General features: G+C 47.2%; 152 protein-coding genes, 1 tRNA gene and 1 pseudogene. 51 read left to right on the forward strand and 103 right to left on the reverse strand.

Features of this window, described 5'->3' with window-relative positions:
- Positions 1 to 132: 132 nt before the first annotated feature.
- The 26 genes from WC647_07445 to WC647_07570 form a co-directional block, all read right to left on the reverse strand.
- Positions 133 to 2,088 (reverse strand): nucleoside-diphosphate sugar epimerase/dehydratase, encoded by a 1,956-nt coding sequence (locus tag WC647_07445; protein MFA6222133.1) that lies wholly within the window; start codon positions 2,086 to 2,088, stop codon positions 133 to 135.
- A 327-nt stretch (positions 2,089 to 2,415) separates the two neighbouring features.
- Positions 2,416 to 3,546: a DegT/DnrJ/EryC1/StrS family aminotransferase gene (locus tag WC647_07450; GenBank protein ID MFA6222134.1), complete on the reverse strand. Its 1,131-nt coding sequence runs from the start codon at positions 3,544 to 3,546 to the stop codon at positions 2,416 to 2,418.
- A gap of 252 nt (positions 3,547 to 3,798) precedes the next feature.
- On the reverse strand, positions 3,799 to 4,479 hold the full coding sequence (locus tag WC647_07455; GenBank protein MFA6222135.1) for an acetyltransferase: 681 nt from the start codon (positions 4,477 to 4,479) through the stop codon (positions 3,799 to 3,801).
- A gap of 19 nt (positions 4,480 to 4,498) precedes the next feature.
- Positions 4,499 to 5,326 carry a class I SAM-dependent methyltransferase gene (locus tag WC647_07460; GenBank protein ID MFA6222136.1) on the reverse strand — a complete coding sequence of 276 codons (828 nt, stop codon included), beginning with the start codon at positions 5,324 to 5,326 and terminating at the stop codon, positions 4,499 to 4,501.
- A 14-nt stretch (positions 5,327 to 5,340) separates the two neighbouring features.
- Positions 5,341 to 6,207 (reverse strand): sugar transferase, encoded by an 867-nt coding sequence (locus WC647_07465; protein MFA6222137.1) that lies wholly within the window; start codon positions 6,205 to 6,207, stop codon positions 5,341 to 5,343.
- 179 nt (positions 6,208 to 6,386) lie between these two features.
- On the reverse strand, positions 6,387 to 7,580 hold the full coding sequence (locus WC647_07470; protein ID MFA6222138.1) for a glycosyltransferase family 4 protein: 1,194 nt from the start codon (positions 7,578 to 7,580) through the stop codon (positions 6,387 to 6,389).
- Positions 7,581 to 7,586: 6 nt separating this feature from the next.
- Entirely contained in the window at positions 7,587 to 9,449 is a 1,863-nt protein-coding gene (gene asnB, locus WC647_07475) for an asparagine synthase (glutamine-hydrolyzing) (protein MFA6222139.1), read from the reverse strand.
- Positions 9,450 to 9,961: 512 nt separating this feature from the next.
- Positions 9,962 to 10,372 carry an IS200/IS605 family transposase gene (tnpA, locus tag WC647_07480; GenBank protein MFA6222140.1) on the reverse strand — a complete coding sequence of 137 codons (411 nt, stop codon included), beginning with the start codon at positions 10,370 to 10,372 and terminating at the stop codon, positions 9,962 to 9,964.
- Positions 10,373 to 10,633: 261 nt separating this feature from the next.
- The gene (locus WC647_07485) at positions 10,634 to 11,212 is read right to left on the reverse strand and encodes a hypothetical protein (protein ID MFA6222141.1); all 579 of its coding nucleotides are present in this window, start codon (positions 11,210 to 11,212) and stop codon (positions 10,634 to 10,636) included.
- A 139-nt stretch (positions 11,213 to 11,351) separates the two neighbouring features.
- Positions 11,352 to 12,554 (reverse strand): hypothetical protein, encoded by a 1,203-nt coding sequence (locus WC647_07490; protein MFA6222142.1) that lies wholly within the window; start codon positions 12,552 to 12,554, stop codon positions 11,352 to 11,354.
- 172 nt (positions 12,555 to 12,726) lie between these two features.
- The gene (locus WC647_07495) at positions 12,727 to 13,869 is read right to left on the reverse strand and encodes a glycosyltransferase (protein ID MFA6222143.1); all 1,143 of its coding nucleotides are present in this window, start codon (positions 13,867 to 13,869) and stop codon (positions 12,727 to 12,729) included.
- Positions 13,866 to 15,239, reverse strand: a complete 1,374-nt coding sequence (locus WC647_07500) for a glycosyltransferase family 39 protein (protein MFA6222144.1) — start codon at positions 15,237 to 15,239, stop codon at positions 13,866 to 13,868. Before WC647_07500 ends, WC647_07495 begins: the two co-directional genes overlap by 4 nt.
- Positions 15,240 to 15,265: 26 nt before the next feature.
- Positions 15,266 to 16,039, reverse strand: a complete 774-nt coding sequence (locus WC647_07505; GenBank protein MFA6222145.1) for a class I SAM-dependent methyltransferase — start codon at positions 16,037 to 16,039, stop codon at positions 15,266 to 15,268.
- A gap of 138 nt (positions 16,040 to 16,177) precedes the next feature.
- Entirely contained in the window at positions 16,178 to 17,359 is a 1,182-nt protein-coding gene (locus tag WC647_07510) for a glycosyltransferase family 2 protein (protein ID MFA6222146.1), read from the reverse strand.
- 87 nt (positions 17,360 to 17,446) lie between these two features.
- Positions 17,447 to 19,468 (reverse strand): asparagine synthase (glutamine-hydrolyzing), encoded by a 2,022-nt coding sequence (gene asnB, locus WC647_07515; GenBank protein MFA6222147.1) that lies wholly within the window; start codon positions 19,466 to 19,468, stop codon positions 17,447 to 17,449.
- Positions 19,469 to 19,504: 36 nt separating this feature from the next.
- On the reverse strand, positions 19,505 to 20,596 hold the full coding sequence (locus WC647_07520; protein MFA6222148.1) for a glycosyltransferase: 1,092 nt from the start codon (positions 20,594 to 20,596) through the stop codon (positions 19,505 to 19,507).
- A 3-nt stretch (positions 20,597 to 20,599) separates the two neighbouring features.
- Positions 20,600 to 21,709 (reverse strand): glycosyltransferase family 4 protein, encoded by a 1,110-nt coding sequence (locus WC647_07525; GenBank protein ID MFA6222149.1) that lies wholly within the window; start codon positions 21,707 to 21,709, stop codon positions 20,600 to 20,602.
- 56 nt (positions 21,710 to 21,765) lie between these two features.
- Positions 21,766 to 22,710: a glycosyltransferase family 2 protein gene (locus tag WC647_07530; protein ID MFA6222150.1), complete on the reverse strand. Its 945-nt coding sequence runs from the start codon at positions 22,708 to 22,710 to the stop codon at positions 21,766 to 21,768.
- A 123-nt stretch (positions 22,711 to 22,833) separates the two neighbouring features.
- Positions 22,834 to 23,817 carry a glycosyltransferase family A protein gene (locus WC647_07535; GenBank protein MFA6222151.1) on the reverse strand — a complete coding sequence of 328 codons (984 nt, stop codon included), beginning with the start codon at positions 23,815 to 23,817 and terminating at the stop codon, positions 22,834 to 22,836.
- 24 nt (positions 23,818 to 23,841) lie between these two features.
- The gene (locus WC647_07540) at positions 23,842 to 24,720 is read right to left on the reverse strand and encodes an alpha-1,2-fucosyltransferase (GenBank protein MFA6222152.1); all 879 of its coding nucleotides are present in this window, start codon (positions 24,718 to 24,720) and stop codon (positions 23,842 to 23,844) included.
- A 173-nt stretch (positions 24,721 to 24,893) separates the two neighbouring features.
- Positions 24,894 to 25,766 (reverse strand): FkbM family methyltransferase, encoded by an 873-nt coding sequence (locus tag WC647_07545; protein ID MFA6222153.1) that lies wholly within the window; start codon positions 25,764 to 25,766, stop codon positions 24,894 to 24,896.
- 148 nt (positions 25,767 to 25,914) lie between these two features.
- Positions 25,915 to 26,769, reverse strand: a complete 855-nt coding sequence (locus WC647_07550) for an FkbM family methyltransferase (GenBank protein ID MFA6222154.1) — start codon at positions 26,767 to 26,769, stop codon at positions 25,915 to 25,917.
- Positions 26,769 to 27,728, reverse strand: coding sequence for a glycosyltransferase (locus WC647_07555; protein ID MFA6222155.1), 960 nt, complete (start codon positions 27,726 to 27,728; stop codon positions 26,769 to 26,771). The genes WC647_07550 and WC647_07555 overlap by 1 nt, the downstream gene beginning before the upstream one ends.
- A gap of 110 nt (positions 27,729 to 27,838) precedes the next feature.
- Entirely contained in the window at positions 27,839 to 28,732 is an 894-nt protein-coding gene (locus WC647_07560; GenBank protein ID MFA6222156.1) for an NAD(P)-dependent oxidoreductase, read from the reverse strand.
- A 68-nt stretch (positions 28,733 to 28,800) separates the two neighbouring features.
- Positions 28,801 to 29,406, reverse strand: coding sequence for a methyltransferase domain-containing protein (locus WC647_07565; protein MFA6222157.1), 606 nt, complete (start codon positions 29,404 to 29,406; stop codon positions 28,801 to 28,803).
- Positions 29,407 to 29,415: 9 nt separating this feature from the next.
- Positions 29,416 to 30,645: a methyltransferase domain-containing protein gene (locus tag WC647_07570; GenBank protein MFA6222158.1), complete on the reverse strand. Its 1,230-nt coding sequence runs from the start codon at positions 30,643 to 30,645 to the stop codon at positions 29,416 to 29,418.
- 192 nt (positions 30,646 to 30,837) lie between these two features.
- Here WC647_07570 and WC647_07575 point away from each other — a divergent pair.
- Both WC647_07575 and tnpA (WC647_07580) read left to right on the forward strand, forming a co-directional pair.
- Positions 30,838 to 32,196 (forward strand): annotated as a pseudogene (locus tag WC647_07575) (IS1182 family transposase).
- A gap of 261 nt (positions 32,197 to 32,457) precedes the next feature.
- Positions 32,458 to 32,886 (forward strand): IS200/IS605 family transposase, encoded by a 429-nt coding sequence (gene tnpA / locus WC647_07580; GenBank protein ID MFA6222159.1) that lies wholly within the window; start codon positions 32,458 to 32,460, stop codon positions 32,884 to 32,886.
- Positions 32,887 to 33,228: 342 nt separating this feature from the next.
- On the opposite strand, the gene WC647_07585 is transcribed toward tnpA (WC647_07580), so the two are convergent.
- The 11 genes from WC647_07585 to WC647_07635 form a co-directional block, all read right to left on the reverse strand.
- Positions 33,229 to 34,191, reverse strand: a complete 963-nt coding sequence (locus tag WC647_07585) for a glycosyltransferase (protein MFA6222160.1) — start codon at positions 34,189 to 34,191, stop codon at positions 33,229 to 33,231.
- A gap of 272 nt (positions 34,192 to 34,463) precedes the next feature.
- Positions 34,464 to 34,955 carry a hypothetical protein gene (locus tag WC647_07590; GenBank protein ID MFA6222161.1) on the reverse strand — a complete coding sequence of 164 codons (492 nt, stop codon included), beginning with the start codon at positions 34,953 to 34,955 and terminating at the stop codon, positions 34,464 to 34,466.
- Entirely contained in the window at positions 34,934 to 35,362 is a 429-nt protein-coding gene (locus tag WC647_07595; GenBank protein MFA6222162.1) for an oligosaccharide flippase family protein, read from the reverse strand. The genes WC647_07590 and WC647_07595 overlap by 22 nt, the downstream gene beginning before the upstream one ends.
- A 386-nt stretch (positions 35,363 to 35,748) precedes the next feature.
- Positions 35,749 to 36,528 carry a cephalosporin hydroxylase family protein gene (locus WC647_07600; GenBank protein ID MFA6222163.1) on the reverse strand — a complete coding sequence of 260 codons (780 nt, stop codon included), beginning with the start codon at positions 36,526 to 36,528 and terminating at the stop codon, positions 35,749 to 35,751.
- A 7-nt stretch (positions 36,529 to 36,535) separates the two neighbouring features.
- Positions 36,536 to 37,948, reverse strand: coding sequence for a radical SAM protein (locus WC647_07605; protein MFA6222164.1), 1,413 nt, complete (start codon positions 37,946 to 37,948; stop codon positions 36,536 to 36,538).
- A gap of 162 nt (positions 37,949 to 38,110) precedes the next feature.
- A complete protein-coding gene (locus WC647_07610) occupies positions 38,111 to 39,418 on the reverse strand; it encodes a glycosyltransferase family 4 protein (protein ID MFA6222165.1) in 1,308 nt (435 codons plus the stop codon).
- A 2-nt stretch (positions 39,419 to 39,420) separates the two neighbouring features.
- Positions 39,421 to 40,194, reverse strand: coding sequence for a TylF/MycF/NovP-related O-methyltransferase (locus tag WC647_07615; GenBank protein ID MFA6222166.1), 774 nt, complete (start codon positions 40,192 to 40,194; stop codon positions 39,421 to 39,423).
- Between the two features lie 38 nt (positions 40,195 to 40,232).
- A complete protein-coding gene (locus WC647_07620) occupies positions 40,233 to 41,066 on the reverse strand; it encodes an NAD(P)-dependent oxidoreductase (protein ID MFA6222167.1) in 834 nt (277 codons plus the stop codon).
- A 135-nt stretch (positions 41,067 to 41,201) separates the two neighbouring features.
- Complete coding sequence (gene rfbC / locus WC647_07625) at positions 41,202 to 41,735, reverse strand: dTDP-4-dehydrorhamnose 3,5-epimerase (protein ID MFA6222168.1); 534 nt, start codon at positions 41,733 to 41,735, stop codon at positions 41,202 to 41,204.
- A gap of 6 nt (positions 41,736 to 41,741) precedes the next feature.
- Positions 41,742 to 42,977 (reverse strand): class I SAM-dependent methyltransferase, encoded by a 1,236-nt coding sequence (locus WC647_07630; GenBank protein MFA6222169.1) that lies wholly within the window; start codon positions 42,975 to 42,977, stop codon positions 41,742 to 41,744.
- A gap of 306 nt (positions 42,978 to 43,283) precedes the next feature.
- Positions 43,284 to 45,119: an ABC transporter ATP-binding protein gene (locus tag WC647_07635; protein MFA6222170.1), complete on the reverse strand. Its 1,836-nt coding sequence runs from the start codon at positions 45,117 to 45,119 to the stop codon at positions 43,284 to 43,286.
- A gap of 136 nt (positions 45,120 to 45,255) precedes the next feature.
- On the opposite strand from WC647_07635, the gene WC647_07640 reads away from it, so the two are divergent.
- From WC647_07640 to WC647_07650, 3 genes are read left to right on the forward strand one after another with little or no spacing between them, the layout of a single operon-like run.
- Positions 45,256 to 45,678 carry a hypothetical protein gene (locus tag WC647_07640; GenBank protein ID MFA6222171.1) on the forward strand — a complete coding sequence of 141 codons (423 nt, stop codon included), beginning with the start codon at positions 45,256 to 45,258 and terminating at the stop codon, positions 45,676 to 45,678.
- Between the two features lie 27 nt (positions 45,679 to 45,705).
- Complete coding sequence (locus WC647_07645; GenBank protein ID MFA6222172.1) at positions 45,706 to 46,035, forward strand: hypothetical protein; 330 nt, start codon at positions 45,706 to 45,708, stop codon at positions 46,033 to 46,035.
- Positions 45,986 to 46,348: a hypothetical protein gene (locus WC647_07650; protein MFA6222173.1), complete on the forward strand. Its 363-nt coding sequence runs from the start codon at positions 45,986 to 45,988 to the stop codon at positions 46,346 to 46,348. The genes WC647_07645 and WC647_07650 overlap by 50 nt, the downstream gene beginning before the upstream one ends.
- 311 nt (positions 46,349 to 46,659) lie before the next feature.
- Here the strand turns inward: WC647_07650 and WC647_07655 are convergent, their stop codons facing one another.
- From WC647_07655 to WC647_07670, 4 genes are all read right to left on the reverse strand, one after another.
- Positions 46,660 to 47,499: a class I SAM-dependent methyltransferase gene (locus tag WC647_07655; GenBank protein MFA6222174.1), complete on the reverse strand. Its 840-nt coding sequence runs from the start codon at positions 47,497 to 47,499 to the stop codon at positions 46,660 to 46,662.
- 241 nt (positions 47,500 to 47,740) lie between these two features.
- Entirely contained in the window at positions 47,741 to 48,085 is a 345-nt protein-coding gene (locus WC647_07660) for a hypothetical protein (GenBank protein MFA6222175.1), read from the reverse strand.
- 533 nt (positions 48,086 to 48,618) lie between these two features.
- On the reverse strand, positions 48,619 to 49,101 hold the full coding sequence (locus WC647_07665; GenBank protein ID MFA6222176.1) for a BRO family protein: 483 nt from the start codon (positions 49,099 to 49,101) through the stop codon (positions 48,619 to 48,621).
- A complete protein-coding gene (locus WC647_07670; protein MFA6222177.1) occupies positions 49,101 to 49,340 on the reverse strand; it encodes a glycosyltransferase in 240 nt (79 codons plus the stop codon). Before WC647_07670 ends, WC647_07665 begins: the two co-directional genes overlap by 1 nt.
- Positions 49,341 to 49,458: 118 nt before the next feature.
- Here WC647_07670 and WC647_07675 point away from each other — a divergent pair, with 118 nt between their 5' ends.
- Positions 49,459 to 49,698, forward strand: coding sequence for a hypothetical protein (locus WC647_07675; protein ID MFA6222178.1), 240 nt, complete (start codon positions 49,459 to 49,461; stop codon positions 49,696 to 49,698).
- A 312-nt stretch (positions 49,699 to 50,010) separates the two neighbouring features.
- Here the strand turns inward: WC647_07675 and WC647_07680 are convergent, their stop codons facing one another.
- The 9 genes from WC647_07680 to WC647_07720 all read right to left on the reverse strand — a co-directional run bounded on the left by WC647_07680 (position 50,011) and on the right by WC647_07720 (position 54,033).
- Positions 50,011 to 50,232, reverse strand: coding sequence for a hypothetical protein (locus WC647_07680; GenBank protein MFA6222179.1), 222 nt, complete (start codon positions 50,230 to 50,232; stop codon positions 50,011 to 50,013).
- Positions 50,233 to 50,825: 593 nt separating this feature from the next.
- Positions 50,826 to 51,065 carry a hypothetical protein gene (locus WC647_07685; GenBank protein MFA6222180.1) on the reverse strand — a complete coding sequence of 80 codons (240 nt, stop codon included), beginning with the start codon at positions 51,063 to 51,065 and terminating at the stop codon, positions 50,826 to 50,828.
- Entirely contained in the window at positions 51,058 to 51,405 is a 348-nt protein-coding gene (locus tag WC647_07690; protein ID MFA6222181.1) for a hypothetical protein, read from the reverse strand. The genes WC647_07685 and WC647_07690 overlap by 8 nt, the downstream gene beginning before the upstream one ends.
- Before the next feature lie 704 nt (positions 51,406 to 52,109).
- Positions 52,110 to 52,397 carry a type II toxin-antitoxin system RelE/ParE family toxin gene (locus tag WC647_07695; protein ID MFA6222182.1) on the reverse strand — a complete coding sequence of 96 codons (288 nt, stop codon included), beginning with the start codon at positions 52,395 to 52,397 and terminating at the stop codon, positions 52,110 to 52,112.
- On the reverse strand, positions 52,387 to 52,593 hold the full coding sequence (locus WC647_07700) for a hypothetical protein (protein ID MFA6222183.1): 207 nt from the start codon (positions 52,591 to 52,593) through the stop codon (positions 52,387 to 52,389). Before WC647_07700 ends, WC647_07695 begins: the two co-directional genes overlap by 11 nt.
- A gap of 298 nt (positions 52,594 to 52,891) precedes the next feature.
- On the reverse strand, positions 52,892 to 53,344 hold the full coding sequence (locus WC647_07705; protein MFA6222184.1) for a type II toxin-antitoxin system VapC family toxin: 453 nt from the start codon (positions 53,342 to 53,344) through the stop codon (positions 52,892 to 52,894).
- A complete protein-coding gene (locus WC647_07710; protein MFA6222185.1) occupies positions 53,341 to 53,562 on the reverse strand; it encodes a hypothetical protein in 222 nt (73 codons plus the stop codon). The genes WC647_07705 and WC647_07710 overlap by 4 nt, the downstream gene beginning before the upstream one ends.
- A 58-nt stretch (positions 53,563 to 53,620) precedes the next feature.
- Complete coding sequence (locus WC647_07715) at positions 53,621 to 53,785, reverse strand: DUF5615 family PIN-like protein (protein ID MFA6222186.1); 165 nt, start codon at positions 53,783 to 53,785, stop codon at positions 53,621 to 53,623.
- Positions 53,782 to 54,033 carry a DUF433 domain-containing protein gene (locus tag WC647_07720; GenBank protein MFA6222187.1) on the reverse strand — a complete coding sequence of 84 codons (252 nt, stop codon included), beginning with the start codon at positions 54,031 to 54,033 and terminating at the stop codon, positions 53,782 to 53,784. Before WC647_07720 ends, WC647_07715 begins: the two co-directional genes overlap by 4 nt.
- Positions 54,034 to 54,320: 287 nt before the next feature.
- On the opposite strand from WC647_07720, the gene WC647_07725 reads away from it, so the two are divergent.
- A complete protein-coding gene (locus WC647_07725) occupies positions 54,321 to 54,617 on the forward strand; it encodes a hypothetical protein (GenBank protein MFA6222188.1) in 297 nt (98 codons plus the stop codon).
- A gap of 120 nt (positions 54,618 to 54,737) precedes the next feature.
- On the opposite strand, the gene WC647_07730 is transcribed toward WC647_07725, so the two are convergent.
- From WC647_07730 to rfbF, 4 genes are all read right to left on the reverse strand, one after another.
- The gene (locus WC647_07730; protein ID MFA6222189.1) at positions 54,738 to 55,106 is read right to left on the reverse strand and encodes a hypothetical protein; all 369 of its coding nucleotides are present in this window, start codon (positions 55,104 to 55,106) and stop codon (positions 54,738 to 54,740) included.
- Between the two features lie 36 nt (positions 55,107 to 55,142).
- Positions 55,143 to 55,436 (reverse strand): type II toxin-antitoxin system HigB family toxin, encoded by a 294-nt coding sequence (locus WC647_07735; GenBank protein ID MFA6222190.1) that lies wholly within the window; start codon positions 55,434 to 55,436, stop codon positions 55,143 to 55,145.
- Positions 55,437 to 55,709: 273 nt separating this feature from the next.
- On the reverse strand, positions 55,710 to 56,819 hold the full coding sequence (rfbG, locus tag WC647_07740; GenBank protein ID MFA6222191.1) for a CDP-glucose 4,6-dehydratase: 1,110 nt from the start codon (positions 56,817 to 56,819) through the stop codon (positions 55,710 to 55,712).
- Positions 56,816 to 57,586 carry a glucose-1-phosphate cytidylyltransferase gene (rfbF, locus tag WC647_07745; protein ID MFA6222192.1) on the reverse strand — a complete coding sequence of 257 codons (771 nt, stop codon included), beginning with the start codon at positions 57,584 to 57,586 and terminating at the stop codon, positions 56,816 to 56,818. The genes rfbG and rfbF overlap by 4 nt, the downstream gene beginning before the upstream one ends.
- A gap of 140 nt (positions 57,587 to 57,726) precedes the next feature.
- Between rfbF and WC647_07750 the strand changes: the two genes are divergently transcribed.
- Positions 57,727 to 59,001, forward strand: coding sequence for an IS110 family transposase (locus WC647_07750; GenBank protein MFA6222193.1), 1,275 nt, complete (start codon positions 57,727 to 57,729; stop codon positions 58,999 to 59,001).
- A 516-nt stretch (positions 59,002 to 59,517) separates the two neighbouring features.
- Here WC647_07750 and WC647_07755 read toward each other — a convergent pair.
- The 5 genes from WC647_07755 to WC647_07775 all read right to left on the reverse strand — a co-directional run bounded on the left by WC647_07755 (position 59,518) and on the right by WC647_07775 (position 62,029).
- Positions 59,518 to 59,703, reverse strand: coding sequence for a hypothetical protein (locus WC647_07755; protein ID MFA6222194.1), 186 nt, complete (start codon positions 59,701 to 59,703; stop codon positions 59,518 to 59,520).
- Positions 59,693 to 59,857: a hypothetical protein gene (locus tag WC647_07760; protein MFA6222195.1), complete on the reverse strand. Its 165-nt coding sequence runs from the start codon at positions 59,855 to 59,857 to the stop codon at positions 59,693 to 59,695. The genes WC647_07755 and WC647_07760 overlap by 11 nt, the downstream gene beginning before the upstream one ends.
- 117 nt (positions 59,858 to 59,974) lie before the next feature.
- On the reverse strand, positions 59,975 to 60,403 hold the full coding sequence (locus WC647_07765; GenBank protein ID MFA6222196.1) for a HEPN domain-containing protein: 429 nt from the start codon (positions 60,401 to 60,403) through the stop codon (positions 59,975 to 59,977).
- Positions 60,396 to 60,722, reverse strand: coding sequence for a nucleotidyltransferase domain-containing protein (locus tag WC647_07770; GenBank protein MFA6222197.1), 327 nt, complete (start codon positions 60,720 to 60,722; stop codon positions 60,396 to 60,398). Before WC647_07770 ends, WC647_07765 begins: the two co-directional genes overlap by 8 nt.
- Before the next feature lie 704 nt (positions 60,723 to 61,426).
- Positions 61,427 to 62,029, reverse strand: a complete 603-nt coding sequence (locus WC647_07775; protein ID MFA6222198.1) for a methyltransferase domain-containing protein — start codon at positions 62,027 to 62,029, stop codon at positions 61,427 to 61,429.
- A 161-nt stretch (positions 62,030 to 62,190) separates the two neighbouring features.
- On the opposite strand from WC647_07775, the gene ispE reads away from it, so the two are divergent.
- The 16 genes from ispE to WC647_07855 all read left to right on the forward strand — a co-directional run bounded on the left by ispE (position 62,191) and on the right by WC647_07855 (position 80,912).
- On the forward strand, positions 62,191 to 63,051 hold the full coding sequence (gene ispE, locus WC647_07780) for a 4-(cytidine 5'-diphospho)-2-C-methyl-D-erythritol kinase (protein MFA6222199.1): 861 nt from the start codon (positions 62,191 to 62,193) through the stop codon (positions 63,049 to 63,051).
- 39 nt (positions 63,052 to 63,090) lie between these two features.
- Positions 63,091 to 63,165: transfer RNA gene (locus WC647_07785), tRNA-Gln, on the forward strand.
- A gap of 44 nt (positions 63,166 to 63,209) precedes the next feature.
- Complete coding sequence (locus tag WC647_07790) at positions 63,210 to 63,593, forward strand: hypothetical protein (protein MFA6222200.1); 384 nt, start codon at positions 63,210 to 63,212, stop codon at positions 63,591 to 63,593.
- Between the two features lie 166 nt (positions 63,594 to 63,759).
- On the forward strand, positions 63,760 to 64,419 hold the full coding sequence (locus WC647_07795) for a site-2 protease family protein (protein ID MFA6222201.1): 660 nt from the start codon (positions 63,760 to 63,762) through the stop codon (positions 64,417 to 64,419).
- Positions 64,420 to 64,422: 3 nt separating this feature from the next.
- On the forward strand, positions 64,423 to 65,136 hold the full coding sequence (locus tag WC647_07800; protein ID MFA6222202.1) for a segregation/condensation protein A: 714 nt from the start codon (positions 64,423 to 64,425) through the stop codon (positions 65,134 to 65,136).
- Positions 65,137 to 65,178: 42 nt separating this feature from the next.
- A complete protein-coding gene (locus WC647_07805; GenBank protein ID MFA6222203.1) occupies positions 65,179 to 66,381 on the forward strand; it encodes an efflux RND transporter periplasmic adaptor subunit in 1,203 nt (400 codons plus the stop codon).
- Positions 66,381 to 69,452 (forward strand): efflux RND transporter permease subunit, encoded by a 3,072-nt coding sequence (locus WC647_07810; protein ID MFA6222204.1) that lies wholly within the window; start codon positions 66,381 to 66,383, stop codon positions 69,450 to 69,452. Before WC647_07805 ends, WC647_07810 begins: the two co-directional genes overlap by 1 nt.
- 236 nt (positions 69,453 to 69,688) lie before the next feature.
- On the forward strand, positions 69,689 to 70,882 hold the full coding sequence (locus tag WC647_07815; GenBank protein MFA6222205.1) for a thiolase family protein: 1,194 nt from the start codon (positions 69,689 to 69,691) through the stop codon (positions 70,880 to 70,882).
- Positions 70,883 to 70,897: 15 nt separating this feature from the next.
- Positions 70,898 to 72,997, forward strand: coding sequence for a 3-hydroxyacyl-CoA dehydrogenase NAD-binding domain-containing protein (locus tag WC647_07820; GenBank protein MFA6222206.1), 2,100 nt, complete (start codon positions 70,898 to 70,900; stop codon positions 72,995 to 72,997).
- A gap of 10 nt (positions 72,998 to 73,007) precedes the next feature.
- Positions 73,008 to 74,189 (forward strand): thiolase family protein, encoded by a 1,182-nt coding sequence (locus WC647_07825; protein ID MFA6222207.1) that lies wholly within the window; start codon positions 73,008 to 73,010, stop codon positions 74,187 to 74,189.
- Positions 74,190 to 74,236: 47 nt separating this feature from the next.
- Positions 74,237 to 74,884 carry a TetR/AcrR family transcriptional regulator gene (locus WC647_07830; protein ID MFA6222208.1) on the forward strand — a complete coding sequence of 216 codons (648 nt, stop codon included), beginning with the start codon at positions 74,237 to 74,239 and terminating at the stop codon, positions 74,882 to 74,884.
- A gap of 23 nt (positions 74,885 to 74,907) precedes the next feature.
- Positions 74,908 to 76,050 carry an acyl-CoA dehydrogenase family protein gene (locus WC647_07835; GenBank protein ID MFA6222209.1) on the forward strand — a complete coding sequence of 381 codons (1,143 nt, stop codon included), beginning with the start codon at positions 74,908 to 74,910 and terminating at the stop codon, positions 76,048 to 76,050.
- A 45-nt stretch (positions 76,051 to 76,095) separates the two neighbouring features.
- A complete protein-coding gene (locus tag WC647_07840) occupies positions 76,096 to 77,757 on the forward strand; it encodes a class I adenylate-forming enzyme family protein (protein MFA6222210.1) in 1,662 nt (553 codons plus the stop codon).
- A 172-nt stretch (positions 77,758 to 77,929) separates the two neighbouring features.
- Positions 77,930 to 78,409 (forward strand): PaaI family thioesterase, encoded by a 480-nt coding sequence (locus WC647_07845; GenBank protein ID MFA6222211.1) that lies wholly within the window; start codon positions 77,930 to 77,932, stop codon positions 78,407 to 78,409.
- A gap of 82 nt (positions 78,410 to 78,491) precedes the next feature.
- A complete protein-coding gene (locus tag WC647_07850; GenBank protein ID MFA6222212.1) occupies positions 78,492 to 79,643 on the forward strand; it encodes a CaiB/BaiF CoA-transferase family protein in 1,152 nt (383 codons plus the stop codon).
- Positions 79,644 to 79,742: 99 nt separating this feature from the next.
- Positions 79,743 to 80,912, forward strand: a complete 1,170-nt coding sequence (locus WC647_07855) for an aminotransferase class V-fold PLP-dependent enzyme (GenBank protein MFA6222213.1) — start codon at positions 79,743 to 79,745, stop codon at positions 80,910 to 80,912.
- A 24-nt stretch (positions 80,913 to 80,936) separates the two neighbouring features.
- On the opposite strand, the gene WC647_07860 is transcribed toward WC647_07855, so the two are convergent.
- Complete coding sequence (locus WC647_07860; protein ID MFA6222214.1) at positions 80,937 to 81,809, reverse strand: diacylglycerol kinase family protein; 873 nt, start codon at positions 81,807 to 81,809, stop codon at positions 80,937 to 80,939.
- Positions 81,810 to 81,987: 178 nt separating this feature from the next.
- On the opposite strand from WC647_07860, the gene WC647_07865 reads away from it, so the two are divergent.
- On the forward strand, positions 81,988 to 82,212 hold the full coding sequence (locus tag WC647_07865) for a hypothetical protein (GenBank protein MFA6222215.1): 225 nt from the start codon (positions 81,988 to 81,990) through the stop codon (positions 82,210 to 82,212).
- 172 nt (positions 82,213 to 82,384) lie between these two features.
- Here the strand turns inward: WC647_07865 and WC647_07870 are convergent, their stop codons facing one another.
- The 15 genes from WC647_07870 to WC647_07940 form a co-directional block, all read right to left on the reverse strand.
- Positions 82,385 to 82,633 carry a hypothetical protein gene (locus tag WC647_07870; protein ID MFA6222216.1) on the reverse strand — a complete coding sequence of 83 codons (249 nt, stop codon included), beginning with the start codon at positions 82,631 to 82,633 and terminating at the stop codon, positions 82,385 to 82,387.
- A gap of 14 nt (positions 82,634 to 82,647) precedes the next feature.
- Positions 82,648 to 85,599, reverse strand: coding sequence for a hypothetical protein (locus WC647_07875; protein MFA6222217.1), 2,952 nt, complete (start codon positions 85,597 to 85,599; stop codon positions 82,648 to 82,650).
- A 170-nt stretch (positions 85,600 to 85,769) separates the two neighbouring features.
- On the reverse strand, positions 85,770 to 87,209 hold the full coding sequence (locus tag WC647_07880; protein ID MFA6222218.1) for a tetratricopeptide repeat protein: 1,440 nt from the start codon (positions 87,207 to 87,209) through the stop codon (positions 85,770 to 85,772).
- 107 nt (positions 87,210 to 87,316) lie between these two features.
- Positions 87,317 to 89,476: a hypothetical protein gene (locus WC647_07885; GenBank protein ID MFA6222219.1), complete on the reverse strand. Its 2,160-nt coding sequence runs from the start codon at positions 89,474 to 89,476 to the stop codon at positions 87,317 to 87,319.
- Positions 89,477 to 89,525: 49 nt separating this feature from the next.
- Positions 89,526 to 90,329, reverse strand: coding sequence for an OmpA family protein (locus WC647_07890; protein ID MFA6222220.1), 804 nt, complete (start codon positions 90,327 to 90,329; stop codon positions 89,526 to 89,528).
- Between the two features lie 255 nt (positions 90,330 to 90,584).
- Positions 90,585 to 94,292 carry a tetratricopeptide repeat protein gene (locus WC647_07895; GenBank protein MFA6222221.1) on the reverse strand — a complete coding sequence of 1,236 codons (3,708 nt, stop codon included), beginning with the start codon at positions 94,290 to 94,292 and terminating at the stop codon, positions 90,585 to 90,587.
- 205 nt (positions 94,293 to 94,497) lie between these two features.
- Positions 94,498 to 95,172 carry a DUF4384 domain-containing protein gene (locus WC647_07900; protein ID MFA6222222.1) on the reverse strand — a complete coding sequence of 225 codons (675 nt, stop codon included), beginning with the start codon at positions 95,170 to 95,172 and terminating at the stop codon, positions 94,498 to 94,500.
- A 27-nt stretch (positions 95,173 to 95,199) separates the two neighbouring features.
- On the reverse strand, positions 95,200 to 96,696 hold the full coding sequence (locus WC647_07905) for a DUF4384 domain-containing protein (protein ID MFA6222223.1): 1,497 nt from the start codon (positions 96,694 to 96,696) through the stop codon (positions 95,200 to 95,202).
- A 308-nt stretch (positions 96,697 to 97,004) separates the two neighbouring features.
- Positions 97,005 to 98,480, reverse strand: a complete 1,476-nt coding sequence (locus WC647_07910) for a DUF4384 domain-containing protein (GenBank protein MFA6222224.1) — start codon at positions 98,478 to 98,480, stop codon at positions 97,005 to 97,007.
- Between the two features lie 248 nt (positions 98,481 to 98,728).
- Positions 98,729 to 99,604 (reverse strand): OmpA family protein, encoded by an 876-nt coding sequence (locus tag WC647_07915; GenBank protein ID MFA6222225.1) that lies wholly within the window; start codon positions 99,602 to 99,604, stop codon positions 98,729 to 98,731.
- The gene (locus tag WC647_07920) at positions 99,601 to 102,825 is read right to left on the reverse strand and encodes a CHAT domain-containing tetratricopeptide repeat protein (protein MFA6222226.1); all 3,225 of its coding nucleotides are present in this window, start codon (positions 102,823 to 102,825) and stop codon (positions 99,601 to 99,603) included. Before WC647_07920 ends, WC647_07915 begins: the two co-directional genes overlap by 4 nt.
- Positions 102,826 to 102,850: 25 nt before the next feature.
- The gene (locus tag WC647_07925; protein ID MFA6222227.1) at positions 102,851 to 103,864 is read right to left on the reverse strand and encodes an OmpA family protein; all 1,014 of its coding nucleotides are present in this window, start codon (positions 103,862 to 103,864) and stop codon (positions 102,851 to 102,853) included.
- Between the two features lie 99 nt (positions 103,865 to 103,963).
- Positions 103,964 to 105,064 (reverse strand): zf-HC2 domain-containing protein, encoded by a 1,101-nt coding sequence (locus WC647_07930; protein ID MFA6222228.1) that lies wholly within the window; start codon positions 105,062 to 105,064, stop codon positions 103,964 to 103,966.
- A complete protein-coding gene (locus WC647_07935; protein ID MFA6222229.1) occupies positions 105,051 to 105,668 on the reverse strand; it encodes a sigma-70 family RNA polymerase sigma factor in 618 nt (205 codons plus the stop codon). The genes WC647_07930 and WC647_07935 overlap by 14 nt, the downstream gene beginning before the upstream one ends.
- 659 nt (positions 105,669 to 106,327) lie before the next feature.
- Positions 106,328 to 106,585: a hypothetical protein gene (locus WC647_07940; GenBank protein MFA6222230.1), complete on the reverse strand. Its 258-nt coding sequence runs from the start codon at positions 106,583 to 106,585 to the stop codon at positions 106,328 to 106,330.
- A gap of 223 nt (positions 106,586 to 106,808) precedes the next feature.
- On the opposite strand from WC647_07940, the gene WC647_07945 reads away from it, so the two are divergent.
- Complete coding sequence (locus tag WC647_07945) at positions 106,809 to 108,467, forward strand: DUF3160 domain-containing protein (protein ID MFA6222231.1); 1,659 nt, start codon at positions 106,809 to 106,811, stop codon at positions 108,465 to 108,467.
- Position 108,468: 1 nt separating this feature from the next.
- On the opposite strand, the gene WC647_07950 is transcribed toward WC647_07945, so the two are convergent.
- The 5 genes from WC647_07950 to WC647_07970 all read right to left on the reverse strand — a co-directional run bounded on the left by WC647_07950 (position 108,469) and on the right by WC647_07970 (position 114,937).
- Entirely contained in the window at positions 108,469 to 109,521 is a 1,053-nt protein-coding gene (locus WC647_07950; protein ID MFA6222232.1) for a nucleoside recognition domain-containing protein, read from the reverse strand.
- A 27-nt stretch (positions 109,522 to 109,548) separates the two neighbouring features.
- Positions 109,549 to 110,445, reverse strand: a complete 897-nt coding sequence (locus WC647_07955; GenBank protein ID MFA6222233.1) for a formate dehydrogenase accessory protein FdhE — start codon at positions 110,443 to 110,445, stop codon at positions 109,549 to 109,551.
- 152 nt (positions 110,446 to 110,597) lie between these two features.
- Positions 110,598 to 111,245 carry a 4Fe-4S dicluster domain-containing protein gene (locus tag WC647_07960; GenBank protein MFA6222234.1) on the reverse strand — a complete coding sequence of 216 codons (648 nt, stop codon included), beginning with the start codon at positions 111,243 to 111,245 and terminating at the stop codon, positions 110,598 to 110,600.
- A gap of 1 nt (position 111,246) precedes the next feature.
- Positions 111,247 to 114,345: a formate dehydrogenase-N subunit alpha gene (gene fdnG / locus WC647_07965; protein MFA6222235.1), complete on the reverse strand. Its 3,099-nt coding sequence runs from the start codon at positions 114,343 to 114,345 to the stop codon at positions 111,247 to 111,249.
- 373 nt (positions 114,346 to 114,718) lie between these two features.
- Positions 114,719 to 114,937 (reverse strand): hypothetical protein, encoded by a 219-nt coding sequence (locus WC647_07970; protein ID MFA6222236.1) that lies wholly within the window; start codon positions 114,935 to 114,937, stop codon positions 114,719 to 114,721.
- 256 nt (positions 114,938 to 115,193) lie between these two features.
- Here WC647_07970 and WC647_07975 point away from each other — a divergent pair, with 256 nt between their 5' ends.
- Positions 115,194 to 115,913, forward strand: a complete 720-nt coding sequence (locus WC647_07975; GenBank protein ID MFA6222237.1) for a flavodoxin family protein — start codon at positions 115,194 to 115,196, stop codon at positions 115,911 to 115,913.
- A gap of 86 nt (positions 115,914 to 115,999) precedes the next feature.
- Positions 116,000 to 118,063 carry a VWA domain-containing protein gene (locus WC647_07980; protein ID MFA6222238.1) on the forward strand — a complete coding sequence of 688 codons (2,064 nt, stop codon included), beginning with the start codon at positions 116,000 to 116,002 and terminating at the stop codon, positions 118,061 to 118,063.
- Here the strand turns inward: WC647_07980 and WC647_07985 are convergent.
- Both WC647_07985 and WC647_07990 read right to left on the reverse strand, forming a co-directional pair.
- Positions 118,056 to 120,146, reverse strand: a complete 2,091-nt coding sequence (locus tag WC647_07985; protein ID MFA6222239.1) for a DEAD/DEAH box helicase — start codon at positions 120,144 to 120,146, stop codon at positions 118,056 to 118,058. The two genes, WC647_07980 and WC647_07985, sit on opposite strands and share 8 nt — an antisense overlap.
- A 36-nt stretch (positions 120,147 to 120,182) precedes the next feature.
- Positions 120,183 to 121,481 (reverse strand): O-acetylhomoserine aminocarboxypropyltransferase/cysteine synthase family protein, encoded by a 1,299-nt coding sequence (locus WC647_07990; GenBank protein MFA6222240.1) that lies wholly within the window; start codon positions 121,479 to 121,481, stop codon positions 120,183 to 120,185.
- A 343-nt stretch (positions 121,482 to 121,824) separates the two neighbouring features.
- Here WC647_07990 and WC647_07995 point away from each other — a divergent pair, with 343 nt between their 5' ends.
- From WC647_07995 to WC647_08005, 3 genes are read left to right on the forward strand one after another with little or no spacing between them, the layout of a single operon-like run.
- On the forward strand, positions 121,825 to 123,771 hold the full coding sequence (locus WC647_07995; GenBank protein MFA6222241.1) for a HAMP domain-containing sensor histidine kinase: 1,947 nt from the start codon (positions 121,825 to 121,827) through the stop codon (positions 123,769 to 123,771).
- A gap of 3 nt (positions 123,772 to 123,774) precedes the next feature.
- Positions 123,775 to 124,893, forward strand: coding sequence for a hybrid sensor histidine kinase/response regulator (locus WC647_08000; protein ID MFA6222242.1), 1,119 nt, complete (start codon positions 123,775 to 123,777; stop codon positions 124,891 to 124,893).
- Between the two features lie 2 nt (positions 124,894 to 124,895).
- Positions 124,896 to 125,558, forward strand: coding sequence for a hypothetical protein (locus WC647_08005; protein MFA6222243.1), 663 nt, complete (start codon positions 124,896 to 124,898; stop codon positions 125,556 to 125,558).
- Between the two features lie 30 nt (positions 125,559 to 125,588).
- On the opposite strand, the gene gatB is transcribed toward WC647_08005, so the two are convergent.
- The 6 genes from gatB to WC647_08035 all read right to left on the reverse strand — a co-directional run bounded on the left by gatB (position 125,589) and on the right by WC647_08035 (position 132,471).
- Positions 125,589 to 127,037, reverse strand: a complete 1,449-nt coding sequence (gene gatB / locus WC647_08010) for an Asp-tRNA(Asn)/Glu-tRNA(Gln) amidotransferase subunit GatB (protein MFA6222244.1) — start codon at positions 127,035 to 127,037, stop codon at positions 125,589 to 125,591.
- A 10-nt stretch (positions 127,038 to 127,047) separates the two neighbouring features.
- The gene (gene gatA, locus WC647_08015; GenBank protein ID MFA6222245.1) at positions 127,048 to 128,508 is read right to left on the reverse strand and encodes an Asp-tRNA(Asn)/Glu-tRNA(Gln) amidotransferase subunit GatA; all 1,461 of its coding nucleotides are present in this window, start codon (positions 128,506 to 128,508) and stop codon (positions 127,048 to 127,050) included.
- Positions 128,509 to 128,548: 40 nt separating this feature from the next.
- Entirely contained in the window at positions 128,549 to 128,836 is a 288-nt protein-coding gene (gatC, locus tag WC647_08020) for an Asp-tRNA(Asn)/Glu-tRNA(Gln) amidotransferase subunit GatC (protein ID MFA6222246.1), read from the reverse strand.
- 153 nt (positions 128,837 to 128,989) lie between these two features.
- Positions 128,990 to 130,939, reverse strand: a complete 1,950-nt coding sequence (locus WC647_08025; protein MFA6222247.1) for a hypothetical protein — start codon at positions 130,937 to 130,939, stop codon at positions 128,990 to 128,992.
- A 34-nt stretch (positions 130,940 to 130,973) separates the two neighbouring features.
- Positions 130,974 to 131,573 (reverse strand): hypothetical protein, encoded by a 600-nt coding sequence (locus WC647_08030; protein ID MFA6222248.1) that lies wholly within the window; start codon positions 131,571 to 131,573, stop codon positions 130,974 to 130,976.
- Positions 131,574 to 131,646: 73 nt separating this feature from the next.
- Positions 131,647 to 132,471 (reverse strand): hypothetical protein, encoded by an 825-nt coding sequence (locus tag WC647_08035; GenBank protein ID MFA6222249.1) that lies wholly within the window; start codon positions 132,469 to 132,471, stop codon positions 131,647 to 131,649.
- Positions 132,472 to 132,857: 386 nt separating this feature from the next.
- Between WC647_08035 and WC647_08040 the strand changes: the two genes are divergently transcribed.
- A complete protein-coding gene (locus WC647_08040) occupies positions 132,858 to 134,555 on the forward strand; it encodes a phosphoenolpyruvate carboxykinase (ATP) (GenBank protein MFA6222250.1) in 1,698 nt (565 codons plus the stop codon).
- A 98-nt stretch (positions 134,556 to 134,653) separates the two neighbouring features.
- On the opposite strand, the gene WC647_08045 is transcribed toward WC647_08040, so the two are convergent.
- Positions 134,654 to 135,265, reverse strand: a complete 612-nt coding sequence (locus WC647_08045) for a hypothetical protein (GenBank protein MFA6222251.1) — start codon at positions 135,263 to 135,265, stop codon at positions 134,654 to 134,656.
- 292 nt (positions 135,266 to 135,557) lie between these two features.
- On the reverse strand, positions 135,558 to 136,334 hold the full coding sequence (locus WC647_08050; protein MFA6222252.1) for an ElyC/SanA/YdcF family protein: 777 nt from the start codon (positions 136,332 to 136,334) through the stop codon (positions 135,558 to 135,560).
- A 424-nt stretch (positions 136,335 to 136,758) separates the two neighbouring features.
- Here WC647_08050 and WC647_08055 point away from each other — a divergent pair, with 424 nt between their 5' ends.
- On the forward strand, positions 136,759 to 137,772 hold the full coding sequence (locus WC647_08055) for a hypothetical protein (protein MFA6222253.1): 1,014 nt from the start codon (positions 136,759 to 136,761) through the stop codon (positions 137,770 to 137,772).
- A 55-nt stretch (positions 137,773 to 137,827) separates the two neighbouring features.
- A complete protein-coding gene (locus tag WC647_08060) occupies positions 137,828 to 138,055 on the forward strand; it encodes a tautomerase family protein (GenBank protein MFA6222254.1) in 228 nt (75 codons plus the stop codon).
- A 248-nt stretch (positions 138,056 to 138,303) separates the two neighbouring features.
- Here the strand turns inward: WC647_08060 and astB are convergent, their stop codons facing one another.
- Genes astB through WC647_08080 form a run of 4 tightly spaced genes read right to left on the reverse strand, consistent with a single transcriptional unit; the run spans position 138,304 to position 143,506 of the window.
- The gene (astB, locus tag WC647_08065; GenBank protein MFA6222255.1) at positions 138,304 to 139,692 is read right to left on the reverse strand and encodes an N-succinylarginine dihydrolase; all 1,389 of its coding nucleotides are present in this window, start codon (positions 139,690 to 139,692) and stop codon (positions 138,304 to 138,306) included.
- Positions 139,693 to 139,702: 10 nt separating this feature from the next.
- The gene (astD, locus tag WC647_08070; protein ID MFA6222256.1) at positions 139,703 to 141,172 is read right to left on the reverse strand and encodes a succinylglutamate-semialdehyde dehydrogenase; all 1,470 of its coding nucleotides are present in this window, start codon (positions 141,170 to 141,172) and stop codon (positions 139,703 to 139,705) included.
- 18 nt (positions 141,173 to 141,190) lie between these two features.
- Positions 141,191 to 142,222 (reverse strand): arginine N-succinyltransferase, encoded by a 1,032-nt coding sequence (locus tag WC647_08075; GenBank protein MFA6222257.1) that lies wholly within the window; start codon positions 142,220 to 142,222, stop codon positions 141,191 to 141,193.
- A gap of 54 nt (positions 142,223 to 142,276) precedes the next feature.
- Positions 142,277 to 143,506, reverse strand: a complete 1,230-nt coding sequence (locus WC647_08080; GenBank protein ID MFA6222258.1) for a hydrolase — start codon at positions 143,504 to 143,506, stop codon at positions 142,277 to 142,279.
- Between the two features lie 157 nt (positions 143,507 to 143,663).
- Between WC647_08080 and WC647_08085 the strand changes: the two genes are divergently transcribed.
- Complete coding sequence (locus WC647_08085; GenBank protein MFA6222259.1) at positions 143,664 to 143,840, forward strand: hypothetical protein; 177 nt, start codon at positions 143,664 to 143,666, stop codon at positions 143,838 to 143,840.
- A gap of 166 nt (positions 143,841 to 144,006) precedes the next feature.
- On the opposite strand, the gene WC647_08090 is transcribed toward WC647_08085, so the two are convergent.
- Entirely contained in the window at positions 144,007 to 144,726 is a 720-nt protein-coding gene (locus WC647_08090; GenBank protein MFA6222260.1) for a class I SAM-dependent methyltransferase, read from the reverse strand.
- A gap of 415 nt (positions 144,727 to 145,141) precedes the next feature.
- On the opposite strand from WC647_08090, the gene WC647_08095 reads away from it, so the two are divergent.
- The 6 genes from WC647_08095 (at position 145,142) to WC647_08120 (ending at position 151,427) form a co-directional block, all read left to right on the forward strand.
- Positions 145,142 to 145,792, forward strand: a complete 651-nt coding sequence (locus tag WC647_08095) for a TetR/AcrR family transcriptional regulator (protein ID MFA6222261.1) — start codon at positions 145,142 to 145,144, stop codon at positions 145,790 to 145,792.
- A gap of 151 nt (positions 145,793 to 145,943) precedes the next feature.
- Complete coding sequence (locus tag WC647_08100) at positions 145,944 to 147,110, forward strand: acyl-CoA dehydrogenase family protein (GenBank protein ID MFA6222262.1); 1,167 nt, start codon at positions 145,944 to 145,946, stop codon at positions 147,108 to 147,110.
- Between the two features lie 47 nt (positions 147,111 to 147,157).
- Positions 147,158 to 148,306 (forward strand): acyl-CoA dehydrogenase family protein, encoded by a 1,149-nt coding sequence (locus WC647_08105; GenBank protein MFA6222263.1) that lies wholly within the window; start codon positions 147,158 to 147,160, stop codon positions 148,304 to 148,306.
- 100 nt (positions 148,307 to 148,406) lie between these two features.
- Positions 148,407 to 149,798 (forward strand): CoA-binding protein, encoded by a 1,392-nt coding sequence (locus WC647_08110; protein ID MFA6222264.1) that lies wholly within the window; start codon positions 148,407 to 148,409, stop codon positions 149,796 to 149,798.
- Between the two features lie 257 nt (positions 149,799 to 150,055).
- Entirely contained in the window at positions 150,056 to 150,910 is an 855-nt protein-coding gene (locus WC647_08115) for an amidohydrolase family protein (protein MFA6222265.1), read from the forward strand.
- A 40-nt stretch (positions 150,911 to 150,950) separates the two neighbouring features.
- Positions 150,951 to 151,427: a hypothetical protein gene (locus tag WC647_08120; GenBank protein MFA6222266.1), complete on the forward strand. Its 477-nt coding sequence runs from the start codon at positions 150,951 to 150,953 to the stop codon at positions 151,425 to 151,427.
- A gap of 41 nt (positions 151,428 to 151,468) precedes the next feature.
- Here WC647_08120 and WC647_08125 read toward each other — a convergent pair whose 3' ends face one another.
- Positions 151,469 to 152,536 (reverse strand): DUF362 domain-containing protein, encoded by a 1,068-nt coding sequence (locus WC647_08125; GenBank protein ID MFA6222267.1) that lies wholly within the window; start codon positions 152,534 to 152,536, stop codon positions 151,469 to 151,471.
- A 446-nt stretch (positions 152,537 to 152,982) separates the two neighbouring features.
- Between WC647_08125 and WC647_08130 the strand changes: the two genes are divergently transcribed.
- The 3 genes from WC647_08130 (at position 152,983) to WC647_08140 (ending at position 155,570) form a co-directional block, all read left to right on the forward strand.
- Positions 152,983 to 153,813: a DUF1186 domain-containing protein gene (locus WC647_08130; GenBank protein ID MFA6222268.1), complete on the forward strand. Its 831-nt coding sequence runs from the start codon at positions 152,983 to 152,985 to the stop codon at positions 153,811 to 153,813.
- Between the two features lie 126 nt (positions 153,814 to 153,939).
- Positions 153,940 to 154,977, forward strand: coding sequence for an HAD family hydrolase (locus WC647_08135; protein ID MFA6222269.1), 1,038 nt, complete (start codon positions 153,940 to 153,942; stop codon positions 154,975 to 154,977).
- Positions 154,978 to 155,078: 101 nt separating this feature from the next.
- Positions 155,079 to 155,570 carry a DUF1269 domain-containing protein gene (locus WC647_08140; GenBank protein MFA6222270.1) on the forward strand — a complete coding sequence of 164 codons (492 nt, stop codon included), beginning with the start codon at positions 155,079 to 155,081 and terminating at the stop codon, positions 155,568 to 155,570.
- A 215-nt stretch (positions 155,571 to 155,785) separates the two neighbouring features.
- On the opposite strand, the gene WC647_08145 is transcribed toward WC647_08140, so the two are convergent.
- A complete protein-coding gene (locus tag WC647_08145; protein ID MFA6222271.1) occupies positions 155,786 to 156,847 on the reverse strand; it encodes a hypothetical protein in 1,062 nt (353 codons plus the stop codon).
- A 274-nt stretch (positions 156,848 to 157,121) separates the two neighbouring features.
- Here WC647_08145 and WC647_08150 point away from each other — a divergent pair, with 274 nt between their 5' ends.
- Positions 157,122 to 158,240, forward strand: coding sequence for an NADH:flavin oxidoreductase (locus tag WC647_08150; GenBank protein MFA6222272.1), 1,119 nt, complete (start codon positions 157,122 to 157,124; stop codon positions 158,238 to 158,240).
- 22 nt (positions 158,241 to 158,262) lie between these two features.
- The gene (locus WC647_08155) at positions 158,263 to 160,878 is read left to right on the forward strand and encodes a sigma 54-interacting transcriptional regulator (GenBank protein MFA6222273.1); all 2,616 of its coding nucleotides are present in this window, start codon (positions 158,263 to 158,265) and stop codon (positions 160,876 to 160,878) included.
- Between the two features lie 141 nt (positions 160,879 to 161,019).
- Here the strand turns inward: WC647_08155 and WC647_08160 are convergent, their stop codons facing one another.
- Complete coding sequence (locus tag WC647_08160) at positions 161,020 to 161,781, reverse strand: DUF202 domain-containing protein (GenBank protein ID MFA6222274.1); 762 nt, start codon at positions 161,779 to 161,781, stop codon at positions 161,020 to 161,022.
- A gap of 234 nt (positions 161,782 to 162,015) precedes the next feature.
- Here WC647_08160 and WC647_08165 point away from each other — a divergent pair, with 234 nt between their 5' ends.
- Positions 162,016 to 162,603, forward strand: coding sequence for a flavodoxin family protein (locus WC647_08165; GenBank protein MFA6222275.1), 588 nt, complete (start codon positions 162,016 to 162,018; stop codon positions 162,601 to 162,603).
- Between the two features lie 94 nt (positions 162,604 to 162,697).
- Here the strand turns inward: WC647_08165 and WC647_08170 are convergent, their stop codons facing one another.
- Together WC647_08170 and WC647_08175 are read right to left on the reverse strand one after the other, a co-directional pair.
- Positions 162,698 to 165,802 carry a multidrug efflux RND transporter permease subunit gene (locus WC647_08170; GenBank protein ID MFA6222276.1) on the reverse strand — a complete coding sequence of 1,035 codons (3,105 nt, stop codon included), beginning with the start codon at positions 165,800 to 165,802 and terminating at the stop codon, positions 162,698 to 162,700.
- A 15-nt stretch (positions 165,803 to 165,817) separates the two neighbouring features.
- Positions 165,818 to 167,002 carry an efflux RND transporter periplasmic adaptor subunit gene (locus WC647_08175; protein ID MFA6222277.1) on the reverse strand — a complete coding sequence of 395 codons (1,185 nt, stop codon included), beginning with the start codon at positions 167,000 to 167,002 and terminating at the stop codon, positions 165,818 to 165,820.
- A 550-nt stretch (positions 167,003 to 167,552) separates the two neighbouring features.
- Between WC647_08175 and WC647_08180 the strand changes: the two genes are divergently transcribed.
- Positions 167,553 to 168,035 carry a cyclic nucleotide-binding domain-containing protein gene (locus tag WC647_08180; protein MFA6222278.1) on the forward strand — a complete coding sequence of 161 codons (483 nt, stop codon included), beginning with the start codon at positions 167,553 to 167,555 and terminating at the stop codon, positions 168,033 to 168,035.
- An 87-nt stretch (positions 168,036 to 168,122) separates the two neighbouring features.
- Here the strand turns inward: WC647_08180 and prxU are convergent, their stop codons facing one another.
- The gene (gene prxU, locus WC647_08185; GenBank protein ID MFA6222279.1) at positions 168,123 to 168,842 is read right to left on the reverse strand and encodes a thioredoxin-dependent peroxiredoxin; all 720 of its coding nucleotides are present in this window, start codon (positions 168,840 to 168,842) and stop codon (positions 168,123 to 168,125) included.
- A 205-nt stretch (positions 168,843 to 169,047) separates the two neighbouring features.
- Positions 169,048 to 170,895: an APC family permease gene (locus WC647_08190; protein MFA6222280.1), complete on the reverse strand. Its 1,848-nt coding sequence runs from the start codon at positions 170,893 to 170,895 to the stop codon at positions 169,048 to 169,050.
- A 384-nt stretch (positions 170,896 to 171,279) separates the two neighbouring features.
- Between WC647_08190 and WC647_08195 the strand changes: the two genes are divergently transcribed.
- The 3 genes from WC647_08195 to hgcB all read left to right on the forward strand — a co-directional run bounded on the left by WC647_08195 (position 171,280) and on the right by hgcB (position 173,185).
- Positions 171,280 to 171,678 (forward strand): hypothetical protein, encoded by a 399-nt coding sequence (locus WC647_08195; protein ID MFA6222281.1) that lies wholly within the window; start codon positions 171,280 to 171,282, stop codon positions 171,676 to 171,678.
- 74 nt (positions 171,679 to 171,752) lie between these two features.
- Positions 171,753 to 172,817 (forward strand): mercury methylation corrinoid protein HgcA, encoded by a 1,065-nt coding sequence (gene hgcA, locus WC647_08200; GenBank protein ID MFA6222282.1) that lies wholly within the window; start codon positions 171,753 to 171,755, stop codon positions 172,815 to 172,817.
- Between the two features lie 14 nt (positions 172,818 to 172,831).
- Positions 172,832 to 173,185 carry a mercury methylation ferredoxin HgcB gene (gene hgcB / locus WC647_08205; protein ID MFA6222283.1) on the forward strand — a complete coding sequence of 118 codons (354 nt, stop codon included), beginning with the start codon at positions 172,832 to 172,834 and terminating at the stop codon, positions 173,183 to 173,185.
- A 34-nt stretch (positions 173,186 to 173,219) separates the two neighbouring features.
- On the opposite strand, the gene WC647_08210 is transcribed toward hgcB, so the two are convergent.
- Positions 173,220 to 174,089 carry a hydroxymethylglutaryl-CoA lyase gene (locus tag WC647_08210; GenBank protein ID MFA6222284.1) on the reverse strand — a complete coding sequence of 290 codons (870 nt, stop codon included), beginning with the start codon at positions 174,087 to 174,089 and terminating at the stop codon, positions 173,220 to 173,222.
- Positions 174,090 to 174,430: the final 341 nt, after the last annotated feature.

A 174,430-nucleotide genomic window follows, 5' to 3' on the forward strand; every position in this document is an offset into this window, starting at 1 on the left:
GAAGTTTACTGGGGTTACCCACCCCAACAGAGAGCAGCGGCATGAACAAGCAGCTTGCACTTAAAAGTCGCGTTCAACTGTCCTAATTCGCTAGACCATTGCTGAAGATAATCCTCTAGAAGAGGGTGTTTCTTATGAACTCACAGCGCTACCGAGGGCGTGCAAGGGATGCTGACCCTCATGTCTACGTTGTAATGTGTTTGAGGCAGGCCGATATTCCGGAACAATCGACTTGAGCGCAGCCAGTGGGTCGAATAACCCATTATTTGGTTTGAAAGCAGCGGCAACCCAAAAATCGATCAATTTGACGATCTGTTGTGGATCATCAATCGTTTGTCTGAAAATCCGAATCTTTTTGTGATCTGTCGGCAGACATGTTTCCCAGTCACATGACAACTCTTCGGACAGCTTCTCTCCCAGCCGTAATCCTGTAATTTCGACGCCAACCTCGTGCTCTGTCTTCCCAGAAAGTAAAATGAGCTGTCTGGCTAGGTCCATAATCCTTACGGGGTCTCCCATATCCAGCATCATGAGCTGACCTGAGTTTCCTATGGCAGCGGCCTGAAGGACTAGAGCGACCGCTTCAGGGATACTCATGAAGTAACGGGTTACTTCCGAATGGGTAACAGTTATTGGGCCACCCTTTTCGATCTGTTCGAGGAAAATTGGGACAACGCTCCCTTCAGAACCGAGCACATTACCAAACCGCACAGCCATGAACTGTGTCGAGCTTATTGATCCATAGGCCTGGCAGTACAGCTCACATACCCGTTTCGAAGCGCCCATGACGTTTACAGGTTTAACCGCCTTGTCAGTTGATATTAGCAAAAATCGCTCAGCGTTGAATTCATGGCTGACACGAGCCATTGTCTGGATTCCCCCAATATTGTTCCTGAAACATTCGAGAGGGTTCTCTTCCTGAAGCGGCACATGTTTGTGAGCCGCAGCGTGCAAAACCAGGTCTGGTTTATGCTTGTTGAACACCTCCCGCACCGAGTCATAGTCCTTACAATCCATTAATAGCGGAAACAGCTTAATTTCGTCATGATTCTCGATCTTTGGCGCCAGCTTACGATGAATATGAAAAAGAAGGTTTTCGCTCCGTTCTAGAAGTAGCAATGCCTTTGGGCGCCTATTCAGAACTTGTCTGGAAATTTCTGAGCCAATGCTGCCGCCGGCCCCAGTTACAAGCACCACTTTGTCAGTTATGATAGAGTCTATGTCGCGATAACGGATCTTGATCTCTTCTCTGCCAAGAAGGTCCTGAATGTTAATGTCACGGAAGCGGATAAGCGGTCGCGATTCATTGACCATTTCCAATAGTGATGGAAGTGTTTTAAGGGAAATTTTCAGGTCCCTGACCTTGTCGTAAATGACCGTCATCTGGCGCCGATTAGCCGAGGGGATGGCTATGAGAATCATATCAACCGCATTTGTCTTCACGTATTCCTTGATGTCATCGACAACGCCATGTACTCTTATGCCCTGAATCATGTAACCTTTCTTATTGGGGTTGTCGTCAAATATTGCTTTGACCTCATAGCCCGAATTAGGATTGCGGGTAATCTCGCGCAACACGAGGTCACCTGCGTCACCTGCGCCGATAAGGATGGTTTTCATCTTATTGCTGGAATTTGTGGTAACGCGGGGAAGAATCAGTTCACGGATGATGCGGGCGCCGACAAGCACAATCCCAGCCCATACCATGGTTAGGTTGGCGTCTATAAGTATGACGCCTCGAGGAATGAAAAAATAGGGCGCCAAATAATCGACTAGGGTTATGGCGGCTGCGCATGAAAAAGCATAGAGAATTATCCTGACAATTGAGCGTAGTCCAGTATGTCTCCAACTCAGAGTGTGGAAGCGGAAAACATAAACACCGACCAGCTTGATCGCCAACACCATCGAAAAATCGAGCGGATACAAATTGAGTCTGGACATGGGGACATCAAAGTCAAACCTGATTTCGTAGGAGAGCCATAGAGAAATCACTGCGCAGATAGCCGTCGCTATGAATACCCAGTATTTGAACCGAAGGTATGGCCTAAATTTATCGTAGAACGGTATTAATAATTTTGGGAATGTCATCAATTATCGAAGCCCCCATTGCACATCATTAATAATAAAATTGAATCACAAATTCATAATCATAAATCGACGGAGTCATGAATGTAGGTCGCATGAACGGCCAAAATCTCCCATAGCGTTGCTATGAGCCATAATGTGAAACACTTCCAGAGTTAATGGGATGTTCTCTCAAGATTCATGCTTAATGCGCCCCGTAGCAACGTCAGAATAGCCCATGGCATCGCCATGGGATTTGGTGATTGCGGCTAACACGTTTAATTATTCTTCAAACGTGGGCATGATGCGTTTTTGCTGTATTCGTATGTCGGACCGTGTCCGACATCCACACTAATACCCCAAAACCCTTTCCACTACACTACAGACCCGGTCATGCTGCTCATCAGTCATGTGAGCGAACAAGGGCAGGGCAAGCGAGGTTCGTGAAGCCGCCCATGTGTTGGGTAATTCACCAACGATCCGGTGAGGCCGATCTCGAAACGCAGATTGAACATGAACGGGCGGATAGAAATACTTTTTACTCTGGATTTGTGAGCGAAGAAGCTCCTTATAGACCGTTTCCCTATCAGCTTTTGCTTTTGGCCCTATCAATAAAGTAAAGTAGTTCCCGCTGGAAGTTCGATCATTGGGCCATTCCTGAACAGAACAGCCAGGCAGAGTTCCCAGCTTGTCCCGATAAGCATTAATGAGCCTCATGCGGGAAGCAATAAGATTCTCTGCGTTTCTCAAACTCAATAAACCAATAGATGCATGGAATTCGCTCATTCGAGCCGACAGCCCATTATAAATCATCTCCTGGCCATCCGGCCCCTTGCCGTAATCTCTCATGCTCCTGAGCTTTGCGGCGAGGTCGTCATTGTTAGTGGTGATGAGCCCTCCCTCAATGGCAGTGATCACTTTGGTCGGGCTGAGAGAGAAGATTTCGCATTGCCCGAAGGAACCGCTTGGCCGATCTTTGTATAATGAACCGAGGCCCTGAGCAGAATCAAATACCAGTGGTACCCCATGTCTGGTAGAAATCGCTGTTAGTTCGTCTACATCAGGCGGCAATCCAAAAATGTTTACTGCGTATATAGCGGATGTCTCCGGACCAATCGCGTTTTCAACCTGTTCCGGGTCAATCGTGAAAGTGTTTGGCAGGCAATCAACATAAACGGGTTTAAGATTGTTCCAGAAAAGGGCCTGAACAGTAGCGGCGAATGTAAATGAAGGTAAGATGACCTCAGTGCCGAGTGGCAGTTCAAGAGCCGAGAAAGCAAGAATGAGACCGGAAGTACAATTAGAAACCGCTACAGCATATCTAGCTCCCGTATATTCCGCAGCTTTTGCTTCAAAGCTCTCGACTATCTTGCCGACTGTCACTATCCCTGATTCGTAAGAAGGCTTCAGAGTTGAGCAAAATTCCTCGTACGAGGGAAGGGTAGGACGAAAGACTGGTATAAATTCGACTTGGTTGTTCATTATGGTATTAATTGCCTCGGAAATTTGAAGAAATCAAAATAGGAGCAAACCCAAATCCCCCACGGCGCAGCCATGGGCTCACCATGTGTTGGACCGCAGGAGCGGCCCAAATGACCCACAGCGTTGCTATGGGCTATTTTGACGCCGCCCTCCCAGGGCTTTTGGGGATGTGATTTTCAGAGTAATCATATTTGCCCCTCTTAACGGGGCAACATTCATGAGCCCACGGCTGCGCCGTGGGAATCTTGGATGTTAACAGTTCCTTTTGTTCAGACTAGCATTGCCCTTTATCACCCTTGCAGGGTTTCCAACCGCAACGACATTGGCCGGCAAATCTCGAATAACTACGGCTCCTGCGCCGACGACCGTATTCGCCCCTATTGTCAGCCCCTGGATTATTGACGCTCCTGAGCCAACATAAACGCCGTCGGAGAGAGTAACATTCCCTGCTACGCTCACTTTGGGATTCAATCTAACATATTCGCCGAGCTTCGTCTCGTGGCCAACAGCGCACGCCGTGTCGATATGAGTATGCGCTCCGATGTGTATTTCTACAGTCAGGACAGATCCGGCGGCTATGATCACGCCTTCGGAGATTTTCACAGTTTTGGACATGATCACTGATGGATGGATAAGCGGTGGAAACTCAATATTCCGGCGCCTGAGCATTTCAACTAGAGACTTTCTGCGCTGTGGGGAGCCAATCGCCACTGCCATGGATAGGGGTCTGGGCAAGCTCTCCAATTGATCTAAGTCCCCTAGCACGTTGTAGCCATACCGCTTTCCACCCCACTTGGTCTCGTCAGCGTCAAGAAAACCCAGCATGTCCCAGGAAGGTTTGACACGGTTGATGTCGTCTATCAACCAACCTACCTCTATGCCAAAGCCGCCGGCGCCAAGAACCAGAATGTCTTGCATGCTACGTTTGGTCATCTGGCTCAATTATGACATATTACCTTTTGTATCCAACCGCGACCCAATATGGCGCTTCTTCGCTAAAACGGATTTTGGTCAGTCCCGCTTCGATCATCATTTCCTCTATCTGTTCCCTGGTGAAACGCCTTTCTAAGCGTGTACCAAAGCGATCGAGAGCGTCAGTCCTCATGGTGTAAAAACTTTTGTCCCTGTATGATGACAATGGCAAATGATCCACTCTCATCCCCAGACTTTCCATGAACCGTGCTGCCTTGGCGAGCGGATAGTAAATCGAAACGGCTATTATCTGACTTGTTGCAAGCTTTATTGGATAAGGCGTTTTCGCGACCACTCGACGGATTAGATCACTAACTTTCCAGATAGCTTTAAACCACAGCGGCCTGTTATCAAACGCATAGTAGAGATAGAGCAGGAAAGGCCCAGCGGGCTTTAGTTTTGACACACAGTTGCGAATACCTTCCGTAGTATCTGGAACATGGTGAAGCACACCTAACGAATATCCAAAATCCATGGAATTATTGGGGAGAGGAATGTTATCGACCCCAGCTAAATGAAAACAGCAATTGGTTACTCCGCTCAAGTTTCTCTTAGCAACCTCAAGAGCTTCCTCACTTGGGTCTATACAGTGAAGTTGCGACACTCTCGGCGATACAATCTTGGCCCATCGTCCGCTTCCACACCCCAAGTCAAAACCCATTGGACTCTCTGGAAGGCCCTCCCACGGAAAAACTCTGAAATAGTCCTCGAAGAGTTTTTGTAATTCTGCCGGAGCAACAACGGATTGGTCGAATTGTGACCATTCCCTGCCAAAATCATTTACAACTTTTGTGTCAATATTCCGCAAGTCTTGATCTTCCGCTACTCAGATGAGCCCCTAGCTCCGGTGAAGCGCTCGACCGTCGCACACCCTTCCTGGTTGAGTCCACGGCCGGACAGGACAATCCGGATTGCGATGAGAATGATTTTCAAATCTAGGTCTAATGACCAATTGTAGACATACCAAACGTCCAGATCGAATTTTTCTTCCCAGGAACATGAGTTCCTGCCGTTTACAACCGCCCACCCGACCACGCCGGGCTTAACTTCGTGGCGACGGGCCTGGATCGTCGTGTAGAGCGGCAAATATTCCATGAGCAACGGCCTTGGACCGACGATACTCATGTCGCCCTTGAGCACATTCCAGAATTGAGGCAATTCGTCGATGCTCGTCCTCCGCAAAAAGAGCCCCAACCTGGTTAGACGACATTCATCAGGTAATGGACAGCCATTTTCGTCGCAGTCGCATGTCATTGTCCTGAATTTGTAAAAGATAAAAGGCTTGTCGTGCAGGCCCGGTCTGATCTGCTTGAATAGGATAGGGGAGCCCATTCTAAAACGAATCAGTAGTGCCGTCAGCGCAAGTATAGGAGATAAGACTAGAAGGGCGAGCGCTGATATGAGAATATCGATGAGTCTTTTGAGGAATAGATTTTTCTTCACGTTGTTCCTTGAGATGACAACGACCAATACCCCCATGGCGCACCAACGGGGAGCGACAAAACAAAAACAACTAACAGAAACACAATACCCCCATGGCATAGCCATGAGAGAGAGAACCCGAAACAGAACATTACGTTCCCATGGCGCAGCCATGGGCTCATGAATGTTGGCCGCAAGGGCCAAAGATGAGTTCTTTTTAAGAGTAATCCTGTTTGCCCCGGTCAGGGGCAACATTCGTGAGCCCACGGTTTCACCGTGGGTAGGTTTCGAATCCTATTGGCCCCCTCTTAACAGCGCCGTTCGTCAGCCCACGGCTGTGCCGTGGGAATTGATGTTGACTAATCGTTTCCAACGGTTCAACTGTGGGTACGTTGATTGTTCCTGTTCCACCAAGGCGTAAGTCTGGCGCTACTATACGCCATGAATCAATCCATCGGCTTTGGTATCGGCAGCCCCTTTTCCTTTAGCATCTTGATATAGAGATCATGAAGATCATTCCATATCATTTCAGGCTGGAAATCGTTCAGTGCCCGTGTTCTCCCTGCCTGCCCGTGTCTACGCCGCAACTCAGGGTCTACAATGTACTTCTCAATAGCGTCTGCAAGGGCTACAGGGTCCTTTGCCGGTACAAGCGTGCCTGTAACGCCGTCTACCACGGCGTCCACACAGCCTGTTACCTTACTCGCCACTACCGGGACCCCCGTGGCAGCGGCCTCTAACACGACATTTGGAAAGCCCTCTCTATATGTGGGGAGCGCCAGAACATCCATAATCCCACAATGTGTGGCCATACGCTCTCTTGGGATCCATCCGGTGAACACAACACGCTCATCATATCCCCAATCGTCAATTATTTGTTTCAAAGCCGCATCCCGAGCCTCGGGCTTACCTACTATCATCAGGTAACTGTCCAGGTGTTTGCGTCTCAAAGTCACCCAAGCGTTCGCCAGTTCGAATATTCCCTTGTCCTTAACTATTCGGCCGACAAAACCGATGACTTTGGCGGATTCAGGGATCCCGTACTCGGCCCTTAAAGCATTTGTACAAGTTATCGGCGTTTTGTCAGGGTTGAAAACATCACTAGCGTCAACGCCGTTACTACTTCCATGTCCCAATACGAGGAGTTTTTCCTGACTACAAAATCGATTAGAAACGCACATTTTAGCGACTGAACCGCTATTCGCTGTAACTGTGTGCGCCAACTTGCATGTGAGCTTCTCCATCCATCGCAAAACAGCCTTCAGCCTGCCGTCCATCTCAGACATTAATCCACGGAGTGTGAAAATACGCACAGGAACACCCGCCAACGTTGCTGCAATCATCCCCACGAACCCTGCTTTGGGTGTAGACGCATGGACTATTTCCGGCTTCAATCTCTTAAACAACCAATAAAGTCTAAGAATAGCCAACAAATCTGAAATTGGAGACAGTCCTCTTATCATTGGCACGGGGAAGACCATTACGGATTCCCTATCTCTCAAAGTCTCCAATAGAGTTCCCGGGCTTGATATGGCAATAACCTCAAATCCCTTCTGTTTCCAGTAAACAAATTGTCCCCGAAAAAAGGCTTCTAGCGTAATCGGGACCGTGGTAACAAAAACTAACCGGGTCTTTCTCAATTCCACCTATTTCATTTTGAAACGACGCAGCCAAAGCTCAAGGACCAATAGAGCGTACAATATGTATGGCTTGTTACGGTCCGTCATAACATTTCCATTTATCAGGCCGTCCAGAAACTTTCTGGAAAGATACGACCCTACACATGAGTCAGGCTGCGCTAATGTGTCCATAAGAATCGGCCTCAATTCATTTTTCAGGAAAGAACCTAGAGGCACTTCAAAGCCTTTTTTGGGACCATTCATTATTTCTTTCGGAAGCAAACCTGAGTATGCGTCACGTAAAAGGCTTTTGGTCCGGAACTTGTTACTGATAAATTTCAGCGGGACTGTGGACACAAATTCAGCTAACTTATGATCAAGGAGAGGAGACCTTGCCTCAAGAGAACACGCCATTGTCGACATGTCCATTTTGACAAGCAGATCATTCAGCAAGTTCAATTGCAGGTCCAGGTTCATTTGACGTGTAAACTCCCCGGAAAAACTTCCTTCAATACTTTCAATAAAGCCCTCCGTAGATCGCTTTGGCCCAAGCGCCCAATATTGTTTCTTGTCAGCTTCATTTAGCATATCCGTCGTCATTGTCAGATAACGTTCGCCGCCGTTTGAGAAAAATAGCCTCAGAAAACGAATTCCAAAGCCTATGGCAGTCCGCCTGTCTCCTCCAAATCCATCAAACCGGTTTCTGATTGATTTCTTGTTTGCAAATGGCAGGAATTTAAACCAATCCAGCCATGCGGCGGCAAGGTGTCTGCGATAACCCGCAAAGATTTCGTCTCCACCATCTCCCGTTAACACGACCTTCACATATTTTTGGGCCTGCGCGGCGACTTTGATGGTAGGCATCGCGCTCGAATCAAAATATGGCTGGTCAAAATGATTCACAAGCCTCATCAAATCATTTTCCGGATCAAACTTAAATGGGATTACGGTATTAACTACACCTAGATAACGGGCTACCAACCCCGCCATCCTGCTCTCGTCCAACTCACGGTCGTACATTGATACGGTAAATGTCTGAAGCTCAGCGGAAGAATTTCGTCGGGCCTCATACGCCACAACTGACGAATCGATCCCACCTGACAGAAATATCCCGAGCGGCACGTCGCTCCGGAGCCGTAAGATTGCGGCTTCACCGACCAGTTGACGGATTTTTTCAAGTGTCGCTTCGTAGCTTATTGATTCCCATCGCTCATAGTATAATTTCCAGTAAGTTCCCGATTTATTACCGTCATGGTTCACGAGCAACCATGAAGCCGAGGGGATTACAAAAAGATCAGCAAAAATTGTTTCCGGCTGGGGAACAACCCCAAATGACAAATAGTCGTATATTGCCTGCTCATTAATCTCCATATGACGTCCGGCGTGTTTGGCCAGGATTCGTAGGGCCTTTATTTCAGATGCAAAAAGGACTTCGCCCGGAGCAGGTTCAAAATAGTAGAGAGGTTTCTTACCGAATCGGTCCCTGGCGATGAACATGGATTGCGAGTTGGCATCCCAAATGGCGAAAGCGAACATCCCCCTCAGCAAGCGGCACATGTCTGTCCCGTAATCTTCCCATAAATGCGCAAGACATTCTGTGTCCGACCTGGTTTTGAAAACATGTCCCTTTGATTCCAGGAGATCAATCAATTCAAGGTAATTATAAATTTCACCGTTGAATACAACGACTACGGACTTGTCTTCATTGAAAACCGGTTGATGGCCGCCACTGATGTCTATAATGGAGAGGCGGCGATTTCCCAGAAAGGAGTTTCCGTGCTGGAACACCCCGGAGTCATCCGGACCACGGTGGCGTATCGCGTCGAGCGCTCGGTTGATGACCGATACATCGATGCCTTTTTTGAGCAATCCCCCAACTATGCCGCACATGGTTCTAACCTATATACGAAGTTTGTCATTTCGATCCGAATTCCCCATGGCATAGGCCTATAGGAGAAAATAGCAACATCCAAATTCCCCCATGGCGAAGCAACGGGGACCTATAAAACAAAAACAACGAACACAATCCCCATATACCCATGACGGATCAACGGGGAACAATAAGAGACAAAATACAACCCAAATTCCCCATGGCATAGCCATGGGCTCATGAATGTTGGCCGCAAGGGCCAAAGATGAATATAAATTTAAATCCTATTTGCCCCGGTCAGGGGCAACATTCGTGAGCCCACGGTTCAACCGTGGGTATGGTGATTGCGGCAAACGTGTTTAAACACGGTTCAACCGTGGGTTGGTTGATCGGTTTGGTTTGCATCGCGGGATTGAATCCCATGTCCCCACGGTGCTACCGTGGGTATTAATGATTGCCTACCCGTTTCCCGCTGCTATGCCGTGGGTTGGCTTCGCTCAGTTATCGTTTTTTGGGGTGCTAAACGGTGCCGTCAAGTCGTCGGCAAAACTTCATCGTCGAACGAGAAGGTTTTGTGATGATTTTGTTGGTTTCGGATGTATTGTTCGACCTGTCCAACATCTGAACAGCTTACCGAAAAAGCTCCATAACCAGTTTGCCAGGCAAAATGCGCAAATTCATCCGACTGTTTTTTCAACCAATCGGTAGATCCTTTTTTCAAACGACCCACAATGTTGGCGAGCGATTGACTACGAGAGAGCACGAATAAAAGGTGAACGTGATTTGCTACACCATTAATAGCTATAACATCGCACCTGTTGTTCTGAAGCATTCCCCACATGAAACCATGAAGTTCGTATTGAATCTCAGGCGTAATCCAGTTTTCGGAGTTTTTCACCCCAAAAACGAGGTGAATAATGACCCTGGTGGTTGAATGTGGCATAAAATATCCCCCCGAATTCCCATGGCGCAGCTATATACGACGAAAATAGCAACGCCAAATTCCCCATGGCGGAGCCATGGGCTGATGAATGTTGGCCGCAAGGGCCAAAGATGAATATGAATTCAAATCCTGTTTGCCCCGGTCAGGGGCAACATTCGTCAGCCCACGGTTCTACCGTGGGTACGGTGATTGCGGCAAACGTGTTTAAACACCGTTTCACCGTGGGTATGATGTTACGCTCCCCCTCCGAGCCCCCTTAAACTAATGCCTCCCACACCTCTTTTTGTATTTTTCCTTGTAATCATTTAGATACTCTATGAAGTCCGCGTTGCCTGAGCTGCTGCTTTTGAGCCTAACAGCCCAGTCTGTGTCATAAGCCAGGTTTTCGGCCAGACTGATTACTTTGCTTAGTCTCTTGCTCTGACCATATTTGTCGATGGTAGATTGCAGTTGAGTAACGGCCTTATCCATGAATGCCCCGGCTTCGGAACCATCGAACATCTGAAGCGCCTTATCAATCTGCGCAAAAAATTGTCCAACAGCTTCACACACCTCAGCCTTAATCTTTTCCTGTTCAGCGGGGGTAAGAGTGTCAATGTCCTGTTTTGCTGGGGCAGCGATTTTCTTTTGTGCGGTATCATGGGATCCAACATCTCGTTTTTGCGATGCTTTTTGAAGAGTTCCGACTATTGTCTTCAGTTCATCTACATCACGTCGAAGCTCGTCAATCTGTCGCTGCAGTCGCTCCTGATCTATGGAAATGCCTTGCGGGTAAACAACATTTACGAAGGCCCCGAGAACAAGTATCACGGACAAACAAGTTGCTGAGATTTTGCGCATTGCGTCAGTGCTCCTCTATATTTATGTAATGTTGGCTACAATGGGGAACAAATGTTTTTGCCGCCACATGTCATTTCGACCCTTGGGAGAAATCCATCCCGGTCCGGAACACGCATATAACCGACCATATTGCCACACGCTACTTGGTAAGATCTCTCGTCGCTGCACTCACTCGAGATGACATCGCCACGTTGTCTGTTGGGAAGGCAAGCCCTGCATTGGGATGATATTGAGCCTGTTGGGCATACATAGCTCTCATCCGTTTGCGTTCTACTTTGCGTGAGTATCTAAGTAAATACGGTACATACGCCAGCGTCAACAAAGCTGGCATGGCCTGCAACCTGGCCCTTGCAACCTGGCCCTCGTTTGCTATGAAGGTAAACAGCATACAATAGGCCAGACACACCAGGATGGAAACCAGCACATCAGGACTGGACAGCATCAACCTGCGGTCTGCCCTTGTGGCCCGCTTCCAACCCAAGATTATAAGCCCTGATATAGTCCATATCTCCGCTGAGCTTATAACCAGGCGGAGTGCCCGGACATTCCAGGGAAACGGCCGAAAGAACAGGGAAATGGCACCGGAAACAAAAACTATTGGCTTTCCGGTGATTGTAGACTCGGCCCCTTCGGGCATTTCGTATTGTAGGTTTCTTGTCATCTGAGACCAATCTTTTGCGAATTCTTCCGCTTCCTCAACATTTTCTATGCCGAGTTGACTGGCCATAAAGCCTACAGAAATGATCATTCCTAAAACCATTACCGCCGAAACCATAATGCGGCGGCTCTTATATAAGATTACCACCGCAAGTGAACATGCCCACGCGACCATGGTGTAGGGACGCATTATTATCCCTACCGTTAAGCCGATCAGCGCCGAAAAACCGAATTTAAACTTCTCCTTGGGACCGGATGGGATTACCGAAGTGAAAAAAAGACATATACCCCAAAACATGAGAGCTTCCTTTATAAGAATTGACGTCCAGAAAAGGGCGCTTGGAAGAAATGTGACAACAAATATAGAGTTGGGCACAAGTATATAGTTTGGGACATTTCGCACAAAATGGCGAGTAAGGGCCAGAGCGCCCCAGAACCCTAGAAACGCATTCAACGCCTCCGCCGCGGTTTTATGGATTCCAGTGAGGAAATACAGTAGTCCAACATAGATATGAAAACCTCGATTGCTAGTGCCGGCGTAATCCCAAACGTAATTCCAGTCGCTGACCATCATGTGATGAGCCAGTTCCATAGCCATGTAATCATGGTAGCCATCGTCCGCTCGATAAGTCCCGAGGGTCGAGATAGCGACGTCAATCATCCCTAAGCTGAGGGATAGCCACAAGAGTCCCCCTAATATGGTTATTGTCCTTTGTCTGGAAGAAAAATTCCGCGCCGATAGATAATGATTTACCAAGATAGGGACGAGAACAAGAAGACCTGCAATAATAATGTAGTCATTTATTGTCAGGCTTTGTGATTCGATCTGAAACTCCTGAACCTGAACGTCTGATTGATTATTGCTTCAAACATTGTTCGTATAATTGTAGATATTGGGCTGCCATCTTTTCTATGGAAAGGTGATCTCGCACACGTTGTTTGCCTGCCTCTCCCATTTTCTTAGCAAAACCACTGTCCAAGAGTAACCTAACGATTGCGTCAGCCATTCCATCATGATCATGAACTTCAAAGAGCAACCCGGTTTGTCCGTCCTCAACCGCTTCAACTAGACCGGCGACTCTACTGCCTACAACGGGCAATCCCGCTGCTGCCGCCTCAATAGTCACAATGCCAAAACCCTCGAAAAGTGATGGCATAAGCATTAGATCACAATGCGCCAATATCTCGTCAACGTCGTTGCGAAAACCAAGAAAAGCGATCTTGTCTCCTAAAGATAATTCATGCGCCATTCTTTCAATCTCATAGCGTAGGTAGCCGTCTCCCACCAGTATTAGCCGCGCGTCAGCGACATTTTCGCTTACCTTCTTGAATATATTTAATACACCACGATGATTCTTCTGAGCAGAAAACCTGCCCACGTGTATTATGACGCGCGAATCCTCATCGTAGCCGAGCTTGCTAAGGAACAGATATCTTGACTGTTCTGGCTTGGGTGTCGATATGTTGACTCCGTGAGGTATAACAAAAGCCTTAGACACGAACTTGGACCTTTCCGGAACGAACTCATCGAGTGTGCCCTGTGACACACCTACGAGGAAATCCGACTCTTTAACCGCATATTTTATGCTCCATTTCGCGTATACCGACCGAACCGACTCGACAACAGGTAGTTTTAGAAACCATCGTTCTGCCGGAAAATCTACGCAGTGAAAGGTTGTTATTACCTTCACATTCATTTCGTGACCTATCCATACCGCAAACCCGCTATAAACGCCGACATGAATATGCAAAATATCGTATCCACCACGCCGCAAGATTTTGGCGAGACGCATTCCGAATACGAAATGATCAGGGGTGAGTGTATTCAAAAATACTTTGGCCCCAAGCGCCTCCGCTTTATAAGCCCATCTTCCACGCTCAAAGCCCTGGCAACAGAGATCCATTTGGCAATCAGAGCGATGGATTGTTTCCAACATAGAAAGAACCCAGCGCTCAATGCCACCAGGATTTAAGGATGTCACAAGATGAAGGACTTTCATTTTTGTCTTCGAGATGCACATTTATCCCAGACCATTGCTAGCCCATTACCTGCGAATACGCACAAGATGGGCATAATGGGATGACGATACCTGCTGTACCCTAAGCCCACCGCCGCCGGTAAAAAAACATAATAGGCCGCTAAAATTACTAAAAACAGCACGCCTTCATGTGTGCCGGGTTTCCGGCCAAATAGGCACAGAACTGCGAGAATCCAATAGCCAGCCAATATGCCGGCCAGAAGAAAAGTCGCCAAAAGCCCAAACCGGGGACCTTTTAGCAGACGTAGTGAATCTCTTTTGTCCGCGAGTACCTTGTCCATGCGTTGAAATTTGATGTTAAAGACGCAAAACCAATCGGATAACCCTGGACCCAACGAAGTCCACACTGCTTTGACTACCAGCATTCGTAAGAACTGAAATGGGTGGGTCAAAACGATCCTCAACCCTTCTTTTTGTCGATAATAGTCCCTCTCAGTCTCTGACCATTGTCTCTGTTCAGGATGGAGTTCAAAATAGACTTCATTTTCATTGTATCCCATTTTTTGCATACGATCTGCAACTGAACTTCCAGATTCTCGATGCAGTATTTCACCGCCTGCACAAAAATAAATGCAAGTCCCAGTCTGAGATGAGAACAGGAAATGCCCCGTCTCGATTTTGTTCCTGACTTGCCATATTAATAGCGGCGTCATCGCCACCAGCAAAAACAAAATAACGTGAACAAGAGGTTTAACCCTAAAGTTGAACTTGATTAACATCCTCACTAGCAGTAAAAATCCTACAACCATAGGCATGAAATACGCTACGGGCCGTATATAAGCAGCAACTGATGCAATCAACCCCGCAGCGAGTAAATCATTCAATGAGGATTTTTTCAGATAGCGCAGCAGAAAAAACAGAAAGGCTGTGAAAGTAAATGCGAAAAAAGTCTCTGTCTGGAGTATGCTCGTCTGGATCAAGGACAATGGTTCAAGCGCGTAGAACCCTGCAGAGAAAGCCGCAATCCTTTGATCATAGAAAAGGACCATGCTGATCCCGTAAACTAATAGTATCGTCAGTGAACTCAAAACAACCTGGATTCCTACAGTCACCAATTCGACATTCCCTAACAATATGCCAGGGACGAGCAACAAGGGGTAGCCTGGAGTTCTGTTAAATTCGGGTCTACCGTCAGAGACAAATTTGCCAAGCGAAGTGAGACCCATTGCAGGTCTTATGTAAGAAAGAGTGTCGTCTTTGTTGAAAAATACGGACCTGTCGTCAGGTGATAGATACACAGCTAAGGCAGGAATAGACATCCTCATGGTCAGACCCACGAGCAATATTATCCAGATAGTCATTTTATGCGTAGTAATAGCCTGTGAATTCATCTCCGGCCTCCATGAAACCTGTTATGTCAGGCAGTATCTGACGACCCTTTACTTGCAATTGCAACCACCTGCCATCCCCAATTACAAGTTGGCAATGAGAATTCAAACGATTTTGCCGCGATTGTGGAAATGATTTTTGCTAAACTATTCGGTTCTGTCCATGAAGACACATCTTTGGTAAATCTACGCCCGAGAACTAAAATGACGAATTTGTATAAGTTAAAGAAAGGGAAACCTGTAGAGAAAACCATATGAACCTTATATCCGGCTTCTTCAAGCAAGAGATGCAGAGAATCCACTCGATAATGTCTAATATGACCTATATGGACATCAAAATTGGTTCGCGGTCCCCCAGGCACCGTAACAATCAGTTTGGAGTGATTTCTTAAGAAAAACCGAGAATTCTTAAGAAAACCGAGGGGATCTGTTAGATGCTCTAATACTTCACTACACACAGCATGGGTTGCCCAACCCTGAAGACTTTCAAGCCCCTTGAGGTCCCCCGCAAGGTCGGCAGCGACAAATTTGACACTCCCGATATTGTTTTGCCTCGCGTGTAACAAACCTTCCTCACTTCCATCTATACCCAAAATCTGAGAATTGGGGTGAGCCTTAATGATTTGACTAGCCAACTGCCCCAACCCGCACCCTAAATCTATTATTCGTGAATCAGCTTCCTCTGATGGTTTTATAGCAAGTAAATTTATAATCATGTTGTTTCGCCACGCTGTTGCGGGATTCAGCAGAAGTGCGCCATGAAAATCTTTCCAGTGACGATCCCAGTTATTGTCAATTGTCATTCTAGCCTCTTCCAAAAGCATATTCGTCATGATCTAAACGCGTTGCAATCGAGACAATCGATGTCTATAAGGTTTGAACCCAAAGGGGTGTAGAGCTTTGCGTGCGTGAAATTAATTGAAGCCAGTGATCAAACTTTTTCATCGTCGTTCACCCTTTGGCAGTTCAAGCATACTCACAAAAAAACTTGAAAAAATAATCTGGATCCCTAACGATATCAAAGTCAAAGACGTAATGACCAGACGCGGCTCTAACGGGGACTGTAATGCCCCAAAAGATTGCTGTGCCCAATTGCCGACTGCTACCAGTAACAACACGAAACCAGTAACGGAGGCAATCGCTCCGACAAAAAGCCCGTGCTCCAATCGAACCCGACGGTATATTCGACTGAGAAAGAAATCCGGCGGCAATAGCCCTAAACGGGCTGCAAAAATACGGGCAAACAATCCAAAAATTAGAGTCTGCGTGCCAATTAAGCATAAAAGGCTGAACACCATCATCGTATTGAGTTCAAAGCTTATCCCGCGGACAATCACCGGCCCTGGTAAGAGTAAGATGAAACCAATTGCGCCTATCAACAACATGGTTAACCCCGGCCAAAGAAATAACCAACGAGGGCTGTACAACAACATGAAACGCAAAGTTCGCCACCCATCGCGGAAAGTGCGCAGATGCGGCTTTTTCGTCCTTCCGTCCGGATGCAATGTTATCGGAACCTCTGCGATGCTAAGGCCAGTCAGAGCAGCTTTGACTATCATTTCACAAGCAAATTCCATCCCATGAGAGGTAAGCTGGAGTTGCTCTACGGCAGCCCGTGAAAATCCTCTCATACCACAGTAAATATCTGTAACCTGGCTTCGAAAAAACAACCGTCCTAAATAACTAAAAAGTGGATTACCAACCCAACGATGCAGCCAAGGCATAGCTCCGTCTTTGACTTTGCCACCACCCAGAGGCAAACGACATCCCGCGACAATCTGGTTGCCGGCACGTAGCGTCTCAATGAATGGATCAATCGCCGACCAGTCATAGCTGTCATCCGCGTCCCCCATGATGACGTAACACCCACGCGCCGCTTTGATGCCCGCGATCAAAGCAGCCCCGTAACCGTGTTCATGTACCGCTACAACTCGCGCTCCAACACTTATTGCCAACTCTTGGGAACCGTCCGTACTACCGTTGTCTGCAACAAGGACTTCGCCCTCAATCCCCAGCCTACACAAGGCCGAGCTGGCTTTCCGGACGCAGACAGCAATTGTCTCAGCCTCATTAAGACATGGTATCAGTAACGTAAATTCGAGATCGCTTTCCTGGGAGAGCATCACAAACCCCCTTTGAACCAGTTCAATGTTTCTATCATGCTGAATCAATGTTGCGGCGACGCGAAGGTGAAGACAGCCAACAAGAAATCACTCCGGTCCGCTTGTCTTTTTCCGATTAGGGCTAAACATCCCCGAACCCACGGTACTGGCATCAATCCAACATTGAAACATCAATATGCTCCATATGGTGGAGGCCCAGTTCTGTTTTCCCGAAAAGTGCTCCTGCCGGATTTTCTTGACCACGTTCGCGTCTAAATAATTATTAGATATCAGAGCCTTTTCTGAAAGAGCGTCTTCCACCCAGTCTCTAAGTGGCCCGGCGAACCATCGTTGAAGCGGAACCGCAAAGCCCTGTTTCGGACGTTCTATAAGATGTTGAGGGACATACTTATCAAGGACACGCCTCAGCAGCCACTTGGTTTGTCCATCGCGGATCTTCATGTTAACCGGAATTCTAGCCGCAAACTCAACCACCCTATGGTCCAGAATGGGGACCCGCGCCTCAAGACTGACGGCCATAGATGCACGGTCGACCTTCACCAGGATATCATCGGGCAAATAGTTAGTAAGATCGATCAAGGACATAAGGTGATAATCGTGAAGTTTTCCCTCGATGTTTGAGTACCGCACTGAGTTTTTGGTGGCTGAAGCGCATTTCACGTATTGGTAACCAGGCTGTATGTTGTATGTTGTATGGTTGTACAGGCCGTTGAGGCTGTTCTGACCCACATAACCGGCTAGCCTGTGAACCCATTGACCAACATCCTTGGGCTCTCTGCCTAAAACTCGGAACATTGGAGACAAAGGCCATATAAGAGATTGGATTATGTTCTCAGGAATGCTCTGAATTAATGACCGAAAGATGCCCCTCAATGGTAATGGCGCTTTCCGGACCAGATTCCATGTCCGTCCTATCAGGGAATAGCGGGGATAACCCAGGAATAACTCATCGCCCCCATCACCGGATAAACTCACGGTGACGTTTTGCCTCGCCAGCCGTGATACCAGGATTGTGGGTATCTGGGAAGAATCTGCGAACGGTTCATCATATATTTCGGGCAGAGACGGTATTATTTCTATCGCCTGCCTTTCAGTGGCGTAGAGTTCGGTGTGATCTGTGCCGAGGTGCCCCGCGACTCTACGAGCGTATGGAGCCTCGTCGTAACCCCACTGATCAAAACCGATTGAAAAAGTACGGACTGGACGATTACTATGGGATTGCATCAAGGCCACTACCGTGGAAGAATCCACACCCCCGGACAGAAACGCGCCGATAGGCACATCGGATATCATTCGCAAAGCGATAGAATCCCTGAGCAGCCTATCGAGTTCAACCACCGCTTCGTCATCATTTCCAGGCCATGGATTTCTTGCGCCAGCCAGATATATGTCCTCAGCCGACCAGTAAGGCTCAGTGGACAATTCTGGATGGCGAATGCCGGACAGCTTCTCAGTATCAACTGTCAACATGTGACCGGGTTCAAGCTTGAATACCCCTTTGTAGATTGCATATGGGGCTGGTATATACATGTTCTGGAAGTAGAGTTCGACAGCCTCATGATCAATTTCACCGGAGAATTCAGGGTGGACCCGTAGCGCCTTTAGCTCTGAAGCAAAAACGAAATCCTTTCCTGACCAACCGTAATACAGAGGTTTTATACCGATCCTGTCTCTAACTAGAGACAGGGTCTTGTTCTGCTGGTCCCAAAGGGCGAATGCAAACATGCCTATGAATTTCTTCACTGCCTGGACAAGGCCCCAAGCGCTTATAGCGGCGAGCATCACCTCAGTGTCGGAGTTACCCCGAAAGGCAGGAGCACTGCCCTGGTTCTCTAGCTCCTTTCTAATCGAGCGATAATTATAAACCTCGCCGTTAAAGGTGATCACATACCTGCGGCAAGCAGAGACCATAGGCTGCCTGCCTTCTGGAGAGAGATCCAGGATTGACAGCCTGCGGTGCCCAAGCGCCACCCCGTTGCGGCTATCAATCCAAACGCCGCTATCGTCCGGCCCACGATGCTGCAAGGTATCGGTCATGCGAATGCAAACTTCTCTTAGAAAATCTGCAGTCGAAGATGTTTTACTGACGACTCCCCCTATGCCGCACATTGGCTTGCCGATGTTAAGGATTGCCTCATATCCTGATCACGACAAAAGCACTTGCTCATATTTTTCCACTATGGTGGATACCCCAAAATGCTTCCCCAATGAATCTAGAGTTTTAGACCTATTTGTTCGTTCAAAATGTTCGGGCAGGATTTTTAGGTTTGCGGGGTCCATCAATCGGTCAGCGTTCCCTGTCAATTCCATGATTTCTCTGGTTCCACCTGGACAATCAGTCGCCAGCACGGGACATCCGCAAGCCAACGCCTCAAGCAGCACGTTCGGTAGTCCCTCGAACCTGCTCGATGACACAAAAAAGTCCGCATACTTGAACCAGGGATATGGGTTAGCCTGAAAACCCGGGAAAAACACCACATCTGAAACCCGGAGTTTATGGCAATAATTGATCAACTCCTGTTTCATGGGACCCTGTCCTAGTATCCACAACCTTGCGTTTTTATTATCCTGTTGAAATACATTAAACGCTGAAATCAACGCTTCAAAATTCTTTGCATAACACAAACGCCCTGCTGATATTATTTGTGGCCCCTCGCCATAACTAGAAAACGGATTTTGAGAATTAATTAGGTTGGCGGTGATCTGATCGATATCGACCGGATTCAGGATTTTTCTCAATTTACGCCGATCAACACGAAAATTTTCCTCCAGGTCCTTCAGCATGTAGCCCGACTGACAAATTACAACGTCGGCCTTGGGGTAGAGCGTCTTGTATAGGACTCTCATTAGTCGGGGATATCTTGGATAGTGAGGCTCCCTCAGTGACTCGCTAATACACGTGCTTTCACGCAAAATAATCTTTGTCTTTTTGGGTAGGAACGACTTCATCATTATTGCCATCAGATTCACCGTACCCGTGGCGGACAGCACTATGTCAGGTCTAATAGGGCGAATGGTTTTTAGAAGAGGCAAAAATCCCTTGAGGACCCAATCCACATTAAGAAATGTGACATCGATATCGGAGGGTATTAGTCTCCTGAACTCTCCCTTGTTCATGACCACGATCAGGTGGAGCTTGAATTTGTCTCTGCTGAGGTGGTTAAGGAGGGTGAGCATCACCTTGTGAGTTCCACCCCCCTCGACATTAGGCAATACAAAAACTACTTTCTGCTTCAACTCTTATTTATGCCTTCCACACTCGATCACCCGCTCAATCAAATCTTCCCATTGCTTCATAATTCGCTCCACCGAATATTTTTCTGCCGATTTGGCCGCTTCAAGGCCGAGTCGGTGTCTCTCCTCATCGTCGTTTAGAAGCCTCTCCATAGCTCTTGCAAGTGCATCTACATCCGACGGAGGAACTAGGATACCATCTACGGCATCTTGAATAATCTCTCGAGGACCAACAGGACAGTCAAAGCTGACAACCGGAAGGCCACAGGTCATGGCTTCCAAAACAACCATGGGCAAGCATTCGGATTCTGAAGAAACCACTACCATGTCGGAGTTTTTTAGCAAACTCCATGGGTGTTTAATTTGTCCCCAAAATCTAACCCGTTGTATTATTCCCAGTCGGGAGGCCAAGCTGATTAACTCCTCACGAAGCGGGCCATCGCCGACGAGGTTCAGAAAACAATCTGGTTCATAAGAAATCTTAGCGAATGCTTCAAGCAGGAGGTCAAATTGCTTTATCGGTACAAAGCGACCCATGGCAGCAATGTTTCTGTTCCCCGGTAATTTAGGAGCGTTAAGGGCATCCAGCCCTTCGAGCAGCACGGGATTCGGGATACTGACTCCCTTCCTTCTAATCCTGTCCGGAAAACATTCAATTGCCTTCAAATTTGGCGCTACCAGCATACTAGCAAGCGGGTATAAGCAGCGCCTAAGCATATTCCAGGGCCGTTCCATATGGGACGAAGGTGGATAACCATGCTCTACAATGATTAGCGGCACACCTTGCGCCAGTGTGGCAATGATAGTCCTGACGTTGGCGCTATTGAGATGAGAGATGACACAGTCAGGCTTCGAATCACTTATGGCCTTTCGTAACAGGGAATTGCGTCTGACGTTTTTCCAAATTCCGTCCCAAACGTCCTCCGCAGGCCCCCCAAAATTCAGATTAATTTGTTTGATGGAAGGGTGCAGGTCGTAAAAGTTATCAAAATCGAAAGGCATATAAGTCACTATTGTTATCATATAGCCTTTGGACGCCAAGCAATTGGCAAGGATCGAAACAACCCTCTCTGCGCCGCCGGCGCTCAAACTCGGAATGACAAGAGTTATTCTCAATAGTTATTGCCCTTGAGGATTGGGTCGTTTGATATACTCAGCATGAGAAAATCTAGTTATTCCACCGTGGTACTTCTATGGTTCACAAGACTATCGTGCAAATAGAGGGCGAAACCCTTGGGGAGCATGAGAAACCATAGAATCTTAGCGGGGAGATTGTTTAGATCTCGGATTTGTTCCAGGATCGGTATCCCTAGATGAAAACAGCTTCTCAAATAGGTCGTGACGTGTAACAAAAATACCGGTCTCGACGTGCGCCAGTGGTCCATAAAATCGCAGAGAAACATAAGGCTCAATGACCGCATGCCAGACGCATTGCGAGGGTAGGTACGGCTATTACAGGTCGACTCTGTTTCAGAATGATAGATGCGCAGAGGTTCGTTGAGGAGTCGTACCTTGTATTTCTTGGCAATTCTGAACCATAATGTGCCTTCAGGTAAATAAGATCCGGTGAATTCCTCTGAAAATCTGGAAACCCTGTAGATTTCAGTCCTGCCGCAGTACCACTTCTCACCTCTTATTTTGTACTTGAAATATAATTCTATGAAATCAGAATCAGAAATATGTCTTGGGAACTCTTCACCAACAATCTGTCCTGAGCGGTTCTTGCAGAGAGCTGCAACTCCGAAAGATCTATGGCGTTCATTGCCAGGGATGGACTCCAGGCAAGTCATGAATTGCTGCAAGGTCTCGGGGACAAATTCGTCATCAGAATCGGCGCAAAGAAAATATTCGCCACGAGCCAGATCTGCTGCCCTGTTCCAGGCTATATGTTTCCCTTGATTCTCTTGAAAATAAAAACGTATGGGAAAACGATTTTCCGCCTGCCATTCTCGCACCAATTCAGAGGTACTATCAATAGATCCGTCGTCTATTATCAACCATTCGAAATCGCGGTAAGTCTGAGTACAAAGACTTTCATAGACCCTATGCAGAGTATATCCCCTATTAAAAGTTGGCGTGAATACTGTAAAATAAATAGTATTTGCCGAAGCATGCAAAATAGATTCCTACTGACCGATTGGAAAATCGCCTGAAAAGCTAAAAATCCAAAATTCGATTAAAAAATCTGACGAAGAATCTAGACTTTCGGGTGAAATTTGAAGCACATGCTTGTTGGATGCTCAACTCCCGAGCCTTAGATTACGTAACCGATCATAGATCGATTTTGGAAGTATTGTCCTCAGGGCATGTGCCATCTCAATTTCCAGATTCCATGCAAGGAAAAACAACATGAATGGAACGCACAATATACCAGATCTACGGCATTTTCGCACAAAAGTGAGAAAGGGACTCCTGTGATGCGGATCAAGTCTCTTATAGGTCCAAGGTAGCCAGTACCCGGAATGTTTGTAAAAAACGTACGCTGATTTAAGATCCCAATTGGGTTCCAGAGCCCCCCTGTAAAGGCCGTATAAATTAATAAAATGCTCTTCTTTGGTCCACAAATTTGCACTGACTTGATTTTCGTGGAGTCGGTAAAATACCATTCTAGATCGAAGCAAGGCGCTTCGCCCAGGTGAAGCTGCTTGCAAAAGGAGCGCCCGATCAAAGATCGGAGAATACTTTCGTTCAAACTCGGGCCAATTAAATTCGGGAAGGGCACTAGTCCGGTACATGGTCGAACCAAAGTGAAGACGTGCTCCTCGAAGTAACTCTAGAGCGAGCTGACTGACATCTTCAAAAACATGGGCCTCTGATGATGCACAAGAATAAGGTGGTAAGTCATCGGAATCAAGGAATACGATAGATTCACTTGCTACGAACTGAAGGTCTCCGTATTTCTCCATGATGTCGATTTCAAACTCAACTAGTTGCGGATGCATCATGTCATCATCATGAAATACCATCAGGTATTTCGAATCTAGATAGTTTTGGAAAGCTGCCTGTACATTCGCAATTTGACCAATATTCCTTTCGTGTTTAAGATAGATCATTCTACGATCAGAAAATTGGCTCAGAATTGCTCCGTATTCTTTTTTGCCTGGGTCGTGTAGAACGACGAGACGATAATCCTTAAATGTTTGTGCAAGGATCGACCTTAGACAGTCTTCAATGAATTCGGGGCGGTCATGAGTCATAACACATATTGTCAATAGTGGAGGCATTTTCGATATCCCATCGCTTGATTATCAAATCTGTCGCCAGTTTGGCGGCACAATTGAGTTCGTATCGATCGCCATTGATCTGAACCACTTCTTTGGTGAAAACACAATCTTGTTGGGATAATCGCTAAGCCAAGCCCCCCACCAGCTAAAGGTGCTGTTTGCTATAATATGGTGCCGACATTGACTGATCAACCTCAAATCTTCGTAATCCTGGTCAGGTCCATTATGTGTAACGTAGGTGCAGCGCCAATCGAGCTTCAAGTATTGTTGAATCCATTCTTTATCATCTGAAAAAACATAGAAATGGGGATCATCAATCTCTCGGGCAATTCGATTAGCGGCTTCCAAATAATACGAAATCGGACAAAGACCATGGAAATTGTAGGTGGTCGGGTCGGACACATAGTCTCCGCGACGGATATGCAAGCTCACCGATTGTTGAAAGAAAATTTCGCGGGCCAAAGCTTCGTTTTCATGGTGCGCAGGTGTCTTAACTTTGAATTCTCGCCTTATCACTGGTTCGATATCTTTGAAATATTTTTCAGAGCACCAATACCCCACCAGATAAATATTTCCCGGAAGCTTAAGAACTGTCGGATCGAAGGATTGCCGACGTTCCAGAGCAATGCTCCTTAATCTTGTCGGACGGAGAGAGGGTATAAATCTGAAAACTCGACCGCAGGTTTTCTTCATTATTGAGCCCCTGAAACTGGCAATTTCTTCGGCAGAGGCAAACTCCTCAATAATGTTAAAGTGCGAGAGAGCATAGAAACGTTTAGGGTCATTTTTGAAAAAAGAGATGTCTAGTTTAAGTGTAGATCTGTTCCTATAGGCAATAGCCCTAGCTGTGGCATACTGGAACATTTGATTACCCAGGCCACCAATCAATCGCACTATCACCATTAATTACAATCTCCACATTGGACAGAAAAGCTTAAAAAGGTAATTTTGACAATTAGTTGATCTATTTCTGCTATTCGTAAGTTAGCAAATATTGACAAATTTCCCTGATAAATAGTGTTTACGCTTGTATCGGTAAAGATCAAGACCATTGTTTCAAGTTCCATCCATAGTTTCTACTGTTCACTGCTATCTAAGAACAAGAAATTATGTGTGCCTAATGTGTCAATCCCTTTCTTACAGATAATCTCAATCTGGCTCATTTTAATCTCTTTACGCTGGTCTGTGGCTGTGAATGATCGGTAGCCATGGCTCCAGAACATATCAAATGTCGCCTCTAAATAAGGATTGATATGGACACCCTTTGGCTGATGTTCGGTAACACAAATTTCAACCATCCATATAGGTTTAGGTTTTTGTTTAAGAATTTCCTCTGCTCCTTTTAGCATTTGGAACTCTGCGCCTTCTATATCAACCAGGATAAAACACCGCTGCCCGCAAACCCTTGATCCCAAAATCGTGTCTAACGTTGAAATTGGCGTATAAGATTTTAAAGACTCTGACGTGTTCCCCGCCCATCCTTTAATAATGGATGCTCCTGTATAAGCGCCATATATTTCGATCAAACTTGCCCTTTCTCCGATCGCTAAAGGAAAAATCTCTATTTTGCTTTGCCAACCATTTGCAATGATGTTTTTATAAAGTAATCTTAAATTTATTTCTATTGGCTCAAATGCAATTGTACGGGCACCGGCTTGTAAAGCGAGACAACAATAATAACCATAGTTGGCTCCAACATTTATAAAGATATCTGTTTGACCTATGAACTGTTGCGCAATCCTGACTTCTTGTTGCTCATAGCTTCCATTCTCCATTGATGGCATACCAATGAAATAAAAACCGAAAGGAGTCAACACAGGCGCTCTGTTTGCAAAACTGTTTTGAAAAAGCAGAGTTCTAACATTTCGATATGTTTCAGCAAGAATCGGAAATCTCTCAATTTGAGATCTCAGAAAGTTACGGATATGATTTTTTACAGAAATATTCACATCGTTACTCCTAAAATCAGTTGACGCTGCTTAGTGTACTGTTTCAGACATTTCAATCCGAGAAAGTTGTTAGTTTTTGATTTTTAAGTAGCCACTCTTGCCTTCTTTTGTCTTTGGCCTTTTCGACGTTGTCCCATCGTTCGATAATTCAGTCGTATGACTTATTATGGGCATAAATTAGAATGTCCTGAAACAGTTCTGTTATGAATGGCGGCCTAAAAAAGCCGCTAATTTGGTAAGTAAAATTATTTTGCTCAAGAGATTTCAACATTGCTGATAATTTGTCATTTTCTTGCAAGGAAATGTGAAGATGATACTCAATAATAATCTCCTTGATTAGTTTGATCTTTCCAGTATTTGATAATTCGTCGATTGCAGAATTCTCAGCGCCTTCTATGTCCATTTTCAGCAGATCTACAATTTCCCCTACAAAACCCGACAAAGGAACACAATCAACTTTTTTGGTCTTCATTCCGTGTCTTGGAGTAATTAAATTTCCTGTAAGGTTAGCAATATGACTTGGGTCGTAGTAGAAACTCATTTCGTTTCTGGATCCATGGATTGCTTTGTTAATTAACGTCACTCCGTCAAGGCGATTATTTCGCTGAACATTTTTTTTCAACATGTTAAAGATCTTCTCGTCAGGTTCGAACGCGATTATTCTGCATTCCGGATAGAATGTCTTAAAAAAGATCGCCGAAAGTCCTATATTAGTCCCTGAATCTATTATCAGGGGATTTTTCGTTGTCGAGACAAACTGATACACCTTATTGATGAAGATTTCTTCGTACATGAAAATCAGGGCCCTGTAATCAACAAACTCAATGCTAAAACCTTGAATGTTTTCGGTTGTCTCACGTAATTTGAGGATTTTTTCAAAACACAGATAATCTATGATCAGTCTAAGGTAATCCGATAGCAATCTTGTTCGATGTCGAGTCTCATATCTTAAAATTAAACCTATGTTTCTCATCATATTTAAAATTAAATTAATATTTAACATCAGAAAATACCTTCAATGCTGGTCAGAAAAGTCTTCCATTTCATCAATAACCACTCGTTTCGAATTATTAATCTCTTTATAAAAGGAGGCATTACAGTCACCAATTTTTCCGTCAACCCAAAAAAGCGTAAGGCTATTCGAAACCTGAAACCAAGACTACTCAGCACGGCTTTGCTTTGCAGATATGTTAAATAATGTTTGTCCTTATATCGATAGAAATACAAACCATTGTTGAGAAGGAAATTCCAACAAAATTGTCGAGCAAAATTTACAGGCATCAATGTCGCCAAAATGAACTTGCCTACAACGGCCAAGGAGTAATCACCTTGGGCTCTAAGGTCAGGACCTATAAACAGTTCGTAATATGGCGTCACTATAGCTTTCAGTGGCCCCACCGATTTAATAGCGCTAAACAAAACAGCGAGATGGGGATAGCATGAATTGTGATAGTTAAAAGCGTTTTCTATGAATGGGCCAAAGGTCTTCATGTTGTAGACTGCGCCACTAATCAAACCAAAAGTTGCAAAAAGGAAATCCCAGTGGGCATCAAAACGTACCGTGTAAGACTGTTTTTCAGCAACATGAAATGATACGGCGAATAGATCAACATTAGAGCATAGCATGTTCAAAATTTTCTCAACTGCGCAGGAACCAACGTGGTCATTGTCTGAAAGAATCCACAAGAATTCGTCTGGTTCAGCAAAAACGAAACCAAGAGCCGCATTTGCGCTCATCCCAATGTTATTCGGATTCTGCCTGAATTCTATGTTGGGTTCGTGGTATTTCTCTCTCAGACAATCGTTGACTCCGTTTGGGGAGCAATTGTCATTGACCAATAACCTTACCCTGTCAGGGTAGCCCAGCAACTGTGGCGCCAATAAATCAAGCTGCTTTCTTAAAATTTCTGGCCTGTCGAATGTTGGGATATAGATAAATAGTCTTGGTTCAGTATGTTTCATACTGTAATCTCCTGAAATTTGTCTTTTCAAATATATAACTTATCCCAAGGATCTCATGCTGAGTTTTATGAGGTTTCAGCCAAATTGACACGGAAACTCTTCGTATCTATTCAGTTACGTGGGGATAATTTCAGCGTATTTCTTATACCCTGCTCAAGATCTGTTTTGCAGGACCATCCCAACAATTCCAGCGGCTTGATGTCCGCTTTTGAATGCATAATTTCACCAACGCTGTACGGTAGCGCGCCAAACAGAAGTTTTGTCTTTGATCGCGTAATCATTTTGACCGTTTCCACAAATTCACGGATTGAAATAGCCTTACCACTTCCTAACTCATACTGGCGCCAACCTACGGAGTGGGTTTGAGTTTCAACCAGAAGAGTCATATAAGCGGATACAATGTCATCGATGTAGATAAAATCACGCTTCTGTTGCCCAGGAGTCAGAGCCAGTTCACCAGTATTCTTTAAGCAACCGTTTATAACATAATTCAAGAATTTGAACTCGGCGTCTCTCGGACCGTACATATGTTCTAGACGTACATTTACCACTCTGATTTTCTGCTCATCACCATACATTTTGCACCAAACCTCGAACTGGCCCTTGCTCAGGGAATAAAAACTCAAAGGACCGTAGATAGGATTGGCTTTGTTAGCAAATGAGCCCGTATTAAAAAATGAGCCCGTATTAAAAGACACTGCTGCCTCTAGAAGTTTCAGAGGCATCACCAGGTTTGTCTCAAGAACTTCCGATGCTCCTTGTCCCTCTCGACCGTAGCAGGTAGCGGTGTGGACGATGCTGTCAATTCTAGGAAAGTCTAAAAACGGTTGCTCCAGTTCACAACGGTCAAGATCATAGACAGTAACGTAATGTAACAATTCAGATATCCGGGATGTGTTGGAGAAACTTCGTTTAAGGATAATGACTTCATGACCTGCCTCCAGCAAAGCCCTGGTTAAGTGGCTACCAAGGAACCCAGTCGCTCCAGTTAAGAGAACTCTCATCTGTTAAGAAAACCTAGGTTTGGTGTTCATGAAACTCGCTACTATTGTCGTCCGTTTGAAGAAACTTTCTATGTGTTGTCTTTTTTTCTCCCGATGACTACCGAGTCATACGCTCGTTCAACAGGAAACCCAAGCATTCCAAAAATTGTTAGCATTATCTGCCTCTTTCGAGTTTGCAGTTCTCTTGAAATGCCACCAATATAGCGCTTATAGCCTGGCGTTTCTAGCGATTCCCAGCAAGATAGTAAAATTGTGAGGCCTGCTCCTTCATATAAACTTTTCATGCCGTCCGGGTAGATTCGCCAACAGTCTATAGGACCGTGATATCCCCAACTTATCGGGGCAATCGTTACCACCAAGCCCCCAGGTTTTGTTATCCTAGCTAATTCATGAATCCAGATCCAAGGTTTTGGCACGTGTTCAATTACAGAGCCTGAAAGCACCACATCGTATGAGCCAGACTGGATCGGATAATTATAATCATCAACGTTCTCATAGGTGAGGTTAAAATTTTTGTAAGTATCAAGTGTATCCCAAGAGGCCACAGAAACATCTTGCGCTAACTGCCTATATTTTGAAGGAAAAGCATCGGGACCTATTTCCAGCACTTTTAATGAGTCTTTAATCAAGGGCTTAACATATTTCACAAAAATCAATTCGCTGTTCTTATGCATTCAATTCTCTCACAATAAATCCAAAACAGAGGTCAATTTTCCGCCTTGTTCTAAATACCTTGAAAGCAACTGTCTGATCTCATCCATATAACCGTAAGAAAATACAATAAGTTCGTCGACTGGATTCTCCTTTAAAAAATCAGGCGCAACAACAGGCACGTGAGATTTGGGAGTCAATAACCCGTGTAAGTTTGTGTTCTGATCGCACAGAAATTCAATATGCCTATTACTGAGATTGGTAATCGCCAAGGTCATGACACCTCGCGGACCTGCCCCATAACCTCCTAAACGCTTACCTGACAGGATCTGAGAATCCACATAGCTTCGGAATTTTTTACAGCCGTCTTCGGCCCCTCTGCCGAAATCTTTATAACGGTCCCATTTATCAAAAGGACCCAGACGGATGGATAGGTTACTATCTGGTTCATAGTTGTTTCCTTGAACTGCAGCTGCAATTAACAGTGAGTTTCCACGACGATCTTGCTCCTTTACAAGGTCCATGGTTAGCAGTTCAAAACCAGCCCGTTCCAATAAGCTTTTTAAGGACGCAGATGTCAAGTAGATCGTGTGCTCATGTTGAAAGACGCAGATCTCGCGACGCATCATCGTTTTCTCAAGATCATGCACCTCGATAATCAAGAGGCCATTTTCTTTGTCTAAAAGTCGCTTGGCTGTCTGGAGGAATCCCATCGGGTCAGGCAGATGGTCAAAGGTATAGGTTAGTAGGATTGCCTTTACAGGAAGCATGGCTAGAGGTATCTGGCCAATAGAGTCGTCATTAAATAAGCACGCAGCCGTTGGTACATGAGCGCGGGCAGAAATCCTAGTGAGTTCCAATGACGGTTCAAACCCAAAAACGCGTGCTCCTAGCTGTTTAAAGCACAATAATTGAGCCCCATCATTAGAACCAATTTCAACTATTGGGTCATCAGGGAGAAGTCCAAATTTTTCAAAAGTGTTCTTGGCTAAGACTCGCATAAAATTAGCCGCAAGCGGTGAAGATGAAACCGTATAACGATACTCCTGATAGTAATCTGACGTCTGTACATCGTGTGCAGTCTGCGCAATACCACATTGGGAGCACAAATACACCTCCAATGGGGCAACAAATTCAGTTCCCTTAGTATTTATTGAGACAAAATCGTCACTTAAAGGAACATCCTCGAACCTCAAGAATTTACGAAAATTTACGGAACCGCAGATACGGCAACGTTTATGATGACGAATGTTGTATTGCATAGCATTGTCCTCAGTAATGGTGAATCGCTAGGAGCCTGTCGGACTTAGCCTGACGCCCCGCAATTTATAGAGGCTCTAATTAGCGTAACATCCTGATATTATGTTATTTAACAGCAATTATCTCTTGAGTTACGCAACGGCTCTAAGGTATATTCTCCAACAGAACGGATGTTCATTCAAGGGGATATATACATGAAGGTAACATTTGTGGACGTTGATAGAGATACTCTCTTCCTGTTGCCGCCATCTATTCAGGAATGGTTGCCGGAAAAGCATCTGGCTCGTTTTGTGGTGGAAATCGTCGAACAAATCGACCTTCAGCCTCTCAAATCATCATACTGTGGTAGGGGATTCCAGCCGTACAGCCCGGAAATGAATGGTAGCCATTCTTTTTTACGGATACGCCATAGGCGTTTTTTCAAGTCGTAAACTGGAACGCAGCACGTACGACTCGGTGGCTTTCCGCTACATCGCAGCTAACAGTCATCCGGACCATGACACTATCGCTAGCTTTCGCAGGCGATTCCTACCAGAGTTGACGAGGATATTTGTGGAAATACTCTCTATTGCCCACGAGATGAAGGTTCTAAGGCTAGGCAAGGTTAGTATCGATGGGACCAAAGTTAAAGCCAACGCATCCAACCACAAGGCGTTAAGTTATGGCCATGCCTGTAAGCTGGAAAAACAGCTTGAAGCGGAGGTGGCTGAGCTGCTGAAAAAGGCCGAATCAGTTGACAAAGCTGACATTCCTGATGGCATGGACATCCCGACTGAACTTTCGATTCGCCAGGAGCGTGTTAAGGCAATCAAGGAAGCCAAGGCCGAAATAGAGCGTCGTGCGGCGCAACGGCACGCCGAGGAACAAGAGGTATATGAGACCAAGGTCGCCGAGCGAGCTAAAAAAGAACAACAGACCGGCAAAAAAGCCAGGGGTAAATCCGCAGCCACCGGAGCCTGATCCAACGCAAAAGGATCAGGTCAATCTGAACGATAAGCAATCACGCATAATGCCAACATCCGGCGGTGGGTTTGAACAGGCCTACAATGTCCGGGCAGGCGTGGACATGGAAACCATGCTGATTGTCACCACCCATGTGACCCAGGCTCCCAACGACAAGAAAGAGCTGAAACCGGCCCTGACTAATTTGAAGCGGGTTGCCACAAGGATTCGGAACAGTTACTGACCTCATTGCGGATAACGGCTATTTCAGTGAAGACAATGTAAAGCTTTGCCAAGAGAACCGGGTAACCTCTTACATAGCTGTCAACCGTGAAAAACATCATCCGCCAGTTATGGATCGGTTCCAGGAACCGGTGCCATTGCATGACAACGCTACTGCTCTGGACAGCATGAAGCATAGGCTCAAAACGACATCAGGTAAGGCTGTCTATGCGAAGCAAAATAGGACTATCGAGCCTGTCTTTGGCATCATAAAGTCGGTTATGGGCTTTCGCCAATTCATGTTACGAGGACTGGAGGCGGTAAAGGGTGAATGGGATCTGGTTTGTATATCCTTTAAAAGGGCTCTTTGCCTTGGTAAAATAGGTTGATAACAAACAAAAGGAAACAGATTTGTACGCTTTACATATTTTTGGACGTTTACACGTGGTCTCAGCTTTCCAGTGATACGAACTGGTTTACTGAAGCAGTTTCAAAACAAAGCCCGTAGGCAATCTGGGATGAGTTTAATTAGCCTTAGAAATCCACGTCCTGTGGACGTGGTCAGAGTCTGAAGGCTATGCCGGAAGACAGCCCATCTGCTAACTCTAGAATTCAAGTTGTTCCCGCAACTTCGAAAACAGGAGAAGCAGATGAGCAGGTTTCGTAAGCTATCACATGGGATATGGCATTGCCAATATCACGTGGTTTGGGTCCCTAAGTATCGATTTCGTATATTGGATGGGATGGTAAAAGAAGAAGTTCACAACTGCATCCAAGTTTTTTGTGGACGTATGGGATGTGAAGTGGTGGAACTGAACATTCAGGCGGATCATGTTCACCTGATCTGCATGGTGCCGCCAAAGGTGTCGATATCCGAGTTTATGGGCGCAATCAAGGGACGAACAGCAATTCGAGTATTCAAGCAGTTCCCCTATATGAAGAAGAAACCCTATTGGGGCAATCATTTTTGGGCGAAAGGCTACTGCGTCGACACAGTGGGTCTTGAGGCGGACATGATCCGCAAGTATGTAAAATACCAAGAAGACAAAGAGCGATGTGAGGAACAACTGCATTTGTAACTCGAACCATGGGAACAACTACGCTTGCCTCCTTAAGGGGGCAAGCTTTTAGCCCTCCTAAGGGGGGCAAAGAGAAAGCCACGTGCTCTGCACGTGGATATTTACTCCTCAGGCCGACAGGAACACTATTATTGGGTTCTAATCGTTTAAGCTGAATTCTAGAGTTAGTGGATGGGCTGCCGGCATAGTCTTCAGAATCTGACCACGCCCAGAGGACGTAGATTTCTGAGGCTCATTAACTTGTTCTGTAATTTGTCAATAAGAGTACCACTCAACTGTCTTAAGACCATCTCAATGTGCTATTTTACAAAGTTGGCTGAATGCTACACTTGATGTACTTTGTCAATCGATTCGAATCAGTGAATTCAAGAAAGGACGCAGACTATTTCTTATCGATGTTACCAGGTAGTAAAGAGGTGGATTCATAACCAGAAACATTTTAATCTTATGCCTAAGATCACGACCTATAAATCCTCTACAGGGTGCGCTTGTTAATACTGTCCTGGCAAGCCACAACTTATCTGTGGTGCTCAGTGATGTGCTCGATAGAATGATCATGATCAGCGATTTCCAGAAGGAAGAGTGCGGAAACGCTTGATATGCTTTTGTTTGACCAAAAACGGTCCTTGCATAATGAATGGTAGCTTCCACAGGATCAATAAAAACCCTTTCCCGGAAAAGGCGCGCTCCTTCGTTGATCTGGCCACACTTTCCTTGCAAAATAAGCGCCAACGCCATGACGATATCACCGCCCAACTCTAGTCTTGGAAATGGGAGCAAACGCTCCAGATTATTTCGCCTGATCAAGCCATAAATGGCGTGACATTGACCATAGCTAGTGAAACATTTCAAAAAGCGTTCGACGGGCGAATCGCAGTCCCACAGGAAACTGGTATTTATGCATTTTACTGGCTGCCCCTTATCATTAATGGCTATTAGCCTGGGAGAGCATGACACGTAATCCGGGTTAGTATCCAAAAATTTTAGGAGGACACCTAGCATATTGCTTTCACGCTTATCATCATGCGCATGCCACATGAAGTATTTTGATTCAGTGTTTTTGAATACAAATTCACCATTGGCACCACTGCCCCAATTCCTTTGGTGTCGGTGAATTCGGACTCTACGATCTATGGACTTGTAATAATTACATATCTCCCATGTTGAATCTGTCGAGCAATTGTCAGAGATAAGAAAATCGAAATCCCCAAAATCTTGAGCTAGAACCGACTCGATAGATTCAGCAAGATATTTCTCTCCGTTATAGACCGGTAATCCGATGGCTACAGGCGGAATTCGTTGCATCTTAACCCCTTCAAATAGGTTGCATTAAACAGGCGCTCTTGAGATGTTTTGCCTAGCCCGAGATCTCAGCTCTGAAATGTGAGCTAACAAGGCTGAACGTATTGTTGGAGTCACAATGACACATGCTCCAAAACTGATCAGTGCAACCAGAGCAAGAAAAATCAAGACCTCAATTCGGGACAACTGGGTTGGTAGCATAAGCCTGAATGAGACACCAATGCAAGGGAAACAACGAGTTGCAGTCCGACGTCATCTCTGTAGCATCGCCACAATTAACCTTTAAGGATTTTCCAGTGCATTATTCTTATTCCTATTAACACATAACCCAAATTCAGGGTGGCCCATACAATAGCCCCGCCAATCATGCCATAAAGATTGGTCAGCAATATTAGAACGGGGATCAAGATGATTATCGACACCACATTCAACAAAATACCGTACGATGTCCAGCCGTAAGCTAGTGGAACGGCGTAAGGGATGTTCACCATTGTGTTACAAGCAGAGCTAACAACCAAGAGACTCATAACAAGGCTCGCTTTTGCGGCTATGTTCGCGTCACCTGTCCATACCAACAGAACCTGATATGAAAACGATGCTAACACAGTTGCAGCCGGCAATACCATTACCGACATGAATTGACAGGATTTGTGGTAAAGCTCCGAAAGGTGTTTTGTGTCTCCTAACGCCACAAGTTGGGACAATCGCGGGAATAGAGCGGTAAAGATCGGGGCAAGCAGCCTGCCTAAAGCGCTTGCCCCGGCCACGCGAGCATATAGTAGCCGAACATTTCCAGAGTCAGCATTTTACTCAATATTATTTTATCGGCCTGGGTGAGGATCATGGCAACGACATTGATCGCCATCATCCCCCCAGTAAAGGGCCAAATCTCGTGGAGAATCGCTTTTCGGAACATGGGCCTCTCTGTCGACTGAGGCAAAGAGCGCCATAGAAAATAAGCGCTCGTGAAAGTTTCTAAGCCGCTCACCACGATCTGGAAGATAAAAAACGCTTGAATGGTGGGAGATACAAGCCATAAAACCAAAACAGCGCCAAGACCACGGAATGTTCCGGAGATAGCGTTGAGAATATTGACCAGTACCTGCTGCTGCAGACCCTTCAGGCCGCCCTGATACAGCCCAAAGGGCCATCGAAAAACAACGACCATCCCCATGATCATTACAGCCTGCTGGACATCGGATATCGATAAACTTATCAGGGTGAACCCCGTAATCGGCTATAGAGAAGGAAATCAAAGTTACAATTGAGCCGATAATCAAGGCCACAATCCAATAAATTATTTCTAGAGTACGCAAAAGATCACGGGACGCCTGTTTCTGGCCTGCTACTCCTGAGCGTCTGGCCATCTCCCTGTTCATGGTTGCGCTCAAGCCCATGTCCAGAATTGAAAACATACCGATCAGCCATACGATTCGATGCCCATAAACCTGATGTAAAGCGGAACAAACACCACTCCCATCAAGGCCGACCATATGGACCCTGCATAGTTCGCTATTATATTGGCCTTGACTAACAAATTGGGTGCGATCGTCCCTTTTCTTAACGAAGTCTTTTTAAATACCCGTCCGGCGCTACGGTAATCAGCAGTTTGTGGTGAAGGCTCTTATCAATCTCAAACTCCGGGTGGGTCTTGAGATATTCCCACACTGCGGTTTTGGGGTTGTTGCCGGGGCCCCAAGGTCGATCGTGAAACAGGTCGGGCGGCATGTCTTCGATGAGTGTGTCAAACACCACGCAATAGCTACCCACGGAGGTCAGTGGCGCATAAGCGCTAAGTTCAGCCAAAACGTGATCGTGTGTATGATTTGAGTCGAGGCAAACAAGGATACGCTCATACCTTTTGGCATATTCGCAAACCTGTTTGATAGTATCCAAGTCAGTACTGGAGCCCTGGATCATGTCTATCTTGTGCCTCATGGGGTGGGCGTCGATGGAAGCGCGGTTGTGGGAACGGATATCGATGTCGACCCCCAACACCCGCCGGAGACTCTTCGACGGATCAAGTATCTGATTAGCTTCAACCGCTTCACAGTAATCCAGAATGGACAGCAGGGATGCATTCATAACCAGAGATCCGCCATGGGCAATGCCGGTCTCTATGATGAGATCGGGCTTCGTTTGCCAAATCAGTTCCTGCATGGCAACTATGTCCTGGGGCAATTGTATTATAGGACGACCAAGCCAGGAGAAGTTGTAAGCGTATTGGAGACTACCGGTATTCTTCATCCACAAAAGCGAGACCTCTTTTATTTTCTCATCGGTGCCAAGCGCCAAAATATTGGCCAATTTTTGTTCTTCAAATGACTGCAATGTGTCCATGTTTATTTTATTCCTGAACCGTTTCATTTGTGAAAATTCTTAACTTGTCAAAGATACCGCGATAGATCACAAGTTCATCCATGGTCATGTTGTAAGGTTTCAAAATGAATTGGCTTGCAGTATCAGTCGGGTCCAAGGCAGTTTCGCCAGTCCATAAAAGATCCCGGTCGTAGTTCCGCAAAAAAAGTCCGTCTCTCAATGCCTGTTCAAAAACTCGTGTGCCCGGAAAAGGGAGCAAGTTGAATACTATATTTATGTCAACTTGCAGCTCAAGTATCATTTTTCGGGTATCCTCAAGTGTCTCACAAGAGTCCTCAGGAAACCCCATAATATACATGCCGCAAATACGGATGTTTGTTTTTTTGAAGGCTTCACATACTTCATAAATTTTTTCGCGATCCAGTCGTTTGCCGATCACCTCATTACGGATCCGATCGTTACCATGTTCAATGGGAAGACGAACAAATACGCATCCAGCCTGCTCAAGCGCATCGATCACTTGACTATCCAAAGAACCCATATGCAGGCCACTGAGTGTTTCAAATTGTATATTAAGGTTTCTTTTGCAAATATCAGCGCAGATTGCAAGAATGTGGGGTTTATTGACGTTCATATTATCATCAAGAAACGAAAAATAGTTCTGTCCATGTTTTTCATGAAGCATTTGCATTTCATCAACAACGCGCTGTGGAGAGCGCAGGCGAAGCTTCCGCCCCATAATCGTGTATGCTGCACAGAAGTTGCACCCAAATGGACAACTGCGGGATGATAAAATCGGTATTCCAAGATGGAATGTTTGATTCTTAGGATTATTCCAGTCAGAATGGTCGGTATAATAGTCGGTAATATTTATCAGATCCCACGCTGGGTCGGCCAACGAATCCAAATCACCCACAAAACTTCGGCGTGGCTGGTAGATGATCTCTCCTTCCTTTCTCCATGCAAAAGATTGAATATGGGAAAGATCACCGTTGGCTCCATTGAGGGAAAGCATGTTTGCAAGTTGTACAATCTGTTCTTCTCCTTCCCCTACAACAATGTAATCAATGTAAGAACAATTCTTGAGAATATCCTTGGGAAAGAGGCTCGGGTGAGCCCCACCCAGGACAATTGGAATATCGGGGTATTGCTTACGTAACGACTTCGAGATGTGGGAAATTGATCGGAAATGCAATGTGGTAAAACAATTGATAGCGAATAAATCTGGAGTAAATCTGTCAATTGCCTGCAACACTGCCTGCGGCAATTCGTCTCTGTTGTCTGTTGTAAGCCCAGAGACAATGGATAAATCGTGAATACATGGGGTATGGTTGTGGGCACGCAGCGTTGAGGCCAAGTACAGAAGCGCCGTTGGCGGTATATTGGTTTTGATCTCCCTTAAGCCCGATAGCCTGGGTGGCGCAATTAGCGAAACTCTCATCTGAGTCAGTCCCCTTTTCTCAATTTCGGTTCAAGCCGGTAAATAAGCATGGTTCCCAGATTAAATGCAGTCTGATTCAAGTCCGCTGGAAACTAGACCTTATTAATAGTGTTGGCAAGAGACCACGCCGAAGATTTTGCTTGATCCATCTGTCTATATTTGTCAACCTAGCTCATTGTTAAATTCAAACATGTTAGCTTCTGAAATTGTTTTCATTGCGAGACAAAGCCTTTCGTCTTCGGGAAAAATTCCGTACCATTGCGATAGTGTCCCCTTTTTAGGGGAAAGGTGGTTATCATAATATTTCAGTTGCCAACGAGTGAACTTCGCTTGCACTCTGTCCACATTTTGAGTAGCTCTTTCAAAAACTTTTGCGTCGTCGCCCTGCGACATCAAAAATAATTGCCACGGTGACGCATCTGCAAGTGGAAAACTATGCTTGTTCTTGTTGTACATTTTTGCCATGTGAAGGTATACGGCGTGAAATATTTCTGTGGTGTTTTCTGCCGACATTAAGCTTTTTGCCGCTTGCCGTGCTCGCTGTCTAAACAAGTTCAGCACATCAGGATTCCGCTTTAAAAAAAGGACCGCATCCTTATATTCTTTGTCGCTTTTGGCGAGAATTCCAGTATTACCATTACTTACAATAAATCTCTCGGCAGGATTATCCATTACAATCGGTACTAAACCTGCACTCATTGCCTCGATCAAAGCTTGCTCACCTGTGCCGAAGTGACGCGGATGCAATGCGTAACCAAATATGTCGCTAAACTCTATAACCGTTGTGAGATCCTCTAGTCTCTCATAGAATGTAAAGTTTTCTATATGATCTTTTGGCACGCGACGGCTCAATGCTTTGGAGTCATCTTGTGTGCAAAAGATGAATTTAATCATGTTGTCTATTTGGCATAGCTCGACGCACCAACTAATTAATTCCGGATGAATCTTTAGTGCATCGGCCGACCCAATATAAAGAACTACGAAATCAGAATGCGGCTTATTTTTTATATGCGCAGTTCGATCCCCCCCGCCAAATTCGGGAACGACCGTCAGATCATCCTTGAGTTCAGTTGCTGCATCGCTAAATTTTGACGCAAACGTGGCAAGCAAAAGCTTATCAACTGACTTTGCTAGCGCAGGGGGCAAGTAAGCAGGTGGGAATATGCCAGATACATGAGAGTAAAGAGCAAGCCTACATGAGGGCCATGCGCTCATATTGACCAAAAATGAATATAGCTTAGGATGATTCCAAAACTCTATTTGAACAATGTCGGCTTTTTCAATTTCGGAATGAAAATGTTCGTGTGCGTCAACCAAAAACCACTGATGAGCCTCAGGAAGCAATTGGCGATCCTTGGGTGATTCTATCAGGGCAAAAACGTGTTCATTTTCGAGGTCATACCGTAATATGTTTTTATAAAACCTTCCTACGCCGCCGCCGAGATGAGTGCTCAAATGCAAGATTCTCATTTTCACCACTCGGTTTTTATAAAAAATGTGGTAGGACTACCCACCCATGATAGGGTTTGTAGTTTTGGTGTGAGCAAATTGTTTGCTTTGAAGTAGTCTTCAAGAGCAGCACTCTCACCAGGCCAGTCCTTGTGCGCAAACTCATCGAGCACAATGATTCCACCCGGTAATACCTTAGGATATAAGTGTTCAAAGGCAGTCAAGACGGGTTCATAAATATCAACATCAATATGGAGCATGGACAGTCTGAGTCCTGGGTTTTTATTGCAATAGTCCGGAATCGTTACTCTGGCATCACCATTTACCAAAACCATTCGTTCAGCCCATGGCGCAAAGCAATCATTATTAGCGCATTTGAGGAGTTCCATAAATTCATCTTCAAAGTCTTCTGGATTAGTTCCGCCTTCATGCCTCGTAACTTTAGGATCAGGGGGGCCATCTTTCGGGTGAAGGGGTGTGAATCCCTTAAAGTTGTCAAATCCGATGATTTTTCTTGTTTTATCACCCATGCAGAATATTTCTAAAAACTTCCCTAAAGAGAAAAAACTAAACCCTCTGTACACACCACACTCAGCAATCCATCCTGGTGTGTCTTGAATCTTCTTGAATAGTTCGTAGTATGCCAAGAATCTTGTCAGCAATTGTCGTCTCGTATAAGCTGGAAACGCTTGAAAAATTTCTTCCAGCGGTCGTTTTTTAGCAATACTCAACATTTTATTTGTGAGTTCGATATCATGGGTTGATGTCGAACCAAGTTTCATGTCCATGCCTTCCATTATTCTTTCCTCTGTTTAGTGTGAAGTAGCAAATAACATCATAAGTTCCTGATTCCAAAGACACAGGGCGGATCCAAAGAGTTGTCGGGTCGCGCCCCAAACTTGAGCAGGTCGCGCCGACCATACTCATCGGCAATTTGCTCAGCCAACTGGCGCACCGTAATGGATACTCCCGAGCAGATGTTCACCGGGCCTTGCTGTGTTCCAATGGCCGATTTCGCAATGAGACGTCCTGCCTCGACCACATCCAGAAAATCGCGAATCTGTTTTCCGCTGGTTAATTCGGCGACTTCTCCTGCAGCCAGTTTAGCGCGCACGTAGGGCACCAATCGGCGTTCATCCTCACCTTCCCCATAGAGGTAGAACAACCGGCACCAGACAAACTCCACTGACTGGCCAGGGAGCCACTGCGAGAGCGCCATGTAGGCGGCGGCCTTGGCCGCGGCGTAGGGGGTGAGGGGTTTCAGTGGCGTTACCACCGACAACACACCAAGCTCCAGGTCATATTCAACGCAGGTGCCCACACCCACGAACCGTCTAACGCCTGCCTGAACCACGCCTCGGGCAATATTGAGGGTACCGCTTAGGCAATCGAGGTTTTTGGGCGACTGTAGATATTTTCCGGGTTCCACATACCAGGCGGCGTGGATGACAGTATCAACACCCTTACAGACCCTCGCCCACCAGTCAGGGGATTCCGCAAAGGCATCGGGTGTCGAGGTGACGCCAGTGATACGTGGTAGGGCCTCAACCTGCGACACTTTGCCTTCGCGCACCACCGCAACGATGTCGGCGCCTTGCGCAGCCAGCGACCGAACAATTTGCCTGCCGACAAACCCCGTAGCGCCGGTGACAAGGACACGGAGGGTCATAGCGCTCTCAATGCAGGGACCATTTTAAATGCGTTTCAGGTCTCGTAAGGCGTCCCTTATGTCCCCCTACGACATCCGTGGCATATGCCACATATTTCCCTATGATTGAATGCTTGGTGTAATAGATTCGTGGTTTCAAAAAACTCTCCAGAAAGGATAAGATTGATCCCGCGATGAAACATTGGCAACTTTAACAGGCCATTCTATCCCAAACGCCGGGTCATCCCATCTGACACCTCGAGCGGATTCTGGATGATGGAATTCAGAAATCTGGTAATAGACCTCGCTGTTATCTTGCAGTGTGAGAAATCCATGAGCGCAACCTTCTGGAATATACAATGAACGGCGATTTCCCGAAGTAAGTTCCACTCCAACCCACTGTTTGAATGTGTTAGACTCACGTCTCAGATCCAACACTACATCGTAGAAAGCGCCTTTTATGCAGGACACTATCTTGGTTTCAGCGTGGGGAGCAGCTTGGTAATGCATTCCCCTCAATGTGCCCTTTGTTTTGTTGTATGAGACACTACATTGATCGAATTCAGAAACGAGAACTCTTTGTTGAAATTCTTTCTTACAAAACGTTCTTGCGAAGAAGCCTCGTTCATCTGAAATAGGTTCAATATCAATTATGAAGACGCCTGCCAGCTTGATTTCGGTAAATATCATCGAATATCAAAAAATAACCGGATCAGGAATTGGAATTATGAACTTACCGCCCCAATCCCTGATGTGGCTCATCTGAGCCATAATCTCATCCTTCAAATTCCACGGCAAAATAAGGACATAATCAGGCTTAGTTTCCTTGATTTTATCAGGATGAAAAATCGGAATATGATTTCCGGGTATGAACAAGCCCTGTTTTAACGGGCTAATATCAACGGTATAATCCAGAAAATCTGTCCTAATGCCGCAATAATTTAATAGATTGTTCCCTTTAGCAGGCGCTCCATAACCGACAATCGATTTACCCTGGTTCTTTATTTGAATTAGAAGTGACACCAGCTTGCGTTTGGTCTGTTTGACCTTTTCAGAAAAATCACCATATGCTTCCAGGCTTGAAAGCCCCGAATCTATTTCAATCTGAATCGTGTCGTTCAATCTGCGAGTCGCTTTTTGGGAGCCACTATCAGCTTGCTGAGCGTAAATGCGATAAGAACCGCCTTGAAAGGGAAACTCTTCAACATCAAAGAGTCCCAGACCGTGGCTTTCGAAAATTCTTTTGACTGTACAAAGCGACAAATATGAATAGTGCTCGTGGTAGATTGTATCAAAAAGGGTTTGTTCCATAAGTTTCAGGATATGCGGGAACTCCATTGTGATAACGCCGTTTGGCTTCAGGAGTAATTTCATGCCACGGACAAAATCATTAATGTCCGGCACATGAGCGAGCACGTTATTGCCCAAGAGTAAGTCGGCGTTTTTGCCTTGGGAAACAAGTTGTTCGGCCAGCGACACGCCAAAGAATTCGGTTATTGTTTCAATTCCCTTGGAGCGTGCCATATCAGCAACATTGAGCGCTGGTTCGATGTTAAGACAAGGAATGCCTAGCTCTTTGAAATATTGTAGCAAATAGCCGTCGTTCCCGGCGATCTCCACCACGAGGCTGTTATTATCGAAACCAAACCGATCAACCATGTTTGAAGTATATTGTTCAGCATGAGCCAGCCATGTATCTGAATATGAAGAGAAGTATACATATTCTCTAAAGATTTCGTCTGGCGTAATGGAATGGGAAAGTTGTACAAGGAAACACTCGTCGCAAACATAGGCGTGTAAAGGATAGAATGGCTCCATTTGTTGAGTTTCGTCGCGAGTCAATAAAGAATTGGTAGGGGGCGATGATCCTAGATCAACAAAAGTGTGCGTTAAAGGCTTCTCGCAAAATCGGCAGTGTCCCGGTTTGTTCATGAACTAGCCTCTTTTTTGACTGCAAAGAGCATTGGGGTTGATTTGATACATTTCTGTCAGTTCCAAACTGAGCCGATTGTCGTAACTGTAGTAACGGTAATGGCTTGGGGAAAAAGGACGCTGACTTTAGTGCATAAGCTACTCTAGACTAATGAAAACAGAGGGCAGCAGCATGAACAAGCAGCTTGCGCTTAAAAGTCACGTTCAAATGTCGTATACCATTAGACCATTTCTTAGCTTGCCTGTGTCGTTAGTGATATCATTCAAAGGCGACTTGCAAAGATAACAACTTTCCCAGTTACCGTATCACGCTACAGCTTTAACCATTCTATTGAAACTGGGACTAGTTTGCAGCAATTCTTCGTATGAACCTTGGGCAACTACGCGACCGTGTGCAAGTTCTATGATTTTGTCGCAGCGTTTAACAGTAGTGAGTCTATGGGCAATGATTAGGATTGTGAAATCTCGGTTTAATTTCTCTATTGATTCCATAACAGCTTGTTCTGTGGCGTTATCGAGGGAACTGGTGGCTTCGTCGAATACCAAAACTGAGGCTTGTTTGTACAAAGCCCGAGCGATACCGACCCTTTGGCGTTGACCTCCCGAAAGTTTTATACCTCGTTCACCAACAAATGTGTTGTACCCCTCGGGACTGCTTTCGATAAAATCGTCTATCTGAGCCTGGTGTGCTACCTCACGGACTCGTTCCATATTAATGTCTTTGAGGGGGACTCCAAAAGCTATGTTTTCCGAAAACGTCGTATCAGCAAGGAAAATGGTTTGCGGAACGTGGGCTACTAGACGTTGCCATGCGCGGCGACAGGGCCCACTTATCGAGAGTCCATCTACAAGTATCTGGCCCTCATTTGGGTCCAGAAGGCCCATTAATAGATCCAAGGTCGTACTCTTACCACTGCCGGTAGCGCCTACAAAACCAACACTTGACCTCTTTGGTATTGTGAAATTGAGACCATCCAGAACCCAGGGTCCATCTGTCAAGTAACGGAAACGCACAGACTCAAAACGAATGGAGTCTTTGAATTCAAGGGGTGCGAGCCCAGGATCAGTAGCTTCGTTAGGCAAAGGCAGATCGAGCATGTCAACTACTTCGGTCAAAGAGGCCTGGCTCCCAGCAATTGAGGCCCAGCTTGAATAAATCTGCTGAAGGGCGGGAAGGAGACGTTGAGCGCCCAAAGCAAGTGCGCCCAGAACCGGAAAAGAGTCACTGAAACCTCCTGTCTTGGCGTTAAGACCATAAGCTAACCCGGCTAGCACAACCATGGCCAAGGCTTCCATGGCGAATTTCGGACAGGTGGCAATGACAGTGTTTGAAGATGAGGCGATACGTAAGGGCAAGTCCGCTCTACGAAAAATGTCGCTATAAACTGACTGCACCCCATTAAGAATAACATCACGGATGCCCCCGAACCCTTCTTGTAGTGCTTTAACAACCAGGGTGCTATCCTTAGCAACACGCTGACTGTTGATATATAGCCGAGCTCGAGATAACCGAGTGATGAACCCATAGCTAATTATGAAGACCCCAGCCGTTATTGTGACTGCCAGTCGATCAATTGCCATTAGAACCGGTACCAGAAAAATAACCAGAGAAACAGAAGCAACCAAATTAAGCAACGACTGAATAACCGTTACAGCCATCCAAGCCTTGGCATTAATGCGGCTGATCAACTCGCTACTGTTACGGGTCACTTGTATCCGGTAAGGTTGATACAAAGCCTGGAGATAAAGCTCGGTGCTTAAATCAGCTCCCATGACGTTAGCAAGCCGTGTACTAGCCCACAACAAAAGGAAGCGTATGATTCCGGCGGTAATCGCCGTAAGAGCGAAAGCTATGGTGAAAGGCAATATAAGTTGGTCGGATGAAGCAATGCCAAGGGCATTTGCCATGCTTCTCACGATCGGTTGATCAAAGATACGATTCGGGGCCGCCAACGCTCCAATGAACGGAATTACAGCGCCAACTGTGACTACCTCGGCAGATGCGCTGACCAGCATCAATACCAACAGCAGGCCAACTTGTCTCTGACGGCGCCTGGTCAAATGACACCAGAGTCGAACGATCAGATTACCAATACCGGGCTGAGATTCCACTTCATTGGAATTTATTTTTTTAAATTTCAACTAATATTACTCAACTTCCGCAGTTGATAAAAAGGACAAAAGGGTAATTAAAACGGCATAATAGTCTCGGGCATGGACGTCCGATGTGCTATTTAAGTATTGCGGACAAAAAATCGCACAGGGAGGACGCTCCACAATGAGAGTTGCTCCATTTGAGACAGTGGATCAAGAGCTTACCGATCGGATCGACGCAATTATGACTCGGTTTAAGATTTGCACGCTGCTAAACCAAGCCGGCATCAGGCAGTTCCGTGGTATCAGGCCACTTTTGGTTCTTAGTGCCATTTTTGAATTGGCCTTTGTTGGTAAAAACATCTTCACCGGGGTTCACAGGAATTCTAAGCCTCAGATGGGAAAAGACACTGTTTACAGATTCCTCAGTTGTCACAGGTATAATTGGCGTCGTCTGATCGGGTTTTTGTCCCAAATGATCACAATGGCTTTCTTGGAGCCTCTTACATCTACGGACAGAGAGAAGGTCTTGATATTGGACACTACCATCTATGATCGAAGTCGGTCTTGCAAGGTAGAGCTTCTGTCCAAAGTTTACGATCATTGATCCAAGAAATTTATCAAAGGATTCAGAATGCTGACTCTAGGCTGGTCAGACGGAGCGACATTCATTCCCTGTGATCATGCCGTGCTCACTTCAACCAAAGAGAAGAACCAAATCCAGGGAATCACCAAGACAATGGACCAAAGGACTTGTGGCGCTAAAAGACGAAGGGAAGCTTTCGTGAAGTCCACAGAGTTGATCGTACCCATGGTTAAACGGGCCTTAAGGCTCTCAATTCGAGCAAAGTATTTGCTGATGGACTCCTGGTTTGGTTTTCCGGTTGTAGTTCGATCCATTGTGGAACATATCCATGTCATCTGCATGGTCAAAAATACCCCAAAAGTTTTTTTACGAGCTTAATGGACAATCTCTTACACTTTCGAAGATCTATTGCAAGATAAGGAAACGACCGGGCAAAGCTAATATCAAGGGCTCGATGATAGTTGGAATCGGAGACAAACACGAGGCCAAGCTGGTTTTTGTTCGCAACCGTAATAATAGCCAGAAATGGCTTGCCATATTATGCACTGATCTTGCTCTGCCGGATAAGGATGTAGTCCGCATTTATGGAAAGCGTTGGGATATCGAAGTATTCTTCAAGATGGCCAAACACTATCTAAAGCTAGACTCCGAGATCCAAGTCCGTGATTTCGACTCTATTGTGGCCCATTAATCGATTTTCATGATCCGGTATAGCTTCCTGGCTGTGGAACAACGATGTTCCTCGGATGATAGGACAATAGGCGCCCTTTTCCTGAGCGCTTCAGAGGAAATCCACGACATCTCTCTTGCTGAAGCTTTGGTTCGTATACTCTCAGTAGTGTGTGACAAAATCTGAGAATTTTGCGAAGAATACGGAACAACTGGTCATGGAAATAATTCAAACAACTATGAAAGAGACCCTAGCTCTCATTAGACTTAGGCTATTAGCCAAGAGCGAAAGTTGAGATTACAATCAAAAAAACAATATGTCGCATTGTAGGGTTAATATGGTTGCCACTCCGTGCCATGTCTTGAAGCAATGAACTGCCGAACCGGGGTCTCCGATTTCTCAATGACTATTGCATATGGGTAACAACTTATAGACTTAATCCAGGTCTGAAACTGATTAGGAGTAATTCCAGTTTCCACGGGACCACTCCACATGTTCAGCGTTTCTACGAGTCCGAAAGTGTAACTGGCGAAACCACCGTTGAAATCTCCACTGAGATCTTCGCAGACATACACCCCCCCAGGCTTAAGATGGGGTAGCATTTCCTCAAGTGTTACGATTTGATGCGCTGCCATATGACTGCCATCATCAATCACAATATCAATGCCCGGCACTTCCTTCTTGAGCCTTTTTAAAAACGTACGATCTGACTGGTCTCCAATAAAAATATGCGTGTAATCATTGTCGTAAACTCGGCACGACTCTTGTATGTCTACGCCGAAAATTTGACAATTTGGTCCAAAATAATCCCTCCACATCTCCATACTTCCACCGCTGTAGACCCCTATCTCAAGAAGATTAACTTTCTTACCAATAAATTTCTTGAAGTGGCGATGGTAGATCTCAAAATAATGTGCCCACTTCCAGATACCTCGTCCCGTATCTCTGGAATCGAAAAACGCCTTTAAAGGGTTTGTATTCTCCATGTCTGTGAGTGATTTTTGAGCCGGTGACGGTTCACTTACGGGTACAGCAGGCACCCAGTTCTGAGAATAATTGAAGCCATTTATGTTTGTCGGTAAAAGCCGTAGTGCCCTAAGACTAATGCGATGCTGAAGCATAAAAACTTGACATAGTTGGTATAACCCATTAATCTTACTACGTAATGACATGATGCCTCCATTAAGTTGGGATGTTTGCTGAACGGTCCTACGTCACACTCCGTTATTGGAGATTGACTTTTCAGATATAGCAGTAATTACATTGAGATCCGCAAAATTATGGCACATGCTTCGGCTGAACATTCTTACAAAAAGCAGTGCCGATAATTGACACGGAGTAAGAGAAAACACTCATGAGAAACATGAGTCAGAAAAGCATAAAGCGGCTGCATCTTTTCTAGATCCTGCGGACTTAAACACGAATTGGGAGTTGGATAAGCTCTAAGGTCAACAGAAGTTTTTTTAAGGGCTTTCCGAAGAAACGGCATTTGGGAGGATTATTCATGAAAATCATCGTTAGATATTCAGGGTTAGGCCAAAGACATTGCTCAAGCCCAAAGAATTTCTCCCAGTCGATCTCAGCATCGTCCTTGGTTTTGAAGAAACTGTTCAAGCCAATGGCCTGGAATTCAGCCTCGGAGTTGGAAATTTGTTCCGGCATTACAACGATGTTGAGTTCAGCAGATGAGATGGCTTCCGGTATTGATTCGGTAAGCTCGATGTGGCCGTCTTTGTAGTAGCATTTTATTGCGAACAATTGAATCACCTTTAATGAATGACGTGCCGCAAAACCCCCATGGCGAAGCCATGGGCTCACGAATGTTGGCCTCAAGGGCCAAAGGTGAGTTTTCTTAAGAGTAGTCCAATTTGCCCCTCTTAACGGGGCAACGTTCATGAGCCCACGGTTCTACCGTGGGGGATTGTAGGGCAGGGACGCCCGTCACTATTGGACGCTAATGAACGTCATTTCGAGCGTCGTTCGATCCCCCCAGGCCTTCAACCTGGGCTGGATTAATGCGCCCATTCAGGGCTTGTTAAGGACAAGATCTCTCCCAAGGGTCGAGATGACATTGTTCGCTCACTCGAAATGACAGCCGTCGCAAGGCTCTGTCGAGATGTCAATCAATCAGACTCCTCGTTGCTGACCTGTTTATGTTTTAACGGAATTTTTTTTGTCGCCGTTGGAAGATAGTTTTCGAATGTAATAACACTTTTTCGTGTTTTTTCCTCCAACTCCAACCGAGCCTTTTTAGCTATCTTGTCCGCCCTTTTCCCCTACATCTGCAGTTTTCAATAATCAGTAAGTTTGTTACGGGTTTCCTGACCAAGCATCCGCTGTTGGATCCACTTTTCGCTTCTGCCCTGCTCACGCCAGTATTCACGGGCACGTTCGAGTGAACGAGCTGGATCGCTCATGTCCTGCAACCGCTCGTATCCTACCTTTGCCAGCCATAATTTTATCGGTTCAGCCTTGGAACTGGGCACAGACTGAATAATTCGCAACAGTGTTGCCGGATCAGCAACATCGGTCAGATATTTCTTTCCGTCTGCGGCTTCCAGTTTCAGTCGGTTACATTTTGTAACCGACTCGCTGCCTTCCTTTCTTAAACGGTTTTTCAAAACTTTCCAGTAGTTTCGAGCCGCCTGATAATCCGATTGCTGTATCAGAACCTGTAAAATATCGACCACAGAGAAATACCAGACTTCTGTCTGTTCGTCGTAATGACGACGGATTTTATAGTTTTCAAAAACGGCTAATTCATTGTCAACCATTAATATCCCGCCGCTTTTAGGACCGCTTCGTCGTCAAGTAGCTGAAATGTGGCATACTTTATTTTTGAGACTAGACGTGACAATATTTTGACTGTATTGCCGGTAGAAGCATTGTCAGCAAAAATGTGTTCGTAATCGTAACCGTCCAGTTTCTCAAAGACCGCCTTGATCCGAAGATAAAGCTCTTCAACATTTTCTTCTTTATTGAAACATGGGGTAACGACACTAATTAGCTTCATTGGCTATTCTTTGGTGGTTATTTTCTACCATGTCATTTCGAACGAAGAGAAAAATCCATCCGGTCGAGGGTCACATACATTGCCGACCATAGGGGTAAATAAACGGATTGGAAAGATCTTGTCGCTACGCTCGCTCGAGATGACAGAAGGCCAAATCACAACCACCACCCACGGCGCAGGAGCGGCTCAACATTTTGAGCAACAAAAAACCGAAATGAACGATCCAAATCCACCCACGGCGCAGCCATGGGCTCACGAATGTTGGGCCACAGGAGCGGCCCAAAGGGGAATACACTCCGGATTTATTACCCATAGCGTTGCTATGGTCTGTTCTGACGACGCCCTTTCAGGGCTATGAAGGATCAAGATCTCTCGCGAGGCGATATGCTATTTAGAACGTTGCATTTGCTTGTAAACGCTTTTTCTATGTCCCACATCTCGAATGATAACTACACGATCTTTGAAATCTATTTTATAAATTATTCTGTAATTCCCGGAGAGAACCCTAAATGATGACATCGGCACAGAAAGCTTTTTACAGCCTCTGGGCATTGGATCCGCACGAAGTACATCGATTTTAACCAAGACTTTTATGGCGTCGGATCTCGGAATGGACTGGAGTTGTTTTTGAGCCGTCTTTTCGATTATGACGCTAAACGGTAATTCATGTTCATTCAACTTCCAGCAAGGCCTTCATTTCCTCAAGCGTTATGGTTTCTTCCGGCTCTGGACTAGCGAAGGCTTTAAAAGCAACTAAATAATCCAATCTATCTTCCGGTTCGGTTAATGCCTCGAATTCAGCCTGGAAAGCCGGATCTTCAAAACTATGAGCCGGTAGCTTAACGTTTTCGTTCCCTTCTGTTCCAATTGTGGCTGTTCCTGTTTTCGTCACAAGCTCCTAGGGGCTTCCTATTGTCTCGGACTAAGTTAAGCATACCTATTGCAGCCGATTATTGCAACTTCCAGGGCGCTACCTGTAGGCAATCCAAATATATAGGCGCGGACGCCCGTCGCCACCATGAATAAAGACAAGATCCAAAATTCCCATGGCGCAATAAAGGTTCAATATGCAAACACCCACCTATAGCGCAAGGGGTTCAAGATTTTGAGCCACTACGATATGAATGTTGGACCGGGGGAAGCCGGCCCAAAGGGGAATATATTCAAGAGTTGTCATGTTTGCCCCTTTTAATGGGGCAACATTCATGAGCCCACGGTTCTACCGTGGGGGATTTTCGGGAAGGGACGCCGTCACTATTGGACGCTAATGAACGTCCTTTCGAACATCGTTCGATTCCCCCCAGGCCTTCACCCTAGGCTGGAATAAAACGCCCTTTCAGGGCTTGCGAATGTCATTTCGAAAGAAGAGAGAAATCCACCCCGCAGCGGAATACGTACATGACAGGCCATATTGTTACACGATACTTGGTAAGATTTCTCGTCGCTAAGGTGGCGCTATGTATCGTGGAATGACTTATCTCGGCTTTAGGGCCAAACAGCGTCTTTAGGAATGCCAAGGCTTGCAAGTAACGCTTCGATGACACGCCAAGATATCTCTGGGTTTGTCCCATGTTTTTTTATAGTGTATTGCGGCCCCTTCGGAGAGTTTTCGGAAAGAGGGCGGACCAGGATAGTCTCCGATCCTTTACCGCCCCGCTTAACTTTCACTCGATACGGCTTGAGGGCTTTGAGCAGATCCTTGAACCGTACAGGGGATTTAGGCATGACAAATTTGTCTATAAAAGCACTTGCTAGCTTCAATTATGGGAATAAGTGAAGAATCATCTTTGAATATGGGGTCTCTGCGGTAAGAGTTTTTTTCCCGGTCCTCACAGTTGAAAAAATCTTTCCAAACACTCAGTGGGGCCGGATGGTACATGTATTCCAAATTGTCATTTTCAAGAGCATATCGGACGTGAGACTCTATTACATCGATGATGTCCGACTCTGCCTCATTGACCGTCTCAGCCACAGTCACAAGGTTTAGCTCAAGACAATGCGCCACCCAGCCGTCAGGCTCTTGCCGTATAACAACTCTAAAAGAGAACGGCTCTTCTCTAAGCATAATTGCCTCCATATCTTGAACCACCAGTCTGGACCGGCGTAGGAGTTATTGGAACAGCCATGATAGTTCTCCTTGATCAATAGCTTATCCATTTTTATCGAAATTGGCAATCACTGATCATTGGCTGGGCCACGATTTCGACCATAGGTTTTGGATGGTTATCGGTTTCTTCGGCGAGCCGAGTTCCCATAGCACCTGCGAGGATGCCCAGGGTTTCGCCTTGGGCTGGCATAAAACGCCCTTTCAGGGCTTGTTGGGGAATGTCATTTCGAACGAAGAGAGAAATCCATCCCGCAGCGGAATACGTACATGACAGGCCATATTGTTACACAATACTTGGTAAGATTTCTCGTCGCAAGGCTCTGTCGAAATGACAGCAGGCCAAATCACAACCACCACCCACGGCGCAGGAGCGGCTCAACATTTTGAGCAACAAAAAACCGAAATGAACGATCCAAATCCACCCACGGCGCAGCCACGGGCTCACGAATGTTGGCCACAAGGGCCAAATGTGAGTTCTCTTAAGAGTTGTCCAATTTGCCCCCTCTTCAAGGCACCGTTCATGAGCCCACGGTTCTACCGTGGGGGATTGTAGGGCAGGGACGCCCGTTACTATTGGACGCTAATGAACGTCCTTTCGAACATCGTTCGATCGTCCCAACCAAGGCCTTCACCCTAGGCTGGAATAAAACGCCCCTTCAGGGCTAGTCGGAAATGTTCCGATTGGCCTTTTTCCTGTGAGAAATAGAGACTATCGTGATCATGGACGAAGACAAATCTACTACGTACAGGATTCTGTAATCTCCCTGCCTCAATCTGTAGCCATTTTCCAGAGTTGACACCTTTTTGCAACCACTGGGGAAAGGATTTTGTTGGAGCCTAGATATTTTGGTCAGTATTTTGGAGGCTATTGCCTTAGGAATCCGCGTGATCTCTTTTGAGACATGTCGATTAATATTGACACGATATTGCTTTGATCCACTATTCTGCACTCAGGAGCGCCTTAAGTTCGTCCAGCGATATTGTCCCGTGGTCTTTGACCTGTTCGATACCTTTTGTGAGTTCGATGTAATCAAGACGATCTTCATTATTGGTTAGAGCGTCGAATTCAGCCTGATGTTCTGTATCGGCAAAATCATAAGTGATCAAATCATCTGAACTGAATTCATCAATCTTTTTGGCAAGCATAGCGTCCTCCGCACTGATTTCATTTTAAAAGAGATCAAGGTCAGTGTCAAAGATGATTAACTGCAACCCAAATTCCCCACGGCGCAAAAAAGGTTCAAGACTTTGAACCCTTACGATATGAATATTGGACCGCGGGAGCGGCCCAAAGGGGAATGCGCTCCGGATTTATTACCCATAGCGTTGCTATGGTCTATTCTGACGCCGCCCTTCCAGGGCTGTAGGGGATGTTCTCTCAAGAGTGATCATATTTGCCCCCTCTTCAAGGCTCGTTCGAGATAATGATGCAAATAACCACGAATTAGGAAAGTAAATAGTCTTTTAATAAGATGACTCTCAACTCTTTTATCTGCTTTAGCTTCGCATCATTGGTGAGAAATGCGTCCGCCTCCACATCAAGGGCAGCAGCCACTTGTAAGGCGTCAACGGTCTTAAGAAAAGAATAACGGCCTCTCAAATTGCCGGCAGTCTCTGCTATCCCTTCTGATATCTCGATAAGAGTAAGATGCTTGGCGTATTTGATGAATTGAACGAATTTTTGCGCAAGCGTCACATCATTGATGGCTACCGGTTTTATCAAGACTTCAGTTAGAGTTAGAACCGATGAATACGCTGCCAAACTTCCTGATTCGATGGCAATCACAACTTCTCTGGCAAGTGGGCCAAATTCAGGGTGACCCTGTAGGTAATAGATGATGGGGGCTGTGTCGATGAAGACGCTATTTATACGAGCAAATTCTTCGGACAGAGTCACAGTCTGTCCTCTCTCAGGCTGTTGACATATTCCTGGGCATCTTCAGTCCTCCAAAGATCTTTACCAAGGCCATAGAGATGTTTCCAATCGAGTTCACTGTCAGATTGTCCTGATTTCCGTAACTGTCTGACAAGTTTTTCCATTAACATCAACTGTTCGTCACGTGAGAGGCTCTTGATCTCTTTTTCAATTTCTATAATTGTGATTGGTGTTGGCATGGGACACCCTGTCTTTTGTTTCAATATTATACTCCGACGGAATTTGTTCTCCGAAATCCTAATCCAGCGTTACGAGGATTCTACCCTCAATATAGGCTCGTTCCAGAATCTCTTCATCTCCAGGATCTTCGGGCCATTCACCCGCCCAAACTACATCATGACCTTCAGATCTAGGACGCTGTGAAGCGGGGCCCCAAACGCACGTGTCGAGAAGCAACTTCATACGCCAGTGTCCGAAAACATGGGCTCAACCCGTTCATGCCCAACGATCCTTCGGGCGTACAATAGGCACGCCAGCACGTCTTCACGCTCCAACCATGGATATCCTTCAAGGATGGATTCAATTGTGTCCCCTGCGGCCAGCATACCCAAAACATGTTCGACAGCAAGTCTTCGGCCTCGAATTATTGGTTTTCCGCCGAATATTCTCGGGTTAATTGTTATTCTGTTAAGGGATTCAGTGTCAGACATGTCCGAAACCTCACTTTGTGGTCAATATACCACGCACAGGGTGTTTGAATCCAGGATTGTCGGTTTATTCGGCGAACCGGGCGCCCATACCACCTGCAAGGATGCCCAGGCCGTTAGCCTGCGCTGGATTGTGACGCCCATTCAGGGCTTACCCGTGTCATTTCGTGTGAAGCGAGAAATCCATCCCGTCCGCAATTACATACATTGCCGGCCATAGAGGTCATACGGGGGTTGGGTAGATTTCTCGTCGCAAAGCTCACTCGAAATGACTATCGTTGGTCGTCGAAATGATAATAGTCGCTGCTACACGTTCACTCGAGATGACAACAGCCACCCACGGCGCAGCCATGGGTTCACGAATGTTGGGCCACAGAGGGAGGGCGGCCATAGGGGAATGGGTTCAAGAGTTGTCCGATTTGCCCCCTCTTCAAGGCGCCGTTCATGAGCCCACGGTTCTACCGTGGGAAATTTTCGGGAAGGGGCCCCCGTCACTATTGGATGCTAATGAACGTCCTTTCGAACGTCGTTCGATTCCCAGGCCTTCAGCCGGGGCTGGCATAAGACGCCCTTTCAGGGCTAGTTAAGGACAAGATCTCTCCCAAGGGTCGAGATGACAGCAGCCTACCCACAGCATGTAAGGTTATGCCATAAAACCCCACGATGTGTAAACGTTGAAGGGTTAATTGGTGTTCTTTTTAGAGTTTTCAAGCAGTGACAATGTTCTGATTTGGCTTAGGAGCCCGTTTATTTTTGAGCTTTTTGGGCTTAGCTGAAGTTACAGGTTGATTGGCAAGAATTAAAACGTTGGCGTTGGGCCTTAACTCATTGATTCTGTTGATCATTATCTCAACATGTTCAGGCGCCATCCCGGTCTCCTGCAATCGATACTCAATCTCGTCGATTGGGTCAGGAGGAACTATGGGATAATGTTCATTTCCGTACGCCTCAATCAATAGCGCCAGAACGTCCAACTCATCGGACTCTGGTGTTCCATCCTCAGCGTCCCATATTTCACGTACTCTAGCTAATGCCGATTTGTAGTCATCTTCGGTGCGAATTGGCTTAATCTGCATATTAAAATCCCTTTGGTTAAATCGAACCATTGTGGGTTAGACCTCTCGCGGGTCTATTTTGTCGTATTTTGCGTGAGTCCCAACGAATCGAATGTCTACCAATCCCTTTTTATATTGAATGACAGCCACTAAACGGTAGTTGTTTCCTTTGACATTGAATACGGCCCTGTTGGCTCCAATTATTCTAACGTTGCTAAATTGCCTCTCAATATCTCGCGGTTCTTTCCATTGAGCCTTCCTCGTATCAGCCAACCAAACTTTCAAAGCTATTTCCGCGTCAGTATGCTTTTGCCAGAACTTGGGAAGAATATCCGGAGAGACAATCCTCATAATCGAATCATACCCTCACAGGCCGACTCAATCAACATCTGTTCCACCATCTGTCATTTTGAACGAAGAGAGAAATCAATTTTGTCGGGGAATGCGCCTACAGTAGCGAATATTGCCACACCGACCGGGGATAGATCTCTCGTCGCTTCGCTCACTCGAGATGGCAACAGCCCACCCACGGCGCAGCCATGGGTTCACGAATGTTGGCCACAAGGGGCCAAAGGTGAGTTCTCTTAAAAGTTGTCCAATTTGCCCCTCTTGATGGGGCAACGTTCATGAGCCCACGGTTCTACCGTGGGAAATTCGGCCGTTAATTGAATATTCCTCAATCTGATCCAACGTCATTTTCTTTAACGTTCGCCCATCAGAACCATCATAAAATGTCTTGTACCATTCTACGGTTTTGGTTAGCGCCTCAGCAACTCCATATTTAGGCGTCCATTTCAATAGAGTGCGTGCTTTTGTGGAATCCAGGGTCAAACTGTGCGCTTCATGAGGCTGAACGGAGTCATCCGTTTTCCATGAAGCTCCATTACCCCATAGATCGACCATCTTGTTGGCTATCCAAGACACAGATTTAGCGTCGTAATAGTCAGGACCGAAGTTCCATGCATCGGCGAATTCAGCGTTACCCTCCCATAGTTTTTCGATTAGCGTCAGGTAGCCGTTGAGCGGATCAAGAACATGCTGCCATGGACGCATAGCGGCAGGATTCCGGATTATGACCGGCTCGGCTTTGTGAAAAGCCCTTATGATGTCTGGAACTAACCTATCTGCAGCCCAGTCGCCACCACCTATTACATTGCCGGCGCGAGCTGTGGCCAACAATATTTGACGGTCGTTCTTGTTAGTTGCGCTGAAGAACGATTTCCTGTATGCGGCGGTCACTATTTCTGCGCAGGCTTTGCTGCTGGAATAGGGATCATGTCCCCCGAGGGGCTCGTTTTCCCGGTACGGCCATAGCCATTCCCTGTTTTCGTAACATTTGTCACTGGTTACGATTAACGCCACTTTTATGCTATCTGTGAGTCTTATCGCCTCGAGCACATTGACAGTACCCATAACATTGGAGGAAAAAGTCTCAACAGGATCATGATAGGATCTTCTAACAATAGCCTGAGCCGCCATGTGGATAACTATTTCAGGTTTTTTCTCTGCTATTACGGATTGCAGCTTTGGCAAATCCCTGATATCGCCAATTATAGAGCAAATATGATCTTCAATATTAGCTATATCAAACAAGCTCGGGTCTGTCGGTGGAGCGAGAGCATATCCGGTTACATCAGCTCCCAAAGATTGTAACCATAGCGAGATCCAACTGCCTTTGAAGCCGGTGTGGCCGGTTATGAGGACTTTTTTGTTGTGCCAGAAGGATGGGGTCAATCCCACACCTTCCAAGGGGCAGTACCAGAATCCCAAAGATCTTCTAGGATGTATTTGTCCCTTATGGTGTCCATACATTGCCAGAAGCCGGGATGGAGATAAGCCGACATTCGACCTTCTTTGGCCATTTTTTCCAGAGGGTCCCGTTCCCAGATTGTTTTATCGTTATCAATGTAATTAATTACTTTCGGAGATAAAACATAAAAACCACCATTTATCCAGCCGCCGTCACCGCGAGGTTTTTCCTGAAAACTGATCATTTTTGTTTTATCGAGGTTTATTGCGCCGAAACGACCGGGTTGCATTACAGCGGTCAATGTCGCAAGAGCTTTCTCTGACCTATGAAAATCAATCACTTGTTGGATATTCACGTCTGATACGCCGTCACCATAAGTGAAACAGAATTCCTCCTGATCGAGATAGGAAGCGACTCTCTTGAGTCGGCCGCCAGTCTGAGTATTTAATCCCGTGTCAACGAGCGTGACTTTCCAGGGTTCGACCTTCTTCTGGTGAACTTCCATGCAGTTGTTTTGCATGTCAAACGTGACGTCAGACATGTGTAGGAAGTAATGGGCAAAATATTCCTTGATCATGAAACCTTTGTATCCGCAGCAGATAATAAAATCATTCAATCCATAAGCCGAATAAATCTTCATGATGTGCCACAGGATCGGTTTACCGCCGATTTCGACCATGGGTTTGGGGCGATTATCGGTTTCTTCGGCGAGCCGAGTTCCCATACCACCTGCTAGGATAACGACTTTCATTGGGGGGTCCTAATTGTCATTTCTAACGAACATTCATGCCCTGTGCAGGCACAACCAACAATGAGAATACTGTTTAGAAGCGGGTCATGGCATACTACCTGAAGAAGAATTACGATTTCATACAATATCAGGAGGATGCCATGACCCAACAGCAAAATACATCAATTTTGAGAGTTATGCACGAGGTATGCTGTGGACTCGATGTTCACAAGAAATTGATCAATGCGTGCTTGATCACCACGGACGAAAATGGTCAAGAAGACAGTGAGTTGAGGGTCTTTCAGACATTTACTGATGACTTGTGTCGCCTGAGGGACTGGCTGCTCGATCATAACTGTCCTGTTGTAGCTATGGAAAGCACAGGTATCTATTGGAGGCCAGTACATAATATTATGGAAGGTCTTTTTGAGATCATTCTTGTTAATGCTCGGCATTTCAAAAATCTTCCAGGCAAAAAAACAGACATGTCGGATTGTCAGTGGATATGCGGACTCCTGAGAGTCGGACTATTAAAAGGAAGTTTTATACCTCAAAAACATGTCCGGCAATGGCGAGATCTGACCAGGTACAGGCGGAGTAAGATAGAGGATCTTGGTGATGCCAAAAGACAGGTTCACAAACTTTTTGAGTCCGCCAATATCAAAATCGATTCTGTGGCGTCTCAGATATTCACCCGTACAGGTCGTAATCTGATGGAACGTTTACTCAAAAACGACCAGGAACTCGCTCTCGAAGACGTGATAGAATGTCTCAGGGGGAAGTTGAAATCTAAGGGCAAGGAATTATATCGAGCGATTCAAGGCTTTTTTGAAGATCATCATCGCTGGTTGCTGGAAAAGATGCTTTCGAATGTAGACCATCTCGAGCATCTCATAAATGATATTCAAGTCAGATTAAGAAGCCTTCTAAAACCTTATGAAGACGCTATTGACAGACTAAACGAAATTCCCGGGATTGATTTCATATCAGCATGCTCCATCATTTCTGAAACAGGTCCGACACTTTCAACTTTTCCTAATACCGCTTCTTTGTGTTCATGGGCTGGAGTTTGTCCAGGAAACAACGAGAGCGCAGGAAAAAGACACTCTGGACGAAGTCCGGTTAGTAAAGGCAATCTAAAAACAATCCTAATTGAAGTGGCTTGGGCAGCGGTCAGGACCAAGAAGTCATATTTTAGGGCAAAATTCTTTAGTCTTAGATCTCGACTCGGTCCGAAAAAAGCGATTGTGGCCGTAGCTCACCGTATTCTCAAAGCCATATACCACGTGATTAAGCATGGAGCTAAATTCAAAGATCTAGGAGAGGATTATCTGAGCAATCTACACAAAAACTCAAAGCTCAATTACCTGATTCGTCAGGCCGGCAAATTTGGCTATACACTTACACCAAGCGGTGTTGCTGAAAAATCATTTTAGTGTGTTAAGAAACCTGAGCAATTAAAATGGCAGTGGTGGTTGCTCCTAAAGGTCGATTAGATACTGAAGCGAAAAGCGCGGGAGAGAACATGACCACGGTCGGCGAGCGCAACCAGTTGTTGGCACATTAAGTGACCACGGATACAAAACTTCTTAATACGCTGACCAAACACCACCGCTGCAAAAGACTTTAAGGATTCCCCGGGCTTCGCCTTGGGTAATTTCAAGAAATCCACTGACTCGCTTATACCGAGGGGTATTCACATACAAAAATCTATTGCATCGCGAATCACGTACATTACCGATTATAGAGGGAATAAGTGGGTTGGATGGATCTCTCGTCGCCGCGCTCGCTCGAGATGACAGAATGCCAAACCCTACCCGCGGCTATGCCGTGCGAATATACGGGCGGGGACACCCAACCCGATGTAGAAATCATCAATGTTTGTAACCGTAACCCCTAGGTCGAATGCTATATACTCTAATCCTGCAATAGTTCTTCATGAACCTCATAAATTAATCGTAAACCGCCAATCTGATATGTGTAACAGTCAGCAAGCCCTTTAGTCTCTTGATCCCAGGCCCAAAATTGGGATTGATCTCAAGATTAGATAGACAACGATCAAGGCCCGTCTTTAGATTCCCGGTAACCTTGTGGTAACTCTTATATGCAGTCTTGGTAAGCAGAACTTTATAGGCCATTGGGGCGAGGTTTTTCCGAAGTTACATATTCACCATCAGCATATTCCTGACGACCTTTAAATATGGCCTGTAAATCCTTATTCATAGGCTCTTCTTCCTGAACGTCACGAATGAATTCTATATATTCACGAACCGCTAATATATTTTCGTTCATGGGAAACCTCGTCCCAGTCGGGGAAACCCTATACTCAGATCCGGGTAGACACGCTGGTTTACGCAATCCAAATGTACTGGCAGAAGCGGCCCAAAGGGGAATGAATTCAAAATCATGTCATTTCGAACGTAGGTTGCTTTCAATCCAGGTCTTGCAAAGTTCAATGAAGCCGGAAGCCGCAACCAGTCCCACGGCGGCGTCGCTTTGGATATAGACCTGCCCAGGCGTCAAATCAGGCAGTCCGTTGGGATATCTTGTGGGAATATAATATTTGTCGAGCAATGCGGCGAAGTTATTTACTTCGGCCAAATCCGGGAAATCATCTTTTTTAGGAAATTCATCAACAAGTTTTTTGACCGAGTGGCCCCATGGGTCTTCGTCTTCGAAAAACCAGATCGCCTTAATCGATTTTTCGCCGGCCTGCTGGGAATGAAAACACGAAGCCGCATACATTTCGTGGTCGTACAATGTTCGAGCCGCCGCTAGGTCCTCTGCCGCTGTCTGTAACCATCTTTTAGCCAGGTATCTGTTCTTGGCTTCAGCCATAAATGACGACGCCTTCCTTGACAACTCGTCGCATAAAAGGCTCATCCTGCATATTGTCAAATTCCGCCGGAGTGTAGATCAGAAGATCAACAGAGCGATGCTCAACCACATCAGTTATATCCTTGTAAATCCCATCATAACGATCAAGAAATCTTTTATCCGTCTGCATAATAAGCATCAAATCCAAATCGCTGCGTTTGGAGACATCGCCCACAGCAAAAGATCCAAAAACAATGGCCTTGATAATAGCGTATCGTTTGCAAATCGGTATGATCACGCTAGTTATTCGGTCTAAAGACCCAGTTGGTTGAGATCTCATTGAATTCTTTCCATTTAGAGACAAGATACTGAAAACATGCTGGGTCATGATTGGGGAGGATAGACATATGGGCCTACTCCTACGTTCCGTTGTATCCATGCGTGAGTGCAGTATTATTTCCTCAACTCAGCGGCAAGGTGGAATGATATTGTGGACGGCCTACATAGCTCCGCCCCGTCGATTAATTGTAACATATCGATAATACAAAGTAAACGTTGTTATGAGGCTTTTATGTTCTAAATGATAATACTAGAAAGAATAATCAATTACGGATTGTCGAGATTCGACGCAAAACGATACATCACCTGCAAAGCTCATGTTTATGGCTATAAGGGGTCGATCCGCCACCACAAAAAACAATGATGAAGATAAATTTTATTTTACTCTCTTATGGCCTAATTTCCAAGTCGCCCCAACAATTATGGATTAAATATCATTCGTCAAAGCAATCAATAATTAATAATTTAGATGAAACCATAATAAAACGAACTTTGCAAGGTGAAATTGGTATCAAGCTTAACGACTTTCGTTTGGTACTTTGATCAGGGAATTAGATACGGATATTTGGTGGTAACAAATTTGGCTGTATGATTATTACACAGGAGAGCTACATAGTAACTTACATGGTTGTTAGATCCCACATGATGACTGGGGGTGTTACTGGGGAAATCAGGGGCGCTGTACGGCCGAGGTAGGAGCGCATTTCAGGAACGCGAGAGGTCAAAAATGGTAATTTCCTGATCAGGAAAACCATGGTGACTGAAAGCCGACGTATTTGATTGGCATGAAAAGCCTCTCGATAACAGTCGGCCGATAAAACGCTCGACAACCAGTCTTTTCCTGTCCGCAAGCATGATACTGCCACCGGTCGCCAACGCCTTTTCGAGTAACTGGATCAGACTGGAGTGGAAGAAATAGTCATATATTATTTCGGCGCCAAGGATCAGATCAAAAGCAGGCAAATCTGGGGGATTTCCCCAATCCAACTCGAGAAAATGCGCTCGGGAGCGATTCAGATCATTCAGAGCTATATTGCGGCTCGCGAGTTCCAGCGCTTGAGGCATGAAATCGCTGAAAGTGACTTCAGCGCCCTTCATCAAAGCTCCCATGCCCGCCAGGCCGAGTCCGCACCCGAGTTCGAGCGCCTTGACCCCCACAAGATCCTTTCCTTCAAGAATGAGCCTTGTCAGATTAATTGAAGCTGTAGTAAGACCCCACCAGAAGGTGAGGCGCTCCGCAGAGTCTTCAGCGTCCTCGGGCGCGTACAGAAACGCTTTTCTGGTTCCAAGCTCCAGTGTCAGTTTCACGATTTGTTTGTCTCCAGTTACGAGAATCCTTGAAACTTACGGATTGAATCAGGATGTTGTTAGAACTAAGATCAAAAGATAAATGTCATAATAGTTGGCGAAAACTTTTTTGTCGATACGGGGCTCTTTTGTCCGGCGCCCCGGAATAGGGGTAAAATCTCATGAAAAGTCTCCGACTTCGAAGTCCGGCAAAGATAAATCTCTTTTTGAGAGTGCTTGGGAAAAGACCTGACGGCTATCATGAGATTGAAACCGTGTTTCAGGAGATAGATCTCGCCGACGAAATCATACTGCGTCAAAGCAGTGGAGGCAAATCCCTGAAGGTTGAGGGAGCGCCGGAAATCGAGACTGAATCAAACCTCGTTTTCAAGGCGCTCAAATGGCTCGAAGGTTTGAGCGGCCAGCGCTTTGACGTAGATATCGAGTTGCGCAAGAACATACCTATAGCGGCCGGTCTTGGCGGAGGCAGTTCGAACGCAGCGGCTTTGATAGTGGGTATGAAGAGACTTTTTGATCTGGAATGGCTGGATATTGAAGCTATAATGCCGGTAGCCGCGACTGTTGGAGCTGATGTGCCATTTTTCTTTTTCGGCGGATCGGCGATAGGGGAGGGGATAGGCGATCGGCTCACCAGGATATTCCTGGATCAGCCACAAAAAATCCTGCTTGTGAATCCTGGATTTCCTGTGTCCACAGCGGGGATCTTCAAGGAGATTTCTAAAACCTTGACAGGCGCCATGAGACCAGGTATTCTACACGGATTATATGGAGAGGGCCACGACGCGCGGGATTTTCTCCATAATGATTTACAAACCGTGGCTGAACGGCTCCATCCGGGAATTTCCGACGCCCTTGACGCTATCAGGAGGGTCGGAATAAACAAACCCGTAATGAGTGGAAGCGGCCCCACAGTGTTTGGTTTCATTGAAAACGATATTGAGGAACCTCGGCCTGGCCGGTTTCCAAAGTCCTGGAAAACGATAATCGCCAGATCCGAGAAAAAGGGGATAACAATAGATTAGCCCCGGGCCCTGAATATAGAGTCTCATGCGGCCGCCTGCTGGGGTGTCGTCAAGTGGCAAGACACGGGTCTTTGGCACCCGCATTCGGAGGTTCGAATCCTCCCACCCCAGCCAGAACAGGACTTGCTGAGTCCAAGAATCACAAGCAGAGGATGATCATGCCGTCAAAGAGCATTCACACAAGAGAGGAACAGAAGAGCAGGTTTCTCAAACAGTCGGAGACAAGACGCAAGAGCCTGTCAGAACAAGGTTTTGATGAAAAGCGTATAGACAAAGATCCGCTGATCAAGCGTCTAAAGGCTAGAGTCAAGCAAGTAAATACGGCGTTGGCCCGCATAGCTTTTCTTGAAGACCAAACCAAGAAGCTCCAAGAGAAAAAAGCGCAGAAGATAGCCGAAGCCGCGGCTGAAAGGGCTGAAACCATTAAGCCCGGGGCTACCGGCAAGAAAAAGAAAGTGGAAGAAAAACCACCTGAACCAGTTAAAAAAGGTTCCGGTAAAGGTAAAGACAAGTCAAAACAAGAGGGAAAGAAGCAGAAATAGTGGTAGAAATCCTACCAGTGTTTCCCTATCTTGTCTTTTTCTCAAGTGTCCCCTGGAGAGGAGCTTTACGTGACCTTGTGTCGGCGCCTCTCTTCAGGGAGAGCAATCTGCATCCATTCCAAAGACCGTAACGCAAGTTAGGGTTAAGAGCCTCTTCTCAGATCCTATGCCTGAATTGGACATCCTCAAATCCCTAAGAGAATTGGTTCTAATTACTCCAGGTTTTCTGCTCGCCATAACGGCGCATGAATTCACGCACGGCTACATTGCATACAGACTTGGGGATCCTACCGCAAAGATGGCGGGGAGGCTTACATTTAACCCTTTGAGCCATCTGGATCTCTTTGGAACTCTGGCCCTGGTTCTGACCAGGATGATCGGCTGGGCAAAACCGGTTCCGGTTGACCCCAGATATCTAAAGAGGCCCTTGCGGGACATGCTTTGGATCAGTCTGGGTGGGCCGGTCGCGAATATCATTGTGGCGATAATTCTGGTGCTGATGCTGAAGTTGATCGCTTCCGCGGCAATGGCGGGATATGGATCTCCTGCAAGCGATTTCTTCATGGGACCGCTATTTCTTATCATTAGATACGGAATCAGAATCAATGTGGTTCTGGCTGTTTTCAACCTGATTCCTATTCCTCCACTGGATGGATTCGGCGTGCTCAAAGGGATGCTTCCGCGCTCCGCGGCGTACAAGCTGGAAGCTATTGAGCCTTACGGATTTCTGATTCTTCTGGCGTTGCTGCTCACAGGCGCGGTGAATTTCTTGATAGTTCCTCCGATAATAGCGGTTGAAAACTTGCTACTAAGTCTCGTAAGGTAAATCATGGCGTACGAGGTCAAGTTAGATATCTTCGAGGGCCCTCTTGACCTGCTTCTCCACCTTATCGAAAAAAATGAAGTTTCCATTGGCGATATACCGATAGCCACCATTACGGAACAATACCTGGAAACCATCGAGATTATGAGGTCGTTTAATCTCGAATTGGCCGGGGAATATCTTGTAATGGCGTCGTATCTCACGTATCTCAAGTCTCAGACGCTCTTGCCGGCGGCGGTTTCAGACGACGGAACTCCGGGCGATGATGTTGAAGATCCGAGAGCGGAACTTGTGGCTCATTTACTTGAGTACAGGAGATACAGGACAGTTGCGGCTGAACTTGGAGCCATGCCTCTTCTTGGCCGGGAGGTTTTCGAAAGAGACGGGCGTGAGCCCTTGCTGGATGGACAAGGCCGATCAGTCGTGAGTATCGATATCAATGAACTGGTATCGGCTTTGCAAGCGCTGTTGGAAAAACGGGAGCCGAAAATGGCGATGGAGATCAGGAACGAGCCGATTTCAATCCAGATCAAAATCGAAGAGATCATCACGAGGCTAAAGACACACCGATGGCTCTCCTTCGGATCGCTGTTTTCTGAAGATTTCTCAAGAGGGAATATTGTAGTTACTTTTCTGGCGCTACTTGAAGTGGTAAAAAACGGCGTCGCGAGGATTTATCAGGACATTCCTTTCGGATCTATTGTAATCTCGAGACGTTGAAAAACACCGGTTGGTTTCCGACGATATCGAATGGTAGCTAATATGGATCACCCATCAAAGAAACTGGTCTACACGGCGCAGCGAAGAATATCCTTAATTGCGATGCTGTGTGTTTTATCACTGACGGTGGTCGGATGCGGGAAGTCAAGGGAAGGCATAGGCAAGCCAACTGGACCTATTCCTGTTGACATGGCCGAAGTCATTCAGAAAGACACTCCTCTTTTCATAAAGGCCATCGGGAATGTTGCGGCCTATAACACTGTGGATTTAAAGTCTCGCGTTACAGGTGAGCTAATAAAACGTTTTTTCAAGGCAGGAGACAGTCTAAAGGCCGGTCAGGATCTTTTTACTATCGACCCTGCTCCGTTCGAAACCAAGGTAAAGGAGAGCGAAGCGAAGGTTAACCAGGCGAGAGTTCAATACGAACAGGCGAATAAGGATTACATCCGATTCAAGGGTTTGTATGGTGAAAAGGCTGTCAGTCAGGAACAACTTGAGACCAAACAGGTTGACATGAATTCCAAGCTTTACCAGATGGAGCTAAACCAGGCCGAGCTGGAGAGCGCCCAACTTAATCTGGGATACTGTTTCATTAAATCGCCGCTTGAGGGTCCATCCGGGGACATTTATATAGACAATTTCAACATTGTGAACGCCAACCAGGACCGGCTGGTTACTATCAAACAGATACATCCGATCAAGGTTAGGTTCTCGGTTCCTGGAAAGTTTCTTGACGAAATAAACAAATACAATTCAGTCGCTCCGCTGGAAGTGGAAGTCTTGATACGGGGGAGTGACAAACCCGAGTCGGGGAAGCTTACTCTTATAGATAACAACATAAACCTGAGAACCGGAATGATTGCGCTCGAGGGGACGTTTCGGAACCCTGAATCCAGACTCTGGCCAGGGCAGTTCGTAGATGTTCGTTTAAAGCTCACTACCACAATAGGCGCCTTGCTCGTTCCGGCAGTGGCTGTCAACGACGGAGCCGAGGGCCAGTACGTTTGGGCTGTAAACAAGGACCAGACTGTTTCCATACGACCAGTGAAGGTAGATCGTCGCGAAACTGACATGGTGGTCATTTCTGAAGGGGTAGGAGCAGGTGAGAAAGTCATAACCGATGGGCAACTCATGCTGCGTCCGGGCGCTTCGGTGGTCACGAAAGAACAAATAAAGAAAGCTAGAGAAGCGGCTAATCCTAAACATCCCAAGGCCACCAACGGCTCAGGTAAGGCGCCAAAATAATGAGCCCCACGGAGCTTTTTGTAAGGCGTCCGGTAATGACCATCACCATCATGGTGGCGATGGTCTTTTTCGGCGTAATAGCATACAGAAATCTCCCAGTTTCTGCCCTGCCTCAAGTAGATTTTCCAACCATATCGGTACAGGCGACGTTACCAGGAGCCGACCCCGACACCATGGCTTCGAGTGTAGCTACTCCTCTTGAGAAGCAATTCTCGTCAATAGAGGGATTGCGGACTATGAACTCGAACAGCGCCCAAGGCAGAACCACGATAAATTTGCAGTTTGACCTTTCCAGAAAGATAGACGCTGCAGCTATGGACGTCCAAGCCGCCATCACCAGGGCAAGTGGGTTACTTCCGCCAAATATGCCCAGTCCACCGACTTTTTCCAAAGTGAACCCGGCAGAGCGGCCCATATATTACCTGGTCATGCACTCCGACGCGATGCCTCTCTATAGAGTGAATGATTACGCGGAAACATTTGTCTCAAATGCGCTCTCAATGGTGTCGGGAGTTGCGCAGGTGCTTAATTACAGCCAACAGAAATTCACTGTCAGAGTATTTATAAAGCCTGACCTGTTGGCCGCAAAGAATATCGGGATTAATGAGGTTAGGAACTCGATAATTGCCCAGAACGTGAACCTGCCTTTAGGCACACTTGACGGAAAACGTCAGACCAACACCCTGAAAGCTTCTGGGCAACTCATGGACGCCAGAGCGTACGATCCAATCATTGTGTCGTATGTCGAAGGTCAGCCGGTGCGCCTTGATGAGGTAGCAAAGGTTGAAAACAGTGTCTACGCGGACAAGGTATATTGTTATTACAACGGTAAGAAGTGCGTGGCCCTTGCGGTTCAGAGGCAACCTGGTTCCAACACTATAAGAATAGTCGATGACATTGAGAAACTGATGCCGACTATCAGGGCTTCGTTGCCTCCGACAGTGGATCTCGAAGTAGTCTACGACATGTCTCAGTCTATCAGGGCCTCACTAGACGATGTAAAACTGACTCTTGTCCTGGCTGTGATCCTGGTTGTCGTTGTTGTTTTCATTTTTCTTAGAAATTTGGCGGCGACCTTTATAGCCAGTATAGCGATTCCTCTGTCAATCGTGTCCACCTTCGCCGTGATGTACATGTTTGGGTTTTCTCTGGACAACCTGTCATTGCTGGCGCTGGTACTGTCTGTAGGCTTTGTGGTAGATGATGCTATCGTGGTACTAGAGAATGTGGTGCGGCATCTAGAGATGGGAAAGAAGCCGTTTCAGGCCGCCGTTGATGGAGTGAAGCAGATTGCCTTCACGATCATATCAATGACGTCCAGTCTGGCCATAGTTTTTGTGCCGATCATGTTCATGGCTGGGATTTATGGTCGAGTTCTGAATGAGTTTGCTGTCACCATTACAGTAGCTATCGTCATCTCCGGTGTTGTCGCTCTGATGGTTACGCCGATGCTGAGCAGTCGCCTGTTGCGTCCGCAGAGTAGATTGGCCGAATCAGACCCTATTTTTGGGGCCATGCTACGATTCTACAAGAGAACGCTAACCCTGGCCGTTCATCACAGAATTGTGACTATGCTGCTGTCTGTTTTTATACTAGGAACGACCCTGTACCTTTTTATAGCTTTGCCCAAAGGGTTTGTTCCTCCTGTTGATATGAACTATCTCATCGGATTTTGTGTGAGCGAACAGGGGATCTCACCGGAGGCTATGCAGGAAAAGCTCAAGGAACTGCAACCTATGGTGCGGTCTAACCCCAACGTCCGGTCGGTCCTGAATGTGGCTGGGTATCCACAACGGAATCAAGGTTTCACCATCGCCTTTTTGAATGACAGGCCTCCACGGAAGGTCACAGCTCAAAAGGTTATGACCGAACTTTTCCCAATTGTTAATTCTATTCCGGGGTTGCTCACATTCTATTCAGTTCCGCCTCTAATAGAGATAAGTACTGAAATCTCAGCCAGTCCGTATCAGTTGATTCTCCAATCAACGGACACCGCTTCGCTTTTCCGAAACGCTGAGAAATTTACGTATGCGATGTATGCCATGCCTCAGATAACCGGGGTGAATTCGAATTTGTACATAAAGAATCCCGAAACTTACATCGATATTAACAGAGACAAGGCGTTTTCGCTCGGTATTACGGCGGAAGAAATAGAGCAGTCGGCTTTCTCATCGTACGGATCGCGTGAAATTTCAAACATATACGGTACCACAGACACTTACAAGGTCGTGCTCGAAGTCGATAAAGATGATCAGCGTTACCCGGACCAACTATCGTCGCTCTATCTGAAAAACAGGGTTGGCGAGATGGTGCGACTCGACGTAGTAGCAGATTTAAAAGCGAAAACCGGCCCATTGACTGTGAACCACTACGGGCAGTTCCCTTCAGTTACCATTTCATTTGACACAGCGCCTGGATTCTCCGTTGGCCAGGTCACCGAAGCATTGAGAGCAACGGCGTCCGGGATACTCCCTGACAGGATTCATTTCAAATTCGGTGGAACCGCCGAGGCTTTTGAGGGATCTGTCCGTAGCCTAACGATTCTCCTCTTTGTGGCCATCATAATAATTTATATGATTCTCGCCTGTCTGTACGAGAGTTTCTTACATCCTTTGACAATTATTGCAGGATTACCGTCAGCGGCGTTCGGCGGATTACTGGTGCTGTGGTTATTTGGATTCACGCTGGATTTGTACGGATTTGTCGGGCTGTTTATGCTGATAGGCATAGTTAAGAAAAACGCGATCATGGTGGTGGACTTCGCCCTTGAAGCGGAAGCTGGAGGCAAAACTCCTCTAGAAGCCGCTGTCGAAGGATCAGTGGTACGATTCCGGCCCATTATGATGACTACTATTGCAGCCATAGCGGGTATGACTCCGATTGCCATAGGATTTGGCGCAGGTGGTGACTCGAGACAGCCTTTGGGGTTGGCCGTAGTTGGAGGGCTCATGTTGTCACAGGTGGTGACTTTGTATTTAACGCCCGTTGTATATACTTACCTGGGTGGGCTGCAACACTGGATCGACAAGAGGGGCGTAAAAGCACGAGAAATTCGTGGCATTCCTTCCTGATATTTCTGAAAACTGGAACGCAATCCATTAAATTATACGGAACTTCTGATGTGTTTTGGCAAAAAAAGTATTGACAGATCGCCGCAGGTTAGTAAATATTACTTACCAACAGGACAACTCTACATGAAAAAGATTTCGTATCCGTTCACACCTTAAATCCAACCTTGGGCAACTCCAAGTGTTGAGTCGATTTTGATAAATTTTTCACCGAATGGATCGGCTGGAGGAATATCAGCATGGCGGACAAAAATGTAATTGTGAGCGCAAAGAGAACGCCCTTTGGCAGGTATCTTGGAGCCCTATCGGAAATGGAGCCTTTGGATCTTGCCGTTCACGCGGCCCAATCATGCCTTATTACACAAGGTCATGACCTCAAATCCGAAATTGATCATGTGTTTGTCGGGAATTGTATTCCCGGGTCTTTTGAAACCGCTTCGGTCACGGGTCGTCAGATTTCCCTGAAGCTGGGAATCAACCGGTTCACAATAACATTGGACACAGCCTGCTGTTCTCCCTTGACTGCTCTTCGGATGGCTCTATGGGGTCTTAAGCTTGGAGAATACTCTTCGGCTCTGGTTATTGGCGTGGAGTCAATGAGCAGAGTGCCGCACATGTCTAGAGAACTAAGAACCGGTGTCCGTATTGGAGAAGTTAAACTCAAAGATCAGATATTCCCAATCAGTTATCCCGGGTACAACTCTGTTGCGGTAGACGCCTCGAACGGGGCGGAGAAATATGGCGTCCCCAAGCGCATGCTCGATGCCTGGGCAGTGGCTTCAAATCGCAAGTGGTTTGCTGCCGAGCAGTCTGGGAAATTCGCTGATGAAATATCACCGATAAAAGTGAGGAAGGGGCGTGACTCCTTTATCGTATCCAGCGACGAGGGGCCCAGGCCGAATAGCTTGATAGCCCAAGTTGAGCAGTTGCCGCCGGTATTTGGGGCCAAGACCACGACTGCAGGCAACGCTCCGGGGTTAAATGACGGCGCATCCGCTATGGTTGTCATGACGGAAAAGAGGGCTTCCGAACTGGGATTGCAACCTCTTGCGGAGATTGTAGAAGCGGCGGGGGAGATCGACATGCCGTATGGGATTTCATGGATTCCGGCTCTTACGATAAAAAAGGCTCTCGATAGGGCAGGGCTGGACCTTTCCGAGATGGATCTGATGGAAATAAATGAAGCGTTCGCAGCTATGCCTTTGGTCAGCGCCAAGATTCTCGCTGACGATGACACGGATCGATGGTTCGAGCTTCTTCAGAAAATAAATGTGAACGGTGGGGCTATTGCTATGGGACATCCGGTAGGGGCCTCAGGATTGAGGATCACGATGACCATGATGTATGAGTTGCGCCGTAGAGGAGGGGGGCTCGGAGTCGCAGCGATTTGTGGCGGTCTGACCCAGGGAGAAGCCGTAATAATCAGCGCATAAGAGAAGGGGAAAATCATGTCTGAAGTCACATATAGTCTTGATCAGTTAACTAGGGTCGCCACACTGGTGATAGATACCGCCGGGCCTGTCAACACCATTGGTCAGATTTTCCTGGCGGATTTGGAAAGGGCCATCGACAGGTCGATATTGGACAAGGTCCGGGGAGTGATCATAGTCTCCGGGAAGAAAAGAAGCTTCCTCGACGGAGCGAATCTCAAGGAAATAATTACAGATCCCACTCCTGCGGTGATCCGGCATGTCACCCTGAGATATCAGGAATCTCTGGCCCGGCTCGCCGGGAGCCCTTTTCCTGTGGTGGCTGTGTTGGACGGGCAGACTGCGCTGGGAGGAGGTTTTGAACTACTGCTTTGGGGATGCGACTGTGTATTTGCGACAACTTCTTCCAAAATGGGGCTTCCAGAAGTAAACGTAGGTCTTTTCCCTGCGGGTGGAGGAACTCAAACGTTACCGAAAGTGGTGGGGTTTAAGACGGCTGTCACTATGATACTCACCGGCAGGGTCAGTTCCGCTGAGGAATATTCCAAAACCGGCTTTGTCACGATTTGCGATGCCAGGGAACTTGAATCCCGTGCAATGCAATGGATAGAGGACCATCAGGGAATCATAAACCGAAACTATGATCCCGACTTTGGAATCCCGGAACCGTTGACCGAAGATGAAAAGCGAAAAGCAATTGACGTAGCGAGGTCTCGTTACGGGATTTGCCCACATCGGCCATATCTATATGCGGCTATGGACTCAATGGAAGGCGGGTTAGACTTGTCCATTGACGAGGCTGCCAGAAGAGATGTCGACCTTTTCGTCCCTCTATTTAGTCATCCAAATACCCGCGCCAAGATCGACCTTTTCTCTTTGGTGACCAGCGTTGGTCACAGGCTGGTCAGGGTTGACGCTCGTCAGGCGGCTAAAGTGGAGAAGATTGCAGTGATCGGCTCAGGTCTTATGGGAAGTGGAATTGCACAAGTCACTGCGGAAAAAGGCATTAAGACAACTCTGATAGATGTCGACGCTGACACGGCTCGAAAAGCGGTGGAGAAGATTGGATCTACGCTCCAGGATTTAGTTGATCGTGGTAGATGGTCCCAGAAGCGCAAGAACGCAACTATGGCCAACCTTGACTGGACCGATGACTACACGAGCCTCAAAGAAGTACCCTTGGTTATCGAATGCGTATTTGAGAACCTAGATCTCAAACGTAAAATCCTGACCAGGGTTCAGGAAGTGAATCCCGACATCTTGTTCGCTTCCAATACATCTACCATACCAATGGCCGATATTTCCGAGTTCTCGAAACGTCCGGATATGGTGGTTGGAATGCACTACTTCTCGCCTGTGCCACTTATGCCCCTTCTCGAGGTCATACAGGGCCCACGGTCCAGCGCTTCGTCGATTTCTACGGCTGTAACAGTAGGGCGGGCCATGGGCAAAACAGTTATCCTTGTCAGTGACGGTCCGGGATTTTACACAAGTCGGACATTCGGCAGCTACGTAATGAATGGCTTCCGCCTTGCAGAGTTAGGGGTTAGCCCGTGGGAGGTTGATCTGTTGGCGCTCAAGGCGGGTTTTCCGCAGGGACCTTTGCATGTTTATGGCACAGCGGGGGGCAACGTGGTTTATCATGCCGGTAATTTTATGGCTTCACGGTTTCCAGATCGGATGAGCATTCCAAAGACGTTGATGAAAATGTACGAAGGGGGCTATGTGGGGGCTGGCAAGCCTAGTTTTTATAAAGATTACCGTAAGATGCTACCAGACGAATCCGCAGCCAATTTTATCGTCAGAGCCAACGGGCTGCCGATCCCGACGGCTGAAGAGTCTCAGGACATCTTGCTGCTAGGAATGGTGAATGAAGCTTTCTGGTGCCTGAGTGAAGGGGTTTTGCATGATTTCTTCAGCATGGATCTTGGGGCTGTGCTAGGCATCGGATTTCCGGATTGCTGGCATGGACCTGCCCGTTATGTCAGCCTTAAGGGAGTTAAGTTCATAAAGCGTAGACTTGAGGAGCTTTCTGAAAAGTTCAAAATTCCGGGTCTTGCCCCTGCTCCTGAGTTTGATTCACTCATAGCCTGTGGCTTGGACTCCGGGCTAATATAAGGAGACACAGATGCAGGACGCATTCATAGTTAGCGCTGTAAGAACCGCTGTAGGAAAGAAGAACGGCAGCCTATCACAATATCGTCCGGATGAGTTGCTTGGAATTGTCCTGAGAGAAGTCATAGACCGTGTAGACGTGGATCCGGCTGAAATCGAGGATGTTCTGGGGGGAACAGTGACTCAGGTGGGAGAGCAGGGATTCACCCTGCCTCGCATGGGTGTTTTGGCCGCTGGTTTTCCTGATGACACTCCTGGAGTCGCAATCAACAGACAATGTGGATCCAGTCTCACGGCATTGAGTTTCGCAGCGGCTGAGATTATCGCAGGGTGGCGAGACTGCGTTATAGCCTGTGGCTGCGAGGTCATGAGCAAATACTCTATTGCAGCCGAGTGGCTCAATCTTACTCTTTCCAATGGTAAACCCGCCGGTATGCCATTTGGCTCTGCTTATTTGAATCGAACGGGTGGCAAATTCGTAGATCAGGGTCAGGCTGCCGAACTCATCGCCAAAAAATGGGGCATTCAAAAGGAGGAACTGGACTCCTTCGCTATGCGAAGCCATCAGCGTGCGCACAGAGCGGAGACCGAGGGGCGGTTTGACCGAGAGATAGTACCAGTAAAGATCCGGAGCGCAGACGGTACGGAGAGGGTTTTTGCAAAAGACGAAACGATAAGACCTGAAACTTCGCTGGAGATTCTGGCGAATTTAAAACCTGTGTTCGGAACAAAAATGATGACAGCGGGCAATTCCAGTCCCATCAGTGACGGGGCCTCGGCCGTGCTGTTGATGTCGTCAAGAAAAGTCAAGGAACTCGGTTTGAAGCCCAGAGCCAGAATTGTTACATCCGCTGTGGCGGGGGCAGATCCCGTCATGATGTTGACAGGTCCAATTCCAGCCACGAAGAAAGTAATGAAATTGTCGGGACTTGCCATGAAGGATTTCGACAGGATAGAGATTAACGAAGCCTTCGCTGCAGTGCCTCTGGCTTGGGGAAAAGAGTATGATCCCGATTGGGGAAAAGTGAACTCTAACGGTGGGGCTATTGCGCTAGGGCATCCCGTTGGAAACTCCGGTTGCCGTCTGGTAGTAACATGTTTGCACGAACTTGAAAGGATCGATGGTCATTATGGCTTGATCACTCTTTGCACCGGGGGTGGCATGGCTCCCGCTGTTGTGATCGAAAAAGTCTAAATTGTTTGAAAAGGGTGGCATGGATCACGAAATGACATGGTTGAATTATGGCTGAAAAGGAAGCTATTGACAGCCCATTTTGGGATTTTCAGGACAAGCCTCATCCTCCCGGCAAGGCTAAGATCATGGCGGCTTTGCGGACTCTCTTGGGTGAAAAGGAGTTTGTTTCAATTACCATCTCCGATATAGCCAGAAACGCCGGAGTCACCGAGGCTCTGATCTACAAATATTTCAAGGACAAACGGGACCTATTGCATCAGGTGCTGGCGGAATATTTGAATTTTTACATTACAGGGACTGAAAATGAGGTCAAGGCGATTAAGGGACCGCTGAACCAACTCAGAAAGCTAATTTGGTCACACATAAACATGTATGATTCAAATCGGGTCTTTGCACGGATTCTCCTCCTGGAGGTCAGAAATTACGCCGACTATTTTCTGAGTGACGCTTATCAAATGGTAAAGCGGTACACTGATTTCCTGCTTAAAGTCATTGAAGAGGGAATGGCGGAAGGCTCCGTTCGACGAGATATTCCTGCAGCGGCAATCAGACAATTGATACTTGGGGGTATCGAACACGCGTGCCTGCCTGCCACCATTTTCAGCCGTTCAATTGATCCTGATAAAACAGCGGATAATTTATGCGCAATCATTCTTGACGGTGTAACGCCTCGCTTCCAGCCTGCTAAAGGCTAAACTAAAAGTTGAAGGAGATCTTTATGGAGATCATATCCTATACGGAAGACCATAGGATTTTTAGGGACTCGACAAGGAAATTTTTTGCCAGGGAAGTCACGCCTTACGTCGATGAATGGGAAGAAGCCGGAATAGTTCCCAGAAGTATATGGAAGAAAATGGGCGATAACGGCTTTCTTTGTATGCAGGTTCCAGAAGAGTATGGAGGATTGGGGGTCGACTTTTTCTATTCCGTGATCCTTATGGAAGAGTTGGGACGGACCAACCATTTTGGGCTTGCCGCTTTTCTTCACAGTGACATCGTGGTTCCCTACATAACGTCTTTCGCTTCCGAGGAGCTAAAACATAAATATCTGCCGGGTTGCATTTCCGGGGACATTATTACAGCGGTGGCAATGACTGAGCCCAATGCCGGAAGTGACCTGGCGGGAATGAGAACCACAGCGGTGGATGATGGCGACAACGTTATCATCAACGGTCAGAAGACTTTCACGAGTAACGGCATTCTATGCGATCTCGTAGTTCTAGCTGTCAAAGATCCCGCGGTGGAAGCTCCTCATAAAGCCGTCGACCTTTACCTGGTGGAGGCTGGAACGCCGGGTTTTGAGAAAGGAAAGAAAATAAAGAAGATTGGATGGCATAGCCAGGATACCGCTGAGCTATTCTTCAATGATTGCAGGGTTCCCAAGAGTAACCGTCTCGGACGGAAAGGCGGCGGATTTCCCATGCTGATGGATAAGCTGCAGCAAGAACGTCTCATGTGCTGTGTTGGCGCCCAGGTGATAGCAGAAAGGACTCTTGAGGCGACCATAGATTACTGCAAGCAGCGGACTGCGTTTGGAAAGCCGATATCTAAATTCCAGAATACTCAGTTCAAGATTGTGGAAATGGCCACCGAAGTTAAATTAGGGAGAACTTTTCTCGACAAACTCGTAGTTGACCATGCGGAAAAAAGGAATGTGGTTGTTGATGTGTCGATGGCAAAGTACTGGATTACGGATATGGCCAAAAGGGTTGTTGATGGCTGCTTACAGCTTTATGGAGGATACGGGTATTGCGAGGAATATCCTGTAGCCCGGGCCTGGCGGGACGTAAGGGTCATGTCCATTTTTGCCGGAACCAACGAGATTATGAAAGGGATAGCCGCCAAATTCATGGGGTTATAGACGGGAACGCAAACCAATAAATGCTGGTGAACAGAGGAGGAAGTTATGATTCTGGCGTCTCAGGAGTCGATAAAAGAGTATACAGCTAAAGGTTGCTGGGGATCTAAGACCCTGCTTGACCACTTCTATGAGCATGTGGTCAAAATGCCCGATAAAACCGCAATTGCCGATCCACTTAACAAGGAGACTCTTCTCGGAACCACTCCGGATCACGTCTCTTACTCCGAACTGTCAAAAGCAGTTGATGGTATGGCTACAGCGCTGTTCAATTCTGGAATCGAAAAGGATGATATAGTCATGGTCCAAATGCCCAATTGCTGGGAATTGGCCATGTTGTACCTCGCGATATGCAAGGTGGGAGCAGTCATATCTCCGGCCGCCATGCAATGGAGATCAAAAGATCTTGGTTACGTCGCGGACTTGACACTAGCCAAAGCCATTATAACCGTTGAATCCTTTCATGGTTTCGATCATCTGGCCATGGCAGGGGAGGTTCAACAGAAAAACCCTTCCATCAAGACCATTTTTACGTACCAGGACGTCCGACGCATGATGACTGAAAAGCCGGGCCCCAAAGTTTCTGAAATACCAATTGATGGCAATGACATCTTCACAATCTGCTGGACATCAGGAACTGAAGCCCAGCCCAAAGGGTGTCCGCTGAGCCACAACAATTGGCGTTGTCAATCCTCTTTGGCATGCGGCCCATGCATACAGCCCGGAGATGTGCAGCTCACGGCCGGTCCGTTGGTGAACATGGCGTCCGTGGGAACTGTGTTTGTGCCGTGGCTTCTTCAAGGTGGAACCATGGTTCTTCATCATCCGTTTGACCCGATGTTGTTGCTTAAACAGATGGTCACGGAAAAGATTAATTATACCTTATTAGTGCCTGCAGTGGTTAACCTTATACTCAAGCATCCTACTGCGGCGCAATTCGATTTAAGTTCCATAAGGGCCATTACCGTTGGGTCAGCTCCAACCTCAATATGGGCCATGGAGGAATTCAAGAAAAAGTGGAATGTTGACATTGGAAATATCTGGGGACAAAACGAGGGAACTGCCTTTGTATCAAGTGTTCAGGACATCCCTGACGTTAATATCAGGGTCGATCAGTTCCCCAATTATGGCGCTCCAGGCAGCGTCTGGTCGGTTCCTGTGACAAAGTTCATCAGAACCAAGGTTGTAGACGCGTCCGGAACGGAGTTGACAGAACCTGACGCAATTGGTGAACTTCTTTATCGTGGCCCCAATGTGATTCCAGGTTATTTTAAGCGACCGGACCTTGGGGAGAAATCTTTCGACTCTGAAGGGTTCTTCCGTACCGGCGATCTTTTTCAAATAAAAGGTGACCGATATCTTAAATTCTTTGACCGGGCCAAGGATATAATAATCAGGGGCGGCTTTAACGTAAGCGCTCTGGATGTTGAGAACGCTCTTCTTGCCCATCCCGCGATCCAGGATGTGGCCGCTGTGGGTATGAGCGATCCGGATCTGGGAGAACGAACCTGCGTATACGCTGTGCCGAAAGAGGGGCAAAGCCTGACCCTGGAAAGCCTGGTGAGCTTTTTAAAAGAAGCTGGGATGGCTGTTTACAAGCTCCCTGAACGCCTGGAAGTTGTAATAGCGATCCCGAGAAATTCAGTAGGCAAGATTTTAAAGGCTGAACTAAGGAAGGACATCGCTGCAAGGGTCAAGGCCGAAAATTAGTTTGTACTGCGATTGCGCAGTCAAGTGTTCAGTCTGAGCTATAAATACCGAAATATGGGTATTGGATCTGTGGGGTGGACAGTGGAACCTATTCCGTAAAACAGGAATTCCCCACGAATCTACCCCGTATATAGAGTAGCCCTAACGCTCATTTTGGGGAGGATTTGCTTTCATGAGCCTGCCAACTGAAACAGTAAAGGGGTTGATTGAGAAAAAAGTGGCCTTCCTGGAACGCATGAAGCTTCAGGCGCTAGAATTGGCTCCAGGACAGGTAAAATTATTCACGCCTTTGAAAGGGAATGAAAATCACATTGGTGGAGTATACGCCGGGGCAATATTTACGTTAGCCGAGATTCCCGGTGGCGCATTGTTTTACACCAGTTTTGATGAAACTAAATTTTACCCTGTTGTGAAAGAAATGACGATCCATTTTTTGAAGCCCGCAAACACGGATTTGTCTATTGAAATTTTACTTTCAGAAGAGGAAATAGGGCGTATCACAGTCGAAGCCGAAAAGAAGGGAAAGAGTGAGTTTATACTCTCAGGAGAAATCAAGGATATTGATGGCCAAGTGGTGGCTCTCAGTAGAGGGGTTTACCAAATACGATCTATGGAGACATTGCCGAAGGTCTGTCCCAAAACAGAAAAATGAACGTGGGCGAGATATAGATCTTGCGATGTTATCGAAATTATAAAGATCCCAGTTTTTCATTGAAAAAGGAGTTCTAAAGGTTATGTCCCAAGCGCTATCCGGACTTAAGGTTCTTGATTTGACCATGAATTTGCCTGGGCCTTATATGACATGGCTCTTGGCGCTTTTAGGCGCTGAGGTGGTCAAGGTTGAAAATCCTTCAGGTGGAGATTACAGCAGAGCCCTCTTGGGGGATGGGCAGAGTTCTCCTTTTTTCGCCGCAGTAAACAGAAACAAGAAAAGCGTAGGTCTGAATCTGAAGCACCCCGAAGGTAAGAGACTTTTCCTGAAACTTCTGAACCATTATGATGTTCTTGTGGAAGGATTTAGACCAGAAACAATGGAACGACTCGATCTGGGTTTTGATGTTCTATCCGCCATCAATCCCCGCCTTATTTATGTTTCAATTAGTGGCTATGGGCAGTCGGGGCCAAACAAGATGAGGGCTGGTCACGATCTTAATTACCTGGCGCTAGCAGGAATAATAGGCATGACGGGCTCTCGCAATGGAGAACTCGCAATGCCCGGGGTCCAGATCGCTGACTTGGCTGGCGGCAGTCTCATGGGTCTGACTGGATTGCTTGCCGCCATAATCCAACGGGATCGGACGGGAAAAGGCCAATTCGTGGATGTCTCCATGTATGATGGGGCCTTTTCAATGGCGACAATGGTTTTTGCTGGGGTAGAAGCCGGCATGGAGTTTCCTGAACCGGGAAAGATGATGCTGAATGGCCGTTTCCCCTGCTACGGCCTTTACAAGACGTCAGACGGTCGTTACATGTCATTGGGGGCGTTGGAGTCCAAGTTCTGGAAAAATTTCTGCATGGCTGTCGGCAGGGAAGATTTGCTTGATGGTCAATTCGGAGGTCCTGAAGTTGTAACTGAACTTGCCAGACTGTTCGCTTCAAAGACACAAGATGAATGGACTGAGTCTATGGTTACTGCCGATGCGTGCTGCGAACCGGTTTTGAATCTTAACGAAGCAGCGGATTCTCCTCTGACACAGGCGAGATTCATGGTAAACCGCGATCCTGAAGGTAAGAGATCTCTGGGGTTCCCGTTGAAGCTCTCTGAAAGCGAACCACCCACAGATGAACCGGCCCCGTCTCTTGGGCAACACACCAGGGAGATCCTTGCTGGGCTTGGAATTACTGAAAAAGAACTCCAATCTCTATCCTATGACGGGGTCATATAGGCATCTTCGCTGGATCGTCAGTCTTACCAAACGCAGGGGATAAATGCTGAGATTTCAAGCCTGTCAATTCCGAAGGGTCGTAAGGATGGAACCATGGCCATGAAAAAACCAATTTATTTGGATTACAACGCTACCACTCCGCATGACCCTGAAGTGATAAAGGCCATGACTCCATTCCTGACAAATCACTTCGGCAATCCCTCCAGCTCCCATTGGTATGGTATGCAAACAAAAAGCGCTGTTGAGAAAGCGCGTGAGCAAGTGGCGTTTCTGGTCAACTGCGATCCAGATGAGATTGTTTTTACCAGCGGGGGAACGGAATCAAACAATTACGCTATTAAAGGTTTTGCGTTCAGTCATCAGGATAAGGGAAATCATATAATAACTTCTCAGATTGAACATCCTGCAATTATTGAAGTTTGTAGGTTTTTGGAAGGACATGGTTTTGAGGTCACTTATTTGCCTGTTGATTCACTCTGCATGGTGAAGATTTCGGATCTTTATAAGGCCATAACTCCTCAAACCATTCTGATCACTATCATGCACGCAAACAACGAAGTCGGGACAATCCAACCAATCGAGCAGATTTCACAGATTGCCCGGGAACACGGAGTAGCGCTTCATACGGACGCAGCCCAATCAGCCGGAAAAATTTCTGTAGACGTCAATGGGTTGGGGGTGGCTCTCCTTTCCATCGCCGGGCACAAACTCTATGCGCCTAAAGGAGTTGGAGCGCTCTATATCCGAACGGGAACCCACCTTGAAAAATTCATGCACGGAGCTGGCCATGAAAGGGGAAATCGTGCAGGGACCGAAAACGTCATGGAAATAGTGGGGCTTGGAAAAGCGTGCGAGATTGCGTCCAGGGATTTAGAACGGAATGTCAACCATATGCGAGAGATGCGGGATAAGCTCTTCTCAGGGCTAATGGAAACGTCTGGGCACATTCAGCTCAACGGCCCTCCAGAGAAGAGATTGCCTAACACCCTCAATGTAAGTTTCAAAGGAGTCAACGCAGGCGAACTTCTTGCCGAAATTAGTGGAACGGTGGCGGCTTCCGCCGGTTCCGCATGCCATTCCTGCGATCAAATAATTATTTCTCCAGTGCTTCAGGCAATGAGGGTTTTACCGGAATGGGCAATGGGAACAATTAGGTTTTCAGTGGGGAAGTTTACGACCACAGAAGAGATTCATGGGGCGACACAAATTGTTTCAGCCGCTCTCCTCAAAATTCGAAATGACTCAAAAGGAACCAAGCGGCAAGAATAATTTGCTTTTGCCTTTACTTCTAGCTTATCGAGGAACAACCACGGGGACCAATTGTGGAAAGATTTGCATTTCCAAGGGAGTCCACCCGTAATGATCCCCATCAAGTTGCACAGGAGCGGCATGCTCAGCTTCTATCCTTACATGCGTTCCTGTAAGACTCATCACCTCGGGAAGTCGTGAAATGCTTCTAGTGAGACCGGCGACAAAATATTTGAATAGAGAAGGTCTGGTACCATCAGGAAATACTCTGATGTGAAAAAGACCTGAGTCAAGTCGAGCGTCATCGGCAAAGACAAAAATGCCTCCATAGCAACGCAGCTTAAGTACCATCACTATTTGGCCTGTCACTGGCATTTTGCCATCTACGCACACAGTAAGGTTGGTCGGGGAATAGGCGAAAAAAGAGTTGATGATCGGACGAATATATCCGAGATAGCCCATCTTGAGGCTCCGAGTTTCCTTAACATGTTTGGTGACGAAAGAGTCAAATCCGACACTTGCGACCATTAGGAACCTTCTGCCTGAAGCAATGCCCATGTCAATTCGAGCCGCGCCGCCTGTTTCCAATACCCGAGCGACACCTAAAGCGGTTTTTGGAATCCCAAGTTCTTTTGCAAGCATGTTGGCTGTGCCGCAACCCATGTGAAGGATAGGAACCTTGGATGGGTCTTTTAGTCCATTCAGGGTCTCATTAACTGAGCCGTCTCCGCCTACAATGACGATCCGTTCAATATCAGGGGTTATGGAAGAAGCCCGTTCCAGTGCGTCCCCAGGTTTCCGTGACAGAAAAACTTCCACCTTGTGCCCGTTATGTTCCAGGATCTTGGCCAGACTGTTTGCCCTTTGTCTTGCCTTTCCGGCTCCGGCTGCTGGATTGCCTATTATTAGGACATTCATGACTGGCTCCCTGTCGTGATTTTATACATGAAAGAGAGCTAAAAAACACCAATAGTCTTGGCCAGCGCTCAAAAGGGAGTCCTAAGGGCAAAAGTCAGACAGGATGCGGGCAATAAAAATTGACGATAGCAGTATACCTAAGGTATATTAATTATACTATGGGAGGAAGTCGAAATTTATGAAAGCTTCTGAGTTTGACACAAAATTCGATCAAGGCGCCGAAATCTCCAAATATATAGATGCATCTAAGGCTAAAAGACCGCGACACGAACAAAAAAGGGTAAACGTAGATTTTCCTTTGTGGATGATTCAACTATTGGATGAAGAAGCAAAACGTCTCGGGGTCCCTCGACAATCTATCATCAAGGTTTGGATAGCGGAACGTCTGGAGAAAGCTTCTTGAGATCTGGTACGAGCACCCTTTTTTCTGGAGCGCATTCATTCTGGTTGGAGAAGTGAATTAGCCCAAAGGTCAAATCCACGGTTTCCCTAAATAGGAGTTGATCAGCCGCGCGGTTGAAAATTATCCGGTAGAAACCACGGACCCTAAGTCGTCCGCGGAAGCAGGAAAATGTTCACTCAGCGTTTGGAGTGAAGCTGAGATTGCTTGCTCCCACGAGAAGCAGCGCAATGAAAGACAAGAGCATGGCATAAATGCCACCATGTAATCTGGATAGTCTCCGGGTTGATGAAAGATTGCCGCTGAGGCTTTGGGTATATAGACCCGGTTTTACCAAGGCGAACTTTTGTCCTCGAGACGCATCGACCGGGTTGGCCATGGTCATCGTCGCAGCGTTCTTTCTCTTCTTGGAGCAGATCCTCAAAACAGGCCACGCTTCTAATACATTCGAGTCGGTCTCCTCGTTGGTGTGGTCCGAGGGGGCTGCCGATTAGTCGGTCGCGTCACAGTTGTTCGGAAAATGATTCTAGAAGAAGGAGCATGGATGGAGGCTTCTGGTCGTACCCTCCGGGATGCCGCCTGAGGTGGCTTTGTTCGCTGTTGAGGTCGTTGGAGCAGAATAGGCCTACACTCGCAGGCTCCGCGGCTCAGTCGGTAGCCTCTCGGACATAGTCTTTCCCTGCAGACGCCCGAGGCAGTGCATCGCGCACAACTACTCGTTGATCCACCGCACGGTCTGCCAACCTTCTGCGGTTCGGGGACACACCGCCGAAGGATCTGGTTTGCATGTGGCCGGAATTCACGCTGAAGCTTCTCGCAGGGACCGCACGTCTGGGGACCTGTAACTCTGACAGCGGCCATAATCCTTCTACACGTCCCGTTTTGACACACATACCCTGATCCACAGTCATTATCCGATCTGCATTTACCGCCGATCTTTTCCTTGGCCACGCACTTGCCATTCTTGCACTCCATGTTCACTTCAGCGCAAGTCACGCACTGGCCATTCTGCCCCTCTACAACCTTGTAGCTACCATCGCTCCCGACAGCGTACCCTACTGATGTGGGTCGGCATTTTCGGCAAGGCCCGCACCCCTGGTCTTGCCCGACCGTGCATTCCTTTTTCTGGGGCGATACGCACTTGCCATTCTTGCACTCCATGTTCAGCTCAGAACATGCCACGCATCTACCATTTTGCAGCATTTGGCAGGGTTTGTCACACTGCCGTTGAGGTGGTTCGCATCGGCAGGTTCTCATGTTTCGCTGACTTCCCTCTGGGCACGGCGACGGCGGCACGCACTGGCCTTCCTTGCACGTCTGGCACGCCCCACACTCCGAGTCAGCCTTGCATCGAGGAGGCGGCGGAGAAATACATCGGCCGTCGCGACAATGTAGGCGAAGTCGCTCGCACGGCACACAACCGGAATCGGTCTTCACCTGACAGGGACCACATCTCGTTTGTTCATACACCCTTTGGTCTCGCTGGACCGGCCTGTCTTCGCCTGTAAGGCCAAATCCCTGCCCACTACCGCTTTTCTTGACGCAGTTACCCTTTCCGTCACAGGTCTCGCCTTGTTTGCATCTTGAAACACATTTTGTGGAAAATTTTTCAGTGATAAATCCTCCTTCGGCCGAAAACTTTTTGTATAACTCTTTCGCGTCGTCGGACAGGTCCATGCACTGAAGCCTGTCGCACGGCACACATCGCCCATACTTTGGCTTATCCCGAAAGGCTGCGTCTGATAATCCTGTTCCTTTCTGGGTGATACCATACCAGTACCAACTCCCTTTCCCACCATAACAGTGAATGCAGCGAATCGCTTCCAAATCATTCTGAGCCTTTTTCCTAAGGTCAGGACCGAAGCTGTCGATTGTGCATTTTTCAGCAATGCAGTACTCATCATAATTGCAGCGCTCCTCGTTCCAGATAGCTCGGAGGTAGTCGGGGAGGTTCAGCGGCGTAGGCCCCTTGCAATCACATTCACAGGTCTCTTCGTTAAACTCAGCATACACTGAACAAATCTTGTGTTTACATTGTCCGAATTCGTTGCACGAAAGGCACTTGTGTACAGTCCTGCATGGCTTATCATCCTTGCAGTCTACATGTTTACACTCGCACGAAACCTCATCGAACCATTCTCCTCCTCCCTGACTTGTCAGGGAATCTCGATCTATAAGATCGCGGCAACCGGTACGTTTAAACCAACATCTCCTAGGCCCATCATTGTCGACTTCGTGTAGATCCAAACATTGGCCGCCACACTTGTCGAACTTCTTGCAGTCCTCTACAGTCTCACACGGGACTTCACCGCACTGGCAGGTGGCCGGATTGGGTCTCTCGTCTCCGGAGCACTGAAGTTTGACGCACTTGGAGTCCTTGCATTCCTGGCAATCCGGAGGACCTGTCTTGCAGTCGTCCTTTTGATTGGTACGGCATTCTACACACTCGCAGTCCTTCTGTGAGTCGATTTTCTTGCCTGCGGGGCATTGTGGTTTGACGCACTTGGAGTTTTCGCATTTGCATTTATCGCCTTTGCTTTTGCAATCGGTATTTGTCTGGCATTCCACCTCTGTTTGCGTGGTCTGGCCGTCCTGATAGGGAGGCCATAATACCACAGGAGGTTCTACAAGGATCCCGTCCGTAGGTTGGTCTGGAGGAGTCCCGCTAATCCCGTCTGGCTTCCTTCCACACTCAGGAACCCCGCCCGGTGGTGTACCGGCGATCGTGGTTCGCACTACAAGTTCCCTGAGTTCGGCCATGGATGCCGTACGGACCGCAGTTGGTTGACGGCCTTTTGCCCCAGTGGTGGTTTGTCTGTCCGACACAGTAAGAGGTTGTTTGCGGCTGGCGGACTTACTGTGTACTCTGACGGTTCCACAAAAAACCGTAACAATCGCCTCTGATGGATTGCTGATGTCTACTACGAAATCCGTTGGCTGGTCGGCATGAACCACCTCGATCCGTACGGCCGAAGTCTCAATGAAGTGGGACGCTATGGTGCGCTCAGATGCGGGAGGAACGACAAACCTGACGATTCCTTCTGTTATTTCAGACGACATGATGGTTGCTATTCCGAGTTCAAAATGGATCAGTTCAAAAAGAGAGCGTTCTCCGAGAGACAGCGATGCGCCATCCTGGACTTCAGCGTAAAGTCTGCTCTTGACCCCCGTCTTGAGCGAATCATTGACCCTAAAGGCACTCCCAGTTCTCACGGCCGTAAATTGTGACCCACCCCCGAATCCGATCTGGGTATCTCCCTCAATGGCGACAACATTGCCTACTGGAGCCTGTAAGGAAGCTGCAACAGAATGAGAGGCTGTCACCGCACAACACAGGAGTGAAACGAACCAGCAAAATAATCTCGGTTTTTCCGTTACCCGCCATCTCATTTGTCGTTGCTCCTTTTGTGATTGAGAGTCCATGTGATTCTCACAAGTGAACCGAGAGCGCCCGGGGAACGACCACTGTCGCTTAAATCTGGTCAGGGCAGTTAGCCCTGGCGTCCGGAATAGCCATATAACGTCTGGAACGTCCCACTGAATCAACACTCCTACACTGGCTATCGGTTTATGATCTTGGTAGCCCGCCTTCTGAGGTTAGTTGCCTCATCGGGCCGTCCTGTCTCGTCGCAAAGCGATGCCATGTTGATGAGAACCTCCGCCACATCGGGGCTCTCCTTGCCCGCTGCGCCTTCATACACGCGCACTGCGTCCTTGAACAGGGGTTCTGCGTCGACATACTTCTTCTGTCCCACGTACGCATTGCCCAAGTTATTCAAGGCGATGGCCACTTCTCGGGCATCATTGCCGAGGGCCTTCCGATAGATCTCCAGCGCCTTCTTCAACAAAGGTTCTGCTTCCGCATTCTTGCCCTGGACCGAATACAAATTGGCCAGATTGTTCATGGCTGTGGCCACGTCGGGGTTGTCCTTTCCGAGCGCCGTTTCATAGATTTCAAGCGCACGCTTGAGTAGAGGTTCGGCCGCTGCATAGTCGCCCTTTTCAGAATACATGTTTGCGAGAGTAATCATTGCAGTGGCCACGTCGGGATTGTCTTTGCCCAGGGACTTTTCATTGATCAGCAGCGCTCGTTTGATTACCGCTTCGGCGTCGTCGTACCTTCCGTTAGCCGTGTAGAATTTGGCCAACTCGTTCAGCGCTTGGGTGAGGTCAGGGCTATCCGTGCCGTAGGACTTCTCATAGATGGATAGGACTCGCTTCAAGGTGTTCTCGACATCTGCGGCCTTGTCCTGAGAAGAGTACAGATCTGCAAGAGCAGAGAGGCTAGGGGCAACATTCATGTTGTCCTTGCCCAGCGCTTTGCTGTTGATCTCGACTGCTTTCGACGCCAATTGCTCAGCCTGTGGAAACTTTTTTTCAGCAGCGAAGGTCTCGGCCAAGGAAACGAGTATAGACGCCACATATGGGCTTTCCTTACCATTCGCGGACTCGGATATGGTCAAGGCCGATTTCAGAAGCCGTTCTGCCTCGGCGGTCTGTTGCTGAGCTTTTTTCAGTTCGGCCAGACGCACCAGAGTGTCTGCCACCATGGGGTGCTGCCTGCCGTAGACCTTCTTGTCGATTTCCAGGATCCGTCGCCAGTGCTGCTCAGATTCGGCAAACTTGTTTAGTGATTCAGAGAGGTCTGCCAAGGCAACCAAGGTCGCCCGTACGTCGAGGCATTCCTTGCCTAGCGCCTGTTCCTGGATTTTCAAGGCCCGTTGATACATGGCCTCGGCCTCGGATACCTTGCGCTTGGAGGCGTAGATGTCGGCAAGCTTAGTCAGGGAGATGGCCACGTTCAGGTGACTTTTCCCAAAGGTCTTTTCTGCAAGGGCCAAGGCCGCGGTGAATTGTGTCTCGGCATTTTGGATGTCACCCGCTTCAAACTTCGCCGTGCCTTCGGTATCCAACTGATACCAGGAAGGACCCTGCGCTAATACTCCGCTGGTGGCGCAGATCATTATGGCAACGATCAGACTCATTTTCACGCAAGTCATAGTTCACCTCGTGTTCTCGAACAAAGTCGTGAAGGCCTGCGAAACGCAGGAGTGGTCGCTGTTTTGCGTTTGTGTCAACTCCTAGGCTCAACGAAACATCCCAGTTCCTACCGCCTGCGTCCGCCGCCTGGCATAGAAAGACCGCCTGTGCCTCCCCCGGGGACCATCCGCACCGTCGTCGTGGGCGAAGGTCTTGGCGTATTCCTTACGATTTCGTTCCGTTGGGCCGTTCTCTCGCGGCTGTTTGAATCCTCCCGCGCGCGTGTCGTTCGACTTCCGGATGTTTGAGCGGCTGCGGAACGTCGCGTTTCACGGTGTTCGGCTGTTGAAGACCTCCTGCCTGAAGAGGATGTAGTGGTTCGTACGCTCTCAACCCGACTACTGGTCCCAGTCGAAGCGGGCGGTTTGACACTCGCAACGGCGGGCGGCTTGCTGCTTGGATGTCTCGAACCCGCCTGCGGGATAGATCTCGTCGATGTCAATGTTTGGGTTGGCTTGTTGGGCGGGGGTAGCCTAGTCCGGGTCAACGATTGTGTATCTGAAGATCCTGATCGCGAGGACCCGGAATTGCCGGTCGGCTGTAATCGTGCATTTCCCCGTTGGCGCGCGCCGATCGCTGGTGGTATTGTTGAGGCTAGCTGAGCGGGCGGCTTTGTCGCTGGTCCGATTGGTTGAAGCGACCGCCCTCTATGCGTCACGGGGAGGGTCGGATTATGCCGGGGTGGAATACGCCCACTGAACGACGTTGTGAACGGTCCAGTTGCCGGGGTGGACCGTTGTGAGCGTCCAATGCTTGGCTGAGACGGCGCCCTTGAATCGCTGCTTCGGGCAAGTTTCTGGAATTGACTGTGGAGAGCAGCCTGGCGTTGAGGTTCGCGTTCGTTGCGTAAGGCCTGGGCCAGTTTGCCAACCTTTTCGCTTCTTTCCAGTGAGCCCAGGCGCTGCTGGAGTTGATTTCTCCTGTTGGGATCCCTTTCCTGGCCCATCTGTTTGCGTATGTCAGTCTGTTGCTGACGGTTCTTCTCATTCCTCATTTGATTGGTCAATTCGTTCCTTCTGTTGGAATCCTTTTCTCGTCTCAGCGATTGGGCCATCTTATTCAAAGACGGATTACGGGCAATTTCCTTTTTTCGATTCTGCTTTTCCAGCTTGTTCTCTGCGTTGATGAGATTCCGCAAGGTCTCCTTATTTCTAGGGTCTCGCAAGATCGAGGAGACGCGCCGTCGGGCATTAACGATACCGACCCCATTAGGTTCAAGCCCCAGTTTGTTTTGGGCCTGCTGAATTTTCCGCTTCATTGCCTCCAGTTTTTCTTCATTTATATATTCCTGATCTAGTAACCTGGAAATTGTCTCGCTAGAACAACCAATTTGTTTCTGGTTGCAAGCGTCTATCATGTGCCGAACGCTATTTAGTTCAGACTCCACAAGTGTTTTCTGGGTATCATATATCTGCTGGTTAATCATAGTTTGAAGATTGGCTGGGTCCACACCACCCCCGCCAGGAAAAACCCCGCCGCCCTGACCGGGTATAGCGAATCCATAGATGTTCCCGAAGCCGCCCGGAAGGGCAATGATCATGTCGCCGCCGCCAGTGGGAAACGCCGAATCGCCTAGCGCTCCGCCTTGTATGGAGTTGAAGATTTGATCCGGCTGAACGTACGGATAGGGATCAATCTCGTCCAGCACGCTATCCTCAATGTCCGCGAAAACGTTGTCTTCGTCATCCGTGTAGCTGACCAGCCCTGGGTTCGCGACCGGAGTACGAGGGGATACGGGCTGAGAAGCTACGGGCGACTGACCGACTCCGACAGGGGAAGGCAAGGTGGATACAGCCGTTGACGGCGGCACTCCTGTCAACGGGGACGGTTGATCTCCCAGGTAAGGATCGGTCACCTGACGAAATTCCTCCTGGATTGCCGTCAAGTCCGCTCGTCTGGCCGCCAGCTCTTCGGGTGAACCTTCGAGACGCCCCCGGTTCAGGACCGCCTGCAGTTCCTGAGAGAACTGGGCAACCGGATCGTAAGTCACTTTTCCGCCGGTCGCCAGGGCCCTTGGAAGGGGACTCCGTATGATATAGCGGACGGACTCGTACCGCTTTCGCCATCCATCAGGAGATTCGGCGCTCAACGAATCGCTGAGTTCCACGGCAATGTTTCCAAGCAATGTATTCACTGTAACTTGGGCGCCGTATGCCATCTGGGACATCAAGGTGACCCAGAGTAGTGCAATTAGGCCCAAGCGCTTCTTGTTACCTGCGTTTTTCATGGCCTGTTCTCCCTTGATAGTTCACACGCTCGTTGTGAGTGGTTTTCGCCTAGTTTGTCCGTTTGAACCCTGGGGGGAGAGCTTTGGTGGCCCCCTCTGGAGTAGAGGACTGGTTCGGCTGCTTTCTGTTAAAACCCCTCGGCAGGGCGCTCTTTGATGGGCCCTTCTCTGAATCCAGTTGTTCTTCTGAAGGTTGCTCCGTTTGCGGCGATTGCGCCTCCGTGGCGCCGTAGTCCGTTCCTGGGGTTGACCGGATGCCTGCCTCGGCCATTTTACAGGGTATCATGGTCGGCTGTTGCGCGTCATTCTTGCAAGCGCCGGCCACCACGACCCGGCGATTCGCTTGGCGGTTTGCTTCAGTGTCATTGGGGCGTGTCGGCACACTGTAACTAAACCCTCGTGAAGCGAGCCTGTTGCGGGGAACCCCGAGGGCTACAAGCGCCTCTATGGCGCCGGAGGACCTTGCCCAGGAAAGACGGCAGTTGTTCTCGTACGAACCGATGTTGCACGTGTGGCCGTCAACGTAGTAGGTTTTTATCTGGGAAAGCTCCGGATCGTTGAACGCCTGTTTCAATGCTTCGGCAATCTCCACCAGTTGCGGTCGACACTCCTCGCGGACCTTCGGCAGACCGTAATGAAACAGGACGTTCTCGTTGTGGAACGTGACCTCGCACTCTTTTTTCAGACTCTCAATGATGATGGTTTTAGGGATGACCTTGAATCCACCCTTGGGGACGAGCACATGGCTCTCTTCTTCGGCCTTGAGCTTCAGGAACTCCTCTTCGGTCTCCGCAAAGCATGGAAGAATCCATGCTTGAGCGACTACCACCATTATGATCAGCATCCTTTTCATGTTTTTGCCCTTTCTATCGTGGGGTTAGTTTGACATTTCGCATCGACGAGGTGACACTTTTCTAATCCATGGGATCGGCCTGATGTATAATACGCGATGTTATACCTGAGCGATCTTACAACCCATTGTATTGATGTTCGTTGTACATTCTCTTTGCCGTTCAGCCGCATTACAGCAGCTTATAGACTTATGTCATTGTCCAAGTTTTCTTAACAATGCATAACAGTGACGGAACTCCGAGATTGTCAGAGAAGTCTAATTTGTTTCCCCCACCAGTATGAATGCGCTCCAGAAAAATGGATGTTTGTAACCGGCGTTGCGGATATGATCCCTTGCCAATTTGAGTGATTCGAGTTTGGTCTTGCCGGACTTACGATGCTCGAAAAAGCTCTCCGTGAGTTTTACAGACGAACCCTCAGCCACAGACCAGAGGCTCATCAGGACGGACTTGGCTCCTGCGTATTGGAAAGCTCGGCCCATGCTCATGACACCTTCACCGGAGAGTTCCTTACCCAAACCTGACTGACAGGCTGTAAGCGCCACAACGTCTGCGTTCATCTTGAGAGACAAAACATCCGACATCTTTAGAAATCCATCTGTGCCGCTCGGAGCCATAGTCAAAGCAAGGAATGGCTCCATCAGGCCAGGAACATGGGTTGACATTACTCCATGAGTAGCAAACACGACACCAGAGTACTGTTCTATAGTTGGAGCGATTTTTGTCAGAAAATCAGATTTATTAGCCTTCATGCCAGTGAGTGACAGACAATTCGAACCATATGTCTTCTCAAGGCTCTCAGCGAGTATTGAAGTCTGAGGTAGGCGTTTTAACTTGAAGGTACCACTACTGCCGCCCTCAATGGTTTGCATAAGAGCAATGTTGTTTTTTTTCTCTTGTTCAGACAACTTGGTTTGAGTAGCTGACTGCGCTCTCTTGTCACTCAAATCAAATACAGGGTCTGCTACAACTAATAATTTCTGATTGGGGGTGTTCTTGGTTCCAGTAGTTCTGACGAGAGTTAGGGCTGTAATGGACTGGTAATAACTGATGGGATGTTCATCCCCAAGAAAAGTCAAACCCTCAGGATAATCCTTAAATACATCAGGCCATTCCTTATCCACCTTTTGCCATGTTGGTTTTCCTCCTGTTACCAAAGCCTCAAATGGCAGAGTAGCTAATATGCCGTCGGGGATGATAACAATTGGAGTTCCTTCCGGGACTTGGGAAAGAACCGCTGAAAGAAGTCTCTTGTATAGAGTGTTTCCCAGTGAATAATCAAATTCCTTTAGTTTAAGTTCTTCAAATGATTGTCTGAACTTCTTTACATCCTTTTCCAGGTCCTCAGATTTCCAGTTGGTGTAGTGTGTCTCAGCTATTTTTTTGCCCTTAATTAACTTGACTCCCACACCTTCGGTTGAGACATCAAACACTACTACTTGCTCTTCAGGTCTAAGGGATGATTCCTTCAGTGTGACCGGTCTCGGATATTTGACAGCCGCATAAGCTTTGTGTTTGTCCCAAAGCATTTCTATAAAGGCATTCAAGTCTGATTCAGCGGAATGGACTTCCTTTTGAAGGTTTTCATAACGACCCGCCTGTTTCTCCTTATCCGTCTTAACGAGTTCCTTCTTCAGAGCCGCCACTTTAGTAACAAGGACATCCTCCGTCTCCATGATGTCTCTGGATATTCCAGAGACACTATTTTCCGACCGCATGGAAATGTTGTCAGCGAATGCTCTGGCCCGTGTCACTTCACTTGAATCTATACTTTGGACCGCCTGGTTAAGTTTCATCCTTACACGGGTCAGTCCTTTCGATGGCTCAGAGCGATAAAAACCGTTGATGTTGACCTCAAAGAAATTCTTTCTCTCAGATGGTAAGAGACCAGACCTGATTTCTTCAGCAAGTTTCATCCCTTTCTCATAATATTCTTCTGATTTCTTATAGTCCTCCAACGCCTCATGAACTTTTCCTAGTCCTGTGTATGCTGTCAAAAGACTACCCTCATGGTTGGTCTTTTCCGCTGATGTAAGAAGTTTTTCATAGTAGGTTTTAGACTTTGGATAGTCGGACTGAAGGAGATAAAACCTAGCCAGAGACGCAGTCTGACCAGATTCTTTTATAAAGGCCTCAGACTTATTTAATTCACCTCTGTCCAGGTAGAGATTACCTATGAGGTTCTTGGTCCCTTTGACTTGAACGCCAATCTTTGTAGAGATTTCAAGAGCCGTTTGTAAGTTGGCAAGGGACTCATCGAACTTACCCATCTTGTAATAGATTCTCCCTATGTCTCTCAGAGCGTCAGCTTCGCCACTAAGGTTCCCAATCTGCCTTGTTATAGTTAGGGATTCCTGGGCGTATTCCATGGCCTTGTCATACTGGCCCAGCAACTGATAATCAAACCCTATCTGCCTAAGAGAGTATGCCTGACCATTCACATTACCAATCTTCCGGAATATAGCCAGCGACTTTTCACTGTATTCCAATGCCTTCGAATACTGGCCCCAGAGGCCATAAACATCCCCTATCTCTCTAAAACTCACGCCCTGACCATTCGCATCACCAATCTTCTGCCTAATAGCTAGGGACTTTTCACTGTATTCCAATGCCTTGGCATACTGGCCAGAGCATTTATAAACCCTCGCCATATTCTGCAGACAGGTTGCTTGATTGCTCACATAGCCAATCTTCTGGAATATAACCACGGCCTTTTCATAGGATTCCAATGCCTTGGCATACTCGCCCTGAGAGTCATAAACATCCCCTACAAGGCCGAGACTCACGCCCTGACCATTCGCATCACCAATCTTTTGCCTAATAGCTAGGGACTTTTCACTGTATTCCAATGCCTTGGCATACTGGCGCAAGGAATTATAAACACCCCCTATGTAATACAGACCGTTTCCCTCCGATTTAACATCACCAATCTTCTGACTGATGGCAAGGGACTTTTCATAGGATTCCAATGCCTTGGGATACTGATGCTGAGATTTATAGACCGAACCTACCATGTTCAGCACGCTTCCCTCAAGCTTCGCATCGCCAATCTTCTGGATTATAGCAAGGGACTTTTCATAGGATTCCAATGCCTTGGCATACTGACCCTGAGATTCATAAACCGACGCTATGTTACCAAGGGAGACCCCTTCACCTCTAAGATCACCTCTCTTTTTATCTATAGCCAAGGACTTCTCGTAGGATTCCAATGCCTTCTGATATTGGCCCAAGGAGCCATAAACCGGTCCCATTTTACCAAGCGTGACCGCCTCACCGTTAACATCGCCTATCTTTTGCCTGATGGCCAGGGACTTTTCGTAGGATTCCAATGCCTTCTGATATTGGCCCAAGGCTTTATAAACCGAACCTATGTTGTTTAGGGTAATTCCTTCACTCTTTACATCGCCTATCTTTTGCCTGATGGCCAGGGACTTTTCGTAGGATTCCAATGCCTTCTGATATTGGCCCAAGGCTTTATAAACCGAACCTATGTTGTTTAGGGTAATTCCTTCATTCTTTACATCACCAGTCTTCTGCCAGATGGCCAGGGACTTCTCATAGCATTCCAGAGCCTTCTGATTCTGGCCCAAGGAGTCATAAACGAACCCTATATTGTTTAGAGCGCTTCCTTCACTCTCTACATCACCAGTCTTCTGATTGATGGCCAGGGCCTTCTCAAAGTATTCCAGAGCCTTCTGATTCTGGCCAAGACGTTTTTGAATATTGCCAAGTTGGTTGTAATACCGACCTGTCCATTTATCTGATTTGACTGTTTGACAGATTTCCAGGGCCTCTTCATATTTCTGAGCAGCTCGCAGATAATCCTCTTTGGACTTTGCGCTATCTAGGATAGTATTGCCTTCTTTGGCAAGGTTAATAGCCTGACTCTCAGATTGCGCCAGGACCAATCCTGTCCATAGAACAATTAGAATCCCAACTATTCCGTATAATATCTTTGTGTTCATAAAGCGGCCCCCTAACCTGGGAAAGAGCGTGTCTGCACTGTTTCAGACATTTCCGGAGTAAAGGTTGTTGTTTGCTGGTTATTGAAAAGCCACTGTTGTCTTCTTTCCGCTCAAATTTGTCCAACTGAAACTGAAACATTATATTAGCGACGACAAAATCGTAATGGCCGAGAAGGTGTCAAAAACAATACTTGCACACTCCGGATCATCGACCCGGCGGGGCAGGCCCCGGCGATGGGGCCGGAGCGCCGGGAGCGCTAGGGGCCGCCGATGCATCGAGCACCATAAAGCTTACCTCGGCCGTGCTCCACTTACTTGTATCAATGTTGTTAAGCGCCGCAAGTATGTCTGAAAGCACCTGCTCCTTGTTCTTAATGGTGATGAATGTACCCCCTCCAGGTTCTTGTTCCACAGGGCGCCGAAGCTCCTGTTGCAACGCTGGGGCATTCGCCAGCACGGAATCGAGACTCGCGATGGCCTTGACCCGCTCTACACGATTTGCAGGCCCATTCAGTCTGAACGCATACTCGCTCCCTTGAGGCGGGATCCTGTACTGCTGTCCCCCCTGGATCTTGTTGTCGCTGTCAAACTTGTTCGGAAACAAGATGAGAACCTGACCGTCCGTGCCGATGTCGATGAGCGTAAGGTAACAGTCCTTGTCAACTGTGAAATTGAACACGATTTTGTCGCCCACCTGATAGGCCGAACGCTGATCCTCGGTCCAGATGTTGACGTTGATGCCCGGATTGTCGTTTCTGATCTGTCCCGCCAGGGCAAGCACGTCCTCATACGTGGCCGAGGCGGCGGAAGTCGCAGTCAGGAAGATTAGGCACGTAACTGCAACCAATAGGCTACCTGGAAAAGCTACTTTTCTTATCATGGCGTTAACCCCTTTCCAATTGCTCGTTCACCGTCTAAAGGTGAAAAGTTTAACTAAATCATTAGGATCTATCAGACTCGGAGTTTGCATCTCGAGATTTTCCCTATCTTGTTTCACTGCTTTTTGGACCCATTGCATGGTCTGAGCCTTGGCCTTGTCAAACGCCTTTCGGAGATCGGGTTCCCCGCCGTTTATCGCCTTGATCAACAGATGGGTGAACAAACTCGACTTGAGACTCCCGATCTCGTATGCGGTTTCATTATCCATGCAGGCAGCAAGCACCGCTGCATTGTCACTGACGTAAGCGGTAGCAGCGGATTTGGCCTTGATCGACAACGTAGTCTCTCTGGCGGCAGGATCCACCAGAGGATAGAATTTCGACACGAACTCAACATTTCGTCCCGGTTCCTCCTTGTGAATCGTGCCGCTGTGGCAGCAATCCGCTATAAGGATTTTCTGCCGTGCCGGAATTTTGTTCCAGAATACATTGAACTCGTCGTCCAGCAGGATGCTTTTGTTTTCTATAGCCTCCTGGAAATCGGCAGGCTCCTGGGTGTGATAGAGAACGAAAGCCTCATCTCTGCCGTCCTCCTCGTCAAGCGGGGCTTGATCGGGGATGGAACTGCCGTGGCCATTGAAATAGACCACCACTGAATCCTGGCGTTGGGTATGGGAAATCAGCCAATTCAGTCCCTCTACGAAGCCCTGATGCGTGGCATTCGGTCCGAGGACATTGCGCACATCTAGATGTTTCCCTCCGACCTTTTTGCTAATGGCCTGCACAAACTTCTTCGCATCGCTCTCGCAGTACTTTAGCTTGCCGGTGGACGCTGCCACAGCGAGGACAAACAACTTCTTCTGGGCGGGCGGAGCGCTGGGAACCACGGTCGGGGTCGGCGGGCGAGCAACCGGTTGAGCCGGAAGCGGCTCCCGTATGCACACGTTAAGCTGCGCTGTTCCCCACCGCTCCGATGTGGCCAACTGACCGATATTGCGCTCAAACTCGATGGCTAGGTTCTTTGCGTCCCCTGCAAATTGCTTGAATCCCTTCGTCTGCATCGCACGGAACTCCTGTTCGGTAAGGATCTGGTTCTTTTTCGAAGTCGCGAACGCAATAATTTTCTCAATGCCGGCAGGTCCGGCTATACGATACCTGAACGTATCGCTTGGCGCAGGGAACAGTCGCTGAGTGTTTGCCGGGATTAGATTGTCCGCTTCTGAGAAATCGTTCGGCCACAATCGGATAATCTGACCCGCCGTATCTAGATCCATCAACGTTAGGTAGCACTCCCGATCGGCCTGGAACGTTATCTGAACTACATCACCGGGCTTTACATCCTGTTTGTCCACATTCAGTTTGATCTTGATGTTCGTAGCATGGTCGCCGTTGTTTGGTAGAACGGAGATGTCTTTCCAGTCTCCGGTAGTCTCACATGCGCTTCCCCAGGAATCACGGCCTACGAAACACAGAACTATGACGATCCCTAAGATAACCGCTCCCCTCAAGCCTTGTATCCTACTCATTACCTTTACCTCCGTATCAAATCCGTGAACTCAGAAACGATGAACAGTATCTCGGCGCCGGAACCGCCTAACCCCAGTGTGGGTTCCAGAGTTTGGCCTGTGAGACTACTATTAACTCTTACTAGAAACGTCCTCGAAACGTGATGATCTCATAGGTATTCCCGGTCTGACGGTTCTATCGACCGCCATGCATCTTAGTTACGAATCGAGCCACCTGATATCGCTCCGAGGACATGTAGGCTGTCATCCGTAGTCCCCACTAAGCATCTTTTGACGGCGCATCGGTGTTCAGCGCCTGTCGAACCTATTTACGGGTTAATGTGTTTAAACTTTACTTTGAATACCGCTTCCGCTCCTGCGGTGCCGACTTCAGTTTCCATGGCTTCGGAGAGGCGTTGGGTATCTTCCGTTGATCGCTGGCCTCTGGCGTCGGAAATGGTATGTTCCTCGAACCCCATAATGCTCTCCACCTCCTGTTCCAATGCGGTGGTTATCTCTTGTCCTTTCGCGCCGGTTCTCGTAGTGGCGGCCATTGATGCAAGTTTTTCATACAAATTCTCGATCTTCGTGTTGCGTGCTCGGCTTGCAACTAGATAAACGGTCTCTTCCCCCGGGTTCTTGTCCAGGACGTACCAGTGCTTCGAGCCTTTGGACGGCAACCAGTAAGATTGCCCAGCTCGCGCTTCACCTGTCCCTTCGGTGAGCTTGGGGTTCGGGAACAAGCGCCCCACATTTCCCGTCGAATCCCACCACAGGACGTAGACGTAACAGTCCGATTCAGGCCGGAAACTCAAACCCACACGCTGACCGGACCTGAGCACCGACTCGTTGGTCAGCGGATACTCCTGGTCTGCATCATCCTTGTGGACAAACTGAACCTTGATATTAAGCCTATCCTTGTGCACTGGTACCCTAAACACAGGCGTCTCGCCGTCCTGCCCCTTGGGAAAATAGAACTGAGGGTTCTGTTTGTTATTCGTGGCAGAGCGCGTGGAATCGTACACATAGCTATACAGATTGTTAGCGGTGATAGTCCCGGTGCTCAGGTCCTTGCAGGCATCTCCCCGAAGCCCCTTGAGGAAAAAGTGCGTGAAAACGCTGTTCCCAAACTTGCTTGGCGCTTCATACGACAGCTCGTCGAACCGGCTCGAGGTTAGAGCCATCCGACCCTTGAGAACATTGAACAGAGAGAAAAAACTATCCGCCTCCTTGGCAATCGCCCGATCAATACCCGGGCTGAACCCCCCGGAATGACACGCATCAGCTATCAGGAGCACACGATCGGAATCGATGCCCTTGAACAACGCCTGCTGGTTCATCCAGACGGCAGTGCCGAACAGGTTCTTCATGTTGGTATCATAGGTGAGAAAGTAGAACTCGTCTGGCCGCTCGGGATCCGCTGCACCGTGTCCGGAAAGGTAGATCAGCACAAGATCATCCTTTCCCGCAGGCTTCAAGAAATCCCGAAACGCCGCTGTCAGGTTGTCTCTTGTTGCCTCTTCGTTGACGAGCAATCGAATGTGTGCCCTAGAAAAGAGCTTCTCCCGCTCCTTGAGAAAAGAATGCACGTCCTTCGCATCCCGGTCCGAAATTGTCAATTTACCTATGCGCGAGTCCTGGAACCGAGTGAGCCCCACCACCACGGCATACAGCTCTCCCTTGCCCTGAGCAGCAGCCATGGCGGTAGGCAAATCGACCATCAACAAACCCAACACCGCCCAAGCAGCGCAAAATACCACCAGACGCTCTCTTGACCTCGCCACATTGCCTAACCTTGTTGCCATGATTCGACCCTCTCAGTTCCTGTCGTTGTTGTGGAGAAACACGATCTCCACATGCGGGTTCTTCTGGTACGTGTAGGACTGAAACCGCAGCCTGGCGAACCCGAATCCCTAAATGACCAAGCGCTACGGACAAATGCCGATATGCTTAACAAGATACTCTTTCACCGCGGTTACCCTGTCCAAGCGCAACCGCATGTCCACAGAGCATTTTGCAAAAGGTTCGGTGGTGTCTGTAAACACTCTAACGGTTACTCATCCAGTATGATTTCAACCCGTCTGTTCTCGTTTCGTCCTACGCTGGAATCATTAGAAGCCAGCGGCCACGTCTGACCGAAACATTTTATGCTTAACGATTTTTCATCCAGTTTACATTGATTGACAAGATAATCTCTCACGCTTTCGCTGCGACGTCGGGATAGTTCAAGATTTCTTTCCGGACTTCCGAGGCTGTCGGTGTGTCCTACGATGAACCATTTCTTGCGCAGTAGTTCTTTGGATCCCAGCGCTTCCCCAATCTGCGCCAGTTGTCGTTTACTGAGCGAGGTCAATTGCGTCGAACCTGAGAAAAAATGCAGGGTAGGGACACAGATCCGTTTTCGTAGAAACTCATGATGATCTCCCGGGCACATGCACATGAGCTGAAATGTCTCGTCCTCGTCGAGACAAGACTTGATTTGGTCGTATTTCAGAAACTTAGAACCTTGCTCCACACGTTGAGCGGCCACTTTCAGGCCGGCTCTTAGCCTTTCGTTGTCTGGTTTGATCTCCAAGCCTTTAACAAAAGCGTCGTATGAATCCTTATATCTACCTGATTTCAGGTACAACTCCGCCAGACCGAGGGTTGGAACGAACAAATCTGGTTTGTTTATAATGGCCTGTTTATAATATTTCTCAGCTTGCTCGAACTCTCCCAGATTTTCACAAGCATCCGCTAGATTGACAAACGCCTCGGCGTACGTCGGGCATAATTGCACGGCCCGGTCAAACGCGGCTTTCCTTTGGATGTAGTTCAGAAGTCTTACACCCTCTTGATACGTTTCTTTTGCTCTGTCGCAGTTGTCATCCGCCACGGCCAATGTCGGAATCGACACGAGGGCCCAAAAGATCATTATGAATCGAATCATGACGCTTCCCCCACAAGGATAAACGGAGCCCAGAAGAACGGATGGTCATAGCCGGCCTGACGGATTTGGTCCCGGGCGAGCTTCAAGGCTTCCTGTTTGCTCTTGCCTTCTTTCAGATGACCAAAAAAACTCTCGACCATCATCACGGACGATTTCTCAGCCACCGACCACAGGCTCATGAGCACCGATTTTGCTCCGGCATATTGGAAAGCCCTGCCCATGCCCATGTTACCCTCACCGGAGATGTTACGGCCAAGACCACTCTGACATGCGGTCAACGCAGCTATGTCACAGTTGATATTTAAGCCCATGACTTCACTCATTCTCAAGAAACCGTCCTGACCCTTGGGTGGATCCAGAAGCGTTAATATCAGCACCGGCTCCTGGATGCCGGGCAAGCCTTTCCCAAAGTATCCGTGTGTCGCAAACACTACCGCGCGGTAGACGGTCAGGTCCTTCTCAAGGAGTAGGGACTTCTTGGCAGCCATACCTTCGTAGAGATCAGTCCGGGAAGGATTGGCATTCTTCAGTGATGCGCCAAGTTGTGCCGTAAGTTCAACCCTTCTGAATGTGATCGAATTCTGATCCTCCATAGGCACAAGGAGGTCTGTGGGGAGGGTGGCTACGAGTCTTTCCTGCTCCTGTTTGGCGTAATTGACCAGCCGAGGATCACCTGCGTTAAAAACAGGGTCTACCATGGCCAACGTCTTCTCGCCTGTTTTCTTCAGCTTGCCTAATGTGCGAGCCAATGTGAGGGCTGTCACCGACTGGTAGTAGGAAATCGGATTGCGGTCCCCAAAGAATTCAGCCCCTGAAGTTTGAGGTCTTTTCCCGTCTGTTAAAATCTTTCCCGCATTGTTGAGCGTGAGCATCTCGAAGGGGACCACGCCGAGAGAACCATCAGGGATAATGATTACCGGTGTGTCTTTGGGCAGGTCCGACAGGATGTCTCCAAGCAGGAGGTCCGACAGTTTCTTGCCAGCAGCAAAGTCAAAGGCCTTGAGTTTCGGTATGGGGGAATCCCCAGGAAGCATCTCCACAGGCTCCCGGAACTTACGAACCAACTCGTCAAGGTCATTTCTGGTAATGGTTTTAAAAAGTCCTTTGATTATCTTCTTGCCGTGCCCCAGATATACGCAGATTCCAGGTTCCGTAACCTCATATTCAAGGGTCCATTCATCGTCCTTTATGGCCGAGTGTTCGAGGCTCATGGGCTGCGGGTATTTCGTGGCAGCGAAAAGGGGATATTCGTTTCTCAGTTTATCTATATGTCGCTCCTTTTCGGATCGTACATCACTAACCTGTTTCTCAAACGATTCAATCGCATCCGTGGACCCTTTCTCATAGGCCTTTTTAAGCCCCTGACTAAGCCCTGCCAGCCTGAAGTTTATGTCGGCGTCCTGATCCAGAACATTTTTGGGCACATCAAGAACTACGTTCTGAGACCTCCCGGATAATGATTCTGCGAAGATTCGTGCCTTTGTCCCCTCCGATTCCTTGAAAGATTGTTCAGGTTTTCCGCTCTTCAAGAGGACACGTGCCAATCCCTCGTATGGGATTATCCTGGGGATATTCAAAATCTGGGCGTCGTAGAAATCAGCCCGTTGGGCAGGCGTCAAACTGTCTCTAATCTGTTCTGTCAGATTAATGGCATGTTTGAAATGTTCCGCCGACTTGTCATATTGGTTCAGCCCCTCATAGGAGAGACCTAGCCCTGTATGTCCCGTAAACAACCCATCAGCGTCGCGGTTCTTTAATGATCTGTTTAGTTTGCGCTCAAACTGGCTTCTGGCCTCATTATAGTCGGCATTCAGAAGCGCAAGCCTACCAAGAGACACCGAAAAATTAGTTTTCTTCAGGATAGGTTCCGCACGCTGGATGTCTCCCATGGCTAGATAAACATCACCGATAGAATTCTCAGTGCCGTTATAAGGGACACCAATCTTTTTTCTCAATGCAAGGTCTTTCTCATAGTATTCCAGAGCCTTCTGATACTGGCCCCAGGATTTGTATACCATACCTATGTGGGTCAGCGTGACTCCCTCGCCGCTTACATCCCCTATTTTTCGCCTTATAGCCAGCGACTTTACTTGGTATTCCAGAGCCTTCTGATACTGGCCCCAGGACTGGTATACTCCCGCTATGTTGTTAAGGTTGGCTCCCTCTCCCTGAACATCGCCAATCTTCTGGTTTATAGCCAGCGCCTTCTCATAGTATTCCAGAGCCTTCTGATACTGGCCCCAGGACTGGTATACCATACCTATGTGGGTCAGCGTGATTCCCTCTCCCTTTACATCCCCTGTCTTTTTCTCGATAGCCAGCGCCTTCTCATAGTATTCCAGAGCCTTCTGATACTGGCCCCAGGACTGGTATACCCACCCTATGTTGTTAAGGTTGGCTCCCTCTCCCTTTACATAGCCAAGCTTCTGGTTTATAGCCAGCGCCTTCTCATAGTATTCCAGAGCCTTCTGATACTGGCCCCAGGACTGGTATACCGACCCTATGTTGCTAAGTATGACTCCCTCGCCTTTAACATCGCCTGTCTTTTGCTTGATAGCCAGCGCCTTCTCATAGTATTCCAGAGCCTTCTGATACTGGTCCCAGGATTTGTATACCGACCCTATGTTGTTAAGGTTGGCTTCTTCACCCTTAACATCGCCAAGCTTCTGGTTTATAGCCAGCGCCTTCTCAAAGTATTCCAAGGCCTTGGCATACTGGTACCAGGAACTGTAAACCCACCCTATGTGGTTAAGCGTCTCGCCTTCATCCTTAACATCGCCAAGCTTCTGGTTTATAGCCAGCTCCTTCTCAAAGTATTCAATTGCATTCTGATGCTTCCCCCAGGACTGGTAAACCCACCCTATGTTGTCAAGGGTGGCTCCCTCAGCCTTTGCATCGCCAAGCTTCTGGTTTATAGCCAGCGCCTTCTCATAGTATTCCAAGGCCTTCTGGCGCTGGCCCCAGGATTTGTAAACCGACCCTATTTTGTTAAGCGTGAACCCTTTTCTTTTATCCGACTCGACGCCCTCGAAGATTTTAAGAGCCTCTTCATATTTCGCGAGGACGTTTTGCATGTCCTCCCTGGAGCGGGCTTTCAGTTTCAAGTCTTCGGCTTGTTTCAATATAGCGATACCCTGCTGTTCCGATTGGGCAAGCCCGACCATAGGAGTCAGAATACACGCCATAAAAAATGCGACTGTCCCCAACAGGGTCTTTTTCATAACACTGCCTCCTGTTTTGAAAATCTCATTTCTTTGAGTCGTCATTGACGAACACCACTTCGACCCGCCGATTTTTTTCGTTGGTATGCGGAAAATGTTTGGGTCTTGTATATCCAAAACCCTGGGTCATGATCCTTTCGGGGGCCACCTTGAAGTTCTGGACGAGATATTCTTTAACAACCCTAGCTCTGTCATTTGATAGATCCATGTTGCGTTCAAACCCACCCACAGTGTTGGCGTGCCCCTCTATAACAAACTTGTATGAGGCCATATCTACCGATGAAAGGGCCTTTCCTATCTCATTCAACTGATTGATTGGGTCGCCTTGTTTGATCGTAGAGGACCAGCCGTCAAAGAGAATGTTATTGAAAGATTGTCGGGCAGTGTCGGCGACGGTGAAATTTTCGATCCCCATCGTTTTGTACATGCCCATTAAATTGGCGCTTTTCACCTGATCGGTAATCTTGGACGCGTTTTTGACATTTTTCGTATCTTCAGGATCAGACTCAGCAAGACGCTTAGCCTCATCTAGACGCTCCTTGACCCCTTGAACGTTAGGTTGGGATTTCAGTGCGTTCTCATAGCTCTCAACGGCAAGGGGATAGCGCCCCTGTGCCATGTAGACATCTCCCAATCCGATCTTAGGGGCCACCAGGTTGCGGTTTAGGTCGATGGCTTTGGAGTAATTTCTTACGGCTTCGTCAAGTAGTTTATTCGCTTCAAGCAAGCTTTTCTGGTCATTCTTCTTCTTGCTAAGTCCCAAGTGTTCAAAAGCGTCGGCAAGGTTTACATAGGCCTCAGCGTACGTTGGGCAAAGGTCCACGGCCTTTTGAAACGAGGCTCGGCGTGCTTCGTAGTTGATTAATTTGACGCCTTCGTCATATTTCGTTTTAGCAGCGGACAATTGGTCTGCCGAACAAGGTCCTTGCATTGAACGACCCTTGGGCGAGTCCTCCAGGGCCAAGCCCTTCACATGGACGCATAGAAATGTCACTAATAGTGATAAACAAAAAAGGTATCTGTTTATCCTGCAGTTCATTCGGCAAACCCTCCCTTACTGCAATTCCCACAGAACGTGGTTCAGAGTAATACGTTGAATATCATTAGCCGACTTTTCCTCATAGACAGAGGTGGTAATTCATTTAGTCCGGTTTTCGATTTTCAAATCATTTAATAACGCTAATGAGTAATTTACCCTCGAAGCCAATTCGGTACCAGATAACCTAGACTGAATAGACTCAGCCAAAATTTGGCCGTTGTGTGTATCAATAAGTTGGGATTTCAATTCAAATTTATCTTTGTCGGCTTTAACATTTTGTAAAAGGGCAAAATTTATTGAAGATTCCTTGTAAAATTCGCTCAATGCCTCGGTTGGAGAAAGATGTCGATCGGCGACTTTGTCCACGAATTGTTTCAACTCCGCTGGAGTTGAGAATTGGAATCTTTTCTCTAACTCAACCGTTGGTTTAAGACCCTCATAAAGGGAGTCTATCGTGGACTGAGGCAAGGGCTTTTCGAATCCATGAAATATTATGATGGGAGCCAGTTTCAGTTTTGGCGCTTCGAAAAGCATTGGTTTAGAGGCCCCATGACCTACCAAGGGAGCTGATTTGGCGATTTTTTGTCTTGCCGGCGCCTCAGAAAACAATGACTTGGGGATAGCCTGAGGTCCAGTCTCTTCCCAATTTTCAGAGCTTACCCCTATGAAAGTGGGAATGGTTCCATGAGGATATAGTAATATGACCGCCAGGATAGCGGCGACAGCGGCCCCCAGAGCCAATGCGGGCGTCTTGAAAATGGAATTTAACCAGCCTGGCGCCCAGGCAAACCCACTTTTACCTGCAAATCTTCGAGAGTGAACTCGCGTGGGAAAACTCTTTTCAAGCTCATTTTTAATTTTATCCGGCAGCTTTGTTGTGGCGAATCCTTCCCTATATTGGGCCACTTCGGCGCAACACAGAGGACAGTCTTCAAGATGTTGGGCAATTCTTCCGGTTGGGTCCGTTCCTTCTTCGATGAATTCGTACAACTCCCATGCTTCCGGACAGAAAACACCTTTGTCTGTTCTCAGAATATTTACGACCAACCCAAGAGATTCTATTTCTTCCGAACACTCTGCGCATTCTCTAATGTGATTTTCAACCAACCTGCGCTCATTAGTAGATAAGCCTTCGTCAACATACATCAGCAGTAGGTCGGCTGGGTGTTCATCAGTTTTCTTTTGATCAGAAGGGATCATTTGTCGCCCCTTTCTTGACCAGCCTCTGAAAACTTGCCCTCAATTCCTTAATACAACGAGCTACCTGAACAGCAAGGGAGTTCTCATTCGCTTTCAGTACCTTAGAAATTTCCGAATATGGCAGTTCTTCGAGATATCTCAACCGTAAAAGCTCTCTGCATCTTTCACCCAGCATACGCAAGGACTGCCTCAGAAAATGGGTTTGCTGTCGGAAGACCAATTCTTCTTCCTGGTTCCCCGTGGGATGAATCTGTATCCGGCAACTAGCCGCCTCTGAAAGATGGTCTTCGAGAGGTTCAGTTTCGGCGTCTCTCTTCGCCGCCGATGAGAATCTATATTGATCGATACAAACCCTTTCGGCGATAGTACACACGTATTTCGGAAGAGGGTAAGATGAGTCATAATTCTTTAGAGCGGATGTCAGGGCCATGAACACCTCTTGGGTGACATCCTCCAACCCTTCCTGAGAAACGCGCAAACGTCTCTTAACAACCAACCCGACCAGTCTCTGAAAACGGTGATATAATTCCGTCCAGGCAAGCTCGGAACCGGATAAACATCGGTCGACGAGATCTGAGTCTCTGTCATCCATATTAAAGGCCATGACTCTCTACGAAACACATTTATGAAAGGATATACGCAAGTCATATCATGAAGCTCTTGACTATAACTAACACTTTTTTGTCTCTTCTTAGAGATTCTGTAGTTGCCTAGGCTCCAATTGTGAATTTCTAATAAAACCATAGTTGCCTGAAAAGAGATCAAACCTGGATCCCTTTTCAGAAAATGCGTCCTTGTAATTATTTGTTCGAAATTCGAGGGAAAATCTGACAGGAACTTGAGTAAAATATATGCCGCTTGATCGTCTCGCAGGGGTTGACCGTGGGCCACGCTAAAGGTATTCAATGTTTGGAGAATCCTACTCTAGCATGGTGGGCGTTGAAGTCGTTCAGCGTAAAATTACATTGAGCGGATTGGGATGGTTGATCTATGTCTGGTGTTTCTAGTTAAGGACTTCTAAAAACAGTTTCATGTGGGCCGATTCGTCTAAAAAGATAATGGTCCGCATGAATTTCAAAGGTGAAGCGGTAGAACATATTAATGCTAGCTTCCCATCGGTTTTCAAATCCCTGTATTTTCTAACTCTGAGGGATGGGTGCTTAATGTTCTGCATGAAAAGCCCAAGTTTTTTATCGAAATGCTTTTGAATAGGCGCTGGAAGTTGAGCGAAGTCCTTTTTGAAAGAATCGGTTCTAGATATCCTCATGTTCTGAGATCAGCGAGGAAGTCGTTCGTGGATGAAAAAGATTTTACATTCCCATCTTTTATATCCGCGTCCGCTTCTTCTTCGGCTATTCGCCAGTCGAAGAAAGCAAAATACGGAGGCAAAGAGAGAGCATATTTCAAAAGTTCGAAAACAGCGACGCTATCACTATCAATGCGCATTCTTTTTTTAAAGTCAGCAATAGATTCAAAGACATCATCTGGGACCTCAAGGACAATTTTGTGGTTTGTTTCCATCTCTAACCTTTCAACTATCCATAATTTCAAAATTATAACAGAGGGAATGTTTGATTAAAAGATGAAACCACAATCTGCGCCGCTTGATCGTTTCGCAGGGACTGAAGTAATATGTGTCAAAATTCTTTCGTCACTTTGTCACGTGCTACCGGTCCTTCCGAATTTATTTGTTTACGGGGGAAAAGATCGGGTTGAAAGAAATCTGATTGTTGAGGGAGGAGAAATGAAACGGTACATTATAACTACGTCCAGATTATTGGCGACATTCGTCATGACCCTGTCACTGGTTGTTTTTGCCGTGACTGGCGCAGCCGAGACAAACGAGAGCAATTCCGAACCGACTTTTCTCAGACCAATCAAGTCTCCCCAGGCATGGTATGCCGATCAAGCCGCCCATGGCCACGATATCTATTTTTCAGCCAACTATATTTTTCAGATGGCTAAACTTAGGACCCAGGAAGTCCTCGTAGATTATGAACTCGCTTCTGTATATCCTGCTTTACAAGAACTGATGGCTGACATCAAAAAAGGGGGTGTCAACGGGTCTTGTCTGGTCTTCGTGGAAATGGCGCGGAAGCTTTTGGACCCCGACGCAGAAATTGATCCCACCGTTTCTAAAGAAGCTCTGTCAAGGCTCGATTCGTTCAGGAAAGACCCGCAGAATTTTCCTAGGGGTCGTTACTCATCATCTGAGGAACTAAAACGATATTTCCAGGCAGTTCAGTTTTTAACTAAGGCCACCTTCGATGTGAAAGTCGACAAGACGTGGTTTGCCACTAGGAATTACATGCTGTTTCCTTTTGAGGCCGCCGTAGAACTCCTCACCAAGCTAGCCGCCAAAGAAAACAAGCAGACTCTGGACAAATTGAACCAGGTTTCGACTTTCTATGACAATTTGGTCGGGCCTTCCGACCTGCCATCGTTTCAGGGGTTGATCAAGGCCGATGTTGCTCTGACTATAGATGATGTTCTTCGATATGCTGCGGACAACCGGGCGCCAAAAATTAACAAACAGATGGGGGTTGGGATACAGTTTCTTGGAGAACGCATCGCCTTACATCAATCTGTAATTAATTCCTTGACGGAAAATTTTCTTGCCAATGACCCAAAAGTAAACCGAAAAAAAGTTATGGCCGCCCTGGAGATAAGAAATGTTTTCTTTGGGAAAAAAGGTCCGAAAAATGAGATCTCAGGTCTTATCGAAACTCAATTCAAGCCAAATAATTCAGGGATGTCATTTTATCAACATTGTTTAAGAGCGATTCTAGATTTGCCGGTCCTTGAGTCTTCCGCCTATTCAATTAATACTGGCGCTGCATGTTTAACCGCTCTCGCCGAACAAACAATTCTTGTCACAAAACAAACCGCGCTTGTTCCCAAATCAGCCGCTCCTCGTCCTGATAAGGACAAAAAAGCAGTAAAAATTTACGTGGAGCGAAACATCGAAAATTTCCTCAAGCAATTGAGTTTGGCTGATAGAACGATTTCCTCAATATGTTCGCAAGAACCGCACACCAATCTATATGATACCCTGAAAAGAGTGTCGAAGAACCAGAACCCACTGTTATCGAGTAATCCTGATGGGATCACTCTGATAAGTCAGCTCGCCACCTTGTCTAGTGATCCGACGGTCACTGCTGACGTGTTTTTCCTGAATAGCCGCAATGACAAAGGATTTCTTCAGTGGGCGATTGGCCCGTTTGAGGTAGAAAGATCATTTAGAGGCGGCGCCAAAGCAATTGGAATGGAAATGGTCTTCTTTGAAGGTTGGAATGATACTGCGCTGAAAAACGCCAAGAATCCCATGACTAATGAAGAATGGAAAAAAATATTTCTCAAGGGTGATTACAAAAAATTCCGATCCGTGATCACTGCGCCTTAATTCAGAAAAGAAGCGCATACGCGCCAGCTACTAAAACGAGACTTGCAATTCTCAACCCTTGACCGAGTATAATAAGTTCCGTGCCCAACCGAACATTGAATAGACCGATTTGGGTCGCCAACTGATGCCTTATGGCACGAATAGGTGTGGCTATTATTGTTCCCAGGATCAGCGCTAGAGCAGCCTGTTTTGTCGAAAGCTCCCCATGCTGGAGCAATGCTCCTGCAGCGGCCATTCCAGCGCCAAATTCAGCGGCCAGCGAGAATATGATCATCCCCGTAGCCTCCACTGGAAAAAAACCTCCAGTCAACCAAGAACTGAACCCTAATCTTAACCACTTAAAGAGTCCCCACTGATTCAACAAGAAAATAATGATATAAATAGGAGTGGTGTAAAGAGCCACCCTGTAGAACCGTTCTTTGAACTTCTTTAAGATTCGACTCAACCTTCTCTGTTGCTTGACTTCCGATTCGTCCACAATTGGGCTCCACAGCCAACACGCTTCCGGGAGTCTATGGCGGCAGTAGCCCAGTATTCCTACGCTACGAGCCAATGCAGCAATCAGCGTGACACTCAGGTAGATCAGACCTGCGGTACCAGCAAGGGAAGCTGTCAGAAAAAACGTGGTGGGAAGATGCAGCAAAAATAGCGGCAAACCATTGTTGAGCAGGTAGGTAAGTTTGACCTCCCTTCGACTGATCTTCCCCTCCTGATAGAAAGTTGTCAAAAGGGTATTAGCGCCTACGCCCGATACAAAGCTGGTTATAAAAGCGGCCCCACTTTCATCTTTCAGATGAGCCCATTTGGTCAACGGTCGCAACCAACCGGCCAACTTGGAGGTCCACCCCAAAGTTTCTAAAAATTCCCCAAATAACAGTCCTAACGCAAGATACAGGAATAGCCTTAATAACGGGATCAGCAGATTGTTTACAACGGTCGAGATTGACAGCGTAGATGGCGACGCGACGTAATCGGAAATCGCCAGCCCTGCCAGGGCAATAACTATTAATATTACAGGCGCAATTAGAGCGTTTCCTGAATTGGAATATTTCATATCCGACAATGGAACTCTAGTGCAAAATCACGTTTTATCCAGAACATTCCACCCTAGCGCCGCTCCTGGACGAAAGCCCCTTTCCTGGACAAGGAAATCCAGATAAATCAGCCCCAAAGGGGCCACTGAGGGATGAGGGGCGGTAATCATGCCTCGTGTATCCAGCCCTACTATGTATCTTTTACAAACGTGACATAGTTCCGCATGTTCAAATTTTCGATCTTCAGAAAAAACTAATTCCATTTTAGCGTTGTCGTCGTTTTCACAAAATGGACACTTGGTTCTCATGAAACTCCATTCGTGACCGCAGACTGAACAATCTAAAAATCTCCTTCCCTCCTGTTCTTTCCAAAAACTTACCCCGGGCCATCCGCCGCAAACCGGACAATATCCCTTGTTCCACTCCATGTCCTTTATTAGAGTTCTGACAGTTTCTTCAGCTTTCTCAGCAAAGGGCTTCGCAAGTTGAGAACATACAAATTGGAGAGTTTCTGGCTCCATCTCTAATTGAGACGCTATTTCTTCAATAATAGTTGTGTTAGCGGATTCAAGGGCGGAGAGGAGTCTATCCATGAACGATTGATCTCCTCGCATGAGAGATTTCAATCGTACCAAAGGATGAAGCAGTTTGGGAAATCCTTTTTCCAGCGCTGGAATAATCAGGTCCGCAACCTGGAGTAGGGAGTCCCTATCAATTTCGATTTTTCTCTCGTCCAGAATGGGCGCGCCTTGGTAAAATCTTGCAGTATCAAAATTTTCCAGATCTAAACTGGGGACAGGAAGTTTTGATTTTGCTAAGTACCTTTTGACTAATAACTCCTCGAAAGCATCCACAACTCCTGCGATCTGAGGAATGTCATTCTTGATCCGTAAAATCGAATCTCTTATTTCTTTCTCTTGTTGATCAGTCTCATTTGAGACCATTTGACGCCTCCTTGTCTTGATGTGTAGAAGTCTTCATATATATCTTGCATGCGGGATAATATCCCGGCCGTGATAGAAAAAAAAGCCCCGAATGCTTTAACTGCCTTCGGGGCCCAACAAAATTACAGAAAACCTCGTAAACTGGAAGTTGATTACCTTCCGGCCGCCAGTTTCCAGTATTTCTGAGGATCATCCGTAACTATATAGATTACTCTAACTTCATCAGGATTTATTGCCTTGGCTTTTGGGAACTGCTTCGATAATTCCTGAACCCTAGCTTTTGCCATATCAAGTATTTTAGGTCTTTCTCCAAAAACCATAGCGCCTGTAGGGCATGATTTTACGCAAGCAGGAATCATGTTATTCGTGATCCGGTCAAAACACATCGTACACTTGAACAGTTGCTTGGTTTTAGGGTCTTGGCGAGGGATATCATAAGGACAGCCCTCACGGGTGGCTGTGTAATTCAAACTTTTCGTTTTCGGTGTGAAAATTACCGCTCCGGTTTTTTCATCTTGAATGATTTCAACTTTTTCCGCTTCGGCCATGCATCCAGGTGACAGGCAGTGTCTGCACTGCTCCGAAAAGAAATACCAGAAGGGGTTACCGTTCTTGGAAGGCCCCTCTGAGAACCTCACGATTTTCCATGTGTCCGCAGACAGGTCCGTGGGATTCTCATGTGTTCCTTCATTTTTCGTGGCCGTGCCCGGTAGTCCGTTCCACTGTTTGCACGCTACCTGACAACCTCGGCAAGCGGTGCATTTGGAGGTGTCTACAAGAATCGAATATCCTTCAGACATTTTACTTACCTCCTTCTATTTTGGCCACATTGACCATGAAAGCCTTTGATTCAGGAATCATTGTGTTCGGATCGCCTACGTTGGGGGTGAGCAGGTTAGCGCTTTCACCTCCATCCTTTGGAACCATCCATCCGAAACACCACGGCATGCCGACTTGATGGACAATTGTGTCGCCAATCTTGAACGGCTTGAATCGTGTGGTGACGATGGCTACCGCTTCAACCTCTCCTCTGACGGAAGAGACCTTTACTTTCTCACCATTCTTGATTCCACGGAGTTTTGCGAGTTCATCACTCATTTCAACAAACATCTGGGGTTCAGCTTCAATAAGCCACGGCTGCCACCGGGTCATGATGCCCGTCTGCCAATGTTCCGTCACACGATATGTGGTTCCTACAAATGGGAACCGTGGGTCACATGTCAAATGTTTGTCCATCGTTCCTGAGAAAATCTTGATTGTTGGATTTGTAAACTGGTCAGAGAGTAGATTCTTGGGAACAGGGCATTCGAGAGGCTCATAATGTTCTGGGAATGGGCCATCCGCCAATCCTGGACCAAATATTGAGGCCAACCCATCCGGTTTCATTATGAACGGATACTTTCCCGCCTTGGTGTTACTCATGGGAGGCCATGGCCCATCAGGAACGTCTCCAACCCATTTTCCGGGTTGAGCTTTCCCATCCACTACCTGACCTTCCACCCATTTGAGCAGAGGCTTCTTTGGATTCCATGGCGCGCCGTTTAAATCAACGGAAGCTCTGTTGTAAATGATCCTCCTGTTGACCGGCCAAGCCCATGACCATTCGGGATACAGTCCTAGTCCAGTAGGATCCTCTTTCTTTCTTCTGGCCATATTATTGCCCTGAGCATTGTAGCTCTGGCAATAAATCCAGTTTCCGGAAGATGTGCTGCCGTCCGTCTGAAGAAATCCAAAAGCAGGAACCAGATCGCCTTTCTTAAAACTAACGTCTTTTCCTGTTGGGTCTTTCAGTGTGACATCCTTCATGAAGTAGCCATTAATCTCTTTGGCTACTTTGTGCGGATCGAAATGACCCTTCTCATCAACGTAATCCCATTTCAGGTTGAGTATGGGCTCGGGAAATTTTCCGCCCTTTTTGTAAAGGGTCCTGATCTTATCGAACAACTCGACAATGACGTCCCCGTCAGGTTTAGCCATTCCGGGCGCATCCACCGCCTTGTAGCGCCATTGGGCCCAACGCCCGCTATTGGATATGCTGCCTTCTTTTTCTACGGAGGCCGCCACAGGTAACATGAAGACTTCGGTTTTTATCTTCTTGGGATCCATCCCGGGGCCCTTCCAGAAAGAGCCTGTCTCGTTGTCGAATATGTTCAGGTTGACCATCCAGTCGAGTTTGGCCAGTCCCTGACGAACCTTGTTGGCATTGGCCCCTGAACATGCAGGATTTTGACCCCACGAAAAAAAGCCTTTGATCTTACCATCATACATCGCGTCGAAGAGATTAAGCCAAGAACAATTTTGACCGACATCCAACTTTGGCAGCCATTCATAGCCAAACTGATTTTCTTTTGTTGCCTTGTCTCCCCAGAAGGACTTCATTAGGCTCACATAATATTTTGGCAGATTTTGGGGCCAATTGGCCGACATGGGGTCGACAGTAGTGGGTGTTATAGCTTTGAGGTATGTCTCCAGCTTGAGCTGATTGGCTCGAGGGTAGGCCAGATACCCTGGAAGTATGTGAAATAGCAGGGCTTGGTCAGTCGATCCCTGAACATTGGACTCTCCCCTGAGAGCGTTCACTCCACCACCGGCAATTCCCATATTCCCTAACAGGAGCTGGATAATACACATGGCCCGTATATTCTGGACCCCAACGGTATGTTGGGTCCAGCCCATGGCGTACATGATGGTCCCGGCTTTGTCTTTAGCCCCGGTAGAAGCGTAGGCCTCGTAAACCTTGGTCAAATCGGAAACCGGCGTGCCTGTAATTGAGGATACAGTTTCCGGCGTATATCTTGAATAATGCTTTTTCAACAATTGAAAAACACATCTGGGATCCTGCAAGGTGAGGTCGCGCTTTACCTTGCCATCGGATTCTTTCTCAAACGCCCAAAAAGTGGCGTCATATTTTCTGCCCTTGGAGTCGTAGCCTGAGAATAGACCATCATGGAAATCAAATTTTGGACCTACGATGAAGGACGCGTTGGTGTAATCAGCCACATATTCTTTGAAATACTTATTGTTATCGAGGATATACTTGATCATTCCTCCCAGGAAAGGAATGTCGGTCCCAGATCTCAACGGCGCGTATATGTCGGATTTTGCCGACGTCTGAGTGAAGCGGGGATCCACTGAAATGAGGATCGCTCCATTGTCTTTAGCTTTTTGCACCCATTTCATCGAGATAGGGTGGTTGGCGGCAGCGTTGCTGCCCATTACAAGAATACAGTCACTGTTTCTGAGGTCAATCCAGTGATTTGTCATTGCGCCGCGACCGAAAGACTCTGCCAGAGCCTGTACAGTGGCGCTGTGTCATATACGGGCCTGATGTTCAATGTACACCAGGCCAAGGGCTCTCATCATCGCCTGCAAGGGCCAAAGTTCTTCATTATCGAGAGCTGCGCTTCCTATATGCGCGATGGCCTCTACCCTATCAACAGTCTCTCCTTTGGCGTTTTTTTCGATAAAATTTGCGTCACGGGTGTTTTTGACACGTTTAGCGATCTCATTTAGGGCCCATTCCCACGATTTTTCCTGCCATTTGTCGCTACCTGGGGCCCGATAAAGAACTTTCTGAAGTCGATTGGGATTGTCCGCGGTAGTCTGAAACAGGGCTGAGCCTTTGGCGCACAAGGCTCCTTCATTGATTGGGTGATCAGGGTCTCCCTCTATGTTAATTATTTTTTTGGCTTTTGTGTCCGTGCTGCAAATCAGGCCGCAGCCCACAGCGCAATAAGGACAGATAGTGGTGCTCTGCTGGGACGATTTTAGCTTGTCGACTTTCTTCAACTCGTCGGCATAAGCCTTTATAGGACCTGTGTCGATTCCGAGAGAAGAAAGAGCCAAGCCTGCCCCAACTGCGCCAGACATCACAAGGAAGTCTCGGCGGGATATACTCATTACCGCTCTCCTTTCTTAATCATCGTGTTGTTCTAGTTGAGAAAAATCCCTCTGTTTCAAGAGACTGAGTTCGTCTTTTCTGAATCATGACAGAATTTCATTACGGAACTTCGGGAGATATCTAAAGAATTAAACTGGGTTTTCTCCTGGCTATTTTGTGCGCCAAGAAGATAACAAAAACGAAAAAAAATGATGGAGACATGACGGACCCTTTTGAAAAAGTAAAACAGGAGGGAAAAAACCAGTCAAGGGGGGGTTGGCGGGAGTGTGTCCTTATCCAGTTGTTTTAATTAGTGAAACTGATGATTATTATTTAATGTTGTGATGTCTGAAATGACGTAACAAAAGCGATTAACGCTTCTGAATCCAACGTTCAGGAGGCGTCTCTCTTTATGATTTCCCTGATACTTTGAGCCAATAGATACAGAAAACCCATCATGACCAGGACCCTGACAACTAGTATCTTGTCCGCAGTCCCGTCACCAAAAATTACTTCTCTTAAAGGAGCATGAATAAAATAACCAAGTATCAAAAGTCCCAATAGACAGATGATTACCTTGATAAGGGGATTTAGGAATTTTTTGCCGGCCATGAACGCTTTCTCCTCAGTGAATCTTCTTGATTTTACAGAATTTCCGATTCCTTAACAATAGCTACTTTACTACTCCATGGTGAAAGGGCCGGGACGGCATAATGACGCTAAGATTTCATTGACTTCATGTCTAGGACTTCAAGAACACTGATTGCCCAAATGAGTTTTTTTTGTAAAAATGTATTCTTACAGTGAATCGAGGGCAGCTCAATAGCCCTTACTCTAACAATGAAAACGAATTTCAGCAGGAGTCCTAATGAAGATTCTGGTAGTCAACGCATCACCGAGGATGGAATCAGGGAATACACAAATCATTCTAACGCCATTTCTTATTGGAGCGAAAGAAGGCGGCGCATCGGTAGACATTGCTAATTTGGCAAGGAAGAAAATCACTCCTTGCATCGGGTGTTTTTCCTGCTATGCGAAAACTCCGGGGAAATGCATACATGACGACGAAATGAGGCTTTTGTCTGAACGTGTCAAGGCTGCAGATATGCTGGTTTTGGCTACGCCGGTATACATTGATGGAATGCCTGCTCTGGCCAAGAAATTCATCGACCGTTTAGTAACCTTTATGGATCCTCATTTTGTTACAGATGGCGCGAGAGTTAGCCATTCTCTTCGCTGGAAGTTCCCGAAAAAAATGTTCCTTATAAGTGTATGTGGATTCCCCGGACTAAGGAATTTTGATCCCTTGGTTCTTCATTTTGAAAGGATTTGCGAAAACTTTCATTCGGAATTTGGTGGCGCTCTATTGAGACCGGCGATTTTTTCTGTCCTTTTCACAAAAAAATATCCTGAGAAAGTAAAGGCTGTTCTGGATGCCGTCAGGTTGGCGGGATTTGAACTGCTCACCAACGGTTCTGTCTCAACAAAGACAAGTGAAGACGCTTCCAAAGACATTTGCTCATCAGAAGAATTAATCCGGACGGCAAACTCTTATTGGGACAGAGAATTGGCTCAAACATCAGAATAAATTATGAAATGCGTGGCCTTTTTTTACCCCCGAATTTCGCAGTTCATTCAAGGCTTTGCGGTCATCACGAGGTGAAGGTATGGCTAATGATTCTCTGGACTGCCATAGTCTTCAACTGTTGTCATGAGATCTGTTTTGCCGGGGGAACGCTCTACACTTATCCTCCTAAAGTTGATGAAGAATCAGTGCCAGTAGCCAGACCGACCTGCCTCATCTCCAAGACTATGGTCACGGTATCTGAGTCGTCAGTTGAAGTCAAAATTGACCAGGTTTTCGTAAACGATAATGATTACGATGTGGATGGGATTTTTTTATGCCCCATGATGTTTCCAGAACCACATCGCATTTCGGAAGTTCTCGTAAACGGAACTAAAGTAGCCTTTGATGTTCTCAATCCCACTGAACTTTTTCCGCTTCTGAGGAAGATTGTCCTGGATACGGAAGATCCCGCTCCACTTGCTCTTGTTGGATATCAGACCGTCGTATGTCCAAGAATCAAACTTAAAATAAGAGAAAGCAAATCGTTCAGAATTGTCTACACGGTTCCTCTGCACCTCGATAACGACGTTTTGGACATCAAGATCCCCATGTCAGGTGAGCGTTATGCCTTGGCTCCGATTGGGGACTACGAAGTTATGGTCAGATTCAAAATGTCCGGTTCAGTTCGAACCTCAATCTCCCCATCTAACCATTTGAGAATCGAAAATGAGGCTGTAGGTCGAAGACTCGTTGTATGTCAAGAAAAAGGAATTAGAGAACCTGAAGATTTTAGACTCCTTACAACATTTTCAGGACTTGATTTAAATTTAAGGTTATTTTTTAATAAAATTTCAGAGAAAGCGGGCTATTTTATGGCCCTTATAGAACCTCCTTTCACAAAACAAACCGGCTCACCATCCTTAAACGACATAGTAATGTTGCTTGACTGCTCTAGCAGTATGAACTCAAAATATATGGCGGAAGCAAAGAAGGCGCTCCTTCTTCTGATTGAGAAATTACGGCCCGGGGACCGGTTCGATGTGATAAGATTTACATCCAGACAGAAAAAACTCTTCGGATCATTAGCGCCTGCTCAAAATCACAATATTTCAGTCGCTGCAGACTTCATTGAAGCTTCAAAGTCAGATGGAGGGACGGACCTTTTCAACACAATGTTGGCTGCTTTTCACGCATTTACAACGAAGAAGCGAGAAAAAACAATCTTGCTTGTAACCGATGGAAAAGCGACCGTAGGAAAAACTAACCCGGAGGCTTTGATAGATATGGTCCGGCGTTATAACAAATTCAAGATTAGGGTATTTGTTGCCGCTCTGGGTCCATCTCCTGACCTGGCCACGCTGGATCAAATCGCAAGAGTTACAGGAGGCTCAATATTACAGGTGTCCGGATCAGAAGCCTTTGAGCCGACCGTATCGAAATGGCTTGCAAGTATTATATCTCCGCAGGTGACGGATGTTTCCCTAAATCTCAAAGACTTAGGTTCAGAGTCAGTTGTGCCTGACCCCATACCGGATATGATCGGTTTGGACAGTCTGTCGATTTTCGGACGCTACGTCAAGGCGCCAGGAAACAAATTTTCCGTGACACTTAAAGGCAAGGTGGCTGGAAAGGTTGTTGATGTGGTCAAGAAGCTGGAACCACCGAAGCAGGAAAAATCCAACAACTTTGTTCCCACACTTTGGGCCATGCGTAGAATGGCGTCCCTATTGGATGTCGAACGGACGAGAGGACAAAATCAGCCGCTCAAGGAACAGATCAGCAAACTTGGTCAAGAATTCGGCTTACTAATTTACGATACATCCCCTAAATATGAAAAGGCGTTCTCTGACCTGCTCTGGAAGTACAAAACATCGTTTGTAATCTCGGAGGTAACTAAGCCGGGATTCAAGAGAATCGGAGAGAAGTTGTTTAAGAATGAAGGAGCATGCTGGGTTGAGTCAGGGTCCAGAGGATCTGAGCCCGAAGAGGAAGTAAATTTTTTGAGCGATCGTTATTTTAACCTCGTAACTGATGACTACGCGATAGGACCAATAATGGCTATGAGCCCGGAGGTATCATTCATGAACAAGGGAACTTTTTTCAGGGTGATCCGATCCCCAGATTACTCAGGCGCCGGGAAAAAAGAACTACCAACGAATACTATTAGATGATGGGGGCCCGCATAATCAAGGCAATGGCCTCCTTGGCCGCATCAGCCAACTGGGGCTGCTCATCTTCCAGTTGAGCAAGTTGTCTCAAATGGTCCGCTGTCCTCAATAACATCATTGCAAGATCACCTTCATCAGCGGAGAGACTCTCCGTCAGTTCTTCCCACGGGGCCTGTCCTGCCCACAGGCAGGTGGCTGCGCAAGGCCAAAATGTGATTGTAGGGAAATCAAATCCCCTGTCTATCATATAATTGACGAGCGGTTTAAGCCTCTGTATCATCGCTCGGAATTTTTTCCACAGTCGACGAGTGTCTTTCCACAAATCCCGACTGATTTGAATTTCTCTGTCTTTGTCCACGACAAATGGAGCGATTAATGATGCAAGGCTAACGGGATCCAAGTCTGAAAAATCACCATTCCTGATAAGTTCGGCAATCAACAGCGGTTGATCCAGCCTCAATTTCGCCGCCCATTTTCCATCAGGAGTAGGAGCGCCCTCTTCGTCGAGATAACCGAGGTCATGCAGTAACCCCGTGTGATTGTTAAAGGCCTCAGTTAGTTTAGACTTAACTTTTTTTGCCCTGTTTGGATTCAATGAATATGAGGCGAAAGAAAATTCAAGCAGCCTGATTGCCGCTGCAGGATCGTGAGAAAGTAAGAGATTTAGAACCATAGAGAAATTGACCCCTATTCGGGATCGTAAAGGCTCTGGATTTGACAGCAGAAGCTCTTGGGCAAGAGAGATGTCAAAGAATTTCCCGGGAACCATGACCGTAAAGCCGGCTTTGTCCTTTCCGCGTCGTCCAGCCCTGCCAGTCATTTGATGAAACTCAGTAGCTGTCATGTCCACAAATGATCGTCCGTCGAAACGGTCAGTCTGCAGTATGACTACGGTCCTAGCGGGAAAATTGACTCCCGCAGCTACTGTAGAGGTAGAAAATATCGCTTCCAACCTTCCTGCCAGCATCATGTTCTCAACCAACAGCCGCCATGCCGGTAAATGGCCGGCGTGGTGAACTCCTACGCGGCACATAAGCAATCTACCTATATGCCTCTGCGTTTGAAGATCTGGATTTGAGGCCAGATAGCTTTCGAGTTCCTTATCAAAGCCGTCCTCAGATGGCTTGAATGGACATGGAGGCAATGAAGCTAGGGCCTTGTCACAGTCCAATCTTGATTTCATGAATATGATCGCAGGCAAGAGATCGAATTCCCTGAGGACTGTTAGAATTCTGTTGAAATCCGGCGGTTCCTGATTCGGCGATCTCCTGGCCTTTTTCAGGCTTTTGGCCAACGTGGCCACTTGAGGAAAAAGACGTCGTCCCTTCAAGAACGGAGTCAGTTCACCTGAGGGAGCAAGAAACAGAGCGTCGAGGGGCACCGGTCGTTCTAACGTCAGAATGACCTTACAAGGAGATTTTCTGATCTCCTGCAACCATCCCGCCACTTCCGACGCATTGGATATGGTTGCCGACAAAAGGAGAATCCTGACCCGTGATGGAAGATATATTAGAACTTCCTCCCAGACGACGCCTCTGTCCGGGTCACCTAAATAATGGGCCTCATCGAGTATTACGAGATCAACTCCGATGTCCAGTCCTGTTTCCATTGAATCGTAAAGTTGATTCCTGAGAATCTCGGTAGTCCCCACGATGACAGGAGCATTAGGATTTTCTTTGCGGTCTCCAGTTAGAATTCCTACGTTTTCGATTCCAAAAGAGGCCCCAAATTCCTCCAATTTGGAGTTTGACAGAGCCTTCAATGGGGTAGCGTACCAAACTTTTAATCCTCTGGACAAATAATCCCTCGTCGCCTCGAGGGCAATCCAGGTTTTTCCCGAACCTGTGGGAGCGCTGACCAAGACATCTCTTACGAGTATGTTTTCAAGCGCCATTTTTTGAAAGGGATCAGGAGTAAATGGGGCCGGTTCAGGGCGTCCCATTTTTAACAGTAAGGACTTGGCGTCTATATGAATTCGAGGCTGAAAAATCTCTTTTTGAGCATGAGAGAAAACCTTTTTCGGTCCGAGTTTGAAAATTGGCTTTCTCGGCAAGCTGGGTCTGTTTTTGTGTTGTTGGGAAGTCATCTAAATCCGTCGCGAATGATTGAACGAAAATTAATTTCAAACAGAAGCCAAAGCATTATCAAGGTCCTCGAGAATGTCTTCAATGTCTTCGATACCTACGGAAAGCCTTATCATTTCATCCGGGATCCCAGCCAGAAGGCGTTGTTCATTAGAAAGCTGAGAATGAGTTGTGCTGGCTGGATGAATCACGAGACTCTTGGCGTCTCCCACGTTGGCAAGATGGGAAAACAACTTTAGACCACCCATGAACTTCTTGGCAGCTTCCGTCTTTCCCTTAATCCCAAAAACCACGACACTGCCCCCGCAGCCATTTCTGAAATATTTCAGAACCTTGGGGTAGGACGGTTCGGATTCCAGCCCTGGGTATTTAACCCATTCTACTCCCTGATGCTTTTCCAGATGCCGAGCCACAGCGATAGAGTTGGCGCAATGGCGCTCCATCCTGAGAGACAATGTTTCCAATCCTTGGAGAAAGATCCAGGAGTTGTCCGGGCTTATGCATGCGCCCATATTTCTCAATGGAACCAGCCTCATTCTTAAAATATAGGCCATATTACTCATAGGCCCCAAATCATGGGCAAATCTTAACCCATGGTAGGACGGTTCGGGATCATTGAATAACCTGAATTTCTTGTCGGTCCAGTCAAATGTTCCGGAATCCACAACAACTCCGCCTATAGCAGTCCCATGCCCACCAATCCATTTGGTCAAAGAATGCACAACTATGTCCGCTCCAAATTCAATAGGTCTGAAAATGTAGGGGGTTGTAAAAGTTGAGTCTACAATTAAGGGCACATGAGCCTTTTTCGCGACCTGACTGATTTCCAAAAAATCCGGCACACATAACTCAGGGTTCCCAATGGTTTCAATGAAAATCGCCCTTGTCTTGGAATTTACAGAGTTGGCAAAGGCTTCAGCGTCACCACAATCTACAAAGCGAGTCTTGATTCCGAATTGCGGCAAAATGTCCTGAAACAGGGTGAAGGTCCCTCCATACAGATGTCTTGAGGCTAATAGCTCATATCCCTGCTCAATTACATTGATGATTGAATAGAAGACGGCTGCACTCCCGGAAGCCAAAGCCAAGCCTCCGACTCCCCCTTCGAGAGCCGCCATCCTATTTTCAAGCACATCCGTAGTAGGGTTCATGATCCTAGTATAAATATTCCCCAGTTCTTTAAGCCCAAAAAGATTGGCGGCATGCTGGGTATCTTTAAATACATAAGAGGAAGTCCTGTGAATCGGCACTGCGCGTGATAGAGTCGAAGGGTCCGGCGTTTGACCTGCGTGTATCGCCAAGGTATCGAAACCATATCCTGTTTTTTGCTTGTCCACCCTTTTGTCCTCCTAAATTATTAAAGTCTCAACAGGGCGAGATATTCCGGCCGACTGATCAGGTATTAATTCTGGAGTTGCCTTTTCTATTTTCAACCAAAGCATGCCTGAAAGAGGGACGGTCAAGCCAATCACCCATCGCTTCGTTGGGCTAACAATACCATAAAGAGCGTCACTATATTAAAATATAACTTAATCCAGCCAAGTGCGAGAAACATGTGAAAATTTAATCGACGTACCAGTATTTTGCTAAAATTTTTACCCATGACCTTGCTGTTTTTGATGGCTCAAACAGACACATGTTTCCTTGACAAAATTTGTAATATCGAATAATTAGTCTATCATGTTAAACCAATTTATAATAGAACTTGAGAAGCGAACAAAGATTGAAAGCCTGTTCTCCAAGTTCAATAAATTATTTTATTGGAGTGTTGATTCACCCTATTTTTCAGATGAAGCTTTCTCGAAACTTCTAAATATTATAGAAGTCGGAGGACGTTCATCCTTGAATGTCGCGATTCAGGCAGGAGTCCGATGGGCCAATTCCGTCCAGAGAATGTCTCTGAGAAAGGCCATTTATTCACGAGGTTTCATTACGCCGGCCTGCCTGTGGGCGTACAGGAGCCTCAGAGGAAGCCATGAGCCGTGCCTGAGGAATTTCGAAGCAACGGAAATGAGTTTTATGCAGATTTTACTGCTGCGCCACATTGATCCCTCCAATTCCGTTCCGTTTCTGATCGAAACTTTTCAAAACAGATCCGACACTCCAGAGGAGTTGAAAGAACTCTCCAGACTGTGCCTCATCACAATTCTTAACAACGGAATAGCTCCGGATCTATTGAAAGCCCTCCGCACGCGTTATCCCAGGATTGACGTTTTGCACAATTTGAGGACAGCTATTCCTGGAAGAGGAACTGTTGGAAAAAGGGCGCCCACTTGTGGGGCAGACGATTTTCACCAACTGGTGAGGTCTGTTCTGGAGGTGAGAGAACTCTCGTCTTTCACCAGAGTTCTTTACCTCACATGGCTATTCTACGTTCCTTTGTCGGACACGGATTACTCACAATTGTGGCTAACTCCGGCGGATCGGAATTATTTCCGAATGCTAGGGGGATCAGGAATCATTGATAGGTCGGGTGGCGGCTACATATTAACCTCGGACTTGTCCAAACGGGGAATGGCCAAAAGATTCCTGTATGAAACTTATCCACTAGCAAAAGAATCAATCCAGAAATCCAAAACCGCAAAGATTAAAGAAGAAAGAGAGCGCCGGGTTAAGACGACAGAATTGGACAGACAGGGCCTTGAAATGTCCCCTGATGGTATCATATGCATAGATCAACCCAAGTCTCTCTATTACATGAATCCGGCGGCTGAACGAACGCTTCAGACTGAAAACTGGCTACGCATGACTCTTTTCGGATCAATTTCATTTGAAGACGCAGTTCGTAAGTATTCAAAGGAAAAAGTTATAACTAATATTAGAAAGTCAGGATTTGACAAAGGAGTGTCTGCTCAGATCTTTGGAGACAGGATTTCTCTGGAATCGCGAGGAAAGCATTTTGATGTGGAACTTGGACCGCAGGTGATACTCATCAGGAACACTACCGATCAGAACCTTATAAATAAGGAGATTGGTAAACTATACCGACACGAGCTTTCCGCTGCGATTGATGTGATAGGGATAGGTATTGACAGCGCAAAACGACTTGCGCTTGAAGGATCAATCAACGAATCGGTTAAGATTCTGGACCAGATAGAAAACAAGCGTTTGGAACTTTTTCACATGCTGGAAGAGAGGATCGATTTTATCAGGTTGCATTCCGATTCATTTCAAGTCAGACCATTATGTGTCAACCTGAATCTTCTAGTGGATAAATGTGTCTCAAATTATGCGGAGGCTGCAACCAGCAAAGGAGTCAGCATACAGTCCAATCATCTCGAGGAGCATGGAATATTTGTGTCGGGTGAGGAAAGATTTCTAAAAAGAGCGGTAGATAACCTGATCAGAAACGCTGTAAAGTTTTGTGACCACGGCGGTAAAGTTGAGATTCGCCTGGACATGTCATTGAAAGATGCGATTTGTACGGTGGAGGACGATGGCCCAGGAATACCTCCGGCGCATCTGGGCAAAATATTTCAACTAGGCTTTACTACCGGCGGTAGCGGTCGTGGACTTTATCTTGCGAGAAAAATAGCTAAGGCGCACGGTGGGCGTCTGGAAGTTAGAAGCTCTCTAGGGAATGGGGCCTGTTTTACCTTGACGCTTCCCAGAATGTTGGAGAATTGACCTATGGCCAGACTCTCGCTCTTGCTAGCCGATGACGAAGATCTGATCAGGCAGAGGGTAGGGCTGATGTTAGGAGATTCTTTCTCCATAGAGGAAGCTTCAACAGCCAAGACGGCCAGAGAAGCCGCATCAAAGGGTTATGACATCATATTATTGGACATCATGTTTCCGGACGGAAATGGTGTTGAAATATGCCGAGAAATTAAGAAGGCCAACCCTCACAGTACGATTGTCATTAGCTCTTCTATGGAAACTCTCGACGCTTGGAACCAGGCTTTTGAAGCTGGGGCAGACGGGTATCTTCAGAAACGAGAACTGCTTAACACTGATCCTCGGAAAATTGTCCTTATGATCAATAGCCTTGTCGAACGTAACAGGTTGCGTAAACAGGCTGAAGAGATAAACAAAAGACAGACCCAACTGCTTTCAGTGCTTACTCACGATGTTCGCGCCCCTTTTCAGGCTCTACTTGGTACCATGGAATTGCTCCGGAAAAGCGACATTCCCCAGTCACTGTGTGACAATGTGGACAGGATGTTCAAGTCAGCCAAGACGCAATTGACTTTCATTAATTCACTCCTGGAACTGCTTCGGTTGGAATCGCGGGTCGCTGAACTCAGGCTGTTCCCAACAGATCTCAACTTGGCGGTGAACCAGAGTATTCAGACAATGAACACATTAGCGGTAGCGAAGAATATTAGTGTTCAGTCTGAACTGGCTCGTGATCTACCAAAAATCTCGGGCGATATTGGCCAGGTGACCCGGGTAATGAATAATTTGTTGAGTAATGGCATCAAGTTCACTGAACGAGGGGGTATGATAAAGGTAACGACTAGAAAATCCCTGAGAGAAAGCGTAAATGGGGTTGAAGCGGTTGTTGAGGACAATGGCGTAGGTGTCAGCGTTCAAGAAAGGCCCAAACTCTTTGCGCCCTTTCATCGTGGTCGAGAAAAAGGAACCGATGGAGAGATTGGTTCTGGGTTGGGGCTTTCGATCTGTAGAGAAATAATGGCACTGCACAGAGGATCTATAGAATTGGACGGTTCCCCGGTCAACGGAAGCGTGTTCAGGCTTTGGTTTCCAATTGCTCAGAGCCATAGCAGAGTAGCAAAAGAGACATGAAATTGAACTATTGCCCACTTCGCTTGTCTTCGCCATTGAAGCCAACAATTCGGAGCTTCACAATCATTTTCTTCCTCGATGTGGTCTGCTGCCTTTTGCTCGCTAGTTGTGACGTTGCGCCTGTGAAACCTGAAGAAGTTTTTATGCTTTACAGGGAAAGAATGAACACCGAAAAAGTTCAGGATGCGAGAAATCTTCTTTCCCCCGCCTCTCTCGAACTTGTGAAACAAATAGACCAACGATACAAGTTGGGGCAACCCCCTGAAAAACTGGCTCTCTTAAATATTCTGGACCCCGTCTCTCCTCCTGTCTTGGTGAAAACGGATGAAGGACTGGCCATCTTGCAGGTCAGGACATTAAAAGGAGCTTCACGTCTCATACGATTAACCCGCACAGACTCCAAGTCCCCATGGAAAATAGATCTGACCGAAGAACTCAAATCCTTACAGCTATTCCTTGAAGCCAAGGAGGCCCTCAGTGGTTTGCAACAGCAAGCGGGAGAATTTGCGGCTTCGTGGAAGGCTCTCGATAACCAGTTGGAAAAAATGGGCGGCCCAGAGGCAGAGCCAAAAGTTCAGCCTCAGGTCAAAGATATGAATCAAAAGCCGGTCAGGATGAAGCCTCCAACCAAACAAATGAAAAAAGACGAGAAGAAATCACGCTGAAATGAAGCGTTCTTTTGACCTTTCGAATTGCTACTTAGGGGAGTCACGCAACTTTTCAAGCTCAGATGTGAGGATCCCATTGACCAATTGTGGGTTCGCCTTACCACGCGTGGCTTTCATGGTCTGCCCCACAAAAAATCCCATTAACTGGGTCTTGCCTTCCAAAAAGCGAGACACCTCTGTAGGGTTATCCTTTAATATTTTAACGATGATTCCTGACAACTCTGAAACATCTGAAACCTGAATCAGTCCTTTATCTTTGACTATTTGAGCAGGACTCTTGCCCGAAATCCACATCTCCTCAAAGACCGTTTTTCCAATTTTTCCTGATATCGTGCCGTCCTCGATCATCTTGAGAAGATCCGCAAGATCTTTTGGCTGGACAGGGGCTGAGGCTACTGATGAATCCTGTCCCTTCAATACCCTCATAAACTCGGTCATCATCCAGTTGCTGACAGATTTGGGATTTGGGAAAATGGTGACGGTGTTTTCAAAATACTGAGCTAGTGAACGTTCCGAAGTTAATACTCCTGCATCATACTCCGGTATCCCAAAATCCATCACAAATCTATCTTTCTTTTCCCGAGGGAGTTCAGGCAAAGAAGCCCTCATCTTCTCAACAAGCTCTGGCTCGACCCTCAGTGGAAGGAGATCCGGATCCGGAAAATAACGGTAGTCGTGGGCTTGTTCTTTGCTTCTCATTGAAACCGTAGACCCGGTTGACGGGTCGAACAGCCGCGTTTCTTGGACTATTGCGCCGCCATTTCCCAAAACTTCAGTATGTCTCTCTATTTCGTATTGAAGCCCTTTTTGGACATTCTTGAATGAGTTCATGTTTTTCAATTCTGTTTTCGTTCCAAGCGCAGTCTGTCCAAAGGGTCTAATAGACACATTTGCGTCACACCTGAAGCTGCCTTCTTCCATATTGCCGTCACAGATTCCAAGGTAAACGAGGATCGAATGTAAGGTCCTCAGATAAGCCGAAGCCTCTTCTGGTGTACGCATGTCTGGTTCCGAGACTATCTCTATGAGTGGAACCCCTGTTCTATTCAAATCTACATAGGAAACAGGCTTCCTTTCGTCATGGATAAGTTTACCAGCGTCCTCCTCCATATGTATACGGGTAATTCCTATTTTCCTTGTGCCCTCGGTTGTGTCCACTTCGATCCACCCATATTCGGCCACAGGCAGTTCATATTGAGATATTTGGTAGTTTTTAGGCAGATCCGGATAATAGTAGTTTTTTCTGGCAAACCGACTAATTTCATTTATCCGACAGTTACAAGCAAGAGCCATCAGAACCGTGTATTCAAGGGCTTTTCGATTCAGGACCGGAAGTGAGCCCGGCATGCCCAGACAAATGGGGCATGTGTTTGAGTTCGGTTCATTCCCAAATTTAGTTGTGCAAGAGCAAAAAGCCTTTGAGTCGGTGAGAAGTTGAGCGTGTATTTCCAAACCGATTACTGTTTCGAATTCCATGATTCGCTTCCTATATGGTGGGACGTCTCAGGTGAAAATCTGTTTCTTTCTGAAAGGCTGCGACTAATTGTACAAGTTTGGATTCCCCAAAATGTGGGGCGATAAGTTGCATCCCTATGGGCAGGCCTGTGCCTGAAAAGCCGGCGGGGCAGGATATACCCGGGAGTCCGGCCATGTTTACTGGAATAGTAAAAACATCGGTCAAATACATTTCTATTGGATCATCCATTTTCTCCCCGATGTTAAAGGCCGGAGCAGGGGCTACGGGAGCAAAGATTGCGTCACATGATTCAAACGCCCGTTTGAAGTCTTTCGTAATGAGAGTTCTTATCTTGGCGGCTTTTAAGTAATAGGCGTCGTAATATCCCGATGACAGAGCATAAGTCCCCAACATTATCCGACGCTTTACTTCCGGACCAAACCCCTCAGCCCTGGTTTTGCAATACATGTCTATCATACTCTCGAAATCCTTGGACCGATGACCATACTTGACACCGTCATATCTAGCCAGATTGGAAGACGCCTCCGAAGGAGCGATAACGTAATAGGCCGCGATTCCATAATTTAACGAAGGCAAAGACATGTCGACAAATTTAACCCCGAGCTTTTCAAGAACGTCTCTTGCGGACCGTAAACTTTTTTCAACATCCTGGTTTCCAAGCTTATCGAAAAATTCGACCGGAACGCCCAATGTCAAACCAGCGACATCCTTGTTCAGAAAAGAGGTAAAATCGGGATGTGTCATAGGGACAGAAGTCGAATCCATCGGATCATGGCGGCACAAAAGGTTCAAAAGCAGGGCTATGTCAGAAATATCTCGGCCAAATGGGCCAATTTGATCAAGACTCGATGCGTATGCGACCAATCCAAAGCGTGAAACTGCGCCATAGGTGGGTTTGATGCCCGTAACTCCGCAAAACGCCGCAGGCAGACGAATCGATCCACCCGTGTCCGAACCGAGCGCCACGGTAGCCTGACCGCAAGCGACTGCCGCCGCTGAACCCCCGCTCGATCCTCCCGGAATCTTATCTGTATCCCAGGGATTCTTGGTTGGTCCCCAACAGGAAGTTTCAGTCGAGGAGCCCATAGCGAATTCGTCCATGTTAGCGCTCCCCAGAATCACCATGCCCTCATCCTTAATAGATTTGACGACTGTGGCATCATATGGAGGACTGAAGTTCGATAGAATCCGTGATCCGCACGTCGTTTTCTTATCCTGCAAACACATATTGTCTTTGATTGCGATAGGGATTCCGGTCAGGGAATGTCCTCTCCGTTCCTGAATGCGACGATCCGCTTGCTCGGCCATGGCTAAGGCTAGATCGGGGTAAATACTAACGTACGAATGAATTTCCGATTCAACAGCATCGATTCTATCCAAAACTGACTTGGTTATTTCAACCGATGACGTTTTTTTGGAGGCCAAAAGGCCAGCAAGTTCGGTGGCGGTTTTTTCGTAAAGGTTGGACACCTATCTTCCCCTCATGAGAATTCATGAACCAATCGATTGGTCATTCGATGATCTTCGGTACTAGAAACGATGAACCGTCAGTTGCAGGAGCGTTGGATAAAGACTTTTCAATCGGAAGTGACGGTTTGACAACATCTTCCCTCAATGGCGTGAAAAGTTCTACCGGACCAGCCATGGGCTCGACATCATCAGTTGGGACAGCGGAAAGAGTATCCATATATTTCAGGATGTCATCCAGTTGCCCCATGTACTTCAGTTTTTCTTCTTTGGACAAAGCTAGTCTGCCGAGTATAGCGACGTAGTCAACTTGTTCAATCGTGATTTTCATTTTCTACCGACCGGTGGTATTACCTTGTGATAAAAATGACTTGTTAATTCACATTAAACCTTGGGAACGGAACATGTCAAGTTTGGACTTGCCTGTTTATTGCGCCGGGATCAGTATTGGTTCTCACAACAATTAATTGCGCATGAACAAAGCTCAGTCCCATCCTCCTAGATACTGACTCCAAATCGACCTGAAACGATAACCCGGGAATAGAAGTCGCTTGAAAAAGTCCGGGCTCAAAGGAGCAGACCCTTCATATGAGCTTGATTGGATCGGGTTTCCAGTTTTATCAACAAGAGCGTCCCAGCGAACGTTTTTAACTGATAGGCGATTCTCCGGGCTGAGCACAGGCGTGACAGCGGTTTTCCCAATTCCAATGAGCGAAGATCCCAGCCCAACGCTTTTCGGGTTTCCATGACATGCATGACATTGCCGGCCTTTTTTCCGGATGGTGTGCGGAGAGTAAGGATTCATTATCAATGCCGGTTTGCCTGAGCCCGTAATAGGAACTACGCTGTCCAGCGTCACGGTCCCATCAGGTTTTACCCATGAGACCACAAATTGATTCATGGGGCGCATAATCGTGACCTTGGCCGAGGAGTCAAGACCTAACGGTGGATTTTCCCACCTCCTGATCGTAAACCCTTTAAACCAGGCTCCGGACCTGGAGTCTCCGCTTACCCAGTCTCTGGTCTTTGGAAGAGTCCAGACTTTCTCTGGTATCGCGGGCTTGGGGCTTCCCCGTTCAGGAATCAATTCTGCATAGTCTCCAACGAATTTTCCTAAAAGTTCTTGAATTTGAGGATCATTTTGGGCGGCATTGATGGACCACATCCAGTATTCTGCCCTCTCATCCAACATAATGTGATATCCATAATCCTGAAACGACCACGCTGCGTGGCAGGTGGCACAGTTGACAGAGTCTCTGTGTCGAACGATGCTGTGAGGGATTATATCGGTCCGAAAAGAAGGTATGATTTTATCGGGCATCCGTTTGAGAACGCTTTGTCCATTTGAGTTTTTCACAAGAGATGGATGACTGGAATAAACATGGCAACTTTCGCATGAAATTTTTTGCCGGTTCCCGTTGTCCCTAAGAGGTTTTCCTGATCCATGAATCTGATCCGGTGGATGGCAATCCGAACAAACCATCCCTGACTTGAAATGAATATCCGCTGTCAATCGATGCTGTTCTGCGCCGTAAAGGGTAGGGGATTGTTTGCCATCCATTATTGGAGATCTAAAGCCTCTATTAAAATCCTTTTCAAATAGCCCAACGTAATCACACCCTACATGATTTGAGTTGTGACATTTCAAGCAGGCCGTTACGCCCGGCGATTTTACTATCCCGTGCTCAGTTGGGCGCAAGCTGTCCTCATTGGAGTAGGCGCAATGACATGCCGAACAGCCTTTTCCTCGCTGCTCTCCCGGGCGACTCGACCCCTTTGTGTAGAGGTGGCAACGCAGGCATGATCTTCTCAATAGATCATCACCCAGACCGGATAGTATAAGTCCATTACCTTGAGCATTTTCCCCGACTTCCGATCTTCTTTCCGCAACCGTCGGGGAGTCCAATACAAGCAAATTGGGATCTGGAATTTGGTCAAGTCCGGCTGCAGGCCTAACGCCAAACAAGAATGATGAAGAGCTTTGAGCGCCGAACTCATACCTTGTATGATTAATCATTGTTGGAGCGAGCGCCATTTTCGAGATTTTCACATTTTTAGCGTGTTTAGGGTGACACTTTCCACATGTGCTTGCAACCTGATCAAGGTCTCCTGGGTCAGAAACAAGTCCTGCGTGAGCCTCATGTTTTTCCTGAGCCTTCTCGTCGCCTTTATGGCAGGTGATACACGAGAACGCATGTGCCTTGTCCATTTCCAGATTTTTGGGGTGGCATTTCGCACAGGCGCCGGGGTCAAAACATTTTTCTTTGGCGCCTATCTGGGGAGGTTTTCCCCACCACGCGTTGTACAAGCTTGTTGGAGAAGCATAGTAAAGCTTCGCCGGATCTGGGACCAGCGAAGGATCCGCTGCGCAGACAACTACTAGTCCTGAATAGGACAAAAGTAGCCAACATATTCTTAGAAAAGCTTTATGCAACTGTGGCTCAGGTAATTTGTAAATAACAGTTTGGTTATCTCAGTTGACTTATAATCTGTTGCAATTGAGCCGTCGGTAATGAGCCACCCGATGGATTGTTTCTAACGAAGTTCACTAAAACGCCCTGTATGGCCCCAAGCGCCTGAGAGTAGTTCGGGTGCTGGGGAGTGATTCCGTTGATAGCCAGAATATGGGCAGCCGCCTCTCCTTCGCGTCCAGGGGCGAGGTTGAGAGGGTTAGGCCATACAAATTTTGGCCGATTAGCTACCTGAGGTTTCGGCAGAGGAACTTGCTGTTCAACCTGAGGTCTGGAACGTTCCGGAGTCTTTTTTTGTTCGTCTCCGGTGTCAGTCTTCGGAGGCGGGGCAGGTTCAGTGTGAGAGGAAGCGGAACCGACGCAATAATCGTGATTCCTGAAACATTTTAACCTGCACTGTTCTTGGTAGTATGCGTCGTTGGTTGACTTCTTACAGCATTCGTCACATTGTTCGCGTGTCTGCTGAAACGAACCCTGGCCACATGAATTTGTAGCCCCAATCGTTAGAATATTTAGCGCAATGATGAAGCAAATCGACACTGGGGAAATGGGTTGCATTGCCGACCAAGATCTTACAGCCATCCATTTTCTTGCCATCTTTCATCTCCTGGAATTCGTTCCAATGATTGAAAAGAAATGTCGAATCCATTTTCAGGACTGACCCGCCAAATCAGTTTCGATTGCCACCTTTAAGCACATGGCATTTCTTGCCGGATGTCGCGAAGCTCATGTGATTTTTCCACACACTGAACGGCTTCCGTTCCGATTCATACTGTTGTTCCCATCTGTCGTCAATAGGATCCCATACAAAAGATTTGTATTTGAAACTCTTTTCTTGTCTGAAATATAAGGTGAGAGACCATTCATCTGTTGTAGAATCATTGCAAAGCATTGAATAGGAACAGTCCTGTTCCCTGTTCAGGGCGTCTATAGCCTTGCTTCTTATGTGGTCAATATACTTCGAATGATCATGCTTCTTAAAGGATGGCGGTTTTCCTTCCGATTTCATCCATTCTTCGTCGTCATTGTCCTTTGTTTTTACATCGCCGGGTCCAGGCCCCTTTTTTTGTTCAGATTCGGGAGGGACCTTGCCCTTTTCAGCTCCAATCAGCCTCTTGGGAGCCTTCTCTTTGTCTGAAATCGCCTTGCCAGAACCGCCTCTAGGTAATCCATTAATTAGGTCTTTATTTTCTGGCTCAGGAGCGCTCAATGGCCGTTCTTCGACAGGTTCCGATGTTTTGCGTGATGTCTCCTCAGTAGATTGACTCTTTGCGTTGTTCACAGGTTCAAGGTCGTTCGGTTGTTGCGCCAATCTAGGTTTAATCAAGGTTGATTCAGATTTTGTCAGAGCGGTATTGTCATTAGTAGTTTTGGCGCTCTTGAGCATGGCTGGAACGCAACTGCCTGCAATTATGGCCACCAATATATATAAGGCCACCTGGGTCAATACTGTTATTTTCTGGTTCGCACTGATACGTTTACTCTGATTAGACATTTGTTGGAGCGTGGAACTACATATGTCCGGATCGGGTCGATGGCATAACTTGACCATTTAATACTTTTTATTCGTAATATTTTTCTGACGAAAAGGCAATAAACGTTGCCTTATTGACCAAGTGACACAATAATATAGTGAAGAACTTGTAACTTGCTAGTTTTTTATATAAACCTCGTTTCGAGAATTGATTCTGACGAATTCCGTCGGGCACAGGATCTTGACAGAATTGTCTTAACAATACCTCGCTTTTGAAATCCCCGAGGACGACATAAGGTCGCATCACAGGTGATGTAGAAAATAAAGCTGGAGAGACGCTTGATTACTGACTTCTTCTCTCCCGACGCTTCAACAGTCGCTGTCTAGATTTGACAGCAGGAGGTTATATGTCGACTACAAATGTGCTCAATCCACAGAAAGTTAGTTCATTCCTGGCGATAATAAGGACAGTTTTTTGTGGGAACAACGTAAGGAAAGTTGGACTGAGCGAATGTTATGAATTAGCTCGGAAACAACCTGGCGCTATTGAAACCTGCCATCCCATTTTTAGGGCCAAAGAAATGGGCTTACCTGAAGACGCCAAAGTCCTGGTAGTAAATGATGGGGCGATACTCGGACGAACAGCGCGCGCTCGCGTAATGTCCACCCAAATGGAGGAAAACCATGCCAAATATGAGGCGGTGCTTCGGGAAGCCGTCTATGACATGGGGTCAAAGCCTCTTATTCATACTACAGTCTACATGGGGCTGGATCCTGTTTTCATGATCAGATCCCACTTTCTTACCACCGAACGCCACGCCATGAACGCATTAAATGTCTGTTTGAATTTCCAACACGAAACAGAAGAGATAAAATCGATTTATGCGCAATCTACTCCTTTGGGAGAGGAGACGGATGTCTACATGATAGCTGACCCGGACTGGCGTCATCCAGACTATCCTGTTGGACTGGTGATTATAGACCCCGCTCAAAATTGTGTGGCCGTGTTAGGTTTGAGATATTTTGGTGAGATGAAGAAAAATCTGCTCACATTCGGTTGGACGATAGGTGTTCGTCAGGGTATGGTCGCTTGTCACGCAGGGATCAAGGAGTTCCATCTTCAGGAAAAAAACACCTCAATGGCGGTGTTTGGACTGTCAGGTTCAGGAAAGTCGTCGCTTACAAACTCTGCATTTCACGAAGGGGCCATAGATACTGAAGCCGGAGAGAAGGTTATTGTCATACATGATGACGCATTCAACATTGACTTGATCAACAACAAGAGCATTGTGCTTGAACCAAACCTCTTCGATAAGACTGACGGAACCCTCGCGTACTCAGAGGATATAAACTATTGGATGTCGGGTATGAACCAGATGGTTACTGAGGACACCAACGGATCCAAGGTCATATTCCCCTCGGACATCAGGAACCGGAACGGCAGGGCTATCAAGAGTCGGGAATGGCTGCTCAATCTGGCGGACACGGGTCCAGTGCCTGATTTCGTCTGTTACCTGATGAAAGACACCACCTTGCCTCCAGTGAGCTTCATATCGGATACCAGATTAGCTGTGGCAATGGGGGCTTCTTTAGCTACTATGAGGACCTCCGCTGAAAATGTCCCTGAATCGGAAATGAACAGGCTTGTTTTTGAACCATTTGCGAATCCATTCAGAGTTTATTCATTGTTATTGGATTGTGAGCGTTTTGAGGCTCTTTATAGGAGAGGCGCAATAGCAGTTATTCTTAATACGAACAAGTTTTACTGTCGGGATGGTAAGGACGTTGATATCCCAAAGGAACTGAGTTTGCCTCTAGTGGTTCACATGGTCAGAGGAAAAATGCGGATGGAAGACTGGCCTATCTTTCCAGGCCTAACAGTTCCCGCTCGTCACAGTCTGGATTTTTTAGACCCTGACTATGATGAGAAATATAGACCATCCGTTGATCTCAATTACTACAAGCTGCTGCAGCAGAGGACTCAACAACGGGTAGATTTCCTGGCCGATTTATTGAAAAAGAATCAAATTCAGCAGAGGTTTGTGGACTCTGTGAGAAAAGCCATTATTCACATGGACGAGATAATACTGGAAATGGAGATGTGACCCATCAATGAATGTCAGTTAGATGCCCCCAGTTCTTTCGAGGGGCATCTAACTATTGGGTTGATTCGGGATGCCGGACTAATTATGAATCGATGTGCTTAGTTCAGCCCATCGGTATCGGTCTGGTAGCCGTTCGCAATCCTAATGACAGAATTGTACTTAGGACCAAAAAGACGATTTGCCCTCTCGATGATTTTGTCCGGCGCCAGCTTCATATAAAATAGATGATTAAGTTCAAAAGAGTCAGGAGACTGCAATATGGCTCTGGAAACCTGTTTTGCCTGGAACCAGGATTTTTTGTCTCTTGTCAGAAACCTGTCAACATAAATGTTGAACAATCGACTTATACAAATAGCGGAATAGATATTGGCCTGACATCCTTTAAAAACGTAGAATCTTCCGCCATCGGAGTCGAAGGCGTAACCTACCGACAAACCACTGTCTTCGATGGTTTCGTCGACAATTTCCTTGTTAAAACCGCCGGTTGATATGCCCGCGATACTGACATCGGACTTTCTTCCAAGTCCGTCCTCAAGGGATTGCCTCGCTAGAGCCACTCTCGCCACCTGCTCGCTCAGAGGCCCCGGATATTCAGATGAATTCAATTTTGCTGTGAGATTTTTTAAGTATGTATCAAAATACTCTTGATGGCTTGCCGCAAAACAAATTGTAGGCATAATTAGAAGGATAAACACTTTTAATGCTCGCATAAGACTCCAATCCTGATTTTGTGATTTTTCGCACGAAAGATTTTTCCTTTCTAGGCGAATGTTTTCGCAAAATTAGCGCCTGAATGTAATTGACATAGGCACAGAATGAGCCTTGTAACCGTTTAGGAGAGTAATGTCAAGTTCTTGGACGCTTAAGCTGAGGAAACTACTCCGGAAATGATGTCGGGCAGGGACAAACTGATGGGAGATATCATGCTGTAATAGTTAGATTTACTAGTTTAATCTCATCAGACCCAATATAAAACTTGCATATCCAGCGCATAGGCCGACTTTAGCGCCCACCTAAATTTAGAAAGACGGCTTTCGCCCAGTAGAAAAAAAGACTGTAGTATTCATGTAACGCTGTTTCTGAATTGTTCAGACCTCCAACGCATGGAACAAGCAGCAGATATATTGGTGGCCAGCCTTTAGTTATAAAATCGCATGGGCATGATATGGGATTGGTTCCTTGAGCTTTGAAGATAAACATTGCTCTTGGTAGGTGCACTGCAGAAGAAACCAACGCAAACGGCTCCGATCCAAGAACCGGAGCGATCAACCTAGCCTCGTCAGCGGTATTATAAGCTCTGGTTTCTAGAATCAAAGCTTCTTTAGGGATCCCAAGTTGCGTCGGTAACTCAGCCATGGCTTCAGCGGAACTGAGAGCGGATCCCGATAGAATAAGTTTCGCTTCGGGTATTGCGCTCCATAACCTGATGCCCTCCATTATTCCCGGCAACGTACGGAACCATCTGTCCGCTGGTGTCAAAGCGGGAACAATCCGCGACTTGCTTAGGACAACTATGTTTCTTACTCCGATCTGCCTTAATTTTTCCGGATCCGCATGCGAGCCTGCCCGATCCTCCAAGGGTTTGACCAAAGACAGGCCGGTCCACCCCAGAGAAAACACGACAAAAATCACGCTGGCCGAAGATACCAATAACGTTCCGACTTTTGTTCTTCCGATAAGGAGCAAGGCTATGCCTGAAAGAAGAGGCATGAGAGTTAACCCAATCGGAAAGAAAGGCCAGGCTATTATCCTTTTTAAAAAGTAGAGGAATACTTCCATTATTGCTTGGTTTCCGAATACCCGTGTCCAGAAGTGAATCAGCCAAGTCCCAGTAGTGAACCCAATTGGCGGCAAATGGGCGAGTTCGATCACATGTCAAGAGGTCATGTAACCAATGACTGTGAATCGCTGTAATTATAATAAGATAATCAGAGATTGTCCACTCGTAATTTAATAACCAGAGTAATACATAATGATCCGCCGGCATTAACTAATTTGAACTTTCCACGCGTTAAACAGAGAAATAAAATTGACGTTCAGGCTCCAAAATGAATAGAATCGAGATGCGTCTCCACAAAGTGATACAGATTTCGCAAGAAGGGTTAACAGCACGGGTCCCCCTGAATTGGACACATCGAATTCATCGTCCTATCCGGTTAATCCAGGATAGAGAGTAAACAAGCCAATTACGAGGTTGAGATCTATGACTAGGCGCTCGCTCAACATCTTTTTTGTTTTTTTTGCATTGTCCCTCGTGTTTCAGAATTTTTTATACGTGAAGACTGCCATCGGGCAATCTAATGCTGTTCAACCCTGGTGGAATAGCTCAGGCTCAACTACTCCGTCTTCTCTATTCAACGCCTCAGTGATCGGTTCGCGAGCGGAACAGATTAACGTTTCATTGGGGTATATGGGTAGGGTTAATGGGGTGCGCGCAGGCTACAATGGGTTGGTGCTTCCCGGAACATGCGTTTCTTCATACTTCATCTATGACTTGAGAGGGATAAACCTGACTGGAGAAGTTCCAATTCAGATAAGCAAGTTTGTCTCCGCACGTTTTGGTGGGTCTTATCTTGTTTCAATGAGTAGCCCAGCGGATCAGGATATCACGTGGCTTGACATGCCGCCTGGGACTCGCAGTTGGGCCTGGACCCGCAGTTCCTATTATGGACTGGCGGCCGAAGCGCTCTATTCCTCGACCGACGCATTCACCTTGATTGCGGGATTCCGATGGAATTCCTTGAACACAAACTTTGGAAACCCCAATCCCGATTACCCATTCACAATTTCTAGCATGGAATCAGGACTTTCCGTGACCATGTATCAGCCGTTTATTGGGGCTCAAGTGTCTCAAAAACTGGTGGGCTCAAACCTACTTCTCAAAGTTGTTGGCTTTCCTTTGATGCCCGGCGACATTCAGCACTTTAACACGTGCAACAACCACGGGACCCCTTTCGCTCACGTCGGCGCCGAGTCTATTCGCAACGGTTATTATTTGGAAGTTAATAGCGAATTAAGCTTTGTGAAATCAGGCTGGTATGCTCTCTCTGTATTCTGCGCCTGGGAACTTTTTAGGGGAACATGCCAGATGACTATCGAGAGACGGGACTCTGGGCCTCCCCTGTCGATAACTTCGGATCCGGTTGATTTTTCATATGACAGTTCGATCTTCACATTGGGTGGGAAAGCCGCTTTGACCTTTGCAACCCCTTTTTAAAATATGATTCCAATTATCAACGTACCGATCTTTTAGAGTTTGGGAGGTTTGGACCATGCCGCACGTAATAGTTAAACTTCATCCGGGTAGGACGGAGGATCAGAAAATTCGCCTCGCCCAAGCAATAACCAGGGATGTTTCTTTAATAGCGAAATGCTCCGAAAACGTTGTGTCCGTAGCCATAGAAGAGGTAACCCCGGACGACTGGGCCAAGAAAGTTCATGAGCCTGACATCATGAACAATAAAGCGAAACTTTATAAAAAACCGGGGAATATGGCCTAGAAATAGATCATGTTGTGCGAAAGGAGCGCAACACCGGATTTAGGCTTTTCCAACGGCAGCCTCTAGTAAGTTTGATTAACGATCGCAACCAATCTGGGCTAGGTTGAATAAATCGAGACTAATGTTCAGTTGAAAGGCAAGGCGGGGGTGTCAAGATCGCAAAGGTAAGGATTCCATGCTTCACTGCACGAACGATAAACCGCATGGGATATTTCAAAAAAGTGGCTGGAAATAAGATCAGCCCTTATTTATGGCCTCTGAAAATCATAAATCGATCCGAGATCGAGGATTCCAGATAGCTCGTCTAATGCGCATCTACTTTCATAAAGCAGATTAGGATCAGCAAGATCTTTGGGAGAGAGATGGTCACGATAATGACGCTCCCCCCATAATATGAGTTCCTCATGAAGTTGCTGAGAAAAGAAAATTCCTGGATTTATGACGGCTAGTTCTTCGTTGGTCAAAACTACCCTTAATCTCAGACAAGCCGGTCCACCTCCGTTTTTCATACTTTGATCCACATCCACAAATAACACTTTTTTGATTGGATTTTCATCTGAGACTATTTCTTCTAGAAGTTCATATACTCTCTTTTTCTCGCCACATTCTGAGGGAGCCACCAATACTGCCCCCCCCTCGGGTTCGGACACGAGTTGGCTATTGAACAAGTAGGAATCAACAGCTTCGGCTAAAGACAATCGTTTAGAACTGACTTCCACTAGAATGAGATTACCCCCACAATGCTCACTGAACTTCCTCTTGAGTTCCGCCGTAACAGAGTCAGAATTGCAGAAAGCGTCCGAGTGGAATAAAAACACATTTTTGTTTCCAACGGAAATGACATCATTGTGAAAAACCCCGGCATCGATGGCATCGGGATTTTGTCTGGCAAAAACCGTTTTTTCAGGTTCGATCCCATGGAGTCTGGCTATCGCCACGGACGCTTCAAGTGTTTGTCTTGCAGGAAAGACCGCAGGGCGTGAATCGCCTTCCTCCGAATCGTCCCTTCCATACACGAAAAATTCAATTCCAGCAGCGCCGTAAGATGAACAGAAGCGGCTGTGGTTGGCTGCTCCTTCATCTGCGTAGTCCCAACTTCCAGGTAAAGGCATGTGATGGTTGAATTTGGATTCATCGTGAAAAATGCGCCGCAGGATGGCGCCAGTGAAAGAAGGCTCAATGTAGCGGTGAAACAGGTTGATAAGATTGGCTGGTGTGAAATGTGTCCGACCATCGCCGGTGTCAGCGCAAGGTGAAACAGTAGCGGCGTTGGCCGTCCACATACCTGAGGAACTGTAACACCTAGCCAGCAGATTGATGTTTTCTTTGGAGACCTTTTCCAGGATTTGAGTCTCAGATCCTGAGTAGCCCAAACGACGCAGCGCTTCAAAAGCCGGGCGCGGGTGCAATGGCAACAAAGCCTGTAGCAAGCCCAGTGAATGAACTAATTTCATTTTTGTCAGACATTGAAACAGGGCGGCTCTAGGATTCGAAACAGACAACCTGTTAGCCATAGACCTGATGTTTCCGTACGCCAACCCACCAAAGTTGTGAGTAGGACCTGGAATACCGTCGAAATTCACCTCAAAGGCCTCTTCAGCTAAATGCGCTGGATGAGGAGGTTGTTTAAAGTTCACAATGAATCCTTCACAGCTCAATACCAGGAAAAAAATCATTTGGTATGGATAGCCTTTGAACTTCGATAGACGCCACAGGATAGGAGCAGTGATCCGCAGTGAAATAGGCCCCTGGGCGGTGGTTTCCGCTGGCGCCCACACCACCAAAAGGCATTCTCGAACTGGCCCCTGTCGTCTGTCTGTTCCAGTTTATGACTCCAGCCTTCACACGGCTACGAAACGTGTCGTACAAATCTGGGTCATCACTCAAGAGGCCGGCGGCGAGACCGTAACGGGTATTGTTCGCCTCTTCTAACGCTGACTCAAAGTCACGAACGCGTATGAGTTGCAGGATCGGTCCGAACAATTCCTGATCTTTTCTTTCCTGGACCGGGGTTACATCAATTAGTCCCGGAGTCAACATATTGGCTGCTTTTCCTTGTGGTCGCATTGGGAGAAGAATTCGTCCTCCTTGGTCAACTAGATCCTGTTGGGCGTTTAGAAGTTTTCTAGCTGACTCAATTGAAATGACGGGCCCCATGAACGGCTCTGGGGAATCAGTGTAGGGCCCTACCTTTATCTTGGCGACCATGTCAATTAAACGCTCGACAAAGTCAGCGCTATTCTTACCGTCTACAACAATGAGTCGTCTCGCGCACGAACATCGCTGACCGGCGGTGATATAAGCCGACAGTATGGTGAAATAGGCAGCGGCGTTCAAGTTCGACACTTCATGCGCTACAAGAGGATTATTCCCACCCATTTCCAGAGCAAGTATCTTTTCCGGAAAATCTCCAAAAGCCTTATGAATGGCTTTTCCCGTGGACTCGCTTCCAGTAAGAAAGAGTCCATCCAATCCTGGATTCCTTGCGAGCGCTTTCCCCGTGTCGGAGTTTCCCTGGATTAGGTTGATGGCGCCACGTGGTATTCCGGTACTCTCCCACAATTGAATCATGGCCTCCGCAACCATAGGGGTCTGGCTGCTGGGCTTGAAAACGATGGTGTCGCCGGCTATAAGGGCTGGTACTATATGGCCGTTAGGAAGATGTCCAGGCAAGTTGAAAGGTCCGAAAACAGCTATAACTCCGTGGGGCCGAAAACGGGTAACAACGGTAGCCCCTGTAACAATCTCTTCGAGTCTGTGGCGCCGGTTCTCGTAAGCCTCAATGGAAATGGCTATTTTACCAATCATTGACTGAACTTCGGACTGCGATTCCCATTTGGGTTTTCCAGTTTCCATTGATATCAATTCAGATATTTGCTCAGCGCTCTCTGAGAGCCTGTCCCGAAACGCGTAAACATAGCTTGCGCGATAGCTTAGTGACTGGTTGGACCATTCTGGAAAAGCTGTCTTGGCTGCGTTAACGGCCGCATCCACTTCTGACGCGGTAGCGCAACGGCCTTCCCAGTTGGTTCCTCCTGTAGTAGGATTAATACTGCTCAGGGCTATCCCGCTGCCTTCTATCCAAGCGCTATTGATGAAATGACTTCTTTCTCGCATTTGCAAAGCCCTTCGGGATTACGCCTGTAAAACCGGCCGCAAAGGACCGAAACTCACGGTGTCTCCGATATTAAGACCCAAAGCTGCGGCTGTAGTGGCTTCTAAAGACACTCCTCCACTCGAGTCTGTCCCAACTTTTCCCATGCAAGCCCTAAATTCCGGAGCCATCTTCGCTATTATAAAAACAGGCGATTCAATTGCTTGTGAAGTAATCGCAACAAGGGTAGATTTACGCCTATCCCTGACAATTTTAACCTCGTCAAGACGACAAACCACGATTGGTCCGGCGTCAAATATGTCCACCATTCCGTTAGGTCTGAAACCTTCATCTTGAAGCATTTTTAGCGCAGGTTTAGTGTTCTCGTGCACGTCTCCTATGACCTTTTGGGCTTCCTTGGAAAGTAGGCAGATGTAAATAGGCGTCCGTGGCATCAATTCAGATATGAAGCTCTTGTCGCTTAGGCTCATGTAATCAGCTTTAGGGTAGTTCATGTCGAAGAAATGTCTACCCAGAGCTTCCCAGAATGGAGAACACCCATTCTCGTCTACAATCCCTCTCATTTCCGCCAGAATTAGGGGCTCAAATTGATCGGAACGCTCGGCCATATATAAAAACCGGAACAGTGACATCAGCCTCCCTTGTCCGTGTTTTCTATAAGCCGGGGCAAGGAATAGACCCCCTATTTCCGAAGGGCCGCTATGCTCCCTGACCAAGAGAAGTAAAGGGAGCTTGTTGCAGATTTTTAAATGTTCGGACTTATGTGTGCATGACTTGATTTTAAAAGCGTAAAATGGTTCAAACCCCCCAACCTTTGAATTTATTAGAGCCGTTCCCACTACCTTGGAGGAACTGAGGTCTTCCATAACGAAGATATACAGCTCTCCGTGGGGTCTCCTCGCTTCAAACCTGAAGTTTCTACAGGAATCCTGAATTCTCTGTTCAAGCAGGTCCCGATCTTTAGGCAAGGAAGTAAGGCCGTATCTGGTCATTCCGGCCAACTCAACCAGATCATCCAGATCTGACTCTACGACGGGACGAACAATTACCATATTTGTGGCCTACCTCCACGGAGATGTTAGTAAGCGGCGTAATTTCTCCGATCATCAGCAGATGTTTCTATCGAACGGAATGTTTCCAGACGCGAACTTCATCAGCAGCAACGCAGTGAGTCTGATCCGTTCAACTAGACTGTCAAGCTGAATGTATTCTTCCGGACTATGAAGACTGCCCCCTCGTACGCCAAGCCCATCTAGGACAGGTATCCCTGCTTGGGCAATGATGTTGGCGTCACTAGCGCCACCGCTGTGCCCCCATTTTATATCGACCCCTATCTCTCGTCCGCAGTTCGCCACATGCTCGAAAAAAACCAGGCTTTTGCGGTCCGACATTTTCGGAGGCCTGGAATAATCCACGCTAAGTTCCAGTTTGAAGCCTTCTCGCCCATTAAGATCGGCGGCCAGCCGCCTCAGGGTTTCGTCGACGAACCGTCCGTCTTCTTCAGAGTGGGTTCGGACGTTAAATCTACTGTATGCAAGGTCCGGCACTATATTGACTGGGCCACCCCCTGAGATTTCGCCTACGTTAAGAATTATTCCCGGACGGTTTTCAAACTGTTCTTTCATATTCATGATGAAGCCCGCCATTGCGTGGATGGCGTTTCGCCCTCGTTCCGGTTCCCTACCGGCGTGAGCGGACCGTCCTGTAAGCCTTGCCGAGTAGACGCTGGAGCCATTTCTTAATAACACTAGAGACCCGTCCGGCAAAGCGGGTTCAAAGACCAACGCAAAATGATTCCTTCCTGCCCTATTGAGAAGAAGAGGCGCTGAACCGGTGGAACCAATTTCCTCGTCGGGAGTTATCAGGACTTCCCAACCAAGATGATCAGACCACGGGCTGGCCTCGAATAATTCAAGGGCTCTAAGCAATACTAATAAGCCACCCTTGGCGTCCGCTACACCGGGGCCTACGATAGTGTTATGATCGATAACGCGACATTTCTGAAAAGGGTGCTCTACTCCATAAACGGTGTCATAATGTATCGTCAGTAGGGCCCTGATTGGAGCGTCCAACTTCTTCCTGACAGAAAAAGCCTTTCCCAACGTAAGACTGATTCTGCCTTCCGGACGGAGGCGTATCTGGGGTTGCAGGAGAATTGTTTCAATTTTTCCCGAGAGCCCAAGGAAGCTGTCTTCAAGAATACCCACGAAATTTCCCAATCCCCCTATATTGAGACTTCCAGTATTCATCTCAGCCCATGCGACAATCGTTTCGGTTAATTCGTCCAAGTTATGATGGACGCTGTCGAGGTATTGGCAACAAGAACCAGTGTTCACCGATAAGCTCCTTTTTGTCGGATTGTTACGCACTGGCGCACAAACTATAGAACGATTCTGAATAAACATATGTTGACACTAATTGAATCAAAAGAATCATTTTTGCATCAGCCATTCTAGATAATATAGATGAATTTCAAGATACAGGAGGCTCAAGATGGAAATTTCTGAATCACGACCATATGAACAAGGGAAAGACGCTGCGGTCTTTAGCGCTGAACAGGAAGAAGCCGAGTGTATAAATTACTATCCAGGTCTCTTGGCCGATCTTGAGGAAGAACGGAATGAGGCCAGAGAACGGGAATTTGAAAGGCTTTTCTTCTGCGGATGCTGACCATGTCGTCAAAGAGCGTAATTCCACGAAATATTTCACGTGATCTTGTCAACTGGACTACAAATAGAGCGGCTCCGTGACATGCCGCTCTTGCCGTTGTCCGAGGTAACAATCATTGATCTGTTAACCTGGAAAGTTTTTCTGGCCCTAAGCTCAGTATTCAGGGTCAACATAAACCATTCTGAACCAACGGCTTATGACCTATCACATATACCTCGCTCTTTGATATCCATGATCGCATGATTTCTTTTAGTTCCAGGCCGGTTGAATCGTTGATCAATTGGATTGTTAGCAATCTTGGCACATAGTAGGCGTCTATCCCCAGGAGTAATTTCCCGTTCGAACTGAGGAAATTCGCTGCGTTTTTCAATATTACGCGTGCGCTGTCCAGGCCGTCAGTTCCACCATTCCATATTTCCGGGTGATCGTGAGAGTGAGCCCCGTCGAACCCGACATCAGCGGGAACATAAGGTACATTGCCGAACATCAAATCGAACTGTCCATCAACATTCGCAAACCAGTCACTTCTTCGAAATTCTATACCCTCCGCTGCGCTAGCTCTCGCAACAATCCTGGCGTTCTCAAGAAACTCCTCATTGACATCAACAGCTAACACTTGGGCTCCACACGATCGCGCGCAATAGACAGCCAGCAGCCCCAAATGTCCCGTCCCCAAGTCCAGAACTCTTTGTCCATCTTGAGAATATTTGCGAATTCCCTTGCGTAAAAGAAGCGAGGTAGAATCAAAGATGTGATCGTGAACAAAACTTACCGCGTCAACCTGAAAGTGCACTCCTGCAAGCGCCAATCGAATCCAGCGTAGCCGTGGCAACCCATAAAAAGGCTTCAACATTGAAAGCCAAAGGTCAACTTCCGCCGTTCTCATCCTGTAGCCTCCGTTCTTGGAAAACCGAGCCATCTAGGATCAAAACAAAACGCTACCTATATCTAAATAGGGAGGCGGCTACCTGGCAATCTCAAAGAGCGTCATGTGTCGCGCTTCCTAGTTTCCCTCAGCGCTCATCCAACGCGCATACCGTTGACTTGAATCTACATATCTATCAACAAATGTTCTAAAGACTCAGCGCCAAGTTTTTGGGGCCTCGTCATGCAATTGGCCAGATCCAAACAAAATAGAGCGAGAATATTAATTCGTTTGGTTGATCTCCTTTGGTGGTCAGCCTAACTCTAGGGATAATCCAAGTCAATCGCTTTGTGGTGGCATGTAAACTTTTTTGCTTGACAATCTGATTGATTGGGGTATTTGGTAGGTAAGTGTTACTTACATAACGGAGAGTGCGTTGCTTAAAAATACTCAACTGTCTTCAACTGATATTCTTCTACGTTTCCAGGACTCCAACGAATGCCGAATTCCCCCTGGAGGAATCAAAATTATGCAAGCCCTGAGGCTTTTGCTTCAGCAGAAAAATTTCGATTCCATTACCACAGCGGAAATATCTAGAGTCTCGGGCGTAAATGAAGCGTTGATTTACAGATATTTCAAAGACAAAAGAGGCTTGCTTCACAAAATACTTGCAGAGTACTTTCGAGTTCATCTCGCTCAAATTCGGCTGGACGTTGGTGAGACCCAAGGAGCGATTAACAAGCTGAGAACTCTTATCAAAGGGACGATATCTTTTCACAAGAGAAACAGTGTCTTTTCAAGAATACTTCTTCTCGAGGTCAGGAATCACCCGACGTACTTTGAAAGCGAAGCCTATGACCTGGCAAAAAAATACTCCCGGTTAATTAATGAAATTGTCGAATTAGGGATAAAAGACCATGAAATACGACATGACATTCCATTGTCCTGCATGAGAGACATAATTATCGGCAGTATTGAAAGGGCATGCATGCGACCGGCCATATTCGATCGAGATTTCGACGAGGAACTCCTGGCTGGAAACCTCGCTGAAGCGGTAATTGGTGGCCTGCGTGTAGCAGTAGACTAACTCAAAGCCCAAATCATAGCATGGTGGAAATCGAACCCGTGAGTATCGACGGCTATACCTGCGCCCTTTGTCAGAAATTACTTTACCTGCTCAGTCACGGCGCCTTTCAGAGCAACTCTGAAATGAACTCCACTTTTAGGAATGAATCACGATGGCCCGAGAAATTGTTGACGAGTCGCAAGAACTAACCATTTTACGGGAGGCGGTTCACAGGGCCGCCAAGGAAAAAGTCGGTCCAATTGCCAGCTCCATCGATGAGCTTGGAGAATTTAACAGGGATGTTGAAAACTTATGCTGGGACCTGGGGCTTTTGACTCTAGCATTACCATCGGAATTCGGCGGGCTCGACAAAAATACAGGCACTGCGCTGTGTATTGCAGTGGAAGAGCTTGCCAGGTTCTGCGCATCTTCGGCTCTACTTCTTATCATTCAGGCTGTGGGATCATACCCTGTCGTTCACGGTCTATCTGGAGCGATCAGGGAACAAACTCTTGCCCGGATAGCGCAGGAACGTCAACTTGTCGGCTATCTGGTGACTGAGCCCGGCGGCGGTTCTGATGTGGCTGCCTTGAAGACGACCGCTGTAAAGGATGGTGATGAGTACGTGCTTAATGGAGCGAAATGCTTTGCTACAAATGGTGGAGTCGCTTCGATTTACTCGGTTTTGGCTAGGACATCCAAAGAAGGTGGACATGTGGGCCTGTCCTTTTTTCTGGTGGAACGGGAACGGCCTGGGCTCAAAGTGGGTAGGAAGGAGAACAAGCTCGGTCAGCGTGGATCGAACACAACAGAGGTTTTCCTTGATGATGTCAGGGTGCCCGCCTCGCATCTCCTTGGCGAGGAAGGGAAGGGATTTTTACTGGCCATGAAAGACTTTGACATGTCCAGGCCCGCTATTGGCGCCCAAGCGCTTGGAATCGCCGAGGGGGCATTCGAGGCAATGCTGAAGTATTCGATTGAGCGCAAAACTTTCGGGAAGTTTCTTGCGGAACATCAGATGATTCAGGCCATCATAGCCGACAGCGCCACATTGATCGAAGCAGGTAGAGGGCTCATTTACCGGGCCGCCGCCCTCTATGACGAGGGCCAACCTAATACGAAAATCGCCTCAATGGCGAAATGTTTCACGAGTGACGCGGCCATGAAAATAACCACTGACGCAGTCCAGGTATTGGGCGGATACGGGTACATGAAAGATTTTAATGTAGAACGCATGTTCAGAGACGCCAAATTAACCCAGATTTTTGAAGGCGCCAATCAGATCCAGAGGATCGTCATTGCGCGGGAGATGCTTAAAGAAGTCGGATTCACAATTTGAAGCTCCTTGCCAAAATCATAAATTCGCCTTGTTAGGGAGGTCCCAAAGTGTTCAAACTTGATGAAGAACAGAAAATGATTCTTGAAACGGTCCGCCGGATTGCCGCCAAAGAGGTTGCCCCTAGAGCCGCCGAACTTGATGAGACAGCGGGTTTTCCTCAGCACGCCATTGATGTATTCGCTGAAAACGGTCTACTGACCCCCTTGCTCCCGGCGGAGTATGGTGGCGTTGAGATAAGTTTATTGCTTTTTTCCATGGTATTAGAGGAGATCGCCAAGGTTTGCGCTTCTTCTGCGTTAGTGCTGATTGCTCAAGCCGATGGTATGCTACCGATCCTCCACGGCGCCACAGGCGATCTCAAGCGCAGATTCCTGGAAAGACTCTCTGGCGATTCCAAGCAATTGACTGCGATTGCAGCGACCGAACCATCCGCTGGTTCCGATATCTTATCCATGAGGACAAAGGCTGTGCGCAAGGGCGACAAGTACGTTGTCAATGGGCAGAAGTGCTTTATTACAAATGGTTCAGTCGCGGATTTCTTTGTGCTCTTCGCCTATACCGATCCATCAAAGGGAGCCCGAGGCATCAGCGCATTTGTTGTAGAAAAAAGTTTTCCCGGTCTAGTTTACGGGAAAAATGAGAACAAAATGGGAATGAGGGGATCGATAAACTCAGAGTTATATTTCGAGGATATGGAGATTCCGGCGGAAAACCTTGTTGGGGCTGAAGGGCAGGGGTTCGCTAATCTTATGAAAACACTCTCCATGAGCAGGCTTTTTTGCGCATCCCAAGCAGTAGGTATAGCGGATGGAGCCCTTACTCAAGCGATACAATACGCCCGAGAACGAGTGCAATTCTCCAAGCCCATAGGGGCTTTAAGCCCAATTCAGTTCATGATAGCGGACATGGCAGCCGGTGTAGAATCCGCCCGACTTTTGACTCGTGAAGCGGCTAGTCTGTTTGATGAGCGAGAAGAAAAAAAGGCAGGCGTTTTCGCCGCCATGGCCAAATGCACGGCGTCTGACACAGCAATGCGAGTCACTACAGACGCAGTTCAAATCATGGGGGGATACGGATACATGAAAGACTATCCTGTTGAAAGAATGATGAGGGACGCCAAACTTACCCAAATCTACACAGGAACCAACCAGATAATGAGGCTTGTCGCAGGAAGATCGATATTGGAGATCCAGTAGAGCGGAATTTATGACTTGATGTTTACCATGTTCGATAGCTTGGGCATCATCGCAAATCCTTTATCTGGATTGCGCCGATCAGTCCAAAGATGAGGTTGTTATGCCAGTAGATCCTCCTGAGAAATCGCTTTTTCTCGCTCCATGTTCTGTCGTTTTTATTGGGGTTTCACGTAAGACTGGCCCGGGATCCCTCAATCCCGTAGACAACCTTAGATCGTGGGGGTACAAGGGAGAAATCCATGTTGTCCATCCTCACGCGCCCCACGTCGGAGGCGTGCGCACAGTACCGAACGTATCCTCATTGAAAAGTCCCGTAGACCTCGGTATCATCGCCGCGCCCAGGGAGACAATTCCGGGAATCGTCAGAGACTGCGCCGAAAAAGGCATCAAGGCCCTCATCGTAACGAACCAGGGTTTTGCAGAAGCTGATTCCAGGGGAGGCGAACTTCAGCGACAAATGCTGGACGCCGCCCGCTCAGGGGGAACCAGAATCCTGGGACCAAATACTCTTGGTGTCTCCAATTCGTTTGATCGGTTCACTTCTTCGTTCATGCCATTGGACCGGCAAGAAATCCCAATTGGTGTAGCATGCCAGTCGGGAGTTTTTTTTGTTGGCTCATCCCAGCTCACCGGAGGAATGGGAATGGGCGTCGACGTCGGCAATGCCTGCGATCTTGGTCTTGTAGACGCTATTGAATGGCTTGGGTTTGAACGGCGGATTAAGGCTCTCGCAATACACGCCGAGGGAATATCCGGGGGCAAACGTTTTCTGGAAATCACCAGACAGGTTTCTCTACGAATCCCCGTAATTGCGATAAAAACCGGTCGGTCTCCATTAGGAGCCTTGACGGCTGCCACCCACAGCGGTTCGATGGCCGGACACGACCGCATAGCCGGAGCCGTCATGACCAAGGCAGGCGTAATACGCGTGGAAGAAACTCAGGACATGAAGGATCTCGTAGGCGCCTTTCTGCGCTTACCGCCTATGAGGGGGCGCAAAGTGGCCGTGATCACTCTTACCGGGGCAGGTGGGATAATACTATTGGACGCCATGCACATTTCTGGACTGACGCCGGCGAACTTGGGCCAGGATTCCCTGAAAAACGTGCAAGAGCTATCCCCACCATGGATGCCCATCGGCAATCCCATGGATATCTGGCCGGCCCTGATGAAGAACGGAATGCGGAAAGTCTTCGGGATTGCCCTCAGAGGCGCTTTAAATGATCCGAACGTGGACGCGATTATTTGCCTGGCTTTGGGATTGGATAGCGAGAATCAACCATATTTCAGCGCTGTGGAAGAGATACAGAGTTTGTCGCTGGACTCGCAAAAACCGATCATTGTGTGGGTCTACGGGCCACGAGCCGAAGAGGCCCGAGCCCAACTAAATCAAAAAGGTCGGGCAATGACAGTTCCCACCCTGGAAAGAGGAGTTAAAATTCTTGCCAGGATGGCCGAATACGAGACATGGCGTCAAAATAACATGCAATAGGGGGCAATTCGGGTTCTCCAGTCGGCGCCGCCCATCTTGGCCCCAGGTATACCAAGGCTAGGCCATTGTGATATTGGCCTTGTGCAGACTTTTGCCCTCCAGACTCCAAAAACAAATTCTGAAAGACTCTTCCGATAAATACCTGTTGCATATAATCGAGCTGAAGTAGTTTTATAATCTTTGCTTCTTCAGGTCTTAGCTCCAGAGGCCCATACAGGTTTACTTTGTTTAACGCCCTTGATTTGTAGAGTTTCACAATGATTGTCGATAGTCACTGTCATATTTTCACAGAGCGCATTGTCAGCAATACGACCCAAAAAGCCGCGATGCTAAAGGAATTGAAGCTCAATACCTGTGGAGCCGTGGAAAGATTGAGGCCTGAGTTGCTGCAAGAGTCTCTGGAGAGAAACGGAATTGAGAAGTGCTGGCTACTGCCGACGGCGGCGCCGGAAAAGGTTGTAGCCGAAAATGACAAGTTCATCAAAATAACCTCAAAGTTCTCGCGTTTGTTTACTCTTGCGACTCTGCACCCGATCATGCCGGGTCTTGTCAATGAGATTCACCGCATGTTCGATTCCGGAATTACAGGATTCAAATTTTCCAGTTTTTCTCAACGTTTTGATCTATTGTCTCCGGAATCGGGCGAAATGCTGACTGAGATTTCACGAATCGGAAATTCCCGGAACATTAGGCCTATAGTTGTGTTCGACACTTTTATGCGAGCCGATATTTATTTTGGAGCGAAATTCGAGCATCTTGCCAGGCCTTCAAAATTGTATCTGATTGCCCGAAGGTATCAGGGAATTGATTTCGTCTGCGCTCACATGGGAGGCTTGCTTGGTGATTTCGATGAAATTAGAGATGTGTTGCGCCCCCTTGATAATCTCTATCTGGATACGTCAAACGCGGCCCACACGCTTTCGGAAGAGGAATTTGTGGAGTTGTTGAAGATTCATGGGGCTTCCCATGTACTATTCGGGACCGATTGGCCCTGGTTCCTGCATGAGGAAGAACTGGCCAACATCGTGTCGTTGATGGCGAAGGCGGGCTTTAGCGCCGTCGAGCAGGCCAAAGTTCTGGGCGAAAACGCCAGGGAGCTTTTTGGCTTGTGAAAAGCGTACTGAATAACTGACTTAATGGCAGGAGGAAAAGTTGGAATACACCGTAGGTCTTGGCAGGGGATGGAAGCGGGACGAGCATGGGCTGGCGGGAAAAGGTAGCATATCTATGGACGGAGACACGGTAAATTTGTCCGGCAAACAGCAGACGGCGCTATTGTTTAAGGTCCTCCTGTGGTCGCTCACTGCGATGATGGTGGCCAATATCTCGGTAGTAGTATACGCCAACCTTTTTTCAGTCGGAGAACACCAGCGTTCAGGACTGATAGCAATGCTTATTGTGGGACTGGGATTAACTGTCACAGTAGCTACGCTACTTACAAGATATTTTGGTTCGTCTCCCTATTCCTTAAAATTTAAAAGAAACAATGTTCTCTCAGTTACACGGGCTGGGAATTTTATTACAATCAAGGCGTCGACTCAGGGGAATTCAATCACTTTCAAAGCTTTCTCGGAGCAGGATGCGCAGGATATCGAAAACGAAATAAAGAACATTACAAAAATATGCTGAACATCGCTCTCCGATTTGTGAGAAAACGCCTTGATTGAATTCTATTGCAGAGCGATAGCCTGTTCAGGGCAGATTTCTTGACAACAAAAGCAGGTTATACATTTGTCTGGATCCACCTCTGGAACCGCATCGCCCATAGACAGGGCCGAGACAGGACATTGATCAACACACGTCCCGCAGCCTGAGCATAAATCCGGGTCAGCCTTGGGTCTCACAGTTGTTCTGCTGTTCATCATAGCCTGTATCGCTTCGTTCTTGAAAATTGCTTCTCCTCCAAGGGGCGGAAGCTTGAAATCGGGTATCAGTCTGAGTTCTCCAATTACCTCAATATTTTTTAGATCATAGTCTCCAAGACCGAGATCTTTGGCCTTTTGAAGAAAGAGTAGGCGACCCGGATCACATCCCATCATTGTGGATATTACAGCGTCAAGAGCGACTGCGTTGTCAGAAGCCAGTACCAGGCCGATATCTCTGAGATCCGTACATGCCGGACCATTCCCTTCCATGCCCACCACTGCGTCAACGATGAAGAAATCAGGAGGCCGGAGCCGAAAAACGTCTACGATCAGTTCATGGAATCGTTGAGGATTACCTGCCGCCTTGTGCAACATGGCTTTCTGGGCTCCAGGTAGATAACCGTAACTGTTTTTTATCGCTCCAGTCATTACTGTCAGCCCGTGAGTCTTGAATTTGGGCAGACTTATAATGATATCAGCTTCCATCACGGCTCTGGAAACGCTCACCGAAGACATGAATTCGGGATTGAAATCCATCTTGACGGAATCATTTCCGATATTTTGATAGTGGCCCTTGGCGGCTTCCATGAGTCCGGCTTTTTCAAAGCTTTCCTCATTCGCTCCGTAGCTGACGAGGCCGGGGTTATCCCCGACGACTATCGAAGCCGGGTTCAATGTCTCAAGCTTATCGACTACCGCTCTGAGCACTGCCGGATTTGTCACTATTCCTTCTGTGGCTTCCGACGAGCGAAGCACGTTGGGTTTAACAAGGACCTTTTTTCCCGAGACGTTTATGGAAAACAGCTCGAAAGCCTTATCTACAGCCCGTCTCACATTCTGATACGAAGCAGGCTCAATCATAACTCTTGACATTTTATCTTCCTCTATGAGGGTGTATTTATACCCTTCATTGTCCAATGCGTAAATATATTCTATAAAAAGAATTAATGGCTATTGGGTCTTGCGTCAAGGTCGCGCCAAAAAGTTCGAAATCCGCCTCAAAATTTAGTGACAGTTAGCTTGCAAAACTGTTAAATGTAGCCTCTATCGAGTATTTTGTTATTTTCTCCATAAAAAACGATTATTTCCATAAGCAAGGCACGAAAAGCCCGGCCTCATGAAATCAATTGACGGTTACTCCTTTGACTTCAGGAACATAGGCTACACCGAAAGTTGAGGTAATGGACTAGCGTGAATAGAAGACTACATGATCAGTTAAAACTCTGAGGTAAAATCATTGCGGGTCGACATAAACAAGGTTTCTTCCAAGCACTCCAGCTCAGCGCCATTGAGGGTATCACTTGGAGACAAGGGGCTTTATGGAAATAAGAGAAATTTTGCACGCATTGGAACGGAATCGAGGATTTTTCCCTCGAAACGCCCTTGAGATGGCAATACAACAACGTGAACGGATTTCCCCTTATCTGCTGAACATCATAATTGAGTCTACCGAAAAAGCCGATCTCCTCGTTCACGATGTGTCCTATATGGCGCACATTTACGCAATGTTTCTTCTGGCTCAATTTCGAGAAAAGAGGGCTTATCCGCTCATAGTGAATTTCTTCTCTCTTCCAGGTGAAGTCTCTCTCGACCTAACGGACGATATAGTAACTGAAGACCTTGAAAACATTCTCGCATCGGTCGCTTGCCGCGACGATAACCTTATCAGAAGTTTAATTGAGAACGATGAAGTCAACGAGTACGTCCGGGGGTCGGGCGTGGGAAGCCTTGTGACTATGATGGCCGTTGATGAACTACCCAGGGACATCGTGGTAGATTATTTCAAGAGCCTTTTTCGTGGAAAGCTCACACGAGAGCCCTCCCATGTCTGGGATAGTTTGATATTGTACTCTGAGGAAATTTACCCCGAAGAACTTTATGGCGATATTCAAGAGAGTTACGAGGATGGACTCCCTGACCCTCTCTTTATGGATCTGTCTGACATCGACAGGGCGATATATAGGGGAAAACAAGACACTCTGAGCCACCTGAGAGAAAACTCCTCTCATCATCTCTTTACTGACATTGTCGGAGAAATCGAATCTTGGGAATGTTTCCAGGCTCAGGACATGATACCTAAGATCGGGAGGAATGATCCGTGTCCTTGCGGAAGTGGGAAGAAATTCAAGAAATGCTGTGGAAATTTTTGACCGTTATTGGATGGCCGTAAAGTAACGTTGTTTCGATTATTAAAGATGTTATATCCGACCTGAAATCGATTTTAATGGGCGGAACGGAGAGTCTATTATAGTATGGACCTTACTGAGGAGATGGTTATGAAAAAGCTAGCGACTTTCTTTCGATTGAGTATGGCCGTTGCTGTTACGCTTGCGGTGATCTTCGTTTCTGTCGTTGGGGCGCAGTCGCAGACCGACCCGCTCCCTTCCTGGAACGACGGAGCTGCTAAAAACGCTATCATTCATTTCGTCCAGACCACTACCGACAAATCCAGCCCAAATTTTGTGCCGCCCGAGGATAGGCTCGCCACTTTTGATCAGGATGGCACCACGTGGGTCGAGCATCCTATCTACACTCAGGTGATGTTTGCCTTCGATCGTGTTGTGGAAATGGCTCCGAAACGTCCGGAATGGAAAACTAAGCGGCCTTTCAATTCCTTGATCTCAGGAGACCAGGCAGCGATTGAGAAATTTACATCGAAGGATCTGGAACAGATTTTTTTAGCGACGCAAACCGGAATGAGCACAGACGCATTCCAGGAGATAGCCAGAGAGTGGATCGCAAAGGCAAAGAACCTGCGGTGGAAACGGCCTTACACCGAGCTGATTTACCAGCCGATGCTGGAGGTAATGCGCTATCTTCGAGACAACGGCTACAAGACATACATCGTCACGGGTGGAGGGCAGGATTTTGTCCGATCGTACGCTGAACGGGTTTATGGCATCCCTCCCGAGCAGATAATTGGCTCTGCCCTTGAAACACAGTTTACTTACGCTAAGGATGGCAAGGCTATCCTGATGAGGCCCCCTAAGGTGTTATTGAATGACAACTTCTCGGGAAAACCAGAGGACATTTACCTTTTTACGGGTAGAAGACCCAGGGCGGCTTTTGGAAACTCTACCGGGGATCGGCAAATGCTTGAGTATGCGCAGGGTAGCGCTGGGGCGGCGCTGATGATGCTGACGCTTCATGACGATGCGGACCGGGAATACGCTTATGGTCCGGCGACAGGTCTGCCGCCTACCAAGGTAGGAACATTCACCCAGGCCCTGTATGACGAAGCAAAGGCTAAAGGCTGGTTTGTTATCAGTATGAAGAAAGATTGGAAGGTCATCTTTCCGTTTGATAAAAAGTGAACAAGCCCTGGATGGGCGACAGGAAAACACAAGCAGCAGGAGAATCGAACAGTGATTATATTTAATTGATGAGTATCAATTGGTTTTAAAGGGAGAAATTCATGAGCACTTTGGTGGTTATTGGTTACGATGACAAGTTCAAGGCGGAAGATGTTCGTCTTATGCTTCTCAAGATGCAGAAAGACTACCTGATTGACCTTGAGGACGCTGTCGTAGCTGTCAAGGATGAAAGCGGCAAGGTTAACCTACATCAGATGTATCATATGACCGCGGCGGGCGCTGTAAGTGGTGGATTTTGGGGAACTCTGATAGGTCTCATTTTTCTTAATCCACTCCTGGGATTGGCCGTCGGCGCTTCAGCGGGCGCTGTTTCCGGAGCCCTTACGGATGTGGGCCTCGATGACAAATTCATGAAGAGCCTGGCGGAAACCCTTAATAACGGCAGTTCGGTGCTATTCGTTCTGGTTAGAAAGGCTACACCGGACAAGGTGCTGGAAGAACTTGAAGGAACAGGCGGGAAGATTATAAAGACATCATTATCCCACGAGGATGAGTCTAAACTACAGGCGGCTCTGAACGCAGCCAAGAGCTAACAAGGGACGGCAGTCAGGGCAAGTGTGTAATTTGCGCTGACTGTCAATCCATTCCTGAATTATTTAAATCAACGACCATAGGCTGAATTAAATTTAGAGGTTTTGCCTGAGCGCTTCATCGGTGAAGGCAAATGACCGACTATTTTGTTCATTAAGACCATCCATGATGTTCTCGTTTGCTATCCCGGTATTAGGGTGTTCATTCTCGAATAGGCCTAGAAGGTGTACCCGATTTTCCCCCCAAAGATCCAGTTTCTCCTGTCAAGATATATATCAACCGGTGTGTTTAGCCCTCCCACATTAGCTCCGAGGCTGCGCTCCGAGTGAACTGCCGTGAACCGGACAAATCCTCCCATGCTCCACAAATCTCTCCGCATGGAATATTCGCTAAAACCCTCAAAGAAATACCCGCAACTGAACAAACCCTTTGAAGAGATGGATGTCGGGACTTGGTTGAGATTAATGGTCTCCGTATATGAGAAGTCCCCTGGTAGGATTGGGCTCCCATAAGCCGCTACCTTTATCGCGCTCCTGCAATCGGGCTTGTTCTCAATCAGGATGCCTGAATATGGGATGTAGGCGTTTGTGGTAAGCGTTGCGGAATCAGCGTTTGGATTGACAAAACCGGACTGGTTGGTCGGGTTGTTGAAATTTGAACCGAAGTAGGTCCATCGAAATCCCATGATCCCACTCACCGACGGAACAAATTGATAGGTCCCCGCGGCGTTTACTTCCCACCATTTAAGGTCCGGATTCCACTGTCTGGCGGCTGAGGCAGCGTTGGCAAGGGAATACGATTGAACTGAAGTAGGTTGAAGCGAGAACAGGTGCGCTCCAGTCAGAATCAAGCCCATGTTTTCGTTGATGCTCATAGGCACAGCCAGTTCGAGCCATACCCCTTGAAGATCGAAGTCGTTGCGAGTGAATGTTGTCGAACCGGCCGTCGCAGGGCCGTTGTTCTGAATTTGCAGTTCCGCCCCATGCTCCTTGTACAAATATCCAACGTAAACTGATGGCTCTGAATTCACGGACTTGCAATTCTGGGGGACACACGGGAATTGTGGCTGACCGGGCGGCGGCATAAAATTGTTCGCTGAAATTGGCGGCGCAACGTGGCGAGTAACCGGCGACCTATTTGTGGAAGGCCGTGCTTGAATCCTTGGGAAATTAGCGGACGTGTCTTGCGCCGCCCATTGGTTGTCTTGAGCCATGGCGCATGTCAATGAGAGGCAAATGAGTGATAGGATGACTACCCGAAAGATTGGCGTTACCGTCATGTTGTTTTACCTTCTGTATATTAATAATCCTTTAATTATAAAGCTATAAATAAACTATATTAAGTATAACATAATAATATTGATTCAATCAATTAAAATAAATGCTCATAACTATCTATATACTGGTCATGTTTTCACTCTCAGTTGACTCTGCCGACTTCATGAGTTTATCCTCTGAAATATAATTGGCTCTTGTCTAAGCTCCAGTTTGTCGGCCGACTTTAACTTTACGTTTTAGCTCCAGAAAGGCTCCAATAATCGTAGGAGATGACTCATGCCTCAACTCTTCGAAAAAACTTTTATCCGTAACCTGGAGATCAGCAACCGAACGATTCGAAGCGCGACCTGGTCCGCAGTATGCGACAGGAAAGGCTTTATCACCGATAGGGCGATACAATTTTACGGAGACCTGGCGGCTGGCGGAGTAGGTCTAATAATCACAGGCTTTCAATATGTCATGTCGAATTCAATCGCTATGCCCTACCAGATGGGGAATTACTGCGATGAAATGATAGCGGGTCTCTCACGCCTAGCCGACGCCATCCATTCGAACGGTGGTAAGGTCATTGCGCAGTTGGTTCACACTGGTAGCAAGGCTAATCCGGAATTGTTTCATGACGAGGGTGAAGTCTGGGGCCCATCGTCGGTTCCTGAGACGGTAACCGGCAGGGTCCCAAAAGAAATGACCGCACAGGATATAGCGACTTTAGTTGAAGCCTTTGGCAGAGCGGCGCAAAGGGTTAGAAAGGCTAACTTCGATGGAATCCAACTTCATGGGGCGCATGGTTATGGAATCAACCAGTTCCTCTCAGGTTTCACCAACCGGCGTAATGATGAATATGGCGGCGCTATATCCAGTCGTTACCGTTTTTTGGGCGAAGTTCTGGAATCTGTAAGGGGAGCGGTTGGCACCGACTACCCTGTATTTATCAAATTGAGTGGCGCCGACTATTATGAAGGTGGTCTAGTCCCGGAAGAATCTCTTTATGTCGCCGGTCGCCTTGTTAATGATGGAATAGACTGCATCGAGGTGAGCGGAGGGAGTCGGGGGATAGAAAGCGGACTGGTCCCATCGAGACCAAACATCCTTAAAGAGGAGGACGAGGCCTATTTGTCGGGTTTGGCGCGACGCTTCAAGGAAACGGTCAATGTACCTGTCGTGACAGTCGGGGGGATACGTTCTCCGAGCGTCGTTTCAAGAATATTGTCTGAAAGGTTGGCCGATTATGTGGCTCTGTGCCGGCCGTTGATTCGGGAACCGCGCCTTATCGAACGCTGGGAAAATGGGGACTTGAAAAAGGCCACATGTGTTTCGTGCAATGGGTGCTTTGAGACGGGACTTTCAGGCTTTGGGGTTTGCTGTAAACTGGATATGAAACCGGATCCAACATGATTTGGTTGTAAAGGGTGGTAAATTGCCGCACCGGATGTCACATTCTGAAATACGATCTATAGACGCTTCAAATATTCCGGATCTCTTTAAGCCTCTTTTGAACGAGATGGTCTCTTTGCGTGAATTCGCCGCCGGAGACACGATTACTGAGGCGGATGAAGGAGCCGATAGAATATTGCTCCTGGTTTCCGGGAAAGCGGAAGTGATCGCCGGATATAGCTCAACCCAGGAAGTGATGCTGGAGAGCCTTGAACCTGGAGAAGTATTTGGAGACCTTTCGTTCCTTACGGGGCGTTCATATCCTTCGGACGCTTCACTCAAAGCATTGGAACCTTCCAAGGTACTGGAAGTATCGATTGATAGTTTTCAACGTATTCTTAGAGAAAACCCCGAGTTCACCGTAGCGCTTCTGAAATCGTTAGGAAAAAAAATGGTGCGGGTGGGGCGGAGCGACTTCGTCACGCCCGCCAAAACGGGCGAAGATGAATCAAAAGCTTTGTGCGCATATCCTGCCCATCCAGGTCTCTCCGAAACCGTTCAAGCTCAATTTTGCTCTCTCGCGGAGTCTGACGATTCAGTCGTGATTGTAGGAGAGAATGGGGTTGGAAAGGAAATATTGGCGTACGCCATTTTTGACGCAGCCGCGACTCATAAAGAGGTTTTTGTGCCTTTAGACGCTGCAAAGGCCGGAGCGGAGTCTTTTCTCTCAGAACCATCAAGAGACAAAGACCAGCGTTATAGAACCTCTTCGATGGATCAGATGAGATTTCTTTTCGGCGCCGAGCTAAAAGACGAGCAAGGTTCAAAAAGGATTGTTCCAGGTTTCTTGGAGTTTGCTCGCGATGGCTCATTATTTATTCGGGGAATTCATCGCTTTACCGCTCTTGCTCAACAAAAACTTCTCGACGCTTTGAAAACGGGACATTATTGCCCGCTCAACAGCCAGAGACTCGTTGCAGTAAACTTTCGTCTTGTTTGCACTACTCTCCTGGATCCCAAACATTGCGATCCGGAGCGCCATCCGCTGCTTCATGATCTGCGGGATTATTCATTGATTATCCCTCCCTTGCGACAAAGAAGAGCCTTTATTCCGGCGCTGGCAGTTCATTATCTGGAACACTACGCTAGTGAGATGAAGAAAAAGGCTCCTGAACTTGATGAATTAACTTTGAGAGCCATGCTCGATTATTCCTGGCCAGGCAACGATCTTGAACTTGCCAACGCTATGAGGAGAGCGGTTCTAATTTCTCCAGGAGGGGTAGTTAGGAGACAGGATTTAACCCTTGAGAGCAGGAGGGCTGACTCAAAGGCCCGATACAATTTGTTGAAATTGGCTCCCATTCGGCAGGCTTTCTTGAGCCCTCTGTATCCCGCATTGCTGCAAAGCGCAGTCGTGCCGATTTTCCTTGCAATAGTCCTAATGCTGTTCTTTGGCCCCCCTGATCCTTCCAAAAATTTGGCCTCGGTAGTAATGTGGGCGCTCGCCTGGCCCGGCCTGATCATCAGCGCTTTTTTCGGCGCCCGGGTTTCTTGCAGTGTGTGCCCCATTGGAGCATTGAGCAAGTTGGCCAAACGAATAGCGGCTCTCGAAATTCCATTTCCTGAGACCTTGAAGATGCGAAGTGACTTCCTGATAGCGGGCGGAATCCTTTTCATCATCTGGATTGAATGCGCTACCGACATACGAAGTTCTCCTTTCAACCTGGGTTTACTGCTTTTGACCATGTTTATTTTAGCCTTTGTTCTGAATACGGTGTGGTCGAGACAGGCGTGGTGTCGTTACCTTTGCCCCCTTGGCGGCATGACAGGACTCCTGGCGCGGACCTCCATCCTGGAACTCAGAGCTGACCATGAAACATGCCTGTCCAGTTGCAACTCTCAGGAGTGTTATTTCGGTTCCAGGAACGTTGAAGGGTGTCCGTTCGGACAGGTAGTAGCGACTTTGCATAGCAATCAGTTTTGTAAAATCTGCGGGAATTGCGCAAAAACTTGCCCGCATGGGGCAATAAAGCTGAATCTGAGAATTCCTGGATATGAGCTTGGTGAAGTTCGTTACGTGAGGGCCGGCACTGGATTCCTGGTGTTAGGTTTGATAGGTGGACTGATGAGCGATATTTTGACCCGGACTCCTTGGTTCAACACCATCGTCGGATGGATACCAGGACCGTTCATGGCAAAATTCACCTTTGTATTTTTCGGTTTTATCGTTCTGGTAAACCTGATCTCCATGGCCGGCGTTTTCTTTTCTCACAGATTTTTCAGAGAGAGATTTTGGGAGAATTACTCGAGATTCGCTCTGGCTCTGTTGCCGCTTACCTGTATGGGATTTCTAGCTTTCCACCTGCACTACCTGGTAACCCTGGTCCCGCAGATGTTTGCCCTTATCAGTCATTATTTCGGGGCTCAGTCTGTTGGAGAAATTGCGCAGGGGAAGACAACCGGAGAGGTAATCTTTCTCATTCAGGTCTTGATGATCGGCGCCGGGCTATTGTGGACGATGGTAACAATGTATCGTCTTGGTCGCTCCGGTCGCGGAGGCAAGTATTCAATGATAATGGGGATTATGCCTCATGCGCTCATCTCGATGCTCGTCGCAGGGGCATTCGTTGCAATTATCAAATCAGCGTTCCCCTTGTAGATTACCGATTCGCATGTTTTTGGACATTTGAATGAGGCTTACTCCATTCCGTAGACTCTGCCGTAGTTTTGCGTGATACATCTTGCTCTCTAGCTTTCTAATATGATGGTGACCAAGGAGCAAAAGTATCATGATTGGTGACTAAGAATTTGAAGGTTGCGATTGAGCCGCGGATATCAGATCTGAGAGCTTTTTCACAAAAACACGTTCATAGTTTCTTGTGATGACGTAGTTCTTAATTCCGAACACTGTGCTCGCCGCGCCAAAGACAACCAGAGATCCATCCAGAATGGTCCACAATCCAAAGCCGAAATAACGCATAAGGCCTAATCCCAGGGCTATAAAGGCCAGACCAGTCCTGATGAAAGCAAGCTCCGTTCGTCCTTTAGCTAGGACAGAGCGGTAGGTGGACAACACCGTCCGATTGCTCGCAAGTTCGTTACGCTGTCCAGCAAGGGTGGTTCGCGTTTCTGACAAACTGGTGCGTTTTGAGGCCAAATCGGTTCTTGTGTTGGCAAAGGATGTCCTGTCCTTGGCGTAACCGGTTCTGTATTCCGACAGTTCGGTTCTTTTTTCGGCAAGCTCCGTGCTCCTTGCGCTGAACTTGGTCTGCTGTCTCGCAAGGTCAGTACGTTCTTCAGATAACTCTGTACGCAAATCAGCGCTCACGGTTCTTTTTTCAGCTAGTTCGGCGCTTTTGGCCACAAATTTTGTCTGTTGTCTTGCCAGGTCGGTGCGTTCTTCGGACAAACCTGTACGTAAATCAGCGCTTGCAGTGCGTCTGGCCGCCAGACTGTTTGTCTGCCCCATCATATTGATCAAGCTCTCGGTGAGACGGTTTTCTTCTTCAGCCAATTCTATCAGGACGTTCATGACCTGTTGTTCATCGACTTTTTTCGACATATGTCACTCTCCTCAATGGCGAACATCAACCAGAGTTTTTTGCAAGTCCGGTTCAATGCGAATATTATACAATCATGTCTTTGGAGTTAACAGGGAGTTGAATTAGGTAGACAGGGTTTGAAATCCCAGGCCCGATGAATAAACTATTAAGGATGGGGTTGAGTGATGCGCTATTTTTACGAATAGCCGAGGCTCATCCAAATATTTTATAGGAAATTAACAAGGAGCCACCGAATGAAAATCGTCGCCGTTTTGGGTAGTCCAAGATCGAAGAGCAACAGCAGCGGACTGGCCCTCAAAATCCTCGAAAAAGCCAAAGAACTTGGGGCGGAAACTCAGGAATTTGTTCTGAACAAACTTCAGTACAAGGGTTGTCAGGCCTGTGAAACATGCAAGACCAAGCTTGACCACTGTGTGATGAAGGATGACCTGACGCAAGCGCTCGATGCTATTCATCAGGCGGACGCGGTTATACTAACCAGTCCAAACTATTTTGGTGAGGTTTCCGGTCAGTTTAAATCATTTTTCGACAGGACATATTCGTTTCTGAACCCGGATTTCACTAGCCGTCTGGCGCCTGGAAAATCATCAGTACTAATTTTTGCCCAAGGCCAGACCAACCTGAACTTATACGCTGATGTGTATCCACGTTATGAAATGTGGCTGAAGCGGTACGGATTCGCCAACAACTATTCGTTGCGAATGAACGGGCCAAGACCCGCCGGATCGTTCTCGGAGCGGCAGGATTTAATCACCGAAGCTGAAGCAATCGCCAAAAAACTTGTTGAACCGGCTACCAAAGCTTCATCGGACAAGTGGTAAACTTTCCCTCACGGGGTAGTGTGTAGAGGGCAGGGGGGATGTCCGAAACGGCTGATATGGTCATCCTGACGTCCTGCCCTAAACTGAAGTCATTTTATTTTGCCTGAAATCTCTTGAATTTCTGCATCGCCACATACAACGCAGGGGTGAAAAACACCCCCAGCATGGTGACGCCAAGCATTCCAGCGCATACGGCCGTTCCCAGCGCTTGTCGACTCGCTGCGCCTGCGCCCTGAGCGATCACCAGCGGTGAGACTCCCACGATAAACGCGAAAGACGTCATCAGGATGGCCCTGAAGCGCAATCTAGCTCCTTCGACAGCGGCTTCAATAGCAATCATTCCGCCGGCTTGTTTCTCCCTTGCAAACTCGACCACCAGAATAGCATTTTTTGCAGACAGCCCGACAAGCAGCACCAACCCCACCTGCGTGTACAGATTGTTGTCCATCCCGCGAACTATAAGACCTGTTACAGCTCCTAGAACCGCCAGTGGGACCACGGCTACGACCGCTATAGGATCGATCCAGCTTTCATATTGCGCAGCCAGTATGAGGACCACTATAAAAATAGCCAGGCCAAACACTGTAAAAATCTGCCCGCCCACTTTCTGTTCCTGGTAAGCCATTCCGGTCCATTCGTATTCGGCTCCTGGAGGAAGATTCTCTTCAGCGAGGTTTTCCATAGATTTGAGAGCCTGGCCAGAACTCGCCCCTTCCGCAGGTTCACCTAATATTCGCACCGCAGGAAACATATTGTATCGGTCTATACGAAGTGGTCCGAGAGAATACTGAATCTTGGCAAGAGTGCCGATAGGAACCATCTGGCCTTCAAGGTTTCTTACCTGAAGACGGGCAATGTCTTCCGGGCTGGAGCGATATTCTGCCGCAGCCTGGACCATAACCTGCCACGTCCGTCCAAATTCGTTAAAATCATTAACATAAGTCGATCCCATGAATGCCTGTAACGTGTCAAAGACAGATTGCAAAGGTACGTGAAGGCTCATGGCTTTCACTCGATCAACATCCACAAAAATCGCAGGCACCCCGGACCTAAATGTTGTATTTACAGATCTGACGTCTGCATTCTGTTGGGCCTCTTTAACTATCTGACCGGCTGATTGACCCAAGGCCTGAAGACCGACGCCTGCTCGGTCTTCAATCCACATTTCAAATCCGCCACTTTGACCTAGACCTGAAATCGGTGGTCTCGAAAAAGCAAAAACAATTGCCTCCTGAATCTCGGAAAACCGCTGGGATAACACGTTCATGATGGACTGTTTGGTCAAACCCTTCTTGAGTCGCTCATCCCAGGGAGCAAGCGCCACAAATCCGCTTCCAAGTGTTGGCCCGGTTCCATCCAAAATGGATGATCCAGGAAGAACCGAATAGCATGCGACACCGTCAGTGGTTTTAATAATCTCCATCACCTTTTTCATAACGGCGTCGGTCCGCTGCAGTGAAGCCCCATCCGGCAGTTGAGCGTTGAGCATTATGAGACCATCATCTTCCGGAGGGAGGAACCCGGTGGGGACTCTGGTAAAGCCATAATAAGTCAATCCCAGGGCAGCTATCCAGCAAAGAATCATCACAGGAATATGTCTGACGAGAAAACTCACTATGGTTGTGTAAATCGCCGTAAGCTTTGCGAAGCCCGCCTCGAACCCCCTGAAAAAAAAGTTTTTCTTTTTTTCCTCCGGGGGTCTTAGCCATAAAGAACACTGCACGGGTTTTAGGGTCAGGGCGTTGACTGCGCTAAGCAAAGTCGTGACTGCAATTGTGAGAGAGAACTGTCTGTAAAGTTGGCCTGAAATCCCACTCAAGAACGAAGCGGGAACAAAAACAGCCATCAAGACAAGAGTGATCCCGATAATTGCCCCTGTAATTTCATCCATGGCCCTTATCGAAGCGTCTTTTGGGGAAAGACCATGCTGGATAATGTTCCTGTCAACGTTCTCCACAACTACAATAGCGTCGTCCACAACGATCCCGATAGCGAGAACCAGTCCAAACATGGTCAACATGTTAATGGAAAAACCCATAACGTACATCAGAGCGAAAGCGCCTATAATAGAAACAGGGATGGTTGTCGCAGGGACTAGTGTGGCTCTCCAATCCTGGAGAAATATGAAAACTACGATGAAGACCAGAATAAAAGCTTCAACAAGCGTAATAACGACTTCCTTGATCGAAGCTCGAACAAACTCAGATGTTTCATAAACAACTTTATAGTCAACTCCTTGAGGGAAACTCTTTTTCATTCCGTCCATGGCATGGCGCACTTCGTCAGCCACATCGAGGGCGTTGGATCCTGGTGTCTGGTAAACAACCATCGTCACGGAAGGCATACCGTTGTAATAGGACAGGGTGTCATAACTTTTTGCGCCCAGTTCGACTCGCCCTATGTCATGAACATGAACAAGACTTCCACCTTGTCCGGTTTTTACGATTATGTCTCCAAACTGCTCCGGGTCGGTTAATCTGCCGAGAGTATTGACCTGAAGGTCCATAACCTGGCCTTGAGGCGCCGGCTGCTGACCGACTCGTCCGGCCGCTACCTGAACATTTTGGCTTTTTAGAGCGGTTACTACATCGTTAGTGGTCAGGTTGTTATACTCGAGCTTGTTTGGGTCCAACCAGACCCTCATGCTGTAGTCTTTGGCGGGAAAAATACTTAGATCCCCAACACCGTGCAATCGGTTGAGTTGGTCCTTTATCGTCGTAGTCACGTAATTTGTCAGAAAAAGATCGTTATGTGACGCGTCAGGAGAATACAGGCTTAGCACGGTGACGAAGGAAGTGGACGCTTTTTTGGTGTTGACTCCTTGTCGCTGAACCTCCGGTGGGAGAGTGGCCATTGCCCATGCGACCCTGTTCTGCACCAATACGGTCGCCATATCGATGTTAGTGCCTAGCTCAAATGTTATCTTGAGGGTATAGGAACCATCAATCCCGCATGTACTGGACATATAGATCATGTTTTCGACGCCGTTGACCTGTTGTTCAATTGGAGCGGCGACAGTGTCCGCCACTACTTTCGGACTTGCTCCGGGATAGGACGCTGTTACCTGAACCATAGGAGGCGTAATTTCCGGAAATTGGGCGATTGGCAGAGAAAAAATACACACCGCCCCGGCCACCATGATTAGTATTGAGACGACGGAGGCGAAAACCGGTCGATTTATAAAAAAGCGACTGAGCATAATAACCTTCTCCGTTTATTTCTTTTCGGAATTTTCTTTTTGTTGACCGGTATTTTCGCCAGTGGGCGCGGATGTGGAAATCGGATTGACAGGCGAGCCAGGTCTGGCCCTTTGTAATCCCGATATTATGACTCTGTCATCAGGGAGAAGTCCCTCATCGATTACTCTCATTCCATTGGGCTCTTCCTGTCCCATCTTTATTCTTTTTTGTCTGACTACGTTTTGACTATCGACCACTAGAAGATATCTTCCGCCCTGATCGAATTGAATAGCGGCTTCCGGAACGATCAGAGCTTGGAATTTTTTGAGTGGGACGCGAACTTTGGCGAACATTCCAGGCAAAAGTAAACCATCTGGATTAGGGAAGATGGCCCGAAATTGAATAGTTCCTGTAGAGGGATTTATCATTGTGTCAGTAAAATCAAGGCGCCCCTCGTGTGGGAAACCCTCTTCGTCCGCTAACTCCAGGAGGACGGGGATCTTTACAACCGTAAGTGGCTCAGGGTTTCTGGGGAGCGGATACATGCGCTTGAGAAACAAGAGATCCAGTTCGCTGACGTTAAAGTAGCAGTAAATAGATTCATCGTTCACAACTGTGGTTAAGAGCGTTTTTTCAGTGGCTCCGACCAGATTGCCAATATCAACATAGTTTCGGCTGACTCTCCCATCGATAGGTGACGTGACTTGAGTAAATTCCAGGTTGAGCCTCGCCTGATCAAGATTGGCCGCTGATAGGTCGACATCGGCTTTTGAAACGTCACTTTTCGCTGTGGCCTGTTGAAGTTTCAGCCAGCTTATAGCCTCCTTTGACTCGAGAGATTTAGCGATTTCTTCATCAGTCTTAGCAAGTTTTAAGGAGGCTTTCTTGGCTTCAAGCTGAGCTTTCGCTTCGCTAACGGCGGCCTGATATTGACGCGGATCGATAACAAAGAGGAGATCCCCTGCCTTTACTTTCTGTTTGGGCTCGAAATTGATTTTTTCCAGAAAACCGGCGACTCTGGCCCTAATATCAACATATTCCAGGGCTGCAGTTGTTCCTGTATAATCGAGACGCTTCTGAGCTTCAGTCTGGATAGGAACGCTTACCGTTACTGTAGGAATCCTGACTGCCTTTTTCTCCGTCTCTTTTTGACAGCCAAGAACAGCAATGACCAGTAAAGCTATCAATAAGGTTACCGACAGCCTGTACAGTGAGCCCATAATCTACTCCTCGTCGAATACGATGACACGGCCTAGCGTAATTTGCCGAACTGAATAACGATCTACTACTGGATAAGTGTCGATTGATCTAACACATAACGAAGAATACCAAAATTCATAACTCAACTGTGAAAACTTTTCTGACGGGAATCAGGGTAGACTATAAATTCAGTGAAAATCTAACACGAATATTCCCGCAAACACGTTTGGTAAATTTAGCGTGTAGAAACCGGAACCTGAATCGTCGGGTAATGTCTACCAAAGTAAGGTACCTTGATGTATTCATCGTAATTTGAGAAAACCTGCATCGAGGGGTATAAAATATTTTCAATCGTGTTTCTAGCGCCCTTGATAAGGCTTTCTGGAGAAAGGAGGTAATGCTAAACAGCTAGCACAGGCGCTCTGGTGTGGTAGCACGTTAATTTCTTGTTGACGCGCGGCCGTGATCTGACGTGTACAACCCTTTTCTGACGAGCTTATGATTAACTCTTCGTCTGTGAGGCAAGCATGGACGTGAGTTCCCACTGTCCTCTAAAAGAAAGGAGATGTCATGATCATTCAAAGAGCCGAACTTTTTAGTGATCTAAGCATGGAAGCGATCAATGAGATCAAAACATCCATGGTCGAAGAGTCCCACAATAAAGGAACCATACTTTTCAGACAGGATGATCCCGCTGATTACTTTTTTACTCTCATGGAAGGCAGAGTAGAACTCGTTGTGGGAAAGCAGGGGGAAATAGACTATACGGTGAGCCTACCAGGCGAAATATTCGGGCTGTCGAGCATGGTCGACCGTGATTGTTACACAGCGGACGCCAAGTGTACAGCGCCGACAAAAGTAGCGAAGATAAAAAAAGATAAGCTTGATCGAATACTCGAAAAATATCCTCGCGATGCTACACTATTCTATAAGCATCTCTCAACCGCCATAATGAGCAGGCTCCTGGACAATTACAATGCGTTTCTATCTCAAGGGACCCTTCAGGGGGTTTCCTACGGGACTGGTCAGGTGGCAGGCGACAGTGAGGAATAGCGTTACATCAAAGAATTCATGCGGGAAAGGCCCCGAGAACATATTTCCGGGGCCTTTCCCGGATTCAGGCAATTGCTTCGGATCTATTTAGAAAGCCATTTCAGGCTTCCAAACTTTCCAGACGTTTCCGACCAGGTCCGAACCAGGCTTCAGAGTAGGCTTACCAGGGGTCCAACCGGACGGTGTGGCCTCACCAGTTTTTCGCACATGTTGAAACGCTTGGACCTGTCGAATTAGTTCGGAGACATTCCGTCCAACAGATGGCGTCAGGACTTCCATTCCCTGAATGACTCCATCAGGATCAATTATGAAACGTCCACGAATGTCCACTCCGGCGTCATCCTCATAAACGCCGTATATTTTGCCGATTTTTCCTCCGGCGTCTGAGAGAAGAGCGAATGGCACGCCGCCGGGAACCATTTTCGAAAGCTCATTTTCCTGCCACATCTTGTGCGAAAAACGGCTGTCGGTGCTCAGCGCCAACACATCTACGCCCATTTTCTGAAGTTCGGGGTATTTTACTGCGACCGCAGTTAGTTCGGTAGGTCAAACAAAGGTAAAATCACCTGGATAGAAGCATAGCGCAACCCAGCGGCCTTTGTAATCGGATAGCTTGATATTCTTAAATTTGCCGTTTTGAAATGCGTTAGCCTCGAAATCGGGAGCGGGTTTTCCAACTCTGGCCTGCGTCATGGCGCCGGAAACAGGGGGATTGATTTGAGCGGATCCCTGTTGAGGCGCTGATGTCGAAGCTATCGGCCCTTTGGCGGTGGCGACGCATGATTCCATATCCTCATTTTTTTTCATTTCAGAACCCGCTGGGTTCTTCCCTCCCTCCGGCGCTCCGCCAGTTGTAGAGGCCGGTGGACTCGCTGCCATGCAGGTCATGGATGTAAAAATTACCAAGACTAACACCTGAAAACATCTTAGAATCATGGTGACCCTCCTTCCTTTCAATAGTTTGAGGACAACATTCACGTCATGGAGACGCTCTAATCCGAAGCTGAGATCATTAAAGACGCGGATTAAAAGTTCTGCCAGGATAATTTATATTGAAGTTAAAACTTCTAAACTTACGTGGCAACCTCATTATGTTGAAGACCATGACTCCAATCGACATTCTGTCAATCCACGAGGACATGGGCCATCCAAAATGCACATTTACGTCGCGATCATGCAACTCGTATTCGACTACCTTCAACAAGGCAATGATGTGCTGGTATACACTACGTCTGACAACCACCATGCGAAAATGATTCGTCGCCAATCGGGCCGGCGTTCCATGCCGGGGATTGTAAAAAGTTACATATACCTCGTTTTGCTGGGGTTCTGAAATCGCCTCTTCTCTTGGGCGTCGAAAATAAATATTTAATTCTTTTTCCGGTGAATCAGCCAAATGCAAAATCAAATCCATGTGGCTGTCAGTGGCCGCTATAGACCTAATCTCCGGCCCTTTCTTTTTTGCGACCATCAAACCGCCAATCAGCACCAGGATGGTAATAGTCGCCCATAGTCCGGTTCCGTGAGGCTTCATCCATGCCAGGAACACAAAGCAACTTACAAAGATCAGAAACATTACCAGCGTCACCATTCTGTTAGTGCTAAACTGGATGACCTCCTTGGTACCCATAAAGTAGCGATAGATGATCAAGGATCCCATGTTGATGCAGAAACTCGCGACAAGTCCTATGGCATACATGTCAGCGAGTATCATCTGGCTGCCTTGAGTTATGATTATAATCGAGGTGAAGAAAACAGCGTTGGTCAGGTGCACCCTGTATAACGAAGCCCTCTGGTTGGTTGCGATGAACCATTTGAAGCCATATCGGGAGGAGACGGCTTCAAGCAACTCGCTTGAGGCTACAAACGCGGTGTTAACAGCCATGATCAAGGTCATACTAGCCAGGATAGCCATGGCTACCCCGAACCATACACCGTTAACCATCGTGGCGTAATGGGTGATAAGATCACCCTCATGTTTTGCAAAGTCGATAGGAGCCGATAGGGCAAGCGCCGCGACAAGCGGTGTAATCAGACCGACTGTCAACGCCAGGAAGATGTAGGATTTCCCAATTTCCCGCCACGATTTTACCAGGCCGGCTGTCTGAAGAACTGATTCGACACCGGAATAGGCAAGAACGCAACTGGCCACCGAGGCTATAAAAATACCGTAATCCCTTGTCCAGGAGCCTGACTCGAATTTGGAAGAAACATGATCCACAGAATTTTTCAGCCGGGCAATGGATTCACCATCCAAGGACACAATTCCGCCGACTATTAAATTAAAGAAAACCAGGCCAGCCAAAATAAATATACAGAAGGTAAATCTGGCGTTTTCTTTTATCCCGAGGATATTTAGGCCGGCTACAGCCCATACGATGGTGATGGAAATCGCCATCTTTCCGATATGAGGGACCATGAAAAAAGAAGTAGCGTTTTCCACTGCGCTGACTGCGGAAAGGCAAGCAGTCAATATGTAATCGACCATTATTGAGGATACAGCGATAAAGGAAACCGTAGGACCGAGCACCAGATATGAAAAAGAATAGACACCGCCACCAAATATCTTGTGGTGTTCAAGGATCTCCGCGATCTCAACAAGCCTGGTGGTCATGTAATGAATAAATCCGGCTGTGAACGCTATGAAGACGATTGCGCTCGGACCTATGAATCGGTGGGCTTCAGCAGGCGCATAGAAAACTGAGGTCAGCTCGTCCATCAAGGTTATGACGGCTACTGCCAACCATGTGAGCCATATACGTCCATCCCTGTAATAGGAAAGGCCGTCCTTCCTGAAAAGCAGGTATAGAAATAACCCCAGAAGGCCGGCATTCGCCAAAAGTAGAACGTACATCTTCATCTGGAATTCCAACCTGGACGAGGGTTAGTCATGACTTTCAGGGAAGTAAAATGATAATTGAGATAGGCGTTCAGATATAGCTGATGAGAAGCCATTGGGTCCCATTAATAATACGAGGTCCAAAACTCACAAATTTGAGTCAAATGAAATATTTGCCATATATATATCGTCAGGAGCGAAGTTACAAACCAAATTTTGCACTGTGCGCCGTAATTGAAAGTAATGGTTTATAATTGACTGCGGCTCCATTCGTGGCTGTATCATGAATCCTGAAAACTTCGGTCTCGTCGACATTGGAGTCTGAAATCCGTTATGGTAATCTATAAGAGGGACCAGACATTTTCCAAGACGTTGACGTCAACTCTTTGATAGAAGGAGACGGTAATGGATTTCAGACGAGTAAACATCCTGTTATTAGCCATTTCCGCCACCCTGATTGTTCTTGGCTCCCACGGATACGCTCAGACTGTTGGACCTCACCCCAAGCAACAGGCAGAAGTCCTCAAGCTCCTCAAGTCCCTCGAAAACAATCAGTACGCCGCGTTCATCGAAGACGGGTCCGACTATTTCAGGTCCAGGATCTCAGAGCAACATTTTAACAACGTATCTCAAAGAGTTGCTCAACAACTCAAGAATGGATATGATTTAATATACTTGACAGAGTTCAAGCAAGCCGGGCTCGTTGGAACCTTATGGAAGATCGAGTTCAGAGACGGGTCTGATGACGCCCTGGCGAAAATATTTCTCGAAGACGGCAAAGTTGCAGGATTTTGGTTTCAATAATGTCTGAATTGGCCTCAAAGAATCAAAACAAATACACATCAAAAAGTTGTTGAGGTTCAACCGATGGGACTCAGTTGAGCCCCCCTGATTTCAACCAACCTTTCGTAGTTGGACGAATTCAGACTCCTGTAGGGCCTGTTCCTCAAGTGTCGGCGAACCTGCGCTTCGGTGATCACCAGGGAACTGTCAAAGCCCGTTTCGGTATCGGACGAATGAGCTATAAAGCCGATCCTGGTCTTTATGCCCTTGGAGCCCCCGATGGTCTTTCCCCCGTACTGGTAACCTCGAATTACAAACTGACATTTGATTCGTTGAGATCTGCTCTGCCGGGAAGAAACCTATGGATATTGGTGGTGGATACCGACGGCGTAAATGTTTGGTGCTCTGCGGGGAAAGGTTCTTTTTCGGCTGAAGAGGTTGCTTTTCGAATCGATCTGGGCGGCCTGAACAGGATCGTGAATCACAGACGTGTCATTCTGCCTCAACTATCGGCGCCTGGAGTAGCGTCCCATACGCTAAAAAAGCTGTCCGGCTTCCGGGCTGTTTTCGGTCCGGTGCAGGCTGCCGATATTCCAAAATTTCTTGATTCAGGGTTTAAAGCTACTGCAGAGATGCGCAAGAAGGATTTCCCGCTGTGGGAAAGGATTGAACTGATTCCTATCGAGCTGCTTTCGGGCGTCAAGTTAGGCTTTGCGCTTATTCTCCTCTTTTTGCTGGCTTCCGGTTTTAGTGGAAGTGGCCCGTTTTTTAGCAATATTCTAACCCAATGGTCATTTGTGACTTCTATCATCCTATGCGCAATTCTGGCAGGGAACATCATTACTCCTGCGCTGTTGCCGTGGGTACCGGCCAAGTCTTTTTCCTTAAAAGGCGTATTAGTTGGGATCATGGTGCTTGCGGTTTTTTCTTTTTCGATTCGAGGTCGCTACAGCTCTTTTACAACCTTTCTAGCGGACATGGGGCCATGGTTCCTGATAGCGCCATCCTTATCAGCCTATTTTGCCATGAATTTCACCGGGTGCTCCACCTTCACCTCTCTTTCCGGCGTGAAAAGGGAAATGAAGTTTGCGGCTCCAGCTATGGCGGGAGCTTTTGCGATCGGATCCATCGCATGGTTTATTATACCTTTTGTTCAATGAAGGACTGAAAATTCATGTTCGGGTTCACCTATCTCAGTAATGTAGTCACATTGGAGTACGATCCGGAAAATTGCACTGGCTGCGGTGTTTGTGTCGAAGTATGTCCGCAGGGTGTGCTGGCCCGGAAAAACGGGAAGATCATGGTAACAAATCGCGACGCCTGCATGGAATGCGGAGCGTGCCGAAAAAATTGTATTTACGGAGCTATTTCCGTTCGATCAGGTGTAGGTTGCGCGACAGCGGTGATCAACTCGGCTTTGGGCCGAAAGAGTTCCTCTTGCTGTTGTGTAATTGAAGAAGATGAAGACGACGGTTGTAAACCGAAAACCGGACTTAACGTTGGTCCCCACAAATCCTCGTGTTGTTGATCTCTACCTTGCTGTTCTATTTTTGACCTTTTGATTAACTTGAACCTTTGAGGTCCGTTAGAATTGACGCCGCGGTCTCAAGTCTCTCAAGATTTACCCCAGTTTTAAAACCGAGCGCTTCCACTAGTCTGACTAGTTTTTCCGTAGCAACGTTGCCTGCCGCTCCAGGGATGAATGGACATCCGCCCAATCCTCTTAAAGACGCGTCAAACCTGCGAATTCCTGAATCCAGACCGGCTTGAATATTCGAAAGTCCATGCCCGTGGGTGTCGTGGAGATGAAGAGATATTATGTCCGGCGCCACGATGACAGATACTTTGTCTATCAAGGATATGACAGAGTTAGGAATTCCCATACCGGTTGTGTCCGCCAGCCCGATCGCCGATGCGCCGGAACCGGCAAGAATCTTAACCATCTCGCAGACACGGTCTTCTGATATCGGACCTTCAAAAAAACATCCCAATGCGCACATAACTCCGGCGGTTACGCTAACGCCCGACGAAACGGCCCGATTAATGATCGCAACGGCTTCTTTCAATGCCCGCTCCGTTCCAACGCGCGAATTTCTTTGACTATGGGTTTCTGAAGCCGACACATAGATTTCAATGAGCCGGACCCCAAGGCCTAAAGCAGTCTCCAGACCTCTTTCATTCAAGACCAGCACGGAGTACTGGACGTCCTTGCATTCGTGGTCCAGTCCCTTCCACACCAGGTCCGAATCAGCCATCTGAGGAACCACTTTTGGGTTGACGAATGCGCCGATCTGTATTCGACACAGCCCGGCCCCAACAAGTGACTGAATCAGCTCAATTCTCTGATGAACCGGCAGGATGGCGCTTTGGTTTTGCAAACCGTCACGAGGGGAAACTTCCTCGATGAATACAAAAGAGTTGTCTTCAGTCATGGATGTAGGGCCTTTCTGGTTTTGGCGACTGCCCAGACCATTAGCAAACTTTGCTGTTAACATTTGCTACGGAAAAGCGATCAGCGCATCCAAATCTAACATAAATCAGGCTATTTTCTAATAATGCGGCTTTAACATACGGGAGGATGTAACAGTTTGAAATAATATGCTTTGTATTTAGCTCTATACTATGGTCTAAACACTGTGTTGGAACTCCATGATCCTTCGCGAAAAAAAGTAAAAAACCTCGTTGTTCTTGATAAATCAAGATGATAGTATTCTTTTATCACAGAGAAACCATCACCAACGAGGTTAATTAATTATGTCACAAGGTCTTTTAG

This window comes from Desulfomonilaceae bacterium (assembly GCA_041662605.1).
Lineage (GTDB): Bacteria > Desulfobacterota > Desulfomonilia > Desulfomonilales > Desulfomonilaceae > CAJBEZ01.

What these genes read in the sequence shown, in the direction of transcription:
- WC647_08110 (MFA6222264.1), top strand. Translation starts at nt 148,407, where the DNA reads ATGCCAGTAGATCCTCCTGAGAAATCGCTTTTTCTCGCTCCATGTTCT.
- WC647_07640 (MFA6222171.1), top strand. Translation starts at nt 45,256, where the DNA reads ATGAGAGTTGCTCCATTTGAGACAGTGGATCAAGAGCTTACCGATCGG.
- WC647_08090 (MFA6222260.1), bottom strand. Translation starts at nt 144,726, where the DNA reads ATGAGAACGGCGGAAGTTGACCTTTGGCTTTCAATGTTGAAGCCTTTT.
- WC647_07930 (MFA6222228.1), bottom strand. Translation starts at nt 105,064, where the DNA reads ATGATCCCTTCTGATCAAAAGAAAACTGATGAACACCCAGCCGACCTA.
- WC647_07800 (MFA6222202.1), top strand. Translation starts at nt 64,423, where the DNA reads ATGGCGTACGAGGTCAAGTTAGATATCTTCGAGGGCCCTCTTGACCTG.
- WC647_07735 (MFA6222190.1), bottom strand. Translation starts at nt 55,436, where the DNA reads ATGAGGATTGTCTCTCCGGATATTCTTCCCAAGTTCTGGCAAAAGCAT.
- rfbF (MFA6222192.1), bottom strand. Translation starts at nt 57,586, where the DNA reads ATGAAAGTCGTTATCCTAGCAGGTGGTATGGGAACTCGGCTCGCCGAA.
- WC647_07730 (MFA6222189.1), bottom strand. Translation starts at nt 55,106, where the DNA reads ATGCAGATTAAGCCAATTCGCACCGAAGATGACTACAAATCGGCATTA.
- tnpA (MFA6222140.1), bottom strand. Translation starts at nt 10,372, where the DNA reads ATGCCACATTCAACCACCAGGGTCATTATTCACCTCGTTTTTGGGGTG.
- WC647_07830 (MFA6222208.1), top strand. Translation starts at nt 74,237, where the DNA reads ATGGCTGAAAAGGAAGCTATTGACAGCCCATTTTGGGATTTTCAGGAC.
- WC647_07550 (MFA6222154.1), bottom strand. Translation starts at nt 26,769, where the DNA reads ATGTTAAATATTAATTTAATTTTAAATATGATGAGAAACATAGGTTTA.
- WC647_08000 (MFA6222242.1), top strand. Translation starts at nt 123,775, where the DNA reads ATGGCCAGACTCTCGCTCTTGCTAGCCGATGACGAAGATCTGATCAGG.
- WC647_08030 (MFA6222248.1), bottom strand. Translation starts at nt 131,573, where the DNA reads ATGGCAAGAAAATGGATGGCTGTAAGATCTTGGTCGGCAATGCAACCC.
- WC647_08050 (MFA6222252.1), bottom strand. Translation starts at nt 136,334, where the DNA reads ATGGAAGTATTCCTCTACTTTTTAAAAAGGATAATAGCCTGGCCTTTC.
- WC647_08130 (MFA6222268.1), top strand. Translation starts at nt 152,983, where the DNA reads ATGGAAATAAGAGAAATTTTGCACGCATTGGAACGGAATCGAGGATTT.
- WC647_08045 (MFA6222251.1), bottom strand. Translation starts at nt 135,265, where the DNA reads ATGCGAGCATTAAAAGTGTTTATCCTTCTAATTATGCCTACAATTTGT.
- WC647_07535 (MFA6222151.1), bottom strand. Translation starts at nt 23,817, where the DNA reads ATGCCTCCACTATTGACAATATGTGTTATGACTCATGACCGCCCCGAA.
- WC647_07690 (MFA6222181.1), bottom strand. Translation starts at nt 51,405, where the DNA reads ATGCTTAGAGAAGAGCCGTTCTCTTTTAGAGTTGTTATACGGCAAGAG.
- WC647_07655 (MFA6222174.1), bottom strand. Translation starts at nt 47,499, where the DNA reads ATGTCATTACGTAGTAAGATTAATGGGTTATACCAACTATGTCAAGTT.
- WC647_08190 (MFA6222280.1), bottom strand. Translation starts at nt 170,895, where the DNA reads ATGAAGATGTACGTTCTACTTTTGGCGAATGCCGGCCTTCTGGGGTTA.
- WC647_07895 (MFA6222221.1), bottom strand. Translation starts at nt 94,292, where the DNA reads ATGAACACAAAGATATTATACGGAATAGTTGGGATTCTAATTGTTCTA.
- WC647_07750 (MFA6222193.1), top strand. Translation starts at nt 57,727, where the DNA reads ATGACCCAACAGCAAAATACATCAATTTTGAGAGTTATGCACGAGGTA.
- WC647_07795 (MFA6222201.1), top strand. Translation starts at nt 63,760, where the DNA reads ATGCCTGAATTGGACATCCTCAAATCCCTAAGAGAATTGGTTCTAATT.
- WC647_07755 (MFA6222194.1), bottom strand. Translation starts at nt 59,703, where the DNA reads ATGGCCTATAAAGTTCTGCTTACCAAGACTGCATATAAGAGTTACCAC.
- WC647_08135 (MFA6222269.1), top strand. Translation starts at nt 153,940, where the DNA reads ATGAAAAAGCTAGCGACTTTCTTTCGATTGAGTATGGCCGTTGCTGTT.
- WC647_07855 (MFA6222213.1), top strand. Translation starts at nt 79,743, where the DNA reads ATGAAAAAACCAATTTATTTGGATTACAACGCTACCACTCCGCATGAC.
- WC647_07665 (MFA6222176.1), bottom strand. Translation starts at nt 49,101, where the DNA reads ATGGTTGACAATGAATTAGCCGTTTTTGAAAACTATAAAATCCGTCGT.
- WC647_07920 (MFA6222226.1), bottom strand. Translation starts at nt 102,825, where the DNA reads ATGAAAAAGACCCTGTTGGGGACAGTCGCATTTTTTATGGCGTGTATT.
- WC647_07485 (MFA6222141.1), bottom strand. Translation starts at nt 11,212, where the DNA reads ATGCGCAAAATCTCAGCAACTTGTTTGTCCGTGATACTTGTTCTCGGG.
- WC647_07805 (MFA6222203.1), top strand. Translation starts at nt 65,179, where the DNA reads ATGGATCACCCATCAAAGAAACTGGTCTACACGGCGCAGCGAAGAATA.
- WC647_07505 (MFA6222145.1), bottom strand. Translation starts at nt 16,039, where the DNA reads ATGACAATTGACAATAACTGGGATCGTCACTGGAAAGATTTTCATGGC.
- WC647_07630 (MFA6222169.1), bottom strand. Translation starts at nt 42,977, where the DNA reads ATGAACAAACCGGGACACTGCCGATTTTGCGAGAAGCCTTTAACGCAC.
- astD (MFA6222256.1), bottom strand. Translation starts at nt 141,172, where the DNA reads ATGCGAGAAAGAAGTCATTTCATCAATAGCGCTTGGATAGAAGGCAGC.
- WC647_07935 (MFA6222229.1), bottom strand. Translation starts at nt 105,668, where the DNA reads ATGGCCTTTAATATGGATGACAGAGACTCAGATCTCGTCGACCGATGT.
- WC647_07790 (MFA6222200.1), top strand. Translation starts at nt 63,210, where the DNA reads ATGCCGTCAAAGAGCATTCACACAAGAGAGGAACAGAAGAGCAGGTTT.
- WC647_08145 (MFA6222271.1), bottom strand. Translation starts at nt 156,847, where the DNA reads ATGACGGTAACGCCAATCTTTCGGGTAGTCATCCTATCACTCATTTGC.
- WC647_07445 (MFA6222133.1), bottom strand. Translation starts at nt 2,088, where the DNA reads ATGACATTCCCAAAATTATTAATACCGTTCTACGATAAATTTAGGCCA.
- WC647_08115 (MFA6222265.1), top strand. Translation starts at nt 150,056, where the DNA reads ATGATTGTCGATAGTCACTGTCATATTTTCACAGAGCGCATTGTCAGC.
- WC647_08085 (MFA6222259.1), top strand. Translation starts at nt 143,664, where the DNA reads ATGGAAATTTCTGAATCACGACCATATGAACAAGGGAAAGACGCTGCG.
- WC647_07865 (MFA6222215.1), top strand. Translation starts at nt 81,988, where the DNA reads ATGAAAGCTTCTGAGTTTGACACAAAATTCGATCAAGGCGCCGAAATC.
- WC647_07645 (MFA6222172.1), top strand. Translation starts at nt 45,706, where the DNA reads ATGCTGACTCTAGGCTGGTCAGACGGAGCGACATTCATTCCCTGTGAT.
- rfbC (MFA6222168.1), bottom strand. Translation starts at nt 41,735, where the DNA reads ATGATATTTACCGAAATCAAGCTGGCAGGCGTCTTCATAATTGATATT.
- WC647_08210 (MFA6222284.1), bottom strand. Translation starts at nt 174,089, where the DNA reads ATGACTGAAGACAACTCTTTTGTATTCATCGAGGAAGTTTCCCCTCGT.
- WC647_07500 (MFA6222144.1), bottom strand. Translation starts at nt 15,239, where the DNA reads ATGAATTCACAGGCTATTACTACGCATAAAATGACTATCTGGATAATA.
- hgcB (MFA6222283.1), top strand. Translation starts at nt 172,832, where the DNA reads ATGTTCGGGTTCACCTATCTCAGTAATGTAGTCACATTGGAGTACGAT.
- WC647_07700 (MFA6222183.1), bottom strand. Translation starts at nt 52,593, where the DNA reads ATGCTTGCCAAAAAGATTGATGAATTCAGTTCAGATGATTTGATCACT.
- WC647_08055 (MFA6222253.1), top strand. Translation starts at nt 136,759, where the DNA reads ATGACTAGGCGCTCGCTCAACATCTTTTTTGTTTTTTTTGCATTGTCC.
- WC647_07940 (MFA6222230.1), bottom strand. Translation starts at nt 106,585, where the DNA reads ATGGAAACAAACCACAAAATTGTCCTTGAGGTCCCAGATGATGTCTTT.
- WC647_07875 (MFA6222217.1), bottom strand. Translation starts at nt 85,599, where the DNA reads ATGAGATGGCGGGTAACGGAAAAACCGAGATTATTTTGCTGGTTCGTT.
- WC647_07650 (MFA6222173.1), top strand. Translation starts at nt 45,986, where the DNA reads ATGTCATCTGCATGGTCAAAAATACCCCAAAAGTTTTTTTACGAGCTT.
- WC647_08125 (MFA6222267.1), bottom strand. Translation starts at nt 152,536, where the DNA reads ATGTCAAGAGTTATGATTGAGCCTGCTTCGTATCAGAATGTGAGACGG.
- WC647_07945 (MFA6222231.1), top strand. Translation starts at nt 106,809, where the DNA reads ATGAAACGGTACATTATAACTACGTCCAGATTATTGGCGACATTCGTC.
- WC647_07880 (MFA6222218.1), bottom strand. Translation starts at nt 87,209, where the DNA reads ATGACTTGCGTGAAAATGAGTCTGATCGTTGCCATAATGATCTGCGCC.
- WC647_08040 (MFA6222250.1), top strand. Translation starts at nt 132,858, where the DNA reads ATGTCGACTACAAATGTGCTCAATCCACAGAAAGTTAGTTCATTCCTG.
- WC647_08060 (MFA6222254.1), top strand. Translation starts at nt 137,828, where the DNA reads ATGCCGCACGTAATAGTTAAACTTCATCCGGGTAGGACGGAGGATCAG.
- WC647_07845 (MFA6222211.1), top strand. Translation starts at nt 77,930, where the DNA reads ATGAGCCTGCCAACTGAAACAGTAAAGGGGTTGATTGAGAAAAAAGTG.
- WC647_07770 (MFA6222197.1), bottom strand. Translation starts at nt 60,722, where the DNA reads ATGAGATCTCAACCAACTGGGTCTTTAGACCGAATAACTAGCGTGATC.
- WC647_08140 (MFA6222270.1), top strand. Translation starts at nt 155,079, where the DNA reads ATGAGCACTTTGGTGGTTATTGGTTACGATGACAAGTTCAAGGCGGAA.
- WC647_07765 (MFA6222196.1), bottom strand. Translation starts at nt 60,403, where the DNA reads ATGGCTGAAGCCAAGAACAGATACCTGGCTAAAAGATGGTTACAGACA.
- gatB (MFA6222244.1), bottom strand. Translation starts at nt 127,037, where the DNA reads ATGGAATTCGAAACAGTAATCGGTTTGGAAATACACGCTCAACTTCTC.
- WC647_07840 (MFA6222210.1), top strand. Translation starts at nt 76,096, where the DNA reads ATGATTCTGGCGTCTCAGGAGTCGATAAAAGAGTATACAGCTAAAGGT.
- WC647_07455 (MFA6222135.1), bottom strand. Translation starts at nt 4,479, where the DNA reads ATGACCAAACGTAGCATGCAAGACATTCTGGTTCTTGGCGCCGGCGGC.
- WC647_07715 (MFA6222186.1), bottom strand. Translation starts at nt 53,785, where the DNA reads ATGAAGTTGCTTCTCGACACGTGCGTTTGGGGCCCCGCTTCACAGCGT.
- WC647_07975 (MFA6222237.1), top strand. Translation starts at nt 115,194, where the DNA reads ATGAAGATTCTGGTAGTCAACGCATCACCGAGGATGGAATCAGGGAAT.
- WC647_07955 (MFA6222233.1), bottom strand. Translation starts at nt 110,445, where the DNA reads ATGGTCTCAAATGAGACTGATCAACAAGAGAAAGAAATAAGAGATTCG.
- WC647_07710 (MFA6222185.1), bottom strand. Translation starts at nt 53,562, where the DNA reads ATGCCAACACCAATCACAATTATAGAAATTGAAAAAGAGATCAAGAGC.
- WC647_08150 (MFA6222272.1), top strand. Translation starts at nt 157,122, where the DNA reads ATGCCTCAACTCTTCGAAAAAACTTTTATCCGTAACCTGGAGATCAGC.
- WC647_08180 (MFA6222278.1), top strand. Translation starts at nt 167,553, where the DNA reads ATGATCATTCAAAGAGCCGAACTTTTTAGTGATCTAAGCATGGAAGCG.
- gatC (MFA6222246.1), bottom strand. Translation starts at nt 128,836, where the DNA reads ATGAAAATCACGATTGAACAAGTTGACTACGTCGCTATACTCGGCAGA.
- WC647_07985 (MFA6222239.1), bottom strand. Translation starts at nt 120,146, where the DNA reads ATGACTTCCCAACAACACAAAAACAGACCCAGCTTGCCGAGAAAGCCA.
- WC647_07815 (MFA6222205.1), top strand. Translation starts at nt 69,689, where the DNA reads ATGGCGGACAAAAATGTAATTGTGAGCGCAAAGAGAACGCCCTTTGGC.
- WC647_08165 (MFA6222275.1), top strand. Translation starts at nt 162,016, where the DNA reads ATGAAAATCGTCGCCGTTTTGGGTAGTCCAAGATCGAAGAGCAACAGC.
- asnB (MFA6222139.1), bottom strand. Translation starts at nt 9,449, where the DNA reads ATGTGCGGCATAGTTGGGGGATTGCTCAAAAAAGGCATCGATGTATCG.
- WC647_08175 (MFA6222277.1), bottom strand. Translation starts at nt 167,002, where the DNA reads ATGGGCTCACTGTACAGGCTGTCGGTAACCTTATTGATAGCTTTACTG.
- WC647_07900 (MFA6222222.1), bottom strand. Translation starts at nt 95,172, where the DNA reads ATGATAAGAAAAGTAGCTTTTCCAGGTAGCCTATTGGTTGCAGTTACG.
- WC647_07995 (MFA6222241.1), top strand. Translation starts at nt 121,825, where the DNA reads ATGTTAAACCAATTTATAATAGAACTTGAGAAGCGAACAAAGATTGAA.
- WC647_07810 (MFA6222204.1), top strand. Translation starts at nt 66,381, where the DNA reads ATGAGCCCCACGGAGCTTTTTGTAAGGCGTCCGGTAATGACCATCACC.
- WC647_07820 (MFA6222206.1), top strand. Translation starts at nt 70,898, where the DNA reads ATGTCTGAAGTCACATATAGTCTTGATCAGTTAACTAGGGTCGCCACA.
- WC647_07825 (MFA6222207.1), top strand. Translation starts at nt 73,008, where the DNA reads ATGCAGGACGCATTCATAGTTAGCGCTGTAAGAACCGCTGTAGGAAAG.
- WC647_08100 (MFA6222262.1), top strand. Translation starts at nt 145,944, where the DNA reads ATGGCCCGAGAAATTGTTGACGAGTCGCAAGAACTAACCATTTTACGG.
- WC647_07835 (MFA6222209.1), top strand. Translation starts at nt 74,908, where the DNA reads ATGGAGATCATATCCTATACGGAAGACCATAGGATTTTTAGGGACTCG.
- WC647_07670 (MFA6222177.1), bottom strand. Translation starts at nt 49,340, where the DNA reads ATGAAGCTAATTAGTGTCGTTACCCCATGTTTCAATAAAGAAGAAAAT.
- WC647_07620 (MFA6222167.1), bottom strand. Translation starts at nt 41,066, where the DNA reads ATGACCCTCCGTGTCCTTGTCACCGGCGCTACGGGGTTTGTCGGCAGG.
- WC647_07560 (MFA6222156.1), bottom strand. Translation starts at nt 28,732, where the DNA reads ATGAGAGTTCTCTTAACTGGAGCGACTGGGTTCCTTGGTAGCCACTTA.
- WC647_07960 (MFA6222234.1), bottom strand. Translation starts at nt 111,245, where the DNA reads ATGTCTGAAGGATATTCGATTCTTGTAGACACCTCCAAATGCACCGCT.
- WC647_07760 (MFA6222195.1), bottom strand. Translation starts at nt 59,857, where the DNA reads ATGAACGAAAATATATTAGCGGTTCGTGAATATATAGAATTCATTCGT.
- WC647_07570 (MFA6222158.1), bottom strand. Translation starts at nt 30,645, where the DNA reads ATGCAATACAACATTCGTCATCATAAACGTTGCCGTATCTGCGGTTCC.
- WC647_07905 (MFA6222223.1), bottom strand. Translation starts at nt 96,696, where the DNA reads ATGAGTAGGATACAAGGCTTGAGGGGAGCGGTTATCTTAGGGATCGTC.
- tnpA (MFA6222159.1), top strand. Translation starts at nt 32,458, where the DNA reads ATGAGCAGGTTTCGTAAGCTATCACATGGGATATGGCATTGCCAATAT.
- WC647_07915 (MFA6222225.1), bottom strand. Translation starts at nt 99,604, where the DNA reads ATGATTCGATTCATAATGATCTTTTGGGCCCTCGTGTCGATTCCGACA.
- WC647_07565 (MFA6222157.1), bottom strand. Translation starts at nt 29,406, where the DNA reads ATGCATAAGAACAGCGAATTGATTTTTGTGAAATATGTTAAGCCCTTG.
- WC647_07615 (MFA6222166.1), bottom strand. Translation starts at nt 40,194, where the DNA reads ATGGAAGGCATGGACATGAAACTTGGTTCGACATCAACCCATGATATC.
- WC647_07610 (MFA6222165.1), bottom strand. Translation starts at nt 39,418, where the DNA reads ATGAGAATCTTGCATTTGAGCACTCATCTCGGCGGCGGCGTAGGAAGG.
- WC647_08195 (MFA6222281.1), top strand. Translation starts at nt 171,280, where the DNA reads ATGGATTTCAGACGAGTAAACATCCTGTTATTAGCCATTTCCGCCACC.
- WC647_07595 (MFA6222162.1), bottom strand. Translation starts at nt 35,362, where the DNA reads ATGGGGATGGTCGTTGTTTTTCGATGGCCCTTTGGGCTGTATCAGGGC.
- WC647_07890 (MFA6222220.1), bottom strand. Translation starts at nt 90,329, where the DNA reads ATGAAAAGGATGCTGATCATAATGGTGGTAGTCGCTCAAGCATGGATT.
- WC647_07860 (MFA6222214.1), bottom strand. Translation starts at nt 81,809, where the DNA reads ATGAATGTCCTAATAATAGGCAATCCAGCAGCCGGAGCCGGAAAGGCA.
- WC647_07980 (MFA6222238.1), top strand. Translation starts at nt 116,000, where the DNA reads ATGATTCTCTGGACTGCCATAGTCTTCAACTGTTGTCATGAGATCTGT.
- WC647_07725 (MFA6222188.1), top strand. Translation starts at nt 54,321, where the DNA reads ATGATAATAGTCGCTGCTACACGTTCACTCGAGATGACAACAGCCACC.
- WC647_07850 (MFA6222212.1), top strand. Translation starts at nt 78,492, where the DNA reads ATGTCCCAAGCGCTATCCGGACTTAAGGTTCTTGATTTGACCATGAAT.
- WC647_07495 (MFA6222143.1), bottom strand. Translation starts at nt 13,869, where the DNA reads ATGAAAGTCCTTCATCTTGTGACATCCTTAAATCCTGGTGGCATTGAG.
- WC647_07600 (MFA6222163.1), bottom strand. Translation starts at nt 36,528, where the DNA reads ATGGACACATTGCAGTCATTTGAAGAACAAAAATTGGCCAATATTTTG.
- WC647_07605 (MFA6222164.1), bottom strand. Translation starts at nt 37,948, where the DNA reads ATGAGAGTTTCGCTAATTGCGCCACCCAGGCTATCGGGCTTAAGGGAG.
- WC647_07685 (MFA6222180.1), bottom strand. Translation starts at nt 51,065, where the DNA reads ATGCCTAAATCCCCTGTACGGTTCAAGGATCTGCTCAAAGCCCTCAAG.
- WC647_07450 (MFA6222134.1), bottom strand. Translation starts at nt 3,546, where the DNA reads ATGAACAACCAAGTCGAATTTATACCAGTCTTTCGTCCTACCCTTCCC.
- WC647_07910 (MFA6222224.1), bottom strand. Translation starts at nt 98,480, where the DNA reads ATGGCAACAAGGTTAGGCAATGTGGCGAGGTCAAGAGAGCGTCTGGTG.
- WC647_07885 (MFA6222219.1), bottom strand. Translation starts at nt 89,476, where the DNA reads ATGAAAAACGCAGGTAACAAGAAGCGCTTGGGCCTAATTGCACTACTC.
- asnB (MFA6222147.1), bottom strand. Translation starts at nt 19,468, where the DNA reads ATGTGCGGCATAGGGGGAGTCGTCAGTAAAACATCTTCGACTGCAGAT.
- WC647_08035 (MFA6222249.1), bottom strand. Translation starts at nt 132,471, where the DNA reads ATGTCTAATCAGAGTAAACGTATCAGTGCGAACCAGAAAATAACAGTA.
- WC647_08075 (MFA6222257.1), bottom strand. Translation starts at nt 142,222, where the DNA reads ATGGTAATTGTTCGTCCCGTCGTAGAGTCAGATCTGGATGATCTGGTT.
- WC647_07540 (MFA6222152.1), bottom strand. Translation starts at nt 24,720, where the DNA reads ATGGTGATAGTGCGATTGATTGGTGGCCTGGGTAATCAAATGTTCCAG.
- WC647_07950 (MFA6222232.1), bottom strand. Translation starts at nt 109,521, where the DNA reads ATGAAATATTCCAATTCAGGAAACGCTCTAATTGCGCCTGTAATATTA.
- WC647_07970 (MFA6222236.1), bottom strand. Translation starts at nt 114,937, where the DNA reads ATGGCCGGCAAAAAATTCCTAAATCCCCTTATCAAGGTAATCATCTGT.
- WC647_07555 (MFA6222155.1), bottom strand. Translation starts at nt 27,728, where the DNA reads ATGAAACATACTGAACCAAGACTATTTATCTATATCCCAACATTCGAC.
- WC647_07720 (MFA6222187.1), bottom strand. Translation starts at nt 54,033, where the DNA reads ATGTCTGACACTGAATCCCTTAACAGAATAACAATTAACCCGAGAATA.
- WC647_08170 (MFA6222276.1), bottom strand. Translation starts at nt 165,802, where the DNA reads ATGCTCAGTCGCTTTTTTATAAATCGACCGGTTTTCGCCTCCGTCGTC.
- ispE (MFA6222199.1), top strand. Translation starts at nt 62,191, where the DNA reads ATGAAAAGTCTCCGACTTCGAAGTCCGGCAAAGATAAATCTCTTTTTG.
- WC647_07585 (MFA6222160.1), bottom strand. Translation starts at nt 34,191, where the DNA reads ATGCAACGAATTCCGCCTGTAGCCATCGGATTACCGGTCTATAACGGA.
- WC647_08160 (MFA6222274.1), bottom strand. Translation starts at nt 161,781, where the DNA reads ATGTCGAAAAAAGTCGATGAACAACAGGTCATGAACGTCCTGATAGAA.
- WC647_07510 (MFA6222146.1), bottom strand. Translation starts at nt 17,359, where the DNA reads ATGCTCTCCCAGGAAAGCGATCTCGAATTTACGTTACTGATACCATGT.
- WC647_07925 (MFA6222227.1), bottom strand. Translation starts at nt 103,864, where the DNA reads ATGAACTGCAGGATAAACAGATACCTTTTTTGTTTATCACTATTAGTG.